Below are 228,633 nucleotides of genomic sequence, written 5' to 3' on the forward strand. Positions count from 1 at the left end.
GCGGCGGCCAGCCCGGTCCCGGCGACCGGCACCAGTGCCTAAAAAGGCGTTTGACTCCAAAGGCGTTGACCCATGGCGCATGATATTCTGATCGTCGATGACGAGGCTGACATCCGGATGCTGATCGCTGGCATCCTGGAGGACGAGGGCATGAAGACCCGGGAGGCGGCGGACGCCGACCAGGCCCTGGCCGCCGTCGCCGCCCGCCGCCCCAGCCTGATCATCCTGGACATCTGGTTGCAGGGCAGCCGCCTGGACGGCCTGCAGATCCTGGACGAGATGAAGCGGGACCACCCCGACGTGCCGGTGGTGATGATCAGCGGCCACGGCACCATCGAAACGGCGGTTGCGGCCTTGAAGAAGGGCGCCTACGACTTCATCGAGAAGCCGTTCAAGTCCGACCGCCTGCTGCTGCTGGTGGAGCGCGCCATCGAGGCCGCCCGCCTGCGGCGCGAGAACCGGGAGTTGCGCCTGCGCGCCGGTGGCGAGGTGGAACTGATCGGCCGGTCGCTGCTGATCAACCAGTTGCGCCAGTCGCTGGACAAGGTGGCGCCCACCGGCAGCCGCGTCCTGGTCAGCGGCCCGCCGGGCAGCGGCAAGGAGATCGTGGCCCGCATCATCCACGAACACTCCCGCCGGGCCGACGGTCCCTTCGTGGCGCTGAACTGCGCCACCATGCGGCCGGACCGGCTGGAGGTGGAGCTGTTCGGGACGGAGCATGCCATCGACGGCGCCGGCCGCAAGGTCGGCACCTTCGAGCAGGCGCACGGCGGCACCCTGTTCCTGGATGAGGTGGCGGACATGCCCCTGGAGACCCAGGGCAAGATCGTGCGCGTGCTGCAGGAACAGACTTTCGAGCGCGTGGGCGGCAGCACCCGGGTGGAGGTGGACGTCCGTGTCATCGCCAGCACCAACCGCGACCTGGCGGCGGAGATCGAGGCCGGGCAGTTCCGCCAGGACCTGTATTACCGCTTGGCGGTGGTGCCGCTGAAGGTGCCGGCGCTGCGCGAGCGGCGGGAGGACATCCCCCTGCTGGCGCGTTATTTCCTGCAGCGCTCCGCCACCGCGTCGGGCCTGCCGCAGCGCATCCTGGGCGAGGACGCCATGGCGGCGTTGCAGGCCTATGAATGGCCAGGCAACGTGCGCCAGCTGCGCAACGTCATGGATTGGCTGCTGATCATGGTGCCGGGCGACCCGGACGAGCCCATCCGCGCCGACATGCTGCCGCCGGAAATCGGCTCCATCACGCCGACGGTGCTGCGCTGGGAAAAGGGCGGGGAGATCATGTCCCTGCCGCTGCGCGACGCCCGTGAGGTGTTCGAGCGTGAATACCTGCTGGCCCAGGTCACCCGCTTCGGCGGCAACATTTCCCGCACCGCCTCCTTCGTGGGGATGGAACGGTCGGCCCTGCACCGTAAGCTGAAGTCGCTGGGGGTGCACGGCAATGACCGGGGTGACGGGAAGGGTGAGGAATAGCGTGCAATAGGCTGATACTAATTCAGTTTTTGCCTACGCTTCAGATTTTAGATGAGGTTCATTCCATGCCGCGGACAGCCTATGTCAACGGTCGCTACGTCCCGCACGGCGACGCCCATGTCCATATCGAGGATCGGGGATTCCAGTTCGCCGACGGCGTTTACGAAGTGGTGTCGGTGGTCGACGGCGTCTTCGCCGACGAGGATGGCCACCTGGCCCGCCTGTCCCGCTCCCTGAACGAATTGGACCTGCCCTGGCCCATGCACCCCATGAGCCTGCGCTTCGTCATGCGCCAAGTGGCGCGGCGCAACCGGGTCCGCAATGGCCTGGTCTATGTCCAGATCACCCGGGGGAGGCGCCGCGTGACTTCCGCTTCCCGGCCGACCCGGTGCCCACGCTGGTGGTGACCTGCCGCGCCACGAAGTTCAGCGCGCCGCAGCACCTGGAGAAGGGCGTTTCCGTCATCACCATCCCCGACATCCGCTGGGCCCGGCGCGACATCAAGTCGGTGGCGCTGCTGCCCCAGGTGCTGGGCAAGCAGCGGGCGGCGGAGGCGGGCGCCTTCGAGGCGTGGCAGGTGGACCCCGACGGCACGGTCACGGAAGGCTGCTCCAGCAACGCCTGGATCGTCACCCAGGCGGGCGTGCTGGTCACCCGGGCGGCCAGCAACCGCATCCTGAACGGCATCACCCGGCTGTCGCTGCTGGCCGAGGCCGAGGCGTTGGGCATCCCGTTCGAGGAACGGGCGTTCACGGTGGAGGAGGCCCACGCCGCGCGTGAGGCCCTGATCTCCAGCGCCAGCACCTTCTGCGTTCCCGTCACCCGCATCGACGGCCGGCCGGTGGGCGACGGCGTGCCGGGCCCGCTGGGCCGGCGCTTGCGCCAGGCCTATCTGGCGCATGTCGGCGTGGACGACCCGGTGGCGGCCACGCCGTGAGCGCGCGTCCGACCTTGTCCGCTTCCGATTTACCCGCCCTTACGCTTCCCAAGGCGGTGTTGTTCGACTGGGACAACACCCTGGTGACCAACTGGCGCTGCGTCCATTCCGCCACCAACGCGGCGCTGGACGCCTTCGGCCTGCCCACCTGGACGCTGGAGGAGAGCTACACCCGCGTGCGCCAGAGCTTGCGCGACGCCTTTCCCGCCCTGTTCGGCGAAGGCTGGGAACGGGCGCGGGACATCTTCTACGCCCACTTCGAGGCCCACCACCTGGAATACCTCGACCCGCTGAGCGGGGCGGGCAGGCTGCTGGAGAGGCTGGCCGGGCGCGGCGTCTATGTCGGCGTGGTCAGCAACAAGACCGGCCGCTTCCTGCGCACGGAGGCCGGGGCCCTGGGCTGGGACCGCTGGTGCGGCGCCCTGGTGGGGGCGGGGGATGCCGAAGCCGACAAGCCGCACCCCGCGCCGGTCCACCTGGCGCTGAAGCCGTCGGGGATGGTGCCGGGACCGGATGTCTGGTTCGTGGGCGACGCCGACATCGACATGGAGTGCGCGCACCGCACCGGCTGCGTGCCGATGATGGTGGGGGCTACCCCGCATGGCGAGGGCGCCTTGAGCGCTTTCCCCCCTTGCGCCACTTCCCCAGCTGCGACGAACTTTGCACCTTGGTGGATGCGCTCTAGCACCCCATATCAGTTCCTGTGCTAGGATGGCTGACGCTCCGGGGTGTTCCCGGGGCTGCCGGCACTTTGACGCACGGCTCCATAACCGCCGAAAAGGCAACCCCCGGGCCCTTCCTAGAGGGCCCGCAATAAAGAGCGAGGCATGCAATGTCCGAAAAGTCGCAAAACGTTCAGGACGTGTTTCTGAACCATGTGCGGAAGAACAAGACCCCTGTGACGGTCTTCCTCGTCAACGGCGTGAAGCTGCAAGGCATCATCACCTGGTTCGACAATTTCTCGGTGCTGCTGCGCCGGGACGCCCATTCGCAGCTGGTCTACAAGCATGCGATCTCGACCGTGATGCCGGCGCACCCCATCCAGTTGTTCGAGTCGGCCAAGGAAGGCGACCACGATTGATACGCGTGACCAGTCGGCCCCGTCCCGCATCGGGACGGTCAGGCCGGTTGACGGAAAGGACGGCGGCGCTGTGACGGATCGTCCGGCGGATGTGTCCGCCCCCCTTTCCGATAGGCCAGAGGCGCCGCCGGTGGAGCAATCCGCCCGGCGCGCCCTGGTGATCCATCCCATTTTACGCGAAGACCTCGACGATAAACGCAGCCCCGAGTCCCGGCTTGAGGAAGCGGTCGGCCTGACCGCCGCCATCGAGCTTGAGGTGGTGGCGGCCGAGTGCGTGCGCGTCACGCGGCCCAAGCCCGCCACCCTGCTGGGCGGCGGCTATCTGGAGGAGGCGGCGCACCGCATCGCGGAACAGGGCATCGGCCTGGTCGTGGTGGACCACGCGCTGTCGCCCGTGCAGCAGCGCAACCTGGAGCGCGACCTCAAGGCCAAGGTCATCGACCGCACCGGCCTGATCCTGGAGATCTTCGGGGCGCGGGCGCGCACCCGGGAAGGCCAGCTTCAGGTGGAATTGGCGGCGCTGACCTACCAGCGTTCCCGCTTGGTGCGGTCCTGGACCCACTTGGAGCGGCAGCGCGGTGGTTTCGGCTTCCTGGGCGGCCCTGGCGAAAGCCAGCTGGAAATGGACCGCCGCCTCATCGGCGACCGCATCATCAAGCTGAAGGCGGAGCTGGAGGAGGTGCGGCGCACCCGCGGCCTGCACCGCAAGGCGCGCGAGCGTGTGCCCTATCCGGTGGTGGCGCTGGTCGGCTATACCAACGCCGGCAAGTCCACGCTGTTCAACCGCATGGCGCGGGCCGACGTGTTCGCCAAGGATCTGCTGTTCGCCACGCTGGACCCGACCATGCGGTCCATCGTCCTGCCGTCGGGCCGCAAGATCATCCTGTCGGACACGGTGGGCTTCATCTCCGACCTGCCCCACCATCTGGTGGAGGCGTTCCGCGCCACCCTGGAGGAGGTGCTGGCCGCCGACATCATCCTGCATGTGCGTGACGCCGCCCATCCGGACAGCGAGGCGCAGCGCGCGGATGTGGAGGCGGTGCTGGGTGAGCTGGGGATCGATGTCGAGACCGACCCGCGGGTGGTGGAGGTCCTGAACAAGATCGACAAGCTGCCTCCGCTGGACCGCGACGCCCTGGTGCGCCAGAGCCGCCGGCCCGATGGACTGGTGGCTGTGTCCGCCTTGACCGGGGAGGGGTTGGAGAGCCTGTTCAACGTCCTGGACCGCCGCATGGTGGCGGGCCGCGACGTGGTGAAGGTCAGCGTTCCGGTCAGCGATGGCGCCGCCATGGCCTGGCTCTATGCCAAGGGCGAGGTGACGGAGCGCGAGGACGACGACGACAACGCCCACCTCACGGTGGCGTTGGAGCCGGCGGACGTGGCCCGGTTCCGTGACCGCTTCCCCGCCTGTTCCGTGACGGAAACCCCGCCGCTCACCGAACGGGTTGCCCCGGAAAGCCAGGCCCAGCTGTCCTGACGCCTCGTTCCCACAGCATTTCGTAACATGCCGCGCATCCTTAGCTTTCGGCCGCCTTGGCGGTTGGGCTAAGGTGCCGGCCACCCGACGCCGGCCCGCTTCATGAGAAGGGGCCGGCGCCCATCCCTGGAGGTTCCAAATGAGTTTCAGGCCCCTGCACGACCGTGTGGTGATCCGGCCCATCGAGCAGGATCAGAAGACCGCTGGCGGCATCATCATCCCCGACACCGTCAAGGAAAAGCCCCAGCAGGGCGAAGTCCTGGCCGTGGGCAGCGGCGCCCGCAACGAAAAGGGCGAGATCGTCGCCCTGAGCGTGAAGGCCGGCGACAAGGTGCTGTACGGCAAGTGGTCCGGCACCGAGGCCAAGATCGACGGCAAGGACGTGCTGATCATGCGCGAGTCCGATCTGCTCGGCGTCCTGGAATAAAGCCAAGGCTCAAGCGCAACTTCAGCTCTTATAGGACGCGACCGCGTCCGCCGGAGCGAGCACCGCAGGGCGCAGCGAGGAAGCCAAGCCGGCGGATGCCGGCGCCCGGCGCCTGAGGGAAACGAAAAAGGAACTTAAAAATGGCTGCCAAGGACGTGAAGTTCAACACGGATGCCCGCGACCGCATGCTGCGCGGCGTGGACATCCTGGCCGACGCCGTGAAGGTGACCCTGGGCCCCAAGGGCCGCAACGTGGTCCTGGACAAGAGCTACGGCGCCCCGCGCATCACCAAGGACGGCGTCAGCGTCGCCAAGGAGATCGAGCTGGCCGACAAGTTCGAGAACATGGGCGCCCAGATGGTGCGCGAAGTGGCCTCGAAGACCAATGACGTCGCCGGTGACGGCACCACCACCGCCACCGTGCTGGCCCAGGCTATCGTGCGCGAAGGCGTGAAGGCCGTGGCCGCCGGCATGAACCCGATGGACGTGAAGCGCGGCATCGACCTGGCCGTCACCGCCATCGTCGATGACCTGAAGGGCCAGTCGCGCAAGGTTTCCACCTCTGACGAGATCGCCCAGGTCGGCACCATCTCCGCCAACGGTGAGGCCGAGATCGGCGCCATGATCGCCAAGGCCATGGACAAGGTGGGCAACGAGGGCGTCATCACGGTGGAAGAGGCCAAGAGCTTCGACACCGAGCTGGAAGTCGTCGAGGGCATGCAGTTCGACCGCGGCTACCTGTCGCCGTACTTCGTGACCAACGCCGAAAAGATGACGGTGGAGCTGGAAAGCCCCTACATCCTGCTGCACGAGAAGAAGCTGGGCAGCCTGCAGGCGCTGCTGCCGGTGCTTGAGGCCGTGGTGCAGAGCACCCGTCCGCTGCTGATCGTGTCGGAAGACGTGGAAGGCGAGGCGCTGGCCACCCTGGTGGTGAACAAGCTGCGCGGCGGCCTGAAGATCGCCGCCGTGAAGGCCCCGGGCTTCGGCGACCGCCGCAAGGCGATGCTGGAAGACATGGCCATCCTGACCGGCGGCCAGGTCATCTCCGAAGACCTGGGCATCAAGCTTGAGAACGTGTCGCTGGACATGCTGGGCACCGCCAAGAAGGTGGTGATCACGAAGGACGCGACCACCATCGTGGACGGCGTCGGCGAGAAGGCCGACATCGAGGCCCGTATCGGCCAGATCAAGGCGCAGATCGAGGAAACCACCTCGGACTACGACCGTGAGAAGCTGCAGGAGCGTCTGGCGAAGCTGGCGGGCGGCGTTGCCGTCATCCGCGTCGGTGGCGCCACCGAGGTCGAGGTGAAGGAGCGCAAGGACCGCGTTGACGACGCCATGCACGCCACCCGCGCCGCGGTGGAAGAGGGCGTGGTGGCCGGCGGCGGCACCGCCCTGCTGCGCGCCACCCGGTCGCTGGCCAACGTGAAGCCGGCGAACGACGACCAGCGCGTGGGCGTTGACATCATCCGCAAGGCCCTGCAGTCGCCCGTGCGGCAGATCGCCTTCAACGCCGGCACCGACGGTTCCATCGTCGTCGGCAAGCTGCTGGACAACAACGACGCCGGCTTTGGCTACAACGCCCAGACCGGTGAGTTCGGCGACATGTTCAAGTTCGGCGTCATCGACCCGACCAAGGTGGTCCGCACCGCCCTGCAGCATGCCGCGTCCGTCTCGGGCCTGTTGATCACCACCGAAGCCATGGTGGCCGAGAAGCCCGAAGCCAAGCCGGCCCTGCCGGAAGGCGGCGGGATGGGTGGCATGGGCGGCATGGGTGGCATGGGCTTCTAAGCCTTGCCATTCCCAGGGCCCGGCTTTCCGGCCTTGTTTTTGGAAGGGGTCGCCTCCTGGTTCGTCCAGGCGGCGGCCCTTTTTCTTTTTGGGGCTTTATGGTTTGGCCTATCGATTCTATTGCTAGGGGGCACGCCGCCGCCGCAAACCATAGATGTGCCCCATGACCGCGCCCTTGCCTGTGCCCGATCTGCCCCCCATCGACCTGGCCGCCGTCGATGCCCTGATCCGTTCCGTGGCCGAGACGGAAATCCTGCCGTGCTTCCAGCATCTCGCGGGCGACGACGTGCGGGAAAAGGGGCCGGGCGACCTGGTGACGGTGGCGGATGAGGCGTCGGAACGCGCGCTGACCGCCCGCCTGACGGCTTTTCTGCCCGGCAGCACCGTGGTGGGGGAGGAGGCGGTGTCGGCCGATGCCACCGTCCTGGACCGCCTGCTGGGGGCTGATCCCGTCTGGATCGTGGACCCCATCGACGGCACCGCCAACTTCGTGGCGGGCAAGTCCCGCTTTGGCGTCATCGTGGCGCTGTCGGCCCATGGCCGGACGGTGGCCGGCTGGATCCATGACCCCGTGGGCCGGCGCACGGTGCGCGGCCGGCTGGGGCAGGGTGCCTGGCTGGTGGGGGCGAATGCCGCCGATGCCGGCACGCGCTGCGTCGCGCTGCCGCCCGTAGCGGTGGCGCAGATGCGCGGCATCGCCAACATCCGCTTCTTCGACAGCGACATGCGCCGCCAGTTGACCCAGCGGCGGGAACGTGTGGCCGAGGCCTATACCCAGCGCTGCTCCGCCCACGATTACCTGGACCTGCTGACCGGCCAGGCGCATTTCAGCCTTAATAACATGATCAAGCCCTGGGATCACGCCGCGGGCGCCTTCCTGTATACCGAGGCCGGCGGTTATGCCGCCAAGCTGGATGATAGCCCCTATGGCCCCACCGACCGCGTCGGCGGCCTGCTGATGGCCCCCGACGCTGACAGTTGGCGCGCGCTGCATTCCACGCTGTTCGACGTGGAGTGAGGGTGGCCGAAGACGCTGGGACTGGGGCCAGGGCAGAGGTTTCTTGAATAGGGGAGTCAGGATCATGGCAGTGAAGACGGTCCATCCCGGCCTCATCCCGCTCGTGCGCCTGGCGCCCTTTCCGCTCATCGCCTTGGCGTCCCTGGTCATCCGCACGCCCTGGGCGGCGGCGCATGCCGGTTTGGCCGCGCTGCTGTTCCTCTGGATCACCGCCGACAGCCTGGCCACCAGCTTCGCCGTGGCGGAGCGGCTGCGGCACGCCCGCCCGCCCGGCGGGCGCGCCATGGTGTCCGCCATCGCCTTCGGCCTCATCAGCGGCGTGCTCGGCCTCACCCCGCCCTTGCGGACGGCCCTGGCGGCCATGCCCTGGGCCGTGGCGGGTGTGGCGGGACTGGTCGGCGGCCATGTGCTGTGGGGAAGCGTGAGCGCTTGGCATGCCTGGCGCCGGACGGGTGACGGGCAAGCCGATGGAATGTCCCGCTTGGAGGCGGGCCTTGCCTGCCTGGTCCCGCAACCTGTGGCCGGGCTTATGGCCAAGGAATTGGCGCTGCTCCACCTGGCCTTGTTTCGCTGGGGGGCCAAGCCCGATGTGCCGCCGGACAGCCAGCCCTTCAGCTATCACCGCGACCTGACGCCACTGATGGGCGGCCTGCTGGCGGCCCAGGTCATGGAGATCGCGGTGGTGGATGTGGCCCTGGGCGTCCATCATCGCACGGCCGCGCTGGCCCTGTTCGCCGTGGGCGATATCGGGTTCATTTACCTGCTGGGGCTGACCAAGTCCTTTCGTCTGCGTCCCGTACTGCTGACACCGCAGGGGGTGCGCGTGCGTTTCGGTCTCATGGCCGACCAGCTGGTCCCCTATGACGCCATCGGCCATGTCGGCCCGGCGGACGGCCTGACGCGCCGGGGCCCGGAAAACGTGAGCCGGCTGGTGGCGCCCAATGTGGCCCTGGCCTTGACGGTTCCGCAGGTACGCCACCGCTTCCTGCGGCCCGCCCGGACCGTGGGCACGGTGGCCTTCGCCGTTGATGACCCGCAAGGCTTCATCCGGGCATTGAGGGCCAGGATGGAGCCCGTTTCCAAGTAACGGTAAGGGCAAAGTTTCACCCATGTTCCTATGCAGGAGAGCCTGATGCTGTCCCCAACCACGCTTGCCGCCGCGTTTGATCGCGTGACCGATTACTGGTCGCCCAAGGTGATCGGCCAAGTGAATAACCAGTTGCTCAAGGCCGCGAAGCTCAAGGGTGAGCTTGTCTGGCACGCGCATGATGGAGAGGATGAGCTTTTCTATATCGTGAAAGGCTCCCTGCGCATCGAGTTCGAGGATGGGCCGGTCGATCTCGCCCAGGGGGATTTCCTGACTGTGCCCAGTGGCGTCCGCCATAATCCGGTGGCGCAGGAGGAATGCTGGGTGTTGTTGATCGAGCCTGCGTCCACCAAGCACACGGGCGATGAGATGACACCGCGCACCCGCAGCCTGGAAGAGCAACTCAGCTAGCGGGGGGGCTGGGTCGCATACAGCGGACGGCGCTCAAGAATCCCCTTGTTCGGATATTGTATACATTCTTAAATGGCGGCTTCGATAATGGGGAGCTGTTCATGCGTCGTCGTTCGTTCATCGCCGCCCTGCCTGCCGCCGCGGCGGCGGCCCATGCCGTCGGCGCCCGCGCCGCGGGTCAGGCGGCGGGGACCGTGGCCCCGTCGCTGGTCACCGGGGTGTCGGCGCCGGCCGCGGGGCTGGTTCCCGGAGAGGCGGACTACGAACGCGCGCTGTCCTTGCGCGACCGCTGGATGGGCCTGACGGAGAACGTCGCCTGGCCGGCCCATTGGGTGGGCAAGAGCGGCGGGTTCCTGTACCGCAAGACGGTGCCGGGTGGCGTCCAGTTCGTCATCGTCGATGCGGCGACGCTGCGGAAGACCCCCGCCTTCGATCATGACCGGCTGGCCGCCGAACTGAGCAAGGCCACGGGGCGCAGCTTTACCGGCCTTGGGCTGCCCTTCGAGCGGGCCGAGCTCAGTGACAACGGCCAGACCCTGGCCTTCGAGTGGGACGAGGCGGACTGGTCCTGCCGCCTGTCGGACTACGCCTGCAAGCAGGAGCCGGAGGAGGGCGGGCGCCGCCCCCGGGGATTCGGCGTGGTGCGCGACCTGACGCAACCCGGCGACACGGCGCCCAAGCGCTCCCCCGACGGGCGGTGGGAGGCCCTGATCCAGAACCAGAACCTGGCGCTGCGCGAGGTCGGCACCGGCATGGTGACGCCGCTCAGCACCGACGGCAGCGAGGGCGATTTCTATGATGGCGAGACCATCGCCTGGTCGCCGGACTCGCGGAAGCTGATCCTCTACCGGGTGCGGCCCGGCTATCGGCGCGAGGTCCACAAGGTGGAATCCTCGCCCAAGGACCAGATCGAACCCAAGCTGCACACCCAGTTGTACCCCAAGCCGGGCGACGCCGTGGACCAGGAACAGCCCGTGCTGTTCCATGTGCCGCGCGCCGGCACGCCCGGGCGGCAGTTGGCCATCGACGCCACCCTGTTCCCCAACCCCTACCTGATGACGGATTTCGAGTGGCGGCCCGACAGCGCCACGGTGGTTTTCGAGTACACCCGCCGGGGCCACCAGATGGTGCGGGTGATCGAGATCGAGGCCGACACCGGCACCCCGCGCGCCGTGGTGACGGAGACGGCCACCACCTTCGTGAACAACGAACGCCGTTTCCGCCATGACGTGAACAAGGGCGGCGCGGAAATCATCTGGCTGTCGGAGCGGGACGGCTGGAGCCACCTGTACCTGATCGACGGGCGCACCGGGAAGGTGAAGACCCAGATCACCAAGGGGGAGTGGGTGGTGCGCCACGTGGCCCGGGTGGATGACGAGCGCCGCCAGATCTATTTCGCCGCCGGCGGCATGCGCCCGGGCGAGGATCCGTACTTCCAGCACTATTATCGCGTGGATTTCGACGGCCGTAACCTGGTGCCGCTGACCACCGCCGATGCCTATCACGACGTCAGCCTGTCCGGTGACCTGGCCTATTACGTCGACACCTATTCCCGGATCGATCAGCCGCCGGTCATGGAATTGCGCCGCACTGCCGACCGGTCGCTGGTGGCGGAGATCGAGCGGGGCGACATCACCCGCCTGCTGGCCGCCGGCTTCCGCCCGCCGGAGGTGTTCAAGGCCAAGGGGCGCGACGGCAAGACGGACATCTGGGGCGTCATCGTCCGCCCCCTGGGCTTCGACCCCGGCCGCCGCTATCCGGTCATCGAGAACATCTACGCCGGGCCGCATGACAGCTTCGTGCCCAAGACCTTCTGGCCCTTCGGCTTCCATGCCGGCGGCGACAAGGTCGTCGGCATGCAGGCCCAGGCGGAAATGGGCTTCGTTGTCGCCCAGATCGACGGCATGGGCACCATGAACCGGTCCAAGGCCTTCCACGACGTGTGCTGGAAGAACCTGAAGGACTCCGGCTTCCCCGACCGCATCAAGTGGTGGCAAGCCGCCGCCGCGCAGTATCCGCAATTGGACATCAGCCGGGTGGGCATCTACGGCGGTTCCGCTGGCGGGCAAAGCTCGCTGGCCGCCCTGCTGTTCTTTGGCGACTTCTACAAGGCCGCCTTCTGCTACGCCGGCTGCCATGACAACCGCATGGACAAGATCAGCTGGAACGAGCAGTGGATGGGCTGGCCGGTGGATGAGAGCTACGCCCGGTCATCCAACGTCGACAACGCCCACCGGCTGACCGGCCAGGTGGCCCTGGTGGTGGGCGAACTGGACGACAATGTCGACCCGTCGTCCACGATGCAGGTGGTGAACGCCCTGATCAAGGCGGACAAGACCTTCGATCTGCTGGTGGTGCCGGGTGAGGGGCATTCCGCCGGCCGCTCCACCGGCCCCATCCGCTATGCCCTGCGCAAGCAGTACGGCTTTTTCCTGAAGCACCTGGGCGGGGCCGACGCCCCCGATTGGAACGCCCGCACCAGCACGGCGGCCGCCGTGCCACCAGCTAACGGTAACGGGTGAAGCTGGGTTGGAGGGGCGCCTGCAGGATCCGCCCCCGGAACTCGTGGACCAGGGGATGGAAGATGTCGCCCAGCAGCTCCGTCCATTTCAGCGGATAGGGTGAGGGCGTGCCGTCCGGCAGCAGGATACCCTGGCGGTCCAGGGGATGGATGGCGGGGTGGCGCTGCAACTCCGGCAGCTTTTGATCGAGCAGCGCCTCTGTCCGCTGCAGCCAGGCGGCGGTCAGGGGCGTGCCCTTGCGGAAGATGAAGGCGCAGAGGCCGATGAGCTCGGCATAGTCCCGTCGCAACTCGTCACCCAAGGGGCCCTCGATGGGGGCGACGCCGTTGGGCAATTCCTGGTAACCCAGCGCCAGTTTGTCGGACTGGGCCAGCTGGTCGAAGAACGCTCCCCAGGTCTTGGACGTGGCCTTGATGTCGGTGTAGCCGCCACCGTAATGGTGCATGAGGTAGCAGCGCAGGTAATCCGCCTTGTGCGTGGCGCTGAGATGGGGCCAGGCGGGGTGCAGCGGATGCGCCGGCTTCACCCAGTCGCCCAGCGTCTCGCGGTTCAGGAAGGCCACGGCGCAGCCGGTATTGCGGAAGATGGTCCACAGCGCCCGCAGCCGGTCGTCCGACATCGCCTCATGTCCCGTCCACAGGCAGAACAGGGTGCGGCTTTCCAGCGCGTCCAGGTCGTGCCCCACGGTCACACCATCTCCGCCGTGACGGGGATGTTGAAGCTGTTCAGCAGGCTGGCGCGCCGCTGCCCCAGATCGGCGTTGGGGGCGGGATGGCGGCGATAGACGTAGAGGTAGTCGAAGACGGCGTTGTAGTCGTGCGACTGCTGGCTGACCCCGCGCCGCTCCAACTCATCCCCGCTGTCCTTGAAGATGCGCGCGCCGATCAGGGGCACATGCACGGCCTTCTGCCGGGCGTAGACGGCCAGCATGAACTCCCAATCCTCATACGCCCGCATGTGCGCGTCGAACTTCAGGCCGGCCAGCAGGGCGCGGGGGAAGGCGAAGCAGCAGACGGGGATCTGGTTCTTCAGATAAATCTCATCGGTCAGGCGGCCGGCCAGGTCGGCGCCCCCTTCCGACAGGATGGCGGCGTCCGCCCCCCGGCGCTCATTCACGATGGAGCAGTTGAAATAGACCGGCAGGCCCTGCTGCACCGCCGGCTGGGCCCGCAGCGCCGACAGGAAGCCGTCGTGCCAGGAATCGTCGTCGTCCAGGAACAGGATGTAGGCACCCTGGGCCAGCGCCAGCCCCATGTTGCGGCTGGCCGACGGGCCAGAGGGGCCATTGCGGCGGACATACATGTCGGCGGGGGTCAGCAACTCGGCGCAGGCGGCGTCGGTGTCGCCGTCGGTGGCGTCGGAGATCACCAGGATCTCCACCCCGCCCACCCCGTCCCGCTGGGCGTTGATGGACGCCAGCGTCCGGCGCAGCAGGACCGCCCGTTTATGGGTGGGTACGATGACGGTGAAAAACGGCAACTCGGCCATCAGGCCCCCCAACCCAGCAGCAGAACGGCCCGCGCTTGGGGCCTTGGCGCCAGTCTCTCAGACTGGCGGAAGGATGCCAAGGCGGGCCAGATTTTCTGCCGGTTCGACGCCGGGTGCCTCAGTTCTTTTTAAACCGATGCACGGCCAGGCCGGCCGGCGCCTGCACCGTGGGCATGATTTCCACGCGGTTGACGTTGAAATGCGGGGGCAGGGTGGCGGCCCAGGTCACCGACTCCGCCACGTCCTCCGCCGTCAGCGGCGTGGTGTCGGCATAGACCTTGGCGGCCTTCTCGGCGTCGCCCTTGAAGCGCACCAGGCTGAAGCTGGTCTCCACCATGCCCGGCTCCACCGAGGTCACGCGCACGCCGGTGCCCAGCAGGTCCGCCCGCAGGCTGAGGCTGAACTGGGTGACGAAGGCCTTGGAGGCGCAATAGACGTGGCCGCCGGGGTAGGGGTAGCTGCCAGCGGTGGAGCTGAGGTTGATGATGTGGCCGCGCCCCCGCTCCACCATGCCGGGCAGGATCAGGCCGGTCATGATCGCCAACGCCTTGTCGTTGGTGTCGACCATGATCTCCCAGTCGTCCAGGTTGGCCTTCTGCGCGGGTTCCATGCCCAGGGCCAAGCCGGCGTTGTTGATCAGCAGATCGATCTCGGCGAACTCCGCCGGGATGCTGGCCACCGCCGCCTCCATGGCCTTGCGGTCGCGCACGTCGAAGGCCAGGGTATGGGTGGGCACGTCCAGGCTGTCGGCCAGGGCCTTCAGCTTCTCCGTATTGCGGCCGGTCAGGATGAGACGGCTGCCCAGGGCCGCGAAGCGGCGGGCGAAGGCGGCGCCGAAGTCACCGGTGGCCCCGGAGATCAGGACGATGCCGGGGATATGGGGCGGGGCGTAACTCATCAGACTGCCTCCTTATGTGATTCAGCGTTCCAGGCCCTTGGCCTTCTGCCACAGGGCTTCCATTTCATCCAAGGTCGCGTCGCTGGGCCCCCGGCCGCCCTCGGCCAGCCAGGCCTCGATCTGGCGGAAGCGCCGCTCGAACTTGGCGTTGGTGCCGCGCAGGGCGGTTTCGGGATCCACGTCGATATGGCGGGCCAGGTTGGCAAGGGCGAACACCAGGTCGCCCAGCTCATCCTGCATGCGGGCCTTCTCCGGCACCGCGTGCTCCATCTCCGCCCGCAGCTCGCCGATCTCTTCCTCGATCTTGTCCAGGATCTCCTTGGCCTGGGTCCAGTCAAAGCCCACGCGGGCGGCGCGCTTTTGCAGCTTCACCGCCCGGGTCAGGGCCGGCAGGCCACTGATGACGCCGTCGAGGGCGGAGGCCTGGGCGCCGCTGGCGGCGGCCTTGGCCGCGCGCTCCCCCGCCTTCTGGGCTTCCCAGTTCTTCACCTGGTCGGTGGCGTCGGCCACGGCGCCGACCTGCTCACCGAACACATGCGGGTGGCGTCGGATCATCTTGTCGCTGAGCGCCGTGGTGATGTCGTTGAAGTTCCACAGGCCCCGCTCGCTGGCCATCTGGGCGTAGAACACCACCTGGAACAACAGGTCGCCCAGTTCCTCCTTCAACGCCGGCATGTCGCCCTGCTCGATGGCGTCGGCCACCTCGTACGCCTCCTCGATGGTGTGCGGGGCGATGGTGGGGAAGTCCTGTTCCAAGTCCCAAGGGCAGCCGCCGTCGGGATCCCGCAGCTTGGCCATGATGGCCAGCAGGCGGTCGATGGGGGCGGTCGCGGACGGGCGGTCGGTCATGGGCTGGTCCCGGAAAGGCGAAGGGGGGCCGGATGGCCCCCCTTCCTACACCGAACCATGCGCCCGAGGCCACCGGCCCCGTGCCGCATCCGCTTACTTCTTCAGGCCGATCTCGCGCAGCCGCTGGTCCAGGTACTCACCCGCCGTATAGGCGTCGCTGAGGCGCACGTCGGGCCGGGGATGCAGGAACATGGGCATGGAATAGCGGGAGACGTTGTGCTCCGGCGGCGGGTTCACCACGCGGTGGGTGGTCGCCGGGAAGTAGCCGCCCGACGCTTCCTTCAGCATGTCGCCGCCGTTGACGGCGATCATGCCGGCGTCGCAGGGCACGTCGTGCCAGTTGCCGGCGGTGTCCTTGGCCTGCAGGCCGGGCTCGCTGCCCGTGACCAGCAGGGTGATGAGGTTGATGTCCTCATGCGCCGCCGCGCGTACGGCACCCGGCTCAAAGCCGTCGGCCAGGGGCGGGTAGTGCAGCACGCGGAACAGGCTCTGGGTGCTGCCCACCATCATGTCCGGCAGGGCGACGGAGAACTTCGCCTTCACCCCATCCGGCGTGTGCTGCTGCAGCCAGCCCAGCAGGTCGGCGCCCAGCTGGGTCAGGGCGGCGTACATGGCCTCCGTCGCCTCCTTCACGCCCGCCGGCAGGGGCCGGTTGGGATAGACGTGATAGAATTCCTTGAGGTCCTTGATGGGGCTGTCCTTGGCGTTTTCCGACCGGAAGGGGAAATAGCCGTCCTGCGTCTCGGGCGAGAACAGGTGGTCCATCTTGGACTCGGACGCGAAGAACGCCGCCCATTCCTTGTACACGCAGTCGATCAGCGCGGGATCGATGGGGTGGTTGCGCAGCACGGCGAAGCCGGTCTCGTGCATGGAACGCACGAACTCGGCCGGGGCCGTGGACACGGTGCAATCAACACTGGCGATATCGAACATGGGTGTTCCCTGAAAGCGTCCATACGCCCCGCCTTTGCCCGCCCCGCCTCTGCGGGAAACGGGGGACATGCGGACGCCGTTACATCCGCCCCCGGGCCGCGGGCCAGGGACTGTTTTTAAGGATCAAGGCCGGCCGCGGGCAGCCATGTCGAATTTCCGCGACTATCAGCAGGCCGCTGGCCGCCGTCAACCATGCAGATGTTGGAGAGTGTTTCCGTTTTTTGCAGGGGTGTGGTGAAGTCAGGGCACCCTGTCCGGGAGGTGCCCCATGCGTGTCCTATTCGCCGCCGCGCTGATGGTGATCGTGGCGCCCGTCATCGCGTTGGCCCAACAGTCCCCCAAGCCGCCGGCGTTGACACCGGCCCTGGCGCCGGCCCTGGCGCCGTTGGACTTTTTGTTGGGGGAATGGAGCGGCGGGGGCAAGACCGAGGATGGCGGCACGGCGCGCGGCACCTCCACCATCCATGCGGTGGCCGGTGGTGGCGGTCTTCTACGCCAGGATCATACCGAGGTGATCGGCAAGGATGGCAAGCCCGTGCCCGGCGCCAGCTTCGACCAAATCATGCTGATCTACCCGGAGGGCGGCGGCCTGCATGCCGATTACCTGGATGGCCAGCACACCATCCACTATACCGACGCCCAGGTGGTGCCGGGCGAAAGCGTCACCTTCCTGGCCGCCGCCACGCCCTCGTCGCCGGGATTCCGCTTGGGATATGCCAAGGTTGGCCCTGGGGCGCTGCATGTGAAGTTTGAAATGGCGCCTCCGGGCGCCCCTGGCTTCATGACCGTGGCCGAGGGCGATGTGACCAGGCGGAAATAGGATTCAGGTCTTTTTCGCTTTCCTGGCTGGCGCCTTGGCGGCCGCCTGGGCCGCCTTATGCACCCAGTCGCGCAATGCGGGCGGGTCGGCCAGCAGGCCGTCCGGCACCAGGGTGTAGGTCTTGCTGACCGGCTGGTCTGGGCCGTATTGCAGCGGCTTGGCGCCGGGCAGGCCCAGCAGCGCGGCGTGGTCCGGGCCCGTCAGCTTCAGCGCCAGCCCGACGTCGGAAAGCGACGCCACCGGCTTGCCCCCGGCATAGGCCAGGATGCCCCCGAACATAGGCTTGTAGGTGAGTTCCAGATCCGGCACCGCCGCGACCATCGCCGCCTGGAGAGTTTTAGGATCGTGCGCCATGAGGGGCCCTGTCGTTAAGCTGGTAACGGGGAATTTAGCATTCCCGGCGTGACAAGTGCTGTCAGGATGGCGACCCGACCTCAGCGCAGGGTGTCCCTCATGAACTTCCCGCAACTGACCTGGCAATTCTGGGCGGCGTTGTCAGCCGTCTTCGCGGCCCTGACCGCCATCCTGGCCAAGGTGGGGGTGGAGGGGGTGAATTCCGATTTCGCCACCCTGGTGCGGACGGCCGTGATCCTGCTGGTCATCGCCGCCCTATTGCCAATCACCGGGCAGTGGCAGTCACCCGGCACCGTCTCCGCCCGCAGCTATCTGTTCCTGGTGCTGTCCGGCTTGGCCACCGGTGGATCGTGGCTTTGTTACTTCCGGGCGCTGAAGCTGGGGGAGGCGGCGCGGGTGGCGCCCATCGACAAGATGAGCGTGGTGCTGGTCGCCCTGTTTGGCGCACTGTTCCTGGGGGAGCGACTGAGCCTGCCCAACTGGCTGGGCGTGGCCTTCATCGCGGTCGGCGCGGTGCTGGTGGCATATCGCGGCTAACTAACCAAAAGCAGTGGGTCGTCTCTTGGCAAGTTTTTTTTAAGGTCTTGGCGCCACCCTTATCCTGAAATAACGGTTAGGTCAGGCGGTGGGTCATGGACGGATCTACATCACAAGAGCCTGGTGGCGGCGGCCACTTCACCCAAGCCGCCCCCAAGCTGCGCGCCATCTTCCAGGCACAGACCCAGGCCTGCGCTGGTAGCCTGCATATGGTGGGACTGGAAAGCCTGCACGCCCGGCTGGGCGAGCGCTGGCCCCTGGTCTCGGATCGCGTTCATATGCTGGCCGAGCGTCTGCTGGGCCAGATGCTGAACCCCAAGGACGCGTGGTTCCGGTTCGGCGAGGAGGCCTACATCGTCGTGTTCGCCCAGTTGGGCCGGACGGAGGCGGGCCTGATCTGCGCCAAGCTGGTGGAGCAATTGCAGCGCCTGCTGCTGGGCGATGTCGACACCGCGACCGTGCGCGTGCATTCCGCCGTGCAGGAGGTCGGGGGGAGCTGCTGTTTCACAGCAATAGTCTGCGGGACATGCTGATGGGGGCGGCGCTGACAGTCCCCCCGTCGCAGGTGCCGGCGACTGGCGCTGACAAGGCGAACAACCCATGGCAAGGGTTTAATGCCCCGGCGGATGAGCCGGTGGAGGTCGTCTACCGCCCCATCTGGGACGTGCGCAAGGAGGTGCTGTCCATCTACCAGGTGCGCGCGAAGCGCCAGCGGCGGGGGCGCCAGCCGCTTTGGGGCTATGATTGCGCCGCCGACCCCCACGACCCGCAGCAGATACTGGCCCTGGACCTGACGGTCCTGCGCCAGACCATGGAGGTCTATGGAGAGTTGTACCGCAACCAGTTCCGCTGCTTCCTGTCGGTGCCCGTGCATTTCGAGACGCTGGCCGGTCCAACCCGCCGGCGGGAGTATCTGGCGGCCCTGCAGACGATCCCCAAGGAACTGGCCGCCTTCCTGACCTTCCAGGTTTACGGCCTTCCCCATGGCGTGCCGGTTGGCCGCGCCACGGAGATCGTCACCCTGCTCCGGCAGTTCAGCCGCGTGGTCATCGCCACGGTGGAGGACAGCCATGACCTGCCGGCCATGGCGGCGGCGGGTGTTTATATCGCCTCGATCCAATTGCCGCCCGGCGCCGCCCCCAAACGCTGGGGGCCGGAGCTTTCGCACTTCGCCCATGAGGCATTGCGCCTGCGCTTGCGGCCGGGGGTGGAAGGCGTGGACACCAGTCACATGGCCTCTTACGCCGATGGCGCCGGCTTTCATTACATCGCCGGCGATATCATCGGCACGTGGTCCGAGGTGCCGGAGAACGCCTTGCGTCTCACCCATGCCGACCTACGGGCTCGCATCATGGCGGATAACTAATCGTTCAGCCCCTTGCCCGCCAGGATCAGGGGCGCGCATTTCCCGATGCGCGCCGCCCTGGTCTTGGCCTGCTTGGCGGCGGCGAAGTGCAGGAGATAGCCGCGTTGGCGGCCCGGCGTCAGCGCCTCGAACGCCGTCTTCAGGGCCGGGTCGTCGCGTAGCATTTCCTGGAACTCCTCGACCATCGTGAAATCCGCCGTCGGCTTGAACGCCACCTTCAGCCCAGCCCGCTCCACGGCGATGGCCTCCAGGATGTAGGCCTTCAGCGTGGGGGCCAGTTGCGCGATGTCCCCGCCGTTGGTGAAGCGGATCTGGCGGGCGGCCTGCACATTCTCCGTCTGCTGGACCAGGATGCCGTTGGGGTCGCTCAGGAGCGACCCCTTGAAGAACAACAAGGCGCAATAGTCCTTGAAGCCATGGATCAGCACGATGTTGGCGCCATCGGCGGTGTAGCAGGGGTGGCCCCACTTGAAGTCTTCCACGACCGGGCAGTCCCGCGCGATGGCGCGCAGCCGGGTCAGTTCATCCCGCCACTGTCCGGCCCTGTCCAGATAGGCGTCCACCTTGGGGTTGAGGCTGTCCACGGTCATGGGGTGATCCTCCCAGCCGGCCTTTGTTCGCCGGCCCCCTTATGCGTCGGTTCCCTATATACAGGGTGTGCTCATATCAGTCAGTTGCCCCTCTAGGGGTAGGGCGGCTCCGGTGCGCAGGAAGACTGTGTTTGGGTCTGCACCATGGGCCCATTCCAGTCCTGGCCCAAGCCCTGGCTTTGCGCCTGCGTGATGGCGGGCGGGTCATCCGCCACCTCCTCCACATCGACGCTGACGGACAACGCGTGCGCGTCGCCGCCCAGGATGACGCCGCGCAAGGGGCAGACGTCGTCATAGTCGCGGCCATAGGCCAGGGTGATGTGGTTGCGGTCGACCAGCGTGTCGTTGGTCGGGTCCATGTCGACCCAACCGACATCGGACCCGCACCACACCTGCACCCAGGCGTGGCTGGCGTCCGCCCCTTCCAGGCGCGGCTGGCCGGGCGGCGGCAGGGTGCGCAGATAGCCGCTGACGTAGCGGGCGGGCAGGCCCAGGGCGCGCAAGGCGCCGATCATGACATGGGCGAAATCCTGGCAGACGCCGCGTTTCAGGGCCAAGGCCTCCAGCACCGGGGTGCCCACGCTGGTGGCGGTGGCGTCGAAGGTGAAGCTGTCGTGGATGCGGCGCGTCAGGTCGCGGGCGCCGGCGCCGATGGGCCGGCCGGCCTGGAAGCTCGCGGCGGCGAAGGCGGCAAGCTCCGGGCTGGGCTGCGGCAGGCGGGGCGACGCCTCAATGAACTCCGCCACCGCCAACTGGCCAGGCGCCTGGGCCGCGATCTCCTCCCAGGCCGGCGTGGCCATCAGGTCGGGGGCCGGCCGCGGCGTCAGGGTGACGTCCAGGTCCACGGTCATCGACAATTCCAGGTGCGGCGTGTCGATGGCCACATACCGGGTGGGGTTGCCCAGCCAGTCCAGCCGATCCGCCACGACGGCGGGTGTGGGCGTGACCGTCAGCGCCACGACGTGTGCCCGCTGTCCCGGCACATCGCGCGGCCCCAGATGGGCGATAAGCTGGGAGGAGACAACCTGCACCGTGTAGCTGTACCGCGTGGTATGGCGGCAGCGGTACCGGATGGGCGCCGCCGGGGAAGCGGTGGCGCCGGCCAGGGAGGGGGCTGGAGAGGGGGATCGCTCAGGCGGCACGGGCGTGGACATGGCTGAAATAGGCTTGCGACAGCAGGTTCGACATGTCCGGCAGCGCCCACCCCAACTGGAACAGGGTGGCGCTCAGCAGCGCCATGTCGCGGGTCAGGGCCAGGTCCTGCAGGCGATAGCTGGCCTGGGCCACCAACTCGCCCAGGCGGGTCAGCGGATCCTCACCGCCGCCCAGGCCGAAGGTGGGCAGGGAGGGTAGGCGCGACACCTGCCGCCGGAAGGTTTCCAACTGGAAGAGCAGGGAATGTGGATGCTCCGGGTCCGTCAGCAGCAGGCTCAAAGCCGCCTCGCGCTGCACGCCCACGGGGAAGCGCTCGCGATAGGCGGGACCGGCCTCCGCCAGTTCCAGCAGAACCTCCTGCGTGGCGGCGTCCGAACGGTCGTTGGTGATGCCGCTGGCCTGCAGCCGCTCCACCGCGTCGATGGCGCGTTCCAGCCGGCGGCCCAGCACCAGGAAGCGCCAGCCGGCGCCACGCGGCATGCTGTCCAGTTCCAGGCCCGTCTGCGCCGCCAGCACCTGGCTGAAATCGCCCAGCAGGACGGCCAGCGCGGCGCGATCGGCCTTAGCCAGGCCGGCCCCCAGCACGTCCAGGCGGCCCAGGATCTGGCGGCTGTCCAGGGGTAGGCGGTCGCGCACGCTGCCCATGGCGCGGCGCAGGCGGCCGGTGGTGGCCACCAGGCTGCCAGGGTTGGCGGGATCGACGGCGATCTCCAACGCCTGGCGCATGCCGCGCACGGCATCGCTGTCGGGCAACTGGGCGATCTCCTGTGGGATCAGGGTGGCACGGCCCATCAGGCGCAGCAGGGGGGCCAGTTCCTCCCGCGCGGCCGGCCGGCTGTCGTCGGACAGGCGTACGGCGGCACCCCGCAGCAGGCGGACGGCGGCGGCGGCACGCTCGGCATAGCGCCCCACCCAGAACAGGTGGTCGGCCGCCCGGCTGGGCAGGTTGCCCGGCACGGGGCTGGGCTCGCGCGCACCGTCCGGCGGGCCGGACGCCAGGCGGCGGACGGGGCCGATCGGCTGCGCCCCGACGATCCATAAATCCTTGGAGCCCGCCCCTTCCTGCAGGGAAACGGCGGCGTGGCGGGCGTCGGCGCTGATGCGCACCAGGCCGCCGGGCATGACCGTCCAGCCGCCGTCGCTGGCGGCGCACAGGAACGCCCGGACCACCAGGGGCCGGGGTTCCACCCGGCCGTCGCGCCACAGCGGGGCGGTGGAGGGCGCCACCGGCAACTGCCCCGCCCAGTCCTGCGGCCGCGCCCGGATGCGGGCGGCCAGGGCCGCGCGGGCGTCCTCATCCAGGTCGGGGCCGTTGGCGACATGGCCGGGCAGGCTGGAGAAGGCGGGCCGGATCACCATGCGGTCCAACTGCGCCAGCATCGCCTCGCGCTGGTCGGGATCGCCGCCCCAATAGGTGGGCACGTCGGGCAGCAGCAAGTCCTCGCCCAGCAGGCGGCGGCTGAGCGCCGGCATGCGGGACAGCAGCGCCATGCTCTCGGCCATGCCCGAGCCCAGGGCGTTGACCACGGCGACGGCGCCGGCGCGCACCGCCTGCAACAGGCCGGGCACGCCCAGCGCGCTGTCCACGCGCAGTTCCAGCGGATCGCAGAAGGCGTCGTCCACGCGGTGCAGGATGACGTCCACCCGCTCCAGCCCGGCCAGCGTCTTCAGGTAGACCGCCTGGTCCCGCACCACCATGTCGGCCCCCTCAGCCAAGGTCATGCGCAGATGACGGGCAAGGTAGGCGTGCTCAAAATAGGCCTCGTTGAAGGGGCCGGGGGTCAGCAGCACGGCGCGGGGATGGCCGTCCACGCCCGAACATTGCGGGGCCGCCCGGGCCACGGCGGCGCGCAGGGCTTCGAAGAACGGCGACAGGCGTTCGACATTGCAGGCGCGGAAGGGGTCGGCCAGGGTCTGGCTCAGCACCGCGCGGTTTTCCAGGGCGTAGCCGACGCCGGTCGGCGCCTCCGTCCGGCAGGTCAACACCCGCCACTGGCCATCGCCATCGCGCACCAGGTCGGCTGCGAACAGGGCCAGGCGCCGCCCGCCGGGCACGGCCAGGCCCTGGCAGGCGCGCAGATATCCCGGGTCGGCGTACAGCAGGGACGGCGGCACGGTGCCGTCACTCAACAGCGTCTGGGGGCCGTAAAAATCCTCCAGCACCTTTTCGATCAGGCGGGCCCGCTGCACCAGGCCGGCGCTGATGACCTGCCATTCCCGGGCGGACAGCAGCAGCGGCACCGGGTCCAGCGGCCACGGCCGTTCCGTTCCCTGGGGATCGCGGTAGGAGTTGAAGGTGACGCCGTTCAGGAACAGCCGCTGGCGCGCCGCCGCCCACCGGTCCGCCATCTGCTCTGGCGAGAAGGGGCCGTGGGCGGCGAAGAACTGCTGCCATTGCGGACGCAGGTGCCCCGTGCCCGTCACCATCTCGTCAAAGACGGGACCGATGCCGTAGCCGAGATCGCCGGCATCGTGGAACAGCGAGGGCTGTTCCGGCGGCGGTTGGGGCGCGCGGTCAGGCAATCCTACTCAGCCAAGTCTCAGGTCCAGGGTCATGGGATAGTCCGGGTTCCGTGTTTCGGGCGGGATGGTCATGGGCCCCGGTGTATGCCCGAAGGGATGGAAGCGCGCCAGGCGGCGGCCTTCCGCTTCATTGGCATTGACCGGGAAGGTGGTGAAGTTGCGCCCTCCTGGATGGGCAACGTGATAAGTGCAGCCGCCGACGGACCGTTCGGTCCACAGATCCAAAATATCGAAGACCAAAGGCGTATGCACGGGGATAGTCGGGTGTAGGCATCCGGGCGGCTGCCAGGCGCGGTAGCGCACGGCCGCCACATACTCCCCCTCGGTGCCGGTGGGGTGCAGGGGCAGCCGCCGGCCGTTGCAGGTGACGGCGTAGCGGTCGCCCACCATGCCGGTCATCCGCACCTGGATGCGCTCCAGGCTGCTGTCGACATAGCGCACGGTGCCGCCACCTCCCGGTTCCTCGCCCAACACGTGCCATGGTTCCAGGGCGGTGCGCAGTTCCAGGGTCAGGCTGCGCTGGCTGACGGCGCCGATCTTGGGGAAACGGAAATTGAGGTGCGGGGCGAACCACGACTCCTCGAAGGCGTAGCCGGCCTCCCGCAGTTCCGTCACCACGTCCTGGATATCCTGCGTCACGAACTGCGGCAGCAGGAAACGGTCGTGCAGCTTGGTGCCCCAGCGCACCAGGCCGGCGCGGTAGGGCTCCCGCCAGAACCAGGCGATCAGGGTCCGCAGCAACAATTGCTGCACCAGGCTCATCTGCGCATGCGGCGGCATCTCGAAGCTGCGCAGTTCCACCAGACCCAGGCGGCCGGTTGAACTGTCGGGGCTGTACAGCTTGTCGATGCAGAATTCGGAGCGGTGGGTGTTGCCCTGCACGTCCACCAGCAGGTGGCGCAGCGCCCGGTCGATCAGCCACGGCGGCGGGTTGGGGCCGGCGCGGTCCAACTCCTTGAAGGCGATCTCCAGCTCATACAGGCTTTCGTGTCGCGCCTCATCCACCCGAGGGTGCTGGCTGGTCGGCCCGATGAACATGGTGCTGAACAGGTAGGACAGGCTGGGGTGGTTCTGGAAATAGGTGAGCAGGGACCGCAGCACGTCCGGCCGGCGCAGGAAGGGGCTGTCCGCCGCTGTCGGGCCGCCCACCACCACATGGTTGCCGCCGCCCGTGCCGACATGGCGGCCGTCCAGCGCGAACTTTTCCGTACCCAGGCGGGTCTGGCGCGCGTCCTCATACAGGGTGGTGGTGGTGTAGACCAGGTCCGTCCAGTTGGACGCGGGGTGGATGTTCACCTCGATCACGCCCGGGTCCGGCGTCACCGCGATGCTGTTCAGGCGCGGGTCGCGGGGCGGAGGATAGCCTTCCAGGACGACGGCCAGATCCAGGTCCACGCAGGTGGCCTCGATCTGGGTGACCAGTTCGATCCAATCCTCCAGGTAGCTGGTGGGCGGCAGGAAGATGTAGAGGCGCCCGTCGCGCGGCTGCACGCACAGGGCGGTGCGCACCACCCACCAGGCGCTGGCGCCTTTTTCCGGCACCTTGTCCTGCCTGTCCCGGACATCGGCCATCATGCGCTGGCGCAAGGGCTCCGTCTGGCCCTTGCGCAGGGCCATCTGCTTTTCCAGCTCCTCACGCGCCGGTAACTCCGGCCGGCTGTCGAACGGATCCTGCTCATAGGAATAGACCCGGTCGATGGTGTCGACCCAGGGCAGCGAGCCCAGGGGCAGGCGATAACCGATGGGGCTGTCGCCCGGGGCCAGCAGCAGCCTGTCGGTGCGCGTGGTCCAGGCGCTGGACAGCCAGACGGGGCCGGACGCCTCGTGCCGCCGCTGGATGGGCAGGGCGTAGCCGATGGGGGTGCCCAGGCCGGTCTCGAACACCTTGGCCAGGCGCGCCCGCTCCTCCGCGTCCTCCAGCTTGCTGTCGAAGGGGTCGACATTCACCGGCAGCTCGCGTTCCTTGTGGATGTAGTGCCAAGGATCCTCAAAGGCGCCGCGGGCGTAGTCCGGGTTTATGCCCAGTCGTTCCGCCAGGCGGCGGATGAAGGCCTCCGATTCCGCCGGCCCATAGCCGTAATGGCGCCGTTCGTCGGCCAGGTATTCGCCATGGGTCCACAGCGCGTCGCCGTCGCGGCGCCAATACAGTTGCAGGGCCCAGCGCGGCAGGCTTTCGCCCGGATACCATTTACCCTGGCCGAAATGCAGCAGGCCGCCCTGGGCGTAGCGCGCCTGCAGCCGGCGGATCAGGTCGCCGGACAGCAGGCGCTTGGTGGGGCCCAGCGCCGCTGTGTTCCACTCCGCCCCCTCCATGTCGTCGATGGAGATGAAGGTGGGCTCGCCGCCCATGGTCAGGCGAATGTCGCCGTCCACGATCTCGCGGTCCACCTGGTGCCCCAGGCGGTCGATGGCGCCCCACTGGTCTGGGGTGTAGGGCTTGGTGGTGCGCGGCTGCTCCCGGATGCGGGTCACCGACATCGCGTGCTCGAACGTCACCTCGCACATGTCCAGCCCGCCCGTGACCGGGGCGGCGGAGAAGGGGTCGGGCGTGCAGGCCAGGGGGATATGCCCCTCACCCGCGAACAGGCCGGAGGTGGGGTCCAGCCCGATCCAGCCGGCACCGGGCAGGTAGACCTCCGTCCAGGCGTGCAGGTCGGTGAAGTCGGCGGAGGGGCCGTCCGGTCCCTCCAGCGGCTTCTGGTCGGCGACGAGTTGCACCAGGTAGCCCGACGCGAACCGCGCCGCCAGGCCCAGGTTGCGCAGCACCTGGACCAGCAGCCAGGCGGTGTCGCGGCAGGACCCGGTGCCCAGCCCCAGCGTTTCCTCCGGCGTCTGCACGCCCGGTTCCAGGCGGATGACGTAGCCGATGCGCTGTTGCAGCTTCAGGTTCAGGTCGGCCAGGAAGGCCACGGTGCCGGTGGGCGTGCGGTCTACCCCATCCAGCAGGGCCTGGACCAGGGGGCCGGGTTCCTCCGCCTCCAGGAAGGGCTTCAGGTCCTTGGCCAGCCACGGCTCATAGGTGAAGGGGAATTTCTCCGCCGCCGGTTCCAGGAAGAAGTCGAACGGGTTGATGACCGCCATGTCGGCCACCAGGTCCACCTCCAGCGTGAACTCATCGGTCTTCTCGGGGAAAACCAGGCGCGCCAGCCAGTTGGACTGGGGATCCTGTTGCCAGTTCAGGAAATGCTGCTTGGGCGTGACCTTTAGCGAATAGGACAGGATGGGCGTGCGGCAGTGCGGCGCCGGCCGCAGGCGCACCAGTTGGGCCCCCAGATTGATCAGCCGGTCGTAACGGTAGATCGTTTTGTGGTTGATGGCGACGTGGATGCTCATGACTTCCCCTGTTCGCGGAAGCGATGGCAACCCATAGCCCCCGGTGCCCTGACACCGGTCACGGTATCATCATTGCCCGCGATGGTTAAAGTGCGTTGCAGCATGTTTTTTGGGCAGCGCAAAAAATAGGCAATCCCGAATCACGAGGGGAAGGGCGTAGCCCCGTCACCCCCGTGTTCCGTCATTCAGCCGCGCCCGCCGATATCAAAGGCGACGGTGGTGCGTGTCTGGTCGCCGTGGAAGGGGATGGTCCCGTGCCACATATAGCTTGGGAACAGCACCAGCAGGCCGGGGCGTGGCTGGATGGCCCGCTCCCACGGCAGGGTGGCGCCGTTGCCTTGGGCGAAGGCGCCGAAGGTGATCCAGCCCTGCTTGCCTTCCGCGTCCGCCACCGCGTCCGGCATGTCCACGTAATAGCAGCCGCTGATCCATCCCTCCGGATGGATGTGGTTGGTGTGATAACCCTGGCTGCGCAGCCGGGCCGACCACGACCCGGCCCAGTGCAATTCCTGGCCTTTGCGGCGCAGGAAGGGATGCGTGCCATCATCGGGCAAGCCGGCGATATAGCGCCGGGCAGCGGCCAGGACGTTGTCGCGCAGGGCCAGGATGGACGGCGCGGCGTTAGCGCGGGTGAACAGGTTTTCGCGTGTCTGGGTGCCGTTGCGCAGGGTCTGCTCGATCGGCTCGTGCTGTGCCACGTGCTGCACGTCCAGCGCCGCCATCAGGTCGGCATGGAAGGCGCCCAGGTCGGCATAGCCAGCGGGCGCGGCCAGGTCGACCGCGTGGATGAAGCGGTCGTAATCGTAAAGCCCCCGTGGGTCCGCCTGTCCCATCAGGCGATGGGCCGTCGCCTCGAACGCCACGGCGAACTGGCTATCCGGCACCAGGGCGCCCAGTCGGCGGGCGGCGTCCAGCGCCTCGGCCGGACGGTTCAGGCGCAGAGCGGCCTCGGCCGTCCGGTACAGCAGCCGCTGGTCGTCCGGCGCCGTCTTCAATCCCTCAAGGGCGACCTCCAGCGCCTCCGGCACGCGCTCCTGGGCCAGCAGCAGGGTGGCGCGCAGGCGGGGCAGCGAGGGGGATTCCGGACGCAAGGCGGCGGCGGCGGCGATGTTGGCCTCCGCCTCGTCATGGCGACCGAACAGGATGTAGGCCTCCGCCGCCATCTCCAGCAAATCGGGGTCGTTGGGCTTGCGCTCCTTGGCCCATTCGTAGGAGTTCAGCAGCTGCGCATGCTGTCCCGTTTCCCACAACGCCTGGTTCAGGGCGGCTTGGGCGGCGTAATTGCCGGGGTCCAGCACCACCACCTTTTTCAGGCAGGTGATGGCCTCATCCAACTGGCCCAAGGCCAGCAGGGTGTTGCCCAGGTTCAACCAGATCTGCCAGCGGTCCGGCGCCCGCTCCGCCGCGCGCCTCAGGTAGGGGGCGGCATCCTCGAAACGCTGCTGGCGGCGCAGGGCCGATCCCAGGCTGTTGTTCAGGTAGAAGTCGTTGGGCAGCCGGGTGAGGCCGGCGCGCAGCATTTCCTCCGCCCGCTTCGGCTCGTCCAATTGCAGGTAGGCCTCGGCGATGCCCACCCGGGCCGCCACGTAATCGGGCTGCAACTGCAAGGCCCGGCGATACAGGGGCAGGGCGGCCTCCAACAGCGGCCGCGCGTTGGCCGGTTCCTGCCCCGCCAACGCCACCAGGCATTCGGCGCGATTGCTGTAGGCCTCGACATAGTCGGACTTGTGCAGGATGGCCTTTTCATAAAAGGGCAGGGCCTGGGACGGCCGGCCGGTATCCTTCAGCAGGTTGCCCAGGTTGTAGTTCACATGGGGCTGCCGGCTGTCCACGGCCAGCGATCGGCGCAGCAACTGCTCCGCCTGGTCCAAGTCCCCATGGCGCTTGGCGATCAGCCCCAGCAGTTGCAGGGCGTCCGGCTCGGCGGCGTCCAACGCCAGCACCTGGCGCAGGATCTGCTCCGCCTCATGCAACTGACCCCGCGTTTGGAACGTCAGCGCCTGCTGGATCAGCGATTGGATGCGCTGCTTCTGGGCGGCGGAGGCGGCACGCGGGACGGGGATGGAGAAGGGGGACTGGCCGTTGGTCATGAGGCGGGTGCCGGTATGGTGGAACGGAAGGGTGGGCGGAAGCGAGAGCGGCGGGCCCCTGGGCAGGGACCCGCCGCGTATCGATGTTATACGATAGGCCGTCTCGGAAGTCGGCGGTTTAGAAATCGGCGGTGATGCCCAGGAAGCCCCTCCGCCGATTAGAAATCGGCGGTGATGCCCAGGAAGAACGTCCGGCCCAGGGTGTCGTAGATGCCGGGATAGGTGTTGCCGTTGCCGTAACCGCCCAGCACGCTGACGTAATCGTCGTTGGCGGACTGGATGGGCGGGTCCTTGTCGAACAGGTTGTTGACGCCGAACCGCAGCGTGTAGTGGTCCATCAGGTTGATGGTCCCCGCCAGGTCGAAGTAATTGTAGGCGGAAATCTTGCCGTCGATGTTGTTGTAGATGCCGGAGCCGGCGTTCAGGCTGGGGTCGGTGCTGTTGTTGTCCAGGCTGCTGCCGCCGATATAGCGCCAGTTGACCGACAGGTCGGCGTTCCACGGCGTGTTCCAGGTGAGGCGGAACTGATGGCGCCAGTGCGGCGTGGGCTGGCCGCAGGTGCTGCCGTACAGGCCGGCGCAGTCGTACTTGGCTTCATGCAGCAACGGCTGGTAGCGGTTGAACTGCGTCCAGGAGCCGATGAACTTCAGGGTGAGGGCGCCCAGGTCCTTGATCCCGAAATCCTCCAGGTCCTGGCGATAGGTGCCGGAGACGTCCACGCCCGCCTGCTGGCGGTAGCCGGCGTTGATGTCGGTGGTGATGAAATAGCCGTCGCTGGAGTTCAGGCTGCCGGCCGCCCCGCGGTGGATCAGGTCGCAGTAGTAGGAATTGCCGGTGTTCAAGCACTGCGACATGATTTGCGAGGTCGGCACCGTGCCGATCAGGTTCTCGATCTTGATGTTGTAGTAGTCGACCGTGGCCGCGAAGTTGGGCACGAAGGTCGGGGTGAAGACGAAGCCGGCGGTGTAGGTGTCCGCCGTTTCCGGCTTCAGCGCCTTGTTGCCGCCGCTCAGCGTGTTGCAGCCGTCGACGGAGGTGCAGTCGGAGATGTTGCCGTACTGGGCCGCCGAAACCCCGGTACGGGCGCACTGAGCCAGCGACGCCGACGGGTTGGACCCGGAGCAGGGGTCCAGCGCGCCGCCGATGCCCGACGTGCTGGTCTGGAACAGCTCGATGATGTTGGGGGCGCGGACGGCGTGGTTATAGCCACCGCGGAAGGCCACGTCGCTGACGGGGGCGTAGTTCAGGCTGGCCTTGTAGGTGTTGGCCTTGCCCGCCAGGTTGTAGTCCGACCAGCGATAACCGGCATCGACCGACAGGTCCTTGATGAACGGCTTGTCGGTGACCAGAGGCAGGCGCAGTTCGCCGAAGATGTCCTTCACCTCGGTGGCGCCTATCGCCGGCTGGGTGGTGCCGGCACCGGAGCCGGACAGGTCGCCGGACAGCACGTTCTCGCTGTACTTCAGGTCAATGGCGTCGCGCCGCCACTCGGTGCCGAAGGCCACGGCGACCGGGTCCTTGGCGAAGGGGCTTTTCACGCCCCAGGCGCCGAAGTCGCCGGAGACGGAGCCGCTGACGATGTCCTGGGTGGTGGAGCCTTCCTTGAAGCTGGTGGTGTAGACGTAGTTGTAGGCGGCGCTGCTGATCTTGCCCAACTGGAAGACGTTGATGGGCACGCAGCTGGAGTCCGTGCCATTGATCACGGATTCGCAGGTGGCGACGCCGTTGACGTTCTTCACCAACAGGGCGTTCTGCAGCTTGGTGATGGAAACGTCGTTCTGATAGGTCTCGTTATAGATCACGGCGGAGTGCTGGCCGTAGACGTCGTAGGACCAGCCGCCGCCCAGGTCGCCCTTGGTGCCGATGACATAGCGGTAATCGGTGTGCCGCAGGTCGTCGTAGCGGGGCGCGTTGTTGTCGGTGAAGCGATAGGCGACGTAGCCATTCCAGGTGGCGCTGCCGCTGCCGGCATTGGCGCCGCACAGCGTCGTCGCCTCCGACGCCGACATCAGCGGATTGTCGCAGTTGATGGAATACGTCGTTCCGCTGAAGAAGCCGGACGGCGCGATCTGCGCCTTGGTATGGTCCGACATGAACATGAAGTCGGTGTAGACGTCGAAGGCCGGGTTGATCTCGTAATGGGCGAAGGCGCCGCCGGTGTAACGCTCGTCCTGGCGCTGGATGTAGTTGTAGGGGCCGTAGTTGAAGGCCAGGGCGCTATTGTATTTGACGAAGGACGCCGACCCGTCCGGGTTCAGCGAATAGCCGGTGCCCGAGCCGTTGGTGCGGAAGCGGCCGTAGGCGCTGTTGGAGGAGCCGGAGCAGTAGCGCTGATCGTCCTGGGTCGCCAGGGCGTCCTCGTTGCTGCTGGTGGTCGCCATGGTGCAGGCCGACCAGTCGCGCGTCGCCTGGGTCACCGGTTCCGTCCAGCGATAGGTCGCGTAGGCGGTGACGTTGCCCTTGTTGTTGGGGGCATTGGCGCCGATCACGAAGGAGCTGTCGCGGACGAACCCGTCGAAGCGATCACCCGGGATGGTGACCGGATAGCTGGAATTCTTGAGAACCTTCTGGGCGTCGCCGTTCTCGTTGCTGTGCTGGGCGGCGGAGAACTGGTAGTCGACCTTCACGCCTTCGAAGTCGCGCTTCATCTTGAAATTCACGACGCCCGCCACGGCATCGGAACCATAGACGGCGGAGGCGCCGCCCGTGACCACGTCCACGCTTTCCACCAGCGCGCCGGGGATGAAGTTGACGTCGGCATAGGGGTAGGTCGGGTCGCCCAGCGGCATGCGGCGACCATCGATCAGCACCAGGGTGCGGGATTCGCCCAGATTGCGCAGGTTGATGGTGGCGGTGCCGGTGGCGCCGTTGGATTGCGCGTTGGTCTGGGCCGCCGTGATGCCGGGCAGGTTGTTCAGCATCGTTTCGACGTTGGTGGTGCCCTGGAGCTTCATCTCCACGCTGTCCACCGTGGTCAGCGGGCTGTCGCTGGTCAGGTTCGCGGCCTGCTTGATGCGCGATCCGGTGACGACGATTTCCTGCATGTCGGTGCTGGCGCTGGCCGTTTGTTGCGCCGCAGCATTATTTGCCGCCGCCAACGCGCCGACAAGCATGGTCGAAGACAGCAGCAATGCGCGCCGCCCAAATTTTGGCATGCCCATGGATTTCCCCGCTGTTCTGGAGATTGTTGATATTGCTGGCCCCAACCAGACAAATCTCTTTTGGAGTCGTGTCCCCCTTGTGCCAGGACCAACGGGAAAAGGGTATTTTGGATATTTTATGGGCGTCAATGGTGCGTCGCAAAAATGACGACTTTGGGAACCGGTTTCACGGCGATGTGTAACTGCCTTGTAACAGTCGTGCGCACATTTGAAACGATTCGGAAACATAATTACCGGCACAATTGCCTAGGTCGAACGGAATAGATAAAAGCCGTACGACTCGCGCCATTTTTTGCACGCGATCAGGGCTGCCAGGGCAATCTTCGGAAAAGGGGGCGTCCGCCGCCGAGGGCCCTCGGGCCGACTCAGCCGCTCAGTCTTGGCCTCGGCCGCTCAGCGGGCCAGGCGCTGCGACAAGATGATGGAGGAGTTGGTGCGCTCCACCCCGTCCACCGCGCCGATGTCGTCGATCACCATGTTCATTTCCGCGATGGATTCGGTGGAGACGACGGCGATCATGTCGAAGGGGCCGCTGACGGCGTAGAGCTGGCGCACCTGGGGCATGGCCTTCAGCCGCGTTTCCACCTGTCGCGCCGCCTTGGGCAACAGGGTGATGGCGACATGGCCCTGGATGCGGCGGGCGAGGTAGTCCGCATCCAGCCGGATGGTGAAGGCGGTGATGACCCCGCGTGCCACCAGACGCTCCAACCGTGCCTGCACCGTGGTGCGGGACACGCCCAGCCGCTTGGCCAGGGTGACGGTGGGCAGCCGGCTGTCCGCCTCCAGCAGGCGCAGCAGCGCGATGTCCAGGTCGTCCGCTTGAAAATTGTCGGTCTGACTGTTCATTTTGCCCACCATATTGCATCAGATTGGTCGCATTGGCTGTTCATTCCGTCAAGGGTTTGCCGGAAAGTCGTTTTCACAGGGAACTTTGAAAACGGGAGAGCGCAGATGCGTCGCATCGTGGTCGTCGGGGCGGGCAAGATCGGGTCCATCATCGCGGAGAACCTGGCGGGATCGGGTGATTACCTGGTGACGGTCCTGGACCGCTCGGCCAAGGCGCTGGAAGGCGTCTCCAAGCGCCTGCCCATCGAGCGGCGCGAGGTCGACATCGGCGACGTGACCGCCCTGACCGAGGCGCTGACCGGCGCCTATGCCGTGCTGAGCGCCGCCCCCTATCACCTCACCATCAAGGTGGCGGAGGCGGCGGCCATCGCCCGCTGCCATTACCTGGACCTGACGGAGGACGTGGCCACCACACGCCGGGTGAAGGAACTGGCCGCCAACGCCCCCAACGCCTTCATTCCCCAATGCGGCCTGGCACCGGGCTTCATCTCCATCGTCGCCGGCAGCCTGGCCAAGAAGTTTGACACGCTGGAGGCCGTGCGCCTGCGCGTCGGCGCCCTGCCGCGCTACGCCAGCAACTCCCTGGGCTACAACCTGACCTGGAGCACCGACGGCGTCATCAACGAGTATTGCGAGCCCTGTGAGGCCATCGTCGAAGGCACGCTGCGCGAGGTGCCGGCGCTGGAGGAGCGGGAGGAGTTCTGGCTGGACGGCGTGCCCTATGAGGCGTTCAACACCTCCGGCGGCCTGGGCAGCCTGGCGGAGGTGCTGAAGGGCCGCGTGCGCACCCTGAACTACAAGACCATCCGCTATCCTGGTCATTGCCAGTTGATGAAGACCCTGTTGAACGACCTGCGCCTGCGCGACCGGCGCGACCTGTTCAAGACGGTGCTGGAGGGGGCCTTGCCCGCCACCCTGCAGGACGTGGTGGTCATCTTCGTCACCGTCAGCGGCATGCTGGACGGCCAACTGACCCAGGAAAGCTATTCCAGCCGCGTGTTCGGCGACTATGCCCATGGCCGCCAGCGCACCGCCATCCAGACCACCACCGCCGCCGGCATCTGCGCCGTGCTGGACATGCTGGCCGATGGCCGGCTGCCGGCACATGGCTTCATCCGCCAGGAGGACATCGCGCTGGATGATTTCCTGGCCAACCGCTTCGGCCGCGCCTATCAGGGGGCGAACCCGGTGGACCAGGTGGTGGCGCGCGTCGCCTGACCGGGCGCACCGCTTAAGCAATAAAGCAGCATGAGGGACGAAGCGATGACGGCAGTGGGCGAAACCCGCGGTGACATTCTGGCGGTGCTGGACCGGCTGGGCGTGGACCGGGCCGTGCTGGCCGGCGGCGATATCGTGGCGCGCAGCCCCATCGATGGTGGCGAGGCGGGCCGGGTGCGGGCCCTGTCCGCTGGCGACGTCGATGCGCTGGTGCGCAAGGCGCACGCCGCCCACCTGGAATGGCGGTTGGTGCCGGCGCCCCGCCGCGGCGAACTGGTGCGCCTGTTGGGTGAGGAACTGCGCGCCGTGCGCGGCGACCTGGGCCTGCTGGTGACCTTGGAGGCCGGCAAGATCGTGTCCGAGGGCCTGGGCGAAGTGCAGGAGATGATCGACATCTGCGACTTCGCCGTCGGCCTGTCCCGCCAGCTCTACGGCCTGACCATAGCGACCGAGCGGCCGGGCCACCGCCTTATGGAAACCTGGCACCCGCTGGGCGTCTGCGGCGTCATCAGCGCCTTCAACTTCCCGGTGGCGGTATGGTCGTGGAACGCGGCCCTGGCCCTGGTCTGCGGCAACAGCGTCGTCTGGAAGCCGTCGGAAAAGACGCCGCTGACGGCCATCGCCGTGCAGGCGGCCTTTGACCGCGCCGCCGCCAAGTTCGGTTCCGCGCCCGATGGTTTGTCCATCCTGGCCCAGGGACACGCCGACGTGGGCCAGGCGCTGGTGGACCATCCCTTGGTGCCGCTGGTGTCCGCCACGGGCTCCACCCGCATGGGCCGGGCCGTGGCGCCGCGCCTGGCGGCGCGTTTCGCCCGCGCCGTCCTGGAACTGGGCGGCAACAACGCCGCCATCGTGGCACCCTCGGCCGACCTGGAACTGGCGGTGCGCGGCATCGCCTTCGCCGCCATGGGCACGGCTGGCCAGCGCTGCACCACCCTGCGTCGCCTGATCGTGCACGAGGCCGTGGCCGACCGCCTGCTGGACCGGCTGGCCGCTGCCTACCGCAGCGTCAAGGTGGGCGACCCGCGAGAGGCCGGCACCCTGGTGGGCCCGCTGATCGACAAGGCCTCGTATGAGGGCATGGTCAAGGCGCTGGCCGCCGCCAAGGCCGCCGGCGGCACCGTGATCGGCGGGGAGCGGGTGGAGGTGGGCTCCAGCGACGCCTACTACGTCCGCCCGGCGCTGGTGACCATGCCGGACCAGGGGGGCCCCATGCTGGAGGAAACCTTCGCCCCCATCCTCTACGTCGTGCGCTACCGCGACCTGGACCAGGCCATCGCCCTGCAGAACGGCGTGCCGCAGGGGCTGGCCTCCAGCATCTTCACCACCGACATGCGCGAGGCCGAAACCTTCATCAGCGCCGCCGGGTCGGACTGCGGCATCGCCAACGTCAACCTGGGCCCGTCGGGTGCCGAGATCGGCGGCGCCTTTGGCGGCGAGAAGGAAACCGGCGGTGGGCGCGAGGCCGGCTCCGACAGCTGGAAGGCCTATATGCGCCGGGCCACCAACACCATCAATTACTCCAGCGCCCTGCCGCTTGCCCAAGGCGTGCAGTTCGACATCGGTTGAGGAGGGACGGTCGCATGAAGACGCCCACCGTTCAGAAGATCGCCCAGGGCCTGGTCGGTCCGGAGGAGGCCGGCCGGCTCATGGAGATGCTGGCCCTGCATCCCGACTTCCTGGCCGACCATGGCGACGCCGTGCCGCGCGCCGTGGTGGCCCAGGCCCTGACCATGCAGCTGTTCCGCGGCCTGCTGCGTGAGGTGCCGGAGGGGGCCCGCTATGTGCGGGAGCAGGGCGGGCGCATGGTGTTCGACCACGGCGCCCTGCGCACGGTGAACGCTCCCGGCCTGGGGGCATTGCCGCCCGGCCATGCCGCCTTCGCCCGGGTGTTGGAGCCGCTGGGTTATCACGTCGGCGGGACCTACCCGTTGGAGCGGCTGCGCATGATGGGCTACGCTTACACCCACCGCGATTACCCGGAGGATATCGCCCAGTTCTTCGTCAGCGAAATCTTCCCCGACCGTTTCTCGCCGGCGGTGCAGGCGGCGGCGCTGGAGGTGTTCCAGGTGAAGGATGATCCCCTGGCCGCCGACGCCCAGGGCCTGCTGGACCGCCTGGCCGCCGGCGGCACGCTGACGCTGGACGAGGCGACGGCCCTGGTGGGCGAGTTGCTGCGCCTGTTCGACCGCCATCATCCGGTGCCGACCCTGGCGCAGTATGAGACCCTGTTGGCGGAATCGGCGGAATTGGCCTGGATCGCCACCGAGGGCAACCGCTTCAACCACGCCACCGACCGGGTGGCCGACGTGGAGGCGTTGGCCGAGGACCTCAAGGCCCGGGGCTATGAGATGAAGCCCAAGGTGGAGGTGTCGCGCGACGGCACGGTGCGCCAGACGGCCTTGCGCGCCGCGATGGTGGAGCGTCCCTTCATCGACGCCCGGGGTAATCTGACCAGCCGCGTCGTGCCGGGGTCGTTCTACGAGTTCATTTCCCGCGATCCCCTCAAATCGGAAACCGGCGACTCTGACACGGGGCACGGGGAAGCGGGGCGCCGGCTGGATTTGCGATTCGACAGCGGCAATGCCCAGGGCATCTTCAAGATGACGGCGGCGGCGTCCGGTTGCTGATCAATTCTGACGGCGAGGCGGCCTGGGGCGGGGCACAGCCCAGGCGCGCGGCCGCGATGCCGCCGTCCAACGGCCCCCACCTCCAGGGCGCGAGGCGGGAGAGGTTGACCGCGCCGCCGCGATGTCCCAACAATTCCGGCCTTATCGCGGCCATACCCGGCGGCATCGCGCCCATAACAGAAAAAGCATATCCATGACCCATAAAGAGGATCCCGCGCCGGCCCGCCCCACCGTCGTCGTTGGCGGTTCGCGCACCCCCCTGATCGTGATCGGCCTGCTGTTCCTGCTGGGGCTGCTGACGGTGGGCGGCATCATGCTGTACCAGCACCACAAGGCCGGCGGCGCCAAATCGGCCAGTGCTGGGACGCAGAAGCCGGCGGGACCGCCCTGGGCCAAGAATTGCGCCAAGGGGGCTGGCGGCGGCGATGTCTGCTTCGTCGAGCAGTTCGCCATCGCCAATCCCGGCAACGCCATCGTCCTGCATATCCAGATCGGTTACATGTCGACGGATGGCAAGCCGGTGCTGGCCATCACCGTGCCCCTGGGCACGCCGGTGCAGCCGGGCCTGCAACTGACCCTGGATGGCGCCAAGCCCATCGCCCTGCCGTTGACGCTGTGCCAGGCCGGCGGGTGTATCGCCTCGGCCAACCTGGACCAGGACGTGCTGAAGCAGTTCACCAACGGCAAGGTGCTGATGGTGCGCTACGCCAAGCCGGACAAGAGCCCCATGGACGTGCCGGTGCAACTGGACGGCTTGGCGGCCGCCCTGCAAAGCCTGGGGCCCCCGCCGGCCCCGACGCCCACGGCGGCCGCAACCGAAGGGGCCAAGCCCGATGTGGCCAAGCCGGCGGATCAGCCGAAGAAGTAAGCCGGTTTCCGGTCAAAGAAAAAGGGCGGCCTTGCGGGGCCGCCCTTTGTCTTATGGGCAACGCGTCTCAGGTGCCCCTGGCCTTGGACTTGGCGTCCAGCGCCGTGGCCGTGCGCGGGGTCATGTCGTCCAGGTTCCAATCGGCCGGGTTGAAGGGCCGGGTGCTGGGCTTTTCGTTGGGATAGCCGTGGATGTCGTCCTGGCTGTTGATGATCTCACCCCGGCCTTCCGCCACGTCGGCCAGCAGGCGGACGTCGTCGTAGTCGCGGTCCCAGGGGCGGGCGCCGGCGTTGTGCAGCACGGATTTCTGCACGTCCACCGCCGGCAGGGGCGTCAAGCCCTCCGGCCACAGCGGCGCCTTGTCCATCTCGATCACCTTGGCGGGGGAGGTGGTGTAGCGGCCCATCAAGGGCAGCGGCCCGCCCGCCCGGTCCACGGCGATGTTGTCCTTGCCGTAATATTCCAGGTCGCCATAGCCGCCGATTTCCAGGAAGGCCAGCGGCGTGGGGGTGGAGGGGCCGGCGCGCAGCACGTTGCCCACGGCCGCCATCTGGCCGACCTGGTAGGGATGGTCGCCCCATTCCTCGGCCTGCAGGTTGTAATGGACCGCCCGCTGGCCGGGGTCGTAGATCAGGTTGTTGACGATGACGCCATGGACGCCGCCCTTGAACAGCGGGCTGCGCTCCACATTGTGGGCGTAGAGGTTGCCGACGATCAGGATGTCGGTGACGTTGTCATGGATGAGCGAGCCCTTGGAATGCTCGATCTTCATATGGGTGGCGCGGGCCAACCCCTCCGCGATGATGTTGTTGGAGTAGGTGATGCGGTGGGAGGTGTTCTGCCGCCATTCGTCCGGCGTGTCGCCCTTGAAGCGGGGGCCGGAGGCCGACAGGTTCTCGTCCGTCGCCCAGGTCAGGCTGCAATGGTCCACGATGACGTTGTAGGCCGCCCCCACGGTGCTGACGGCGTCCTCTTCCCATCCGCTTTTCTTGGGCGCGCCCGCGTCGCCCACGCGGATGCGGATGTGCTGCATGACCACATCGTGGGCGCCGATGTCCATGCCGCCCCGGATTAGCGTGATACCGGGGGAGGGGGCCGTCTGCCCGGCGATGGTGACGAAAGGCTCCATCACCTTGACGGTCTTCTGGTTCAGGTCGATGACGCCACCGACCTCGAACACGATGATGCGTGGGCCCTTGGTCTCGATGGCCTCGCGGAAGGAGCCGGGCCCCTCGCTGTTCAGGTTGGTGACCTTGATGATCTTGCCGCCGCGTCCGCCGGGCGTATGCGCCGCCCAGCCCTGGGCACCGGGAAAGGCCAGCGCGTCCGTCTTGTCGGCGGCGGTGGCGGTGCCGGCGGCCAGCGCAGCCGCGAGCGCGGTTGTCGCCAGGATACGTTTGATCACGGGTCTATCCTCCCACATGTTTGTTATGGCGATGGTGGGGCATGGCACGTCAAGCGCGCTAGACCCCATTCCCTCGGACCCATAAATGACACCGGTTTCCTAATGGGGCAAGGGGGCAGTTTCGGGGGTGCGGCGGAATGACGCCCAGGGGGGGCGGCCGGGGTGGTAGAGGGAGTTCCCGTCCCGTCGCCCGCAAATCCCTTTTGTGACGGCGGCCGGGACGCGGCATGCTAGGAAGAGGAACGGACCTTCGACGGAAGTCCTGACAAGAAGAACGAGAAGCAACCAAGACATGACCCAGGACACGCAGCCAAAAGCACGGGCCCGGCGCGGCCGCGCCGCCGGCATCCAGACCGTGGCCGTCGACGCCGTGACATGGACCCTGGACCGGCCGCCCACCATCAATGACGTGGCGCGCCTGGCGCACGTGTCCAAGAAGACGGTGTCGCGGGTCATCAACCAGTCGCCCTTCGTCAACGAAGAGACGCGCACCATCATCAACGGCATCATCGAGCAGATTGGTTACGTGCCCAGCCCTCAGGCGCGGGGCCTGGCGTTCCAGCGCTCCTTCCTGCTGGGGCTGGTTTACGACAACCCCAACGCCCAGTTCATCGTCAACATCCAGGAGGGCGTGCTGGCCGCCTGCCGCCTGGCGGGGTTCGAATTGGTGGTGCATCCCTGCGATCAGAAAAGCCCGCATTTCCTGAACGATGCCAAGCAGTTCGTGCAGCGGCAAAACCTGGATGGCGTGATCGTCGTGCCGCCGGCGTCGGAAAACCCGCAATTGGTCGAGGTGCTGCGCGACCTGGGCTGCCGCTATGTGCGCCTGTCGGCCGTCTCCTTGGATGAGGCGGCGAACATGGTGGTCTACAACGACCGCCAGGGGGCGGCGGAGGTGGCCGAGCATCTGGCGGCCCTGGGGCACCGCGACATCGGATTCATCGCCGGGCCGTCGCGCCACCGGTCCGCGCACGAACGCCGGGAAAGCTTCGTCGCCACCCTGAAGAACCATGGCATCATCCTGCGGCCCGAGATGGTGGAGGAGGGCGCCTACACCTTCGAATCGGGGGAGGTCTGCGCCACCCGCCTGCTGACGCGGGAACCCCGGCCTACCGCCATTTTCGCCAGCAACGACGAGATGGCCGCCGGCGTTTACAAGACGGCTCAGCGCCTGGGCATCAGCATTCCCCGCGACCTGACCATCGTGGGCTTCGACGACAGCCCCATCGCCACCCGCCTGTGGCCGTCGCTGACCACCGTGCGCCTGCCCGCCAAGGATCTGGGGCGCCTGGCGGCGGAAAAGCTGATCATCCGCATCTCCAGCGATGAGGAGGAGGGGCACACCGCCACCGGCGTCGTCAGCCGCATGGTGGTGCGCGAATCCTCCGTTCCGCCCCGGGGGTGAGTCTCCCCCGAGGTGGATTTCGACACCATGCCATGCGATGTCAAATTGACACCGGTTACCAAGACCGCTACCAAATGGGGCGGGAGGAGAGTGGCGAACCGGCTATCGGACGCCGCTCCTGGAAGAACGGTTGCCGCATCTTGGCGGATAGTGAAGGAAGGCCCCGATGGCCCAGCACCTGACCCTGCATGACGATCGCCTGTTTCCCGCCGACCCGGCGGTGCGCGCCATCGCCCGCCGCCTGTATGCGGGGGTGAAGGGGCTGCCTATCATCAGCCCGCACGGCCACACCGACCCGTCATGGTTCGCCGGCAACGACGCGTTCCCCAACGCCACCGCCCTGCTGCTGCAGCCCGACCACTACCTTTACCGCATGCTCTACAGCCAGGGCGTGACGTTGGAGCGGCTGGGCATCCCGGCGGCCGGCCAGCCGGCCCCGGATGTCGACCCGCGCGAGGCTTGGCGCCTGCTGGCCAGCCATTTCCACCTGTTCCGCGGCACGCCGTCCTCCACCTGGCTGAACCATGTCTTCACCCAGGTCTTCGGCCTGGATGTGAAGCTGAGCGCCGAAACCTCCGATCTTTACTTCGACACCATCACCGCCAAGCTGGCGACAGAGGAATTCCGCCCCCGCGCCCTGTTCGAGCGGTTCAACATCGAGGTCATCGCCACCACGGAAAGCCCGGTGGACACGCTGGCCCACCATGAGGCCATCCGCGACAGCGGCTGGAAGGGCAAGGTCATTACCGCCTATCGCCCGGACGCGGTCATCGATCCGGAGCATGAGAACTTCCGCCCGGCCATGGAGCAATTCGCCGCCATCACCGGGGAGGACGTCTACAGCTGGCGGGGCTATCTGAACGCCCACCGGAAGCGCCGCATCGACTTCAAGGCCGTGGGCGCCACCAGCAGCGACCATGGCCATGTCACCGCCGCCACCGCCGACCTGTCGCCTGCCGAGGCCGAGGTCCTGTTCGCCCGCGTGGTGAAGGGCACCTTCACCGCCGCGGATGCCGAGCTGTTCCGCGCCCAGATGCTGACCGAGATGGCGGGCATGAGCCTGGAGGACGGGCTGGTCATGCAGATCCACCCCGGTTCCTTCCGCAACCACAACCACCAGATCTTCCAGCGCTATGGCCGCGACAAGGGCGCCGACATCCCGCTGCGCACCGAATACGTCCACGCGCTGAAGCCGCTGCTGGACCGCTACGGCAATGATCCACGCCTGTCCGTCATCCTGTTCACCCTGGATGAAACGGTCTATGCGCGCGAGCTGGCGCCGCTGGCCGGCCACTATCCGGTGCTGAAGCTGGGCCCCGCCTGGTGGTTCCACGACAGCCCGGAAGGGATGATGCGCTTCCGCGAGCAGACGACGGAAACGGCGGGCTTCTACAACACCGTGGGCTTCAACGACGATACCCGCGCCTTCCTGTCCATCCCCGCCCGCCACGACGTGGCCCGCCGGGTGGACTGCGCCTTCCTGGCGCGCCTGGTGGCGGAACACCGCATCGACGAGGACGACGCGGCGGAGGTGGCCATCGACCTGGCCTACCGCCTGCCCAAGCGCGCCTACAAGCTGGACTGATGACAGGGGGCGGCGAGGGCAACGCCGTCCACGCCGCACCTCTTTCCCAAACGGGGAAACCACAAACATACGGGGAGAATGGCCATGTTCAAGAAGGTCTATCAGGCGACCCATCCCGACATGATGGATGGCGCCCGTAACCAGCAGCTGCGCGACCGCTACCTCATCACCGACCTGTTCGTGGCGGGTGAGGTCAGCCTGAACTATTCCCACAATGAGCGCTTCATCATCGGTGGCGCCGCCCCGGTGGAGGCGCCCCTCGATCTTCCCCTGCAGACGGAACCGGCCTCGGCCGCCGGCAAGCCCTTCCTGGAGCGGCGGGAACTGGGCATCGTCAATGTCGGCGGCCCCGGCACGGTCACGGTGGACGGCGCGGTCTATGAGCTGGCGTCGCGCGACGGCCTGTATGTCCCCATGGGGACGGAGACGGTGGTGTTCGCCTCGGCCGATGCTGGAAACCCTGCCAAGTTCTACCTGGCCAGCACCCCGGCCCACGCCCGTTTCAAGACGGTGAAGATCTCCATCGACCAGGCCGTGCCGCTGGAGCGCGGGGCGCTGGAAACCAGCAACGAGCGCACCATCTACCAGTACATCATTCCCCAGACCTGCCAGTCGGCGCAGTTGCTGCTGGGCCTGACCATGCTGAAGCCGGGCAGCGTGTGGAATACCATGCCGCCCCACCTGCACGACCGCCGGTCTGAGGTCTATTTCTACTTCGATATCAAGGACGACCAGCGCGTTTTCCATTTCATGGGTGAGCCGGAGCTGGCCCGCCACATCGTGGTCGCCAACAACGAGGCCGTGGTGTCGCCGCCCTGGTCCATCCACATGGGCTCCGGCACCGCCAACTATTCCTTCATCTGGGCCATGGGCGGGGAAAACCTCGACTACACCGACATGAAGGTCCTGGACATCTGCCAACTGCGCTGAGGAAGGGCGATCCCATGGCTTTCAACCCGTTCGACTTGACGGGCCGCGTGGCGCTGGTCACCGGCGCCAACACCGGCCTGGGGCAGGGATTGGCCGTGGCGCTGGCCCGCGCCGGCGCCGATATCGTGGCCGCGGGGCGCAGCACGCCCACGGAAACCGAGGCGGCGGTGACGGAAGTGGGCGCCCGCTTTCACTTCGTCCATGCCGATCTCGACAGCGTCGGCGTGGTGCAGGCGGTGGTGGACCAAGCCGTCGCCGCCTTCGGCCGCATCGACATCCTGATCAACAACGCCGGCACCATCCGCCGGGCCGACGCCCTGGAATTTTCCGAGGACGATTGGGACCTGGTGATGAACGTCAACCTGAAGACGCCCTTCTTCCTGGCCCAGGCCGTGGCGCGCCAGATGATGGCGCAGGGCGCTCAGGGCAAGGGCGGTGGCGGCAAGATCATCAACATCGCCTCCATGCTGTCCTTCCAGGGCGGCATCCGTGTCGCCTCCTACACCGCCAGCAAAAGCGGCATCGCCGGCCTGACCAAGCTGCTGGCCAACGAGTGGGCGGCCAAGGGCATCAACGTCAACGCCATCGCGCCCGGCTATTTCGCCACCAACAACACCGAGGCGCTGCGCAACGACGAGACGCGCAACCGGGACATCCTGGCCCGCATCCCCGCCGGCCGCTGGGGCAGGCCGGAGGATTTGGGCGGTGCCGCGGTGTTCCTGGCCTCATCCGCCGCGGACTATGTCCACGGCACCGTCCTGGCCGTCGATGGCGGCTGGCTGGGCCGTTAATAGAGGTCCGATAGCCTTGGGGGCTTGTCAAAAGGATACCGCCGCCGTCAGCGGATAAGGTACATATCGCCGATTGCAGATCGCGACGGCGATACCGTGAGATGAGCCCCCACTGTGACTGATGCGCGCCTTCCGCTGAGCCACCGTCCCGGCGTTGCCGGACAGGTCGCCCGCCCTGTGTTGGGCACCCTACTGGCCGTTGTTCTCTGTTCCGCGCTTCTGATCAGCCGGGACGCGGACTGGGTGCTGCACCCCACCTTGTGGGCGGAAGACGGCGTCATCTGGTTCCAGAACGCCTATGCCAAGGGCTTGAGCGTTCTCTTCGCGACCAGCGCCGGATACCTGAACTTTTTCCCCTACGCCATGGCCCTGGCCGCCCGGGCCCTGCCTCTGGGATGGCTGCCGGGCTGGATGATGGCCGGCGGGTTCATCGCCCAGTTGGCGCCCGCCGTCTTGCTGCTGGTGCGCGGGGCGCCGCTGATCCCGTCCCTTTGGGCGCGCGGGGCGCTCGCGGTCTTTTACCTGGGCGTGCCCAACTCCTATGAAATCCATTTGAACCTGACCAATGCCCAATGGCACCTGATGCTGCTGTCCTTCCTGATGCTGGTGCTGCCCGCGCCGGCGGCGCGGGGCTGGCGGGGGGTGCAGTATGGCGTGTTGCTGCTCAACGGGCTGACGGGGCCGTTCTGTCTGTTCCTGGCCCCCGTCGCCTTATGGCAGTGGCTGGGCAGTGCGCCGGATCAGCGGCGGCACGCCTTCATTCAGGCGGCCATTGTTGGTTTTGCCGCGTTGGCCCAGGCCGTGTGCCTGCTGACCATCGGCGCGGGGGAACGGCAGAATATGGTGCTGGGGCCCAGTGCCACGCGGCTGGCGCGCATTTTGACGGACCAACTGTTCTTGAGTGGGCTGCTGGGAACCACCAACGTCAACATCCTGCAGCAGGACGCGCTGTGGCATCACCCCCTGATGGCCTGGTGCATCGCGGTGGCGGGCCTGTCCATCATCACCCTTGCGCTGGTCAAGGGGCCGTCGGGCTTCCGCAAACTCTGCCTTGCCGGCGTTATCTTGCTCGCCTGCGGGCTGGTCAGCCCGGCCAGCGGAGCCTTCGGCGATCAGTGGGTGCTGTTCGACATACCGGGCTACGGCGGCCGCTACTTCGTCATTCCCATCCTGATCTTTTTCATCGCCTGCCTGATCCTGGTGGTCAAGGCGCCAGGCAAGTACCGCATTCCCGCCTGCGCCCTGCTGGCCGTCTTCATCGTCGGGATGCGGGCGGACTGGCTGTACGCTACGCGAAGCGGCACGTTCACCGCCTATCACCAGGCGGTGGAGGCTTTTGAAAAGGCCCCGCCGGGAACCCAGGTGTCCTTCCCCGAGGCCAGTCCCGGTTGGACCATGGTGTTGACCAAGCGCTGACGCCGACGGTGCCGCGCCTCAGATCTCCGCATGGAACCGGACGCCCAGCACATTGGCCGGGCCCCGGTCGCGGTTGTAGGCGGGGTTGGCCACGAACTGGTAGTCCAGCGTCAGGTTGATGCCGGTCCACAGGGCGGCGCTGTAATAGGCTTCCAGGATGCGCTCGCTGCTGTAGCTAAGGCGGCCGTCGCCCACCAGGATGCCGGTGCCGCCGGCGGCCAGATAGTCGCGGGCGTCGGCGTTCAGCATGTTCACGACACCGGCTAGGCCGGCGGCATCCTTGTCCCGGCCCCAGGAGGCGCCCGTGACCGAGGCGCCGATGGACACCGACTTGTTCACGTCGGTGAACTCATAGGCCTCCTTGGAGCCGTCATTGGCGCTGGCGCGCAGGAACAGGCCCCAATCGTCGCCCATCTGCTGTTCCGCGTTCAGCGCGAAGCCGGCGCGGGTGGCATAGCGGCGGACTGTGCCCGTGTCCGGCGTGCCGCCGGTCAGCGCGGCCACCTGCAAGGCGTCGCTGTAGCTGCCCATGTTGGCGTGGTTCTGGAAGATCAGCACCTTTACCTTGCCGTCGCGGCCCATCAACTGGTGCCGCTCCTCCGCCTCCACCACCACCTCATACTGGCCGAAGCCGCGCACCAGCGCCTTGTCATTAGGCTTGCGCGACAGGTCGAACAGGCCGGCGCGCAGGGTCCACCAGGACTGCGTCCATTCCGCCGCCGCGCCATAGCTGTATCCCCAGGCGTCGGCGGCATAGTCGAAAGCGCCGCTGTCCACCACGGTCCAGTTCAGGAAGTCCTTGCGCGGGTCATGGGCGTAGGTGTTGGCGTCGAAGATGTCGGTGACGGAGAATTTGCCGGCGGTGATGACAATGTTGTCGGCGGTGCGGCTGCCGCCCAGCTGGTTGGCGGCGGCCTCCAGCGGCTGGACCTCGCCGCCGAGGTTGAAGGTCTGGCGGAAAAAGGCCCGGTCCAGGCGGATGTAGGGCTCGCTCTCACCCACCTTGTAGGCTTCGGCGCTGGGGAAGCCCGCCACGCCCAGCGTGTTGCTGAGGCCGAAGCCCTGGTCAATCTCCGGATTGGCGTAGAACTCCATGCCCGGCCACAGGCGCACGCCGGCGTACAGGGTGGCGTCCATCGTCTCGTTGCCGCGGGCCCCCGGATCCAGGCTGTTCGCGCCCCGGTAGGGGGAGGTGAAGCTGGGATGGTACTGCTCCACCAGGGTGAACTGGCCGTGCAGGCTCCAGCTCTCCGCCTCCGGCAGGTCGGCGTCGGCGGCGTTGACGGGCCCGCAGAACGCCACGCCACAGGAGAAGGCCAGGATAGGGGTGATGGTGAGAAGCGTTTTCATTTAAATAACTCGCCCGCCGGAGCTTGGATGCGACAACTATGCTTCTCTGGCAAAGTTCCGTTACGGATTTGCGATGGGAGACAAAGTCGTTCAATGGTTCCGGCGGGCGATATGCGCCCCAAAACAGAGTTAGGCAAGCTGGGCGTTTTGTCGCAGGTCGTTCTGAATGTTCTGTTATTTCATAACGTTAGTGACGTTATTTCATAGCATTGGGCAGCCATAGCGACAGGAAAGGTATGTAGGAGACAAGCATCAGGACCACGCCCGCCGCCAAGTAAAACGGCCAGATGGACCGCATGAGCTGGCCCACCGGCACCTTGCCGATGGCGCTGCCCACGAACAGGACGGAGCCGATGGGCGGGGTGATCAGGCCGATGCCGCCGTTCAGCATCATGATGACGCCGAACTGCACCGGGTCGATGCCGAAGGCCTTGGCCACCGGCAGGAAGATGGGGGTGCAGATGATGATCTTGGGGCCCATGTCCATGAAGGTGCTGAGCGCCAGCAGGATCACGTTCATGATCAGCAGCACCATGACCTTGGTCCCGGCCATGGCCTTCAGCGCCGCCACCGCCGCCGCCGGCACCTGCAGGTAGGACATGAGCCAGCCGAAGGCGCTGGCCGCCCCGATCATGAACAGGATGATGCCGGTGGTGTGGGCGGATCCGGCGCAGCACTCCTTGAAGTCTTTCCAGCCCAGACGGCGGTAGACGGCCACCGTGATGATGACGGCGTAGACCACGGCGATGGCGGCACTCTCCACCGCCGTGAAGATGCCGGCGCGCACGCCGCCGAACACCAGCACCACCAGCAGCAGGCCGGGGCTGGCGGAAATGAAGCGCCGCACCACCGCGGCCAGGCCGGGGAAGGGCTCCACGGCATAGCCCCGCTTGCGGGCGATGAGATAGGCCGTGACCATCAGGGCGGCGGCCATCACCACGGCGGGCAGGATGCCGGCGGCGAACAGGTCGGCGATGGAGATACCCCCGCCGCCCGCCGCCGAATAGAGGATCATGTTGTGCGACGGCGGCACCATCAGTGCTACCAGGGCGGAGGTGATGGTGACGTTGACGGCATAGTCGCGGTCGAAGCCGCGCGCCACCATCTGCGGGATCATGGTGCCGCCGATGGCCGAGGCGTCGGCGATGGCGGAGCCGGAGACGCCGCCGAAGAAGGCGGAGGCCAGCACGTTCACCTGGCCCAGGCCGCCGCGCAGATGCCCCACCAGGGCCGAGGCCAGGCCGATCAGCCGTTCGGAGATACCACCGCGCATCATCAGCTCACCCGCGAAGATGAACAGCGGGATGGCGATCATCGCGGTGGAACTGATGCCGGAGGTCATCTGCTGCACCAGCACCATGGGCGGCAGGCCCATGGCGACGATGGCGGCGACCGACGCTGCGGCGAGGGAGAAGCCCACGGGCACGCCCAGCAGCAACAGGATGGCGAAGGCGCCGAAGAGGATGGCGATGTCCATGGGCTCAATCCTCCACAACCATGTGATCGGGGGTGGGCAGCGGCACCACCAGCCGTTCCGCCGCGAACAGGGCGATCAGCGCGCCGCCCAGCGACAGGGGCAGGTAGTTCAGGCCCTCCGGCAACGCGGTGCCGGGCATGGTGATGGACCAGTTGTCGGCCATCAGGTCCCAGCCCCAGATGGCCAGCGCGGCGCCGATGGCCAGCACCACCAGCCGGGCGAAGGCGTTCAGCAGGGCCTGCACCCGGGGTGGCGCCACCTGGGCCAGGGCGATGAAGCGGAAGTGCATTTCCCGCCGCACCGCTACGGCGGCCCCCATCAGGGCGGTCGTGGTCATGAACAGCAGGGTGAGGGGCTCGGTCCAGCCGGGGCTGTCGTTCAGGACATAGCGGGCGAAGACCTGCCAGCCCTCGGCCAGGCTCATCCCCACCATGCCGATGGCGGCCAGCACGGTGGCGGCGTGGGACAGGCCGGTGAGTAGGGTGCCGGCCAGGCCCGTGGGGGCCGGTACGGCTTGGGTCGCGTGCATGGGTCAGGCCTCCTGCCGGATGCGGCGGTAGAACTGATTGCGGTCGGGGTCGGCCAGGTAGGTCTTGAGCACCGGTTCCGTGGCGCGACGGAAAGCGTCCTTGTCCACCTCGGTCACCTGGACGCCATTGGCGATGCAATGGGCGCGGGCGGCGGCCTCATCCTTGTCCCACAGCGCCCGCATCATGGTGACGGAGCGGGTGGCCAGGTCCAGCACCAGGTCGCGGTCGGCCTTGGTCAGGGCCTGCAGGCTGCGTTCGGAGATGAACAGCAGTTCCGGCGACATGGAATGGTGCGTCTCCGCCCAATAGTGCGCCACCTCGAACTGGCGGGTGGAATCCAGGCTGGGCCAGTTGTTCTCGGCCCCATCGATCAGGTGGGTTTGCAGGGCGGTGAACACCTCGCCGAAGGACAGCGGCGTGGGGTTGGCGCCCATGGCCTGCGCCATGGACATGAAGATGTCCGACAGGGGGACGCGGATCTTCATGCCGTGCAGGTCGCGCGGCTCATGCACCGGCCGGCGGCCGTTGTAGATGCAGCGCGCGCCGCTGTCGTAGAAGCAGGCCGCCACGAGGCCCCGCCGGCTCAGCGCCGCCAGCAGGTCGCGCCCCACGGCGCCGTCCAGGGCCCGGCGCATATGGGCCACGTCATCGAACACATAAGGCAGCGTCAGCACGCCGGACACGGGGAAGATGTTGGTCAGCGCCGCGAAGTTCACGCGGGTGAAGTCCAGCGCGCCGTAGCGCGTCAGGTCTATGGTGTCGTTCTCCCGCCCGATCTGGCCGGAATGATAGACCCGCATGGACAGGCGCCCGGCCGTCTCCTTGGCCAGTTGCTCCCCGATCCACTGGATGGCCTGGACCGTGGGGTAATCCTGCACATGCACGTCGGAGGCGGTGAAGGTGCCGGGCGGCGGGGCGCCGGCCCGGGCCGCACGGCCCCCGAGCGCCATGCCCATGCCGGCGGCCAAGCCCCCCAGCAGTTGTCGGCGCTTGATCAATCCATCCCTCCCGTTCGTTTTATTGTCTCGGACCCCTGGTGGCGCGGACGCCCTCAGGGTGGGCTGTCGGGCAGCGGCGACGCCGCCACGGCGCGACAGCGCAGGACGCCATCACGGCCGAAATCCACCGTCGCGGTCTGTCCCGCCACGATATCGTGAATGCCGGTGCTGGCGCCGGTGGAAATCAGGTCCCCGGCCTTCAGCGGCCGGCCGCGCCCGGCCAGGTGGCTGGCCAGGAAGCGCAGGGCCGACAGGGGGCCGCCCGGGATGGACGATGCCCCGCCGGTGCCGACGCAGACCCCATCGATGACGGTTTCGCACCGCATGCTGTCCCAGCCGCGCGCCCGCCAATTGGATATCTCGGGCCCTAGGATAAGGCCGGCGTTGTTGCCGAAATCGGACACCACCACGGGGGGCCCCAGATCATTGATGGTGGCCAGCGGGCTGCCCGCCGGTTCGATCCCGATGTGCAGGGTGGCCACCAGCTCCGCCGCCTCATCCTCCGTCCACGCCGTTTTGTCCGGTGGGGCATCGGCACCCAGGCGGAAGACGTATTCCGCCTCCACCGCGGCGAAGCCGCCGACAAAGACAGGGAACGGCGTCACATCGGCGTCCTCGGCCTGCCAGACGTTGCGGGCGAAGATCGGGCCGGCCAGGCGCGGTTGGCCCAGCGTCTCCTCCCAATCCAGGTGAATGCGGCCGATCTTCCACCCGGCGATGCGGTCGGGCCACAGGCCGATGGCCACCTCCTGCGCGGCATAGCCCTGCGCCAGGTCGATGGGGGCGGGGCCCGGGTAACCCGGCAGGAACCGGGCGGCGCGCCGGGCCGCCACGAAGGCGGCTGCGGCGGTGGGGGGCGCGAAGGCGGTGGTCATGGCCGGAACATCCCGTGGCGATTCTTGTCCTGGACGGTGGCTGTCCTGGCGGTGGGCGAGGCACGCTGCGCCAGGGTCGACCCTCCCTTGGATCCCGTCATTTCTTGTCCATCGTGTCTAAAGGAAACCGGTGTCATTTACAAGCCAACTCTACCGTGAGGAGGGCGGCGCCCTCAGGATTCAGGCTGTGGTCGTGGGCTTAAATCGTGGCGACGGCGGCCAGCACCGCGTCGCGCCGGCCGTTACCCAGGCGGGTGTAAGCATCCTTCAGCGCATCGCGGAAGTGGGGGGCGGCTGCCAGGGCGCGGGCGAACATCGCCTCCAGCGCCAGGAAACGGTCCACATCCCCAGCGGTGCCATCGCACTGGCCGGCCACGTCCAGCAGGGTGGACGCCAGCGGGTCGGTCAGCCCGGCGCCCTCGGCGGCCCGGCGGCGGACGAAATGCATCCAGCCGGCGACCACCAGCGCGGGCCGGGAAATGTCATGCCCCTGGGCCAGCCGATCCTCGATCACCCCGAACAGGCGGTAGGGCAGCTTTTGCGACCCGTCCCAGGCGATCTGGGACAGCAGATGGCGGATGGCCGGGTTGCGGAAGCGCTCCAATATCTGGCCCGCGTACCGGGCCAGGTCATAGCCCAGGGGCGGCGTCACCGTGGGCAGCACGTCCTGGAGCATCAGCCGTTCCAGGAACCCGGCCAGTTCGGGCGTGGTCATGGCTTCGGCCACGGTCTCAACGCCCGCCAGGCTGCCCAGGTAGGCCAGCGCGGAGTGCGGGCCGTTCAGCAGGCGCAGCTTGGCCCGGCCGAAGGCGCCGACGTCGTTGGTCAGGATGGCCCCGGCCTTGTCCCAGGCCGGCCGGCCGTTGCAGAAGCGGTCCTCGATCACCCACTGGGTGAAGGCCTCGCGCTGGATGGGCCAGGCGTCGGCCAGGCCGGTGGCCTCCACCACGCGCTGGCGCAGCGCGTCATCGGTGGCCGGGGTGATGCTGTCCACCATGGTGCTGGGGAAGGCCACCTGCTCGCGAACCCAGGCGCCCAGGCCGGCGTCCACGGCCGCCGCGTATTGCGCCGTGGCCCGGCCCAGCCGCTGGCCGTTGTCCGTCATGTTGTCGCAACTGATGACGGTGTAGGGCGGCAAGCCGGCGGCGCGGCGGCGGCGCAGGCCGGCGACAATATAGCCGATGACGCTGACCGGCGTTTCCGGATGGGCCAGGTCATGGATGATGTCCGGGTGGGCGGTATCCAGTTCCCCCGCCGCCGTCAGGCAATAGCCCTTTTCCGTGACGGTGATGGTGACGACGCGGGTGGCGGGAGCGGCCAGGCGGTCCAGGACCCGCTCCTGCGCTTCCGGCGCGCACAGCACCTCGCGGATGGAGCCGATGACGCGGTGGCCGATGGTGCGATCCAGGGTCACCAGGGTGTAAAGCCCATCCTGGGGGACAAGAGCGTCGCGCACGCCGGGGCTTTTCAGCGACACGGCGCTGATCGCCCAATCGCCCCCCTCCAGCGCCAGGGCGTCGTCGGTGTAGACGGCCTGGTGGGCGCGGTGGAAAGCGCCCGGGCCGAAATGGACGATGCCGATGCCGCAGGCCGACCGGTCATAGCCGGGACGGGCCACAGCCGCCGGCACGGTGGACAGGGTGTCGGGGGAGAGGTGCGCGGTCATCAGGCTCGGGCTCCGAAGGGCGGGGATCAGCGGCGCACGTCCAGTCCGCCGGCATCCTGGGCGGCCAGGATGTCGGCCTCGGCCAGGGGCAGGGCGTCGCCGGGAATGGAGTGCTTCAGGGCGGCGGCGGCCACGGCGAAGGACAGCGCCCGGTCGGGCTCCCACCCTTGGATCAGGCCATGCAGCAACCCCGCGGCATAGGCATCGCCGCTGCCGATGCGGTCGACGATGCCGGCCAGCGCGTGCGTGCGGCTCTGGTGCAGGCTGTGGCGGGTGGCCAGCTTGCCATAGAAGTCCTGCTGGTCCACGCCGTGGTGGCTACGCACCGTGGTGGCGATGGTTTGCAGGCGGGGGCAGGCGTCAAACAGGGCCTGGGCCGCGGCCGGGAAGCGGGCCGCCTCGTCCAGCCTGTCCACGTCCAGGTCCAGCAGCAGGGCGGCGTCCCGCTCGTTGGCGAACAGCAGGTCGCATTGCTCGATGAAGCCGCGCAGGATGGCCGGGGCGTTGCCGCCGCGCACCGTCCACAGCTTCTGCCGGTAGTTGCAGTCGAAGGAGATCTTGAGCCCCAGGGCGTGGGCGGCCTGCAACGCGGCGCGGGCGGCGGTTTCCGCCTGCGGGCTGACAGCGGGTGTGATGCCGCAGAGGTGCAGCCAGTCGGCACCGGCCAGCAGGGCCTGCCAGTCGTAGGTGGCGGGATCGGCCTCGGCGAAGGCGGAGCGGGCGCGGTCATAGATGACCTCCGACGGGCGGGTCACCGCGCCGGTGGCCAGGAAATACAGTCCCATGCGGCCGTCGGCGTAGCGGATGCCGTCCGTGCCCACGCTGTGGCGGCGCAGTTCCCCGGCGCAGGCGCGGCCCAGGGCGTTGTCGGGCAGGGTGCTGACGGCACGGACCGTGTGGCCCAGGTGCGCCAGGCCGACGCCGACATTGGCCTCCGCCCCGCCGAACAGGGCGGTCAGGCTGGGGCTTTGCAGCAGCAGCTCATGGCCGGGTGCGGCCAGGCGCAGCAACAGTTCCCCGAACACCACGACATGTCCGCGCATCGCAGGCCCACCCATTCGCATGTATCCTTCTTGGCCATCCTGGTCGCCGCGGGGACGGACGAGACCGTCCCCTGAAATCCTCCCGCGGCCCGTCTGTCATGCGGGCTTGGCGTCGTCCATCCTGCCAGCGGCCCGGGACTGGATCAACGACCAATTGACACCGGTGACAATAAAGACAGGCGTGTGTCACCGTGTCAGGGGGCTGCGAAAGGGTCTCTATGGCATCATCCCTAGGCCACGGACCCAGGCGATGTAAAGGTCCGGCCACGCCGCCACCGGTAATCCACGGGCGCCACGAATGCCGAAACCATGGCCACCTTGCCGGAAGATATGCAGTTCCGCCGGGACCTTGGCGGCGTGAAGGGCGGCATAGAAGCGCAGGCTGTTTTCCACCGGCACGGACGGGTCGTCGTCGGCATGCAACAGGAAGGTGGGCGGAGTCTGGGGCGTGACCGCCCGCTCGGTGGAATAGGCCGCGTCCTGCGCCGGCGTGGGCGTGGCGCCCAGCAACTGGCTGCGCGACCCCTTGTGGGCGATGGCCGGGTCCATGCTGGCGACGGGATAGATCAAGGCCAGGAAGTCAGGGCGGGCGCTCTGCTGGTCGGCGGCGTCCACCGGCGCGTAGACCGGGGCGTCGTAGCGCGTGCCCAGGCTGGCCGCCACGTGGCCGCCGGCCGACAGGCCCATGGCGCCGACCTTGTGGGGATCGAGTCCCCATTCCGCCGCCCGGGCGCGGATCAGGCGCAGGGCGCGCTGGGCATCCTGCAGGGGCACGTCGGCGGCCTGGGCATGGCCTTCGCCCGGCAGGCGGTAGGTCAGGACGAAGACGGTGACGCCGGCCGCGCTGAGTCGCCGGCCGATCTCATCCCCCTCCTTATCCACCACCACCCAGCGATAACCGCCGCCCGGCATGACCAGCAGGGCGGTGCCGTTGGGATGGGTGGGACGGTACAACGCCAAGTGCGGCCGGGTGATTCCCAGGGTGTAACGATCATGCAGGGTGGGATCGGCGCTGCGTTCCACCACCGATTCCCGGATGGCCACCCCCTCCGATCCCGGGCCGATGCCGCCAGGCCAGATGGGGAAGGGAACGGGCAACTCATCGGCCCTGGCTTGGCCTAAGGGGCCGCTGGCCGTGATCCAGTAGACCACGGCCGCCAAGACGACGCAGGCCGCACGTACCGTCTTCACAAAGAGCCGGAAACCGGTGTCATATGTGTGCCCGGGATCGGGACGGGTAGGGGCCATGGCCTCCCTCCTGCTTTTGATCGGCGATAATAATAGGGTAGTGGGAGGAAGCATGGACCCGGTTCACGCCAACCGCCAAGCGGAAAGTCGCGTTTCCTTGTCATCCACTGGGCCATGTTCCAGTTCATCATACGTCGATCGCCGCCAGGTGCTGGGACTGGGGCTGGCCGCCGCCGCCGTGACCTTGCCGCCGCGCGCCTGGGCCGCGTCCGACCCGGTGGTGATCACGGGGCATGGTCCCGTGCGCGGCCTGCGCCAGGACGGCATCGATGTATTCAAGGGCATCCGCTACGGCGCCGATACCGGCCAGCGCCGTTTCCAGGCGCCCCAGCCGCCCGTGCCGTGGCGGGAAGTGCGGGATGCGCTGTCGTATGGCGCCGCCTGTCCCCAGACACACTTCGATGAGCGGCAGTCGGAGGATTGCCTGTTCCTGAACGTCTGGACGGCGGAGGCCAAGGCGGGCGGCAACCGGCCGGTCATGGTCTACATCCACGGGGGGGCGTACTCCCACGGTTCCGGCAGCGATCCCTTGTATGACGGGACCCGCCTGGTCCACCGGGGGGATGTGGTGGTGGTGACGCTGAACCACCGCCTGAACGCCTTGGGCCACCTGTACCTGGGCCGTCTCGCCGGGGCGGCCTATGCCCAGTCCGGTAACGCCGGCATCCTGGATCTGGTACTGGCGCTGCGCTGGGTGCGCGACAACATCGCCGCGTTCGGCGGCGACCCCGGCCGGGTCATGCTGTTCGGCCAATCCGGCGGCGGGGCCAAGATCGCCACCCTGATGGCCACCCCGGCGGCGCAGGGCCTGTTCCATCGCGCCGCCACCATGAGCGGCCAGCAGGTCACCGCCTCCGGCCCGTTGAACGCCACGGCGCGCGCCACGGCCTATCTGGCGGCGCTGGGCCTGACGCCGGAGCGGGCGGCCGAGGCGGCCACGCTGCCGGTGGAAAGGCTGCTGTCGGCCCTGAACGCCGCCGACCCCATCCACGGCGTCGCTGGCCAGGGCATGGGCGGACTCTACTGGGGCCCCGTGCTGGATGACCAGGTGCTGGCCCACCATCCCTTCTACCCCGACGCCCCGGCGCAATCCGCCGCCATCCCCATGATCATCGGCAACACCCATGACGAGACGCGGCTGCTGATCGGCGGAAGCGACCCTTCGACCTTTACGCTCACCTGGGACCAGGTGCCGGGCCTGCTGGCCAAGCACATGCGGGTGGACATCAACCCCGACCTGGTGGTGGCCGAATACCGCCGTCTGTACCCGGCCTACAGCCCCAGCGATGTCTTCTTCGCGGCGACGACCGCCGGCCGGTCCTGGCGCGCCGCCGTGATGGAGGCGGAGGCGCGCGCCATCCAGGCGCTGGGCCAAGAGGCAGGGGGCCAAGAAGCAGGGGGCCAAGGACCGGGGAGGCAAGGGGCCGCCCCCACCTACGCCTATCAGCTGAACTGGGGCAGCCCCAAGGATGGCGGCAAGTGGCGGGCGCCGCACACGCTGGACATCCCCCTGGTGTTCGATAACACCGCCGTGCCGGACGCCCTGTCCACCGACAGCGCGGAGGCACGGCATCTGGCGGACCAGATGAGCAACGCCTTCATCGCCTTTGCCCGAACCGGCGATCCCAATGTCGGCGGTGCGCCCCGTTGGACGCCCTACACGTTGGCGGGGCGGGAAACCCTGGTGTTCGACCTGGAGTCGCGCCTGGAGGCGGATCCCCGGGGGGCCGAGCGGCGCCTTTTCGCCCGGGTGCCCTTCACCCAGCAAGGAACCTGACAGCCCCCAACCCGGCCTGAAATCCACTGGGACACCGGCATTTCCGCGATGGATGGCTGGGGGCGAACACGGGACGGCACTGCAAACAACTCTTGGTGCTTGCATCGGCCGGTAACCGGTGTCATTTTACGGGCAACGGCGATGGCCAGAAAGGCCGCCAAGACGCCGATAAACGGGAGGGTGCGGGATGCCGACACGGATGGGCAGGGGCCTGGGCGCCAAGAATGGCCGCCACGCCTCACATATTTTACTCAACACATCATCATTGGGCCGTCTGGGCGCGCCGCTGCCATTGGCGCGGCGCTGACACGGCTTCTGCGATCTGCCTGGGGCCGCTCTTAGCGCCGGCCCGGTTGGCGGATTAAAATTGACACCGGTCCCAAAAAGGATCGGACGGACGGGGAGGCCGGACGGTGGGCATGACCAGGCGACAACGTCTGGTTTTTCTGGGAACACTTCGCCGGGACCATCCGGCCAGTCCTTCCCGGGGCACACAAGGCCGGCAAAGCAAAACAACAAGGTTGAACGGAGGATTACGTCAAATGCTCAAGACCACGAGCTGGGCGCGGCGCCACACACTGTCCACCCACGTTTCCCGGATGGCGCTGCTGCTGGCCTTGACCGCGGGCGGCGCCGGTGCGGCGTACGCCGCCGATCCGGCTTCGGACGTGCCGGCCGCGCCGGCGGCAGGCCAGACGGCAGACCAGGCCGCGGCACCGGCCGCGCCGGCGGAGCAGGCGGGTCAGGCTGCGCCGCCCCAGACCGCGGTGCCGCCGGGGGCCGGTGACGCGCTGGATGAAATCATCGTCTCCGGTTTCCGTCGCAGCCTGAACATCGCCTTGCAGGCCAAGCGCGAGAGTTCCGGCGTGGTCGACAGCATCGTGGCGGAAGACATCGCCAAGTTCCCCGATAAGAACCTGGCCGAATCCCTGCAGCGCATTCCCGGCATCGCCATCACCCGCGACGCTGGCGAGGGGCGCCAGATTTCCGTGCGCGGCCTGGGCCCGGCCTTTACCCGCGTGCGCATCAACGGCATGGACGCCATCGCCACCACCGGCAGCTCCGACGCCCAGGGCGGCAACAACCGCTCCCGCGCCTTTGACTTCAACGTCTTCGGGTCCGACCTGTTCAGCAACCTGACCGTCCACAAGACGCAGTCGGCCGACCAGGAGGAAGGCTCGCTGGGCGCCGGCGTGGATCTGTCCACGCCCCACCCGCTGGACTTCGGCGGCTTCAAGCTGGCCATCAATGGCAAGGTCACCTACAACGACCAGAACGAGAGCAAGCAGCCCAACGGCGCCGTGCTGGTCAGCGACACCTTCAACGACGGCAAGCTGGGCTTCCTGGTCGGGCTGTCCTATTCCAAGCGCGAAACGCAGCAGCTCAGCTCCGAAACCACGCGCTGGGCGTCCAACGCCTCCAACGCTTCGGGCAGCTACAATGGCGGTGTCGCGGCGTCGGGCGCACTGGCCGCTTTCAACGCCCCCAACGTCTTCATGCCGCGCATTCCGCGCTACAGCGTCTATGACTACAACCAGAGCCGCGCCGGCCTGGTGACCTCGCTGCAGTGGAAGCCGGACGAGGATACCGAGATCAGCCTGGACGGCGTGTTCTCCGACCTGTGGGGCACCCGCTCGGAAAACGACCTGGAGGCCATCAGCTTCAGCCAGGCGCGCACCACGGTGGGCAGCATCGTCACCGGCAAGCCGGTCATGCAGATCACTTCCGGTACCCTGGATGCCAACGGCAACCTGATCGCCGGCACCTTCAACAATGTCGGTATCCGGTCAGAGGCGCGCTATGACGTGCTCAGCACTCAGTTCGGGCAAGAGACGCTGAACATCAAGCACAGCTTCTCCCCCAGCTTCCGCATGAACGCGCTGGGCGGCTACTCCATCTCCGCCTTCAACAACCCGGTGCAGACCACCATCACCCTGGATCGCACCGGCAGCAACGGCTACTCCTACGATTACCGCACCAACAGCCAGTTGCCGGTGCTGTCCTATGGCTTCGACGTCACCGACCCCGCGAACTGGAAGCTGGTGAACGGCCTGTCCAACATCCGCCTGCGTCCCAACGGCACCCAGAACACCTACGGCAACGGCGACCTGGATTTCGAATATGACGTCACCAACGAGCTGACGCTGAAGGCCGGCCTTCAGTTCAAGGACTTCACCTTCACCACCTATAACAAGACGCGCGCCTCGGAAATCGCCGTTCCCAATCTGCCGGCCGGTGTCACCCTGGCCAGCCTGACCAAGATCGGTGGCGGTGTGGGCGGCTTCGCCGCGGCGGGCACGCCCGGCAATTGGCTGGTGCCCGATATCGACGCCTTCGCCAACGCGCTGAACATCTACAGCAAGACCGGCACCTTCGCCGTCAGCCAGACGGGCACCGGCTCGCTGGGCAGCAATTACGCGGTGGAGGAGAAGGACTACGGCGGTTACGTCCAGGCCAACTTCAAGACCGACCGGCTGGGCCTGCCCATCCGCGGCGATGTCGGTGTCCGCTTCGTCACCACCGACCAGAGCTCGTCCGGTTACCAGGCGGTGGGCAGCACGCCGACCTGGGTGACGGTCGGCACCGACTATCATGATGTGTTGCCATCCATGAACCTGGTGGGCGAGGTGACGGATGATTTCCTGATCCGCGCGGCCTTGGCCAAGGTCATGGTGCGCAACGATCTCAGCGGCCTGAACCCCGGCGGCAGCGTCAACGTGGCCGGCACCAACCGCACGGTCACCTCGGGCAACCCTTACCTGAAACCCATCCGCGCCAATACCGCCGACCTGTCCTTCGAATATTACTACCAGCCGGGCGCCTTGATCTCGCTGGGCCTGTTCTACAAGGACATCAACAGCTACGTGCAGACGCTGAGCGAGAACAAGGTCTACAACACGTCCGGCCTGCCGCTCAGCCTGTTGAACGGCACCGGCCTGACCGGCAACGAGGTGTTCACCTTCAGCACGCCGGTGAACACCAAGGGGGGTGACCTCAAGGGCCTGGAAGTGAACTTCCAGCAGCCGTTCAGCTTCCTGCCGGACTTCTGGAGCAATTTCGGCATCCTGCTGAACTACACCTACGTGGATAGCCGCATCAATTATCTGCTGTCGGCGACCTCCACCACCACGACGCTGGCCGACCTGGTCGGCCTGTCGAAGAACGCCTACAACGGCACCCTGTACTATGACGACAAGGTGTTCAGCGCCCGCATCTCCGCCGCCTATCGCAGCGGCTACCTGACCCAGGTGCCGGGCCGTAACGGCAACGACGTCGAGGGCACCAACTCCACCATGAACGTGGACTTCGCCTCCTCCTACGCGGTGAACGAGCGCCTGACCTTCAGCTTCAACGCCATCAACCTGACGAACGAGTGCAACAGCCAGTACGTCGGCTCGGTCAACCGGTTGAACTATTACAACTGCACCGGCCGCATCTACGAGGCCGGCTTCGCCTTCAAGTACTGAGCCCGCTCAAGCCGGGGCGCGGGTGAGGCGGCGTCCCGGTTCTAGCCCGTAGCCTCAAGACCCTTATGTGCTCCAACTTCCCGACGCGCGCCGGTGTCCCTCCGGCGCGCGTTTTTTCATCCGCGTTTTCCCTCGCCGTTTTCAGACCTGACGTTGTGCGGGCGCGGCCGGCATGGTTCACTGACCGAAAGGGACGGCAGCGGACGGGGCAGGGCATGCGGCACATGCGATGGGGGGGTCTGGTCGGCGTCCTGCTACTGGGCCCGGGGTCGGCCTGGGCGCAAACCGCCGCGCCGCCCACGCCATCTGCCACGGCCCTGATACCGGCCAAGCCGACGGCGGTGCCGGCCCCGCCCGCACCGATGGAGCCCGATGCCACGCTGCCCGACGTCATCATCCAGGCCCCCGACTTCGTGTTGCCCGACCCGCTGGAGCAGGACCGGTTCTTGCGGGAGGAGGCGGAGAAATGGCGCTTCAATAATATGGAGACGTACCTAAATCCCGGTAAGGAGGACAAGTACCTGCGCCTGCCGGAGATGAACACGGGCACGACCCGGGACCAGCGCTATCTGGGAACCCAGTTGCATCCCTGCAAACTGACCACGGACCACGTCCTCACCTGTCGCTGATCTCTCCGTCCAGGCGTTGCCCACCCAAGTGTTTTAGCGCTTCCGCCGCCAGCGTCCGTGTCAGGTCGCCGGCGGGCAGGGCGCGGCTCAGGCGGGCCGCCTGGCCAGCCCATTGATTGGTGAAGTCTCCGGATCCCGCCGCCTCCGCCTTGGCGCGCAGGGGGGCCAGGGCGCCACCGGCGGTGGGGAAGGCGGTAGGGGCGTCGGAAAGCGGGCCCACCTCCCGCATCAGGCGGTTGACGATGCCGCGCGCCGGGCGGCCGGTGAACAGGTTGGTCACGGCCGTGCCGTCGTCGGTGATGCTGTCCAGGGCCTGGCGATGGACCTCCGGTATCTTGATCTCCGGACAGAACAGGTAGGCGGTGCCGATCTGCACGGCCGACGCGCCCAGGGCCAGTGCCGCGACGATGCCGCGCGCGTCGGCGATGCCGCCCGCCGCGATGACCGGTACCGACACGGCATCCGCGACCTGTGGCACCAGGGCGAAGGTGCCGACTTGCGTCGCCATGTCGTCGGACAGGAAGTTGCCGCGATGTCCGCCCGCCTCCAGCCCCATGGCGATGACGGCGTCGACGCCGTGGTGCTCCAGCCAGCGCGCTTCCGCCACCGTGGTGGCCGAGGCGATGACCTTGGCCCCCGTGGCCTTCACCCGGTCCAGCAGCACCTTGCCCGGCAAACCGAAATGGAAGCTCACCACCGCCGGCTTCACCTCTTCCACCAGGCCGCAGAAATCGGCGTCGAACGGGGTGCGGCCGCCGGTCGGGGGCGTGTCGGCCGGGTCCAGACCCAACTCCACATAATAAGGCGCCAGCCGGGCGCGCCAGGACAGGAGGCGGGCCGGATCCGGAACCGGGGGCGTGTGGCAGAAGAAGTTCAGATTGAAGGGCCGGGCCGTGCCCCGCCGTACCTCCGCCACCGCGGCCTTGAGGCCGTCCAGCGTGTATTGCGCGCCGGGCAGGGACCCCAATCCCCCCGCCTCGCTGACCGCGACCGCCATGGCGGGGGTGCTGGCGTTGGCCATGGGGGCCTGCAGGATGGGATGGTCGATGCCAAACAAATCCAGGATGCGGCGATCAGGCCAGGCGGTCATGGACGGTCTCCCGTGGGCGATGCGACTGCCCAGGATGTAGGACCGCCGCCGCCGCCGCGCCATGGAAATTTGCTGAATTCGCCCCCGCTCGCAGGGGCAGGCGGCAGGGCCGTCAGTAATGCGGCGGCGGCTTCTCATCCTGCGGGGAAGGGCGCCAACCCGCCTCCGCCTCTTGCAGGCGGGCGACCAGGCGGCGCATCCGCGCGGTCAGCATGTCGATCGTCCGGCCCTGGTCCGCCACCACCTGCGACAGTTCCTCGGCCATGCGTTCGTGATGGGCGATGCGCGTTTCCAGGTCGATAAGACGTTGTTCGACGGAATCCATGGGGCCGGTTACTTCCTGGGGCTCGGGTCAACCAGCGGCCTCTATAGCACCGGCGATGCCGGAACTTGCCCGATAATTTTTAAATGGGGCCCGTCCGCCAGGTCCCGTCCGGTAGGGACGGCACAGGTCAGGCGGCCTGCGGCTCGCTCACGGCCTGGGCGTCGGCCACCACGTCGGGAAAGTCCTGTACCCGGCGCCGCCAGGCCGCCGGCGTCACGCCCATGGTTTGGCGGAACAGCCGGGTGAGATGCGCCTGGTCGGCCAAGCCGCAGCTCAGCGCGATGTGGGACAGCGGTTCCGTGGTGGTGGTCATCAGCCGCTTGGCCTGTTCCATGCGTTGATGGATGACGTACTGGGTGAAGGGCACGCCGAAGGTGATGCGGAACGCGCGCGAGAAATAGCTGGTGCTGAGGCGCACCGGCAGGGCGACGTCCCGGATGCGGATGGGGGTCGTCAGATGCTCCTGGATATACCCGTGGACCCGGCGCACTTGCCACGGGGCCAAGCCACCGGCGGCGGGTGGTGCCTCCGCCGCCTTGTCCCGCAACAACTCCGCCGCTTTCTGCAGGCAGCTCGCCGCGGCATGGCTGTCGTTGTCCAGCAACGTCAGGGCGTCGCGGAGCAGGACGGCGATCTCATCCCGGCGCCGTGTGACGGCATCGGGCACAGGTGCGATGGTCAACATGGCTTCATCCCGTCTGGATAGAAGCCTATTGTCGGTGCGGGCATCCACCGATGTCGAATAAATGAGTGCAAATGGCCGTAAGCCGTGACGGAACAGCGTTATCCCGCAGCGTGCCGCGCCGTGACCCGCTTGGTATTTTTTCCATAATCTTCCTTATCGGTTTTTTGATATGGGTGGAATGGACTCAAAAACGAAGGGCGACTTTCCAATGTTATGAGAGGCTTAACGGAGAACCCTTCCGCGTGATTGAAGGACAGCCCCCGGTGGGCGCTGTCCCCCTGCGATCTGCGATGCCGGTTTAGGCTGCGGCCTTACGCGGCGCGGGCGGCGGGCACGGGGTGGACGATGAAGGCCCCACAGGACGGCGCGGGCATCAGCGGCACCGGATACCCTTCCCCGATGATGGGTGCTGCCGCGTCACTGGGGTCATGACCGGCCATTACCGGATCTCCGGCGGCCAGCCATTGCTGGGACATCCGCCGCCATTGGTGGATGTCCCGCGACCAAGGTTTCCTGTCAGGCACTTCACCTAAATCCTTTTTTCCGAGGCGCGGGTATGGGGCATGACGAAGGGTCAATGGCTGCTGACCGGGCGCGTGTCCCAGGCGCTGCTGGCACCCAGGCCGGCGGTCGTGCCCAGGCTGGTATCGCCCGGGTCCATGCCCATGATATCGGCCAGGCGGGCGCGGCCACGGTTGACGCGGCTTTTGATGGTGCCGAGGGCGCAGCCGCAAATTTCCGCCGCTTCCTCGTAGCTGGCGCCAGCCCCTCCCACCAGAACCAGCGCTTCCCGCTGTTCCACGGGCAATTTCATCAGGGCCGCCTTCAGTTCGCGGCTGGCGATGCCCCATTCCTGGGATGGACCTATGGTCAGGCGCGCCGTATGCACGCCATCCGGATCGCCCACCTCGCGCTGTTGGTGCTTGGCGACCGAATAATAACGATTGCGTAAAATTGTGAAGAGCCAGGCGCGCAGGTTGGTGCCCGGCGTGAACTGCTCGGCATGGGACCAGGCCCGGACGATGGCGTCCTGCACGAGGTCGTCGGTGTCGGCAGCGTTGTTGGTCAATGACCGGGCGAAGGCCCGCATGGCGGGGATCAGCTTGACCAGGTCGTCGCGGAAGGTGGGCGTCGTCTCAGCGGATGGCATGGATCACCCCTTTTTGTGAAAGCCCGCTGCGCTTCTGACGTCATCAAGAAATCGCAGATGATTGTGGGCGATGTTGAGGGTCGTTACCCCCAGAATTCGTCCGTATCGTTGAGAGACTATAGGCAAACGCCGTTGATCACGTCTCTCCGTATTTCGGGGAGAATGCTATGTTTATCGCTGTATTTATTCGGTCTATTTGACAGATGATCTATTACGATCCGGTTATGCGGCAAAGTGTCCAGCGGCCCCTGGGCTGGTCTGTTCAAAGGAGTGGAATGGCAATTTTGCGGTAATGGGTTGCCCCCTTCCCTACACCCATCGCCCCACCGCCTGCCCTGACCGGCTTAAACGGAAGGGCCATCATCCGCTCGGCCGCGTGGAACAAAGCCGCCGCTGGAGACTTTAGGGATGGTGCGAAGGGCATAGGCCCGATGTAGCAGGAAGGATGCCATGGTCAAGCGGTTGAAAAGCATAGAGTTTCAGCGTTCTCCGGCCCTCGCCCCCGCCATGGCGACGGTTTGTCAGCGACCGGTGGCCTATGCCAACCGCTACGATACCGCGCAGAGTGACGTGGATGATCAGGTTCGGGAAATGTTCTGCGACCTGGTGGCGGAGCCCCTGCCCCTGGACATCCAGGCCCTGCTGGCGCGCCTGCAGGGGAAAGGGAGGCTGAACTAAGCCGCCGTCCTCCTCGCGTCCCTCCTGCGGCTGTCCCTGGACAAAAAAGCCGATCCTTTTTCAGGACCGGCTTTTCCATTTCCGCGCCTCGCTTCCGGACCGGGCCTGTCAGGTCGCCGCCAACGGGCAAGGCTCGCCGGGCGCGCCCAGGGGATGGGCGAAGCTCCATATATGGCCATAGGGATCACGGATCTGGCCGTAGCGGGCCCCCCAGAAGGCATCCATGGCCGGCATGGCGACCGTGGCGCCGGCGGCCACCGCCTGCTCCATGGCGGCATCGCAGTTGGCCACCTCCAGGTGCAGGAACACGCTGGTGCCTTTCAGCGTCGTAGGTGGGGCGCCGGTCCCGCCCATCTCCGCCCGGTATTCCGGAAAATCGTCGCAGAGGAAGACACGGGCGCCGTTCACGCGGATCTCCGCATGCAGCAGGCGGTCACCGTCCTTTTCCGGCATGCGGAAGACCTCCTCCGCGCCCAGGCCTTGCGTGTAAAATCTCAGCGCCGCCTTGGCGTCGCCGACCACCAGATGGGGAATGACGCCCTGCTGCGCGGGCTGGATGCTGTCGGACATGGTCACCTGCTCCCGTTTCCTTGAGGGTCCCAATGGGAAATCGTGGCGGCCCCATGGGCAGGGCCATCCCAAGGACGGTCATCGCCCGCCGCTTCCGACAGCCCCCGCGATTTTTCGGGATTTATTTTTGAACGGGCGCCGCCTCGCCCATCAGACGATCCAGGTGCTGGCGGATGTGGGCCGCCTCCGCCGGGGTGTGGGCCAGCGCGATGGCGCGGTCGAACGCCACCCGCGCCTCCGCTGTCCGGCCCAACTGGGTCAGATAGGCGCCCTTGGCCCCGAAGAAGTGGAAATAGCCCGCCAGCCGGTCGCCCAGCGGCTCGATCATGGCCAGCGCCGCCGCCGGCCCCCGCACCTTGGCCGTCGCCACGGAACGGTTCAGCGTCACCACCGGCGACGGCTGGAGATGCTCCAGCGTCGCGTACAGCAGGTCGATCTGCGACCAGTCCGTCTCAGCGGCGCTGGGGGCGCGGGCATGCAGGGCGGCGATTGCGGCCTGCACCAGATACGGTGCCGGCTGGCCGTGGCGCATGGCCTTGTCGATCAGGGCCAGGCCTTCCGCGATCATCGGGGCGTTCCAGCGGCGACGGTCCTGGTCCTCCAGCAGGATGCCGTTGCCCTGGGCATCGAAGCGGGCGGCGGCGCGGGACTGCTGTAACAGCATCAGCGCCAGCAGACCCATGATCTCCGGTTCCGCCGGAAACAGGCGCAGCAGCAGGCGCGCCAACCGGATCGCCTCATGCGCCAGGGGTGCCCGCCGCTCCGCCGTGTCGCCGCCCGCGGAATAGCCCTCGTTGAACAGCAGGTAGAGCATGGCGGCGACGGTGCCCAACCGCTGCGCCCGTTCCGGCGCGCCCGGCGTCTCGAATGGCACGCCCGACCGTGTGATGCGCGCCTTGGCCCGGGTGATGCGCTGCTCCATGGCGCTTTCCCCGACCAGGAAGGCGCGGGCGATGTCCGCCACGCTGAGGCCGGAGACGATGCGCAGGGCCACCGCGATCTGCTGGGTGGCGGGCAGGTCGGGCGCGCAACAGATGAACAACAGGCGCAGGATGTCGTCACGATAGCCGGCGTCGTCCAGGCGTTCGGCCAGGGCGGCTTCCGCATCCCCGTCACCGGTATCGGCGGCCAGGATGTCCTCTGCCGGCAAGGGCTGCTGGCGCGCCTGGCGGCGGACCCCGTCCAACGCCGCGTTGCGGCCGACGAAGATCAGCCAGGCGGCGGGGTCGCGGGGCGGGCCGTTGCGCGGCCAAGCCGTCAGCGCGCGCAACGATGCCTCCTGAAACGCCTCCTCGGCCGTGTCCAGGTCGCGGAAATAGCGCAGCAAGGCGCCCATGGCTTGGGGGCGGGCCGCCGCCAGGGCCGTGTCGATCCAGGCCATGTCGAGGGGCCCGGCCATGATCTCAGGCCCCTGCGGACGGTGCGGGATGATATAGGCCGACAGGACGGATTTCGTAGCAACCGCCAGGGTTTGCGCGACCAAGCTCACGCGCCGTATCCAGAACCTGCTCCAGCGTCTCCCCCTCCACCAGGTAGAAGCCCAGCAACTGTTCCTTGGTTTCGGCGAAGGGGCCGTCAATCACCAGCGGCGGGTCGCTGTCCTTGCGCAGCGTGGTGGCGGCCGTCGTGGGCAGCAGCCGGGCCACCGGGCCCAGCCGGCCCTCCCGCGCCAGCTTCTCGTGCACCACCGCCAGCTTGGCCATCACGGCGTCATCCTCCTCTTTGGTCCAGGAGCCGACGACATCTTCGCGGTGGTAACACAGGATGGCATACAGCATGAGACGTTCCTTCGGCGGACAGGATGGGCCGGCTTGGCGCCGGTTCTTCCCCAGGACGGACCCGTGGGGCGGCTTCCGACATCGGCGCCGGAAAAATCCCCTCGGCTATCGTATCCTATTTGGCGAAGATGAGAGAATCGTCGCGGAAGGCCTTGAATTCCAACGCGTTCCCACTCGGGTCGTACAGGAACATGGTGCCTTGTTCCCCCACCTGGCCCTTGAAGCGGATGTACGGTTCGATCACGAACGTCTGGCCGGTGTTCCGTAGGCGATCGGCCAGCGCCGTCCAGTCATCCCAGGCCAGGATCAGGCCGAAATGCGGGACCGGCACGTCATGCCCGTCGACCGGGTTGTGGTTCCGGTCGGCGTCCCGCCCCGGAACCAAATGGGCCACGATCTGATGGCCGTACAGGTCGAAGTCCACCCAGTCGGGTGAGCTGCGTCCTTCGGGGCACCCCAGCACGTCGCCGTAAAAGGCACGGGCGGCCGACAGGTCATGGACGGGGAAAGCCAGGTGGAAACGCGGGCGCTGTGTCATCCCATTTCCCTTTCTTAGGGTATGTTCGTTGTATTTCTGATAGTTAATTTAAATTCTTAAGGTAATAAATCACTTTAAGAAACCCGTATCGAAGCGGTTTCATGCCCCAGCGTGCTGCGAACCCTATCACCGGCCCTCAGCCTCCGCCACGTCCCGGTGGTGGAACCGTCCCGCAGGTCGTATACGACAGCGGCCTGGAAAACCGTTAGAACCTATCCCTGTTCCTCGTCATGCCCCCGATGCCTCCAACCCTGGCCACCATGTCCGACGCCCCGCGCCCAACCCTGCTCTTTGTCGTGACGGAGGACTGGTACTTCCGCTCCCACCGGCTGCCCACCGCGCGGGCGGCGCGGGATGCCGGGTTCGACGTCGCGGTGGCCTGCCGCGTCGGCAGGGATGCCGCTGCCATCGCGGCGGAAGGGTTCCGCGTCATTCCCCTGCCCTGGCGGCGCGGCAGCTTCAATCCCCTGCGCGCCCTGGGCGATATCCGCCGGCTGGCGCGGCTTTACCGCCGGGAACGGCCAACCATCATTCACCACATCGCGGTGAAGCCCACGGTGCTGGGTGGGCTCGCCCTTTTCCTGGCGGGACTTCCCAACGACTTGCGCGACACCCGCGTGGCCGCCACCCTGGCGGGCTTGGGCCTGGGCCTTTCCGGCGCCGGGGCCAAGGCGGCCCTGGGCCGGGGGCTGCTGCGCCTGGCCCTGAACGCCGCCGGCTGGCGGCGGCGCCATGCGCTGGTCGTGCAGAACGGCGACGATGCCGCCCTGCTGGCCGCCGGCTGGCCCCGCCCGCCATCCCCGCGCCTCATCCGCGGCTCCGGCGTCGATCTCGCCCATTATGAGGAATTGGCCGAGCCCATTGGGCCGGTGACCTGCGCCCAGGTCTCGCGCATGCTTACCTTGAAAGGCGTTGAGGACCTGGTGGCCGCCGTGCGCCAGGTCAGGGCCCAGGGGATCGATTTGCGCCTGCTGCTGGCCGGTGCGCCCGATGCCGACAGCCCCGCCGCCATTCCCGAGGCCACCTTGCGCGCCTGGGGGGCCGAACCCGGCATCGAATGGCTGGGCGCCGTCACCGATGTGCGGACCGTCTGGGCCCGCGCCCACATCGCCGTTCTCGCCTCCCGCGGGGGGAAGGCGTGCCTAAGAGCTTGCTGGAGGCGGCGGCCTGTGGCCGCGCCATCGTGGCCACCGACGTGCCGGGCAGCCGCGAGGTGGCGGTGGAGGGGCGCAACGCCCTGCTGGCCCCGCCCCGTGACCCGGCGGCCCTGGCGGCCACGCTGTCCCGTCTGGCGCAGGATCCGGCGCTGCGCCGCCGGCTCAGCCTGGGTAGTCGTGCCGTGGTGGACCCCGAATTCGGCGAGGCCGAGGTGGGGCGGCGCATGCGGGATCTCTATTTGGGCCTGGTGGCGCCGATCCCGGCGTTCTCCCCGGGCGATGCGTGACGGAGGGCGGGCGATGCGGGCATGGCAATGGGGATGGGCTCTGGTGCTGACGGCGCTGATCGCCGCCGGGCCGGCCCGCGCCGTCGAGCAGGAGGTGGCCATCAATGGGGGGCCCGGCCCGCTGGCGGGCACCCTGCAACTGCCGGACATGGCGCCCCCGGGACCCATTCCGGCGGTGCTGATGCTGGCCGGGTCCGGTCCCGTCGACCGCAACGGCAACGGCCCATCATTGCGGACCGACGCCTTGCGGCAACTGGCGCAATCCTTGGCCGTGAAGGGCATCACCAGCCTGCGGGTCGACAAGCGCGGCGTGGGCGCCAGCAAGGGCGCCCTGATCCGCGAGGAGGATTTGCGCCTGGACACCTATGTGCAGGATGCCGGCCAGTGGCTGGCCTTCCTGCGCGCCCAGCCTGGCATCGGTCCCGTCTTCCTGCTGGGGCACAGCGAGGGCGGACTGACCGTCACCCTGCTGGCGCAACGGGTGCCCGTGGCCGGCCTGATCCTGGTGGCCACCCCCGGCCGCACGTTCGGCGACCTGCTGCGCCAGCAGCTCCCCCGCACCGACCTGCCGCTCGATGTGCAGAAAGCCGCTCTGGAAGCCATCACCCTGTTGGAGCAGGGCCGGCCGGTGACCAAGGTGCCGCCGCCGCTGATGAACCTGTTCCGCCCCAGCGTGCAGCCCTACCTGATCTCCGAACTGACGCGCGACCCGGCCGCCGAACTGGCCCGCACCACCGCCCCCGTGCTGGTGCTCCAAGGCGCCAACGACGTGCAGGTCGACATGTCCGACGCCGTCCGCCTGTCCCAGGCGCGTCAGGGCGTGCGTCTGGAACGGCTGGAGGCGGTGAACCATATCTTGAAGAACGCGCCCCTGAACGACCGCGCCGGCAACCTGGCCACCTACACCGACCCCGGCCTGGCCATCAACCCCGGCATCCCCGCCGCCATCGTCCGCTTCGTGCGGGAAAACGAGGCCAGCGGCGGCGGTTGATTTAAGCCTAAGGACATGGCGGGACCCGCTCCTCACCCCGTCAGCAAATCCGCCTTGAAGCGCCGGCTGGCGGTGACGGTCAGGCCGGTGGTCAGTGTGATGTCCAGGTCGCCGGAGGGGCGGCTGTCCACGCGCTGGATGGCGGCGCGGTTCAGCAGGCGGGAGCGGTGGACGCGCACGAACAACTGGGGCGGCAGGTCGGCCTGGATGTCGGCCAGGGACCGGCGGACCAGGTGCACCCGCTCCGCCGTCATGACCTCCACATATTTGCCGGCGGCGCTGACCTGGAGAATTTCTTCCGGGGCCACGAACACCCGGCGGGTGCCGACCTTCAGTTCCAGGCGCGGCGGCGGTTCCGCGACGGGCGGCAGCGGGACGGGCATAGGGACGGGCGTGGGGGCGTGCATGAGCGCCGCCCCCGCCGCCTGCTGCGCTTCCACCAGGGCGACCACCCGCGACAGGCGCACCAATTGGCGCCCCATGGTCAGGATGGCGGTGGCGACCAGATAAGTTATGATGTCCTTGCGGAGCTCATAGGGGAATTCGCGGACCAGCGGCCCCATGTGGTAGGTCCCGCCCACGAGTCCATAGAGGATGGACCGCAGCCCCATCATGATGGCGACATGCACGGTGCTGTAGCCCAGCATCGTGACGCTGTGCAGCCCCAGGCTACGCCAGGGGGCGCGGGCCCAGACCGCCCGGTTGACGGCCAGATAGACCAGTGGTAGGGCGGCGAAACCGCCGATGGCGCTGGAATACTCCCAGCAGATCGGTTCCCAGGCGGCGATGCGGCTGGCGCCGCCGCGCTCGTGTTCGGTGAGCACGGAGAAAATGTTCACTGTGGTGGGCAACAGATAGAAGGCCAGCCACACCAGCGCCCAGGTGCCCCGCGCCGAAAGACGCCACCCCGGCAGCATCACCGCTTGCGCCGCCGGTTCCACCGTTGGTGCCGTGGACATCGCCATTCAGTCCCCATCCGCGCCCTTTGTCCCGCCGCCGGTGCCCTCCGGCCTTGGGCCGGCTGCCGGGTGGATGCAGCGTAGCGCCAACGCAGGCCCCCAGGCCAGCTTGATCGTGAGGATGCGCCGCCGATGCCCTTTTCCGCCCCTGCCTCCCCTTCGATGCGCCGGTATGATCTGGATTGGATCCGGGTCATCGCCTTCTTCCTGCTGATCCTCTATCACGTGGGCATGTTCTACGTGCCCTGGGACTGGCATGTGAAAAGTCCGCATCCGGTTCCCGCGCTGGAACCCGTCATGATGCTGACCAGCCCGTGGCGGCTGACGCTGTTGTTCCTGGTTTCCGGCGCCGCCACGCGGTTCTTGGCGGGCAAGAGGACTATCGCCGGCACGGTGGATGTCTGGGCGCTGACCCGCGCCCGGGTGGCGCGGCTGCTACCGCCGCTGCTGCTGGCTATCTTCGTGATCGTCCCGCCGCAGAGCTTTTTCGAGATCGTGGAGAAGGTGCCGGACCAGGCCCTGCCCTACGCCGACTTTTACCTGAGGTACGTCACCGGCAGCGGCCACTGGTGCCGCGGGACCGACTGCCTGATGACGCCCACCTACAACCACATGTGGTTCGTGGCCTATCTGCTGGCCTACACGCTGGTGCTGTGCGCCCTGCTGGCCGTGGCGGCGCCGGCGCTGAAGCGGCTGGAGCGCGGCATTGACCAAGCCCTTGCCGGTTGGCGTCTGCTGGTGCTGCCCATCCTGTTCCTGGGGGTGATCCGCTTGGCCCTGTTGGACCGGTTTCCCATGACGCATTGGATCGTCAACGACTGGTATGACCATGCCCTGTCGTTCAGCGCCTTCTTGTTCGGCTTCCTCACGGCGCCCTCCGACAGCCTGCGCCAGGGTTTCATACGCCTGCGCTGGCCGGCGCTGATGGTGGCGCTGCCGGCCTATGCCGCCTTCGCGGCCTACGCTTGGACCTACCGCGCCGACGATGCCGTCCCGCCGGAGGCCTTGCGCGCCGTCATGCGCTTCGTCTATGCCGCCGACCAATGGGCGGCCATTGCGGCCGTGCTGGGCTTCGGTGCCCGCCACCTCACCCGCGACAGCGCCGCCCTGCGCTATCTGGTCCCGGCGGTCTTCCCCTTCTACCTGGTGCACCAGACGGCGACCGTGGTCTTGGGGCATTACCTGGCCAAGGCCGCCCTGCCCCAGGGGGTGGAGGCGCCGCTGCTGATCCTGGGCACCTTCGCCACCTGCTTCGCCGCCTATGAGGCGGTGCGGCGCGTGAATCCGTTGCGCCCCTGGTTCGGGCTGAAGTCCCGGGCGGCCGCGCCAGGGGTGGAGAGACCGCACCTGGCCTGATCGCCAAATGGGTGCGGGCGTCAGGCCGTCAGGTTGGCGCGCGGCAGGCTGATGCCCAGGGCCAGGCCGCCGTCCTGCCAGTCGAAGTTCAGGCGCCCGCCCAACTGCCCCGCCAGCAGCAACTGACAGACCGTGAGGCCGAAGCCCTTGCGCAAGGGCGGGCGCACATCGCGCAGACCCCATTCGCGCCAACTGAGGGACAGGGCCTCCTCATCGCTGTGCCAGGACAGGTCGATGTGGCCGTCGGGGTGGTTCAGGGCACCGAAGCGGGCGGCATTGCCGGCCAGCTCATACAGCGCCAAGCCCATGGCCTGGGAGGCCTGGGGCCCCAGCACCGTCTGGGGACCGCTGCGGGTGACGCGCGAACCGGCGGGATCAAAGGGCTCGAAGGAGATGGTGGTCAGGCTGTCCAGGTCGGTGCCCACCCATTGGCGGCTGGCCACTTGGCTGTGGATGGCCGCCAGCGCGGAGATGCGGCCCTCCACCAGGGCCACGAAATCATCGACCGTATCGGCGCGCGTCAGGCGCAGGATGGACTGCACCACCGCCAGCGCGTTCTTGGCGCGGTGGTCGACCTCCTGCATCAGAAAGGAGATTTGCCGTTCGGACCGGCGGTGCTGGGAAATGTCGCGGGCGATCTTGGACGCGCCGATCAGGTTGCCGTCGTTGTCGTGCAGGGGCGAGACGCTCAGCGAGATTTCCAGCGTATGGCCATCCTTGTGGCGGCGCAGCGTCTCGAAATGGCTGACCCGCTCCCCCTGCTTCAGCCGGGCCAGGATGCTGGGCATTTCCGCCTCGCGTCCGGGCGGCGCCAGCACGGTGACGCTGCGGCCGATCATCTCTTCGGCGGTATAGCCGAACATCCGCTCAGCGGCCGCGTTCCAACTGGTGACGATGCCGTCCAGCGTCTTGCTGATGATGGCGTCATCCGAGGAGTCAACGATCGCTGCCAGAATGGCGTGCGAAGACAAGGCTTCCATCGGTCGGCAGTGCCTCCAAGCCAACACAAAAACAAGGTTAACGCCGACCAATGCCGGTTGGGCCGGACTTGGGGCACCCATCTCCGGGGGGCACTTCATCGCAAGGTGTGAAACCTTGTAGAACAGTGCACCCGGTCGACCATCGCAGTCTGGCCCAATGCACCGTCCCACTTCAAACGGACCTTAGACCTATACCTCCGGCGATTCACGGTGCGCACCCGATAATCGCTTGGGCATACATCTATTCTAGAACAACTCTGATTTGTAACGCCGGCTGGCGGGAATGACGGCCCCATTGCGCAACGTGAGGTCCATGTCGCCGGAGGGGCGGCTGTCGATGCGCAGGATGGCGCCGCGGTTCACCACATGGGAGCGGTGAACCCGCACGAATTCCGGAACGGGCAGGTCGGCCTGGAAATCCGCCAGGGTGCGGCGGACCAGATGAACGGCTTCGGCGGTCACGACCTCGATGTAATTGCCGGCGGACCGGACCAGCAGGATTTCCGCCGGCGCCAGGTAGACGCGCCGCGACCCGACCTTCAGTTCCACCCGCGCCGGTTCCGTCGCAGGCCCAGGTGGGTGTCCAGGCCTAGGCGGGTGAGCGGGCGGACCCGCCGTCGTTGGGGAGCCGCCGGCGTTCGCCGCCGCCTCCAGCAGGGCCAGGGAGCGCGACAGGCGGATCAGGTGGCGGACGCCGACCACCACCAGCACGATCAGCAAATAGGTCAGGAGGTCCCGGCGAATCTCATAGGGCAGGTCGTCCCGCAGGTCGTCCAGGCCGTATGCCTGGCCCAGGGCGCCATAGGCGGCCATGCGCACCACGGTCACGGCGGCCAGGTGCAGGGCGCTGAAGCACAAGGCCGTTCCCAGGAATTGGGCAACCCAACGGACGGGCGCGTCCGTCCAGGCGGGGGCATGATTGATGGACCAGCGGACCAGGGGCAGCACCAGCAGCAGCGCGATGCCACTGGAATACTCACGCAGGAAGGGCTCCCACCCCGGGATGTCCTGGTTGGTACGTTCGTATTCCGTGAGCAATGTGAAGGCGTTGATGGTGGTGGGAAGAAAGGCGAAACCCAGCCACACCAGCGCCCAAGCCTTCAGATTCGGCGTACTCCAGAAGGCAAGGAAACGATCCGCCGCCCGTCTCATATTTTCAACCGTTCACCATTTCAGCGCCACCATCCGTCCCCGCCGGCCCCTTAAAACCAGCCGTTCGCGTCAGGGAAATGGCCCGCCCTTTCTCCAAAGATCAGCGTAGGGCAGCGGTACACGCGACCGCCACACGTCTTACGACCAGGGGCCGAAAGAACATGATGCCTTCCCGTACGACGCCAACCGTCACCCGCCGTCCGGACCTGGACTGGATCCGGGTACTGGCGTTCTTCACGTTGATCGTGTTCCACGTCGGCATGTTCTACGGGCCTTGGGAATGGCATGTGAAAAGCCCGCGCGAGGTTCCGGGGATGGCATCGGTGCTGATGGCCACCAGCCCGTGGCGCCTCACCCTGCTCTTCCTGGTCTCCGGCGCCGCCACCCGCTTCATGGCCGACAAGATGACGGTGGCCGCCCTGACCAAGGCGAGGCTGGCCCGCCTGGTCCCGCCCCTGGCGTTCGCCGTCCTGGTCCTGGTGCCGCCGCAGACCTATTATCAGGTGATCGAACAGGCGGTGACGCCGGTGGAGACCGACTATCCCGCCTTCTACCTGAAATACCTCAGCGGCACGGGCCACTGGTGCCGGGTCAATGACTGCCTGACGACGCCCACTTATAACCACATGTGGTTCGTCTCCTACCTGCTGGTCTACAGCCTGGCGCTATCGGTCTTATTGGCCATGGCGGGGCAGCGCCTGCGCGCGGTGGGCGGGATGCTGGAGACCCGGTTGACCGGCTGGCGGCTGGTGGCCCTGCCCTTCCTGGCGCTGTGCGCCCTGGACATGCTGCAACTGCGCTTCCCCATCACGCACTGGCTGCTGCACGACTGGTACAATCACATCCTGTCGTTCACGGCCTTCCTGTTCGGCTTCCTCATCGCCAAATCCCTGCCCTTGCGGGACGGTTTCGTGCGCTGGCGCTGGTGGGGCCTGGCCCTGGCCCTTCCCGCCTATGCGGTTGTCGCCTATTACACCTGGGCCTATCCCTTCGGCGCGCCCGCCGCCCCCTGGGGCATCCGCGCGGCCATGCGTGTCGTGTACGCCGCGCAGCAGTGGGGGGCCATCGTCGCGGCGCTGGGCTTTGGCGCCCGCCACCTGAACCGTGACGGCCCGGTGCTGCGGTATCTGGTCCAGGCCGTCTTCCCCTTCTACCTGGTCCATCAGACCATCACCGTGGTCGCGGGCCACAACCTGGCGCCCCTGGGCCTGAACCAGGGCTTGGAGGCCACCCTGCTGGTGGCCATCACCTTCGCGGGATGCTTCGCCACCTATGAGGTCGTGCGGCGCATCAACGTCCTGCGTCCTTGGTTTGGGCTCAAGCGGTTGGCGCCGCGCCCCGAGGCCGACGCGCAACCGCAAGAGCAGGCGCAGACGCAGGCGGCGGGGGCCTGAGCCGGCGGATGGATATGGCTTTGGATATCCTATCCCGAAGATGCATTGCATTTTCGGTAATTTTAGGAGTGTGTCACAAAGTATAAATCCAAATTTAACATGGCTGTGATTATCCGGTGCCCGCCGCGGTTTGTAAGGTGGCATGGCCCCGGCTGGCCTGTCCTCCGGGGTTCCCCCGCCTCTGTCAGGATGGCCGCCCCCCATGCGCCAGACGTCCCCCGACCGCCTTGCCCCCGACCGCCTTGCGACCGTCACGGCCCGCCTGCCCGCCCTCAAGACCGCCCTTGGCGCCCGTCTGGCGCCACTGTTCAACAGCCCCGCCGGGGTCGCCGTGGCGCGCGCCGCCAACCGCCTGGGGCGCCTGATGGCGCGGCTGGTGCCACACCCCACGCGCCTGCGCTCCAAGTTCATGGCGGTAGGCGGCACGCTGTTGTTCCTGGTTCTGCTGCAAAGCGCCATCGGCATTGGCATCGCCCGGCAGTCGCGCGCCATCCTGGAGGGAACGACCGCGCAGACGGACGGGGCCATGGCCGACCTGGGCCTGGCCGCCACCCTGAAGAACATGCAGGTGCAGGTGCTGTTGACCCAGACGTTGATGGGCACCCTGTCGGTGGCGGAGCCGGCGGAACTCAGCAACTCCCTGCGGGCCATCGCCAGCACCTACGCCGCCGGCCTGGAGGAGGTGCGCCGCGTCGCCGCGCGGGAGCGCGCGAACGGCACCGCTGAGAACAACCCGCTGGGCGACGTGGCCACCAAGGTGCAGATGGCCAAGACCCAGTTCGAGGCCCTGCAGGAAACCGCCATGGCCTTGAAGCCGCTGGCGGGCAAGAGCTCCGCCCCGGCGGATCAGCTGCTGAAGCTGTCCGCCCAGGTGGATGGCCTGAACGACCACCTGGACCGCATGGCGGAGGCCATGAAGCTGGTGGCCAAGGGTGACCAAGCCCAGGTGCGCGCCGGCAACCAGGCGGCGCTGGGGGTGATCGACGACCTGAACCACGGCATCCAGGCCAGCACGGCCCTGGGCCTGGTCCTGTGCGGGCTGGCGGTCCTGTTCCTGATGCGGGGCGTGCTGTCGCCGCTGCTGGCCGTGGCCGGTGCCACCCGCGCGTTGGCAGGGGGCCGACTGGACGTGGCCCTGCCCACCGCCCGCAAGGACGAGATCGGGGAGATGGTGGACAGCCTGTCCGTCTTCCGGGACAACGCCCGCGCGGTGGAGCGCCTCAACGTGGAACGCGACCAGGAACGCGTGCGGGCCGAGGAAATGCGCCGCCGAGCCCTGGAAGACACCGCCCAGTCCTTCGAGACCAAGGCGGGCCGCATCCTGGGCTCGGTCACCGAGGCCGCCCACGGCCTAGTGGAAACGGCGCGCGCCGTGTCGCGCACCGCCGCCGGCGCTTCCACCGCCGCCAGCGCGGCGGAGAGCGCGGCCCAGTCCGCCAATGGCACCATCCAGGGCGCCGTCAGTGCCGCGGAACAATTGCGCGCCACAACGGCCGACGTGCTGGAAAGCGTGGCCGAGGCCGCCAAGCTGGCCCGCACCACCGCCGACAGCACCAAGGGCACCAGCGAACTGATCGAGCGGCTGACCGTGGCGTCGCGCCGCATTACCGACGTGGTCGCCCTGATCCAGACCATCGCCGGGCAGACGAACCTGTTGGCGCTGAACGCCACGATCGAGGCCGCCCGCGCCGGTGAGGCCGGCCGCGGCTTCGCCGTGGTCGCCAGCGAGGTGAAGGGCTTGGCCGGACAGACCGCCCAGGCCACCCAGGACATCCAGCAGGAGATCGCCGCCATGCAGGCCGCCATCGCCCAGGCCGTCGAGGCTTTCCGGGAGATCGTCGGGGCGGTGATGCGGATCGACCAGGTGAACGACGGGATCGCCCGCACCATCACCGAGCAGGCGCGCGCCACCCAAGCCATCGCCGCCACCATGACCGACGCCGCCCAGGGCGTCACCCGTGTCGGCGGTGACATCGGCACCGTGGCCCGTGCCGCCAACGACACGGGCCTGGCGACCAGCCAGGTGTTCACCGCCAGCAGCGACCTGTCGGTGCAGGCCAAGGAACTGCAGCGCGCCGTGGCCGATTTCCTCTCCGCCATCGTGGCGGCCTGAGGGGGACGGCTTAATCCGGGCGTTTGCCGGGCGCGTGCAAGCGAGCGGGTTACAATGAGACGAGTCGCGACGGGGCGGGCCTATGGCACCGCCCCGTTGTTCTTTTAGGGCCTATCGTCCTTTTCGGGCATAACCGCAGCGATGCGCCCGCCCCCCGCGCCCTTAAGCCGCGTGTCCGCGACGCTAAGACGCACCTAAATGGTGGGGCGAACTTTGAGAAGCCCGCAGATAGCGCACAAGGGGATACCACTGCAGGACAGGGGTGTCGTCGGGGCTTCTATCCCCTACTTTGTAGTCTACCAGGGATAAAGGAATTCCCTTATTTACGGTATGTAAACTTGTTTACGATGTCCTTATACAGACCGCTTCGGAACGGTATCCTGCTGGTGTTCCCGCGTCGCCTCCCCAACGGCTGACAGCGGATCCCCGGTGGAGGCCGTCCCGGATAACGGCAAAGAAGACGATCCCGTGCAGGGGGTGCCGTGTATCGGCCCTTGATGACGGTGGTCAATGAGGACAAGTCCCCAGATCGGCGGTGGTTGCCATCACGCTGTCCGGGGAAGCGCCTCGCCCCCACGTGCGACAGGATTTTAGGAAATGACGACAGACAAGCCGAACACCGGCCGTAGCAAGACCCGCAAGCGCACCATGCTGGCTGCCGAGGAAGAGACGGGCACGAGCGTGGACAGTTATGTCGGTGGCCGGGTGCGCCTGCGCCGGACCCTGATCGGCATGAGCCAGGAAAAGCTGGGGGAGGCCATTGGCCTGACGTTCCAGCAGGTGCAGAAGTATGAGCGCGGCGCCAACCGCATCTCCGCGTCCATGCTGCACAAGATCGCCCAGGTTCTGGACGTTCCCATCAGCTTCTTCTTCGACGGCCTGGGCCCGCAGGGCGAGATCCCGGCACCCGCCATCGAGGCGGCGGTGGAGGGCGGCCGGCCGCCCAGCGAGCGCCGCGAAACCCTGGAGCTGGTGCGCGCCTATTCCCGCATCACCGAAAGCTCGGTGCGCGACAGCATCATGGCCTTGGCCAAGTCCCTGGCCAACCACAACGGCTGATGCGGCAGGGCCGTTGAGCCTATCCGTTTTGCGCTGCGGCATGGATGGGAACCATCCCTGCCGCGATTTGATTAAAAGCCGGGCGTCGACGATCAGTGTCGCCGCCCGGCTTTTTGTTTGGAGTCGCCCACCATTCGGGTGGGTTAGCCCCATTCGGGTGGTCCGGACACAAGGTCAGCCGCCATTGCCCGTCCTGCAACGGATGCGTGGCGGACATGCGGTCATTAATCATCAATACTGTGCGGACCTGTCGTTACAGGCGATCCTTGTAAAACTTTCCTTAACCGCTGGGCCTGATAGTGATGACCATGGGGCACGACGATGCCGAACAGGGTCGCCACCAACCACCTTTCAGCCAATACTCGTTCCGCCTGCGGTTTCATTAACGTTTTCATGTACCCGTTAATACGATGGGCTTGAAGATGACCGGATGGGGACGCCTTGGCACGGGAAGGCTCGGGGCATGCACGCTGGTTAAATCAAGGCTGCATCAAACGAGGGCGTGGAACCGACTTTCTGGTTGCGGCACCGCAGCAAAAAACTGGTATCGTTGCCTTGAGCCGGGATGGATGCCATGACAACTTTATCTCTCAAGAAGCCGCTGGGCTTTGAAACTAAACTAACTCTCGACGCGGCACAGCGCGGCACCGTTGGTGACCGCGGCGCAACAAAGCGTGTCGTCGTTCTGGAACGGACCCCGACGCCGGTGCGCAGCCGCCAGGGCGGCGGTGCCGATCGTGACACCGGTCGCTTTGATCGGGGGGACCGCCAACCGGAACCTGATTTTGGTGAGCGCCGGCAGTCGCGCGGTGACGGTCCCTACCGCCCCGCGCATTACGACTATGACCGGCCGGACTCCGACTTCCGTCCCAACTACCGGGCGCTGGAAAGCCGGCACCAGGATAACCGTGACAGCCGCCCCCACGGCGGTGAGCAGCGCGGTCGTCCGGGCGGACGCCCCGCCCATGGCGGGCGTGGCCGTGAGGACGATGCCAGCGACCGGCCCCACGTGCTGTGGCCGCCCCGTGTGGTGGTGAATGATTTCGATGGCGCCGCCATCACCCTGCCCCGAGTTGCCGGCACGCCGCTGGAACTGCCGGAGGACATGGCCCGGGTGCATGCCCAGCTCAGCCGCCGCTTCCCCGAGGCCTTCCCCCAGGACCCGGTGCCGCTGAGCCTGACCGTGGAAAAGGAAATGACCCGCGCGCTGGGCGATGCCGATCTGGTGGCCACCGCCGAGTCCTTCCTGTTCGTCTACCGCGCCCACCCGGCTTACCTGGCCTCCGTGGTGCGCAACACCCGTCGGGTGACCCTGGACGGCGCCCGTGCGGAGCGTATCGAGCCGGAGGAGCGTGAACAGGCGCTGTGGACACTGCGCGCCCTGGACACCACGTTCCAGTAAGCCTTTCAGGACCCATACAGCATCCCGGCTTCATCAAGACGGCCGCCCCACATCCCGGGGCGGCCGTTTTTTCATCAGAGAGGCACATTTGAAAGGGCCGACCTACGCGGTTGGCGGCGGCGTGTCCTCCGCGTCGGACAGGAAGCGTTCGCGCAGCAGTTCCCAATCCTGGCGGCCAAATTCCACCGCCGACTGGGCGACCGCGACCGCACGGTCCAGGTCGGCCGCGACACAGGCCTCATGCAAGGCCATGGCCAGATCCTGCAGCCGGATCAGCCCGCAGGTGCCGGCGGTGGCCATCAGGTCATGCAATTCGGCCCGCAGGGCCTTCAGATCCCGGTTCCGCGCCGCCTCGGCCAAGGTTTCCACCCGTTGCTTGCCCAAGGTGAGGAAGCCGCTGACGATGCGGATGAAATCCGGCCGTGCCGCCATCGTGGCCAGTTCCCCCAGCCTGTCCTCCGCCAGGATGCCGAACAGGGGTGGCACACTGGCCACCGGCTCCACCGGAGCCTCCTGCTGGGCGGGCTGGCCGCAGGCCCAATGCACCACCTTGCCGATGAAATGGCCCCGGTCGAAAGGCTTGGCGACATAGTCGTCCATCCCCGCCGCCAGGTATTCCTCACGCATGCCCGCCATGGCGTTCGCGGTGATGGCGATGATGGGCATGCGGGCCCCCATGGCGCGCATGCGGCGCGTGGCCTCGATCCCGTCCATGCGCGGCATCTGGATATCCATCAGCACCAGGTCGAAGCGGCGGCAGCGCACGGCCTCCAGCGCGTCGACACCGTCCTGCACCAGCACCGCCTCGAACCCCTCCTTGGCCAGCATCAGGCTGGCCACCTCCTGGTTCACCGGATTGTCCTCCACCAGCAGGACGCACCGGCCCACGCCCCGTCCCTGCGCGGGCACGGGCGGCGCGCTGCTGCCGCCCCAGACGGCCGGTGAGGGCCGGTGGGTGGGAAGGGGCGCGGTGAAGCCCTCCTGGAAAGGTTGCTCGGCCGGCTCCAGGGGGATGGAGAACCAGAAGGTGCTGCCCACGCCCGGTTCGCTGGACACGCCGATGGTGCCGCCCATGAGCTGAACCAGCTGGCGGCAAATCGCCAGGCCCAAGCCCGTGCCGCCGAAGCGCCGGGTGATGGAGGTGTCGGCCTGGCTGAAGCTCTCGAACAGGCGGGACGCCTGCTCGGCATTGATGCCGATGCCCGTGTCCTTGACCTCGCCGCGCAGGAACAGGGTCGGCCTGCCCCCCCGGGGCGGGGCACGGGCGTTAGCACCAGACTGACGGCCACCTCGCCGCTCAGCGTGAACTTGATGGCGTTGCCGATGAGGTTGACCAGGATCTGGCGCAGGCGCGTCGGGTCGCCCCGCACCAGCACCTGCCGGTCGCCATCGTCGCGATCGCCGTTGGCGATGCCGGGTTGGGCGTCAGCCGCCTCCCCGCCCTCCACCAGCCCGGTCTTGAAGGCCAGGCCCTTTTCCCGGGCCCGGGGGGCCAGGATGGTGGCGACGCCGTCCAGCAGCCCGCCCAGGGAGAAGTCGACGATCTCCAGCTCGACCTTTCCCGCCTCCAGCTTCGAGATGTCCAGGATGTCGTCGATGACGCCCAGCAGCGCCTCCGCACTTTCACGGATGGCCTGGGCGAAGCCCCGCTGCTCCTCGTTCAGAGGGGTATCCAGCAGCAACTGCACCATACCCATGACGCCGTTCATGGGGGTTCGGATCTCATGGCTCATGTTGGCCAGGAATTCCGATTTGCTTTGGCTGGCGGCCTGGGCCTGCACGCGGGCGCGGTCCAGGTCGCGGGCCAGCACCGCCAGGTCATGGGCCTGCCGTTCCAGCCGCTCCTGCTTCTCGGTCAGCATGGCGTTGGTGGCCTTCAGATCCCGCGTGCGGCGGGCCACGTCGCCCTCCAGTCCCTCCAGCAGGCTGACATTGTCGAAGCCGGCCGGGATCTTGGTGGCGAACAGCTCCAGCAGGTGCCGGTCCATGGCTGATGGCGGTTCCTGCGCCTTGATCAGCACCACCGTCCGACCGACTTCTCGGCTGGGGATATGCAGGACGCTGATGTCGTCCACGAACAGCGACTGCCGGGTGTTGAGCGCCTGTTCGATCAGGTCCGCGCCGGGAATGGCCGTGCCGGGCACGACCGCGGCGGCTTGGCCGCCCAGGTGGGCATAGATGCCGCTGGCCGCCAGCACGCTGAGAGCTTGCCCCTCGGGCGCGTGAACGCAGATCACGCCCTGGGGCCCACAGCTGAGAAAGCTGCCCACCTGGGTCAGGACCCCGGTGGCGAAGTCGCGCATGGACCGGATTTGGAACAGGGTCGCGGCGCTGTCGATGATGCGCTCCAGCCCGCGCTTGTTCTCCTCCAGCGCGATGATGTGCCCGTAGGAGCGCAAGGCTGTGATGATGGTGGTGGTCAGGCGCGCGGCGCTCAGGTCCGCCTTGGGGCGGTAGTCGTCGATGTCGTAGTCGACGATGACCTGCTCCTCTGGCGCGACCCCCGGCTGACCGGTGCGCAGGACGATGCGCGTGGCCTCATTGCCCAATTCGCGGCGGATGCGGTGGGCCAGCACCAGGCCGGCGTCGTCGGTTTCCATCACCACATCCAGCAGGACGACGGCGATGTCCGGCATCTCGGCTAGGATTTTGAACCCGTCCGCCCCCGAGTGGGCCGACACGATCTCCACCTTGCGGTCGCGGAAGCGCAGCCGGTTCAGGACCATGCGGGTCAGGGCGTGGACCTCGGTATCATCATCGACAACCAGGATCTTCCAGGGCGGGAGGGTGGTCGGCTTATGGGGCGTCGTCGCCCCCTCCTCCTCATCCCGCCACATGGCCTCCTCGTCCATTCCCTGCATCGACCGCGGTCCCCCTGGGGAGTAGGCCCATCTGCCGGCGGCTCCCCTATCCGCCGCCCCTGTATCGGTGGGGCGGGCTGTTGTTTCAGACTATCCCAGATACCCGGGTAGTGACACGCTTCTTAAGGTTTCATCAGCAGCGGGCGACAGTTTTCCCAAGTTGGGCCGTATATCCGCTTAGCCGGTTCTAGAACGGCGAAGATAAACCTGACGAGGCTTGTAGATCCATGTCCCGCTTCCGTACCCAACTCCTTTCGACCTTGGCGGTCGGCGTCTTTGCCGTCGGTGTGGCGGCTGGCGCTTTCGCCCAGGATTCTTCCCACCATGCCCCGCCGCCCATGGCGCGTGAGCACCATCGCGGTGGTCCGTGGGAACATGTGGATGGCCGCCTGGCCTTCTTGAAGGCCGAACTGAAAATCACTGCCGCCCAGGAAGGGCAGTGGAAGAAGTTTGAGGCCGTGGTCCGTGCCGACGCCGATGAAATGAAGCAGAAGGCGGAGAAATTCGAGGCCGAGCACAAGGCGCGCTGGGAACAGGTCAAGGCCGCCCGTAAGGCCGGCCAGCCGGTCGAGCCGCCTACCCCGCCCTCGCTGACCGAGCGCCTGGACCGCGCCGACAAGATGGCGGCCGAGCACGCCAAGCACATCAGCGAACTGAAGGCCGTACTGACCCCGCTGTACGCCAGCTTCACGCCGGAACAGAAGGAAAAGGCCGACACGATGCTGGCCCGCGTGATCGGCCCGCACGGTCATCACCCCGGCGGCCATCACGGCTTCGGGGGCGGCCGTTTCGGCGGCCCCGGGCCTGGCTTCGACGGTGACCAGGGCATGCATGGCGGCCCCGGCCGCCCCGGCCCGGATGGCGATGACGACGGCGACATGCCGCCGCCGCCCGCCCAGCACGACGCTGACTGATCCCTTCAGGGGTTAGGGACGCCTTGAAAGACGGCGGCGGATCGTTGGGGATCCGCCGCCGTTTTATTTTGTGTGCTGCTTGTTTCGCACGCCCTGGCGCCGCCCTCCGTGGCGTGATGGGCCTCACCCCCGGTCCGGCACCAGCGCCACGAGGAAGGCGACGGCGCCGGGCGCGGCCATCAGCAGGAACAGCCAATGGGCGGCCGACTGGGCACCGACCAGGCCGCCCGGATCGACCAGGCCGGCGCTGTTGGCGATGACGCCCGACAAGGCGGCCCCGAAGGCGCCTCCCAGCGACTGCACGGTGGCGATGGCGGCGGAGGCCTTGTCCTGCTCCGCCTCCCCGGCCCATCTCAGCACGCCGGCCACCAGATGGGCCCAGCACAGCCCGACACCACCGCCCATGGCCAGCATGGCCAGAACCGCCGGCGCCATGGCCATCCAGCCGTCCCAGGCCGTCGCGGTGCCGAGAAGCGGCGCCAGCGCCAGCGTGGCGCCCGCCTCCAGCGCGCACCCGGCGCTGACGGCCAGGACCGCCCCGCGTCCTTTGAGCGTGCCGGTGAAAAAGGCCGTCAGCGTCCAGCCCAGCGCCACCAGGGCGACCAGATATCCCGAGGTCAGCGGCGCCACGCCGTGGAGGGTTTGCAGAAAATAGGGAATGTAGACATCGCTGGAGACGGTGATGATCAGCCCGAACATCACCAGGTACAGCCGGGCGATGGGACGCCCCAGGCGTGTCGCGTCCTGGGGCATCAGGCGGATGGTCGCGCGTCGCTCCAGGCCCAGCATGGCGGCGAACATCGCCAGCGAGGCCGCCAGCATCCCGGTCTTGAGGTCGGCGCGCCCGTCCGTGCCGGCCGCGCTGACCAGCAGCACCGCGGCCAGCAACAGGCCGATCTGGGCCAAAGGCGGCCGGGCATCCTGCCGTTCATCCGCCACCCGGGGCAGCAGCCGTCCCGCACAGGCCGCCATCAGCAGGGCCGGCGGCACCAGGATGGAAAACGCGTACCGCCAGTTGGCCCCGTCGGCGAACAGCCCCCCCGCCGTGGGGCCCAGGAAGGTGGCGACGCCCCAGATGGCGGCATAGAGGGTGGACGCCTTGCGCCACAGCGCCTCCGGATAGACATGGCGGATGAAGGCATAGGCCAGGCCCGACAACATGCCGGCGCCCAGGCCCTGCACCGCCCGCCCCAGCAACACCACGGGCATCGCCGGGGCCGCCGCGCACACTAGGCTGCCGGCGCTGAACACCAAGGCCCCAACGGTGTAGACACCCCGCAAGCCCAGCGCCCGGGGCCGCAGGGCGACGAATTGCGCGCCCAGAACCGCCGCCGCGACATACAGAGTGGTGACCCAGGCGAACAGGTCCAGTCCGCCAATGTCCCGGACGATGGACGGCGCCACCGTCGCGGTGACATAGGTTTCGACGGCGAAGAGGGTGACGCCGCCGCCCAGCATGAGCGTGGCCGGCAACAAGGCGGGGGAGAACAGCCGCCAGACGGAGCCGGCGGTGTCACGGGACGATGAGGCCGGCTGGTGCGCCGGCTGGGGGGCTGGATCAGGGGTGGGGGCGGAAGACATGGGCGGTGGCGTTCCTTGCGGGCTTGTCCTTGACCCGGCGGTCATTTTTTTCCAAGTTCTCATTTGGAAAATATGCGCCCAGCAGATTAAAGCAAGCCTGAACTTGGAAATATGATGTCTCAGCCCCCCCTCAACCGTGTTCTGCTGCTGTTGAAGACGGAAGGCCCCCAGCCCACGGCGGCCCTGGCGGCCGCGCTGGGAATCACGGGTGAGGCGGCGCGCCAGCAACTGGGGCGTTTGGCGCAGGAGGGCGCGGTGGAAAGTGTGGCCGAGCCCGTGGTGGGCCGCGGTCGTCCCCGTCAGCGCTGGCACCTGACGGCGGCCGGGCACGCCCATTTCCCCGATGGCCATGCGGCATTGGCGACCTCGCTGCTGTCCACCCTGGTGGTACGGCTGGGACCGGTCGCGCTGGAGACCGTCATTGCCGCACGTGAGGCGGAAACCCTGGCCCGTTACGAGAACGAAATGACGGATGCCCCGGACTTGGACGACCGGGTTCGTCGCCTGGCCGCCATCCGCACGGCGGAAGGCTACATGGCCGACAGCTGGCGGGAGGCGGATGGCAGTTGGACGCTGGTGGAAAACCACTGCCCCATCTGCGCCGCCGCCAGTGCCTGCGCCGGCTTCTGCCGCTCGGAACTGGAAACCTTCCGCGCCGTGCTGGGCGCCCAGGTGGAACGGGTGGACCACATTCCCCAGGGCGCCCGCCGTTGCGCCTACCGCATCACGGCCGACTGAGGCCGCCGCCGCGTGTCAGTGGCTTGCGGGTTCACGGGTGGCCGGTTCACGGAAAGTGCCGCTGGCCTGCATGGCCAGCCACAGCACGCTGGCATAGGCTGCCGTCGACTGGTCGATGGTGGCACGATCCACCCGATCCAGCGTGTCGTCCGCCGTATGGTGGATATCGAAGTAGGTGGTGGCGTCCAGCGACAGTTCCGCCACCGGCATGCCGGCCTTGGCCATGGGCCCCAGGTCGGAGCTTTCTCCCTCCTCGTCATCGCGGCCCTTGACGATGCGCAGGGGCTGCAGCGCCGTGGCGATGGTGGCCAGGGCGGCGGCGTTGTTGGCGTTGGCCTTCATCTTGAATTGCCAGACCGGACCAATGCCCAGATCCGCCTCCGTGCCCAGGACATAGCGGTCGGCCTCGGCCGCATGCGCCTTGCCATAGGCGATGGCACCATAGGTGCCCTCCTCCTCCGCCGCGAACAGCACGACGCGCAGGGTGCGCTTGGGCTTTTCCGGCAGGCCCTTGATCAGCTTGGCCGACGCCAGCGCGATGGCCACGCCGGCGCCATCGTCGATGGCGCCCGTGCCCAGGTCCCAACTGTCCAGGTGCGCGCCGACCAGCACGATCTCGTCCGGCTTCTCCGTCCCCTTGAGGTCGCCCACCACGCTGTAGGTGGTGATGGGGTCCAGCGGCGCCACGTCCAGCACCAGCTTCATCCTCACCGGCCCCTTGTTATCGGGTCCGGGGGTCAGCAGGCGATCCAACTGAGCGGCATCGACGGTGGAGATGGCGCCGGCGGGAATCTTGGGCACGCCCTCTTCATACCGGGTCATGCCGGTGTGAGGCAGGCGGTGGGCATCGGTGCCAACGGACCGGATGAGCACCGCCACGGCGCCCTTCTTGGCCGCGGCCGCCGGGCCCGCGATGCGCATGGCCACGGCCTCGCCATAGCCGCTGCCATCCTGGGTGCGGGCCATGGGCAGGGCGATGTAGGCGATCTTGCCCGTCAGGGAGCCCGCCGGTGCCGCCTGCAGCTCCGCCAGGTTGGCGAAGCGCACCACCTCGGCCTCTAGGCCCTCAGGCCCTGTGCCCACGCTGGCGCCCAGCGCCGCCACGGCGATCGGCTGCGGCATGGGCGACAGGAGGCTGGCCCGCTCCAGGCCGCGCCGCCAGCCGGGCATGGGCACGGCCTCGGTATGGACGTTCTGCAGGCCCAGGTCCTTCATGGTCTTGACCGCCCAGGCCACGGCCGCCGCATCGTTGGGCGTGCCCGGCAGACGCGGCCCCACCTGGGTGGTCAGCGACTCCACCACCTCATAGGCGCCACTGCCGGCCAACGCGCGCTTCTGCAATTCCTTCACGCTGGAGAGCGCCGAGTCCGGAATGGCGGCCGGGCTTTCGCCGGCCCAGCCCGCCGGGGCCATCAGTCCGGCGGCCACGCCCAGGGCGATGCCCGCGCCCATGGCCCTGTTCCTCAGTCGCGTCACGTCCTTGCCCATCAAACCCTGTCTCCCATCCGTTGGACCGGCCCGGACGACCCCCGCCATCGTTCCAAGGCCCTGCTGGCCAGGGCCCTTTGGGCCAAGACCGTGTTGGGTTGGGAAACTGCCATGAGGGACGGCCCGTGCGCCATGGCGGAGTTGTCCGCCGGCACGGTTTCGCCAACCGGCTTTCACGGGAGGGGGGATCAGCCTGTAGGTTCCAGCACCGATGGCGCCTCATTGGTCTGGAAGCTGCCCAGGGCGATGTGCACGCGCGTGCCCTTGCCCGGCAGGCTGTCCAGGCTCAGTTCGCCCCGCAGGGGGCCGGTCACCAGGTTATGGACGATATGCAGGCCCAGGCCGGAACCGCCCGACCCTTGCTTGGTGGTGAAGAAGGGCTCGAACGCCTGCGCCGCCAGTTCCGCCGTCATACCGCGCCCATTGTCGGAAACGGTCACGGTGGCGGTGCCGGCGGGGCTCACCCCGACCTGGATATGGATGGCCGGGTGCGCCACCTCGTCAAAGGCATGGACCACGGCGTTCTGCACCAGGTTGGTCAGAACCTGGGCCAACTGCCCCGGCCGCGTGGGCACAACCAGGCCCACCGGCCCCTCCACCGTCGCGGCGACGCTGTGGGCCTTCAACAGCGGCTCCAGGCTGACCAGCGTTTCGCGCAGGTATTCGGTCAGGGCGACGGCGCGCACGCGCTCGCTGGTCTGGTCCACCGACAGTTGCTTGAAGCTCTGCACCAGGTCGGCGGCGCGGCGCAGGTTGCGGTTCAGGATTTCGCACTCGGCCCGCGTCTGCACCAGGAAGTCATCCAGGTCCCCCCGACGCAGGCGTTTTTCCGCCATGGCGCCAGCCAGGGCCTCGACCTCGCCCTGAAGCTGGGAGCCCAGCGTGACGGAGACGCCCAGCGGCGTGTTGATCTCATGCGCCACCACCGCGACCAGATTGCCCAGCGAGGCCAGCTTCTCCTGCTGGACCAGGCGGGACAGGGCGCTTTCCAGGTTGGCCAGGGTTTGCGCCGTCTCCTCCCGCGCCCGTTCCACGTCGCGGAAGGCGGCGGCATTGGTGATGGCCACCGCCGCGAAGGCGGCCATGGAGCGCAGGGCCTCCGCATGCCGGGGCAATGCCGCATCCGGTCGGCTGATGCGCACCTCCACCACGCCCAGGCGCCGGTTGCCCACACGCAAGGGCGCGTACATCAACGTATCGGCTGGCCCGCTGCTGGTGGATGGGCCCTCCTCCGCCCGCTGGTGGAGCGCGTCGTCGGGCGGGAGAGCCCCCAGGGGCGTCTCGGCCGCGCCGCCGGCATAGACCAGCGACAGGCGGGTCGCGTCGGGATCGTCGAACAGGGCGACGCGCAGGGCGGCGGCGGGCATCAGCTCCGTCACATGGGCGTGCAGGGCGCGGCAGATGGCCTCCCGCTCCAGCGAGGCCGACAGGTCCCGGCCGGCATCGCCCACCCGCCGCAGCGTCGCGGCGGACGCGGCCAGGTCGGCTGTGCGGGCATCGACCAATTCCTCCAGTTCCCGCTGGCGGCGGCGGTGCCAAGCCAGGCGCGCCCAGAAGGCCATCGCCACGGTCCCGACCACGCTGGCCACCGCCAGGATGCGGAACCACCATGTCTGATACCAGGCCGGCAGCACCGTGACCGGCAGGGACAGGGTCTCGGGGTTCCACCGTCCATCCTTGTTGCTGCCCCGGACCAGCAGGCGGTAGTGGCCGGGCGCCAGGTTGGTGTAGACGGCGCGGCGGCGCTGCGCGTCCTTTTCCAGCCAGGCGGTGTCGAACCCCTCCAGCATGACGGCGTAGCGGTTGCGATCAGGGGCGGAAAAGTCCAGCGCGGTGAACTCCACCTCGAATCCCCGGTCGCCGGGGCGCAGGATCAGGGGCACGCCCTCGATGGCGGCGGGCGGCACGCTCTGGCTACCCACCCGGACATCGGTGACCGCCAGCGGCGGGGCGAACCGCCAGTCGGCGATGGCGTCCGGGGAAACCACGGTCATGCCGCCATCACCCGCGAACAGCAGCTTGCCGTCCGGCGTGACGGCGGAGGCGTTTTCCCAATAGCGGCGGATCAGAGCGTTTTCGGCCGGTCCCAGCACGCGCACGGCCAGGCTGCCGACGTCGATGCTGACCAGTTCATCCGCCGTGGTGGCCCACACATGGTTGTGACCGTCGTAAGTCAGATTGTTGACCCGCAGGCTGGGCAGGCCGTTTTGCCGGTCCAGGACCCGGAAGCGCGGCCGCCCCGCGGCGTCGCGTCCCTCCAGGATGGCGATGCCGCCCTGGGCGGTCCCCACCCACATCCGGCCCTGGCCATCCTCCGCCAGGCTGTTGATGTAATCATGCGGCAGCGATCCGGGATCGGTGGCGTCATGCGCCAGCCGTTCCACCGCGCCGGTGGCGGGATCCAGGCGGTTCAGGCCGTGTTCCGTGCCCGCCCAGACGGCGCCGGCATGGTCCACGGCCAGGGCGATGATGCGGTCGTCCACCAGCGTGGCCGGGTTGGCGGGGTCGCGGCGGTACAGCGTCTTCACGCCATCGGCGCCGATGCGCACCAGGCCCGCGAAGGTGCCGACCCAGGTGGTCCCGCCCGCCGTCACCACGCGGGAGATGTAGGGATAGGGATTGTTGGTGGGCAGCGGCTCACGCTCCACCGTTCCCGTGCCCTCCGCCACGCGGTACAGGCCCCGGGGGGTGCCGGCCCACACGATGGCGGGCGCGCCGGCGTCCGCATCGGCCCGGCGGGCCATGGCCAGGACGTCCAGTTGCGGCAGCGTGTGGTCGGGATTCGCGGTGGGGCCGCCGGCCAGGATGCGGCGCGCCTGGCGCGTGGCCGGGTCGAACAGCAGGATGGCGCCATCGCCGCCCAGCCATAGCGTCCCCTGGGGCGTCACCGCCACACTCTTGATGGTGGGCAGGTCGCCCAAGGGCGGGCGGCCGTTGCCCGTGAACAGGGTGACCAGGGCCGCATTGGTGGGGTTGTGTACGTCCAGGCCCGAATCACCCCCTGTCCAGATCAGGCCGGACCGGTCCTTGAGGATGGCGCGCAGGGCGTTGCTGGACAGGGTGGCGGGGATGTCGGGCTCATGCCGGATGGTGTGGTACACCCCTTGCGCCACGTCCACCTCGGCGATGCCGTTGCCCAGGGTGGCCACCCACAGCACGCCCGGCCGTACCTCCACCGCCCCGCGCATGGTCACGGCCGCCAATGGCGGCTCGGTCCCGCTCCGCGGACGGATGACCGTCAGGGACTGGTCGTGGGTGTCGTAAACGCCCAGGCCGCTGCGGTCGCCCCCCAGCCACAGGCGGCCGTCCGCCCCTTCCTCGATCTGCCAGACACTGTCCGCCAGCAGGGCTTCGGCGGCCGGCGACGGGGCCGCCAGCGGCGGCGGGGCGAAGCGCTCGCCGCCGGCGGGCCGCATCACCAAGCCCCTGGCCGTGCCGGCCCACAGGTTCCCGGCGCGGTCCTGGTGGACGGTGAACACGGTGTTGTGAGGCAGCGCATCGTCGCCGGGTGTCTTATCCTTGGTGGGATCCTTGTCGGCGTGGCGGAACCGCGCCACCACCCGGCCATCCCCGGTCAGGTGGTCCATGCCACCCCGCGTGGCCACCCAGACGCCGCCGTCGCCATCGTCGCTGATGTCATAGACGGTGGCGGCGCTGACCCCGTTGGGGCCGGGCCCGATGGTGCGGAACCGCTCCGTCACCGGGTCATAGAGGGCGAGGCCGCCGACATGGGTGCCAACCCAGAGCCGGCCCGCCGGATCCACGTGCAGGGCGCGGATGACGCCATCGGGCAGAGACCCTGGCACATCCGGATCCGGCTGGAAGATCCGCATGTGATAGCCATCAAAGCGGGCAAGGCCGTTGGTGGTGCCGATCCAGATGAAGCCGCGTTGATCCTGCGCCAGGGAAAAGATGGTGTCGCTGGGCAACCCGCGCGAGCGGTCGATGTGCTCGAACGCCGTCTGCCCCAGCGCTTGCCATTGCCCCGGCTCCGCCCACGCCTGGTCCCAGGGCAGCCCCAAGGCGCCCAGGGCGGCCAGCCATACCATGACGAAGAGGGACACTGCGCGCATCAGCACAACCACCTGGGTGACGGCAATCGCCGGAGTCACCGAGAGGGGTGGCCCGAACAATCCTGGATTTTATATAATCGGTGCCGCCGCGCCACAAAATCAGTATCGCCCCGCGCCGCTCGCCCCTGCGGCAAAGAGGCTGGGCGGCATGGGGAAACCCGCCTATTGTGGCGTCAACAGTGGGCGCCCCCTGGAGGGGCCCCAGGGGCGGCCCACAAAACCGCCCGCCGCGACACCGCCAAAGGCATACGTGATGAGTATAGAAGATACGGCCGTCAGTTCCGCCCTTCCCGCGACGCGGGTGTTGGTGGCGGAGGATAACCGGGTGAATCGGGAACTGATTCTGGCCGTCCTGCGACGCCTGGGATATGACGCCACCGGCGCGGCCGATGGGGCGGAGGCCATCGCGCTGTTCGATTCCGCCGCGCCGCCCTTCGACCTGGTTCTGCTGGATTTGCACATGCCCGGCATCGGCGGGGCCGAGGCGGCGCGCGAACTGCACGGCCGCCCCGCCCCAGCCGGGCGCAGCCGGCCTGTTCCCCTCGTGCTGATGACGGCGGAAACCGACGTCATCGACCACCTGACCACCGGCCTGTTTGCGGGCTATGTCGCCAAGCCGCTGGTGTGGAACGACCTGGATACGCTGATCCGGCGCCTTGCCGCCTTGTCCTGAGGTCCTGACGGCACCGCGAGAGGCGCCGCGTCAAATGGAACGGGCCTCCAGGAATGTCCTGGAGGCCCGTTCGTTTCAAGCGCGGGGGCGCCGCTGGCTCAGTTGACCAGTTCCGGCACCTTTTCCTCCGGCTTTTCCCGCTGCGACGGGCGATTGCCGCCGGCGGCGTAGTCGAAGGACAGGGCGTCGTCCTTGACGGTGACGCGAACGGCGCCGCCCTTCACCAGCTTGCCGAACAGCAACTCTTCCGCCAGGGGCTTCTTGATGTACTCCTGGATGGTCCGGCCCAAGGGGCGCGCGCCGTACAGCGGGTCGTACCCCTTCTTCGACAGCCAGTCGCGGGCCTCGTCCGTCAGTTCGATGGTGACGCCGCGGTCGCTCAGTTGCGCCTCCAGTTCCATGACGAACTTATCCACCACCCGGCCGATGATTTCCGGCGACAGGCCGGAGAACGGGATGATGGCGTCCAGGCGGTTGCGGAATTCCGGGGTGAACAGGCGGTTGATCGCCTCCTCATCCTCGCCCAGCCGCTGCTCCCGGCCGAAGCCGAAGGCGGGCTTGGCCAGGTCGGCCGCACCGGCGTTGGTGGTCATGATCAGGATGACGTTGCGGAAGTCGACCGTCTTGCCGTTGTGGTCGGTCAGCTTGCCGTGGTCCATCACCTGCAACAGGATGTTGTAGAGATCCGGGTGCGCCTTCTCGATCTCGTCCAGCAGCAGCACGCAGTGCGGATGCTGGTCGATGGCGTCGGTCAGCAGGCCGCCCTGGTCGAAGCCGACATAGCCCGGGGGGGCGCCGATCAGGCGGCTGACGGTGTGGCGCTCCATATACTCCGACATGTCGAAGCGGGTGAGTTCGATACCCAGGGTGCGCGACAGCTGGCGCGCCACCTCGGTCTTGCCCACGCCGGTGGGGCCGGAGAACAGGTAGTTGCCGATGGGCTTTTCCGGGTCGCGCAGGCCGGCGCGCGCCAGCTTGATGGCGCTGACCAGGGTGTCGATGGCCTTGTCCTGGCCGAACACCATGGTCTTCAGGTCGCGCTCCAGGTTCAGCAGCACCTCGCGGTCGTCGCGGCTGACGCTCTTCGGCGGGATGCGGGCGATCTTGGCGACCACCGCCTCCACGTCCTTGACCTGGATGGTCTTCTTGCGCTTGGCCACGGGCAGCAGCATCTGGGCCGCCCCCACCTCGTCGATGATGTCGATGGCCTTGTCCGGCAGCTTGCGGTCGCCGATGTACTTGGCCGACAGCTCCACCGCCGAGCGGATGGCCTCGCGGGTGTAGCGGACGTTGTGGTGCTTCTCGTAATAGCTCTTGATCCCTTCCAGGATCTTCACGGCGTCATCCAGCGAGGGCTCGTTGACGTCGATCTTCTGGAAGCGGCGGACCAGGGCGCGGTCCTTCTCGAAGTAGCTGCGGTATTCCTTGTAGGTGGTCGAGCCGATGCAGCGCAGGGCGCCGCTGGCCAGGGCCGGCTTCAGCAGGTTGCTGGCGTCCATGGCGCCGCCCGAGGTGGCGCCGGCGCCGATCACCGTGTGGATCTCATCGATGAACAGGACGGAGCCCTCGACCGCCTCCAACTCCGACAACACGGACTTCAGCCGTTCCTCGAAGTCGCCGCGATAGCGGGTGCCGGCCAGCAGCGCGCCCATGTCCAGGGCGAAGATGGTGGCGTTCAGCAGCACCTCCGGCACCTCGCCATGGACGATGCGGCGGGCCAGGCCCTCGGCGATGGCGGTCTTGCCCACGCCGGGGTCGCCCACATACAGCGGGTTGTTCTTTGAGCGGCGGCAGAGGATCTGGATGGTGCGGTCAACCTCCTGCCCGCGGCCGATCAGGGGATCGATCTTGCCGCTCAGGGCCTTCTTGTTGAGGTTGACGCAGTAGGCCTCCAACGCCTCGGTGCCCTTCTTGGGCGCCTTTTCGCCGGCGGTGGTCTCCTCCTCGGCGCCGCTGACGCGCTTGGCCTCAGAGCGGCCGGGCGACTTGGCGATGCCGTGGGAGATGTAGTTGACGGCGTCGAAGCGCGTCATTTCCTGCTCCTGCAGGAAATAGACGGCGTGGCTTTCCCGTTCGGAGAACAGGGCGACCAGCACGTTGGCGCCCGTCACCTCTTCCCGGCCGGAGCTTTGGACGTGGATGGCGGCGCGTTGCAGCACCCGCTGGAAGCCGGCGGTGGGCTTGGCGTCCTCCGACCGGCTGGAGATCAGGTTGCTCAGCTCGTTGTCCAGGTATTCACCCAGCTCGACCCGCAGCTTCTCCACGGTCACGCCGCAGGCGCGTAGCACGGCCAGGGCGTCCTGATCCTCGGTGAGTGCCAGCAGAAGGTGTTCCAGGGTCGCGTACTCGTGCCGACGCTCATTGGCGTAAGCTAGGGCCCGGTGCAGCGTCTGCTCGAGATTACGCGAGAGCATGCCTACTAATCCTTCTCCAAGGTGCATTGCAGGGGATGCTGGTTCTGGCGCGCGAAATCCATCACCTGGGTTACTTTCGTCTCCGCCACCTCGTAGGTGAACACACCGCACACGCCCACGCCACGGCGATGGACATGCAGCATGATCCGCGTCGCCTCCTCCCGGTTCTTGGAGAAGAAACGCTCCAGGATGTGGACGACGAACTCCATCGGCGTGTAGTCGTCGTTCAGCATCAAGACCTTGTACATGTAGGGCTTTTTGGTCTTAGGCTTGGCCTTGACCACGACGCCGGTGTTGGTGCCGTCGCCGCCAGTGCCGCCCTCGTTTCCGTGACTGTCGAACTCCGTCATGGCCTTCCAGGTACGTGTCTTTCGGGGTGGTCATCCCAGGAATAATATGAGATCGCGGCGGGCCGTTGGAAGACCCCAGGTGACCTTAATCATGCCTGGCGTGCGATGAGCGCACGGTTAACCATCCAACCGCGTTGGCCGGCCGGACGCAAGGCGCGCCATCACACCAAAAAATAAAAACCCGGTGGAAAAATAAAAAACCCGGTGGGCGCGCGCCCACCGGGTTCGTCAGCATCGGCTGGAACGGCCGGCCGCATGGCACGGCCCAACCGCGATCACGCCGCCAGGCGCGGCTTGCCGAACTTGGTCACGACCGCGTTGACGCGGGCGGAGATGGGCTCGATCGCTTCGTTGGCCAGCTTCACCGACAGCTCGGAGGTCTTGGTGGCCTCGCTCACCAGGGTGTCGAAGCTGGTCTTGGCGAACTCGGACTGCAGATCCACCGCCTCGCGCAGCGTCTTCACGGCCAGCAGCGCCTTGGTGGCGGCCACGCTGCTCTCCAGCGAGGACTGGGCGTAGGCGACGAAGGACTTGGACAGGTTTTCCAGGCCCTTGGCCAGGACGGTGGAGGACTGCACCAGGGCGTCCACCGTTTCCTTGTTGAAGGAGGTCAGCTCCTCATAGGCCTCGAACGCCTTCTTGCTGGCCTTTTCCACCTGCTCCTTGGTGAGGGCGACGGCCTGCTCATAATTCTTGGTCACGGTGTCCTGCGCGGCGGCCACGGTGGTTTCGGCGGCCTGCTTGGTGGCGGCGCCGGTTTCCACGGCGGCGTCGGCGACGACCTTCTTGGCCCGCGACGCGGTGGTGGTGACGGGGGTGGCAGTATTCGGGGTGGTCATGACAGTGCTCCTTCCAATGATCGCGTATGATCCATCGGCCGCCCGATGCGGCCCGTGCCCGGGTCAGGCTAACCGGCGTCGGCCGGGCGGCGTGCCGACGGCGAACGGCCCTTCAAAGGCACCGTCATGTTGCGTCGCAGCACGAACCCATACGTGGACCTTGGGGTGCAGTTTGTCAACCGGTTTTTGTGCGGCGCAAAATTTCCGTAACATCGCCGGCGGCACGCCGGCATACAAGGGTAATGCCAAGCGAAAGCTATGGAAAAGTATGTTTAATAAGCCGAAGCATCCGGCGCGCCCGTCTCGCAGGGGGTGGTTATGTTGCGCTGCAGCATGCCTTTCGGGGCAGCCCCTCCTCCATCCGAGGTAGCACTGGGCGTGCAAGCGCGCGACCCGCATGTAAAGACGCGAAATGATGCTCGGGGCCTTCTTTGCCCTTAACGATATTTTCAATACTGGACAGGGAATCATCAGGCCTTTACTTTGGTCGGCATCATCGACATGGCATGGCGGAAGGGGCAGTTCACCGTGACCCATTGGAATCGCTCGGATCGGCACCGTCAGTCGGCTCTGGCTTGGCGCGCCGTGTGGCGTTGGGCCACCGTCGCCCTCCTGGCTTGCCTCGCCTTCGCCCCGGGCAGCGCTTTCGCCAAGTACGCCGCCATTGTCGTGGATGCCGAAACCGGGCAGGTGCTGCACGCCGCCGGCGCGGACACCCAGAACTATCCGGCGTCGCTGACCAAGATGATGACGCTGTACCTGCTGTTCGACGCGCTGGACGCCGGCCGCGTCACGCTGGACACGCCGTTCAAGGTTTCCGCGCACGCCGCCGCCCAGGCGCCCAGCAAGCTGGGCCTGGACGCGGGCGACACCATCCGCGTGCGCGATGCCATCCTGGCCCTGGTGACCAAGTCGGCCAACGACGTGGCTGTGACCGTGGGGGAAAACCTGGGCGGCAGCGAGCCGCGCTTCGCCCAGATGATGACGGCCAAGGCCCGCGCCCTGGGCATGAGCCGCACCACCTTCCGCAACGCCTCGGGCCTGCCCAACACCGGCCAGGTGACGACGGCCCGTGACCTGGCCCGCCTGGCCCAGGCCCTGATCCACGACCACGCCAAGCAGTACGCCTATTTCAAGACGGCCAGCTTCACCTACAACGGTGAGACCATGGCCAACCATAACCACCTCATGGCCCGCTATCCCGGCATGGACGGCATCAAGACCGGGTTCATCAACGCCTCCGGCTTCAACCTGGTGGGCTCCGCCGTGCAGGACGGCCGCCGGCTGATCGCCGTGGTCATGGGCGGCAGCAGCGCCGTGTGGCGGGACAACCGCATGGCCGATCTGCTGGACGAAGGCTTCGCGACCAAGCCGGGCCAGGTGCTGACGGCGGAGGCGCCCATCCGCGCGCCGCGCGACCGCGGGGCCGTGCAGCTGGCCAGCGCCGGCGACAAGGCCGGTGACGACAACGCCACGTCCCAAGGCGATGAGGACGAGGCCGACGAGGCGCCCGCGCCGAAGGCCAAGGCCTCCACCGTGCGTCTGGCCAGCGCCGCCGGCAAGGCCGCCAAGGCCGTGGGCAAGGCGGCGGAAAGCGTGGCCGACCACACCCTGCTGGCCGCCCCGGCGGAAGCGGCGCCCGCCGTCGCCACCGGTGCCAAGGGCAAGAGCATCCCGGCGGGCTGGAGCATCCAGGTCGGCGCCTACAACGACCGCGCCGCCACCCAGGCCGCCATCGCCCGCGCCACGCAGAAGTCGCGGGGCCTGCTGAACGCCGCCGTGCCCAACGTGGTCGAGGTGTCGTCCGCCAAGTCCACCCTGTACCGCGCCCGCCTGGCGGGCCTCAGCGAGAAGACAGCCCGCGCCGCCTGCGCCCAGTTGAGCCGCCAGGGCCAGGGCTGCATCACCATCGCCCCCGGCGCCAACTGATCCCTGCCCCCATGGCACCTCCTGCTTCAGCGACGGGGAACGGCGCCGCCGTGCCCTCCCCGCCCGCGCCGTCCCTGCTGGCCCTGGCCCGCCAGCGGCGGGAGCCGTGGTGGGCTTTCCTGGCCGGCGTGCTGATCGTGGTGGTGGGCAGCGTCCTGATCGCCGTGGTGTTGGTGAAGCTGCCGTCCTGGACGCACCTGGACCGGGTGATGGAGCGCAGCGAGGGCCTGCGGGCCATTGTCGAGTTGCTGATGCTGCTGGGCAGCGTGGCGGCCGCGCTGCTGCCCCTCACCCTGGCGGTCCGCTGGCTGCACGGCCGCCCCCTGCGCAGCCTGGTATCGCCCACCCCCGGCCTGGATGTCGGGTTGGCGCTGCGCTCCGCCTTGCTGTGGGGCGGGTTGGTCCTGCTGACGGTCGTGGTCAGCGGCCTGATCGACGTCTGGAATGGCGAACCCTTCGCCCCCGGCGGCCAGCCCTGGCCCCAGGTGCTGGCCTTCGCCGCGGCCACGGCATGGATGGTGGTGCTGCAGGTCACGGCGGAAGAAGCGGTGTTCCGTGGCTATATCAGCCAGGGGCTCTACGTCGCCACGGGCAGCGCCGGGATGACCGCCCTGCCCGTGGCGCTGCTGTTCGCCGCCCTGCATACCCAATCTTGGAGCAACGGGGTGTGGGACCAGCGCGCGCTCTATTTCATCATCTCGCTGTTGCTGTCCGCGATCACCGCCAAGGCCGGCCGGCTGGAGGCCGCCATCGGCATCCATCTGGGCCAGAACCTGGCGGCCATCTATGTCATGGGCGTCCTGGGCCCGCCCTTCCCCTCCCTGCTGGGCGTGGGCGCGCCAGAGGGCAAGCCGGCGGGCCTGGCGGAGGTGGGCACGGTGCTGCTGACCATGGCCGTCGTCGTGGGCCTGTACTGGTATTTGGGTGTGCGTCGCGGCTGGGTGGTACGGCGGCGTGTCGTCACAACGGCATGAGAGGTTTTTTCCAGTCAGGCGTTCCAGGCTGGCTCCGCTGAATGAGCCAGGGCTCCCTCCCTGTGCGCTCTGGCCAATAAAAATCAATAATGGAAATGACTAAATCTCTTTCCGTCTAAAGATTGCCCTCTCCGGGAATTCTGGCATTCTTATTGGAGCATCGGTCACAGTTATAATCGACATAAATTTAATATATTTTTCTTGAAGTGAGTCATAATCTTCCATTATTTCTGATATTTCTTCGAAGTCTTCTGTGTTTTCTTTTTCCAAAATAAAATCAATCACCCACTGATCAATTTTCCATCTGAGTGTCACCATGCGAAAGTTGCTCGAAATACTCCCCAATAGGGCATGCATAAGCACCATTGTTTGAAGATTCCATTGCTCAAGGGTGGGCTCACTCATGGTTGCGGGCTCCAGTACGGATTAGTTGGGATAACACTTGGAATCGTAGTTTCTTGAGCTTGGCGCACGAGCCGGCCCTGGGAGTGACAGCGCTGGCCATTCGCATTGCTTCACGGAGGGCTGCGTAACTCAGAAGGCCGCCGTCGTAGCCGCATATGAAAAAGGCCGCGACCCAGGAGGATCGCGGCCTTCTAAGCAGGTTACCAAACGGATCAGAAGCCTTCCGGCGCCTGGATGCCGCTCTGGCTCAGCTGGTCGCGGATGCTGCCCTTCAGGCGTTCCAGCCCGGCCTCGCTGAAGGCCTCGGCGCGGGCCACCAGCACGTCCTGGGTGTTGGAGGCGCGCAGCAGCCACCAGCCGTCCTCGGTCTTCACGCGGACGCCGTCGATGTCGTTGACCTCGACACCCTTGCCCGCCAGGGCCTTGGCGCGGGCCACGATCTCCTCCACCGCCTTGAACTTGCGCTCCTCATCCACCTGGAAGCGGACTTCCGGGGTGTTGAACACGGGCGGCAGCACCGACTTCAGCTTGGCCAGGCTGCCTTCGCGGCTGACCAGGCCGGCCAGGCGCACGCCGCAGTAGGGGGCGTCGTCGAAGCCGTAGTACTTGTCGGCGAAGAAGATGTGGCCGCTCATCTCACCCGCCAGGGGGGAGCCCGTCTCAGCCATCTTGGCCTTCAGCAGGCTGTGGCCGGTCTTCCACATCAGGGGCTTGCCACCGTTCTTGGCGATGTCGTCGTACAGCGTCTGGCTGGACTTGACGTCGGCGATGATGGTGGCGCCCGGGTGGCTCTTCAGCACGTCGGCGGCGTAGATGGCCAGCAGCTGGTCGCCCCAGATGATGTCGCCATGCTCGTCCACGGCGCCGATGCGGTCGCCGTCGCCGTCGAAGCCGATGCCGATGTCCGCCTTATGGGTGTGGACGGCGTGGATCAGGTCTTCCAGGTTCTCCGGCACGGTCGGGTCGGGGTGGTGGTTGGGGAAGGTGCCGTCCACCTCCTCGAACAGCAGGATGTGCTTGCCGGGCAGCTTGTCGGTCAGGCGGCGCAGGACGTGGCCCACGGCGCCGTTGCCGGCGTCCCACACGATGGTGAGGTCGCGGGTGCCGTCATAATCGGCCGCCAGGCGGTTGATGTAATCCTCGCTGACGTCCAGCGTACGGGAGGAGCCGGCGCCGGTCACCAGATCCTGGCCGTGGACCAGGCGGCCGATCTCCTGGATCTGCTCGCCATAGACCGGGCCCTTGCCCAGCATCATCTTGAAGCCGTTGTAGTCCGGCGGGTTGTGAGAGCCGGTGATCATCACGCCGGCGTCCAATTCCAGGTGCCGCACCGTGAAGTACAGCATGGGCGTGGGGCCGAGGCCGATGCGGATGACCTCCAGGCCGGTGGACATCAGCCCCTCGACGCAGGCCTGCTCCAACTCCGGCGAAGACAGGCGGCCGTCGTAGCCGATGGCCACGCGGGTGCCGCCGGCGCGCACCACCAGGGTGCCGAAGCCCTGGCCGATGGCGCGGGCGTCGTCCGGGCCCAGGGTCTTGCCGATGACGCCGCGGATGTCGTACTCGCGCAGCACCGTGGGGTGGAACCGATGATTAGCGGTCATGACGTGCACCTGCTTCCTTGCTGCATTTGACCTTAGCGGCGCGCCGGCCGGCCAATGGACTGGTACGTGAAACCGGCGGCCTTCATATCGTCAGGATTGTAGATATTGCGGAGATCGACAAGCACCGGCGCCTTCATCGACCGGCGCACCCGGTCGAAATCCAGCGCGCGGAACTCGTTCCACTCCGTCAGGATGGCCAGGATGTCCGAATCCTGGATGGCGGCATAGGCGTCGGCGCACCAGGCGACTCCCGGCAACAGGCGCTCCGCCTCATGCATCCCGGCCGGATCGTAGGCCTGCACGGTGGCGCCCAGGCGTTGTAGTTCCGGAATGATGTCCAGGGACGGTGCATCGCGCATATCGTCCGTGTTGGGCTTGAAGGTGACGCCCAGGATGCCGACGCGCTTGCCCTCCACGCTGCCACCGGCGGCGGCCACGATGCGGGCGGCCATGGCCTTCTTGCGCTTGTCATTGATGTCGATGACCGTCTCGACGATGCGCAGGGGCGATCCCACGTCCGCCGCGGTGCGGGCCAGGGCCAGCGTGTCCTTGGGAAAGCAGGAGCCGCCATAACCGGGGCCGGCGTGCAGGAACTTGCGGCCGATGCGGCCGTCCAGCCCGATGCCCTTGGCCACGTCGTGGACATTGGCGCCCACCTTCTCGCACAGGTCGGCGACCTCGTTGATGAAGGTGATCTTGGTGGCGAGGAAGGTGTTGGCCGCGTACTTGATCAGCTCGGACGTTTCCAGGCTGGTCATGACGATGGGCGTCTCGATGAGGTACAGCGGGCGGTACAGGGCCTTCATCACCGCCTGGGCACGCTCCGATTCGGCGCCGATCACCACGCGGTCGGGGCGCATGAAGTCACCGATGGCGGCACCTTCGCGCAAAAACTCGGGGTTGGAACAGACATCGAAGTCCAGACCCGGCCGCGTTTCGCCGATGATGCGCGCCACCTCGCGGCCCGTTCCCACCGGCACGGTCGACTTGGTGACGATGACCGTGTAGCGCGCCGGATCGAGGGCCAGGGCCACCTCTTGCGCGGCGGCATAGACATAGGACAGGTCAGCGTGGCCATCACCGCGACGCGAGGGCGTGCCGACGGCGATGAACACGGCGTCGACGTCTTGAACGGCGCTGGCGAGGTCGGTGGTGAAGCTCAGCCGACCGGCCTTGGCGTTCTTGGCGACCAGGTCATCGAGGCCCGGTTCGAAGATGGGGATCTCGCCACGGTTCAAGCGTTCGATCTTGCTGGCGTCCTTGTCGACGCAGACCGTGGTCACGCCGAACTCGGAAAAACAGGCGCCAGAGACCAAGCCGACATAGCCCGTTCCGATCACCGCGATGCGCATACCGATCCCCTATCGTCACGTCGTCCCGTTTCCCGCGCCCCGCTTGGGGCCCATCGGGCGCCCTGTCGGCGGGATGTCGGGAACTGGGGTGGCGTCGGTGTCTACCCGGCGACCACCCCGTCATTTAAGGCGACACGCCTGTGCCGCGCATGTGACCTTTTAGGGTCTTTCGCCGCCTAATTAAAGCGCGCGGACATGCCCCGGGCGTGAGCTCAGAGCATTTCCTTCAGGGCGGCGCGCACCTTGTCGGCCATGTCGGGCCGGGCCAGGGCGTAGGCGGCATTGGCCAGGACGAAGCCCAGCTTGTCGCCGCAGTCGAAGCGCTTGCCCTCGAAGCGGAAGCCGTGGAACGGCTGCTTGCCGATCAGCTTGGCCATGGCGTCGGTCAACTGGATCTCACCGCCGGCGCCCTTCTCGAAACGCTCCAGGTGGTGGAAGATTTCCGGCTGCAGGATGTAGCGGCCCTGGATCGACAGGGTGGACGGGGCTTGCGCCGGTTCCGGCTTTTCCACCAGCCCCTTGACCTCGGCCAGACGGCCATCGTCCTTGCCGATGTCCAGAATGCCGTACTTGTTGGTCTGCTCACGCGGGACCTCGAACACGGACAGCAGGTTGCCGCCGACCTGGTTGTAGGCGTCCATCATCTGGGCCAGGCAGGGGCGGTCGCCCAGCACCTGCTCATCGGGCAGCAGCACGGCGAAGGGCTCGTCACCGATGAATTCACGCGCGCACCAAACGGCATGGCCCAGGCCCAGCGGCTCGGACTGGCGGACATAGGCGATCTTGCCGCTGTCGATCTGGATGCTCTCGACCACCTTCAGCAGGTCGAGCTTGCCCCGATTCTTGAGCGTCTGGTTCAGTTCGTAGTTCAGGTCGAAATGATCCTCCAGCGGGGTCTTGCCCCGGCTGGTGACGAAGCAGAACATTTCGATGCCAGCGGCCTTCGCCTCGTCGACCGCGTGCTGGATCAGCGGCTTGTCGGCCAGCGGCAGCATTTCCTTCGGGATCGCCTTGGTCGCGGGAAGGAACCGCGTGCCCAGACCCGCGACCGGAAACACCGCTTTGCGTATGCGCTTGACCATAACCGACCCCTGGAGTTCAAGCCCCGCATTACCGGGGATTATTGGAATTGGTGGGTGGGCCGCCCCGATTCCGGATCGGCCCGTCCGTGCCGCCCTTCTGCCATACCGGCAAGCGGGCGTGCAATCAAGCTGACGAGACTTTCTGACGCTTTCGTGGCAAGAAAAACCGCCATCGCGGGCGTCGGTGGCCTATGCCGATGCCTATATCCATGGTCAGGTGACGCGCCCGTTCGTTGGATGACATCCTGTCCAAACGGTAACTTTTGCCTCAATCGCGCCTAATTCCGTTGCTTAAATCAGGTGACGCAAGTCAAATCAGCGTGACAGCCCCGGCCGGAATTTGTAGTAGTTTAGCCTAAAGTTGACCCTCCAATATTCCCGAACCGGGTCTGTTCATCCCAAGGCGGCTGTTTCTGCCCAACGGGCATGGGCTAAAGCCGCTAAGGCATGCTTAACGCACGCAGACACGATATTCGTCTAGGACACCATATTCGTCTGGGTTCGCTGGCAACCTTGGTTCCCTACTACCTCTGAACGAGAGTCGGACATGAACATCCTGATCGGTGATGACCACCTGCTGTTTCGCGAAGGCCTTTGCCGGCTGCTGACCCAGCTCAGCGCCGATGCCACCTTCACCGAGGCTGGCACATTCAATGAGGCGCTGGAGTACGCGCAGGGCGAGCAGGAATTCGATCTCATCCTTCTGGATCTGCAGATGCCGAACTGGCCGGGCTTCGCCGGCATCCAGGAGATTTGCGAGATCCAGGCCGGCACGCCGGTGGTTATCGTCTCCGCCTCCGAAAGCCAGGCCGACGTGCGCGCGGCGCTGGACGCCGGCGCCTCGGGCTACATCCCGAAATCCTCCAGCGTGAAGATCATGTTGAGCGCGCTGAACCTGGTGTTCTCCGGTGGCATCTACGTCCCGCCGGCGGCCATCCATGGGGAAAGCTCCAGCTCGTCCAGCAGCAGCGCCTCGTCCAGCGGCGGCGCCACGGGTGGCAACAGCCCGGCGCTGACCCAGCGGCAGCGCGATGTGCTGCGCTGCCTGCGGGAGGGCAAGTCCAACAAGCAGATCGCCTATGAGCTGGGCCTGTCGGAAGGCACGGTGAAGATCCACGTCACCGCCGTGATGCGGTCCCTGGGCGTGCGCAACCGTACCCAGGCCGTCATTGCGTCCGCCGACATTCTGCCTTAAGACGCTGCCTGCCTTAAGACCCCGGCGGGATCATGGTCCCGCCCTTCGACCTGTTCAGAAGTACCGAAGCGACATGACCGGTCATCCGGATGGAACCAACGCCCCGGCGAGCACGGCTCCCGGGGCGCCTTCTTTTGACGGCGCGGCCCTCCCCGCCGATATTGGCGCCGCCTATCTGGCGGCCGAGGGCTTTCTGGAGCCCCTGCTGGAGGAGCTGGACGATTCGTCGGCCATCGTCCATGGCCGCCTGGTGATCACCCAGGCGCCGCCACGCCCCGCCGCCTGGTCCATCAACACCTGGCTGAGTCCCCGGCGCATCGCCATCGCCTCAATCAAGGACGGCGCCCGCGCCCTGCGCGCCATCCAGCGCAACTGGGCGGTGTATGAGCATGGCCATCACCGGCGGTCGCGGCTGATCCAGGAACAGTTGCCGCACGTTTCGGCCAAGCCCCTGGTCTTCCCCTCGCCCGCCCACACGGCGCCCCTGGGCGCGTGGACCCTGTTGGACGAACACACCATCCTGGCCTCGCCCGCCTGCAGCAGCGCCTTCGCCAATGGCGAGGTGGCGTTCGTGGAGGACAAGGCCACGCCGCCCAATCGCGCCTACCTGAAGCTGTGGGAGGCGCTGACGCTGGCCGGGCGCATGCCGGGCCCGGGGGATCGCTGCCTGGACCTGGGCGCCTGCCCCGGCGGCTGGACCTGGGTGCTGCAATCCCTGGGGGCGGAGGTCACGGCCATCGACAAGGCGCCGCTGGATCCGCGCATCGCCAGCCTGCCCCGCGTCACCGTGCGTCGGGAGAGCGCCTTCGGCCTGGAGCCGGCCACGATAGGCCCGGTCGACTGGCTGTGCAGCGATGTCATTTGCTATCCGGAACGACTTCTGCGCCTGGTTCGGCAGTGGAAGGATGGCGGACACGCGCGCAACTTCATCTGCACGCTGAAGTTCCAGGGCGAGACCGACCATGCCAGCGCCCGCGCCTTCGCCGCCATCCCCGGATCCCGCCTGCTGCATCTCTCGCACAACAAGCATGAGTTGACCTGGATTTACCTGGCGCCAGAGGCATCAGCGTCTTAGTGGCTTTGGCTGTGACGCAGCCCCTTGCGCCGGCCCGCCTCTAAGCGCAAAACGACACCGGGGCGGTCCTGTCGCATGGGGGACCGGTCTTTGTCTGGATCACGCCAGAGGCTGGTTTTCGCCAGGCCCCGCCACCGCGTCGCGCCCTGAACACCGGGGTGCTCTAAGATGGGTGACGAATGCGCCGGGTGTTCTCTTGGATCGCGTGGCCGGGGCTGCTTGCCCTGTGCATTGCCGGATATGCCTATGGGACTGCGCTGGGCCATCCCATCCTCGCCTACAACATCACCTATTTCGGCATGGCCGGCGTCCTGCTTGTCCTGGAACGGCTCATGCCTTACGAGACGGTCTGGTCCCGCAGTGACGGCCAGATGCGGCAGGATCTCAGCCATACGGCGTTGAACAAGGGCATCGGCCAGTTCCTGGCCAGCGTCGCCGCCGTGCTGGGGGCCAGCCAGGTGGCGCCGGCCGCCGCGGGGGGCGTATGGCCGGCCCATTGGCCGCTGGCGGCGCAAGTGGTGCTGGGCCTGGTGGTGGCCGAATTCGGCCTCTATTGGGCGCATCGCCTATGCCATGAGATCCCGTGGCTGTGGCCCTATCACGCCGTCCACCACAGCGTCACCCGCCTGTGGGTGGTGAACACCGGCCGATTCCATTTCGTGGACAGCCTGCTGAGCAGCGGATTCGCCCTGGCGCTGGGTATGCTGGTGGGCGCGCCCAAGGACGTGATCGTCTGGGTGCTGGTCATCACCACCTATATCGGCTTCCTCACCCACTGCAACGTGGACATGGATTGTCGCGGCCTGAACTGGCTGTTCAACACGCCGGACCTGCACCGCTGGCACCACAGCCGCATTCCGGCCGAGGGCAACACCAATTACGGCGAGAACCTGCTGCTGTGGGATGTGATCTTCCGCACCCGCTACCTGCCGCTGGATCGCCGGCCCCCCGTGGACATCGGCACCGCCGACGCCGTGCCCCTGACCTTCCTGGGCCAGCTGGCCTATCCCTTCCGCCGTCCCCTATCCCCGGGACAGGTCGTGTCGCCCGTACTCGAGGCGCCGGCGGAAGCGGGCGGGGATTGATGCCAGCGGGGATTGATGAATCAGACGGCCTGGCCGGCGACCCAGCCCGATGACCAGGCCCATTGGAAGTTATAGCCGCCCAGCCAGCCGGTGACGTCCACCGCCTCCCCCACGAAATGCAGGCCCGGCACGGCCTTGGACTCCATGGTCTTGGACGACAGGTCGTTGGTGTCGATACCGCCCACCGTCACCTCCGCCGTGCGGTATCCTTCCGTGCCAGCGGGAACCACGGTCCACCGTTTCAGTCGCGCGGCCACATCCGCCAGGGCCTTGTCGGCCAGGTCGCGCAAGGGGCGGCTTTCCACCTCACCCGCCCCACCGTCGCCGCACAGCCGCTCGGCGAAGCGGCGCGGCAGCACATCGCCCAGGATGGTCTTGAGTTCGGCATTGGGGCGCGCGCGCTTGGCGGCCTTCAGATGCTCCCCCAAATCCAAGTCGGGCGTCAGGTCCACGGTGATGGGCTGGCCCGGCTGCCAATAGCTGGACACCTGCAGGATGCTGGGGCCGGACAGGCCGCGGTGGGTGATCAGCAGCGCCTCCCGGAAGGCGGCCGCCTTGGCGGTGCCTGTGCTGACCACGGCATCCAGCGCCACGCCGGACAGGCCCTGGGTGCGGGCCAGGTCCTGCGGCGTGAAGGTGAAGGGCACCAGTCCCGGCCGGGGCGCCACGACAGAGATCCCCCAGCGCTTGGCCAGGCGATAGGCGAAGTCCGTGGCGCCCATCTTGGGAATCGACAGGCCGCCCGTGGCCACCACCAGCTTGGGCGCGCTCATCTGACCCTGCGCCGTTTCCAGGACGAACTCATTCCCAGTCCGCTCGACCTCCCCCACCGCGCAGCCGAGGCGAAGCTCGACCCGGGCGTCGGCGGCCTCCGCCAGAAGCATGGTCAGGATGTCCCGGGCGGAGGTGTCGCAGAACAGCTGGCCCAGCTTCTTCTCATGCCAGGCGATGCCATGACGCTCCACCAGATCCAGGAAATCGCGCGGGGTGTAGCGGCGCAGCGCCGAAATACAGAAATGCGGGTTGGATGAGAGATAGCGCTGGGGCTGCGCGTCCACGTTGGTGAAATTGCAGCGCCCGCCGCCGGAGATGAGGATCTTGCGCCCCGCCTCCGGGGCATGGTCGACCACCACCACACGCCGCCCCCGCTTGCCGGCGGCGATGGCGGTGAACAGGCCGGCGGCGCCGGCGCCGATGACGATGACGTCGGGGGTGGTGGGGGCTGTCATGGGAATGTCTTAGTCGAAATCCACGGTGCCGCGCAGCCGCTTCACACCGCTGCGGGTGGCTTTGGCCTCCAGCCGCCGTTTCTGGGAGCCCAGCGTTGGCCGGGTCGGGCGGCGCGCCGCCTGGCGCACCGTCGCCTCGCGGATCAGTTCGAACAGGCGTTCACGCGCGTCCTCGCGGTTGCGTTCCTGGGTGCGGTGGCGCTGGGCGGTGATGACGATGACACCGTCCCCCGTCCAGCGGCGGCCGGCCAGGGTCTTCAGCTTGTCCTTCACCCATTGCGGCAGGTTGGGGGAGGCCGCCGCGTCGAACCGCAGTTGCACGGCGGTTTCCACCTTGTTGACGTTCTGCCCGCCGGGACCGCCGGCGCGCAGGAAACTCTCCTGCAACTCCGTCTCGGCCAACCGAATCCCCGGCGCGACCAGCACGGTCGGGCCTTGAAACGGCGGGGGGAGGACGGCGGCAGCATGGAATGGAACCAGGAGTGGGGGCACGGCCCCGATCCTAGACGGCGCGCTTCCCCTTGTCTAACGGCGGGCCCGAATGGCTGAACCGCCGCCCGTCAGGGCGTATCGACGTCCCACATGGCCACGGGCCATTCCTCCGCCAGGCGGCGGCGGACCGGGGCGGGTGTCGCCAGGGCGCGCAGGGCGTCGAAATCCTTCAGCACGGCGACACCCTCCTCCAGCGCCACGCCGTGCCGGCGCAGGTCGGCAAAAGTCCAGGCCACATCCTCCGGTGCCGCGGACAGGGCCGTGGCCAAGGTGGCGAGGTCAACCTCCAGACGGCCGCCGGCCCGCCGCTCGGCATGCTCCCGCAACAGGTGCGCCGCCAGGCGTTGGGGCAGCGAAAGTTCCCGCAGGGCCGTGACCGTCTCCACCAGCACCCGTTCGCGCGCCGCCTGCCCGGCCATCAGCGACAGCGCCAGGTCGGCGCCCGTCCCCAGACGCGCGCGCAGGGCCGCCACCGGCAATGCCAGAAGACGGGCCTGGGTCACCGCGCGAACGCTGACCGGCGCGGGGGCACCCGTCAGCGCTTCCGCCAACAGGAAGGTCGTTTCCGGGCCGTGGCGCTGCCCCACCTCGGCATTGCCCGCCACCAGGGCCACCGTGCCGGACAGCAGCACATGGATATCCTCCAAGGGCACGCCCTGCCTGGCGGCCAGGTCGCCGGGCGCGCGATCCTCGACACGGCAGGCGGCCGCCAGGGCGGAGAGCACGTCCGGCGCCAGGCGGGCGAAAGCCGGCAGCGCCGCCAGCTCCCCGGCGATTCCCAAAGCGGCGCCGCCGATGGCGCGGCCGCCCGTCGTCATATCCATCGTCATCCAACCCAACCCCATCTTGCCTGCCAACTGCCCCGCAGGCGGGGGCAACCTTATGCCCTAGGGCACACCCTCAATAGTCGAGCCTTTGCCCTAGGCCTTTTGGATACGCACCGTTCGCAAACGCGGCATTTCCATCAGCCCGGGCGCCGGTAGCGCCGCCGCTCCCGCGCCAGGGCCATGGACCGTGCCGCTTGTCGCCAGGCGGCGGACAGCACCGGGACGGCGATGGCCCGCACGCCCCGGGCGACGGCCATGACGGCCCGCCAGGCGGGAAGCGCCTTCAGACGGTCGATCCAGCCCACGATCCAGCCATGGACCCGGGCGAACCAGCGGATGGTCAACAGCTTGTGCCGGCTGCGCTGGAACAGGCGTTCCACCGTCAGCAGCTTCACGATCTCGGCCGCCACGATCAGCAGGATGCCCAGGCGGGTCTTGCCCTGGGCGATCAGCAGCGCGCCCAAGGGTTTCACCGGCTCCAGCACGATCAACGGCACCAGGAACAGGACCAAAGTGGTGCGCGGCCCCAATCGGTCGACAAACTGCCCCAAGGCCTGAAATGCCGACCAGCGGCCCATGCGGGTGGCGAAGGGGCGCACCAGGGGCAGGAAGCAGACGTCGACCAGGACATAGGCCAGGGCCGCCAGCACCGCCAAGGGCGTCACCAAACGGCGAATCCACAGGCGGGTCTGGGAACTGGGCCGCCACCCCAAGGCACGGCGCACACGGCCATGCGGTGTGGGGCCGGGCGACTTCTGATCCGCCATCCTTTTCGTCCTTTCTCTGGGCCAACGACCAGTTTCCCCCGCCCCGGACCGGGGGCAGAGCTAAGGAACTGGGGTGGGCCCATGACCTTGCGGGGACGGTGACGAGCCCCCGCCCCGCGCGCAAGGTCCACTTGGTGGCATTTATGTGGACCCTTTTCGCATATACGCGCGGAGGCCAAAAAGGAAAAGGCGCCTTCCCGAGGGAAGACGCCTTTCCGGCAAAACCATCCAAACGGCTGAGGATCAGCGCTTGGAGAACTGGAAGCTACGACGGGCCTTGGCCTTACCGTACTTCTTACGCTCGACCACGCGCGGGTCGCGGGTCAGCAGGCCGGCGACCTTCAGCGGCGGGCGCAGGGCCGGCTCGAAGTAGGTCAGGGCCTTGGAGATGCCGTGGCGCAGCGCGCCGGCCTGGCCGGACAGGCCGCCGCCGGACACGGTGCACACCACGTCGTACTGCTCAACGCGGCCGACGATCTGGAACGGCTGGTTGATCATCATGCGCAGCACGGGGCGGGCGAAGTAGACGGTGATGTCACGGCCGTTGACCGTGACCTGGCCCTTGCCCGGCTTAATCCAGACGCGGGCGACCGCGTCCTTGCGCTTGCCGGTGGCGTAGGAACGGCCCTGGGCGTCGATCTTCGGCTGAGCCGGCTCGGCGGCCTCGGTCGTCACGACGGCGGCGCCCTGCTTCAGGTCGGCCAGGCTGTTGATGGTCTGAGCCATGGATTAGGCCCCCTTGTTCTTGGGATTCAGGGCGCCGACGTCCAGCACCTCGGGGTTCTGCGCTTCGTGCGGATGCGTCGGACCCTTGTAAACGCGCAGGTTACCCATCTGACGACGGCCCAGCGGACCGCGGGTGATCATGCGCTCGACGGCCTTCTCGATGACCCGCTCCGGGTACTTGCCGTCCAGGATCTGGCCCAGGCTGCGCTGCTTGATGCCGCCAGCGTAACCGGTGTGCCAGTAGAAGATCTCATCGCTGCGCTTGTTGCCGGTCAGCTTCACCTTCTCCGCATTGATGACGATGACGTTGTCACCGCAATCCATGTGGGGGGTGTAGGTCGGCTTGTGCTTGCCGCGCAGGCGCATGGAAATGATGCTGGCCAGTCGGCCCAGCACGAGGCCGTCGGCGTCGATGAGAAGCCACTTCTTCTCGATCTCAGACGGCTTGAGAGACAAGGTTTTCATCCGCGCACTCACTCAAAATGAGGTCCGGGCCAAAATGGGCCCCAGGGCACCGCTCCTGGGACCGGCACCGAAGTGCGCGGTTTTTATGTCGGTGACGGCCGGGTGTCAACGGTAAAAAGATACCGGCCATCAAATGCTTAGCGATAAGGTATTATGATACCACAGTTGCAAACCCATTGATTTCATTGAGTTTTTTAGCGTGACGATTTCGGTGCCGTTTCCGTTTTCCCAATGAATCCAGGATATTGCCCGGATGGAGGCGCCGGGCCGTCCATTCCCCTGCCTCAGCCCCGCGGAATCGCATAGGTGCCCGTCGCGTGGGCCACGGGGTCGTCCTCCCCCTCCGAATAGAGGGTGACCTCGCCATAGGCCAGGCTGCGGCCCATGCGGACGATGCGGGCTTGGGCCACCAGCGGCCGAGCCGGCGGGCGGCGCAGGAAGGTGATGGTCATGTTGCTGGTGACCGCCAGCACGACGTGCCCCGCCATGCTGAGGACCGCGCCATAGAGCGCCACATCGGCCAGGGCGAACATGGCGGGCCCCGAGACGGTGCCACCGGGGCGCAGGAAATCCTCCGACGCCGGCATGGTCAGGGTGACGGTGCCGTGCCCCATCTCCCGGGTGCGGATGCCGGCGCGGTGGGCCTGCGGCAAGCCTGCTTCCAGCAGGCGGTCGAAGTCCGCCGGCGTGAACACCGCGGCCTTGCCCATGGCGGCCAGCGTGTCGGTTGCCGGCGCGTCCGTTCCTGGCGCATCCGTGTCGGGCGCGTGCCTGTCGTCCGTCATTTCAAATTCCCTCCCCGTATCCCATTTATGGTTTTCGCCCTGCCCGGCGCCGGGCCCATCGCCCCACCCCTAAGGATCCAGGAACCATGAGCGAGACGATCACCGATGACACGCTGCGCGACGTCTTCCTGAAGACCAGGACCGTGGCCATCGTCGGCATATCCCCCGATCCGGCCAAGCCGTCACACTATGTCCCGGCCTTCATGCAGCGTGACTACGGCTACAAGATCATCCCGGTGCACCCGGCGCACGTCGGCACCACCATCCTGGGCGAACCGGTGGTGGCCAGCCTGGCCGACCTGCCCGATGGCGTCGACTTCGTCGAAATCTTCCGCGCCGCGCCGGCCATCGCCCCGTTCGTGGTGGAGGCCGCCCAGCGCGGTATTCCCTTCATCTGGATGCCGTTGGGCGTCTGCCATGAAGACTCGGCCGCCCAGGCGCGGGCGCTGGGGTCCACGGTCATCATGGACCGCTGCCCCAAGATCGACCTGCCCCGCTTGTTCCCTAATGGCATGCCCGCCCGGCCCTAATCCCACCTGGGCCTGGATCAGTCGACCGGCGGTGGTGGCGCGGCGGTGGTGGCGATCCATTCCAGGAAGCCCGGGTTGCCCGACACCACCGGCAGGGCCACGATGCAGGGCGTGTCGTAGCTGTGCAGTTCCTTGACCCGCTTGGTCAGGGCTTCGAACCGGTCGGCGCGGGTCTTGGCGATGAAGGCGACCTCCGCCGCCGTCTCGACCCCGTCCTTCCAGCGATAGATGGATTCGGTCGCCCCCAGGATGTTGACGCAGGCGGCCAGCCGCTCCTCCACCAACGCCCGTCCGATGGTCTGCGCCTCCTCTGTCGAGGCCGCCGTCATATAGACCAGGAACGCCGCCATCACGCACCTCTCGCCTTGAAAATAATGTCCACCTAGGACGCGCCTGCCCCTGGACGCGTGGGGCGGTTTGACGTCCGGCACTGCCAGCGTAAGATACAAGAGTGCCCGGCGCCACCGTGCAGTGGATGCAGTCGGGGCACACTCTGGGCGTGGCGCCGCAGTGTGGCACGGGCGGCGATGACGGGGGCAAGTCATGGCGCAGGGCAAGGAAGCAGTTCCCGAGACGGCCACGGCGGCATCCCCGGCCACCGTGCCTCCCACCCCCGCGCTGCCCACCCCTGTGCAAAAGCGCTGGCTGCGGCGCGGCCTGGACCAGGCTGGCGGCAAGCTGCCCCTGTTCTGGCCGGACGGCAGCAAAGTCACCCCCGCCACGGTCAAGGCCTGCCTGGACGCCGGCTGGGCCACCCCCTGGTTCAGCAATCCCCTGAAACCCGATTGGCTGGTCTGCCGCCTTACGGAGGCCGGCCGGGCGGTATGCGGCAGGTCGGCGCCCCGGCAAAAAGCGAAAGGGCAAAGGACAGAGGGGAAAAAGGCGGAGGGGCTGACATAGCCCGGAAATGGAAACGGCGCCTGGTCCATTACCGGACCGGCGCCGTCTTCATAATCGAGAGATGGTCGGAGCGACAGGATTCGAACCTGCGACCCCCAGACCCCCAGTCTGATGCGCTACCAGGCTGCGCTACGCTCCGACCTCTCGAGTGAACCGCAGCGTGGGCTGCTGTTCGGGCGCGGACTATATCCACGAGGTCCCCCCAATGCAACGCTGTTGGAGGCTCCAACGTCAAAAAAATGAATTTTTCTATATATCCCTTATTTTACAAATGGTTATGCAGGTGCGACACGCTCGGGAAAGCGGGCTGGACCACCAAAAGACGCTCTCATCGCCTGGTCGATCGTCTTTTCCGGGTTGGGGTGAGGCCCCGCATCGCCGCCTTCCCCACGTGACCAGGACGGTACGGCGGAACCGATGGAGCAAGGAGCTTAGAGGACCCGCCGCAGCAGGTCGCGAATCTCTTCCAGGTCGCTCAGCACCTGACCCAGCGCTTCACGCTTGGCTGACGGCAGGCCCTTTTCACTGGCAACGCGCCGGTGATCCTGGGCACGGTGCTCGGGAGCGCGGGGCGCCACGGGCTCCGGTTCCGGTGGGGTACGCGCCCATTCCGGATCGGCCTCGGGATCGTGGTCGAACAGGCCGATGATGCGCAGCTTTTCTTCAGGCTGGGTCCGGGTCACCTGTGTCTGAACAGGCGGGGGAACGGGCGGCGGGGTTGGCGCCTCCGTCCAGCCGTCGTCGCCAGGCTCCATGCCGTCATCCACCTCGGCCTCGGGGCCAGGGGCGGAGGGCGGGCGTCGACCAGGGGTACGCAGCAGGCGCTGCACACCCTTGATGGTGTACCCTTCCTTATAAAGCAGCACCTGGATTCGGCGCAGCATCTCCACATCGTCGGGACGGTAATAGCGACGGCCGCCGCCGCGCTTCAGTGGACGGATGTGGGGGAATTTCGTTTCCCAGAATCGCAGCACGTGCTGCGGGACATCCAATTCCGCCGACACCTCGCTGATGGTGCGGAAAGCGGTGGGGGACTTGGCACCGCCGCGGCCACCACGCTCGGACACGCCCCCCGCTGTCACCTCGCTGTCCGCTTCCCCTTCCGGCACATCCGCAGCGCCCGCCCCATCCGCAGGATGGGTGTCGGTCAAAGCGACGGCGTCGCCAGTCTCGGGACCGTCAGCGGGCACCGTGGGCTCAGGTGCGGGCGTGCCGGACATGGCTTACTGTCCGCTGGCCGACAGGACTTCGTTGATGCGATTCTTCAGCACATGGCTGGCCCGGAACACCAGGACGCGGCGGGGCAGAATTGGCACTTCCTCACCCGTCTTGGGGTTGCGGCCGATACGCTCTCCCTTGGAGCGGACGGAGAAGCTGCCAAAGGAAGAAATCTTGACCATTTCCCCCCGCCCCAAGGCGGCGGCGACCTCATCCAACACGCGTTCCACCAAATCGGCGGACTCATTCCGCGACAGCCCCACCTCCTGGTAGACGGCCTCGCTCAAATGAGCGCGCGTGACGGTGTGATCTCCCATGGGTGCCCTCCCTTGACCAGTGGCCCCTTTGCCAACTGCGGGAACGGTAATGCCAGCGGGTAAAATCGTCAATTCCAAAGGTTTGCCAAAGTCTTGTCAGATTTGGCTAGACCATCCGTCAAGGTGACGCCGGTATTGCGAAGCACCCAAAAATGGTGCGGTGCGACAGCCACCACGCCATCGCCTCAAATAATGAAGGGGCCCCTGTCCAGAGGCCCATTCGCATACCAACACAGGTCGATTGACTTAGAAGCGCACCAGGGCGGCGCCCCAGGTGAAGCCGCCACCCATGGCCTCCAGCAAGACCAGTTCGCCCTGCTTGATGCGGCCATCGGTCACGGCCTCGCACAGCGCGAGGGGGATGGAGGCGGCGGAGGTGTTGCCGTGGTGGTCCACGGTCAGCACCACCTGGTTGGCGTCCATCTTCAGCTTGCGGGCGGTGGTTTCGATGATGCGGCGGTTGGCCTGGTGGGGAACCAGCCAGTCCAGGTCCGCGGGCGCCAGGCCGTTGGCGTCCAGCGCCTCCCCCACCACCTCGGCCAAATTGGCCACGGCGTGCTTGAACACCTCCTGCCCCGCCATGCGGACATGGCCCACGGTCTGGGTGGAGGACGGGCCGCCGTCGACATACAGCAGGTCGTGGTGGCGGCCGTCGGAATGCAGGTGGGTGGACAGGATGCCGCGATCCTGCGACGTGCCCTCGCCCTCCTGGGCGCGCAGCACGACGGCGCCGGCGCCGTCGCCGAACAGCACGCAGGTGCCGCGGTCGGTCCAGTCAAGGATGCGGGAGAAGGTTTCGGCGCCGATGACCAGCACGGTCCGCGCCTGGCCAGCCCGGATGAAGTTGTCCGCCACCGACAGGGCGTAGATGAAGCCGGAGCAGACGGCCTGCACGTCGAAGGCGGCGCCGCGGGTCATGCCCAAGGCTGCCTGCACCTTGGCGGCGGTGGCGGGGAAAGTCTGGTCGGGCGTCGCCGTGGCCAGCACGATCAGGTCAAGGTCGTCGACCGGGACGTTGCCGTGGGCCAGCGCCGCCTTGGCGGCGGCCAGCGCCAGGTCGGAGGTCTTCTCTCCCTCCGCCGCGATATGGCGGCTGCGGATGCCCGTGCGCTGGGTGATCCACTCGTCCGAGGTGTCGACCATCTTCGCCAGATCGTCGTTGGTCAGGACGCGGGCCGGCAAGTAAGAGCCGCAGCCCACGATGACGGAGCGCATTACCATGGGTCAACCAGCCGTGAGGGAATGGACCGTCACTGGGCGACGGCCTGGGGATCGGTACCGGAAGCGGCGGCCGCAGCCTGAAGGCTTTCCTGCAGCAGGGCCAGCTCCTTGCGGATTTTCTCGTTGAAGCCATGCTGGACCAGGTCCACCGCCACGCAGATGGCGTTGGCGAAGCCCAGCCCATCGGTGCCGCCGTGGCTTTTCACGCAGACACCCTGAAGCCCAAGGAACATGGCGCCGTTGTAGCGGCGCGGATCGGTGCGCTGGCGCAGCTTGTTGAACGCGCCCCGGGCCAGCAGGTAGCCCAGCTTGGCCAGCAAGGAGGACTGGAAGGTACGCCGCAGGAACTCGCCAATCAGCTTGGCGGCACCCTCGGTGGCTTTCAGCGCGACGTTGCCGGTGAATCCATCGGTCACCACCACGTCCACCGTGCCGGCGGAAATGTCGGTCCCCTCCACGAAGCCATGGAAGTTGCGGGCCAGGGGCGTAGCACGCAGGGCGGTCGCGGCGGCGCGGATCGACTCGTGGCCCTTCTGCTCTTCCGAACCGACGTTCAGCAAACCGATGGTCGGTTCCAGCAGACCCAGCACCGTCTGGGCGAACACCGTGCCCAGCACGGCGAACTGCACCAGGTTGTCGGCGTCGCATTCCAAGTTGGCGCCCAGATCCAGCATCACACAGTCGCCCCGCATCGTGGGCAACATGGAGGCGATCGCGGGCCGGTCGATGCCTGGCAGCGTCTTCAGGACGAACTTGGCCATGGCCATCAGCGCGCCGGTGTTGCCGGCGGAGACGACGCACGCCGCCTCACCCGCGGCCACGGCATCGATGGCCAGGCGCATGCTGGAGCCACGGCCAGCACGAAGGGCCACGGACGGTTTCGCGTCCATGGCCACAACGTCAGCAGTATGGCGAACCTGGGAGATCGCCCTCAGCGCCGGCCGGGAATCGAGCAGCGCGTTGATGCGCTGCTCGTCACCGACGAACAGGAAGTCGACATTGGGGCAGCGTTCGCGCGCAATATCCGCGCCGTCCACCACCATGTCCGGGGCATGGTCGCCGCCCATCGCGTCAAGGGCGATTCGCAGGCGTGTGCTCACCGGACAGCGACCTCCTCAAGCACCGGGCGAACCGGATCAGGCGGCAGCGGTAGCAGTGTCGACGACGACCTCACGGCCGTCGTAGTGACCGCAGGAGCCACAGACGTGATGCGGGCGGGTCAGCTCACCGCAGTTGCTGCACTCGTGGTGCGCACCGGCGCTGATGGCGTGGTGCGAACGGCGCATGTTGCGGCGGGACTGCGAGGTCTTTTTCTTAGGAACGGCCATGATCGTCTACTCTCTACTCGATTAAGACGACCACTCACGTGCCGTCTTGCTAATCATCGTCAGGCCCCATGCTTTAGCGAAATCGCCACCCTTTTCCCACCCCCAATTTGTTGGGGACGGGCTTGCGGAAAACGACGCGGGGCCAAACGACAAGGAACCCGGCCCAACCCTGGACCGGATCAAACAGGGCGCTTTGATTACTTGAAATCCCGGCAAAGGGCAAGCACCAAAGACCAAAATTAAGTCTTGGGGCGTAGCTTCGCAAGGGCGGCGAAGGGATTGGTCTTGGCCTCCCCCCCTCGTCAGGCGGAGTCGCGGTATCGGCGGCCGGCGACTCCGGCTCTTCCATGTCCCGCTGCTCCATGTCCGGGGGCGGCTCGTTGGGCGCATCGGGAAACTCTCCCTCCCCCTCCCAATCCTCGACATGGACGAACCGCTCGGCGTCCCCCTTGCGTGGGTACGGATCCAGGGCCAGGGAAAGGTGCTGGGCCACCAGCTCACCGATGTCGATGCGGCCGTTCTCGATGGGCTCGGGCGGGTCGGCCTCGTCATCGAGGCCCAGGTTCTCCAGATCCTCCTCGTCCTTGGGCACGAGGTGGGCCGGGGCGAACAGGGCCTGGAAGCTGTCGCGCACGCTGGCCGCCAGGGGCTCCAGCGTCACCACGCAGCTCTGCACCACCTCCGCCTCCAGCTCGCCGGTGACACGGACCATCTGGCCGCCCCGGATGCGCCGCAGACGCACCAGCGCCGTCAGGCTGTCCAGCGACACCAGGTCCAGGCGCTTGGCCAGGGCGGCGCGTTCCGCCGGCGTGGCGGTGATCTTCTCCACGCTCTCGCGGGCGGAGACCTTGTCGGCGATGACGGGGCGGGAAAACTCAGGGGTCATGTCGGCCATGACGGCAACTCCACACGCTCAATATCAAAGAGTAAGGGGCACTTATAGGGTAAGGGAACCGCACGCTCACAGGACCGGCGGGGCGGCGAAGACCGGTCCCCGTGCCAGGATGTCGGCCAGGGGCATGGCGCCCAGCCGGTCGGCGGAGGCCCGGACATAGGCCGCGACGGCGGCCACCTCTGGCCCATCGGGCAGGGTGGAGCCGAAAAGATTGCGGTCCAGAGCCGCCTCCAGCGCCGGCGCCGGCGCTTTCAGGCCCGACTCGTAGGCGTCGGCGCGACCATAGAAATGCGTGCCCAGGTCCTTCACCTTCTTGCCCACGACCATTTCGCTGGCGCCCAGTTCCCGCAGGCTGAAATCCAGGTCGGTGAACATATGGTCGAACAGGGCCTGGTTCAGGGCCGCGAGATCCGGCCCCTCGGCCGCCAGCCGGCGCATCACCAGCCAGGCATGCAGGGTCACCACCTCGAACCGCCCTTCGACAGTATCGGGAACGCCGCGCCCCTCACCCGCCAACGCGGTGTAGGCCGACGCGGTGTAGAAGGCGGGATGGCGCGCCTGCTCGACGATGCCGGCGTACAGGCGCAGGACCGCCGCTTGGTGGCGGTTACGGCCGAACAGGGACTTCAGCAAGGCAATCACGGCACGGAACCCGGCTTTCGTTGACAGGACAAAGCGGCTGGTGCGATTGTCACCGGCCAGATGGGGGGTGGTCATCCACCGGTCAAGCGTGACGCGGAACGTCGCGCCGGATGGGGATGGCAGAAACCCGGGCCGGTTGGTGCTCTGCGCCGGATTATCGCATCCCCTGCGACGGACGGGCGGTGCTTCAATCGTGGAATGGGGCCGACCCGCGATCAACGCTCTTGGGATTAACGTCTTAGACCATGCCGAACAAGACCCTTAAGTTGCTGTCTCCCGCTGGCCTGATTGGCCTGGGCCTTGTCGGGATCGGGCTGACGGCCTGCACGCCCACCATCAACAACCGCGGCAACCTGGTGGAAAATCGCCGTCTGGTCGATGTCCACCCGGGGACCAGCACCAAGGAAGACGTGCAGAAGGCCCTGGGCTCGCCCAGCACGACCAGCACGGTCGATGCCAACGTTTGGTATTACATCGGCGCCATCACCGAGAACGAAGCCTTCTTCGATCCCGAGGTCGTTCAGCAGCGGGTGCTGCAGGTCAGCTTCAACGACCAGGGCGTGGTCAGCGCCATTGGCGACATCGACCTGAACCAGCAGCAGGACATCAGCCCTGAGGACCGGGAGACCCCGACGGCGGGCCATGAGGTCACCTTCCTTGAGCAGTTGATGGGTAACCTCAACCGCGAGAAGAAGAAGGACGACAAGAAGAAGAAGGGCGGCGGCTGAGCCGGCACCCGTACGACGGAATGGAAAACCCCGGCGCGACTCCGTCCCGCCGGGGTTTTTATTTGCACGCGAGTCGCTCCCAGCCGCGCTGGGGGTAACTCAGCCGTGGGCCAGGATGGCCAGCAGCAGCAAGGCCACGATGTTCGTGATCTTGATCATGGGATTGACGGCGGGGCCCGCCGTGTCCTTGTAGGGGTCGCCCACCGTGTCGCCGGTCACGGCCGCCTTGTGCGCGTCCGATCCCTTGCCGCCGTGATGGCCTTCCTCGATGTACTTCTTGGCATTGTCCCAGGCGCCGCCGCCCGAGGTCATGGAGATGGCGACGAACAGGCCGGTGACGATGACGCCCAACAGCATGGCGCCCACGGCCGAGAACGCCGCCCCCTTTCCGGCGATGGCGTTGATGATGAAATACAGGGCCACCGGCGCCAGCACCGGCAGCAGCGAGGGGATCACCATCTCCTTGATGGCGGCGCGGGTCAGCAGGTCCACGGCCCGGCCGTAATCCGGCTTGGACGTGCCCGCCATGATGCCCGTGTTTTCCCGGAACTGCCGCCGCACCTCCTCCACCACAGAACCGGCGGCGCGGCCCACCGCCGTCATGCCCATGGCGCCGAACAGGAAGGGCAGCAGCCCGCCCAGGATCAGGCCCACCACGACGAAGGGGTTGTCCAGGCCGAAGTCCAGCGTGCCCGACAGATCCGCGAAATAGGGATAGTCGTCAGGCTTGCTCATGAAATAGTGCAGGTCCTCGTTATAGGCGGCGAACAGCACCAGGGCGCCCAGGCCGGCCGAGCCGATGGCGTAGCCCTTGGTCACCGCCTTGGTGGTGTTGCCCACGGCATCCAGGGCGTCGGTGGTCACGCGCACCTCCGCTGGCAGGTCCGCCATCTCCGCGATGCCGCCGCCGTTGTCAGTAACGGGGCCGTAGGCGTCCAGGGCCACGATCATGCCGGCCAGGGCCAGCATGCTGGTGACGGCGATGGCGATGCCCATCAGGCCCGCCATCAGGTGTGTCACCAGGATGGCGGCGCAGATGACGAGGGCCGGCAGGGCCGTCGACTCCATGGAAATGGCCAAGCCCTGGATGACGTTGGTGCCATGGCCGGTGGTGGAGCTTTGTGCCACCGACTTCACCGGGCGGTAGTTCGTGCCGGTGTAATACTCGGTGATCCAGACGATCAGCGCCGTCACCAGCAGGCCAACGACGGCGCAGCAATACAGGGTCTGGCCGGTGAAGTCCTTGCCGTTGACGGAGAAGGCGGTGGCCAGGTGGTCGGGCAGCACCCAATAGGTGACGGCCCAGATGCCGACCAGGGACAGGACGCCAGTGGCGATCAATCCCTTGTACAGCGCGCCCATGATGTTGCCGCTGGCCCCCAACCGCACGAAATAGGTGCCGATGATGGAGGTGACGATGCAGACGCCGCCGATGGCCAGCGGGTACAGCATCAGCGGTGCCAGCAGGTCCGTGCCGGCGAAGAAGATGGACGCCAGCACCATGGTCGCCACCGTGGTGACGGCGTAGGTCTCGAACAGGTCGGCGGCCATGCCGGCGCAATCGCCCACGTTGTCGCCGACATTGTCGGCGATCACGGCGGGATTGCGTGGATCATCTTCGGGAATGCCGGCCTCAACCTTGCCCACCAGGTCGGCGCCGACGTCCGCCCCCTTGGTGAAGATGCCGCCGCCCAGGCGCGCGAAGATGGAGATGAGGGAGGCACCGAAGCCCAGCGCCACCAGGGCGTCAACCAGCGGCCGCCCCGAGATCCCCAGTTGGGAAAGCAGTCCGTAATAGCCCGACACCCCCAGCAGGGCCAGGCCGGCGACCAGCATGCCGGTGACCGCGCCGGAGCGGAAGGCGATGGACAGGCCCGCCGCCAGGCCGTGGCGTGACGCCTCCGCCGTACGCACGTTGGCGCGCACCGAGACGTTCATGCCGATGTAGCCGGCCGCCCCCGACAGCACCGCCCCCACGACGAAGCCCAAGGCGACGTACCATTTCAGGGTGACGTACAGCAGAATGGCGAGGACCACGCCGACCACGGCGATGGTGCGGTACTGGCGGTTCAGGTAAGCCCCCGCCCCCACCTGGATGGCGGCGGCGATTTCCAGCATGCGGGCGTTGCCCGGGCTGGACGCGAGAACGGATCTGGCGGTGAAAAGACCATAGAGCACGGCCAAGGCGCCGCACCCCCATACGAAGGGAAGCACTCCTGTCATGGCGTTTCCTTTTCCCAGACTGGTTTCCCAGAGCGGCCGCCGCCCCAATTCTGCACGTTGGGTGTCAGTCGCCGCTTAGCCTTGAAAAAGTGACATGGAAACAGGGCCTAAGCAATCGCCCGTAGGAAACGCCCTAAAGAGACAGGAAGTAAAACCGCGTATCCACCGCCATTCGGGGAAAGGTTGGGGGTAACTCATCAGGGGTAATCGCGGAAAAACCGCTTTTCTCGTAAAAGCGATGGGCGGCCAAGAACTTAGCGGTGGTGCCCAAATACAGGGTGGTGAGGCCCGCCGCCCTGGCATGGGACAGCAAAACCGCCAACAATCGCGCCGCCGCCCGATGGGGCGCGCCACGGTGGCTGGGGGCCACGAACATCTTGCGCAGGGCGCCGGCCCCGTCGCCGATGTCCTTCAGCGCGATGCTGCCGACGATGGCGTCCCCCTCCACCGCCACCCAGAACTGGCCGGCGCCCGTCTGGTAAAAGCCTGGAATGTCGCGCAGATCCGGCTGTTCCTCATAGCTTATGGGGATGCCGAACTCCTCCCGCTGGATGGGGACGATCAGCGCCGCGATGCCCGACTCGTCACCGGCGCGGTAGTGGCGGATATCCATGCGCGGGTCCCCCTTAAGCCCTCAGTAGGCCGGGTGCTGGTTCACGGCCTGGATCAGCACGTCGTCCACCACGCCCTCCCCCATCACCTTGGTGGTCGCGTCGATCAGCCACCGGCGCACCTGCACCACATCGATGACCTGGCCGGCCTTGATCTGCTGCTGCCCCAGCTTGCCGTACAGGGCCTCGATATAGGCGTTCTGCAGGCGATAGCGCTGTTCCTTGACCTTTTCCTTGGCCTCGTCGGACGGCACCTGGATCTGCACCTGCAGCAGCAGGTTCTGCTCGATCTGCTTGTCGCCCATGATGGGCAGGACGAAGGGGCCGATATCGACGAACTGCGGCGGCCCTACCGGCTTCTTCTTCTCCTCCTCCACCTTGGGCTGGGCGTCCTTATGCACAAGGAAGATATAGCCGCCCACGCCGGCGCCGATCAGCGCCAGCAAAGCCACCAACAGGAAAAGGATTTTCTTCATCGACAGGACATCCAGTGGGAAGATCGAGGGGGCAAGCGTCCGCCCCCGCGCCATCCTAGCGCCTGGACGTTAAAAAACCGTGCCGCGCCAATGGCAAGGCAGCCCCGCCCCACCATAGACCAGGATCAGAAGTGCTGCCAGCCGGCGACGCGCGGGGTGACGTCCCGGCCCATGACGTCCACCAGCCGGGCGGGGCCCGTGCCGTCGGTCCAGCCGCCGCCAGCGGCCAGCGGGCGTAGGCTGCCGATCTCGGTGACGGTCATCTTGGCCTTGGCCGCCGCCATCATGATGCTGGCGCGCGCGGCGGGCGGCGCGGTGAACACCACCTCGTAATCCTCGCCGCCGGTGACCAGGTCGGCAATGGTGCAGGCGTGGGCGGCCAGCATGCGGCGCGCCGGAGGCGACAGGGGAACACGCTCCGCCTCGATCATGGCCACCAGGCCGCTTTCCCGCACGATATGCCCCAGGTCGGCCAGCAGTCCGTCCGACACGTCGGCCGAGGCGGTGGCGCCGGCGCGCAGCACCGGGCCCAGTCCCAGGCGCGGACGGGGACGGTAGAAACGATCGAGCAGAAAAAGCCGATCCTCTTCCGGGACCGGCCCCTTGCGCTGGCGCGCCAAGGCCAGGCCCAGGGTGGCGTCGCCGATGGTGCCGGTGACGAACACCAGGTCGCCCGGCCCCGCCCCCCGGCGGCGCACCGCCGTGCCGGTGTCGATCAGGCCCAGGGCGCTGATGGCCAGGGTGATGGGACCGTCGGTGACGGTGCTGTCCCCCCAGCAGATGGATGCCGAATTCGGCCTGGTCCGCCGCCAGGCCGCTGGCGAAACCGGCCAGCCACGCTTCCGGCAGGGTGCGGGGCAGGCTGGTGACCAGGCTGTAGGCCAGGGGCTCCGCGCCCTTGGCCGCCAGGTCGGACAGGTTGGTGCGCAACAGCTTGCCCGCCACCAGCACCGGCGCGTCGTCGGGGAAGAAATGGACGCCGGCCACCATGGCGTCCGTCGTCACCACCAGTTCCTTGCCCGGCGGCACGGTGACGTAGGCGGCATCGTCCCGCAGCCCCTGCGCGCCCGGGAAGCCTTGGGCGAGGGGCCGGAAATAGCGGGCGATGCGATCGAATTCGCCCAGCGGCTCCAATGGGGCGCCGGGTGCCACTGCCGGGGTGCTGGGATTGGGCTCTGGGTCCACCATCCGCGGGATCACCCTTTCCATACGCCCGGTTCAACGCCCACGGGGCAGGCGCGAACCAGGACCGATCAGGCGGGAGCGTTGCCGCCCGCGCGGGCGGCCATCTCATCCGGACGGACGATGCGGGCGACCCGATCCAGAACGCCGTTGATCATGCCGGGTTCCCGGCCGGCGAAGAAGCCGTGGGCCACGTCGATGTAGTCGTTGATGACGATGCGGGCGGCGGTGTCGCCGCCGGACAGCAGCTCCCAGGCGCCGGCGCGCAGGATGGCGCGCAGCAGCAGCTCCAGCCGGTCCAGGTGCTGGCGGTCCAGCGCCTGAGCCAGCACCGGGTCGATCTCATGCTGGCGCGAGGTGGCGCCGCGCACGATGGCCGCGAACAATTCCCCGTCGGCCGAGACGTACCGGTCGCCATCCAACTCCTGCCCCAGGCGGTAGTTGGCGTATTCGGTGATGATCACCTCGGGCGAGCTTTCGGTCAGCTCAATCTGGTACAGCGCCTGGACGGCGTTCAGGCGGGCGGCGCTGCGCCGCGCCTTGGCCGAACCGGCGCGCTTGGGCACAGGGGGCTTCACTTCCGGCGTGGGCGCGGGGGGGGTGACCTTTTTACGGGGAGCCATGATGTCGGAAACGCTTTTCGCCAGGAAGGAAGGGGGAATGGAAAGTAGGGAAAGATGCGGCAGCCGGGCCCGCCGGCCAACCGAAAAATCATCCGGCATAGCGGGCCTGCCCGTAAAGCGGCCACTCACCGACGCTGAACACTGACGCCCGTTCCTGCCAATATAGGACGCGACCGCGTCCGCCGGAGCTTTCCGGGTAAGCGCAGCGGACCGGAAAGCGAGGATGAGGCAAGGCCGCGGATGCGCCCGCCCGCCGCCTGAGGGCATACGAACTAACGCGTATTCAATCTGAACTGGCGCTTCAGCTCGATCATTTCCAGGCAGGCGCGCGCCGCCTCCCCGCCCCGGTTCTTCTGCGCCACAGAGGCGCGGGCCCAGGCCTGTTCCCGATTCTCCACGGTCAGAACGCCGTACCCCAGGGCCAGGGTATGGCGGAGCACCAGGTCGTTCAGGCCCTGCGCGCACTCGGCAGCCACGGTGTCGTAGTGCGTGGTCTCGCCCCGGATGAGGCAGCCCAGCGCCACATAGCCGTCGAAACGGCGGCGGCCGGAGTAGAAGTCCATGGACTTCACCGCGTACTGTAGCGCCGCCGGCAGTTCGAAGGCGCCAGGCACCTGGAAGTGCTCGTAGCTCGCGCCCGCCTTGGTGATCTCGGCCACGGCTCCACGCACCAGCTCTTCGCCGATGTCCTCATGGAACCGGGCCTCGACGATCATCAGGTGGGGGGCTTCGGCCAAAGACCGGCTCCTCAGAGGGCGGGGGGACGCGGCGGAATGGAGCGCTGGCTGAGGATGGTCAGCCCATAGCCGTCCACGCCCACCAGCGTCTTGGGGTTGTTGGTCAGCAGGTGCAATTCCTTGACCCCCAGATCCAGCAGGATCTGCGCGCCCACGCCATAGTCGCGCAGTTGGCCGCCATCGGGCGCGCCAGCGCCATCCAGCGCCCGCAGCCGATCCACCAGCGAGAAGGGCTGCGCGTCGCGGATGACGACGATGACGCCCCGCCCCTCGCGCGCCACGGTGCTCATGGCGATGTCCAGGTCACCGGCCCCCTGGCGCCGCACGTCGCCCAGCAGGTCGTGCACCACCTCCAGCGCGTGCATGCGGGCCAGCACCGGCCGGCCGTCGTCCACGTCACCCATGACCAGGGCCAGATGCTCCGCCCCGGTGATGCGGTTCTTGTAGACATGGACGGTGAAGTGGCCGCCATGGCGGCTTTCGATGGCGGTGGTGTAGACACGCTCCACCAGCGTCTCGGTGCGGCGGCGATAGGCGATCAGGTCGGCGATGGTACCGATCTTCAGGCCATGCTCGGCGGCGAAGGGCAGCAGGTCCGGCAGGCGGGCCATGGTGCCGTCGTCCTTCATGATCTCGCAGATCACGCCGGCCGGCAGCTTGCCCGCCAGGCGGGCGATGTCCACTGCCGCCTCGGTGTGGCCGGCGCGAACCAGCACGCCGCCGTCGCGCGCCACCAGCGGGAAGATATGCCCGGGGGAGGCGATATCCTGCGGACCGCTGTTGGGGTCGATGGCGACGGCGATGGTGCGGGCGCGGTCGGGAGCGGAAATGCCGGTGGTGACCCCTTCCCGCGCCTCGATCGACACGGTGAAGGCCGTCTGGTGGCGGGAGGCGTTGTCCCGCGACATCAGCGGCAGGTTCAGGCGGTTGATCTGGGCCTGGTCCATGGACAGGCAGATCAGGCCGCGGCCATGCCGGGCCATGAAGTTCACCGCCGCCGCGTCGCAGCACTCCGCCGGGATGACCAGGTCACCCTCGTTCTCGCGATCCTCGTCATCCACCAGGATGAACATGCGGCCGGCGCGGGCCTCCTCGATCAATTCCTCGGGGCTGGACAGGGCCACGGAAACCGGCGTGTTGCTCATTATTTCGTTTCCACCAGACGGGCGACGTAACGCGCCAGCATGTCGACTTCCAAGTTCACCACACCGCCGGCCTTCAGATACTGGAAGGTCGTCATTTCCTGGGTATGGGGGATGATGTTGATACCGAAGCGCGTCCCCTCGACCGAGTTCACGGTCAGCGAGACGCCATCCAGGGCGACGGAGCCCTTGGCGGCGATGAAGCGCGCCAGGTGCGGCGGCGCATCGAACCACCAGCGCTGGCTGTCGCCGTCCGGCTGGACGTCGGCGATGTCGATGACACCATCGACATGGCCATAGACCAGGTGGCCGCCCAGTTCGTCGCCCAGGCGCAGCGAGCGCTCCAGGTTCACGGGCGTGCCGGCCTGCCAGGTGCCGGTGGTGGTCTTGGAATGGGTCTCGGCGGAGACGTCCACCTTGAACCAGCCCCGGCCGTCGTCGCGGCCCGTCTCCACCACCGTCAGGCAGACGCCGTTGCAGGCGATGGAGGCACCGATGGCGATCGTCTCCAGGTCGAACCCGGTGGCGATGGTGAAACGGGTATCGCCACGCCGTTCAACAGCGGTGACCTGCCCGACATCCATGATGAGTTCAGTAAACATGGCGACAAACTAGGCCCGGCCGCTGCGGCTGGCGAGTGGAAAATGCGGACTTTTCCTACGCCTGACCGCAGGCCGGTCACCCGATGCGGCGATAGCTCTCCGCCTTGTCATCGCCGGCGGCGCGCACATCCACGCAGGTGAAGCGCGGGGCGGCGTCCAGCCGTTCCAGGCCGAAGCCCTGCGCCGCAGACAGGCCGTCGCCGCCAATGACCTTGGCCGCGCGATACCATTCCAGCCGGTCGACCAGATCCTCCTTGAACAGGGAGGCCGCCAGTTGCGCCCCCCCTCCACCAGCACCCGGGTCAGGCCCCGCCCGCCCAGCGCCGCCATCACGGTGCCCAAGGGCATGACCCCGACGGCATCCGGTTGGATCTCGATGACCTCCACGCCGCAGTCCTGATAGGCGCGGCGGCGGCGGGCGTCGCCCCCCGCCAGGGTCGCCACCCAGACCGGCACGCGCCGGGCGTCGCGCACCAGCCGGCTGGTCAACGGCAGGCGCAGGCGGCTGTCGACCACGATACGGATGGGGGAGCGGTCCTCCAGCCCCGGCAGGCGGCAGGTCAGTTCCGGGTCGTCGGCCAAGGCCGTGCCGATACCCACCATGATGGCGTCATGGGTGGCGCGCAGGCCATGCCCCCAGGAGCGCGCGACGGGACCGGTGATCCATTGGCTTTCATGCGCCTTGGTGGCGATGCGGCCGTCCAGCGTGGTGGCCAGCTTCAGCGTCACCAGGGGGCGCCCCTCGATGACGCGCCGCAGGAAGCCCTCCGTCACCAGCCCCGCTTCCTCCTCAAGCAAACCGAGGTCCACGGTGATTCCCGCGGCCCGCAGGCGGGCGATGCCCCGGCCGGAGACGCGGGGGTCGGGATCGCCGATGGCGACGACCACCCGCGCCACGCCGGCGGCCACCAGGGCATCGGCGCAGGGCGGCGTCTTGCCGACATGGCTGCAGGGTTCCAGGGTGACATAGGCCGTGGCGCCCTCGGCGGCGCCGGCGGCCTGGGCCAGGGCCACCGTCTCGGCATGCGGCCGGCCACCGGGTTGGGTCCAGCCCCGGCCGACGACACAACCGTCGCGGACGATGACGCAGCCCACGGCGGGGTTGGGCCAGCAACGCCCCAGTCCGCGCGACGCCAGGGACAGGGCGGCGCGCATGTGCGCGACATCGTCGGCGGTGAAAGGGGTATGGGTCATGCGGCCTCTCCTCTTTGACCAGGATGGGCCGTCAGGCGGGGCTGGTTCAAGCCCCGCCTTGCACGCGCCTACTGCCGTCAGGCTTCAGGATCGGCCTTAAGATGACCGACGAACTCGTTGAAATCGGCCACCTCGCGGAAGTCCTTATAAACCGAGGCATAGCGGATGTAGGCGATCTGGTCCAACTGGGCCAGCGTGTCCATCACCATGCTGCCGATCTGCTTCGACGGGATTTCCGTCTCACCGGACAACTCAAGCTGACGAACGATGGAATTGACCACCCGGTCGATGCGGTCGGCATCCACCGGACGCTTGCGCAAGGCGACCCGCATCGACCGCAAGACTTTCTCACGGTCGAAGGGTTCGCGCTGCCCGGTCGCCTTCACCACGGTCAGCTCGCGCAATTGCACGCGCTCGAACGTCGTGAACCGCGCGCCGCAGGAGGGGCAGAAGCGGCGGCGGCGGATGGCGGAGTTATCCTCGGTAGGCCGGGAATCCTTCACCTGGGTATCGTCGTTACCACAAAACGGGCAGCGCATTACTCCTGTTCCCCCTCCTTATGAGGCCGTTTAACCGGCCTTGTTTCGGTAAACCGGGTGTCAGTAAATCGGGAAGCGGCGGCAGAGCGCCTGAACCTTTTCCCGCACCCGCGCCTCGGCGGCCGAATTGTCGCCGTTGGACTTGGCCAGCGCGTCCAGCACCTCGATGATCATTTCGCCGACCTGGCGGAACTCCTCGGTGCCGAAGCCGCGCGTGGTCGCGGCCGGGGTGCCCAGGCGGACACCGGAGGTCACCATCGGCTTTTCCGGGTCGAAGGGCACGCCGTTCTTGTTGCAGGTCATGCCGGCGTGTTCCAGGCTGACCTCGGCGTCGCGGCCGGTCAGCTTCTTGGGGCGCAGGTCGACCAGGACGATGTGGCTGTCGGTGCCGCCGGACACGATGTCAAGGCCACCCTTGATCAGCACATCGGCCAGCACCTGGGCGTTGGCCTTCACCTGGGCGGCGTATTCCTTAAACTCCGGCTTCAGCGCCTCACCGAAGGCCACGGCCTTCGCGGCGATGACGTGCATCAGCGGGCCGCCCTGCAGGCCGGGGAACACGGCCGAATTGATCTTCTTGCCCAGGTCCAGGTCGTTGGACAGGATCATGCCGCCACGCGGACCGCGCAGGGTCTTGTGCGTGGTGGTGGTGACGATGTGGGCGTGCGGCAGCGGGCTGGGATAGACGCCGGCGGCGACCAGGCCCGCATAATGGGCCATGTCCACCATCAGATAGGCGCCGATCTCGTCCGCGATGGCGCGGAAGCGGGCGAAGTCGATCTCACGCGGGTAGGCGGAGGCGCCGGCGATGATCAGCTTGGGCTTGTGCTCGCGGGCCTTGGCCTCCATCGCGTCGTAGTCGATGCGGTGGTCATCCGGGCGCACGCCATAGCTGACGACGTTGAACCACTTGCCGGACTGGTTGGCGGCGGAGCCGTGGGTCAGGTGGCCGCCATGGGTCAGGTCCATGCCCATGAAGGTGTCGCCCGGCTTCAGCAGGGCCAGGAACACCGCCTGGTTGGCCTGCGCGCCGGAATGCGGCTGGACGTTGGCGTAGGCGCAGCCGAACAGCGCCTTGGCGCGGTCGATGGCCAACTGTTCGGCCACGTCGACATACTCGCAGCCGCCGTAGTAGCGCTTGGACGGATAGCCTTCGGCGTACTTGTTGGTCAGGACGGAGCCCTGGGCCTCCAGCACGGCGCGGGAGACGATGTTCTCCGACGCGATCAGCTCGATCTGGTCCTGCTGGCGGTGCAGTTCCTCACCGAGGACGCGGGCAAGATCGGGATCGGCCGCCGCGAGCGTATCGCTGAAAAAGCCGGCGCTTTGAGTAAAAGCCATTCTGACAACCCTCTGTGATGCGGATCCGCGTCGTCTGGACCCGCGCCGGGGCGCCGGTCCCGGGAAAAGCGCCCTCAGCCCAGCATGGCAACGCGCCGGGCGTGACGTCCCCCTTCGTACGGCGTGGACAGGAAAGCCAAGGTGCAATCGCGCGCCACCTCCGCCCCGACGATGCGGGCGCCCAGCACCAGGACATTGGCGTCGTTGTGCTGGCGGCACAGCCGGGCGGTGGTGATGTCGTGGCACAGCGCCGCGCGAACGTGGCGGTGCCGGTTGGCGGCGATGCTGATGCCGATGCCGGTGCCGCAGATCAGCACGCCGGCCTCGGCCCGGCCATCGGCCAGGGCGGCCGCGACGGCATCGGCGAAATTGGGATAGTCGACGCTGGCGGGACCGTTGGTGCCCAGGTCCAGGACGGCAACGCCCTGCTCTTCCAGCAGCGCCTTCAGCGCGGCCTTCAACTCGGTGCCGGCGTGATCGGAAGCGATGGCGAACGTCTTGGCGGTCATGGGGCCCAACCCGTTTTTGCGAACGCGCGACCGGGGGCGCGCCCGCACGGCCCGCCCCTTCGGCGCCATCCCCCTGGACTCAATGGCCCGCGACCGGCGGCGCCACAAGAAGTGGGGGCTAAAAATCGTGTGGACACTACCAGATGCGCCCCGCCGGCACCAGTTCCGGGATCCGCTGGCGGCGCAGCCAGGATATGCCCGCCACGCCGACCTGCAACCGAGCCGCGACCGCGTGTAACCCGTGGATGAGCAGCTGCCGAGCTTCGCTGTTGGCAACGTGCAGTAGAGCCACTTTGGCCCGCAATAGCCCGCCAATGCAGCAACTCAACCGTGAAGCCCACAATCCGTCTAAAATTGTCGACATGTGACGCACGTCACAATCAAGGGCATGGGCCGCAACTATCCCCATCCAAGACAACACGGACCAACACTTGGCGAAGGCTAGAAAGACCAGCCCCACATCGACAGGATAACTCGAATTAACATTGACATGACATTATGACTGTGCGAGGGGTACACCCACTTCGTTCCAATGTGTCAAGGCAGTTGAAATGATTGAACAACAGGACGGCGATCTGCGCGCGTCTCAACTTCTCCGGATGACGTCGGAAATCGTTTCTGCCTATGTTGGCAAAAATGCCCTTCCGGCCCAGCAGATCCCCGAGATCATCAGCACGGTCTATAGCTCGCTTGCCGGCCTCGACACGCCGCAGGTCGAAGCCCAGCCCGAGCCGCAGCGTCCCGCCGTGCCCGTCCGCAAGTCGGTCACCCCGGAATACATCGTTTGCTTGGAAGATGGTAAGAAGCTGAAGATGCTGAAGCGGCATCTGCGCTCCACTTACAACATGACCCCCGACGAATACCGCGCCAAGTGGGGTCTGCCGGCCGACTATCCGATGGTGGCCCCGAACTATGCCGCCCAGCGGTCGGAGTTCGCGAAGAAGATCGGTCTGGGCAAGGCCCCGTCCGATCAGCCCCGCCGTCGCGCCTCCTAAGATTACGGTTCAGCGGCCCAGCCATCTTTGGCTGGGCCCGATGGATCACTATAAAAGCCGCCGCGCCTTAAGGGCCGGCGGCTTTTATATTGGCAATCATGCAAGGATGCCGCGGGGTTTGCTGCGCCTTTTGGCCAGGACGTACTTCAACTTGGCGACGGCCACCCGCGCGAGATGCGCCCGTGGCAAGCTGGCGGGCCCCTGAATCGAAACCTCGACGCCCGTCTGGGCGTCGATGGCCGTGGCCTTCACGATCTGGCCGATCCGGTGGTATTCGACATAGACTTCGCCGTCCCCGGCCATCACCCGCCATCCACCTGAGGTAAGCGCCGCGCTGGGTTAGGCGGCTGAGCTGGCCGGATAGTTGGTGTAGTCGAGGGTGGAAGTCCAGAAGCGCTCAAGCTTGCGCATGAGGTCATTGGCCTTGGTCAATTCGTCGGCGGAGAGCCCCGCCTCGCCCAACGCGCCGACCTGCCGCTCGAACAAGGTGTTGATCTTGTCCCGCAGGGCGATGCCCTTGCCGGAAAGGCGCACGCGCACGGAACGGCGGTCATGGGCCGACCGCTCCTGCGTCAGATACCCATTCTCATGCATCTTCTTGACGTTATAGGAGACATTCGACCCGAGGTAGTAGCCACGGGCGGTCAGCTCCCCCACCGTCAGCTCATCTTCGCCGATATTATAAAGAATCAAGCTCTGGACGTTGTTGATGTCCTGCACGCCCTGCCGGTCCAGCTCGACCTTGAGCACTTCCAGAAAGTGCCGATGCAGCCTTTCGATCAACAGGATGCTGTCGTAGTAAGGTTGCTTCAAAGCCCTCTCCTTCACACGAAACCGGCGACATAGAGTGTTCGACGGCAAATAAATCAACAGGAATCATGACGGACACGTAGATTCCATTGAACGCGCAAGACTTTAACGCATCGCCTGCGGGCAATCGACCCGATAATGTAAGAAAATCTCAGAATTTGTCACCGCCACCGGCTCCACCTACCCCTAATGGATAGTCCACTCAACCATTTGTCGAGATATTTCTTATGTATGGATACAACGAGGTGTCACCACCCTCACCTATCGCTTCGGCGTACGTCAATCGGCAAAGGTGAGATCTCCCGAGACAGGCACCTGGAAGTGGCGTTCCACCTCAGACTCGGAAACTTGGTCGAGCGTGGCCGGCTGCCATTTCGGCTGGCGGTCCTTGTCCACCAGCTGGGCCCGGATCCCCTCGTAAAAATCCCGCCCGGCCATCACCGCCTGCGTCATGCGGTATTCCATGACCAGCACGTCCTCGATCTCCATCGCCACGCCCCGGCGTAGTTGCGCCAGCGTCACCTTCAGGCTGGTGGGGGACATCTGCGACAAGGTCTTCACCGTCGCCGCGGCCCACGCGTCATCGAATCCCTGCGTCTCATCACAGAGGCAGGCCAGGATCTCCTCCACCGTGGCCGCGTTGAAGCTGCGGTCGATGGAGGGGGTGTGCACCGCCAGCGGTGCCTCGCCGGGGAAAGCGGCGTGGCGGCCAAGGATGGCGTCGACCGTGGCCCCAGGGTGGTCGCCGTAGCTGGCGGCGGCCAATTCCTCCACCACCGTTTCCACCAGGCTGGACGGAACATGATGGGTGGCGATCCCGGTGTAGGCGGCATCGGCGGCCCCCAGCCGGGCGCCGGTCAGGGCCAAATAGGTGCCCAGCTCCCCGGGCAGGCGGGACAGAAAATAGCCGCCGCCCACATCGGGGAACAGGCCGATTCCCGTCTCAGGCATGGCCAGCAGGGTCTTCTCCGTCGTCACCCGGTGGCTGCCGTGCACCGACAGCCCCACGCCGCCCCCCATGGTGATGCCGTCCAGCACGGCGATGTAGGGCTTGGGGAAGCGCTTGATGCGGCGGTTCAGCCGGTATTCCTCCCGGAAGAAGTCGCGGGCGACGGCACCGTCCCCCTCCCCGCGCTGCCAGGCCTTGCCGCTGTCCCAGACCGCCCGGACGTCACCACCGGCGCAAAAGGCGCGGTCGCCCGCCCCCTGGATAACCACCGCCTTGATGGCCGGGTCCTTGGCCCAGGCGGCCAACTGCGGATCAATGACGCGGATCATGTCCAGGGTGAGGGCGTTCAGCGCCTTGGGCCGATTCAGCAGCACATGGCCAATGGCGCCGCGCACGGTGCAGATGACATGAGGCTGATCCACGGTCTCGTTCATTCCCTCATCCCCTGACTTCTTGTAAGGCGGATCACCCTGGGGGGTGCCGGTTGATTGGCGGCGATCATAGGGAGGTGCGGCGGCCAATGCCAGCCCGACAGGCGTCCTCCTTCCCGGCGGGGCCCTCCAGCAGGGCCTTCCCGGCAGGGCAGCGTTGACCGGGGCGGGCGCGCCGGACCGTTCCCGGCCTTGAGAGGTGGCGGGCCGGGGCGTAGCATTCCCGGCACCGGATCCATACCCCACGTCATTCCCAAACGTCCCAAGGACTTGGAGCCCTTCCATGGTTGATCATGCCTCCCTGCCCCGCCGTTTCGGCGGCGATCCCCGCCAACGGCCGCGCCGCAACCGCGTCGACGCCTGGACGCGCCGGCTGGTGGCGGAAACCAGGCTGTCGGTGGACGACCTGATCTGGCCGGTCTTCGTGGTCGAGGGTGAGAACTGCCGTGAGCCCGTGGCCTCCATGCCGGGGGTGGAGCGGCTCAGCATCGACCTGCTGCTGCCGGCGGTGGCCGAGGCGCGCGACCTGGGCATCCCCTGCGTGGCCCTGTTCCCCTGTCTGCCCGCGGACCAGAAGGACCCCATGGGCAGCGAGGCGACCAACCCTGACAACCTGATGTGCCGGGCCCTGCGCGCCATCAAGCGCGAGGTGCCGGATATCGGCACCCTGGGCGACGTAGCGTTGGACCCCTACACCAGTCATGGCCATGACGGCATCGTCACCGATGGCCGCATCCTGAACGACGAGACCGTGGCCGTGCTGGTGCAGCAGTCGCTGGTGCAGGCGGCGGCGGGCTGCGACATCATCGCCCCGTCCGACATGATGGATGGCCGCGTCGGCGCCATCCGCGACGCCCTGGACGAGAGCGGGCATGAGCTGACCCGCATCTGCGCCTACGCCGCCAAGTACGCTTCCGCCTTCTATGGCCCCTTCCGCGACGCGGTGAAGACCGGCGGCCTGCTGAAGGGTGACAAGCGCACCTACCAGATGGACTCGGCCAACACCAACGAGGCCCTGCGCGAGGTGCAGTTGGACCTGGAGGAAGGCGCCGACATGGTGATGGTGAAGCCCGGCCTGCCCTACCTGGACATCGTGCACCGGGTGAAGGCGGAATTCGGCGTCCCCACCTTCGCCTATCAGGTCAGTGGTGAGTTCGCCATGATGAAGGCGGCCGCCCAGAACGGCTGGATGGATTACGAGAAGTCGCTGCTGGAAACCCTGCTGGCCTTCCGGCGCGCGGGCGCCGACGCCATCCTGACCTATGGCGCCGTGGACGCCGCCCGCCTGCTGCGGGCCGGGCACTGACCGGGACCACCTGCTGAGAAGGGCGGGGCGCGGGTCGGACGCGCGTCCAGCCCGCGCCCTTCGCTCATTCCGGGTCGTGGCAGACGGCCTCGATGTTATGGCCGTCCGGGTCCAGGATGAAGGCCCCGTAGTAATTGGGATGATAGTGCGGACGCAGGCCCGGCGCGCCGTTGTCCCGCCCGCCGGCGGCCAGTGCCGCGGCGTGGAAGGCATCGACCGTCTTGCGGTCCTCCGCCGCGAAGCAGATGTGCAGGGCGCCGCCCTGCAACCGGCGCCCGGTGCCAATCCAGAAGTAGGGTTTACCCTCGCTGCCGTAGCCGGCATGGGCGCCGGCGCCGGTCATCTCCTCGGTGATGTTCATCAGGCGGCTGATGCCCAAGGGGGCCAGGGCGTGATCATAAAAGGCGGTGGAGGTCGCGAAGTCGGCGACGGAAATGCCAATGTGGTCCAGCACGGGAATGACCCTCCCCAATGTTTATTATGGCGTCCCTATCATGCCAGCGTTTCCAGAAAACGCACCAGGCATCGATCGAGCCATCCACCACCTAAAATAGCGTCCCGATTCTCCCGCGCCGCATGGAATCCGACGTGCCCCCCTTTGGTCACGATCAGGGGCAGCACCGCCGGATGCGCCGCCCAGTCGAAATCCAAATAAGGCTCCGGCGCGATCCAGGGATCATCCAGGGCGTGGATCACCAGGGTGGGACGGGTGATGGCGGGCAGGAAGCGCCGGGCGCTGTTGACGCGGTAGTATTCCTCCGCGTCCCGCCATCCGTTGGCCGGCGCCACGTAGTCGTTGTCAAACGCGTAGATGGTGCGGGCGCGGCGCACGGCCGCCTGGCGGCCGGCTTCCGCACTTCCGGCCTCCGCCGGCGTGGCCAGCGTCTCCGCCTTCATCTGCCGCAGCAGCCACAGGTGGTAGGGACGGTTGCGCGGTTTCAGGAAACGGCGGGAGGTGGCGGACAGGTCGATGGGGGCGGACACCGCCACGGCACCCCGCACCAGGGGCGGTAGCGCCTCCCCCTCGCCCATCAGCTTCAGCACCATGTTCCCGGCCAGGGAATAGCCCACCACCACGACACCGGCCACCATCACGTCTGGCATGTCCGCCGCCAAGTGGGCCAGGACGGCACGAACGTCGGCGGTGCGGCCGGCGTGATACCGCTGGCGCGTCCGGCCGACGAAGGGTCCGGCGCCACGCAGGTTCAGGCGCAGGACCGCATGGCCACGGGACAGCGCGGCGCCGGCGGCGGCGCGGACATAGGGGCTTTCCTCCGATCCCGCCAGCCCATGGATCAGCACCACCAGGGGGCGGGGCGGCACTGGGATGGCCGGCCGGTGCAGCGTGCCGGCCAGGCGGTCACCGCTGCCGTCATCCATGGGGAATTCCAGGACCTGCCCCGCCGGCAGGGGATGCCAGGGACGGCGCAGGGTGTTGCGCAGGGTCTGAAGGTCCGGCCCCCACCAGGGCGGGCGGGGGCGGAACAGCGGATAGCCAGGGGGTAAGGGCGGGAGAGCCACCTTAGCGCAGGAAATCGCGCACGGCCGTCCGTTGCGCCGGGTCCATCAACGCCGGGGCATGGCCGGCGTCCGCCACCTCGTACAGCGTGGCCTTGGGGCCGCGCTGGGTCATCGCCTGGGCGATCTCCGCCGTCAGCAGGTCGGATTGCAGGCCGCGAATCGCCAGCACGGGACAGCGGATCATGCCCCACACCGGCCACAGGTCGACATCGGTGATGGGTTGCGTCTGGAAGGCGCGGGCGATGCCGGTGTCGTAGGCCAGGCCCAAGGTGCCGTCGGCCCGCGTCCAGTAGCCATGGTCGGCCAGATGCCGCCACTGCGCGTCCGTCAGGTCACCAAAGGGGGCGTAGACCAGACTCAGATAACGCTGCACCTCCTCCACCGAGTGGAAGGTCGGGCTGGTGCCGACATAAGTGGCGATGCGCTCCAGCGCCGCCTTGGGCACCAGGGGCCCGACATCGTTCACCACCAGGCGGGTGATGGGGCTGTCGCCCTGCGCCGCCAGGATCATGCCGATCAGCCCGCCCATGGAGGTGCCGACCCAGTCCAGCGACTCCACATCCAGGCGGGCGATCAGCGCCGCCATGTCGGCGAGGTACTGGGGATAGCCATAGAGATCCGGGTTGGCCAGCCTGCCGCTCTTGCCCCGGCCGACGACGTCCGGGCAAACCACGCGGGCCCCCAGGCTGTCGGCCAGATCCGCCGCCAGCACGTCGAAGTCACGGCCGTTGCGGGTCAGGCCATGGCAGCAGACGATGGTGCGTCCGCCCGCCCCCACGGGATGGCCGTCCGGCAGCCACTGCGTGTAGGCCAGGCGGTGGAAGCCCAGGGCGGAAAGCCCCCGCAGGGTATGTTCGGTCATGGTCGCCATGGTTAAAGCGATACCATGGGGGCCGGTGCCAGGAAAGCCCACCCTTGGGGAAAGCCCACCCTTGGCCAACCCTACCGACATGACCATATGGCGCCCGCGACCATTTGTTCCGGACGCGTGGCGGCCATTTGGATCTGTCGCGCCGGGCCTGCCACCGGTTAGACTGGGGCTCCATGGGTTTAAGCATAAGGGGATACCGGCTTGGCCAGCGCGGGTGGCGACGAGAAGGCGCCCATCATTATCAAGAAGGTGAACAAGGGCGGCGACGGGCACCACGGCGGCGCCTGGAAGGTGGCCTATGCCGACTTCGTCACCGCCATGATGGCCTTCTTCCTGCTGCTGTGGCTGTTGAGCGTGACCACGGCGGAGCAGAAGCTGGGCCTGGCCGACTATTTCAGCCCGGCGACCCCGTCCAAGCAGGAAAGCGGTGCTGGCGGCGTGCTGGGCGGCAAGACCATCACGGTCAACGGCGCCGCCATGAACAACAGCTCCCCCACCTCCGTGGCGGTGCCCTTGCCCTCCCGCCCCCAGGCGGCCAACGCCTTCCAGTCGGTCGAGGATGCGACGGACGAGGCCCAGGGCAAGCCCGACGGCAAGGACGACAAGACCAGCGGCACCACCGACAACAACGGCGGGCGCAGCGATGGCAGCAAGTCGGGCGACGGCCGGCTGGACATGGACCAGAACGGCGACGGCAAGGTGGATGAGCAGGAGCTGAAGCAGGCCCTGGCGCAGCACGAGGACCAGCAGTTCAAGGAAATCGAGAAAGAGGTCCGCCAGGCCATCCAGCAGGTGCCGGAACTGAAAGACCTGCAGCAGAACGTCATCATGCAGCGCACGCCGGAGGGGGAGCGGCTGAACCTAGTGGACCAGGACGGTTATTCCATGTTCCCGTCGGGCAGCGCCAAGATGAATTCCCAGACGGCGCAACTGCTGTCCCTGGTGGCCCAGGCCGTGGCCAAGCTGCCCAACAAGGTGTCCATCACCGGGCACACCGACAACACCCCCTTCGCCAACGGCTCCGGCTCCTACGGCAACTGGGAGCTGTCATCCGACCGCGCCAACGCCACCCGCCGCGCCCTCGCCGCCGCCGGCGTGTCGGAGGACCGCATCGCCTCCGTGGTGGGGCTGTCCGACCGCGACCCGCTGTTCCCGGATGATCCCAAGTCGCCGCGCAACCGCCGCATCAGCATCACCGTGCTGCGCGAACACCCGCTGGGCGACATCGCCACCAAGCCGGGGGCCGCGCGGACGCCGGACGGGATGCCGACAACCCCCGCCGGCACGCCGGTACAGCCCCCGCCCCCCTCGATCAGCAGCCGCCCCGGAGGCGGCGGACGGTGAGGTGGAACCCATGAAAGAGCGCTTACCCCGAAAGGGAATGCCATTGGCATGGCCCTACATCTCCCGGTAAAGTTCATCGGTACGCGTCATCAGGTATTGTTGTTCTGTTGGCCTTCAGCTGTTCCCGTTTCCCGTGGCACCCTAGTCGTCCAAGAAAGGCGCGGATGTCGGTCATCCCACCCCATTCCCGGCCGTTGCAGCAGTTCTACCGCTCCGGTCCCATGCCCTGCCCCTACCTGCCGGGGCGCATGGAGCGCAAGCTGTTCACCCGGTTGGTGGGGCAACAGGCCAGCGGCGTGAACTCCGCCCTGTCCCGCGCCGGCTTCCGCCGCAGTCACGACATCGTCTACCGCCCCGTCTGTGCCGGGTGCGCCGCCTGCGTCCCCGTGCGTATTCCCGTGGCGGGCTTCAGCCCCAACCGCACCATGCGCCGCATCCTGCGCGCCAACGCCGACCTGGTGCCGGGTGTCCAGCCTGCCAGCGCCACGGCGGAACAGTTCCAGGTTTTCGCCAGCTATCAGGCGGCCCGCCATAGCGACAGCGACATGAGCCGCATGGGCATGACCGACTACGCCGCCATGATCGAGGAGGGCCAGGTGGACAGCCGCCTGTACACCCTGCGCGATGCTGGCGGCGCGCTGATGGGCGCCATCCTGACGGACCGGCTGGATGACGGATTCTCCGCCGTCTACAGCTTCTACAATCCCGACCTGCCGGACCGCAGCCTGGGCACCCGGCTGATCCTGTCGCTGGTGGAGCAAGCGCGGCAGGAAGGATTGCCCCACGTCTATCTCGGCTATTGGATCGAGGGCAGCCGCAAGATGGACTATAAGCGCCGCTTCCAGCCGCTGGAGGCTTTGGGCCGTGACGGCTGGGTTCCCCTCGGGCCCGCTACCTGAGTAGTTTCTGCCGTCCTCCGCCGACTGAGCCATCGAAAGCCCGTTGCAAAACGCAAATGCTGCCTTTCATTTGGCAAGGCCGCCGCCGTACCGGGCGAGTCGCCCGCGCGAAAACAGCCTCAAATTAACGGCACATTTATTGCTGTATTGCGAAGTGCTTCAGAGCGTCCGTCACGACGGCGGGCGCACGGTCTTCACTGGGAAAGGGATGCGTTCGTTCCATGCGTGCGGTCAGCGGTTTCATCCGCCCTGCGTTCCTGGCTGTGGTTCTGGCGTTGCTGGCGATGAAGCCGGCGATGGCGCTGAATATCGCCGTGAAGGGGGTCGTGGAATCCAACTGCTTCGTTTCCGTGTCGACGGGTGACGCCACCCTGGCCGCCGATGGCGGCGGCAGCGTCATGCTGGGCGACCTGGGGGAGCACTGCAACGAGTCCTCCGGCTACACCGTGGTTCTGTCGTCCAACAACGGCGGCGCCTTGGTCGATGCCAACGGCAACAAGATCCCCTACACCATTTCCTATGACCAGGTGGATGGCCGCCCCTTGAGCGAGCCGCAGGTCATCAACCGCCTGGACCCGCAGACGGAAATGCGCACCGGCAGCATCCTGCTGACGCTGCCGCGCCAGGTCGTCCGCCAGGGCGGCTTCTACAGCGATACCCTCACCATCACGGTCCGCGCCCGCTGACCGGCCGCTGGCCGGTTAGAGTTTTTCTGACTTCCGTTGAAACGTCAGAAAAACTCTAAGCTTTTGTTCCGTCGTGCGATTCACGCTTCAGATGAGTCCATCTGAAACGATCGCACTCGAGATCGCCCAGTCCGCCCCTGGCGCCATCCTCCCCCTCTTCCGGCCCATGCCCCCATCAGACAGGCTTGTGTCCTTCCCCGCTTTGCCGCACAGTGAGGCAAAATGATACCGTTAACATGATAATGTTAGCGCTAACGGGAGGGACAACCATGCGGGCCATCTGGTTTGCCGCCGCCTTGGCTATTCAGCCTTGGCTCACCCAATCCTGCCTTGCCGCGGCACCACCGGCCCCGCCTGCCGGGCTGACCGTCAGTCCCGATGAGACGCTGGAGATGCAGGGCCTCAGCGTCATCGTCGACCAGATGCATTTCCATCCGGTGTTCCGCGATGAAAAGAATGCCGGTATCCAGATCATCCTGCATGGGGAACGCATCGCCACCGATGGCGCCGTACGCCTCAATCCCACGCCGGAACAGTGGGACCCCGTCCCCGCCTTCGTGAAACGCGAGCGCGGTCCCGGGCCCGACCAACTGACGGTGTACAGCCGCTTCCCCGACCAGGGCTTCAGCTACCGCCTGGTCATCACGCCGGAGGGCACGGGCTTCCGCGTCGCGGTGAACATGGACCAGCCGCTGCCGGCCGAGTATGTCGGCAAGGCGGCCTTCAGCCTGGATTTCCTGCCCACCAGCTATTTCGGCAAGACCTACGCGCTGGGCAACGGCACCGGGGGTGACGCGACGGGCCTGTTCCCGCGCAGCCCCAGTGGTCCCATGGCCAAGGACGGTTCGGGCGATCCGCTGCCCCTGGCGTCGGGCGGCTCCTCCCTCGTGCTGTCGCCGGAAGATCCGCTGACGCGGGTGGCCATCACCTCCGACACGGCGCCGCTGTCGCTGTACGACGCCCGCAACCGGGCGCAGAACGGCTGGTTCGTGGTCCGCGCCCTGATCCCGGCGGGCAAGACCACGGACGCCATCGTCTGGCACGTCCATCCCAACGTCATCAAGAACTGGGTGCGCGATCCGGTCGTCGCCTTCAACCAGGCGGGCTACACCCCCGACCGCGCCAAGGTCGCGACCGTGGAGCTGGACCCGCACATGAAGGCGCCGAAGGACATCCAACTGGTGCGCCTGGGTGCCGACGGCAGCCGGACCGTGGCGCTGAAGGGCACCCTCAAGCCCTGGGGCCGGTGGCTGCGCTATGACTACGCCACCTTCGATTTCTCCGGCGTGCGCACACCCGGCATTTACGCCATCTCCTACGCCGGGCATCTGTTTAACCCGTTCCGCATCGCGCCCGACGCCTATGACCGCATCTGGCAGCCCTCGCTCGACACCTATCTGGCGGAGCAGATGGACCATATGGCGGTGAAGGAGCAGTACCGCGCCTGGCAGGGCCTGTCGCATATGGACGACGCCCGCCAGGCCGCGCCCAACATCACCCACTTCGATGGCTACAAGATGGGGCCGCACCTCGACTCCCCCTTCAAGCCGGGAGAGCATATTCCCGGCCTGAACGTGGGCGGCTGGCAGGACGCCGGCGACTACGACATCCAGACATCCGACAACGCCTGGGTGGTGCGCGACCTGGTGTGGGCGCGTGAGCTGTTCGGCCTGGAATGGGATGAGGACACGATCGACGAGGCAGCCCACCAAGTGGAAATCCGCAAGCCCGACGGCGTGCCCGACGTGCTGCAGCAGATCCGCCACGGCACCCTGCAATTGCTGGCGCAGTACAAGGTGTTCGGCCATGCCATCGTCGGCATCATCGACCCCACCTTGAAGCAGTACACCCACCTGGGCGACGCCGGTTCCCAGACCGATCGCCTGATCTATGATCCCAAGCTGGGCCCCAACGAGAGCAACGGCGTCTATTCCGGCGTGCCCGACGACCGCTGGGCCTTCACCTCCGACGTGCCGGCGGACGATTACCACCTGGCCGGCGCCCTGGCCGGCGCGTCGCGCGTGCTGGGCGGCATTGATCCCGACCTCGCCGCGCAAGCCCTGGCCGCGGCCAAGGTGCTGTGGGCCAACCAGCAGGACCCGGGCGACCGCATGGATCGGCCGGAACGGGGGGATTGGAACACCGCCGACATTCTCGACATGGCCGCTTTTTCCGCGACGGTGGACCTGGTGATCACAACCAAGGGCGCCGATCCGCTGTACACCACCAAGCTCAAGGCCCTACTGCCCGCCATCAAGCACCACTTCGCCTGGCTGGGGGGCGCCGCCACGCTGGCCCTGCCCTACATGGACGCCGACTATCGCGCCCAGCTGACCCAGGCGGTGATCGAGGCCAAGGCCACCATCGATGCGGAGGCCGCCAAGACGCCCTTCGGCGTGCCCGTGGCCATGGGCACCTGGGCCGGCAGCAGCCAGGTGGCGGGGTTCGGCACCACCATGTACCTGCTGCACAAGGCCTTCCCCGGCATCATCGGCACCCAGTACACCCTGGATGCCCTGGACTATGTCCTGGGCCGCCACCCGGCGACCAACCTGTCCCTGGTGTCCACCGTGGGCACCGAGTCCAAGATGATCGCCTACACCCACAACCGGGCGGATTACTCCACCGTGCCCGGCGCCATGGTGCCCGGCGTCCTGGTCATCAAGCCGGACTTCCCGGAACAGAAGGTGGCGTGGCCCTTCCTGTGGTTCGAGAACGAATCCACGGTGGCCACCATCACCGCCTATATCCTGGCGGCCAACGCCGGGATCATGGTGAGCAAGGGGCAGTGACGCCTGATCGCCTCGCCCAAAATGAAAACGCCGGAGTGATCCCCACTCCGGCGTTGTTCCTTGAACCTGACCAGGATGGATCAGAAGCGGTTATTACGCGGGAAGCCGTTGGGCGGCAGCTTGCCCTGGGTGCCGCGCGCGCCGCGCCAGGGCGACAGGTCGGTTTCCACCCGGGTGCGGTCGCCGACCCCGCCCATCTTCCATGACAAGCCCTTGGCGCCGTCGAACACGCAGATGTCGGACAGGCTGGCGTCCTTGTACTTCTGCAGGGCCACGCCCTTGCCGCGCACCATGACGGGCAGTTCCTCCAGGGCGAAGACCAGCAGTTTTCGGTTGTTGCCGATGACGGCGATGGTGTCGCCCTCCACCGGCACGCAGGCCAGCGCCGTGGCGCCATCGCCCACGTTCAGCACCTGCTTGCCGGCACGGGTCTGCGCCACCACCTCGTCCGCGTCCACCTGGAAGCCGCGGCCGTCGCTGGACGCCACCAGCAGGCGCTTGCCTGGGCGGTAGGGCAGCAGGGTGACGATGTCGGCGTCGCCCAGGTCGACCATCAGGCGCACCGGCTCGCCAAAGCCGCGACCGCGCGGCAGGCGGTCCACGCCGATGGTGTGGAACTTGCCGGTGCTGGAGAACACCAGCAGCTTGTCCGTGGTCTCGGCATGCAGGACGAAGCGCTCGGCATCGCCCTCCTTGTACTTGGCCTCCGCCGTCTCGGCCGGCGGCAGGTGGCCCTTCACGGCGCGGATCCAGCCCTTCTCCGACAGGAAGACGGTGACGGACTCACGCTCGATCATGGCCTCGACCGGCACCACCACGTCGGTGGGGGCGTCGCCCACGGCGGTGCGGCGGGCGCCCAGCTCGGTCGCCTGGCCGAAGCGCTTCTTGGTGGCGGCGACCTCGGCGGCGATGGCCGTCCAGCGCTTGCCGTCGTCGTCCAGCAGGGACAGCAGTTCCGTCCGCTCGGCCGTCAGGCTGTCATGCTCCTTGCGGATCTCCATCTCTTCCAGCTTGCGCAAGCTGCGCAGGCGCATGTTCAGGATTGCTTCCGCCTGCACGTCGGTCAGGCCGAAGGCGCGCATCAGCTCGGCCTTGGGCTCATCCTCCTCGCGGATGATGCGGATGACCTCGTCCAGGTTCAGGTAGGCGATGAGATAGCCGCCCAGCACCTCCAGCCGGTGGTCGATCTTGGCCAGGCGGTGGCGGGACCGGCGCACCAGGACCACGTTGCGGTGATCCAGGTAGGCGCGCAGCACCTCGTGCAGGGTCATGACGCGCGGCACCTGGTCGGCGTCCAGCACGTTCATGTTCAGCGGAATCTTCACTTCCAGATCGGTGTTGCGGAACAGCTGTTCCATCAGCACCGCCGGGTCGACGTTGCGGCTCTTGGGCACCAGCACCAGCCGCACATCCTCCGCCGACTTGTCGCGCACGTCCTCCAGCAGGGGCAGCTTACGCTCCATGAGGAGTTCGGCGATCTTCTCCACCAGGCGGGACTTCTGCACCTGGTAGGGGATCTGGGTGACGATGATCTGCCAGGTGCCCTGGGCCAGCTTCTCGCTTTCCCACTTGGCGCGCAGGCGGAAGCCGCCGCGCCCGGTGCGATAAGCCTCGCGCACGGCGTCCCGGCTTTCCACCAGCACGCCGCCGGTGGGGAAGTCGGGACCGGGCATCAGGGTGACCAGCTCATCCACCGTCACCGGCCGGCGGCGGTCTTCCGGCACCAGCAGTTCGCGATCGATGATCAGGCTGAGGGCGTCGCAAATCTCGCCGGCGTTGTGCGGCGGGATGCTGGTCGCCATGCCCACGGCAATGCCGGCCGAGCCGTTGGCCAGCAGGTTGGGGAAGGCCGACGGCAGCACCATCGGCTCCTCGCCGTCGCCGTCGTAGGTGGCGCGGAAGTCGACCGCGTCCTCGTCGATGCCATCCAGCAGGGCCTTGGCCACCTCGGTCAGGCGGGCCTCGGTGTATCGCATGGCGGCGGCGTTATCGCCGTCGATGTTGCCGAAGTTGCCCTGGCCCTGGACCAGGGGATAGCGGGCGGCGAAGTCCTGGGCCAGGCGCACCAGCGCGTCATAGACCGAGGCGTCGCCGTGCGGGTGGAACTTGCCGATGACGTCACCCACCACGCGCGCCGACTTCTTGGGCGGGGTGGTGGGTTCCAGCTTAAGCTGGCTCATGGCGAACAGCAGGCGGCGGTGCACCGGCTTCAACCCGTCGCGCACATCGGGCAGCGATCGCGACACGATGGTCGACAGGGCGTAGGACAGGTAACGCTCTTCTAGCGCCTTACGCAGCTGTATTTTGATAATAGTATCGGTCATGATGGCCGGACACTACCAGATATGGTGGGCCGATTGCCAGACGTGGTGCAGCCGGTTGGAAACTTAGGGTTCCTGCGGCTCCGCCCCCCGCCTGCCGGGGCGGGAAGGCCATGCGCGCGCAAGTAACGCTCCTCCAGGCGCTGGCGGGCCGGTGGCACCTCGGCATGGCGCTGGGCGAAGACATGGCGTTCCAGGAAATAGCCGGTCAGGCGCAGGCCGGCGGCCACGTCCTCCTCGCCCCCGCCCTGGAATCCCAGGCCGATGAGGAAGCCCGGCAAGGGCAGCAGCTTGTCACGGTAGGGCTCCCCCGCCGACAGGGAAACCGCGCGTCCGGTGCGGGGGCTGACATAGGCCAGTTGGTCGTTGGGGTTGCCCACGGGCTGGCCGGTGCTGGCGCACTGCGTCAGGTCCAGGCCGAAGCCCACCTCCTCCAGCAATCCCACCTCCCACCGCACGTAGATGGCGGGCCAAATGTCCAGGTCCAGCGCCTGGAACAGCGCCAGCGTGGCGTCGTACAGGCCGGGATGGGCCTCGCGCTCCGCCAGAACGGCGTCCATCAGGGCGGCGGCGGCCACGATGGCCGCCAGGCGCAGGGGATCGTCCAGGTACAGCCCGGCGGGGGAGCGCACGGGCTCCACCGTCCAGGTGCCCAGTTGGTCGGCGGTGCGGGCGCGCCAACGGACGGCGACCTGGGCGCCTGGTTCCAGCACGCCGCGATACCGCTGGGACTGGCCGCCGTTCAGCACGCCGGCGTGCCGACCATGCTCACGCGTCAACGCCACCACCAGCGCGGCGGTATCGCCGAACGGGCGGGATGAAAGCACGATGGCGTCGTCAGTCCATTCCATGCAGGCGTTTTAGCAGATCGCGCCCCTCCGGGCATATGCGAATGCTCCCAAGGCCCGCATCAGACCAACGGTGTCACCGCAGCGCTTTTTAGTATACCCTCTATTGATAACCCTTGACCCGAGCGGCCGCGTGCATAGCCCAACTATTCGAAATCATTGGATTATGAAAGTGGGTTCACTGCGCGGTCGGGTCGTGGTGCGCGGTGCCGCGCCGGTGGTGACATGAGCGCGGGAAAACCCGCCCCCCTCAAAGGCGTGCCCGCCCCGGGCCCGGCGTCGCTCCCCCCTGCGTTGAACCATGACGAGCGGCTGACGCTGGAGCGTTATCGCCTGGCGGCGGCGGCCAGCAATGAGGGCTTGTACGATTGGGATCTGCGCACCGACCGGGTCTATTACGCCGATTCCTGGAAGGCGCTGCTGGGCTATGCCGAGGATGAGATTGGCACCTCCCCCGACGAATGGCTGAGCCGGGTCGACCCCGATGACCTGATCTGGCTGCAAGCCACCCTGGACGCCCAAGCCAGCGCCGGGGGCAAGCCCTTCCAGATCGAATACCGCATGACCCACCGCAACGGCCATGTGCTGTGGATGATGTGTCGCGGCATCGTCGTCCTGGATGACGAGGGGGAGCCCATCCGCATCGTCGGCGCCCACCGCGACGTCACCGACCGCAAGAACGCCGAGGAGCAACTGCGCCTGAGCGAGGAGCGCTACGCCCTCGCCGCCCAGGGCGCCAACGACGGCCTGTGGGACTGGCATGTCGCACCGGACGAGCTTTACTGCTCCTCCCGCTGGACGGCCATGCTGGGGATAGGCGGCGGCGCACGGACCAGCAGCATGGAGGATTGGTACGCCCAGATCGACGGGGAGGACCGCCCCCGCCTGCGGGCGGCGGTGGAGACCCATATCGCCGGCGGCAGCGCCCATCTGGAGGAGGAGGTGCGCACCCGCCACGCCGGCGGCGGCGAGCTGTGGGTGCTGATCCGGGGCGTCGCCATCCGGGATGAAAGCGGCGAGGCCATCCGCATGGCCGGCTCCATGACCGACATCACGGCGCGCAAGCGGGCGGAGCAGCAACTGCTGTTCGACGCCTTCCATGACGGCCTGACCCGCCTGCCCAACCGCATGCTGCTGCTGGACCGCATCGGCCAGGCGCTGGGGCGCCGGCGCCGGCCGGAGGAGGCTCAGTTCGCGGTCATGATCGTCGACATCGACCACTTCAAGACGGTGAACGACAGCCTGGGCCCCCTGGTGGGGGATGAGGTGCTGTGCGCCGTGGGCCAGCGCCTGGACGACGCCCGGCGGGCCGGTGACACGGTGGCGCGCCTGTCGGCCGACGAATACGGCGTGCTGATGGATGGCGTGCTGGACGTGAAGGCGGCGGTGGACGCGGCGGAGCGCCTGGCCGCCGCCGTGGCCAAGCCGCTGGCGCTGCCCAATGGCGATGAGGTGGTGATGAGCGTGACCACCGGCATCGCCCTGTCGGGATCGGGCTATGCCTCGGCCAGCGACATGCTCCGCGACGCCGGGCTGGCCATGTACCGGGCCAAGACCAGCGGCCGCGGCCGGGTGGAGATGTTCGACGATACCCTGCGCGAACGGGCCCTGAGCCGCCTGCGTCTGGAATCGGACTTGCGCCACGCCGTGGAGAACCAGGAGTTCCGCCTGTTCTACCAGCCCATCGTGCGGTTGCGGGACGGCGCCATCGCGGGGTTCGAGGCGCTGATGCGCTGGTTCCATCCCCAGCGCGGCCTGATCCCGCCCAGCGACTTCGTCCACCTGGCGGAGGAGACGGGCCTGATCCTGAAGATGGGGCGCTGGGCCCTGGCCGAGGGCACGCGCCAACTGGCGGAATGGCAAGGCCGCTTCAGCCCCGACCTGTTCATGAGCGTCAACGTGTCCGGCCGCCAGTTGATGGAGGACGACCTGGTGGCGGCGGTGACCGAGACGCTGAAAGCCCACAGCATCACGCCGGGCACACTGAAGCTGGAAATCACGGAAAGCCTGTTGCTGGACGACCCCGGCCGCTGCCTGGGCATCATGGAGGCGCTGAAGAGCAAGGGCGTGAAGCTGTCGCTGGACGATTTCGGCACCGGCTTCTCCTCGCTCAGCTATCTGCACCGCTACCCCATCGGCACGCTGAAGATCGACCGCAGCTTCGTGCGCGCCGCCGGCGAAAGCGACCGCCGCAGCGCCATCGCCCGCATCATCACCCTGCTGGCCCAGGCGCTGGACCTGGAGGTGATCGCCGAGGGCATCGAAAAGGAATCCGAGGCCGAGTTCCTGCGCGGCCTGCACTGCCAGTACGGCCAGGGCTATCACTTCGCCCCGCCCCTGCCCAAGGAGGCGGTGGAGGATATGATGGACGGGCGGCGACGGGGGCAGGAGGCGTTGGCCGGGGTGTCGGCGCTGAAGGGACTGCCGTCCAAGGGGCAGTGACACTGTCAGCTATCCAGAGTAAATTCTTGCAACTGGCATGTGCAGCTTTGCGCAACCGCGTTAAGTTAGTAAAGCCATATAGTTCACGGGATATGGTAATAATCGCCCGCCCCCTTTAATATCATTCATGAATGAGATCAAAATGAGCATAGACCAGGAAGTGGCGAAAGCTAGAAAAGATATCAGAACTGATGATTATCAAATGTCCATCGGCGAGTGGGTTTCTTTGTATGAGAATGAAGACCTGGACATACATCCAGAGTTCCAAAGGCTTTTCCGTTGGACAGACAGACAAAAAAGCAACTTGATAGAATCAATACTTCTTGGAATACCGCTTCCGCCCATATTTGTATCTCAAAGAGAAAATGGCGTGTGGGATGTAATAGACGGACTTCAGCGTCTTTCAACAATATTTCAGCTAATGGGAATACTTAAAGATCAAAGCGGAAAATCCGTACCTTCACTAGAGTTACAAAAAACAAAATATCTTCCATCATTGGCTGGAATGTGCTGGGACGGAGAAAATGAGCTCCCACCTGAGCTAAAGAGGATTATTCGGCGCAGCAAAATTGGTGTAAGTATAATTTTACGGGAAAGTGATGAAAATACGAAATACGATCTATTTGAGCGATTAAATACAGGCGGAACAAAATTAACAGATCAAGAAGTTAGGAATTGCATTCTTGTAATGGCAGATATGAGTTTTTACGAATGGCTACATTCCCTAACTCAAATTTCATCATTTGCTGAAACTACTTCCCTGAGTGAGAAGTTAGTCACCGAAAAATATGATATGGAACTTGCTTTACGATATCTTCTCTTTTCAGAAGCTGATGCTGAGATCTTGAGATCGGTTGGTGATGTTGGCTCGTTTCTTAGTGAAAAGATGATAGATTTAGCAAAATCAACAACCTTTGATCGCAGCAAAGCATACTCAGAATTTAAAGCAGTCTTTGATGCTCTGGCGGAATGCATGCATGAGAATGCATTTAAACGTTATTCTCCCGAGAAAGGTCGACATGAAGGCGCGTTTTTGGTGTCGGTGTTTGAGGCTGTTACCGCTGGTGTAAGCGCAAGGATAAAAGCAGGAAAATCACATAATGAAATTCCCAACCTCGCAGCAACGCTGTGGACCGAGCATGACTTTACAAATTGGGCTCGCTCCGGTGTGACGGCCGCTCGCCGTTTATCGCGGATTATTCCATTTGCACGCGAGCATTTTATTAAATGAAAATGCAAAAAATAGATGACCTGCTTAACATCACGATGTCCGACAGAATCTGGAGGATAAAAGAAATTACTTTTCTTAAATCCGCCTGTGCGGAGGATAACCAAACAAAACAGCGACTTTCTATCCTTCGTCGCGCATTTATTCCTATTGCCTATGCTCACTGGGAGGGATACGCAAAAAAGATTGGGCAATCATACCTTGAATATGTTGCGTCACAAAATCTTAAACTCTACGAATTAAGCACTTGCTTCCAGTCAATGCACTTCTCAAACGAAAATTACAATGACCTTCAGCGTTTAAAAAGACATTCCCTACAAGGAATAATTCACAAAATTACTAATGAAGGGGAAGAAGTTATTAATTTAAAAACGAAAGGCGTTATAACAGCCCAAGGAAATTTAAACAGTGACGCCCTTAAAGATATTTGCCTGAATCTCGGTATTGATTTCTCTATCTTTAATAGCAAGGCAACCTTCATAGATAAAATACTAATAGGAAAGAGAAATGGAATTGCACATGGAGAAGGATGGTCGATATCTTATGAAGAGGTTGAATCAATATCAGATAATGTAATTAATTGTATTGATATATTCAAGGAGTCTATTGAAAGAGCAGCAACATCAGCTGAATATCTTTCAAAAAGAGCGAAGAATGAGATAAGATTTGTCTGAAATCGCCCATCATGGCAAAAAGAAGGTTTCGACTTGTGCTGGTAACACTAATTATAAAAAAAAGACGACACCGCCGCACGTAAATTTCGTATCGTCGAAATATTAAGTCTGTATCGCATAAATTCTGTCGATTTCTGTGAGTGTATAAGCGGCATCTAGGAAACAATCCGCCCATATCTGAACATTGTGCCCAGCAACATTACAGGCACGCCGACCTTGTGAAACATCGCCCCTGGCGGCGCTATTTTTGAAGCCGCCGCCGCATGTCCTGGTAGGCGGCGGTGATCAGCGCCCTGAGCGCCGCCGTGTCCTGCGCCTGCCCCCAGCGCAGCTTCACATGGCGCATGCGCTTGCCGGTGCCCTGCAACAGACCGGCAGGATCGTCCAGGTCGGCGCCGTGGAAGAATCCCACGCTGGCGTGCGCCGTGTAGGCGCCGACATAGGCGAAGGCCGCCTCGCCCACGCAAACCGTGGGCTGGCGGTCATGGATCAGTTCCCGCACGTCCGGGCCACAGGCGCGCAAGGTCTCAAACCATGGCTGCATCATGAGACGCAGGGGATCACCCTGGGCGAACCAGGCGTCGACCTCGGGATCGCGCCGCACGGCGCCTGGTAAGCGAAAAAGGGCGTCCATAGATGCAGTGTGCGGAGGCTCGCCACAAATGTCGAGATGATGGCGCCGTCGCGTCAAATGCTGGGGCGCCACCCCGGCAGGGGCATTGCCCATGAACCATACTTATTGATAATTATTAATGTAAATAAGTAAGGGAGATGGGGATGGAAAAGGTGGGCACGATGGACCGGCGAACACTGTTGCAGGTGGCGGCAACGGCCGGGGTGGCCCAGACCGCCGTGGCGGAACCCGCCCATGCCGCGACCACATCGGCGGCACCGCCCCCCACCCCGCTCAGCACCGTGCCTCTGCGGTTGCCCGCCACCGAATTCACCTATGAGGCGGTGGTCGAGTTGGACCCGATGGTGCCCTTGGGCAAGTCCCCGCTGGGGGAGCGCCGCATCATCCCCATCACCGGCGGCGTGTTCCAGGGGCCCCGCATCCGGGGAACCGTGCTGGCCGGGGGCGCTGACCGGCAGTTGAGCCGGCCCGACGGCGTGCTGCTGTTGAACGCCCTCTATGAACTGAAGACCGACGACGGCGCCATCATCACCGTGAACAACCGGGCGATCATCGACGCACCGCCGGGCCAGGCACCCTACGCGTATTCGGTCCTGGACTTCACCGCGCCCGAGGGACCTCACGCCTGGCTGAACCGCGGCGTCTTCGTCGGCACCGTCCACGGTCTGCCGCCGGAGCGGCACGCCGTGCTCATCCGGGTCTACAAGGTGGTGTGAACGGGCGCCGTCCCGCCCAGATCCTCCAGGATGGGGCAGTCCGGCCGGTCGTCGCCGGCGCAGCAATGGGCGAGATGGCGCAGGGTGTCGGCCATGGCCTGCATCTCGCGGATGCGGCTGTCCAAATCCTCCAGGTGACGCTGGGCGATGGCCTTGACCTCGCGGCTGGACCGGTCGCGGTCCCGCCATAGCGACAGCAACTGGGCGATTTCCGCCATGTCGAACCCCAGGCCGCGGGCCCGCCTGACGAAGCGCAGCTCGTTCACCTCCCGGGCGTCGTATTCGCGGTAGTTGCCCTCAGACCGGCCGGACGGGCGGACCAGCCCAACCTCATCGTAATAGCGGATCATCTTGACGCTGACGCCCGAGGCCTTGGCGGCTTGGCCGATATTCATTCTTCACCCCGCGTTCAGGACGGACGGAAACGCCGCAGGCGCAGGGCGTTGGTCAGGACGCTGACGCTGGACAGCGCCATGGCGCCGGCCGCCACCATGGGCGACAGCAGCCAGCCGGTGAGTGGATAGAACAGCCCGGCGGCCAGGGGGATCAGCACCACGTTGTAGCCGAAGGCCCAGGCCAGGTTTTGGCGGATATTGCCCAGTACGGCGCGGCTGAGGCCGATGGCGGTGGCCACGCCCCGCAGGTCCCCCCGCACCAGCACCACGTCCGCCGCCTCGATGGCGATGTCGGTGCCGGCGCCCATGGCCAAGCCGACATCGGCGGTGGCCAAGGCCGGGGCGTCGTTCACACCATCGCCGGCGAAGGCGATGCGGCCGTGCCGCTGTTGCAGGTCCTTGACCGCCGCCACCTTGCCCTCCGGCAGCACCTCGGCCGACACCTCGTCGATGCCCAGCGTCCTGGCCACGGCCTCCGCCGTGCGCCGGTTGTCGCCCGTGACCATGATGACCTTGAGGCCGGCGTCGTGCAGCGTCCGCACGGCGTCCGCCGCCTCCGGCTTCACCGGGTCGGAAACCGCCAGAATGGCGGCGAGCGTGCCGTCAACGGCGGCGTAAAGCGGGCTGCGGCCCCCGGCGGCCAGCCGCCCGGCGGCCTCCGCCAGGGGGGCGACGCCCACACCCAGGCGGGTCATATAGCGGTCGGCGCCCACGGCCACGATGCGGCCCTCCACTCGGGCTTGCGCACCGAACCCGGCCTCGGCCTGGAAGCCATCCGCCTCGGGCGGCACCAGGCCCCGTGCTCGCGCCGCCGCAACGATGGCCTGGGCAATGGGGTGTTCGGACCGCGCCTCCACCGCCGCCACCAGGCGCACCACCCCATCCTCGTCGAAGCCGTCCTCGACCCTCAGGTCCGTCAAGGTCGGCTGCCCCAGGGTCAGGGTCCCGGTCTTGTCGAAGGCGACGGCGCGCACGTCGCGCAAGCCCTGCAGGGCGTCCCCCTGGCGGAACAGGATGCCCAGTTCCGCCGCCTTGCCGGTGCCCACCATGATGGAGGTGGGCGTGGCCAGCCCCATGGCGCAGGGGCAGGCGATGATCAGCACCGCCACGGCGTTGACCAGGGCGTAGCTGAGCTGGGGCTGCGGCCCCAGGAAGTACCAGCCGGCGAAGGTCAGCAGGGCGGCCGCCATGACCGCCGGCACGAACCAGGCCGTCACCCTGTCCACCGCCGCCTGGATGGGCAGCTTGGCGCCCTGGGCCGTTTCCACCATGCGCACGATCTGGGAGAGCAGCGTGGCCGCCCCCACCTTTTCCGCCCGGAACCGGAAGGCGCCCGTCTTGTTGACCGTGCCGCCGACGACGGGGGCGCCGGGCCCCTTCTCCACCGGCAGCGGCTCGCCGGTGATCATGCTTTCATCCACGAAGGACGACCCGTCCAGCACGGCGCCATCCACCGGCACACGGTCGCCGGGGCGCACCAGCACCACGTCCCCCACCGCCACCTGGGCGATGGGCACCTCCACCGTCTGGCCGTCACGCTCCACCCGCGCGGTCTTCGCCTGCAAGGTCAGCAGCCGCTTGATGGCCTCTCCCGTGCGGCCCTTGGCCCTGGCCTCGAACAGGCGGCCCACCAGGATCAGGGTGACGATGACGGCCGCGGCCTCGAAATAGACGTTGTCGGTGCCGGTGGGCAGCAGGCCGGGCGCGACCAGGGGTGCCACCGTGGCCACGGTGGAATAGAGGAAGGCCGACCCCGCCCCCAGCACCACCAGCGAATTCATGTCGGGCGTGGCCCGCGCGAGGTTGGGCACGCCCTTGGCGAAAAATCGCCCGCCGGGCACCGCCAAGACGAAGGCCGCCAGCACCAGGCTGACCCAGCGCCAGGGCTGCTCCCCCACCGTGGCCGCCAGCCAGTGGTGGACACCCGGGATGGCGTGGCGCGCCATCTCCACCGCGAACAGGGGCAGGGTCGCCACGGCGGCCATGGCCACGGCCCGGCCCAGGGCGCTAATCTCCGCCGTGCGCGCCGCCTTCTCCCGGTCCGCCTGGCGGGTCGCCTCCTCCTGGTCCAACAGGCGGGCGTCATAGCCGATCCGGGTGACGGCGACCGTGAGGGCGGCGCTGTCGGCGCCGTCGACCAGGGACACGCTGGCCCGCTCCGTCGCCAGGTTCACGGTGGCCGACACGACGCCGGGCACCGAGCGCAGCGCCTTTTCCACCCGTGCGACGCAACTGGCGCACGTCATGCCACCGATGGCCAAGTCCACGGTATGGGTGCCCGTGTCATAACCGGCCTTGGCGATCGCCTCCACCACGGCAGGCAGCTTCCCCCCTCGGCCAACTCCACATGGGCGCGGCCGGTGGCCAGGTTCACGGCGGCCCCGGCCACGCCGGGAACGGCGGCTATGGCCTTTTCCACGCGGCGGACACAGCCAGCGCAGGTCATGCCGCCGATGGCGATATCGACGGCGCGGGGGGATGGAACGGTGGAGGCCGCATGGGACATTTCTGTCTCCTCAAAACGCGATGTCAGCCAGTGATAGACCCTCCCATCATAGGAGGGTCAAGGGGCCTCATCACACCCTTGATGGCATCGACCGCTTCCGTTAACCATAATTTCAGCAGGGCACCTTAAAACAATGGGCAATTATCTAAAATGTTCTATAAAATTATCTGAAATAATATGGGCCGCCGTGACAAAGCAGAGGATGTTGATTCAGGCGAACTATTCACTTCGTACGCAGCTATTGATGGACACCATCAACTTTCGACTATATTTTTGCGGAAATTTCCGTATAAAATATACCAAGGGATAGGTTTTTGGTCAGCGGCAGAGGCCGCGCCCTCAGGCCCCACATCCCGGGATTGTCCTCTGAAAGCTTATAAGACCCGGTCAGCGGCCGATGGAGATCGGCGACCAAGTCCTGCGCCGGCGTTCAACGTAAGGTACGATGAATGAAACGCACCAAGCGTTACCTTGGTTTCGCCTTCGCCAACGCCGACCTTCTGCTTGAGGTGGATGCGCAGGGAATCATTCATTTCGCGACAGGCGCCTGCCTGGCGCTGATGGGCGTGACGGATACCGACCTTCTGGAGCAGCCCCTGTCCGGGTATCTGGTCCCGGCGGACCAGGCGCTGGTGCGGCGCATCCTGGTGACCTTGGGGGAGAATGACCGCGCGCCGCCGCGGCTGATCCGCTTGCGCCACCGGGACGGCGGCACCCTGCCCTGCACCCTGGCCGCCTATCGCATGCAGGACTCCCCCCTGCTGAACATCACGCTGAGCCAGATCGGCAGTCATGAGCCGCCCCCGGCCCCCCCGGCGCCGGGCGATGTCGACCCTCAGACGCAGCTGCTGGCCCCCACCCCTTTCACCAAGGCGGCCATGAGCAGCCTCGCATCGGCGCATGACGGGGCCCTGGGAACCCTGACGCTGGTGCAAATGAACAACCTGCGGGAAATCCGCACCCATCTGACCCAGGACCAGGACCGTCAACTGATGGTCGAGATCGGCGCCGTGCTGCGGCAGTACGGCGGACCGGAGGCCGTCGCCGGGCGCCTGGCGGAAGACCGTTTCGGCGTCATGACGCCGACCGACCTGGCCGACCTCATCACCCGCGACATCGCCCAACTGGCCCAGGACCTGGGCCTGGACCAGCCGCTGGAGGTCGACGCCCATACGATGGACGCCAAAGAGGAGGCGCTGAGCCAGGCTGACCGCGGCCGGCTGATGTTGTACGCGCTGCGCCGCTTCGCGGATGACGGCATCAAGGGCATGGAAGCGCTGTCGTCCTCATCCTCCCTGGTGGCCGAATTCGCCCGCGACGCCATGGGGCGGCTGGCCAGCCTGCGCGGCACCCTGCGGGACAGCCGCCTGGCCCTATCCTTCGAGCCCATCCATGACCTGGACAGCGGCCGGATGCATCATTTCGAGGTGCTGTGCCGCATCAACGGGGAACGACCGGGGCCCTCCATCACCTTCGCGGAGGAAGTGGGCATCATCAATGACCTGGACATGGCCGTCTGCACCATGGCGATGCGGGAGTTGGAGGCGGCGGCGCCCGATATTTCGTTGGCGGTGAACCTGTCGGCCGCGTCGGTCTCATCCGACCTGTTCATGCAGGCGCTGCTGGCCCAGCTGTCCATGCGCCCGAAGCTGGCCGGCCGCCTGCTGTTCGAAATCACGGAAACCGGCCGCCTGGACGATCTGCCGCGCGCCCGCGCCGTCCTGAACGGCCTGCGACAACGCGGCTTTCCGGTCTGCCTGGACGATTTCGGCGCCGGCATGGCCTCCTTCACCTACGTGCGCGCGCTGGAGTTCGACTATCTGAAGCTGGACGGTTCCTTCGTCAGCCGCATGTGTGGAAACCAGCGCGAGGAATCCATCGTGGTCAGCATGCTGGCGCTGTGCCGGGGCCTGAAGGTGGCCGCCATCGCGGAGCATGTGGAAACCGCCGAACAGGTGCTGCGCCTGCGCACCCTGGGCTGCGCCATGGGCCAGGGCTGGTTCTTCTCCAAGGGCATGCCGCGTCCCAAGCGCCGCGACATGGATCTGACGTCCCTCAGCCGCCCCTCACGCTGGACGCCGACGGTGCACGACTACACCCGATAACCCCCCGGAAATCTCCGGGGGGCGCCGAGCAGCATCCTTTTACGCGTTGAAGTCCAGGCCCCACTGGCTGTAGCTGTCGGGCTTCTCCGCCCAATCCTCGCGCACCTTCACGAACAGCATGACGTGGACGCGGCGGTCCAGGATCTCCTCCAGTTCCACGCGGGCGGCGGCGCCGATGGACTTGATCTTGGACCCACCCTTGCCCAGCACGATGGCCTTCTGGTTGGGGCGCTGGACATAGACGATCTGGGAGATCTTGACGGAGCCGTCCTCGAACTCCTCCCACGCCTCGGTCTCCACCGCCACGGCATAGGGCAGTTCCTGATGCAGTTGCAGGAACAGTTTCTCCCGCGTGATCTCGGCGGCCAGCAAGCGCTGCGGCATGTCGGACAGCTGGTCCTCCGGATACAGCCAGGGGCTTTCCGGCAGGCGGGCGGCCAGCTTGTCCAGGAAGTCCGTCAGGCCGTCGCCGGTCAGGGCGGAAATCATGAAGATGTCGGTGAACACGCCCGTCTCGTTGAAGCGGGCCGCCAGTTCCAGCAACCGCTCATAGGGGATCAGGTCGATCTTGTTCAGGATCAGGATGGCCTTGCGCTTGCTCTCCTTCAGGCGCTCGACGATGCCGTTGGTGTCGTCATCCACGCGGCGCGAGGCGTCGACCAGCACGGCCACCAAATCCGCATCCTCCGCCCCGCTCCAGGCGGCGGCGACCATGGCGCGCTCCAGCCGCTTCTTGGGCGTGAAGATGCCGGGCAGGTCCACGAACAGGATTTGGGCGCGGCCATGCATGCCGATGCCCAGCACGCGGGACCGGGTGGTCTGCACCTTGGGGCTGACGATGGACACCTTGCTGCCCACCGCCGCGTTCAGCAGGGTCGACTTGCCGGCGTTGGGGGCGCCCACCAGGGCGACGAAGCCGCAGCGCATGGGGGCCAGGGGGGCGCCTTCCTCCCCATCGTCGTCCTCGAAATCGTCCTCGTCCTCGAACTCCTCGCCGTCGATCTCGTCACCGTCGATCTCATCGGCCAGGTGGTCTCCTTCGCCCGCGTGCTGATCCTCCTGCGCGGCGCCAGCCACGCTGTCCTCATCCGGGGGAAGGCCATCCTGGCCGTGTTCGACGTCGATCATTACTCTCAAATCCTCAAAAAGAACGGCGGGCCCGAACGCCCTTGCGCCCGCCCACCGCGACAGGCCCGTTTCATGACACAGGCGGCCCTCGGGCGCCAGCGGCGGCGCGGCATCCAAGGATTGCGCGAACGCGCGCCACGCGGCATCGCCTTGGAAATTTAACAGGGGCTTAGCCTGGACGCACGGTATAGCTCGCCCCACCGGTTTCGGCCGGTTGAGGTTGTCAGTCTATCAGGAGCCCGCTTCCATGTCCCTGTCGCACCGCCCGGCCCTGCGCCATTTGGCCCTTCGCGCCCTGCTGGCCACGGCTGTCGCCCTGCCCTCCCTGGCCCTGCCGGTCTTGGCCGATGCCCGTGACCTGGATATCGAGGCGCACCGGGGCGGCCGCGCCCTGTGGCCGGAGAACACGCTACAGTCCTTCGCCCACGCCCTGTCGCTGGGCGTGACCACCTTGGAGATGGACATGAACATCACCAAGGACGGCGCCGTCATCATCTCGCACGAGCGGCACCTGAACCCGGACCTGGCCAAGGGGCCGGACGGCGCCTATGTCACCGCCCCCACTCCGTCCTTCTTCAGCCTGACGCTGGACCAGATCAAAAAATACGACGTGGGCCAACTGCGTCCGGGCAGCGCCTATGGCAGCCACTTCCCCGACCAGCGCCCCATTCCCGGCACGCCCATCCCCACCCTGAAGGAGGTCATCGACCTGGTGAAGCGGTCGGGCAACAAGACCGTGAAGATGAACATCGAGACCAAGATCGACCCCACCCATCCCGAGGACAGCCCGTCGCCGGAGGTCTTCGTGGACACGGTGCTGGCCGTGCTCAAGGCGGAGAAGTTCGAGGACCGGGTGATGATCCAGTCCTTCGACTGGCGCACCCTGCAACTGGTGCAGCGGAAGGCCCCCGCCATCCCCACTGTCTACCTGACGGAGCAGGACCCGCGGGAACCGTCGGTCAGCCTGACCGCCAAGCTGCCCTGGACCGCCGGCTTCGACCCCGTGGACCACGGCGGCAGCGTGCCCAAGGCGGTGAAGGCCGCCGGCGGCAAGGTCTGGTCGCCGCTCTACACCGACATCGACGCCAACCTGGTGGCGGAGGCGCACAGCCTGGGCCTGACCGTCATTCCCTGGACGGTGAACAAGCCGGAAGACATGGCCAAGCTGATCGACATGGGCGTGGACGGCATCATCTCCGACCAGCCGGTGCTGCTGCGCGAGGCCGCCGCCGCCAAGGGCATCGCCCTGCCCAAGGCCTTCCCGGTCGAGGCCGTGCCCGGCAAGGGGCGCTGAGTTCGCCGCGCCCTTCAACGGTCCACTTGCCAACCCTTGCACTTGCCCTGACGCCCCGGCCGGGTTTACCCGCCGGGGCGTTTTCTTTTGGGGCGCCTCTTGTCATCGGTATATCGCTCGCTATATCGTACGATATGTTTTCCGATCATGACATCGCACATCCTCCTTACCTGGCCATGGGCGGGCGCGGTGGATGGCATCCCTGGAAGCACGGGGGTGGCGGCGGCTTCTGGGGCGGCGGCGGGGGCAGCGTCCCCGGGGGCCGCAAGCTGTCCTCCGCCGACCTGGAACTGCTGATCCTGGCCCTGCTGGAGCGCAAGCCCGCCCACGGCTATGAGCTGATCCGCGCGGTGGAGGAACATTCCGGCGGCTTCTACACCCCCAGCCCCGGCGTCGTTTACCCGGCGCTCACCTTCCTGGCGGAAATCGGCCACGCCACGGCGGAGCCGGACGGCAACCGCAAGCTCTACCGCATCACCGACAGCGGCCGGACCCACCTGGAGGGGCATCGCGGCACCGCCATCGGCATCCTGGAGGGCTTGCGCCGCATCGGCAGGCGTATGGAACAGGTGCGTGAGGCCTACGCCGGTGTCACGGACGCCGATCCCGAAGCGCCCGAGGATTTGCACCAGGCCCGCCACGCCCTGAAAATGGCCCTCTATGGCAAACGCGGCTGCGACGCCGCCGAGGCCCGGCGCCTGGCAGCCATCCTGCGGCGCGCCACGGTGGAAATCCTGGGCGCTGACACGCCCCCACCCGGCAGCAAGCCGGGCCCCAAAGACGACGAGACGGAACCACGGTGACCCCATGACCGATACCCAGACGGCCTCCCCTGTCGCGCGCCACCAGATCGGCCGCATGCGTTTCGATACCCGTCGGCGCACATTGACCGTGACCAGCGTGGCGCACTTGACGCCCAAGATGCTGCGCGTCACCCTGACCTCGCCCGAACTGGCGGACTTCGACAGCCGGGGCGCCGACGACCATATCAAGCTGTTCTTCCCCGGCCCGGATGGGCAGGCGCTGATGCGCGACTACACCCCCCGCGCCGTCAGCCGGGCGGACCGCACCCTGACCCTGGACTTCGCCCTGCATGACGCCGGCCCGGCCACAGCCTGGGCCCTGGGCGCCAAGGTGGGCGACACGCTGGAGATCGGCGGCCCGCGCGGCTCCATGATCGTGCCGGACGATTTCGACTGGTATCTGCTGATCGCCGATGAGACGGGCTTGCCCGCCATCGGCCGCCGGCTGGAGGAACTGCGCGCGGGCGTGCCGGTCATCACCGTCGTCGCCATCGACAGCGATGCCGAACGGCAGACCATCGAGACCAAGGCGCATTGGACGGCTCATTGGGTCACCCGCGACCGCCAGGGCACGGACGACGCGGCCACCCTGCGCCGCGCCATCGAGGGCATCCAGCTGCCGCCCGGCGACGGCTATGTCTGGATCGCCGCCGAGGCCACCGTGGCCAAGGCCCTGCGCGCCTTCATCCTGGAGGATCTCAAGCACCCGGCGGCCTGGATGCGCGCGGCCGGCTATTGGCTGCGCGGTGAGGCTGGCGCGCACGAGAACCTGTGAGGGAGGCCTTCAGAAGCCGATGACCGCGTTTTCCGCCGGCAACTGCCGTCGGCGCGGTTGGGGGACCTGGCTTGCCGTCCAAGCGCCGCCCGCGTCGGCGGCGGCCGTATCGGCCACCACACCCAGCAGGGTGAAGGCATCGAAGACGAACGGCAGGCCATCGGTGGCGGCGATATGCCCGCGATCCCCCACCTGGAAATGCAGGTGGGGAGCATCGGACTGACCGGAGTTGCCCAGCCGGCCGAGCACCTGGCCCTGGCGCACGGCCTGGCCCGGCCGCACCGGGATGCTGCCGGGGATGAGGTGGGCATAGGCGGCGTAGGCGCCCCCCTTCAGGCGCAGGATCACCTGGTTGCCGGCGATGGTGTCCAGCGTGACCTTCTGCGCCGGCGGCCGGCCGGGTACATTATCCGGAAACCCGTCGCGCACGCTCTCGATGACGCCATCGGCAACGGCCAGCACCGCCTGGCCATAGCCGGGCCAGGACTCATTACGCGCCTGGTCTCCCCTGAACTCCCGCCCGTCCCCGGTCAGCTTCATGAAGTCGATGGCGTAGCGCTCCGGCACCCGCGCCTGGCCGTCCACCACCATGAGGGTGGTCCGGTGGATGGAGGTGGCGGACAGGCCATTGAAGGCCACCCATCCCGTGCCGGCGACCGGGGCGGAGACGATCACCGGCGGCGTCCGATCCACCGGGACGGCGACCGCCGTGTTCAGCGTGGTGTCCGGCAGATCGGGCTTGAATGGGGCGATGGTGAGCGCAAGGCGGAGATCCGCCACCGGCGCGTCGTCGCCCAGAGGCAGGTCGAACAGGGCGGCGGCGAAGGTGTTGCCCTGTATGACCGTCACCGGCGGCTGGCCGTCACCGGGCGGACGACCGGGCCGCGACAGCAAGGTCGCCAGGGCCGCGTCCTCAAACCGTGCCAAGGCGGCGGGCTGGGCCGCCGTGCCCAACCGCACGCTCGACAGGGTCATCGGCACCGGCGAAAAGTTGCTGATCAACGCCTCGAAAACCAGATGGGGACCATCCGTGGCCGGCACCACGCTGGCCGGGCGCAAGATGTGGATGTCCAAAGGCGTAATGGAATGGACGTCAGGCTCCGCCCTGGCGCCGAAGGCGGCGACCAGCAAACCGCTTAACAAAAGAAGCTGGACGAGAGGATGGCGGACCATGGCGGCTCCTGACGGTGTGGCGCAACCGCAGGATGCCGCACAAAGTTTCGCCGTCAATGGCCCGCTGTCAAACGCCTAGCCCAGACGCTTCAGCATCTCCAGCGCCGCGGCCTTTTCCGCCGCACGCTTGGACGGGCCGCTGGCGGCCTCGCTGCCCTTGCCCTGCACCGCGACGCGCACGGTGAAGACCGGTTCATGGTCCAGGCCGGTGCGGGACACCTGCTCGTAGACCGGCAGGGGCAGACCCCGGGCCAGGGCCCATTCCTGCAGGGCGGTCTTGGGCTCCACCGGCGGCAGTTCCGCGGCGTCGATGCGGCCCGACCAGTGCCTGCGGATGAAGGCAGCGGCCACGTCCAGGCCGCCGTCCAGATACAGGGCGCCGATCACCGCCTCGCAGGCATCCGCCAGGATGGCCGGCTTGGCGCGGCCGCCCGCGTCGGACTCGCCGGGGGCCAGGCGCAGGTAAAGGCCCAGGTTCAGGGTCTCCGCCACGCCGGCCAGGGCCTCGGCCCGCACCAGGGCGGTATGGCGCTTGGCCAGGCCGCCCTCGTTCTCCTCGGGGAAGCGCTCCAGCAACCACTGCGCGATGACCAGGCCCAGCACCCGGTCGCCCAGGAATTCCAGCCGCTCATAATGGCCGGTGGCGGCGCGGGGGCCGCGGCCGATGCCGGCCACGCTGGGGTGCGTCACCGCCTCCAGCAGGTGGCTGGCATCGGTGAAGGTATGCCCCAGGGCCTCGGCCAGGGTCGCGATGTCGGCGCCGCCGGTGTCCAGCGGGCCAGCGGAGGCGGCCATGGCGTCAGTGCGCCTTGTTGAAGATCTGGCCGAAGCGGATGGACGTCGGCCACTTCCAGAACTCCCAGAAGTGCACGCCCTCCTCCAGCGAGAAGAACTTGAACTGGGCCTTGCCCACCACGTTCTCCAGCGGAACGTAGCCGACGACATTCAGGACGCGGCTGTCCTGGCTGTTGTCGCGGTTGTCGCCCATGCAGAAGATGTGGCCTTCGGGCACGGTGTAGACCGGCGTGTTGTCCAGCCCGCCATCGTCGCCCATGATCTCGATGATGGTGTGCTTGACGCCGTTGGGCAGGGTTTCGATGTAGCGCGGCACGGCGCTCTCGCGGCCGAACGGCGTTTCCATGGTGTAGTCCTCGATCCGCTCGCGCTTCACCGGCTCACCGTTGATGTGCAGGATGCCGTCGATCATCTGGATGCGGTCGCCGGGCAGGCCGATGACGCGCTTGATGTAATCCTGGCTGGTGTCGGTCGGCAGGCGGAAGACCACCACGTCGCCCCGCTCCGGCACGCTGCCGAAGATGCGGCCGTGGAACAGCGGCAGGCCCAGCGGCAGGGAAAAGCGGCTGTAGCCGTAGCTGAACTTGGACACGAAGACGTAGTCGCCGATGAGCAGCGTCGGGATCATGGAACCCGAGGGGATGTTGAACGGCTCGAACGCCACGGTCCGCACGCCCAGCGCGATGATCAGGGCGTAGATGACGGTCCGCACCACATCACCCCAGCTTTCGGCCTGGGGCTGGGGGGCCGCGCGGCTGACGCGGTCATTCTGCTGGCTCATGGAACGAAACAACCTCGTAAGAGTGGGTGGCACCGATCTAGCGGGCCCACCGGGATTTTCAAGCGATACCGTTGGCGGCGCCATCGGCCGGGGCCGGCGTCGCCGTGATGATGACGAAGGCTTCGGCCAGGGGCGGCTCATCCGTCAGCGTCAAAAAAATTTGCGCCACCATGCCCGGTGGCGTCATCGCCCGCAACCTCTCCAGGGCCCCGCCCGTGAGACATAGTGTCGGCTGGCCGCTGGGCAGGTTGATGACGCCCATGTCCTTGTGGAAGACGCCCTCGCGGAAGCCGGTGCCCAACGCCTTGGAACACGCCTCCTTGGCGGCGAAGCGCTTGGCGTAGCTGGCGGCGCGGCCATTGGACTTGGCGCGGCGCTCCGACTTCGCCTGTTCGACATCGGTGAACACCCGCTCGACAAAGCGCTGGCCGAAGCGCGCCAGCGTCTTTTCGATGCGGGTGATGTCGATCAGGTCGTTGCCGATGCCCAGGATCAGGGCCCCGGGCTGGAAAGCGGCGCCCCTCATCAGGAGGCCCGCGCCCCGTCCATCAGGGCGCGCATCTGGCGGATGGCGGCCTCCAGCCCCACGAACACGGCCTCCCCCACCAGGAAATGGCCGATGTTCAACTCGCGTACCGGCGGCAGGGCCGCCACGGGCACGACATTGTCAAAGCGCAGGCCGTGGCCGGCGTGGCATTCCAGCCCGATCGCGGCGGCGTGGGCCGCCGCCTCGGCCAGGCGCGCCAGTTCGCTCTCGACGGTGGCGGCGTCCTCGGCATCGGCATAGCGGCCGGTGTGCAGTTCCACCACCGGCGCGCCGATGCGGCGCGCGGCGTCCAACTGCGCCCGCTCCGGCGCGATGAACAGCGACACCCGCACGCCGGCGTCGTTCAGGCGGCCGACGATGGGCGCCAGGTGGTCGAAACCGCCAACCACGTCCAGCCCGCCCTCGGTCGTGCGCTCCTGCCGGCGCTCCGGCACCAGGCAGGCGGCATGGGGACGGTGGCGCAGGGCGATGGCCAGCATCTCCTCCGTCGCCGCCATCTCCAGGTTCAGGGGCAGCGAAATCTCCGACATCAGGCGGTCGATATCGCTGTCCCGGATGTGGCGCCGGTCCTCGCGCAGATGGGCGGTGATGCCGTCGGCGCCGGCGTCGGCGGCCAGGTGGGCAGCGCGCAACACATCGGGATGAGCGCCGCCCCGCGCGTTGCGGATGGTGGCGACGTGGTCGATGTTGACGCCCAGGCGCAAGCGCTGGCTCTGGGGTTCAGACGTCATATCAGTCTCCGACCGGCCTGGGCTCATGCCCCAGGACCGGATGTTGGTGGCTGGCGGCGATACGATGATGCTTGTAACGCGCGATCAAGGGCCGCAGCACCAGAAAAACCAGGGGCCAGGTCAGGGCGGCGGACAGGAATCCGCCCACCGTCATGGGGGCCACGACCTGCCAGGCGCTGTGGCGCAGCACGTGCCAGGACAGCTCCATGGGCCCATGGCCAGGGTGCATGTGCAGCACGAAGCATCCCAGACGATAGGTGGCCAGCCAGATAAAGGGCCAGGTCACCGGATTGCCGAACAGGGTGCCCAGCAGCGAGGCGGCGATCGACCCGCGCAACAGCCAGGCCAGCGCGATGGACAGGGGGAAATGGACGCCCATGAACGGCGTCATCGCCATGGCCACGCCGCTGGCGAAACCGGCGGAGATGCCGTACGGCGTCCCCGGCACCCGGCCGACGCGATGCATCCAATAGCGTCCGGCGCGGCGCCAGCCCATCCTCGGCCAGAAGGTCTCCTTCACGGCTTCAGCGAACGGCCTTTTTTCACGTCGGCGGAACATAAGCCTGCTGCCTCTGGGATAAGGTAGTCGCGGCCCAATACGGGCCCCGGACAAACTTGCACAGTCACAAACCTGCACTGTTTTAGACCTGGGCACGGCGCCACGCCAGTGCCGTATGCCTTTCGTCTAAGCCGTTCCGCCCAAGCCGTTCTGCCCGAGCCGTTTTGCCCGAGCCGGCTACGGCGCCTCCCCAAGCCCGCGCGTCAGCGCCCCCGCGCCCGGTCGACGGAATTGATGACCGGCGTGGCCCGCAGCGCGGCGATGATATTGGTCAGATGCTTCACGTCATGCACGTCGATATCGATCAACATCTCGAAAAAGTCGGTCGTGCGGTGGGTGATCTTGAGGTTGGTGATGTTGCCGGCGTTCTTGCCGATGACCGTGGACACGGTGCCCAGGCTGCCCGGCTCATTGGCCACCACCACGGTGATGCGGCCGACCTTCTCGTCGGCCCCGTCCATCTCGTTGTCCCAGGAGACGTCGATCCACCGCTCCGGACTGTCGTGGAAACTTTCCAGCGTCTCGCAATCAATGGTGTGGATGGTGACGCCCTTGCCGGTGGTGACGATGCCGACAATGCGGTCCCCCGGCAGTGGGTGGCAGCAGCGGGCGTAATGCACCGCCATGCCCGGGATCAGGCCCTTGATGGGCAGCGGGCTGTCCTTGCCCTTGGGCTTGGTGGTCTTGCCGCGCGTCAGCTGGACGACCTTCTCGTCCGGCGTGATCTGCTGCACCGCCTTGTGCCCGGGGAAGACGGCGTTGAACACGTCGCGGGCACCGGCCAAGCCGGCACCGATGGCGGCGATCAGGTCGTCGACCGCCTGGTACTGGAAGATCTTGAGGACACCATCCAGCGCCTTGTCGGAATAGTCGTAGCCTTCCTGCCGGAAGATCTTCTGCACCATGGCCCGGCCCAGCTCGATATGCTGGGCGCGCTGCTGGGTGCGGATATAGCGGCGGATACGGGCCCGGGCCTTGCCGGTGACGACGAAGTTTTCCCAGTCCGGCGACGGCGTCTGCGCCTTGCTGGTGACGACCTCCACCTGGTCGCCATTCTGCAATTGGCTGCGCAGCGGCTGGATGCGGCCGTTGATCTTGGCGCCGACGCAGGTGTCGCCGATCTGGCTGTGCACGGCGTAGGCGAAGTCGACCGGCGTGGCGCCGCGCGGCAAGGCGATCAGGTCGCCCTTGGGCGTGAAGCAGAACACCTGGTCCTGGAACAGCTCCAGCTTGGTGTGCTCCAGGAACTCTTCCGGCCGGACCGCGTGCTCCAGGATGTCCAGCAGTTCCCGCAGCCAGCGGTACTGCCGGCCCTCGGTCTTGGGCTGGCTGCCGTCCTGCTTGTAGGCCCAGTGGGCGGCGACACCCAGCTCGGACACCTCGTGCATTTCGATGGTGCGGATCTGCACCTCGATGCGCTGGCGCTCGGGGCCGATGACGGTGGTGTGCAGCGAACGATAGCCGTTCGGCTTGGGCGTGGAGACGTAGTCCTTGAAGCGGCCGGGCACCACCGGATAATGGGCGTGGATGACACCCAGGGCCTGATAGCACTGCTCGATGGACTCGACGGTGACGCGGAAGGCCATGACGTCGGACAACTGCTCGAACGTCACATTCTTGCGCTGCATCTTGCGCCAGATGGAATAGGGCGCCTTGCGCCGGCCCGACACGGTGGCCTTGGGCAGGCCGCCGTCGTGCAGGGTGTCCACCAGCTCATGAATGATGCGGTCGACGCGGCCGGCGCCCTGCTCTTCCAGGTCCTGCAGGCGCTTGGTGATGCTGTCGTAGGCGTCCGGGTTCAATTCCTTGAACGCCAGTTCCTCCAACTGATCCTTCCAGCGTTGGATGCCGATGCGCTCCGCCAGCGGCGCGTAGATTTCCAGCGTCTCGCGGGCGATGCGCTTGCGCTTCTCCGGCTTCGATAGGTAGTGCAGCGTCTGCATGTTGTGCAGACGATCGGCCAACTTCACCAGCAGGACGCGGATATCTTCCGACATCGCCAGCACCAGCTTGCGGAAGTTTTCCGCCTGCTTGGACTGGTCGCTTTCCAGGTTCTGCAGCTCGATGCGCGACAACTTGGTCACGCCATCCACCAGGCGCGCGATCTCCGGCCCGAACAGGCGCTGCACCTCGTCCAAGGTGGTCAGCGTGTCCTCGACCGTGTCGTGCAGCAGCGCCGTGATGATGGAGGCACTGTCCAGCTTCAGCTGGGTCAGCAGGCCCGCCACCTCCAGGGGGTGGGAGAAGTAGGGGTCGCCGGAAGCGCGCTTCTGCGACCCATGCGCCTTCATCGAGAAGACATAGGCGCGGTTGAGCTTGTCCTCGTCCGCATTCGGATCGTAGGAGCGGACACGCTCAACCAATTCGTATTGACGCATCATGGGCGCCCCGCCCGGCCCCAGGCCTGGTCGGCACAAACGGACGCGAGCGGGCGCCCGCGTCCGATCAGGGCGTTATCCATGGAAAAACAGGGAAAGGGGACGGGACGCTTAGCCACGACCTGCCCCATCACCGGCTCAGAGGCCCTCGTCGTCGCCGAGGTCGTCGCCCTGCGCCAGATCTTCGGCGGCATCGCCTTCACCGCCCAGCTCGTCATCCTCGCCGGCGGCACCCTGCACAGCCCAAGCCTGCTCACCGGCCATCAGCTCGATGATCTCTTCCTCGGGCTCATCCTGCTCCTGGACGCGCTGATGCCCCTTGATCAGGGAGTTCTTCAGGCTGTCCAGCACCACCGTCTCGTCCGCGATCTCGCGCAGGGCGACGACCGGGTTCTTGTCGTTGTCGCGATCAACCGACAGCGGCGCGCCGGCCGCGACGTCCCGCGCCCGCTGGGCCGCCATCATCACCAGCTCAAACCGGTTCGGAACCTTCAGGACGCAATCTTCAACGGTAACGCGGGCCATGCCTTGCTCACTCCAACAACGAAACGGGGGCCGGAAAAACCGACACCAAACACCATCCCATAGTTATACGGGCCCGGTTTCCCGGTTGCAAGGAAGCCGACAAGCACCGGATCGCATTCCTGCGTTACCGGGCCAGCCATGCCTCGCGCCCTGTATGAGACTCGGGGCGCTCACCCGCCAATGCGCTCGGTGATCTGGCCAGGCGGCAGCGCCGCCACCAGGGCCGCCACATCCAGACCCAGGAGGGGATGGCGCCAGCCCGGCGCCACGTCCCGCAGCGGCAGCAGGACGAAGGCGCGCTGGTGCATGCGGGGATGGGGCAGGTGTGGCCCATGCTCCCGGACCTGGTCATGATAGGCCAAGAGATCCAGATCCAGCCCCCGCGCCTCGTTCACGTGGCGGCGGACCCGCCCGAAGCTGGCCTCGACCGTGTGCAGCAGGGCCAGCAGCGCCGGGGCGTCCAGGTCCGTTTCCACCCGCAGGACGCCATTCACGTACCACGGTTGGTCCGACGCGGGCACGGGCGCGCTCCGATACCAGGGGGACACCGCCGCGACCGTCACCCCTTCCCCCTCCAGCGCGCGCACCGCGGCCGCCACCACGTCCGCAGGGCCGCCGATGCCGGGAACGGACAGGTTGGAGCCCACACCCAACAAAATCATTTCACGTCCTCATAAGCACCTAGGCCCATAACCACTGGGCCCCATAACCACCCGGGCGCTCGCGCCGACCGGAGGTGCTCGCAACTATACCGTTGGGCGAGATATCGCGTCGCCAACATAGGGTAACATCCCCAAAAGAGAGAGCCCCACTTTAAACACAGGGGCCGCGACCATATCTCCCTTGTACACATTAACCTATTTACCCTATGTAGGTGCTTGCTAGTGCGTGTCAAAGCCGTCACGCTACCAACCATTGCATTCGATGCATTACCGCGACAATTAATATTAAAAGGAATTTAAAATGCTGCATTATCCCGAAGAGCGTCTCGCCTTATTCATTGATGGCGCCAATTTGTTCGCGGCTGCCCGCGCGCTGAATTTTGATATCGACTACAAGCGTTTGCTGACTTTCTGCGGTAGAAAAGGGCGCTTGATCCGCGCTTTCTACTATACCGCTCTGGTTGAAGACCAAGAATACTCCCCATTCGACCGTTGGTCGACTGGCTGGACTATAACGGCTACACCATGGTCACGAAGCCGACCAAGGAATACACTGACGCGTCGGGCCGGCGTAAGATCAAGGGCAACATGGACATCGAATTGGCCATCGATGTCATGGAAATGGCGCAGCACCTCGACCACATCATGCTGTTTTCCGGCGATGGCGACTTCCGCCGCCTGGTGGAGGCGGTGCAGCGCAAGGGCGTGCGCGTCTCGGTCATCAGCACCGTGCGCTCGACCCCGCCGATGATCGCCGATGAGCTGCGGCGCCAGGCCGACAACTTCATCGAATTGATGGATTTGGCGCCCGAGATCGCCCGCGCCCATGCCCCCCGCCCGCCGGTGGAGCATGCTCAGCTTATCGACACCACGCCGGTGGAGTGATATCCGGCGCCCTCACGACACACTGTAACGGGCGCCGTTTCCCATGACCCAAATCCTGACGCCGACGGGGCACGATTGCCCCCCACCCCGCCGGGGCGCGACTGCCCGTTGTGCCCCCGGCTGGTGGACTATCGCCTGCGCAACCGCGCGGCCTTCCCCGACAAGCACAACGGCCCGGTGCCGTCCTTCGGTGGATTGGACGCGCGTTTGCTGGTGGTGGGCCTGGCGCCGGGCTTGCGCGGCGCCAACTTCACCGGCCGACCCTTCACCGGTGATTACGCCGGTGACCTGCTGTACGCCACCCTGCTGAAGTTCGGCTTCGCCACCGGCCAGTACCTTGAGCGGCCGGACGACGGTCTGACCCTGATCGACGCGCGCATCACCAACGCCGTCCGCTGCGTCCCGCCGGAAAACAAGCCCACGCCGGAGGAGTCGCACACCTGCCGCCCCTTCCTGGTGGCTGAATTGCAGGCCATGACCAAGCTCAAGGCCGTGGTGGCCCTGGGCTCCGTCTCCCACACCAGCGTCATCCGCACCTTCGGGCTGCGGCAGGCGGCCCACCCCTTCGGCCACGGCGCCCGGCACGACCTGGGCGGCGGCGTGACGCTGTTCGACAGCTACCACTGCTCCCGCTACAACACCAACACCGGCCGCCTGACCGACGCCATGTTCGAGGATGTGTTCAAGGCGGTGCGCCAGTACCTGGGCGCGTGATCGCAAGCCGCCTGATCGCAAGGACGCCCCAAGAAAAAGGCCGGAGGTTCGCCCCGGCCTTTCCTATTTCCAAACAGCGAATGCTTCAGCCCTTGGCCCGCATCAGGCGCGCCTTGTCGCGCTGCCAGTCGCGTTCCTTTTCCGCCTCGCGCTTGTCGCCCTTCTTCTTGCCCTTGGCCACGCCGATCTCGACCTTGGCGTAGCCGCGGTCGTTGAAATAGATCGACAGCGGAATAAGGGTGACGCCGTCGCGGCGGATGGAGGCGAACAGCTTGTCCATCTCGCGGCGGCGGACCAGCAGCTTGCGCGCCCGCTTGGGCTCATGCTGGAAGAAGCGGCCGGCCAGCTGGTATTCCGGAAAATGGGCGTTGATGAGGTACAGCTCCCCATCCCGCTCGCCGGCGTAGGACTTGGCGATGCTGACCCGGCCGGCGCGCAGCGACTTCACCTCCGTCCCGGTCAGCATGATGCCCGCCTCGATCGTTTCGGTAATGAAAAAATCGAAGCGCGCGCGGCGATTTTGCGCGGCGTATTTATGTTCGTCGGCACGTGCCATGGCGGCTATCCGGCCCCTTCCCTCAGCTCAACAGGCCGGCATGGACCAAGGCCGAGCGCACCAGTTCCTGAGTCGCCGGCGTGGTTTCCACCAGCGGCAGGCGCAGTTCCGGACGGCACAGGCCCAGCAGGCTGGCGGCGTACTTCACCGGCGCCGGGCTGGTCTCCACGAACATGGCGTGGTGCAGCGGCATCAGCAGGTCGCGGATACGGGCCATCTCCACCAGGTCACCGCGCACCCAGGCGTTCTGCATCTCCGCGCAGAGGCGCGGCGCCACGTTGGCCGTGACCGAGATGCAGCCGACGCCGCCCTGCGCCAGGAAGGCCGTGGCCGTCGCATCCTCACCCGACAACTGGATGAAGTCGGCGCCCAACTCGACCCGTGTGCGCAACGGCCGCACCAAATCAGCGGTGGCGTCCTTCACGCCAACGATGTTAGGCAACGCCGCGAGGCGGGCCATGGTGGCGATCGACATGTCGATCACGCTGCGGCCGGGGATGTTATAAATGATGATGGGCAGGTCGGCCGCATCATGGATGGCTTTGAAATGCTGGTAGAGACCTTCTTGCGTCGGCTTGTTGTAGTAGGGCGTGACCACCAGGGCGGCGTCGGCGCCCACGGCCTTGGCGTGCTTGGTCAGGCTGATGGCCTCGGCTGTGGAGTTGCTGCCGGTGCCGGCGACCACGGGGACGCGACGGTCCGCGACCTCGACGCACAGCTCGACCAGGCGGCGGTGCTCCTCATGGCTCAGCGTCGGCGACTCGCCGGTGGTGCCGCAGGGGACCAGGCCATGCGTGCCCTCTTTGACCTGCCAATCCACCAGGGCCTGGAAGGCGCGCTCGTCCACTTTACCGTCGGCGAACGGCGTGATCAGGGCGACGAGGGAACCGGCGAGGGCGGGCGTGGCGGTGGTCATCTCTGCAATCTCCGTGGGCATTCGACCCGAAAGGCGCGAACCTTAGCGGCCCGGCACCTGGGTGACAAGCGACGTGAGCGGGGCCCCTGGGCCCCGTTCCAGCGGGGGCTGGCGGCCTTGATCCTGCCGATTTCCCTGATGACCGCCCCGGTGATGGCGTCCCTGGCGGCCCCCTCGGTGGCATGGGCGCAGTCCTCCGGCGATATCAGCACCTATCGCGCCGCCTTCAAGGCCGCGGACAAGGGCAAGTGGGCGGACGCCCACAAGCTGGCCGAGCGCGGGCATGACCCGCTGGCGGACAAGGTGCTGACCTGGATGGACCTGGGGCGCAGCGACACCAGCGCCAGCTTTCAGGAACTCTCCGATTTCATCGACAAGAATCCGGATTGGCCCGGACTGGCGGCCCTGCGGCGCAACGCAGAAATCCGCATGCCCGATTTCGGCGACACTCCGACGCGCGCCTGGTTCGACAAGCATCCCCCCTGACCACCGCCGGGTTCAACCGCTATGCCGACGCCCTGCTGAACCTGGGCGACAGCGAGAAGGCCATCGCGCTGATCCGCGAGCGCTATGTCAAAGGCAACTTCGGCGTGGTGGACGAGCGGACGTTCCGCACCAAGTACGTGGCCATCCTGCGCCCCGCCGACCATTGGGCCCGCCTGGACCGGCTGCTGTGGGAGAATGACGAGGACGGCGCCCGGCGCATGCTGCCCATCGTCGACCCCGGCCATCAAGCCGTGGCGCTGGCCCGCCTGGCCATGGCCGACCTGGACCCCAATGTGGAGCGGCTGCTGCAGCAGGTGCCCGCCCCGCTGATGAGCGAGCCCGGCATCACCTATGAACGGCTGCGCTGGCGCCGGCGCAAGGACATGGACGCCGGCGCGCTGGAGATCGTGGAGAACCTGCCCAAGGATGTGGGGGCCAAGGACGAGGGGAAGGATCTGGGCCATCCCGAGGCGTGGTGGATGGAGCGCCATATCCTGGCCCGCCGCCTGATGGACCAGGGCCAGATGCAGCGGGCCTACCGCCTGGCCGCCAACCATGGCGTGACCGACGGGCTGGGCTTCATCCAGGCGGAGTTCCTGGCCGGCTGGCTGTCCCTGCAGTTCCTGAACAAGCCGGAGCAGGCGCTGGATCATTTCACCCGCCTGTATGAGGGCGTCTCCTCGCCCATCGGGCAGTCCCGCGGCGCCTATTGGGCGGGACGGGCGTGCGAGAAGCTGGGCAATCCGGAGCGCGCCCGCCAGTGGTACGAACTGGCCGCACGGTGGGGAAGCACCTTCTACGGCATGATGGCGCAGGAGAAGCTGGGCCAGGCCGAGGCGATTCCCATCGCCCCGTCCCCCTCCGCCGACGCCCGGTCGCGGTTCGAGAAGAAGGAACTGGTGCGCGCCGCGCGCCTGCTGGACAAGGTCCTGGGCGAGGATGACGACCGCGCGGATCTGTTCCTGCGCAAGCTGTCCCAGGACGCCCAGACGCCGGACGATTTCGTGCTGGTGGCCAAGGCTGCGCTGGAAATGCATCGCCGCGACCTGGGCGTGGGCATCAGCCGGCAGTCGCTGAGCAAGGGCATCGTCCTGGCCGACGCCGGCTATCCCATCGTCTCCAGCCGCCTGCCGGCCCAGCCGGAGCCGGCGCTGATCCACGCCCTGATCCGGCAGGAAAGCAGCTTCAAGGTGGACGCGGCCAGTGGCGCCGGCGCCCTGGGCCTGATGCAGTTGATGCCCCCCACGGCCCAGCAATTGGCCAAGCGCGAAGGCATGAAGTACGCCGTGACCAAGCTGACCCATGACGCGGACTTCAACATCCGCCTGGGCAGCGTTTACGTGCAGGATCTGCTGGATCGGTTCGGCGGCTCCTACATCCTGGCCATCGCGGCCTACAACGCGGGGCCCGGCCGTGTCGCCAACTGGCTGCGCGATTATGGCGATCCCCGGATCGAGGCGGTGGACCCGGTGGACTGGGTGGAGACCATCCCCATCTATGAAACCCGCACCTACGTCCAGCGGGTGCTGGAAAACCTGCACGTCTACCGCATCCGTATGGGGGGGCATCAGATGCCCATGACCACCGATTTGAGGCGGGGCAAGGCCGGATGATGGTTTATTGGCAACACTATTTTGGTTAATGCGCGCAAAAGGTTAGGGGCCGCCCGGTCAGACCTACTGTTAACTTGCGATTAATGACGCGCTCCATATCCTACAGGGGTAAACAAGCCTTCTCTGTAGGAATACGCTATGGCCTCTGTTCCCTTGGCACCGTCGCCGCTTCCGGCCCCGCTTGAGCGGGCCGCTGCCGTGCATCACCGCCTGGTCGAAGCCTTCATCCGGCTGACGCAGGACGAATTGACGCGCCAGCGGGACGAATATGCGCGCGACAGCTTGAATGAACTTTTGGATGTGTTGAAAAGCCAGCGGGTGGCATACATTCCTGGATCTCAAAGATTGGCCAAGGATGCGGCCAATGAATCACGGCCCAGGGACACGATAGCGGCAAACCAGCCGTGACCAGCGTCCGCCAGGATCAGCGTCGGCTTGCGATGTCGCTTGGGATGTATGGCGCGAGTCGGCGGACACATCGCAAAAATCCGCGCATTTTCCCGGCTGAAATCTATCTTTCGTCTACCCGCCAGCCCGATTTGCGATTGTTTGGCCTACCTAAAAGATGAATACGATTGTATTCTTTCAGCTAAACAGTTCTAAAGTGCAAAGCGGCGGTGGGAACGCCGAGTTCACGAGGATGATGCCGGTTGTCAGCGTCTGAACATCTTCCTACTCTCGCCCCAAAATTTTCGCTTCCTACCCCTGTAGGTTATACGGCGTTCCATCTGTGATCCTCGGTGGCGCCTCATCGACTGGAGTAATGCTTATGCCCCGTAGGACTAAGAACACGGTTGTCGCCGAACTCGAAGGCAAGATTGAGGGCCACGTTGCCAGCCGCATTCGCCTGCGGCGCGGTCTTCTGGGCATGAGCCAGTCTGACCTTGCGCGGGCCTTGGGCATCACCTTCCAGCAGGTGCAGAAGTACGAGCGTGGCTCCAACCGCGTCTCCGTCGGCAAGTTGTATCGCCTGGCCGAGATCCTCGACGTGCCGCTGACCTTTTTCTTCGACGATCTGGAGGGCGGCGCCGACCGCCCCGCGCCCACGACCTTCAGCGCGCCGGACGAAGGCTCGCCCCTGCTGTCGCGCCGCGACCTGGACCTGCTGCGCGCCTGGCGCAACGCCCCGGCGGACATCGCCGATTGCGTCGCCGGCCTGCTGCGCGCCGTGTCACAGGAAGAAGACGGCACCGCCCCTTCCGCCACGCCCACCGGCGATGCGGACGAGGAAGCCAGCGATGAGCCCAAGCCCACCCGTCGCCGCCGCGGTGCCGTGTGGGATCCGGCCGACATGTACAAGGCCGCCAAAGCCCCCAAGCGCGGCAAGTCGGCCCCCACGCCGCCGTAAGCACGGGGGATCCGTTACAGAATTCAAAAGGGCGTGCCGGATATCCGCCACGCCCTTTTGTTTTGCCTAATGACGACTAAACGGCATAGTCACGAAAGGAACTTAACCACGACGAGGGCCCCATGTGGACGTGGCTGGCTCGGGTACTTTTGTACCTGCCTTTAATCGGCATGTCGTGCACCGCCATGGCCCAGGTCCCACCCCCGACCGCGGGACAGTTCAAAGCCTTCAAGCAAGCGGGCAAACTCCATAACTATTTTGACTTTGTCACAATTGAGGACTGGGGCGACCGGCTTCATGCCACGTCGACACTGCGGGGTTTACGCGAATGGTCCCAGCCGCTGGCTCGGGCTTACGCCCTGACACCAGAGCAGGCAACCGATCTCCTGCATCTGGTGGTGCTAACCGGCGCCTACGAACATTTTGAACGTGAAGCGCCTCACCAAGCGCAGAAGCTGCGTTTGATTCTACGGAACGCCTTCATCGCGCTGGCGCGAACAAGCAACCACACCACCGTTGTCCTGGAAGCCGCCGGACAGGCCATGGGTGCGGCCCGGTTCTGCGACGCCGCGACCTATCAGGCCTTGCTGCCAGAGGTCGAACCCGGGCGAACCACCGGTGCCTGGCTGCTGGCCCACCAGGCGGATTGCCCTCAATGGTACGCCGGGTTCGCCCACGAAGCGCCTGGGTACAGTGGCGCGGCCCTATGGGGCTTGTCCCGGAGCGCCGACACACCAGATGAATTGGCTCTCCTGGATTATCTGGCCACTGATCGCGCCCTGGTGGACGTCTTCAAAGCGGACCGTGCGGCATTTAAGTTGGCCTATGCACGCCAATACGCCGCCGCGCTCGCTAACGCGGGCCTGGCTGAGCAGCTGGTGCTTTTTGTCGATGGTTTGCCGCCGGATATTCGCAAGCAATTAACGGCAGATGATGGCCCCAACGCCGAAACCGCGATGGTGGATGGGCTGCAACTGGCGCTGCCACAGCCGAACCTCACCGACTTGACCCTGAATCTCGCCGCGGCTGAGATCCTGCAAAAACGGGACGCCGACGCGGACGCCCTCCTGGCGCCTTATACGGTGGACCTGGAGAAAGCCAAGGCGGACATGATCTGCGCGTACAATGCGGATCGGCCTCTGGACCAACCCCACCTCTGGTGGGCGCGCCGCTGCCCCATCATCCCTATGGGCCAACGAAAGCTTATCGTTCTGGACCATCTGCTGCACCATGCGGCGGAGGATCCGTATCCCTTGGCGGAGACGCTCTATGCCGACCACACCTCGCTGGCAGATGGCGGCGGGGTCTGGCCGGCGATAAGCTGCCGGCTGCTGGCGGAAGGCAGCTTGCATAGCATGTGCGACCGGGCATTACGCCCCCGTCCCCTTGAGACCGATCCGGATACACGACAGGCGGCTGCTGTCACAACCGACGCGTTGCGTCTGGTTTTGCCGGATTATGACGCACGGCGTCAGAAGATGGATACCGCCCTGGCGGCCAGCTCAACCGGCCGCGATGCCAAGCAAACAGCGTGGAAGGTCGCGGATAAGCCGCCCCTGCCCCCGCCCTGGGTGTCCTTGCCCCTGCCGTCCATCTGGCGTGGACCGGGGGCGGCATCGAAAAGTGGCGGGACCAGGGGCATGGCCCCCCTGCCCGCCAACTTCCAACAGGTGCGCGTCTGGCATCAAGGGCGTCGCGTGGCCGTGATCAGCGTCGCGGCGATCTATGATCAAGCCTCCGTCAAGTCCCGGGGCGGCTATTGGCTGCATCTGTCGGATGATGGCGGCCAGAGCTGGCGGCCGCCCCTGTACACCGGCCTGGTGGAGCGTTTCCCCTATGTGGTGCGGCGTGACGCCAAACTGCCGCTGCTGGATGGCGACGACCTGACTTTGGCGGTGGATGCCGAGGAACGGGTGCAAACCGAAACCGGCCCCTTCGGCGAACAGACATTCCGGCGGTGGGCGCGTGACCTTTTCCTCCGCATCCCCTTGGCCGAGTTGGCCCGGGACAGCGACGGCGATGGCATGAGCGATATCGCCGAGCGCCATCTCCTGTTGCCGTCCGCCGGGACCACACCGGCCGACGGCCCCCTGCCCATGAAGATCCGACCGGACCAGCCCCGCCCCTGCCCCGTCGCATCCCGATACGATGCCATGGCGCTCGCCACCGTTCTGGCGGCCCGACGCTCCAACCCCAATGACCGTCTCATGGCTTCGCTGGATGATCAGCAGGAACGCCAAGACCAGCCCGGCGCCCCGTACCTCGACAGCGCGCCGCCGACGATAATCGTCGCGCGCCAGGCGGATTTCGCCTGCCTACGGGCAGAGCAGCGCCTGATCGTCTATGATAGGAATGATCCTCGTGTCCAACGCCTGCGGGCGGGGCCAGGAAATTTCGACCCAACCACCGTTACCCCCATCGTCTTCAACGCAGCCCGTGATCGTGGCTTCATCGAAATGGGCGATCGTTGGAGTGGCATCGTGATCCGCCTGAGACGTATCGAGAATGGCTGGCGGCTGGATGTGATCGACCATCGCACTGTCTGACGGCCGTGCACATCCGCGCCCCCCATTGCTCCACGCCTCATTCTTCCAGGGCTCGGCTTCCAGCCTCAGCCCTTCTTCACGAACTCCGCCCGCAGGACCAGGCCCTTGATGGTGTCGTGGCGGCAGTCGATTTCCTGGGGGTCGCCGGTCAGCCGGATGGAACGGATGACGGTCCCCCGCTTCAGCACCTGGTTGGCCCCCTTCACCTTCAGGTCCTTGATCAGGGTGACGCTGTCGCCGTCGGCCAGCAGGTTGCCAACGGAATCACGCACCTCGACCGTGCTGGCGGCAGCGGCACCAGCGGCCGCGTTGGCCGCCGCCTGGCTGGCCGGAATCCACTCGCCCGTGGCCTCGTCATACACAAATTCTTCGTCGGCCGAACTGTTCATCAAGAACCTCAATCTCTGCGTATAAACCGCCCTCGCCCAAGATCACCGGACGGGTGCGGGCGCGATGGCGTTGATATGTCTGTCGCTGCGGCGCCAACAGGCTTCGCCGGTGGGATCAGGGCGCCGGGTGGAAAATAACGGACAGGCGCCCGCCCGTCACTCATCAAAGCCGCCGGGCGCCATGATGGCCAGCATGCCTGATACCCAAGGCTGAAGGAATTGGTCCCGAGGATCAGGCGAGCGCGATGCACTCCAACCGAAGGGGCGTAGGGTCGTCAGCGGTTTCGGCGCCCAGCGTTCCCTTCCCCATAGAGCGCGCAGGCAGGGCCTTGGGCAGCATCGCCAGGCTCAGCACATAGCCGATCACGCCGCTGCCGCCATAGCCCACAATGGGCGTCGGATAGTTCCCCAGCGCCGCCGCGACCAGGGCGACACCCCAAATGGCGGCGAAGACCGCGTAGATTTCCTGGTTGTGCTGGTCGCGTGCCCACCCCACCATTGCCGGCACGAGCATCAGGACGGCACCGGCCAGCACCAGCATCCCCGCGACGGCATGCAGGCTGAAGGCGGCATGGAACACCTTTTCGACGTACGGGGTCGCGGACAGCCTGTCCGCCTGGATCAGCGTGGTGGCAAAGCCGGCGATGGCGCCGGCGAGCGCCCGCGAGACATGGCCATCGTCAGGGCGCATCATCGCCAGGAGCGCAAGGCCGGTGGCCAACATCCCCGCCATGGCCCGGTCGGGCTGCAGGGCCAGGGCCGCGGCCGTAAGGATCATCCCCCAGGTCGAGCGCCGGTTGGTCGACCGGGCAAAGTCGAGAATCATCAACGGGAGAAGGACGAGGCTGGGCTGGATGAAAAGGCCGCCCAGGTTCACCCAGCGCGCGGCATCGTCGACCCGGGCGCCACCGAGCGCCGTCGCCAGCAGCAGGACCGACAGCAAGAGCGTCGTCGTACCGGGCCACAGGCGAACCGTGGGCCCAGCCCGGCGGATCGCGACCAGCATGCCGAGGCCCAGGAGCAGCGCGACGGCATTGACACCCAGGTACCGCCCCGGCGCCCCCGCCATCGCCAAATACCCAAGGCCCAGCCCGACAGCCGCGATGGCGCAGGCGATGCCGATGGCGCGAGGATGGACGGTCATGCCGGCGGATGAGGAGGCCCTGTCGAAGGACAGCACCATTTGGCGTACGTGGTGGGCCAGAATCAGGGGCAGAAGACCGCACAGGCCACCGGCCGCGAAGCGCAGGGCGGCGGCGTCGCTTTCGATCCCGGCGGTTTCAAGGCGTACGGCCGATCCCCAGTCTTTCAGATCGGCCGGCAAGACCCTTTCCAGGAGATCGCAAGCCAGGACAGCAAGACCACGCCACAGTCCGCAGCTCATATCGTCACCTCACGGGGATTCAGGGGGCCCGCCGTCACCGGTGCGGGCGGGTTGGCCTGGGCGAACCGGAGGCCGGCGGCGGTCAGGCGATAGGCGTGGCGCGGCGGCCGGCCCGCCTCCACCGGCGGCTGCCACTGCGCTTCCAGATACCCCAGGCCCTCCAGCCGGATGAGCAACGGGTATAGGGTCCCGGACTTGACACCGGCCAGCTGGGCCAACTCGTAGCCGTGGCGCCAGGCGCCCGGCACCTCCAGAAGGACGGCGAGAATAATCCTCGCCTGATGGGATGGGGTTCGCGTGCGGGTCATGCCCATTAAATCTACCTATGTAGATTTATTGTCAAGAACGGGTCTTTGGGCGCCTCCCCCCGGAACTCTTGCTGTGGCGATTTTTGATAACCGGCCCCGGAAACGACAAAGCCGCCCCGAAGGGCGGCTTGTCCGTTCACTTGCCTCACGATGTGGCCTGGGCAAGTGATGGCGGAGGGGATGGGATTCGAACCCACGGTACCAGTTTCCCGGTACGACGGTTTAGCAAACCGTTGCCTTCAGCCACTCGGCCACCCCTCCGTCCACCGACTGTCGTCGGCGGTTCGCGTATGTACTCGGGCAGCGGCCCCCTTGTCAACGATAACGGTGAGGAAAAATCGCGGGAAAATGAAAAGGGGGACCCGGAGGCCCCCCTGCCCATGCCCCGCTGGCCGACATGCCCGGCGGAGCGTCACTTTTCCCTGTCGAACCAAGGCGCAAGGCCCCGGTCCTCATCTCAGACCTTCGGACCTCAGCCCTTCAGCTTGGCGGTCAGGATCTCGTTCACCAGGGCGGGATTCGCCTTGCCCTGGGTCGCCTTCATGACCTGGCCGACGAAGAAGCCGAACAGCTTGTCCTTGCCGCTGCGGAACTCCGCCACCTTGTCGGCGTTGGCCGCCATCACGGCCGCGATGGCCTGGTCGATGGCGCCCGTGTCCGTCACCTGGCGCAGGCCCTTCTCCTCCACGATCTGGGCGGCGGGCTTGCCCGTCTCAAGCATGTCGGCGAACACCTCCTTGGCGATGCGGCCGGAGATGGTGTTGTCGGCGATCAGGTCGATCAGTCCGCCCAGCGCCGCGGCGCTGATGGGGGAGCTGTCGATATCGGCACCCGTCTTGTTCAGCGCGCCCAGCAGGTCGCCGATGACGAAGTTGGCCGCCATCTTGGGATCGCGGCCCCGGGCCACCTCTTCATAGAAGTCGGCGCGCGAGCGCTCCGCCACCAGCACGCCGGCGTCATAGACCGGCAGCTTGTAGTCGGCCATGAAGCGGGCCTTCTTCTCATCCGGCAGTTCCGGCAGGGTTCGCGCGATCTCCGCCACCCAATCGGCGTCCAGGTCCAGCGGCAGCAGGTCCGGATCGGGGAAATAGCGGTAATCCTGCGCATCTTCCTTGGAGCGCATGGACCGCGTCTCACCCTTGTTCGGATCCCACAGGCGGGTTTCCTGCACCACCACGCCGCCGTCCTCGATCACCTGGATCTGGCGGTGGGCCTCATACTCGATGGCCTGCTGCACATAGCGGATGGAGTTGACGTTCTTCGTCTCCGTCCGCGTGCCGAACCCCGCCCCCGGCTTGCGCACCGACACGTTGATGTCGCAGCGCATGGAGCCTTCCTCCATGTTGCCGTCGCAGGTGCCGAGATAGCGCAGGATGGTGCGCAGCTTGCGCAGGTAGGCGGCGGCCTCCTCCGGGGTGCGCATGTCGGGTTCCGACACGATTTCCATCAGCGCCACGCCGGCCCGGTTCAGGTCAACGTAAGTCTTGGTCGGGTTCTGGTCGTGCAGGCTTTTGCCCGCGTCGATTTCCAGGTGCAGGCGGGTGATGCCGACCTCACGCGTGGAGCCGTCCGCCAGGTCCAGCACGATGGTGCCCTTGCCCACGATGGGCTGCAGGTACTGGCTGATCTGATAACCGGCCGGGTTGTCGGCATAAAAGTAGTTCTTGCGGTCGAAGACCGAGCGCAGGTTGATCTGCGCCTTCAGGCCCAGGCCCGTGCGCACCGCCTGCTCCACGCACACCTCGTTGATCACGGGCAGCATGCCGGGGAAGCCCGCGTCCACGAAGCTGACTTGGCTATTCGGCGCGGCGCCGAAGGCGGTCGCCGCCCCGCTGAACAACTTGGCATTGGAGACGACCTGGGCATGAACCTCCAGCCCGATCACCACTTCCCATTCGCCCGTCTCGCCTGCAATCCGATAAGCCATCGTCTTCGCCATCAAGTCCAATAATGGAGTGAGAGAGGTTTTCTGGCCGGAATCGCGTGAAAACGCAACCGGCTTGGGCGGGAGGCTGCCTGGACGATGGCGTTGGGTGGGCGTGGTGGACGAACCCCGCCCGCCATCTTCAGGCCCAGGTTGGAAAATATGGTTAAGCATTTAATATTTTATTTTGCATATGACGCGACGGCAAAAATTAAGACATCATTAAAGAATGAGGCCATATTCAGTGGCCATTAACAGATTAACCACTCGCGACATAATGAAGGCCGTGATGCTTCGGTCCCTGAAAATCGCCCACAAGCTGGGCTTGGCGGTTCTGCTCTTCCTCATTCCGGTGGGTTACCTGTTGTACGCGCTGATCGCGCAACAGCAGATCGCCATCGACTTCGCCCAGAAGGAATTGGCCGGCACCGCTTACCTGCGCGGCCTGCAGACCATCCAAGCCCGGCTGGCCGCCGCGGAGACGGGTGGCGCCGCGCCGGACGCGGCGGCAACCGCAACGGCTGTGCGCCAGCTTCAGGCGGACTGGGGACAGGAGATGGAGACGGCCGACAAGGTGAACGACCTGCTGGCCGCCCTGGGCAAGAAGGATGGGGCCGGCAGCCCCGCCACCCGCACGGCGCTGCGGGCGCTGATCGCCCAGATCGGCGACAAGTCCAACCTGATCCTGGATCCGGACCTGGACAGTTTCTACGTCATGGACATCGTGCTGGTGAAACTGCCCGACCTGCAGGACCAGACTACGGGCCTGCGCGCCGTGACGCGTCAGGCCGGTGACAACAAGGTCGACCTGTTCGTCGCCCTGGGCGGGGTGAAGTCCCTGCTGACCGGCCTCGATTCCTCCGCCACCTCGGCCTATGGCGGCAACGCCGACGGCAGCGTCAAGAAAGCGCTGACGGCCCCGGTATCCGCCACGCAGAAGGCCGCCGCCGTGGTGACGGCGGGGGCGGAGAAAGGGGCGGTCACCGATGCCGACACGATGGCGGCGCTGAAGGCCCAGGACGCCTTGTACTCGGCCGCCTCAACCGACCTGGAGCGCCTGCTGAAGGCCCGTATCGGGGGGTTCAAGGCCACGCAGCTCCGGGTGCTGCTGATCTCGCTGGCACTGTTCGCGGCGGGCGGCGCCGGCGTCTACCTGGTGGTGCGCCGCTTCGTCATCACCCCGCTCAGCGACCTGACCGGCGCCATGTCGGGTCTGGCCGAGGGCCGCCTGGACACCGCCATCGACCATGCCGACAGCGGGGACGAGGTCGGGGCCATGGCGCGCGCCCTGGTCGTCTTCAAGGAGAACGCCCTGCGCAATCGCGAGTTGGAGGCGGCCCAGGCCCAGGAACAGGAAAAGCGGCTGCGCCGCCAGCAGGCGCTGGAAACCCTGACCCGGGACTTCCAGGCCGCCATCAGCGCCGAGCTGCGCGGCATGGCCGCCGCCGCGACGGAGCTGGAGGCCACCGCCGGTTCGCTGGCCACCCAGGCGGACAACACCGCCGGCCGCACCCAGGTCGCCGACGACAGCGCCGCCCGCGCCACCGACAACACCGAAACGGTGGCGGCGGCGACGGAGCAACTGGCCGCCAGCAGCAACGAGATCGGCGCCCAGGCGGAGCAGACCGCCGTCACCACCAAGACGGCGGTGCAGGAGGCGGAGCACGCGCGCAGCGTGGTGGGTGAACTGGCGACGGTGGCGGACAGCGTGAACGAGGTGGTGCGCTTCATCCAGGCCATCGCGGCGCAGACCAACCTGCTGGCCTTGAACGCCACCATCGAAGCGGCCCGCGCCGGCGAGGCCGGCAAGGGTTTCGCCGTGGTGGCGACCGAGGTCAAGAGCCTGGCCAACCAGACGGCGCAGGCGACGGATGACATCGAGGCCCGCGTCGGCGGCGTGAAGGCGGCGGCCGAGAACGCCATTGGCATCATCAACCGCATCGCCACCACCATCGCCGTCGTCGACGGCAACACCGGCGCCATCGCCGCCGCCGTCAGCCAGCAGAGCGCCGCCACCGCCGAGATCAGCCGCAACGTGACGGAGGCTGCCAGCCGTACCCGCGAGGTGACCCAGTCCCTGTCGCTGGTGCGGGACAGCGCGGAGTTCACCAAGGACGCGTCCGGCCAATTGCTGGGGGCGGCCAACGAACTGTCGCGGCAGTCGGAACAGTTGCGCATGGATGTGGAACACTTCCTGGCGGCCATGCAATCGGCCGAGGACCGGCGCCAGTTCGAACGGTATGACCTGGACCGTCCCGCCCATGCCGGCGGGCCGGGCATCCTGCCCACCGGGGCCGCCACGCACCGGCTGGTCAATATCGGACGCGGCGGCTGCGCCCTTCAGGGTCCGGCGGTCGGCGGCCCGGGCCGTGAGATCGAGGTGCTGGTGGACGGCAGCCGCTTCCGTGGCCGGGTCACCAGCCAGGAAGGCGACACCACCCGCATCCAGTTCCGCATGAGCGACGAGGTCGCCCAGGCGGTGGACACGCTGCTGGCACGGTGCGGGGCGGTGGCGGCCTGATGAGGCCGCCCCTCCCCCTTTCGCCGGCCCAAACCCGCAATAAATCCGGGAAATACCTTTAAGCATAGATTTGCCGTGGGCGGCGGCGGTGATAACGATTCCTTCAGGCCGACGATGCAAGCTGGACGCCGGAGAATCGTGAGGTCGGGATGTTTTTGCGGAATTCGCCGTCATTGCCCAGCGGTGTCGGCGTCCACCCCGTCGTCCCGCCTCGACGGCAGACGGTCATCGCGTCATGGGCGGGCCAGCCCATGCGGCTGACCATCCTTGTCCCCGTGCTGCTCATGGCGCTCAGCGTGGTCGGGGGCTTCGCCGCCAACCGGCTCATGACCACCCATAACCAGACCTTGGCGATCAACAGCCTGACCGCGCGCGCCGGCGAAATGGCCGAGGACCTGCGCCAGCAGGTCATGCTGTACCAATATGGCCTGCGCGGCGCCCGCGGCGCCGCCGTCGTGGCCGGTGGACCGGAGAAATTGACCCTCGCCCAGTTCCGCAGCTACGCGGCGACGCGGTCCCTGGCGACGGAGTTCCGCGGCGCCATGGGCTTCGGCATCATCCGCCGGGTGCCGGTGGCGGAGGAAAGCGTCTTCATCGCGCAACAGCACGGTGACGGCCGCCCCGATTTCCATATCCGCGAGCTACGCCCCCACGATGCGGAGCATGCGGTCATCCAGTTCATCGAGCCCGAAGCGGCGAACGTCACCGCCGTGGGCCTGGACATCGCGTCCGAACCCGCCCGCCATGCCGCGGCCATCGCGGCGATGCGGTCGGGGGAACCCCGGCTGACCGCCCCGATTTCCCTGGTGCAGGCGCCGGGCGACGCGGGCGGCTTCCTGCTGCTGTTGCCCATCTACCGGCAGGGCGCCGACCTGGGCGACGCCGAGGCGCGCCAGGCCGCGACAGTGGGCTGGTCCTACACGCCCTTCCTCATCAGTCGAATGATCGCCGGGTCGGAACTCATGCGCGCCGATGTCGGGTTCAGCGTGAGCGACATCACCGACGACGCGCACATGGCCCCCTTCTACCAGACCCCCGCCTTGCCCGAGGGCGTGGTCGACGCCCTGATCCATGAGGAAACGCTGACCATCTTCGGCCGGGAATGGCTGATCCGTTTCCAGGCGACACCAATGCTGTTGCGAGCCCTGAACCTGACACCGCCCCTGCTGGCGGCGGCTCAGGTCACGACGGGCGGCATCCTGCTGGCCCTACTGCTGCATTTCTACCTGGTCAACCTGACGCGGCGGCACGCCGCCGCCCGGGAAGCCGCCCGCCAGACCGAACTGCTGGAGCGGGAGGTCGGCGTGCGCACGGCGGAACTGGCCCAGCGCGAGGAACGCTTCAAGACGCTGACGGAACTCTCGACCGACTGGTATTGGGAAACCGACCGGGACGGCCGGTTCACCGCCATGTCGCAGGGCGTTTCGCGCATCGGCCAGGACCATCGCGGCCTGATCGGCAAAACCCGCCGGGACCTGTCCTCCGACCCACGGCTGGAGCAGTATGAGGACTGCGTGCGGCGGGGCGTGCCCTTTCGCGACCTGGCCTATGACCTGGTGGGCGAGGACGGGGCCCTGCGCCACATCGTGATAAGCGGCACCCCCATCCTGGACGCGGCCGGCGCCTGCGTCGGGTATCGCGGGTCGGGCCGGGACGTGACGGAGCAGCTGCGCGCGGAGGAGGCCCTGCGCGCCAGCCAGCGCTTCATCCGCGCCATCGCGGACAACATCCCCGGCATGGTGGGCTATTGGGACAGGGATCTGCGCTGCCGCTTCGCCAATGATCGCTATCGCAAATGGCTGGGCAAGACGTCTGAGGAGATCCTGGGCCAAAGCGCCATGGCCCTGCTGGACGCCGACCTTTTCGCCGCCAACAAGCCCTATATGGACGGGGCGCTGCGGGGCGAAACCCAACGGTTCGAGCGAACGCTGACGCGGCGTGACGGCCGTCCCACCGATAGCTGGATCCACTACATGCCCGATGTGGATCACGAGGGCGCGGTCCAAGGATTCTATGTCCTGGTAACCGATGTCACCCCGCTGAAACGGGCCGAGCGGGAATTGCGCGCGACATCCTCGCGGCTGGCGCTGGCGACCAAGGCCAGCGGCATCGCCATCTGGGAATATGACGTCGCCAGCGGCCAGATGGACTGGGACGAGCAGATGTTCAGGCTCTACGGCAAACCGTCCGCCGAGGGCCACGCCCCCACCATCTGGCGCGAGCAATGCCATCCGGACGACGTCGCCCGGGTGGAGACGGAGTTCCGGCGCGTCGCCAAGGGGGACGCCGACCTGGACATCGAATTCCGCATCCGCCGGCCCGATGGCGGCCTGCGCCATGTCAAGGGCGCGTCGATCACCGAACGGGACAGCGAGGGCCGGCCGGTGCGCATCATCGGCGTCAACTGGGATATCACCGAGGTGCGGGACCGCGAGGCGGCATTGGTCGCGGCGCAAATAGCGGCGGAAGCGGCGAGCCGGGCCAAGACGGACTTCCTGGCCAACATGAGCCACGAGATCCGCACGCCCATGAACGCCATCCTGGGGCTGACCCACCTTCTGGGTGATTTGGACCTGGGGCCCCAGCAACAGGACTTCGTCACCAAGATCGCCGCCGCCGGGCACAGCCTGCTGGACCTCATCAACGACATCCTGGACTTCTCCAAGGTGGAGGCCGGCCGCCTTGACCTTGAGTACGCGGAGCTCCGGCTGCCGGATTTGGTGGATGGGCTGCTGTCGCTGGTGTCGGTCAGCGCGGATGAGCGCAAGCTCGCCCTGTCGGCCAAGATCGCGCCGGGCGTGCCGACGGCGGTGGTGGGTGATCGCCTGCGGCTGCAACAGGTGGCGCTGAACCTTTTGGGCAACGCCATCAAGTTCACCCATGTGGGCGACGTGGCGATGACCATCGACCTCGTCAGCCGGCCCGCCCCCGACCAGGCCGTCCTGCGCTTCGCCGTCGCCGACACGGGCATCGGCATTCCCCGCGAGGTCATCCCCACCCTGTTCAGCGCCTTCACCCAGGCGGACACCTCGACCACCCGCCGCTATGGCGGCAGCGGCCTGGGCCTGGCCATCTGCAAGCGGCTGGTGGACCTGATGGGGGGTGAGATCGGCGTGGACAGCCAGCCCGGCGCGGGCAGCACCTTCTGGTTCACGGTGCCGGTGCGGGTGGCGGAACAGGCCGCGGCCCCATTGCCGGCGCCCCCAGCGGCGGAGGCCGGCAAGCGCCAACGGCCCAAGCGCCTGGACGGCGTGCGCCTGCTGATGGTGGAGGACAACGCCATCAACCAGGACGTCGGCCGCCTGTTGCTGCAGTCGGAAGGGGCGACCATCACCATCGCCGGCGATGGCCAGCAGGCGGTGGACCGGCTGCGTGCCGCGCCCGGAGCCTTCGACCTGGTGCTGATGGACATGCAGATGCCGGTGATGGACGGCTATGAGGCCACCCGCCTGATACGGGGGGAACTGGGACTGGCAAGCCTGCCCATCATCGCCCTGACCGCCGGGGTGCTGGATGCGGAACGTGCCCGCGCGTACGAGGCCGGCATCAACGACTTCCTGACCAAGCCCTTCGATTTGGAGGGCATGGTCGCGACCCTCCGCCGCCACCTGTCGAATGCCCCCGGCACGGTCGACGAGATCGCCGGCCGCCTGCGCGCGTTGGTGCCGGATATCGACCAGCGCCTGGCCCTGCTGGGTCTGGCCGACGACTGGGATCTTTACATCACGCTGCTGCGTCGCCTGATCGGCCAATTTGGGGAAACGGTGTCGGCGATCTTCGAGGCGGTGAACCAGCAGGATTGGCAAGCGGCGTCCGACCATCTCCTCGCCCTGAACGCGGCGGCGGAACAGGTGGCCGCGCCCCCGGTGGCGGTGGCCGCAGCGGCGGCGGAAACGGCGCTGCGGCGCCAGGACGAAGCCGCGTGCCGGTCCGCCCTGGGCACCCTGACGGGGGCGCTGGCCGCCCTGGCGGCGGCCGTGCGCTGAGAGGCCCGCCCGCCTCAGACCTGTTGGATGGCCGACAGGAGCCAGCGGCCGCCATCCGCCCGCACAAAGGTCCACAGCTCCTGAACCTCTTCGGGACGCTGGTCATCGCCCGCCACCACACGGCCGGTGGTCTCATCCACCGTCCAGTCCCGGGCGCGCCAGCGCAGCAGGGCGGTGCAGTAGGTACGGCCCTCCTCATGCCAGCTTTCCACCACGTCGCCCTTCACCAGATGCACGTCGGCCACCAGGTTGCGCACGCCGCGGCTTTGGTTCTCGGTCATCTCCTCGCCGTAATAGGACAACATTTCCGGCGTCAGGTGGCGGCGCAGGGCCGTCAGATCGCCCTTGCTCCAGCTGTCCATGATGCCGGTCAGGATCTGTTCGAACGCCGACAGGTCCTGCCCCTGCATCTGCACGCCGATGGCGGGCACGGGCGGCGGGGGCGGTACGGAGGCGCCCCCCTGGTTGTAGCCACCACCGAAGGGCGTCGCCTGGTAGGGCGCATCCTGCGGCGGGAACATCTCATAGCTCATGCCCGAGGCAGACGCCGGTCGCGGGCCGCTGATGGCCATGCGGATCAGGCGATAGATCAGGTAGGCGATGCCCGCCATGATCAGCAGCCGCAGGAGGCCGCCCAGCGCGCCGCCCGAGCCACTGCCGAAATCACCGCCGGCCCCATAGCCGTGGTGGCCGAACAGCGAGTTGTACAGGCTGGCGCCCAGGAAGCCCCCCATCATGCCCGACAGGAAGGGATGCCGCTGGGTGAAGCTGGGCTGGGCGAATCCGGGCTGGCCAAACGGCTGCTGGAAGCCCGGGCGCGGCTGATACGCCGGTGCTGCCGGCGCCGCGGGGGCGGCCGGCGGCGGGGTGATGCTGCGCTGGATGGGCTGGCCCGTCACCGATGGGTTGGCGGGCGTGGTGTAGGTCCGGCTGCCCCGGCTGCCGGAACTGGAACTGCGGCCCGGGCGGGCATCGGCGGCCAAGGGCGCCAAGGCCAGGGACACCGCCAGAACCGCGGCGACCGCACGCGAACCAAACCGACCGAACATTTTCTCTCCCCCTAAATCATGGGGCTGGCTTTCAGCCCCACCCTAATGTGGGCCCCACTTGCAAAATTGCCAGGGCCAGTCACCGCCCCGCGCAGCGGACCGCTTTTCGGGCCCGCGACGGACGCGACCTTTGCCCGCAAGCCCCGCTCGTGTCTAGACTGCACCCAAGCCCAGCTTGGCACTGCGGGGACGTGCGGCACGCCGGGTATCATGGAGCAGCGCATTGGTGCGCTGCTCGCCAGCGACGAACAAAACGAAACCAGGGGTAAATGGGGGTTCCGACATATGCCCACACCGAAGTGGAAGCTGGCGGCCTTGCTGACCGGCACCGCCTTGATCTTGCTCACCACCCACATGGCCATCACCAGCACGCCGGCCAACGCCGGCGACAAGCCGGCGGCCGATCAGCCCAAGGGCGACCAGGCCAAGGGCGATGACAAGACCAGTGGCGATAAGGACTGGACGCCCAAGCATTTCACCATCGACCGCAGCGGCACCTTCAACGGCAAGCGCGTGGACTATCAGGTGCTGGCTGGCGAAACCCATCTGGTGAACGACAAGGAGGAGGACGCGGCCACCGTCTTCTCCACCGCCTATGTGAAAAAGGGGGTTAAGGACGCGACGCAACGCCCCGTCATCTTCCTGTTCAACGGCGGCCCGGGTTCCGCCAGCCTGTGGCTGCACATGGGCGCCTGGGGACCGAAGCGCGTGGACGTGCCCAGCGACGCGACCAACGCCGGCAGCCCGCCCTACCCCCTGAAGGACAACCCGCAAAGCCTGCTGGACGTGGCCGACCTGGTGTTCATCGACCCCGTGGGCACCGGCTACAGCCGCATCCTGCCCAAGGGGGATGAAAAGGACTATTACGGCGTGAAGCAGGACGCCCATTCCATCGCGCAGTTCATGCGCCGCTGGCTGACGGACCACAAGCGCTGGAACTCCCCCGTCTTCATCGGCGGCGAGAGCTATGGCGGCATGCGCATCGGCGCCCTGTTGCCCGAATTGCTGGAGAATGGCGCACCCGTGGGCCTGAACGGCCTGATCGTCGTGTCGGGCGCTGTCGACTATGGCGCGTTCGAGTTCAACCGCGGCAACGACGTGCCCTACCCCGCCTTCCTGCCGACCTACGCCGCCGTCGCCTGGTACCACAAGAAGATCGCCGACACCTCCATGGGGTTCGACGCCTTCATGAACCAGGTGCGCAAGTTCGCGGTGGAGGAATATCCGGTGGCCCTGCTGAAGGGCAACCGCATGAGCCCGGCCGAGCGCAAGGGCGTGATCGATAAGCTGTCGCGCTACACCGGCCTGTCGCCCGCCTATCTCGACCGCACCAACCTGCGCGTCCGCGACGTGCGCTTCGCCAAGGAGCTGTTGCGCGATCAGGGCAAGGTCGTCGGCATCTATGACGGCCGCTACACCGGCCAGGAATACGACTCCGCCGGCGACACGGTGGACAGCGACCCCTCGGGCTACGGCGTCGGCGCCGCCTTCGCCACCACGCTGCAAAGCTATCTGTTGAGCGACCTCAACATCAAGATGGACCGGGAGTACCGGACCAGCGGCGACGTGGGCAAGAACTGGGATTGGAAGACCTGGGGCGATGAAGGCGGCGGCTACGCCAACGTGGCCCCCTGGTACGGCGACGCCATGCGCCAGAACCCTAAGCTGAAGGTGTTCATGGCCGGCGGCTGGTACGACATCTGCGTGCCCTTCTTCTCCAACGAGAACGCCATGAACGCCAACGGCGTGCCCACCGACCGGGTGACCTTCAGCTATTACGAGGCGGGGCACATGATGTACCTGAACCGCGCCGCCCTCGATAAGCTGACCGACGACGTCCGCCACTTCGTCAAGGCGGCGGCGCCAGGGGCGAGCGAGTAAGTTCAGCAGCCGGCGGGTGGCGATTCCATCATTCCGCGGTCGGAATGGGGGATGCTTCCCGCCGGTGCCACCACCCTCCGCCCAACGCGACGTAGAGAACCGCCGTGTCGGAGAACCGGGACGCCATCGCGCTCAGGCGGGCGATGGTGGCGCTTTGATATTGCTCCTCGGCGTTGAGGAGGTCCGCGTAGCGGATCTTGCCGTACTGGTACTGGACTTCCGATATTTCCAGGCTCTGGCGCGCCCGCTCCTCCTGGCGGGTGGTGATCGACAGGGTCTGGGCATCGGCGTCGATGGCCGCCAGAACGTCACAGACATTTTGCAGGGCGCTGAGAACGGTCTGCCGATAGGTTGCCGCCGCCGCGTCATAGGCCGCCCTGCTGGCGTCCTCGCGCGCCGCCAGGGCGCCGCCATCGAAAAGGGTCTGGGTGACGCTGGCCCCCAAGCCGATGAGGCCGCTGGAAAACAGGGTCGGGAGCGCACCCGAATTCGTCGACAGCGCCGCCGTCAGGCCGACGTCCGGAATCCGGGCGGCAACGGCCACGCCAATCGCCGCCGACGCCTGGTGCAACGCCGCTTCCGCTTGGCGGATATCGGGCCTCCGCTCCGTGAGCTTGGCCGGTACGCTGGATGGCAGGTCCGTCGGCAGCATCAGGCCGGAAAGCGTGAGGCCGCCGCCGGCGAAGGTGGCGGGATCATCCCCCAGATAGACCGCCAGCAAATGGCGTATCTGCGTCCGCTGGGTCCGGAGCGTCGTCAGCGCGGACTCCGTGCCCAACAGCACGCTTTCCTGCGTCAGCACGTTGGCCGGCGATTCCGCGCCGCTCTGCTCCCGTATGCGGATGATCTCCAGTTGCTTGGCCTGGCGCGACCGTATTTCCTCCTCCGCCGACAGTTCGGCCGAGAGCAGCGCCTCCTGCAACGCCGTGGTGATGACGTTGGACGTGAGGGCCAGGTAGCTGCTTTCGACGGAGAAGCGCTGCAGATCCAGCGCCGCCTGCTGCATCTCGATCATCCTGCGGACGCCGCCGAAGACGTCCACGGTATAGGACGCCCCGACAGACGCGCCGTACTGCGACGCCGTCGACGCATATTTTCCCGTCGTCCTGCTCTCGTTGGCCGAAACGGTGGCCGTGGCGATCGGCAGCAGGCCCGCCCGGGCGGCCGCGAGGTTGGCACTGGCCGAGCGCAGCGTCGCCTGGGCCGCCTCCAGCGTCGGACTTCCCGCGATGGCGTGGGCGATCAGGGCATCCAGCTTCCGGTCATGGTACAGCGTCCACCAGTCGCCCTGGATATCGTCGCTGACGCCGAAGCCCTGGGCGGCGCCGGCGGGTCCCTGGGACGCGACAGTGCGGTCGGGATGCGGCGCTGGCGCATAGCCGTCGGACGGGGGCTTCACGAAATCAGGCCCCACGACACACCCCGCCAAAGTGGCGGCAAGTGCCAGGGGGAACAGCCTGAACGGTTTCAGGACATCGGCCATCAGTTTTTCCCCAGGGCGTCAACGGGATTGAGCCGGGCGGCGTTGCGCGCCGGGACAAATCCGAAAATGAGGCCGATGCTTGTGGAACTGGCGAAGGCGATCAGGATCGTCACCGGCGAGATCACCATGGCCGTGGACGGGGCGGCCTTCCCCAGCACCTGGCCGATGCCCACCGCGCTCAGGACACCCAGCACACCGCCGATCAGGCATACGAACACCGCCTCCAGCAGAAACTGGCTCAGGATATCGCTTTGCCGGGCGCCGACGGCCAGGCGCACCCCGATTTCCTGCGTGCGCTCCGTCACCGATACCAGGGTGATGTTCATGACGCCGATGCCACCGACGATCAGGGAGATGACCGCGATCATCGACGTCAGCAGGGTCATGGTGTTGTTGGCGCCCTCGATCGACTTGCGGATCAGGTCGACATTGTAGGTGTGGAAATCCTTCCTTCCGTGCAGCAACGTCAGGAGCTTGGTCACGGCCTGCTCGACAACCTCGGTCGAGTAGGCGGCCTTGGGCCGAACCGTGATGCCATCCAGCCGGGCCGAGCCCGTTAGCCGGCCGGAAACGGCCGTATAGGGCGCCCAGATATTCAGATCGCCCCGCTGGATGGCACCCAGATTATCCTCATCGGCGACGCCGATGATCCGGCATGGCACCGTGCCCACCAGGATGACCTGGCCGAGGGGGTCCGTCCCGGACCCGAAGAACTGGTCGCGCACCTTGGAGTCGATGATGACGATGGGCGCGAGCTGGGAAACCGCATCATCGTCAAAAACCGCCCCGGAGGACAGCCGGACCCCATGGACCCGGAAATACTGGCTTCCCACGCCGCTGATGATGGCGTTCGCGGCGAGGTTGCCAAAGCGCAGCGTGACCTTGCCCGTGACCATGGGGGTGACGCTGTCGATATAATCGTGGCGGCCCAGCGCGGCGACATCCTTCGCCGTCAAGGTGGTGACGGCGCCGGCGCGCATACTCCCCCAGCCGACCCCCGCATAGATATCGAGGGTGTTCGTTCCCAGGGTGCTGATGTTGGCGATGACCCGCAGGCGGGCGCCTTCACCCAGCGCCGCCACGGTCACCACGGCCGCGGTGCCGATGATGATGCCCAGCATGGTCAGAAGTGTGCGCAGGCGGTGGGCGTTCAAGGACGCCAGCGCCATTCGGGCCGCTTCCAGATGGCGCCACAGGCCCATCCAGCCGGATGACCGGGCGTGGGACGCGGCTCGCCGTCCCTCACCCTGTGTCACCCGCCGGCCGGAATCCGCGATGATGGCGCCGTCCCGGATCTCGATGATCCTCTCCGCATGCTGCGCCACCGTCATGTCGTGCGTGACGATGATGACCGTGTGCCCCTTCGCATGCAGTTCCTTCAGCGCCAGCAACACCTGCTCGCCGGTATTCTGATCCAGCGCCCCGGTGGGTTCGTCGGCCAGAATGACGGGCCCGCCGTTCATCAGCGCCCGCGCGATGCTGACCCGCTGCTGCTGACCGCCGGAGAGTTGGTTGGGCTTGTGGTCGGCCCTGTCCTTGAGCCCGAACTGTCCCAACAGCATTTCCGCCCGGCGCAGCCGGTCACGGCGCGGCAGGCCGTCATAGATCGCCGGCATGGAAACGTTATCGGCCGCCGTCAAGCTGGACAGCAGGTTGTAATGCTGGAACACGAAGCCAACCCGCTCCCGGCGCAGCCGCGCCAGATCATCGGACGACAGCATGCCCGTTTCCTGCCCCGCCACCCTATAGCTGCCGGACGTGGGGCGATCGAGGCAGCCCAGGATATTGAGCAGCGTGGATTTCCCCGAGCCGGAGGCGCCGACGATGGCGACCATCTCACCCGCTTCTATGGTCAGGGACACGTCCCGCAAGGCGGCGATGGTATTCGGCCCGGAGATGTACTCCCTGGTCACGCGCGTCAGTTCGAGCCGCGTGTCGTTCATCGCCGCCCCCTATCGCCGTGTGGGCTTCTGGGGCCCGTCACCCGGCGTCATCTCACCGACGATCACCTTTTCACCGGCCTCGAGCCCGCTCAGGATTTCCGCCTGCTCGTTATTGTCGATGCCGACGCGCACCGTCCGGGTGGAGACGCCCTCCGCGCCGAGGACCCGCACGGTTCGGTCGCCGCCAGCGGTGCCCGGCCCCAGCGCGGCCGATGGAACGACCAGGGCGTTCTCCGCCTTGGCCAGCACGATGAAGACCTCAGCCGTCATGTTGGGCCGCAACTGCCCATCCGGATTTTCGACGTCGAAGCGGCCGTTGTAGTAGACCGGGTTGGCCGTGGCGGCCGTACCGCCGCTGCCGCGGCTGCTGGAACTGGTGTCCATGGAGGACGCAATATCCTCCGGCGCCGGATCTATGAAGCGCAGGGTCGAGTAATAGCGGTGCTCATTGGAGGCCAGGATTTTGAAATACAGATCCTGGCCCGGCTTCACCTTCACGATATCCGCTTCGGAGATTTTGGCCTTGACCGTCATTGTCTTCAGGTCAGCCAGCAGGATGATGGTGGGCGCGGTCTGGTTCGCGTTCACGGTCTGGCCTTGCTCCGTCACCACGGAAACGACCGTGCCGTCGATGGGGGCGGAGATCTTGGTGTAGCGCAGATTGACGTTGGCCAGGTCGACGGCGATTTTGGCTTGGGAGATCTGGGCGTTGAGCGCGGCGACATCGGCGCGGGCATTGTCGTACGCCGCCCGCGCCGTCTCGTAATCCAGCCTTGAATTCGCGTTCCTGGCCGCCATGGCGGCCTCACGTTCGAAGTTCAGCTTGGCCTGTTCCAGGGTCGCCTGCCGCCCGCCGAGTTCGGCCTGAACATTTTCCAGCGCCGCTTCGGCGGCCTTCAGGGCGTTCACCTGCGGCGCGGAATCGATTTCGGCGATCAACTGTCCCTGAGTCACCTGCTGGCCAAGCGTGACGTTAAGCAGCTTCACCTGGCCGGAAACCTGGGCGCCGACGCTCACCAGCTTTTTGGGAAAGAGGACGCCGCTGGCAAGCACCGTCTGCTCGACGGCGCCGCGCTTGACCGGCACCGTGACATATTGCGGTGCGGCGTGCGACGGCCACACCACAAACTTTATCAGGACGCCGGCCACCACCACGCCCGCGATGATGCCGATATAGGTCAGTTTTTTCACGTTAAGATACGCCCATCATGCCCAGGGTCCGGTGCGCGCACGAGCCGACGCCCCGCCAGCCTCGCCCTCGACCGCATCCAGACAGGTGATTCCACCGCATTGCAAAACGCCCCCTGCGTTTTATCAGCGAAGATTCCACATTATCGCTTTGCGCAACATGTGACGCATTGATCTATTCAAGTCAATAATTCTAATTACCCAAAAAAAGTCTTCCTTATGACGTCATAAGAAAATTATATGCCCAATTTGTGCTTTTTGAGTTGATGGGAAATCCAAATTTCACTGATATCTATTTTCCATACTCAAATAATGAAAAATTCCCAACCTCACGCCTGGACCGACGAGGAGAAGGACATCCAAGTCTCGGTGAGCAGCCGGGCGAACGGATTGGATCGGCTTATGCAAACCGTCAGAGCCTGGGCCAAGCGCTGTGGAATCCATCCGCCTCATGTCGCCATAGCGCTCCGGCAGGACGTGTTCGCACCTTAAAACCACCCGAATTTTAAAATTAACTCCAGGCGAAGGAGATCACTTTGAGCCTCTTGCAGATCGATGGCGGGCAGTTCGAGGAAAAGGTGCTCGCCGCCAAGGGGCCGATACTGCTCGACTTATGGGCGGACTGGTGTGCGCCCTGCCATGCCCTGATGCCAACGGTCGAGCGTTTGGCCAAGGCGTTTGGTCCGGCGCTCACGGTCGCGCAAATGGACATGGACGCCAACAAGTCCTTCTGGGATCGCCTGGCGGTCCGCGGCATTCCCACCCTGCTGCTGTTCAAGGATGGGGGTGAAGTCGCGCGCATCACCGGCGTCCACCCTTACGGCAAGCTGGTCGCCTGGCTGGGCGCCAATGGCGTGGCGCCACCGGACGGCAACGCTCAATCTGTTCAAAAGGACGGGGAGTGGTGCGCCTTCCACGGCGATGCGGAGTTGAAGCGATTTTTCCTCGACAGGGTCTCGGCCCATGCCGAGGCCGGCGACATCGCCAACGGCCGCATGTCCTATTGGGGGCCCAAGGGGGGCTCGATCTCCTCTGCCTTCATGCGGCAGGCGAAGCCATCCGTTTTTGAGCGGGCCACGGGTTTACCAATTTCGTTGGGCTTGGCCATGGAGTTCGCCCGCATCACCACCGCCGAGCAGGTGGGCCGGGTGTTCGACGCCATCCCGCTAGGCGCCGACCTGGCCGGCGTCGCCCCGCGCCTGATGCTGGCCTGGCTGGGCGATCCGGCCACCCTGTCCCCCGCCTACCTCGACGATCCCCGTCTTGACGCCATCCGCATGGATTGGGCACGGCATCTGCGGGCGGCGCTGGCGGGGGAAGCGGTCGCCCCCGCCGTATGGGTCGAGCTACGGCAGCGGGCTGCGAAACTTCGCAAGGAACTGCCACAGGAGCGTTCGGTGCCTAGGCATGTCACCGCGATGCTGGCCGATCTCTCCCCCGCCTCAGCCGGATAACGGCGGTGAATGGACGGGCATCCTGTTGCTCCTGGGCCACTACACGATATTCAGCCGATTCCTATTCGAGTCCGGCTACTCGCACTACCATTTTTCCCTGGAAGACGTCCGTCACCGTTTTTGCGAAAAAGTCGCCAATGGGCGTGACCCCACCCCCGAGGTCATCGCGGAAATTCATCAGAAATGGGAGAGCCAACACGGGGATCTTCAAACTCTCATCGAGCAGATGCAGGCATTCTCCCATGCCAACAGGAATACTGACGCCAGCCATTTGATCCCGATGCTCATCGCCGCCATTGAAGACACCGTTTCCCCCTAAAGGGTACGGTCATTCAGGTCGCCACACGGGTCTGTAGGGTACGTTCGCTTCAGCGACGGTCAGACATACTCTAAGCCACCGCCTCCCGCGGCCGGGTGACCAGCAGGGACAGGCCCAGCGCCGCCGCCAGCAGCACGGCGGCCAGCAGGAAGGTCGAGCCGTGGGGCAGCATGGCGAAGGGGCCCACGCTGTCGGCCAGCACGGTGGTGAACAGCACGGGGCCCACCATGCCGGTGACGCCACGGATGCTGACCAGCGTGCCCTGCAGCAAGCCCTGCTCCGTCGCAGATACCCGCGCGGACATGAGGCTTTGGGCGGAGGGACCGACCATGCCCCAGAGGGCCACCAGGGGAATGCCGCAGAGAAGGCCCAGGCCCGCGGGCGAGGCGCCGAAAACGGTGAAACCGGCCGTGCCCGCGACCAGGCCCACCATCATGGTCCGACGGGCGCCAATGCGCTTGACCACGCGCCCCACCAGGCCGCCCTGCACCACGGTGCTGCACACGCCCACCCCGGCCAGGGTCAGGCCCACGGACTCCGGCCCCCAGCCATAGCGGTCGTTGACGTAGATGACGAAGGTGTTGTTCAGCGCCTCATGCGCCAGATAGTAGAGCCAGACGACGCCGCCCAGGCCCAGCAGCCCCGGCGCGCCGCGCAGCAGGGCGAACGCGCCCAGCGGGTTGGCCCGCCGCCAGGAAAAGACGCCGCGCCGGTCGGCCGGCAGCGATTCCGGCAGGACGAACAGGCCGTAGCAGGCGTTCAGCAGGCTGAGGCCCCCCGCCACCCAGAACGGCAGGCGCGGCTCGATCCCGCCCAGTAGTCCCCCCGCCGCCGGGCCGACGATGAAGCCCAGGCCGAAGGCGGCGCCCAGCATGCCGAAGGCGCCGGCGCGCTTTTCCGCCGGGGTCACGTCGGCGATGTACGCCGAGGCGGTGGTGAAGCTGGCGGCGGTGATGCCGGACAGGATGCGCCCCACCACCAGCCAGCTCAGGGTCGGCGCGAGGGCCATCAGCAGATAGTCCGCCCCCAGCCCGAAGCAGGACACCAACAGGATGGGCCGCCGGCCGAACCGGTCGGACAACGCGCCGATGAGGGGGAGAACAGGAACTGCATGGCGGCGAACAGGGTGCCGAACAGGCCCACCATGTGCGCGGCCCGCGCGTTGTCGCCGCCGACGAAGCCCTTTACCAGGTCTGGCAGCACCGGAATGATGATGCCCAGCGCCAAGACGTCCAGCAACGCGGTGACGAAGACGAAGGCCAGCGCGGCGCGGCGCGGCGTAGGGGATGCGGTCATTGTCAGGCCCAGACTGGAACCCGGCGTTGCGGGCGCCGGGCGGATCATCGTTCTTTGCGGGCCTACCCTTAATCCTTTTGCGCGCCGTCGGGGAGTCCTGAAAGCAGGGCGGGTCACTATGTCAGGGCCATGGCGGTCCCCCAAACGCCTCCGGCCGCGAACTCCTGGCCTTAAGCCATCCGCTGCCGCTATATGATGCCAGCCAATCGGTTAACGGGGACGAACGATGCGTGAAGTCAGCTGTGTTCTGGACGCCCAGGCCCAGTTGGGCGAATGCCCGCGCTGGGTGGCCGGCGGGAATGGCCAGGATGGCGTGCTGTACTGGGTGGACATCCCGGCCAAGACGCTGCACCGCTTCGACCCCGGCACCGGCCAGGACGTGCAACGCGGCTTCGACCAGCCGGCGGCCTGCCTGGCGCGCCACGGTGACCACGGCCTGGTCCTGGGCATGAAGGACGGCTTCGCCCTGCTGTCCGATTTCGCGGCCGAGCCCGTGCCGCTGGGGGCGCAGGTGGAGCAATCGCGGCCCGACAACCGCTTCAACGACGGCCGTTGCGACCGGCTGGGCCGCTTCTGGTCCGGCACCCTGGACGGCACCAAGCAGCACCGCAACGGCACGCTGTACCGCCTGGACGGGACCGGCCAGGTGACCGATGTCGCCACCGGCTTCCTCACCAGCAACGGCATCGCGTTTTCCCCCGACGACCGCACCTTCTATCTGGCGGACACGCCCAACCACGTCATCTACGCCTATGATTTCGACCTGGCGGGCGGCCATCTGTCGAATCAGCGCGTCTTCCACCAATTCCCCCACGGCCTGGGCCGGCCGGACGGCGCCTCGGTGGATGCGGAGGGCTGCTACTGGACGGCGCTGTACGACGGCGGCCGGGTGGTGCGCCTGTCGCCCCAGGGCGAAATCCTGGAGGAGGTGACCATCCCTGCCCGCCTCTGCACCATGATCGCCTTCGGCGGCCCCGACCTGAAGACCGCGTACGTCACCACCGCCCGCCAGAAGCTGGATGAGGCTGAACTGGCCCGCCATCCACAGTCCGGCGGCATCTTCAGCTTCCGCGTCGATGTCCCGGGCCTGCCGGAACACGCGTACGGTGGATGAGGGCCGGGGAATGAAGGCCGGGGGATCGTCACGCTAGGGCTTGTTGAGAATCATCTGGAGTGAATGACGGCTGCGACGAGATAGATCATGGCTGAGAAGCTCTGATCTGTTTTGTCGCAGCGCATGGCGATGCGTTTGAACTCTTTGAGTTTGCAGAAGAAATTCTCGATGAGGTGACGCCACTTATATATCTCGGCGTCAATCTTGCGTGGACTTGCCCGGCGAGGATGCTGGGAGATGACGACCTTGGCGCCACGCTCGTCCAGATCGGCGATGATGGTGGCAGAGTCATAGGCTTTGTCACCGATCAATCCGCCGAACTCCAAATCCTGGATCAAAGGGGCGACACCAACAGTGTCAAACCGATGGCCTGGCAGGAGGACGAAACGCACCAGGTTTCCGAGCGCATCCGTAAGAGCCAGGATCTTGGTGGTCATGCCGCCCTTGGAGCGACCTATGGCCTGGCTCTGAGTCCCCCTTTTGCGCCCTGACCATGCCGGTGGACTTTGACGATGGTGGCGTCAACCATGGCGTATTCCATGTCGGGCTCGTCCGAGCACGCCTCGAAAAGCCGAATGAAAACATCAGCTTTGACCCAGTCACGGTAACGTTTGAAGATCGTGTTCCACTTGCCGAACGAGGCGGGAAGGTCTCGCCAGGGGCTGCTCGTCCGCGCTATCCAAAGCACCGCCTCAATGAAAAGGCGATTGTCGCTACCGCTCCGCCCTGGATCACTCGGCTTCCCAAGGCAATGCGGTTCCATCTTCGCCCATTGGGCATCGGTCAGTACAAAGCGTTCCATCCGAAGCTTGAATCACGACCAAGCAACGGATGGAAGATAAATCTCAACAAGCCCTAGGCCGAATGTCTTCCTCACGGCCGCATCGACGGGACCGAAGGGCATGAAGCGGCGCAAGACCTTGAGCAGGGAGGCCTCGCCCTTCGGGGTGCGCCGCATTCTCCATGCGCCCAAGGCCGCGTCGGCAATGGCGGCGACGACGCGATCCGGCTCCGGCGCGTTACGGACGCTATGCTGGATGGCACGGACGACCGCATCCCGTTCCCCGTCATAAGCCGCCAGGGGGGATGCCGCCTGCGGCGCGTTAACGTCGAGGCTGGTCTTGGTGTACGACGGCTCGACCAGGACAACCCGGATCCCGAACCGCCGGACCTCATGATCCAAGGTTTCGGACAGTCCCTCGACGGCATGCTTGGAGGCCGAATAGAGCCCCATGTAGGGGGCCGGCAGGAAGCCGAGCACGGAACTGACGTTGACGATCCTTCCGGCGCGCTGCGCCCGCATATGCGGCAGCACGGCCTGTATCGTCCGCAACGTGCCGAACACGTTGGTGTCAAAAAGGGCCTGCGCCTCGGCGATCGAGGTTTCCTCGGTGGCGCCGAGCAGGCTGACGCCGGCGTTGTTCACCAGGACGTCGATCCTTTTTGCCTTCGCCACGATGGCCTCGATACCGCGTCGAACGGAGTCATCACGGCGGACGTCCAGTTCGATCAAAACGACACCCGGTATTGGGTCGGCCTTGGCGAGATCGCGCACGGTGCCGAAGACCTGGCAGCCCCGCTTCACGAAATGCTCGGCAGCGGCACGACCGATGCCCGATGAAACACCGGTGACGACGATGACGGGAGAGGTGGACATGGCGGTTCCTTATCGTTTGCTGTTGGGCGGAGACGCGGTCGCGCCCTAAGACGCCCTGCCGCCAAGGCGGTTTATGAAATCCTGATCGGGATGGGACTCCGGGACCGGCGCTGCGGGGCGGAACAGGTCGTCGCGCTTGCCCTGCAGGCCATCGATGAACCGCCGCGCCGGATCGGCATCGGACAGCGAGGCGGAGGGGACGACGCTGCGCGCCACAGGCTCCCGCTTCCCCATCAGCGAGGCGACGAAGGTTGTCGCCGGATCGGGGGCCTGCGCGGCGGACGCCGTGCCCGACATGACGCCGACTAGGATCAAGGCCTTGATGGACATGCGCGAAATTCTATTGATCGAGGCGAGCATCATCTATCTCCGGTATGCCGACCCCGCCATCATGGGCGGGAGCACCATCGTGCTACCGGTGAAGATATGTAATGAGTGACGTTCTAACAATATCGTCACTACTTACTTTTATCGATGGCCGCCATGCCTTGGCGAGCAGCCTAAAGGAACTTGGGATGGGGGCATGCGTCACCGCCCCTTCCGTGCCGCTTGGGCACCGGCGAGCTATGGCGCTATCACTGGAGAGGCCGGTGTTCCCTCGAACACCCGCGGTGCATCATCAGGGTGTGTTGCGCGCACCCGGGATGCTCCCGCCGCTTTAATCGTCGCCGGCGGCGCTTTCGGTCGCGGGCTTCAGGGGATGGGTGTGGTGGCCGCTGACCTCCGCGCCGGCATCGGGGTCCAGGCGGATGAAGTGGAAGACCGAGGTCAAGCCGATGGCCATGATGGCCAGGAAGGCGACCATGAAGTCATGGGGTTGCAGGACGTCGCCGCCATGCCGGGCCAGGGTGACGTGCAGCAGCAGGGCGCCGGTCGCGACCCCCATGCCCAGCGACACCTGCTGCACCATGGATGACAAGCTGGTGGCGGCACTCATGCGGGGGGCGGGCACGTCCGCGAAAGCCAGGGTGTTCAGGCCGGTGAACTGCAGGGACCGGAGGAAACCGCCGACCAGCAGCACGCCCAGGATCAGCGCAACCGGCGTGTCGGGCCGGAACAGGCCGATGGCGCCGGTCAGCAGGGCGGACAGCACGCTGTTGATCACCAGCGCCCGGCGGAAGCCATAGCGACGCAGGATGGGGCCGGCCGTCATCTTCATGACCAGCGCCCCGGCCGCGGTGGCGAAGGTCAGCAGGCCGGAGACGAAGGCTGTCATGCCGAACCCCACCTGCAGCATCAGCGGCAACAGGAAGGGGATGGCGCCCATGCAGATGCGGAACAGCGACCCGCCCAGCACGCTGATGCGGAAGGTGGCGGTCTTCAGCAGGTCCAGGTCGATCAGCGGATGAGGATGGCGCCGCGAATGGCGTACCGCCACGATGCCGACCAGCAGCCCGATCACCAACAGCGCCGGCGCCACGCGCCAATCCACCCCATCGCGGCCGATGGACTCGAAACCGGCCATGAGGGCGGCCAGCGCCACACCGGAGCTGACGAAGCCCCAACCGTCCAGCTTGGCCACCAATTCCTCGCGGTGATCGGCGATGTAGCGCCAGGACAGGTAAAGGCCCAGCAGGCCGATGGGAATGTTGATGAAGAAAATCCAACGCCAGGACAGGTAGGTCGTCAGCAGGCCGCCAATGGGCGGCCCGATCAGCGGACCCACCATGGCCGGCGTGGTCAGGTAGTTCATGGCCCGGACCAGTTGGTCCTTGGGCACGGTGCGCAGCAGCACCAGCCGGCCCACCGGCACCATCATGGCGCCGCCCACACCCTGCAGCAGGCGGGCCAGCGCCAATTGCGGCAGGGACTGGCTGAGCCCGCAGGCGATGGAGCCCAGGGTGAAGAGCACGATGGCGGCGCGGAAGACCCGGCTGGAACCAAAGCGGTCGGCGACCCAGCCGCTGATGGGGATGAACACCGCCAGGCTGAGGATGTAGGCGGTGATGGCCAGGCTGAGATGAATGGGACTGACGCCCAGGCTGTTGCCCATGGCCGGCAAGGCCGTGGCCAGGACGGTGGCGTCCAGGTTCTCCATGAACAGGGCGCACGAGATGATGAGCGCGACGAGCATGGGCCGTAACAGTGCCTTTCATCCGGGGAGTGCACGCGAAAACGGGGCGAAAACGCTACCCACCGTTTGAGAATTTGGGCAAAGCCGCCGCGTGGAACAAGTGTGTGCCCAGCATGGCTGACCGTCAGGCCGCCCAACCATGCGGCGCGGAACACTCGACCAAGCCATTCCCCCTGCGACCCCGCGTCCGCGATATGGTCGTGCGGGATTTCGCCCCTTGGCACCGGAACGCGCCCCCCTTAGGAATGGTTCCCCCATCCGCTTCCCGGCCAAGGCCCGGAAGCAGCTGAAGAATGGCAGAGGATCGTTCCATGAAGCTCTACTACAAGCCCGGCGCCTGCTCGCTTTCCCCGCACATCGTGGCCCTGGAGGCCGGCCTGGACATCGCCCTGGAGGCGGTGGACCTGAAGACCAAGGTGACGGAGACGGGCGCCAACTTCCTGGAGGCCAATCCCAAGGGCTCCGTCCCGGCGCTGACGCTGGATGACGGCACCGTGCTGACCGAGGGCGCGGTCATCACGCAGTACTTGGCCGACCAGGCCCCCGCCAGCGGCCTGATCCCCGCCGCCGGCAGCATCGGCCGCTACAAGGTGCAGGAATGGCTGAACTTCATCGCCACCGACCTGCACAAGGGCTTCAGCCCCCTGTTCAACCCGGCCACGCCGGATGACTACAAGGCGATGGCCAAGCAGAACCTGGATCGCCGCTTCAAGTATCTCGAGGATGTGCTGGCCGACGGCCGTTCCTACCTGACCGGCGAGACCTTCACCGTCGCCGACGCCTACGCCTATGTCGTGCTGACCTGGGCGGGCAAGGTCGGCATCGACCTCGCCGCCTATCCCAAGGTCGCCGCCTTCTTCACCCGCGTCGGCCAGCGCCCCAAGGTGCAGGCGGCGCTGAAGGCCGAGGGGCTGCTGGCCGCCTAAGCGACCATGCCCGTGGAGGAGGGCCGTCCCCGGCGGACGGCCCTTCCTGACGATACCGGCGGATACCGACGCGAGAAGGAGGCGGGCTCATGCCCATCCCCATGGAATTGCAGCACGCGTCCCAGGACTTCGAGCGCTTCCTGGCCGATGCCCGCGACCTCGCCGGCCTGGCCACCCGCAACCAGACCTACACCATGGTGCAGGGGGTGTTGCAGACCTTTCGCCGCCGGCTTGGCACCGCCGATGCCATCCGCTTCGCTGGCGTGCTGCCGCCCCTGCTGCGCGCCATCTTCGTGACCGACTGGCCGATTGACGAGCCGCCGGTGCCCTTCGCCGACCGGGCCACCATGACGCGCGAGGTGCAGGCGCTGCGCCGCGATCACAACTTCGCGCCCGATACCGCGATCCGCGATGTGGCGGAGGCCCTGCGTCGTCACGTCTATCTGGACGACTTCGACCGCGTGCTGGCCTCCTTGCCGGCGGGGGCGGAAGCGTTTTGGAGCGTGCAGCCCGCCGCCACCGCAGGCGCCGTCACCGACAGCGCGGTAACGGAACGGTGACGGCGGCGCCCGTATAAACGATGGTTTTGGCGTCCTCCGCCTTGTCGTCCCCTGCCCCCACCGCCGCGCCACAGACAATGCGGAAGTGCACGGTAGCGGGCATTCCGGCGAAGGCGCCGTCGCGCGCCTGGATCGTCAGCCGGCGCTGCTTGTCCGACCAGGCCAGGGGAATGATCGCGCGCTTGCCCGCCTGGTAGCCATAGCCGTCCCCCTCGTCGTCATACAGCTCATACACGGCGTCGCGACCGGGGTAGACCCGCAGTTCCAGCGGCTCGTCGCTGGGGGCGTCGGCATAGTCCTTCACGGGGCCCAGCGGCACGATGCTGCCCGCGCGGACGAACAGCGGCAGCGTCGCCAGGTCCGCCTTCGCGTCCACGCGCCGGCCGCCCGCCTGGGCGGCGCCCGTCCAGAAATCGAACCACCGGCCGTCGCCCGGCAGATAGACGCTGCGCGTCGCGGCACCCGCCTGGAGCACGGGCGACACCAGGAACGCCTTGCCGAACATGTACTGGTCGGTGACGCGCAGGGCGGCCGCGTCGTCGGGGAAGTCGAAAGCCAGCGCCCGCATCATCGTCCCGCGATGGCTCAGCACATCCCAGGACAGGGAATAGATATAGGGCAGCAGGCGGTAGCGCAGCTTGACGTCGTCGATCAGGATTTTCTGGGTCGCCGGGTCGAAATTCCAGATCTCCTTGCCCTGTCCCGCCCCATGGATGCGGAACATGGGGTTGAAGACGCCGAACTGGTGCCAGCGCACGAACAGCTCGGCATAAGCAGGATCTTTCGCGGGATCGGGGCTGAAGAAGCCACCGATATCCGCCGACCAGTAGGGCTCCCCGCTCAGCGAGAAATTGAGCGCCGCCGGGATCTGCTTGGCCAGCGTCTCCCAACTGGCGTGGGTGTCGCCCGACCAGGTGATGACGCCGTTGCGCTGCTGGCCAGCATAGGCGGAGCGGGACAGGATGAACACCCGCTTGTCCGGCTGGTCCCGCCGCATCCCATCGTGGACGCCGCTGGTGTGCAGCAGGGGGAAGCTGTTGTTGACCACGATGCCGGGGCCGGCGGCGGTCGATTGCTCCCGCATCTCGCCAGTCTTACCACCCAGCTCCGCCTCGTCCCCATCCAGCCACCAGCCGTCGAAGCCGAGGATGCCCAGGTTCCGCATGATCTGGGACCAATAGATCTCCCGTCCCTTGGGGCTCCAGGCGTCGTACCAGCGGCCGAAGCCAACGGGGTAGACGTTGTTGAAGGCGTCGGGAAAGGCCGCGCCGGCCTGGTCCAGTTCCGCCAGGTTGGCGGTGCCGAGGTCGAAGCGCGGCCACACCGAGATGATGGTGTGGACGTGCAGGTCATGGATCGCCGCGACCATGGATTTGGGGTCGGGATAGCGCGACGCCTCAAATTGGTGGCTGCCCCACTGGCCGCCCGCCCAATACTGCCAATCCTGCACCACGGCATCGATGGGCACGCCCATGTCCCGGTAGCGCCGCGGGATGGCGACCAGCTCCTCCTGGGTGCTGTAATGCTCCTTAGACTGCCACATGCCCCAAGTCCAGCGGGCCATCAGCGGCACATCCCCGGTGAGCGCGCGATAGCCCGCGATCACCTGATCCAGCGTGGGCCCCAGGATGAAGTGATAGTCGATGCCGGGCCCCGCCTCGGACCGGATGCCCAGCGGCGCCTTGCCGGTGGCGACGTCGACATCGGTGACGGAGGCGTTGTTCCACAGCAGGCCGAACCCCGTGGGCGACACCAGCATGGGAATGCCCACGTCGGTGTTCGCCTGCTGCAGGTGGATGGTATGGCCGCTGTAATCCAGCAGCCCGTTCTGGTGCTGGCCCAATCCATAAACCGGTGTCGCGGTCTTGAACCATTGGGTGGCCCCCACCCCGGCGTCGCGCTCCCCCTCCTCCAGGATCACATCGTCCTTGGCGTCCAGGAAGGTCACGGCCGCCGTCCGCTTGGCAACGCGGACATGCAGCCGCGCGGTGGTCAGCACATAGGCGTCAGGCGTCTCCTCGACCTGGAAGGCGATTTTCCCAGGGATGCCGACGACGGCCGGATTGTAGTTGCCGCGATAGCCGGGCGTCCCGAACCGGACGTGGATGATGCCGTCCTGCCAGGGCTCGATGGTGAGGACGCCGCGCTCCGTTTGCAACGCCAGCGCGCCGGCACCGTCCAGCCTCCGCACCACGGTATCCGCCCGCGCCGCCGACGTCAGCGCCAGCAGCATGCCCAAGGTCGGCAGCAAAGACCTGGACAGGAAATCCTTCAATGATGAGCGCATGGCCGTCCCTGTCCTCATTTTTATGGGTTTTATTTCAAGGAGATACCGCTTCGAGCGTGGGGTCAGGGGTCACCATCGGCGCCGGAAGTCGGCCGCAGATTCGTGGCATCACGCTGTCCTCCCCGGGGGCCGTCCCGCACCTGCCGCCGCGGCCCTTCGTTTATTCTGGCGCCCGTCAGACAGGCGTGGCCGCTGGCCGCCCAAGCGGTGACGGTCGCGGCCGCGCCTGCGATAACGCTAACATCCGCGACTTATTTGTCTGCTTAATCTGCTTAATGTCAACAGGGCACGGGCGGAATGACGGGGGGACGATGCGGTCCCATGCCCCCCCACGCGGGATCACGGCAAGAAGGCTTGGTTATCCCGCATCCGCTTCAGCATGTCCTTGCCGGCGTCGTTCACCGCCTGGCCAAAGGCGCCGTACATCATATCCAGGGTGGCGCGGGCGACCGGGCCGCCGGGGTCGGTCTTTTCCGACGGTATCCATGGGTATTCACCGCCATCCTCCTCCCCCGTTTCCGGGTTGACCAAGGACACCAGGTGCCGGGCCTCGGCATAGCCGTGGTCGATCATGTCCTTGGTCTGGGCCAGAAGGTAGAGGGTGGGGCCGGTCAGGCCACCGCCGGGAAAGCTGGACATGAAGCGCTGCTTATCGACCGTCTGCGTTCCATCCGCGCTCAGGGCCCCATACAGCGCATCGGCATCGGCCTTGGCGCCCTGGCCGCTGCCAACGGCGGCCTGCACCTCCGTGGCACTCAGGACGCCATCCTTGTCGCTGTCGCTGACCTCGAAAATCTGGTTCAGCGCCGATTGCTTGGCGGCGGTGTCGTCGCCGGGCGGTCCCAGGTGGTTGACACCTGTGCTGACCCCGCAATTGATGACAGGCATCATTTTCATCGTTCCCCTCCCCAAATCTATTGGTGAGTGAAGAACGACAAACATACAACTTTTAAACCAAAGCCAAGCCCTTGATTCCCATAACAGCGGCAGCCGGCGACACCGGGAAGAACGGGTGTCGCCGGTCAAAAGCTGCCGGGTTGGGTGGCGAAAGCTGCCTCACGCCACGAAGGCGTTATCGACGCCGGCCCAGCCGGGCAGGCCCTCGGCAACCACCAGTTGGTCGCGCACCTCGCGCACGCCGGGGCCGTTTTCCGCCACCACGCGGAAGGCCTGGGCCACGCGGGCGTCATAGACGACGCCGGTCAGGGTGACGATGCCGCTGGCGACCGCTACATCCACGCGGCTGTCGGCCCACCAGCGCTTGTCCGCCAGTTCCACCAGCAGGCGATAGCGGATTTCGCTGTCCAGCAGAGGGGGCTCCTCCACCGGCGTCCCGCCCAGGTCCAGAGTGTGCAGCAGGGCGCGCACCACGTCGGCGCGGCTGATCACCCCGGCCAGGTGGCCATGGGCCAGCACCGGCAGGCGCTTCACCTTGTGGCGATCCATCAGGGCGACGGCGGTGGCGATGTCATCATCCACGTCCACGGTCAGGACGCTGCGGGTCATGACCTCATCCACCCGGCGGCCGTGAACCTTGCTGTACTGGTCGGCCTGATCACCGGGGGTGATGAACAGGCGCTGCCACCAATGGCTTGGCGCCTCCGTCCCCGTCTCGGCCCGGCGCATCAGGTCGCCCTCGGTCAGGACGCCGACGACGCGGCAACCGCCGCCGTCCGCCGCCGGATCATCCTCCACCACCGGCAGGCCGCTGATCCGGTTGCGCACCATCAGGCGCAGGGCATCCACCAGCGGCGTGTCCGGCCGCACGGTCAGGACGCCGGGCGTCATGATCTGGCGGACGGCGGTGGGCTTGAAAATCTCGAAAGTCGGGGCGGGCGCGGTCATGGCGGCATCCTCCGGTTGGGATGCCGCCATAGTGGGCTTACGAGGGCCGGGCGTCCTTGATGCGGGTCAATTCGGCGCCCGCATCAATTCGGCCATGCTCCTTCACTTCAGCACGCCGCGCCGGCATCCAGGATGGGGGCGACCAGGGCGTGCAGGGCGAGCGCGTCGGGGGCGGCGCGCAGGGTGGCGGCCAGGCCCGGCGTGCGCAGGGCGCGGCTGATGCGGGCCAGGGCCTGCAAGTGGGCATTGCCGCAGTGGACGGGCGTCAGCAGACCGAACACCAGATCGACGGGGGCGCCGTCGATGGCCTCGAACTCCACCGGCTTGGCCAACCGGATGAAGGCGCCGATGGGCCGGGTGATGCTGCTGAACCGGGCATGGGGAATGGCGATTCCCGCCCCCACGCCGGTGGAGCCCAGCGCCTCACGGGCGCGCAGGTCATCCACCACGGCGCCAGCGTCCAGGGCGCCAGCGGCGGCGATGCGCAGCGCGATCTCCTTCAGGACGGCCTCCTTGGTCGACACCGTCAGGCCCAGCCCCACGGACGACGGGGCCAGCGCGGAAGCGGCGCCGGAGGGGTTGGACGACGGATCGGATGCGATCGACGCCATGACGTCAGCGACCTTGGGGGCGGCGAACGCCGACCGGGGCGCAACGCTGGAGCGGAGCATGAAAACAACCGTATTGGTTACCGATCGCCGTCACATAAGCGATCTTGGCCTCTTTGGGAAGCCCCAACTGCGGCAGCATAACGCAGCTGCTCGCCGGGTATGGATGCCCATCCATGATTCGTTTCCCTGAAAAGCCCGTGGAATCAGAGGGATTCGTCACTAATGACCAAGCGGTAACCGATGCCGGGTTCGGTCTGAATGATTCCCGGCGCGTTAGGGTCACTTTCAATCTTTTGTCGCAGCATGCGGATGTAGACGCGCAAGTACTGCACCTCGTCTTCCTTGGCGGGTCCCCAGACTTCCTTGAGGATTTGCCGGTGGGTCAGAATCTTGCCGGCGTGCGCCGCCAGGAAACGCAACAGATCGAATTCCGTAGGCGACAGGTGCAGCTTCTCCCCACCCCGTGTCACCTGACGGTTGATGAGGTCGATGGCCAAGCCGCCGGCGTTCACCACCGACCGGCCGCCTTGCTGCTGCACGGCGTGGCGCAGGGCCGCCCGGATGCGGGCCATCAGCTCCGCCGTGCCGAAGGGCTTGGTGACATAGTCGTCGGCGCCCAGGTCCAGCGCCGCCACTTTGTCCTCCTCCTGGTCGCGGCTGGACAGGATGATGACAGGCGTCGGGCGCTCCGCCTTCAGCTTGCCCACCAGGTCCAGGCCGTCGCCGTCGGGCAGGCCCAGGTCCAGCAGGACGAGGTCCACGCCGGGCAGGCGGGCCTGCACCAGCCCCTCCTGCGCCGTCGCCGCCTCCACCAAGGTCCAGCCCTGGGGCGTCAGCACGGCGCGCAGCAGGCGCCGGATGGCGACTTCATCCTCGATGACCAGGATGCGATGGGGTTTGCTCATGATCTCAACTCTGGTCCAGCATGCTCTTTACCCGAGAACCCAGGCATCTAGCGCGTCGTCGGTGGGCAAGGTCAATTCGAACACGGCGCCGGTCCGGTCAGTGCGGTTGGTGGCCTTGATGGTGCCGCCCAGGGCGGTCATGAAACCACGGCAGATGGCCAGCCCCAGGCCGGTGCCGGCCTGGCGGTGGTCCCGCGCTTCCACCCGGTAGAACTTGTCGAAGATGCGCTCCAGGCTGTCAGGTGGGATGCCCACGCCCTCATCCGTCACGCGGATGACGACGTGGTTGTGCCGCCGCGCCGCCGACACGGCCACCCGCGCCTCCGGCCCCGAATATTTGGCGGCGTTGTCCAGCAGGTTGAACAGCACCTGTTCCAGCAGCAGATAGTCGGTGCGCACCAGCGGCAGGTCGGGCGCCAGATCCAGATCCAGCGGCCGGCCGGCCAGCACGGGCCGGGCCCGCTGGGTGGCGGTGTGCACCACGTCCACCAGGTCCGTCGGCTCGCGGCGGATGTCCAGCCCGGCCTCCAGCCGCGTCATGTCCAGCAGGTTGCGCACGAAGCGGCCCATGCGCTCCGCCTCCACCAGCAGGTCGCCGGTCAACTGGGCGCGGGTGGCGGGCTCCAGCCCCTCGCCTTCCGTCTTCAAGGTGGTGGCGGTGCCGATGATGGCGGCCAGCGGCGTACGCAGGTCATGCGACAGCGAGGTCAGCATGGCGGAGCGCAGGCGCTCCGTCTCCCCCTCCAGCCGCGCCTTGTCGATGTCCTGCACCAGCTTGACCCGCTCGATGGCCACGGCGGCCTGGTCCATGATGGCGTCCAGCAGGCGGCGCTGGTCCGGCGTCAGGATGGGGCCGGGGTCATCGGTGTCCACCCCCACCACCGCAACCACCCCGCGCTCCGTCCGCACGGGCAGGAACAGGCGCTGGGTGCCGGGCAGCGTGGGGGCACCGCGGCCCGCCGGCTTGGCGTTGTCATAAGCCCAGCGGGCGGCGGCCAAGTCCATCTCCCCCACCTGGTCCTCGGGCGGATAGCCGGCCTTGACCTCCAGGGCGCCTTGGTCCTCCGGCATCAACAGCACGACCCGCACCTTCAGCAGCAGAGCCACCTGGTGGGTGGTGGCCCACAGCAAATCCTCCATCTCACCGATGCCGGCCAGCTTGCGCGCGAAGGAGAACATTTGGGCGGTGATGCGGGCGCGGTTGGCGGCGATGGTGGCCTGCTCCCTCACCCGCGCTGTCAGGCGGCTGGTGAAGACGGCGACGATGGTGAAGAACACCAGCGCCACCACGTTGGACGGGTCGCGGATGGTGAAGGTGTACAGCGGCGGCAGGAAGAAGAAGTTGTAGGCCAGGACACTGAGGCAGGAGGCGAACAGCGACGGGCCGTAGCCGTGCAGGATGGCGCTGGCCAGCACCGCCGCGATGTAGACCAGCGACAGGTTGCGCACATCCATGGCGTTGCCCAGCAGGCTGCCCGCCACGGTGGCGAGGCCCACCATCAGCGTGGCAACGCCATAGGGTTGCCAGGCCAGGCCGCTGGATTCGGGGCGGGTGCGCACCATCTTGGGCGGGATCGTGTCCGCCTCCACCGCGTCACCGGCGATAACGTGGACGGAAATGGTGCCGGCCTTGCGCACCAGTTCATGCACGACGGAGCCGTGCACGATCTCGAACCAGCGCGGGCGTTCAGACTTGCCGATGATGATGTGGGTGAAGTTGTTGGCCCGGGCATAGGCCAGCAGGTCGGTGGCGATGGTGCGGCCGGGCACGGTGATGGCCTCACCCCCCAGTTGCTCCGCCAGCCGCAGGGTGTCGGCGATGCGGTCGCGCGCCGCCTCGCCCAGGCGCTGGGTGCGCGCGGTCTCGACATACAGAGCGGTGAAGCGGGTCTTCAGCCGGTCGGCCAAGCGCTTGGCGTAGCGCACCAGGCCGCCGGCGGTCTTGTCTTCCGACACGCAGACCAGCACGCGGTCGCCCGCCGCCCAGGGGCCCTGGATGGCGTGGCGCTGCATGTAGGACAGCATCTGGTCATCCACCCGCTGCGCCGTGCGCCGCAGCGCCAGCTCGCGCAGGGCGGTCAGGTTGCCGGGGGAGAAATAGTGCTTCAGCGCCCGCTGCGCCTGCTCGCGGATATAAACCTTGCCCTCGTTCAGGCGCTTGATCAGGTCCTGCGGCGGCAGGTCGATGACCTCGATCTCATCCGCCATCTCCAGCACGCTGTCGGGCACCGTCTCGCGCACGCGGATGCGGGTGATCTGCGCCACCACATCGTTCAGGCTTTCCACATGCTGGATGTTCAGGGTGGTCAGCACGTCGATGCCGGCGGCCAGCAGCTCCTCCACATCGGAATAGCGCTTGGCGTGGCGGCTGCCCGCCGCGTTGGTGTGGGCCAACTCATCCACCAGGGCCAGGCGGGGACGGCGGCGCAGCAGGGCGTCGATGTCCATCTCCTCCAGGGTGCGACCCTTGTACTCCAGCACCCGGCGGGGCACGACCTCCAGCCCGGCCAGCATGGCCTCCGTCTCGCGCCGGCCGTGGGTTTCCACCACGCCGACCACAACGTCCACGCCTTCCGCCTTCAGCTGCCGCGCCGTCTCCAGCATCTGGTAGGTCTTGCCCACGCCGGGGGCGGCGCCCAGGTAGATGCGCAGCTTGCCCCGGCGCTCCTGCATGGCCTGGCTCAACAGGGCGTCCGGCGACGGGCGGTTGGTGTAGTCGGCGTTGGTCACGGGTGGTCTTTCGAAGGCCCAAGCGCAAACGGCAAAAGCCGCCGCTTCGGAACGTTGGCCAACAATAGCGCCAACGGATCCGAAACGGCGAGCCTTCAACCTTTCAAGACAATCAGTTACCGGACGGGTGCGCCGCGTCCAGGGCGCGGTTCAGCGCCAGGACGTTGACGTGCGGCTCCCCGATCAGGCCCAGCAGGCGGCCCTCGACATGGGCGTCCACCAGGCTGCGCACGGCGGCCTCGGTCATGCCGCGCGCCTTCGCCACGCGCGCCACCTGGTAATAGGCGCCGGCGGCCGAAATGTCGGGGTCCAGGCCGCTGGCCGAGGTGGTCACCAGGTCCACCGGAACCGGATGGTCCTTGGTGGCGCCATACTTCTCCGCATCCCCCTGGATGCGGTCCACCAGCGCCTTGGAGGTCGGCCCCAGGTTGGAGCCCATGGAGTTGGCGGCGTTGTAGGGGGCGGCGATAGTCTTGGTGCTGTCGTTGGGGTCGGTGTCGGTGGTCGCCGACGGACGGCCCCAGAAGTATTTCTCCGACGTGAAGTTCTGCCCGATGAGGGTGGAGCCCACCACCGTGCCGTCCTGGCTGGTGATCAGGCTGCCGGCGGCCTGGCGCGGGAACAGGACATGGGCGATGCGGGTCATGGCCAACGGATAGACCAGGCCGCAGAGGACGGTGAAGAACAGGGCCAGCGAGATGGCCGGACGGATTTGCTTGAGCATGGCTCTGAGGCCTCCTTTAGGCCAGGCCGACGGCGGTCACGACCATGTCGATGGCCTTGATGCCGATGAAGGGGATGATGATGCCGCCCAGGCCATAGACCAGCATGTTGCGTGACAGCAGGCTGGCGGCCGGCAGGGCGCGATAGCGCACGCCCTTCAGGGCCAGCGGGATCAGCGCGATGATGACCAGGGCGTTGAAGATGATGGCCGACAGGATGGCCGATTGCGGCGTGGCCAGGTGCATGACGTTCAGCGCGTTCAGCGCCGGGTACAGCCCCGCGAACATCGCCGGGATGATGGCGAAGTACTTGGCCACGTCGTTGGCGATGGAGAAGGTGGTCAAGGCACCACGGGTCATCAGCAGTTGCTTGCCGATGCCCACGATCTCGATCAGCTTCGTCGGGTCGCTGTCCAAATCCACCATGTTGCCGGCCTCGCGGGCGGCCTGGGTGCCGGTGTTCATGGCGACACCCACGTCCGCCTGGGCCAGGGCCGGGGCGTCGTTGGTGCCGTCGCCGCACATGGCGACCAGGCGGCCCTCGGCCTGTTCCTTGCGGATCAGGGCCAGCTTGTCCTCCGGCGTGGCCTGGGCCAGGAAGTCATCCACACCCGCCTCGGCCGCGATGGCGGCGGCGGTCAGCGGGTTGTCGCCGGTGATCATCACCGTGCGGATGCCCATGCGGCGCAGCTCGGCGAAGCGGTCGCGGATGCCGCCCTTGATGATGTCCTTCAGGTAGATGACGCCCAGCACCCGGTCGTTGCGCACCACCGCCAGGGGGGTGCCGCCGGCCTTGGCGATGCGCTCGGTGATGGCCTCCAGCTCCGGATGGCGCACCGGCTGGCTGCCGCGCAGGGCCGCCACATGGCGCAGCACGGCGTCCACCGCACCCTTGCGGATCTGGATGACGCCATCCCCATTTTCACTGGCCAGATCAACACCGCTCATGCGCGTCTGGGCGGCGAAGGGGACGAAGCGGGCGTTCAGGCCGCCCATGTCCTTGCCGCGCAGGCCATACTTCTCCTTGGCCAGCACGACGATGGACCGGCCCTCCGGCGTCTCATCGCTGAGCGAGGACAGCTGCGCCGCCTCCGCCAGTTCCTTGTCGCTGACGCCCGACACCGGGATGAACTCCGCCGCGTGGCGGTTGCCCAGGGTGATGGTGCCGGTCTTGTCCAGCAGCAGGGTGTCGACGTCGCCCGCCGCCTCCACCGCGCGGCCGGACATGGCCAGCACGTTGAAGCGCACCAGGCGATCCATGCCGGCGATGCCGATGGCGGACAACAGCGCGCCGATGGTGGTGGGGATCAGGGTGACGAACAGCGCCACCAGCACCACCACCGACACCGACCCACCGGCGTAAGCCGCGAATCCCGGAATGGTGACGACCGCCAGGATGAAGATCAGGCTCATACCCACCAGCAGGATGTTGAGCGCGATCTCGTTCGGGGTCTTCTGCCGCTCCGCCCCCTCGACCAGCGCGATCATGCGGTCGAGGAAGGTGGAGCCCTGGGCGGCCGTGATGCGGACGATGATGCGGTCCGACAGCACGCGGGTGCCGCCGGTGACGGCCGAGCGGTCGCCGCCGCTTTCCCGGATCACCGGGGCGGATTCACCGGTGATGGCGGACTCGTCCACCGTGGCGATGCCGTCGACGATCTCGCCATCGCTGGGGATGATGTCGCCGGCGTCGACCACGACATGGTCACCCACCTTCAGATCGGCGGCCCCCACCGTCTGAAAGCTGGTGACGGCCGCCCCCCTGGCGACCATGGGGCCGGTCAGGCGCTTGGCCACCGTCTCGGTGCGGGTCTTGCGCAGGCTGTCGGCCTGGGCCTTGCCCCGGCCCTCGGCCACCGCCTCGGCGAAGTTGGCGAACAGCACCGTGAACCACAGCCACAGCACGATCTGGAAGGAGAAGCCGGCACCCGGGGCGCCGGTCGCCAAGTCGCGCGCCAGCAGCACGGTGGTCAGCAGGGCCACCGCCGCCACCAGGAACATGACGGGGTTCCGCACCAGGGTGGCGGGGTTCAGCTTGGTGAAGCTGGCCTTGACCGCCGGGCCCAGGATGGCCGGGTCCAGCAGCGCCGACTTGGCCGACCGGCGGGCGGAGGGGGCGGGCGCCGGCTGGGGGGCGGGCTGCTGCCCCGGGTGGGACCCCGGCTGGGAAATGGAAGGGGATGACATCTCAAAATCTCCGAAGAACGGATGCCGCCAATGCAGGGGATCGCCTGCGGGCTCGCGCCCGGGGCGGCCTGCCCGGGGTCAGTAGGTGGTGCCGCCGATCATCTGCAGGTGTTCGACCACCGGCCCCAGCGCCACGGCGGGGAAGTAGGTCAGGCCGCCCACGATCAGGATCACGCCCACCAGCAGGCTGACGAACAACGGGCCGGTGGTGGGGAAGGTGCCGGCGGACGCGGGCACGGTCTTCTTCGCCGCCAGGGCGCCGGCGATGGCCAGGGCCGGGATGATGATGAAGAAGCGGCCGACGAACATGGTCACGCCCAGGGTGGTGTTGTACCAGAGCGTGTTGGCCGACAGCCCGCCGAAGGCGCTGCCGTTGTTCGCGGCACCGGAGGCATAGGCGTAGAAGATTTCCGAGAAGCCATGCGGGCCGTTGTTGGCGATACCGGACGTGCCCAGGGGAATGGCCGAGGAAATGGCGGTGAACAGCAGAATGACCAGCGGCATGGCCAGGATGGCCAGCACCGTCATCTTCACCTCCTTCGCCTCCAGCTTCTTGCCGATGTATTCCGGCGTGCGGCCCACCATCAAGCCGGCCACGAACATGGCGATGATGGCCATCAGCAGGATGCCGTAGAGGCCGGCGCCCACGCCGCCGACGATGACCTCGCCCAGCAGCATGTTGACCAGCGGGACCAGGCCGCCCAGGGGCATGAAGCTGTCATGCCAGCCGATGACGGCGCCGCAGGAGGCGTCGGTGGTGATGGTGGCGAACAGGGCGGTGTTGGCGATGCCGAACCGCACCTCCTTGCCCTCCATGTTGCCGCCGGGCGACAGGGCGCTCACGGCCTGGTCGACCGGCAGGCCGGCCAGCAGCGGGTTGGCCTGCGCCTCCGCCCAATAGCAGACGCCGACGCCCACCAGGAACATCACGCCCATGGCGGCCAGGATGGCCCAACCCTGGCGCTCGTTGCCGACCATGCGGCCGAACACGTTGGTCAGGCCGGCGCCGATGGCGAAGATGGCGACCATCTGCACTAGGTTGACCAGGGCGTTGGGGTTCTCGAACGGGTGGGCGGAGTTGGCGTTGAAGAAGCCGCCGCCGTTGGTGCCCAGCATCTTGATGGCCAGCTGCGAGGCCACGGGGCCTTGCGCGATCAGCTGCTTGGCGCCTTCCAGCGTGGTGGCCTCGGTATAGGCCGCCAGGTTCTGCGGCACGCCCTGCCAGACGAAGAACAGGGTCATGACGATGCAGGCGGGCAGCAGGACGTAGAGGGTACAGCGGGTGAGGTCCACCCAGAAATTGCCGATGGTGCGGGCGCCACGGCGGGAGAAGCCGCGCACAAGCGCCAGGGCCAGCGCGATGCCGGTCGCGGCGGACATGAAGTTCTGCACCGTCAGGCCGGCCATCTGCACCAGATAGCCCATGGTGGTCTCACCGCCATAGGACTGCCAGTTGGTGTTGGTGACGAAGCTGATGGCGGTGTTGAAGGACAGGTCCGGCGTGACCTCCACCTGCCCTTGCGGGTTGAAGGGCAGCAGGGCCTGCAGGCGCATCAGCGCGTACAGCACCAGGGCGCCCACCATGTTGAACAACAGCAGGGCGACGGCGTAGGTCAACCAATGCTGCTCCACCCGCTCATCCACGCCGCAGAGGCGGTAGAGGACGCGCTCCACCGGGCCCAGCGCCCGGCCGATGAAGGTGGATTCACCGGAAAAGACACGGGTCATGAAGCCGCCCAAAGGCCGCGTCAGGACCAGGATGATCGCGGCGAACAGCGCGATCTGTAGAATGCCGTTGAAGGTCACGGGAAAAATCTCCGCATGCGCGACGGACGCTTAAAAGCGCCCGTCTTCAGAACCGTTCTGGCCGGATCAGGACATAGACGAGGTAAAGGGTCAGGCCGACCGAGACGGCGGCGCCCAGGATCAGGTCGAACATGGGCGCCTCACAGCCTCTCGCAGGCATAGGCGTAGGCCACGCCCAGCCCGAAAAGCCCCACCAGAAGGGCGACAAGGATGACGTCGAGCATGCGGTTGTTCCTCACGAACGAAGCCCGGAAGCCTTCGGGAAAGGCGCTTCCGGGCGGAATGGGTCGACGCTGAGGAAACCGCCGATGGCCATCAAAATTCGATGGCAAAGCCGGGGGTTGGAAATAAAAGGATTTTAATGAGGAGGAGTGCGCCCGGCAGACGGGCAGAGCCTGAACACTCTACATCCGACGTGTCGGGCATGTCGGACATCACTTTTTACGTGGATGCACGTGGCCGGTGATATTAAGGGGCCACGCTAAAAAGCAATGCAGAGCGGCCGATCAGCGCGACGGCGCAGCCCCTTCTGTACGGCCTGCGGCCCAAGGGCCAGATAATTGCAGCCAGGCTGGCGCCTGAAATAAGACTTTCCTTCCTGGCGGGCTCTCGAGTCCTTAGTCGCCAAGCGCTCTGTCATGCAGTTATATCAGCTGCATTTAAGCTATAAACTAGTATTAACAACAAAGTGCGACCGACGTTCACCCTCCCACCTTCTCATAAGCATCCCCCGTCCAGCGATAAACGGCGGACTTGGCGCCCGTCTTCAGCAGCAGGTCATAAAAGCCCTGGGTCTTCTTCGGACTGATCGCCAGGATTCCCTTGGGCGCCGCCTTGCCGTCCGCGTCCTCGTACGCCACCGGGGCGGAGAAGATGACCGCCGGCTCGGCGTCTTTGAGCGGGCGAAACAGGTACAGCGTTTCGCCGCCGACATGGGCGCCGGCCCCGGCGGCGTCATAGGCGGACCGCACCCGCACGCCGAACGCCGTCTCCCCCTCCCGGATGCGATAGGGGGCCAGGTCCAGCGTCGCCGCCACTAGGTGGGCGCCCTGGTCCGTCACCATGTCCGGATCGTCCAGCTTGGCACTGGTCAGCAGGGCCAGGGTGCCGCCCTTGACGGTGAACAGCCCGACCTCCACCGCGAAGCTCAGGCCGCCGTCGGCTTCATCGCGCTCGGCCAAGGCCAGGATGCGCAGGTCGGCCGGCAACAGCGGGCTTTCCGCCGGTGTCCAGCTCTTGAACGCCGGCGTGCCCAGCAGGAATAGGTGATCCTCCAGCGGCACGGGGCCCAGCGCCGGGTTGGCAGCCGTGTAGTGGGGGTGCAGCAGGCGGATCGCCTGGGTCACGAGATCACCGCCAGCCCCCCCACCGGCAGGGTGTTCCGCCGCCCTCCCCCCTGCGACCAGGAGGAGGGTCAGCATCAAGACGGCGGCGGAGCATAGGCGGCGGAGGGCGATCATGATTTCCCGTTTATGTCGTCATCGGAGGCGGTGTTAAGGGGGCGGCTCAACCACGCCGGCCCGGGGGCTTGACCGGCGGTGGCTTCTGGGTATCGAGATAGGCGGCCTCGCTGGCCACCCGCTGCTTATACCAATCCGGGGACACCGCGTAATTGCGCAGCGCCGTCACCGCCTCGTCCCACTTGCCGGCGAAGGCGGCGGTGAAGAAGGGCTGCGCCACGCTGGTGCTGGTGACGCCGTTGCCCTGGTGGAAGGCGCGGGAGAACAAGACCGTCTGCCAGGGCGTGGGCAATTCCGTGAACGCCGGGACACCCTCTTCCCGGCCCTGGTCCCAGGCGTTCTTGATGGCGTTCAGCACATCGCCATGCACGGCCTTGTCCACCGCGTCGGCCTGCGCCTTGGTCAGGATGGGCAGCGGGGCCGTGTCCTTCACCCATTTCGCGACCTGTATCTTGGTCATGCCTTTGAACTTATGTTTGGCGAACGGCGAAACCAGGGTGATCACGTCCTGCGGCAATCCTATGGCCTTCAGTTCCGCCTCGCTCTTCTGGCCAACGTCAAAGCCTGTGGCCACCGTCATGCCGCTGGAACCGGCGACAAGGCCGTCATTGCCAAAGGGAACATAGCCGCGCAGTTGCTGGCCGCCTTCGAATTGGCTGAGGAAAGTGAAGTTGATGGTGGTGCCGTACTGGCCGTTCAGGGCCTGGTACACCGCCGGATCGGTCCGGGTGACCACGACGGGCATGCGGCGCGGCACATCCAGGAACCACAGGCGCCCAGCCAGGATGGCGGCGGCGGTCTTGTCGATGACCTCCGCGTTGTTGTGCGGCGTGTCGCCGATGCCGGTCAGCAGCCGGGTCAGCGTCCCCAGGGCGACGGTGTCCGGGTGGCGGCCGGCCAGTGGGACCAGCAGATGTTTGATTTCGTCGGCGCTGCCGAACTTCTTGAACCGGGCCTGCCAGAACAGGGTCAGAAGCTCCGATCCGATCACGAAATGCCGGGCGCCCTTGCGGTTGATCAGGGCGTGGTGACCCAGCCAGTGGAAGATGGCCAGGTTCTCCAGATCGTCCGGGTCATCCAGGACGGTGCCTGATGTCCGGGCGTCGGAGCGGATCTTGCTAAGGTCGTCTGTCATTCAGGGACTTCCGGATAGGCCACGCGTCATGAGGCAACCGGGAAGAAGTGTTTGGCGGCGGCCCGGGATTTCCACCTGCCCACTGGAAATATACCCAAGGCCGTTGATCGGACCGCCCCGCCGCCCTATCGTGCCGGGGCGCGGTCGCCATGCCGCCTCCGGACCCGCGGGAAGGGCTGAGCCCCCTGGCACCATCACCATCGGTCACACCCGACCTTTGTGCAGCCGGATTTGCGGGTCGTCGGCGCTTCACGCACGGAGGTTCGCTTCATGCCCCGACCGCTTCCCGCTCATCCCCATATCGACCAGTTGAAACGCCAGGCCAAGGAGCTGCTAGCGGCCTACCGGCACGGCGACGCCGACGCCCTCTCCCGCTTCCGCGCCAACCTGCCAGCGGCGCAGGGCAAGGATCACACGGCCCTGGCGGCGTTGGCCCTGCGCCTGCACGACGCCCAATCCTGCCTGGCGCGGGAATACGGCTTCCCCTCCTGGGCGGATCTGGACGCCTTCGCCGCCAGCCGCCGCGCCATCGCGAACGCGGCGGAGACGCGGCTCGAATGGCTGCGCCTGGTCTATGCCGGTGAGATCAGCGGCAGCATGCGCCGCGCCCGCCCGGCCGCCGCCCTGCGCCTGCTGGCGGAGACCCCGGACGTGGCGATCGGCGATCCTATACTCGCCTGCGCCATCGGGGATTTGGACCGCGTGCGTGCGGCCATCGCCCAGGACCCCGCCTGGGTGAACCGCCCCGGCGGCCCGTTGAACCTGCCGCCCCTGGTGGCCATCACCCATTCCAGCCTGGTGCGGCTGCCCGGATTTGCCGAGCGCCTGCGGGACTGCGCGGGCGCGCTGCTGGCCGCCGGTGCCGATCCGAACGATGGGGAGTCGCTGTATCATTCCCTGGAAAGCCTGGCCTGCGTTGAGCTGCTGCTGCAGGCCGGCGCCCGGGTCAGCGGGTCCAACGCCCTGTACCGGGTGCTGGACATGGACAACCTGGCGGTCCTTCACCTGTTGTTGGCCCACGGCGGCGACGCCAACGAACCGGCGCGCGTCCAACCGCTGTCCGACTGGGGCTCGGCCTTGCTGTGGGCCATCCACCGCCGCCGGTCCTCCGCCCACATCGCGGCCTTGCTGGCGGCCGGGGCCGATCCGAACGCCCGCACGCCGGACGGCATCCCCGCCTACACGGTCGCCCTGCGCTATGGCATGACCGAGGTGGCGGAAGTGTTGCGCCAGGCCGGCGGCGGCGTGGCGCTGTCGCCGGAAGACCGGTTCATGGCCGCCTGCGCCGCGGGGGACGAGGCCACGGCCCGCGCCCTTCAGGCCCAGCGGCCCGACCTGCCGGCCAGCCTGTCGGCGGCGCAATTGCGCCTGCTGCCGGACCTGGCGGCGCAAGGGGGCTGCGACGCCGCCATCGCCGTCATGGTCCGCCTGGGCTGGCCTTTGACCGTACCGGCGGGGGACTGGAACGCCACCGCCCTGAACCACGCCGTGTTCCGGGGCGACGCCGCCCTCGCCCGCTTCCTGCTGGACCACGGCGCCCGCTGGACGGAGCGGCACGGCTATGGCGACGACGTCAGCGGCACCCTGTCCTGGGCCTCCCTGAACCTGCCGTTGGACAGCGGCAACTGGGAGGCGTGCGCCCAAACCCTGCTGGACCACGGCCTGCCGGTGGCAAGAGCGCCCGCTGACGGCCAGGGCGGCGTGCTGGTCGACGGCCAGCGCAAATGGTTCTCGGAGGAGGTGACGGAGGTCTTGCTGGGCGCCGCCTAAAGAAAAGAGGGGCCGGCACTCGTCGGCGCCGGCCCATCCCCAGATAGGTTCTCCAGCTTCGTGGACCTCAGGGCGATCCCGCCTCCGCCACCGTTTCCGGCGCCGTATCGCAGGCGCGGTTGGCGGGGCAGACAGCGCCGGTGGGGCGGATGCTGACCATGGCGGTGCCGGTGCGATCCAGGCCCAGGGCACGGGCGGCGGCGGCCGACAGGTCCAGCACCCGGCCCTGCACATAGGGCCCGCGGTCGTTCACCCGCACCTTCACCATCTGGCCATGGGCCGACACCTCGATCACCGTGCCCAGCGGCAAGGTTCGGTGGGCTGCAGTCAGGCCCTCGGGGTCATAGGATTCGCCGCTGGCGGTGCGGTGGCCCGCATGCTCCCGCCCGTACCAGCTGGCTTTGCCAACCTGGGGGCCAACCTGGGGGCTGTCGCCCTTGTCACTCCCCTGGGCGAAGGCCGGCGTCAGCGCCAACCCCGCCACCAGGCCCAGGCAACCCCACAGCTGCGTCCTCATGGGACTCTCGCAATCGTTGTTATGAAAAAGGCGGTACAGCGACCGACGGCTCAGGCGCCGAAGGGGATCAGCATGTCCAGGCCGAAGGTCGTCTGCCCTTGCTCTCCGGCGAAGGGTCGGGCGTTGCCCAGCGAGCGGTCGTAGCGCACCTCCGGCCGCAGGGCGAGGCCGTCGGGAAGGGCGTCCCAGCCCAGGCTGGGCGCCGGCTTCCAGGTCACCCCGGCGGTCAGCGCCAGGTAGGTCGCCCCTTGGCCGGCCGACAGCACCGGCGCGCGCGTCGGCCAACCGGCCTCCGCCAGCACATAGTCCTGGTTGCCCTGGTAAGCCGAGACGTAGAAGCCCTGGACATCGCGGAACAGCTCGGTCCGCAGTGTCAGCGACAGGGCGTCGCTGTACTTCCAGGTGGCGTATTGGGCGGCGCCGAACGCCTCCGCCTTCACCAGGTCGTCGCGGACATAGTTCAGCTCGGTGATCAGGGTCAGGGCGTCGCTGGCCTTCACCGTCAGCACGGCGTCGTTGATCCAGCGCGCCGCGTCATTGGCGCGCGCCAAACCAAGAGGTGCCTTGGTGCTGGCGTTCTCCGGACCCGCATGGGTCAGCGCCACCAGCGTCATGGTGCCGTCGGCGTTGGCATAGCCGAAACCGAAGATGCCGGACCAGGCGTCGTTGTTGTCGCCATCGCGGCCAAGGCTGGTGTTCACGCCGCTGTCGACACCGCCATAGAGGTCGATGCCACCCGCCAGGTGCAGGGTGGCGAGCGCCCCGGTGTGCTTGAACGGCAGGCCGAAATTGAAGATGTAGCTGTGGCTGTACAGCGGGTTGCCGGACGCCACGATGGTCTCCGCCCCCAAGGGGGAGGCGTACTGCCCCACCTTCAAATCCAGGCTGCCGCCCGCGACCTGCGGGATGTGGGCGGTGACGTTGGCCTCGACGATGTCCAATTGGGTGCGTTCGCCGATGGCGCGGTCCAGTTCACCCAGGAAGTGGGTGTAGCGGGCGTCGGTGCCATAGAGGCCCTGCAGCTTGAAGCCCCAGCCGAGATCGTCACCGGAGCCGGCATCCTTGGTGATGGTGCCCACCGCCTGGTTCAGCACCAGCTGGTCGGTGCGGTCGGTGAACAGATGGCCATAGTTGGGGGCCCGGTCCAGGCCATGGTTGGCGGCGGTGATGCCGGCCTCCACCAGGCCGCTGACGGTGATGTCCGCCGGTGCCACTGGCGTGTCGTCGGCGCGGGCGGCAACCGCCACCAGCGTCAGGGCGCAGGCGGCCGAGGCCAAGGCGATGTGACGGGCGGTGCGGCGGCGCGGAATGGTGGACTGGATGGAGTGCGACATGGGAAGGCGTCTCAGGCTCTCTCGTCGGCGGGGATGCCGGCGTGGCGCCAAGAGACGGCAAGGTCGCCTTAAAGTTCGATGCGAAAGCCGGGGGACGAAAATCAAAAAGCCTTTATGAGGGAAATGGTCAATGGCCAGCAGGCTCAGGCCCATGGACGGGAAGCCGCCAGTCCGGCCCCCTTTCTACCCCCATTGTTGAACAATGCGACCGCGGCATCCGTCACCCTTGGCAAACGCCCGCCCCTTATGAAAGCATAGCGCCTGCTAACCCGGCCTCACGCGAAGGCCCGGGCACATAACGGGAGGAAACCATCGCCATGACGATGCTGTGGGAAAAGTCCTATCCGCCGGGCGTCGACTGGAACAGCGAACCGCCCCTGCCCACGCTGGTGGAGGATTTGGACCGCGCCGTGGCCACCTGGCCCAGCCAGCCCTTCCTGACCTGCATGGGCCAGACGATGACCTTCGCCACCTTCGGCGCGCTGTGCGCCCGCGTGGCGGCCAACCTGGCGGCCCTGGGCGTGGGGCCGGGCGTCCATGTCGGCCTGCACCTGCCCAATACCCCGCATTTCGTCCTGGCCTTCTACGCCGTGCTGAAGGCCGGCGGCGTGGTGGTGCCGATGAGCCCCTTGGATGCGGAACGGGAACTGACGCACAAGCAGGTCAAGGCCGATATCCGCCTGGTCATCAGCTTCGCCGGGTTGGCGGACAAGCTGCCCCTGGCCGACGGCGTGCGCCTGGTGGTGGCGGGGCCCACCGACTTCGCCGGCCAGGGGGTGGCGGCCGATGCCCTGCCCGCCGGCGCCCTGCCCTTCACCGCCCTATTGGCCCCGGCGGCGGCGCCTGCGGCCGGCTGGCCGGTGCCGATGCTAGACGACCTGGCGACGCTGCAATTCTCCGGCGGCACCACCGGCCTGCCCAAGCCCGCCATGCTGACCCACTGCAACCTCAGCGCGTCGGCCGACGCCTACGACACCTTCAGCCGCTTCCTGGGCCTGACGCCGGGCCAGGAAACGCTGCTGGTCGCCTTGCCCCTGTTCCACATCTACGCGCTGGACACGCTGATGGTGCGGGCCATGCGCAACGGCTATCACATGGTTCTGCACCCGCGCTGGGACACCGACGCCGTGCTGGACAGCATCCAGGCGTACCGGCCCACCCTGTTCGCCGGCGTGCCCACCATGCACCGGGCCGTCGCCTCCTCTCCCCGCGCCAAGGACATCGACTTTTCCAGCTTCAAGTTCATCGGCAGCGGCGGCGCGCCCTTGCCCGTGGAACTGGCGCATGAATTCGAGGCGGTGACCGGCAAGCCCGTCCTGGAAGGCTGGGGCATGAGCGAGACCAGCCCCGCCGGCACCATCACGCCGCCGCATAAGCGCAAGGTGGGATCGGCCGGCATCCCCATGCCCGGCATCACCATCGAGATCCGCGACCTGACGGACCCGCACACCGCCCTGGGCCCCAATGAAAAGGGCGAGATCTGCATCAAGGGCCGCAACGTCACCCAGGGCTATTACAAACTGCCGGACGAAACGCGCGAGGCCTTCGTCGACGGCCTGTTCCGCACCGGCGACATCGGCTACCTGGACGAGGACGGCTTCATGTTCATCGTCGACCGGCGCAAGGACATGATCCTGTCCGGCGGCTACAACGTCTATCCCCGGATGGTGGAGGAGGCGATCTACGAGCATCCCGCCGTGGCGGAGGTGATCGTCATCGGCATTCCCGACAGCTATCGCGGGGAAAGCGCCAAGGCCTTCGTCACCCTGCGGCCCGGCGCGGCGACCTTCACCCTGGAGGAATTGCGCGCCTTCCTGGGCGACAAGCTGGGCCGGCACGAACTACCCGCGGCGCTGGAGTTCCGCGACACCCTGCCCAAGACCGCCGTGGGCAAGCTGTGGAAGCAGCCCCTGGTGGCGGAGGAACGCGCCAAGGCGGCCGTCGCGGCTGCGGAGTAGGCACCCGAACGGAACGGCGCCCCAGGGAAACCGGTGGCGCCGAAACCGGTGGCGCCGTCGCCGTCTTCGCGGGTATTTCCTGGAGACGTCCACCCCGTTGTCTCCAGGAAGCCCATGAGCACCCCTGAAAGCCGCGCCGACTATCGCCACTTCCAGCCCATCACCACCCGCTGGGCCGACAACGACGCCTATGGCCATGTCAACAACGTGGTCTATTACAGCTACTTCGACACGGCGGTGAACCAGCACATGATCGAGAAGGGCGTGCTGGCGCCGGAGAAGGGCACGGCCATCGCCCTGGTGGTGGAGACGCAGTGCCGCTACTTCGCCCCCATCACCTTCCCGGACCGGGTGACGGTGGGCGTGCGGGTGGCGCACATGGGCCGCAGCAGCGTACGCTATGAGTTGGCGCTGTTCCGCAATGATGAGGATGCGCCGGCGGCCGCCGGCCACTATGTCCATGTCTATGTCGACAACGCCACCCGCCGCCCCACCCCCATTCCCGAGGATGTCGCCGCCGTCCTGCGCACCATGGTGGTGAGCGGGGCCGACCCGGCCTAAGGCGTGACGGCGGCTGGTGCCGCCGCGCGGCGCCCGATGATGCCCGTACTGGCGATGAAGCCGGCACCGGCCCCGGCCAGCATCAGATCCACCACCAAGGCAGCACCGGGCAGGCCCAGGCCGTGCCTGGCCAGGTGCGCGACGGCCAGCAACAGCAACGCCCCGCCCAGCACCCGGCGCAGCAGGCGGGATACTCCCGCCCCGCTGGGCACCAGCAGGCTGAGCAGCGGCAGGGCCGCCACCGGCAGCCAGAAGGCGCCGATGTAGACCGGCTCCCGCGCCCAGGCGGGCACCAGGGTGCAGGCGGCGGACAGGACCATGGCCACGGGCACGCCCCAGGTGACGCCGGCCCAGGCGCGTTCCAGCCCCGGCAGCGGCCGGCCCCGGTCGCGCCGCCGCGCCAGGAAGATGGAAAAGCCGGTGGCGGAGACGATGGCCAGCGCCAGGCCCAGCACGCCATAGGCCAGGCGCACCGCCAGGCCACCGAAGGTGGCGCAGTGCAGGGCCAGCGAGGCGCCATAGATGCGCAGGCCGACGGAACCGTCCAGGAAACCGGCGGGGGCCAGGAATTTGCCCTCGCCATCGAAATAGAAGCGGTCGCCCTGGGTCAGGCCGTCGCGGTGGGTCATGTCCAGCAGC

At 67.0% G+C, this 228,633-nt stretch carries 201 protein-coding genes, 2 tRNA genes and 8 pseudogenes (2 of these 211 only partly in view); 81 read left to right on the forward strand and 130 right to left on the reverse strand.

The window, feature by feature from the left end; all coding sequences use genetic code 11:
* The 12 genes and pseudogenes from ULB03_RS12110 to ULB03_RS12170 all read left to right on the forward strand — a co-directional run.
* On the forward strand, positions 1 to 42 hold the 3' end of the coding sequence (locus ULB03_RS12110) for a sensor histidine kinase NtrY-like (protein ID WP_322483356.1). The gene continues 2,289 nt to the left of window position 1, outside the view; only the last 42 of its 2,331 coding nucleotides appear in the window; the start codon falls outside the window, past its left edge; it ends in the stop codon at positions 40 to 42.
* Between the two features lie 30 nt (positions 43 to 72).
* Entirely contained in the window at positions 73 to 1,476 is a 1,404-nt protein-coding gene (gene ntrX / locus ULB03_RS12115; RefSeq protein WP_145730172.1) for a nitrogen assimilation response regulator NtrX, read from the forward strand.
* Positions 1,477 to 1,541: 65 nt separating this feature from the next.
* A pseudogene (locus ULB03_RS27420) lies at positions 1,542 to 2,413 on the forward strand (D-amino-acid transaminase).
* Positions 2,410 to 3,123: an HAD family hydrolase gene (locus ULB03_RS12130; RefSeq protein ID WP_322483359.1), complete on the forward strand. Its 714-nt coding sequence runs from the start codon at positions 2,410 to 2,412 to the stop codon at positions 3,121 to 3,123. The pseudogene ULB03_RS27420 and the gene ULB03_RS12130 overlap by 4 nt, the downstream one beginning before the upstream one ends.
* Before the next feature lie 122 nt (positions 3,124 to 3,245).
* Positions 3,246 to 3,494 (forward strand): RNA chaperone Hfq, encoded by a 249-nt coding sequence (hfq, locus tag ULB03_RS12135; protein WP_040843434.1) that lies wholly within the window; start codon positions 3,246 to 3,248, stop codon positions 3,492 to 3,494.
* A gap of 70 nt (positions 3,495 to 3,564) precedes the next feature.
* A complete protein-coding gene (gene hflX / locus ULB03_RS12140) occupies positions 3,565 to 4,971 on the forward strand; it encodes a GTPase HflX (protein ID WP_463605632.1) in 1,407 nt (468 codons plus the stop codon).
* Positions 4,972 to 5,110: 139 nt separating this feature from the next.
* On the forward strand, positions 5,111 to 5,398 hold the full coding sequence (locus ULB03_RS12145; protein WP_145616338.1) for a co-chaperone GroES: 288 nt from the start codon (positions 5,111 to 5,113) through the stop codon (positions 5,396 to 5,398).
* Between the two features lie 140 nt (positions 5,399 to 5,538).
* On the forward strand, positions 5,539 to 7,188 hold the full coding sequence (gene groL, locus ULB03_RS12150) for a chaperonin GroEL (RefSeq protein ID WP_322483360.1): 1,650 nt from the start codon (positions 5,539 to 5,541) through the stop codon (positions 7,186 to 7,188).
* A 163-nt stretch (positions 7,189 to 7,351) separates the two neighbouring features.
* Entirely contained in the window at positions 7,352 to 8,206 is an 855-nt protein-coding gene (locus ULB03_RS12155; protein ID WP_322483361.1) for an inositol monophosphatase family protein, read from the forward strand.
* 64 nt (positions 8,207 to 8,270) lie between these two features.
* Positions 8,271 to 9,293 carry a hypothetical protein gene (locus ULB03_RS12160; protein ID WP_322483362.1) on the forward strand — a complete coding sequence of 341 codons (1,023 nt, stop codon included), beginning with the start codon at positions 8,271 to 8,273 and terminating at the stop codon, positions 9,291 to 9,293.
* Between the two features lie 45 nt (positions 9,294 to 9,338).
* Entirely contained in the window at positions 9,339 to 9,704 is a 366-nt protein-coding gene (locus ULB03_RS12165; protein ID WP_322483363.1) for a cupin domain-containing protein, read from the forward strand.
* Positions 9,705 to 9,805: 101 nt separating this feature from the next.
* Positions 9,806 to 12,226 carry a S9 family peptidase gene (locus tag ULB03_RS12170; RefSeq protein WP_322483364.1) on the forward strand — a complete coding sequence of 807 codons (2,421 nt, stop codon included), beginning with the start codon at positions 9,806 to 9,808 and terminating at the stop codon, positions 12,224 to 12,226.
* Here ULB03_RS12170 and ULB03_RS12175 read toward each other — a convergent pair.
* The 5 genes from ULB03_RS12175 to ULB03_RS12195 all read right to left on the reverse strand — a co-directional run bounded on the left by ULB03_RS12175 (position 12,210) and on the right by ULB03_RS12195 (position 16,394).
* On the reverse strand, positions 12,210 to 12,917 hold the full coding sequence (locus ULB03_RS12175) for a glycosyltransferase family 32 protein (RefSeq protein WP_322483365.1): 708 nt from the start codon (positions 12,915 to 12,917) through the stop codon (positions 12,210 to 12,212). The two genes, ULB03_RS12170 and ULB03_RS12175, sit on opposite strands and share 17 nt — an antisense overlap.
* Complete coding sequence (locus ULB03_RS12180; RefSeq protein WP_322483366.1) at positions 12,914 to 13,714, reverse strand: glycosyltransferase family 2 protein; 801 nt, start codon at positions 13,712 to 13,714, stop codon at positions 12,914 to 12,916. Before ULB03_RS12180 ends, ULB03_RS12175 begins: the two co-directional genes overlap by 4 nt.
* A gap of 118 nt (positions 13,715 to 13,832) precedes the next feature.
* Positions 13,833 to 14,612, reverse strand: coding sequence for an SDR family NAD(P)-dependent oxidoreductase (locus tag ULB03_RS12185; RefSeq protein ID WP_322483367.1), 780 nt, complete (start codon positions 14,610 to 14,612; stop codon positions 13,833 to 13,835).
* A gap of 21 nt (positions 14,613 to 14,633) precedes the next feature.
* Positions 14,634 to 15,461: a nucleoside triphosphate pyrophosphohydrolase gene (mazG, locus tag ULB03_RS12190; protein WP_322483368.1), complete on the reverse strand. Its 828-nt coding sequence runs from the start codon at positions 15,459 to 15,461 to the stop codon at positions 14,634 to 14,636.
* Between the two features lie 93 nt (positions 15,462 to 15,554).
* Positions 15,555 to 16,394, reverse strand: a complete 840-nt coding sequence (locus ULB03_RS12195; RefSeq protein ID WP_322483369.1) for an isopenicillin N synthase family dioxygenase — start codon at positions 16,392 to 16,394, stop codon at positions 15,555 to 15,557.
* Positions 16,395 to 16,662: 268 nt separating this feature from the next.
* Between ULB03_RS12195 and ULB03_RS12200 the strand changes: the two genes are divergently transcribed.
* Positions 16,663 to 17,214 (forward strand): hypothetical protein, encoded by a 552-nt coding sequence (locus ULB03_RS12200; RefSeq protein ID WP_322483370.1) that lies wholly within the window; start codon positions 16,663 to 16,665, stop codon positions 17,212 to 17,214.
* Between the two features lie 3 nt (positions 17,215 to 17,217).
* Here ULB03_RS12200 and ULB03_RS12205 read toward each other — a convergent pair whose 3' ends face one another.
* Positions 17,218 to 17,568 (reverse strand): TfoX/Sxy family protein, encoded by a 351-nt coding sequence (locus tag ULB03_RS12205; RefSeq protein ID WP_322483371.1) that lies wholly within the window; start codon positions 17,566 to 17,568, stop codon positions 17,218 to 17,220.
* Between the two features lie 99 nt (positions 17,569 to 17,667).
* On the opposite strand from ULB03_RS12205, the gene ULB03_RS12210 reads away from it, so the two are divergent.
* The 3 genes from ULB03_RS12210 to ULB03_RS12220 all read left to right on the forward strand — a co-directional run bounded on the left by ULB03_RS12210 (position 17,668) and on the right by ULB03_RS12220 (position 19,471).
* On the forward strand, positions 17,668 to 18,105 hold the full coding sequence (locus ULB03_RS12210; protein WP_322483372.1) for an EamA family transporter: 438 nt from the start codon (positions 17,668 to 17,670) through the stop codon (positions 18,103 to 18,105).
* Between the two features lie 95 nt (positions 18,106 to 18,200).
* Positions 18,201 to 18,638, forward strand: coding sequence for a hypothetical protein (locus ULB03_RS12215; RefSeq protein WP_322483373.1), 438 nt, complete (start codon positions 18,201 to 18,203; stop codon positions 18,636 to 18,638).
* On the forward strand, positions 18,638 to 19,471 hold the full coding sequence (locus tag ULB03_RS12220) for a hypothetical protein (RefSeq protein ID WP_322483374.1): 834 nt from the start codon (positions 18,638 to 18,640) through the stop codon (positions 19,469 to 19,471). Before ULB03_RS12215 ends, ULB03_RS12220 begins: the two co-directional genes overlap by 1 nt.
* On the opposite strand, the gene ULB03_RS12225 is transcribed toward ULB03_RS12220, so the two are convergent.
* From ULB03_RS12225 to ULB03_RS12250, 6 genes are all read right to left on the reverse strand, one after another.
* Positions 19,468 to 20,061, reverse strand: a complete 594-nt coding sequence (locus ULB03_RS12225) for a YdeI/OmpD-associated family protein (RefSeq protein ID WP_322483375.1) — start codon at positions 20,059 to 20,061, stop codon at positions 19,468 to 19,470. The two genes, ULB03_RS12220 and ULB03_RS12225, sit on opposite strands and share 4 nt — an antisense overlap.
* A gap of 92 nt (positions 20,062 to 20,153) precedes the next feature.
* Positions 20,154 to 21,215 (reverse strand): transglutaminase family protein, encoded by a 1,062-nt coding sequence (locus ULB03_RS12230; protein ID WP_322483376.1) that lies wholly within the window; start codon positions 21,213 to 21,215, stop codon positions 20,154 to 20,156.
* Complete coding sequence (locus ULB03_RS12235) at positions 21,193 to 23,739, reverse strand: circularly permuted type 2 ATP-grasp protein (protein WP_322483377.1); 2,547 nt, start codon at positions 23,737 to 23,739, stop codon at positions 21,193 to 21,195. Before ULB03_RS12235 ends, ULB03_RS12230 begins: the two co-directional genes overlap by 23 nt.
* A gap of 6 nt (positions 23,740 to 23,745) precedes the next feature.
* The gene (locus ULB03_RS12240) at positions 23,746 to 27,072 is read right to left on the reverse strand and encodes a transglutaminase family protein (RefSeq protein ID WP_322483378.1); all 3,327 of its coding nucleotides are present in this window, start codon (positions 27,070 to 27,072) and stop codon (positions 23,746 to 23,748) included.
* A 185-nt stretch (positions 27,073 to 27,257) separates the two neighbouring features.
* The gene (locus tag ULB03_RS12245) at positions 27,258 to 29,162 is read right to left on the reverse strand and encodes a tetratricopeptide repeat protein (RefSeq protein ID WP_322483379.1); all 1,905 of its coding nucleotides are present in this window, start codon (positions 29,160 to 29,162) and stop codon (positions 27,258 to 27,260) included.
* A gap of 158 nt (positions 29,163 to 29,320) precedes the next feature.
* A complete protein-coding gene (locus ULB03_RS12250) occupies positions 29,321 to 32,206 on the reverse strand; it encodes a TonB-dependent receptor domain-containing protein (RefSeq protein ID WP_322483380.1) in 2,886 nt (961 codons plus the stop codon).
* Between ULB03_RS12250 and ULB03_RS12255 the strand changes: the two genes are divergently transcribed.
* Positions 32,205 to 32,471, forward strand: coding sequence for a hypothetical protein (locus ULB03_RS12255; protein ID WP_322483381.1), 267 nt, complete (start codon positions 32,205 to 32,207; stop codon positions 32,469 to 32,471). The two genes, ULB03_RS12250 and ULB03_RS12255, sit on opposite strands and share 2 nt — an antisense overlap.
* 245 nt (positions 32,472 to 32,716) lie before the next feature.
* Here the strand turns inward: ULB03_RS12255 and ULB03_RS12260 are convergent, their stop codons facing one another.
* Positions 32,717 to 33,169, reverse strand: a complete 453-nt coding sequence (locus ULB03_RS12260) for an Lrp/AsnC family transcriptional regulator (RefSeq protein WP_322483382.1) — start codon at positions 33,167 to 33,169, stop codon at positions 32,717 to 32,719.
* 105 nt (positions 33,170 to 33,274) lie between these two features.
* Here ULB03_RS12260 and ULB03_RS12265 point away from each other — a divergent pair, with 105 nt between their 5' ends.
* The 4 genes from ULB03_RS12265 to ULB03_RS12280 all read left to right on the forward strand — a co-directional run bounded on the left by ULB03_RS12265 (position 33,275) and on the right by ULB03_RS12280 (position 37,885).
* A complete protein-coding gene (locus ULB03_RS12265; protein WP_322483383.1) occupies positions 33,275 to 34,387 on the forward strand; it encodes a saccharopine dehydrogenase family protein in 1,113 nt (370 codons plus the stop codon).
* A gap of 45 nt (positions 34,388 to 34,432) precedes the next feature.
* Positions 34,433 to 35,956 carry an L-piperidine-6-carboxylate dehydrogenase gene (gene amaB, locus ULB03_RS12270; RefSeq protein WP_322483384.1) on the forward strand — a complete coding sequence of 508 codons (1,524 nt, stop codon included), beginning with the start codon at positions 34,433 to 34,435 and terminating at the stop codon, positions 35,954 to 35,956.
* Positions 35,957 to 35,970: 14 nt separating this feature from the next.
* A complete protein-coding gene (locus ULB03_RS12275; protein ID WP_322483385.1) occupies positions 35,971 to 37,017 on the forward strand; it encodes a 2-oxoadipate dioxygenase/decarboxylase family protein in 1,047 nt (348 codons plus the stop codon).
* Between the two features lie 193 nt (positions 37,018 to 37,210).
* On the forward strand, positions 37,211 to 37,885 hold the full coding sequence (locus ULB03_RS12280; RefSeq protein ID WP_322483386.1) for an invasion associated locus B family protein: 675 nt from the start codon (positions 37,211 to 37,213) through the stop codon (positions 37,883 to 37,885).
* A gap of 67 nt (positions 37,886 to 37,952) precedes the next feature.
* Here ULB03_RS12280 and ULB03_RS12285 read toward each other — a convergent pair whose 3' ends face one another.
* Complete coding sequence (locus ULB03_RS12285; protein ID WP_322483387.1) at positions 37,953 to 39,290, reverse strand: pectate lyase family protein; 1,338 nt, start codon at positions 39,288 to 39,290, stop codon at positions 37,953 to 37,955.
* A gap of 292 nt (positions 39,291 to 39,582) precedes the next feature.
* Here ULB03_RS12285 and ULB03_RS12290 point away from each other — a divergent pair, with 292 nt between their 5' ends.
* From ULB03_RS12290 to ULB03_RS12310, 5 genes are all read left to right on the forward strand, one after another.
* A complete protein-coding gene (locus ULB03_RS12290) occupies positions 39,583 to 40,695 on the forward strand; it encodes a LacI family DNA-binding transcriptional regulator (RefSeq protein ID WP_322483388.1) in 1,113 nt (370 codons plus the stop codon).
* A gap of 166 nt (positions 40,696 to 40,861) precedes the next feature.
* Positions 40,862 to 42,280, forward strand: coding sequence for a glucuronate isomerase (gene uxaC / locus ULB03_RS12295; RefSeq protein WP_322483389.1), 1,419 nt, complete (start codon positions 40,862 to 40,864; stop codon positions 42,278 to 42,280).
* Between the two features lie 84 nt (positions 42,281 to 42,364).
* The gene (kduI, locus tag ULB03_RS12300; protein WP_322483390.1) at positions 42,365 to 43,210 is read left to right on the forward strand and encodes a 5-dehydro-4-deoxy-D-glucuronate isomerase; all 846 of its coding nucleotides are present in this window, start codon (positions 42,365 to 42,367) and stop codon (positions 43,208 to 43,210) included.
* Positions 43,211 to 43,224: 14 nt separating this feature from the next.
* Positions 43,225 to 44,001, forward strand: coding sequence for a 2-dehydro-3-deoxy-D-gluconate 5-dehydrogenase KduD (gene kduD, locus ULB03_RS12305; protein WP_322483391.1), 777 nt, complete (start codon positions 43,225 to 43,227; stop codon positions 43,999 to 44,001).
* Positions 44,002 to 44,178: 177 nt separating this feature from the next.
* Positions 44,179 to 45,417 (forward strand): hypothetical protein, encoded by a 1,239-nt coding sequence (locus tag ULB03_RS12310; protein ID WP_322483392.1) that lies wholly within the window; start codon positions 44,179 to 44,181, stop codon positions 45,415 to 45,417.
* Between the two features lie 18 nt (positions 45,418 to 45,435).
* Here ULB03_RS12310 and ULB03_RS12315 read toward each other — a convergent pair whose 3' ends face one another.
* The 8 genes from ULB03_RS12315 to ULB03_RS12350 form a co-directional block, all read right to left on the reverse strand.
* Positions 45,436 to 46,767, reverse strand: a complete 1,332-nt coding sequence (locus ULB03_RS12315) for a carbohydrate porin (RefSeq protein WP_322483393.1) — start codon at positions 46,765 to 46,767, stop codon at positions 45,436 to 45,438.
* Positions 46,768 to 46,963: 196 nt separating this feature from the next.
* Positions 46,964 to 48,244, reverse strand: coding sequence for a TRAP transporter large permease (locus tag ULB03_RS12320; RefSeq protein ID WP_322483394.1), 1,281 nt, complete (start codon positions 48,242 to 48,244; stop codon positions 46,964 to 46,966).
* A gap of 4 nt (positions 48,245 to 48,248) precedes the next feature.
* Complete coding sequence (locus ULB03_RS12325) at positions 48,249 to 48,773, reverse strand: TRAP transporter small permease (RefSeq protein WP_322483395.1); 525 nt, start codon at positions 48,771 to 48,773, stop codon at positions 48,249 to 48,251.
* A gap of 3 nt (positions 48,774 to 48,776) precedes the next feature.
* On the reverse strand, positions 48,777 to 49,772 hold the full coding sequence (locus tag ULB03_RS12330; RefSeq protein WP_322483396.1) for a TRAP transporter substrate-binding protein: 996 nt from the start codon (positions 49,770 to 49,772) through the stop codon (positions 48,777 to 48,779).
* 53 nt (positions 49,773 to 49,825) lie between these two features.
* Positions 49,826 to 50,647, reverse strand: coding sequence for a 2-keto-4-pentenoate hydratase (locus ULB03_RS12335; protein WP_322483397.1), 822 nt, complete (start codon positions 50,645 to 50,647; stop codon positions 49,826 to 49,828).
* Positions 50,648 to 50,846: 199 nt separating this feature from the next.
* Positions 50,847 to 52,313, reverse strand: coding sequence for a mannitol dehydrogenase family protein (locus ULB03_RS12340; protein ID WP_322483398.1), 1,467 nt, complete (start codon positions 52,311 to 52,313; stop codon positions 50,847 to 50,849).
* Between the two features lie 26 nt (positions 52,314 to 52,339).
* Positions 52,340 to 53,356, reverse strand: coding sequence for a sugar kinase (locus ULB03_RS12345; RefSeq protein ID WP_322483399.1), 1,017 nt, complete (start codon positions 53,354 to 53,356; stop codon positions 52,340 to 52,342).
* A gap of 216 nt (positions 53,357 to 53,572) precedes the next feature.
* Positions 53,573 to 54,604, reverse strand: coding sequence for an alpha/beta hydrolase (locus tag ULB03_RS12350; RefSeq protein ID WP_322483400.1), 1,032 nt, complete (start codon positions 54,602 to 54,604; stop codon positions 53,573 to 53,575).
* A gap of 148 nt (positions 54,605 to 54,752) precedes the next feature.
* Between ULB03_RS12350 and ULB03_RS12355 the strand changes: the two genes are divergently transcribed.
* The 3 genes from ULB03_RS12355 to ULB03_RS12365 all read left to right on the forward strand — a co-directional run bounded on the left by ULB03_RS12355 (position 54,753) and on the right by ULB03_RS12365 (position 60,477).
* Positions 54,753 to 56,381 carry a carboxylesterase/lipase family protein gene (locus tag ULB03_RS12355; protein WP_322483401.1) on the forward strand — a complete coding sequence of 543 codons (1,629 nt, stop codon included), beginning with the start codon at positions 54,753 to 54,755 and terminating at the stop codon, positions 56,379 to 56,381.
* A 542-nt stretch (positions 56,382 to 56,923) separates the two neighbouring features.
* Positions 56,924 to 59,848, forward strand: coding sequence for a TonB-dependent receptor (locus ULB03_RS12360; protein ID WP_322483402.1), 2,925 nt, complete (start codon positions 56,924 to 56,926; stop codon positions 59,846 to 59,848).
* 224 nt (positions 59,849 to 60,072) lie between these two features.
* Positions 60,073 to 60,477, forward strand: coding sequence for a hypothetical protein (locus tag ULB03_RS12365; RefSeq protein WP_322483403.1), 405 nt, complete (start codon positions 60,073 to 60,075; stop codon positions 60,475 to 60,477).
* Here the strand turns inward: ULB03_RS12365 and ULB03_RS12370 are convergent.
* The 5 genes from ULB03_RS12370 to ULB03_RS12390 form a co-directional block, all read right to left on the reverse strand.
* Positions 60,464 to 61,567 (reverse strand): NAD(P)H-dependent flavin oxidoreductase, encoded by a 1,104-nt coding sequence (locus tag ULB03_RS12370; RefSeq protein WP_322483404.1) that lies wholly within the window; start codon positions 61,565 to 61,567, stop codon positions 60,464 to 60,466. The genes ULB03_RS12365 and ULB03_RS12370 overlap by 14 nt on opposite strands.
* Positions 61,568 to 61,679: 112 nt before the next feature.
* Positions 61,680 to 61,892, reverse strand: coding sequence for a SlyX family protein (locus ULB03_RS12375; RefSeq protein WP_322483405.1), 213 nt, complete (start codon positions 61,890 to 61,892; stop codon positions 61,680 to 61,682).
* 127 nt (positions 61,893 to 62,019) lie between these two features.
* Positions 62,020 to 62,577, reverse strand: coding sequence for a helix-turn-helix transcriptional regulator (locus ULB03_RS12380; RefSeq protein ID WP_322483406.1), 558 nt, complete (start codon positions 62,575 to 62,577; stop codon positions 62,020 to 62,022).
* A gap of 311 nt (positions 62,578 to 62,888) precedes the next feature.
* Positions 62,889 to 63,101, reverse strand: coding sequence for a hypothetical protein (locus tag ULB03_RS12385; protein ID WP_322483407.1), 213 nt, complete (start codon positions 63,099 to 63,101; stop codon positions 62,889 to 62,891).
* 50 nt (positions 63,102 to 63,151) lie between these two features.
* A complete protein-coding gene (locus ULB03_RS12390; RefSeq protein ID WP_322483408.1) occupies positions 63,152 to 63,727 on the reverse strand; it encodes a sigma-70 family RNA polymerase sigma factor in 576 nt (191 codons plus the stop codon).
* 450 nt (positions 63,728 to 64,177) lie between these two features.
* Between ULB03_RS12390 and ULB03_RS12395 the strand changes: the two genes are divergently transcribed.
* Entirely contained in the window at positions 64,178 to 64,405 is a 228-nt protein-coding gene (locus tag ULB03_RS12395) for a hypothetical protein (protein ID WP_322483409.1), read from the forward strand.
* 108 nt (positions 64,406 to 64,513) lie between these two features.
* On the opposite strand, the gene ULB03_RS12400 is transcribed toward ULB03_RS12395, so the two are convergent.
* The 4 genes from ULB03_RS12400 to ULB03_RS12415 all read right to left on the reverse strand — a co-directional run bounded on the left by ULB03_RS12400 (position 64,514) and on the right by ULB03_RS12415 (position 67,291).
* Positions 64,514 to 64,975, reverse strand: a complete 462-nt coding sequence (locus ULB03_RS12400) for a VOC family protein (RefSeq protein ID WP_322483410.1) — start codon at positions 64,973 to 64,975, stop codon at positions 64,514 to 64,516.
* A gap of 121 nt (positions 64,976 to 65,096) precedes the next feature.
* Positions 65,097 to 66,374 carry an RNA polymerase sigma factor gene (locus ULB03_RS12405; protein ID WP_322483411.1) on the reverse strand — a complete coding sequence of 426 codons (1,278 nt, stop codon included), beginning with the start codon at positions 66,372 to 66,374 and terminating at the stop codon, positions 65,097 to 65,099.
* 4 nt (positions 66,375 to 66,378) lie between these two features.
* Positions 66,379 to 66,753: a YciI family protein gene (locus ULB03_RS12410; RefSeq protein ID WP_322483412.1), complete on the reverse strand. Its 375-nt coding sequence runs from the start codon at positions 66,751 to 66,753 to the stop codon at positions 66,379 to 66,381.
* 115 nt (positions 66,754 to 66,868) lie between these two features.
* Complete coding sequence (locus tag ULB03_RS12415; RefSeq protein WP_322483413.1) at positions 66,869 to 67,291, reverse strand: VOC family protein; 423 nt, start codon at positions 67,289 to 67,291, stop codon at positions 66,869 to 66,871.
* Positions 67,292 to 67,551: 260 nt separating this feature from the next.
* Here ULB03_RS12415 and ULB03_RS12420 point away from each other — a divergent pair.
* The 3 genes and pseudogenes from ULB03_RS12420 to ULB03_RS12430 form a co-directional block, all read left to right on the forward strand.
* A pseudogene (locus ULB03_RS12420) lies at positions 67,552 to 68,355 on the forward strand (glycosyltransferase); the annotation flags it as partial.
* Positions 68,349 to 68,735 (forward strand): glycosyltransferase, encoded by a 387-nt coding sequence (locus tag ULB03_RS12425; RefSeq protein ID WP_322483820.1) that lies wholly within the window; start codon positions 68,349 to 68,351, stop codon positions 68,733 to 68,735. The pseudogene ULB03_RS12420 and the gene ULB03_RS12425, both read left to right, overlap by 7 nt.
* A 256-nt stretch (positions 68,736 to 68,991) precedes the next feature.
* A pseudogene (locus ULB03_RS12430) lies at positions 68,992 to 69,726 on the forward strand (alpha/beta hydrolase); the annotation flags it as partial.
* A gap of 32 nt (positions 69,727 to 69,758) precedes the next feature.
* Here the strand turns inward: ULB03_RS12430 and ULB03_RS12435 are convergent.
* Positions 69,759 to 70,691, reverse strand: a complete 933-nt coding sequence (locus tag ULB03_RS12435; protein WP_322483414.1) for a LytTR family DNA-binding domain-containing protein — start codon at positions 70,689 to 70,691, stop codon at positions 69,759 to 69,761.
* A gap of 126 nt (positions 70,692 to 70,817) precedes the next feature.
* Between ULB03_RS12435 and ULB03_RS12440 the strand changes: the two genes are divergently transcribed.
* Positions 70,818 to 72,041: an acyltransferase family protein gene (locus ULB03_RS12440; protein ID WP_322483415.1), complete on the forward strand. Its 1,224-nt coding sequence runs from the start codon at positions 70,818 to 70,820 to the stop codon at positions 72,039 to 72,041.
* Between the two features lie 20 nt (positions 72,042 to 72,061).
* On the opposite strand, the gene ULB03_RS12445 is transcribed toward ULB03_RS12440, so the two are convergent.
* Positions 72,062 to 73,012 (reverse strand): PAS domain S-box protein, encoded by a 951-nt coding sequence (locus tag ULB03_RS12445; protein ID WP_322483416.1) that lies wholly within the window; start codon positions 73,010 to 73,012, stop codon positions 72,062 to 72,064.
* Positions 73,013 to 73,267: 255 nt separating this feature from the next.
* Positions 73,268 to 74,107 carry a LytR/AlgR family response regulator transcription factor gene (locus ULB03_RS12450; protein ID WP_322483417.1) on the reverse strand — a complete coding sequence of 280 codons (840 nt, stop codon included), beginning with the start codon at positions 74,105 to 74,107 and terminating at the stop codon, positions 73,268 to 73,270.
* A 227-nt stretch (positions 74,108 to 74,334) separates the two neighbouring features.
* On the opposite strand from ULB03_RS12450, the gene ULB03_RS12455 reads away from it, so the two are divergent.
* The 4 genes from ULB03_RS12455 (at position 74,335) to ULB03_RS12470 (ending at position 80,141) form a co-directional block, all read left to right on the forward strand.
* Entirely contained in the window at positions 74,335 to 75,567 is a 1,233-nt protein-coding gene (locus ULB03_RS12455) for an acyltransferase family protein (RefSeq protein WP_322483418.1), read from the forward strand.
* Between the two features lie 202 nt (positions 75,568 to 75,769).
* Entirely contained in the window at positions 75,770 to 77,680 is a 1,911-nt protein-coding gene (locus ULB03_RS12460; RefSeq protein WP_322483419.1) for a methyl-accepting chemotaxis protein, read from the forward strand.
* Positions 77,681 to 78,328: 648 nt separating this feature from the next.
* Positions 78,329 to 78,739: a helix-turn-helix domain-containing protein gene (locus ULB03_RS12465; RefSeq protein ID WP_246130201.1), complete on the forward strand. Its 411-nt coding sequence runs from the start codon at positions 78,329 to 78,331 to the stop codon at positions 78,737 to 78,739.
* A 574-nt stretch (positions 78,740 to 79,313) separates the two neighbouring features.
* Positions 79,314 to 80,141, forward strand: coding sequence for a ProQ/FINO family protein (locus ULB03_RS12470; protein WP_322483420.1), 828 nt, complete (start codon positions 79,314 to 79,316; stop codon positions 80,139 to 80,141).
* Between the two features lie 102 nt (positions 80,142 to 80,243).
* Here ULB03_RS12470 and ULB03_RS12475 read toward each other — a convergent pair whose 3' ends face one another.
* The 3 genes and pseudogenes from ULB03_RS12475 to ULB03_RS27430 all read right to left on the reverse strand — a co-directional run.
* Positions 80,244 to 81,029, reverse strand: a complete 786-nt coding sequence (locus ULB03_RS12475) for a response regulator (protein ID WP_322483421.1) — start codon at positions 81,027 to 81,029, stop codon at positions 80,244 to 80,246.
* 174 nt (positions 81,030 to 81,203) lie between these two features.
* Positions 81,204 to 81,374: pseudogene (locus ULB03_RS27425) on the reverse strand (ATP-binding protein); the annotation flags it as partial.
* Positions 81,375 to 81,712: 338 nt separating this feature from the next.
* Positions 81,713 to 83,002 (reverse strand): annotated as a pseudogene (locus ULB03_RS27430) (DUF3369 domain-containing protein); the annotation flags it as partial.
* A gap of 227 nt (positions 83,003 to 83,229) precedes the next feature.
* On the opposite strand from ULB03_RS27430, the gene ULB03_RS12485 reads away from it, so the two are divergent.
* Complete coding sequence (locus ULB03_RS12485; RefSeq protein WP_322483423.1) at positions 83,230 to 83,916, forward strand: Spy/CpxP family protein refolding chaperone; 687 nt, start codon at positions 83,230 to 83,232, stop codon at positions 83,914 to 83,916.
* 123 nt (positions 83,917 to 84,039) lie between these two features.
* Here the strand turns inward: ULB03_RS12485 and ULB03_RS12490 are convergent, their stop codons facing one another.
* On the reverse strand, positions 84,040 to 85,497 hold the full coding sequence (locus ULB03_RS12490) for an MFS transporter (RefSeq protein WP_322483424.1): 1,458 nt from the start codon (positions 85,495 to 85,497) through the stop codon (positions 84,040 to 84,042).
* 114 nt (positions 85,498 to 85,611) lie between these two features.
* Here ULB03_RS12490 and ULB03_RS12495 point away from each other — a divergent pair, with 114 nt between their 5' ends.
* Complete coding sequence (locus ULB03_RS12495) at positions 85,612 to 86,235, forward strand: helix-turn-helix transcriptional regulator (protein ID WP_322483425.1); 624 nt, start codon at positions 85,612 to 85,614, stop codon at positions 86,233 to 86,235.
* 15 nt (positions 86,236 to 86,250) lie between these two features.
* Here the strand turns inward: ULB03_RS12495 and ULB03_RS12500 are convergent, their stop codons facing one another.
* Both ULB03_RS12500 and ULB03_RS12505 read right to left on the reverse strand, forming a co-directional pair.
* Positions 86,251 to 87,687 (reverse strand): M20/M25/M40 family metallo-hydrolase, encoded by a 1,437-nt coding sequence (locus ULB03_RS12500; RefSeq protein WP_322483426.1) that lies wholly within the window; start codon positions 87,685 to 87,687, stop codon positions 86,251 to 86,253.
* Between the two features lie 224 nt (positions 87,688 to 87,911).
* A complete protein-coding gene (locus tag ULB03_RS12505; RefSeq protein WP_322483427.1) occupies positions 87,912 to 91,796 on the reverse strand; it encodes a sensor histidine kinase in 3,885 nt (1,294 codons plus the stop codon).
* Between the two features lie 253 nt (positions 91,797 to 92,049).
* On the opposite strand from ULB03_RS12505, the gene ULB03_RS12510 reads away from it, so the two are divergent.
* A complete protein-coding gene (locus ULB03_RS12510; protein ID WP_322483428.1) occupies positions 92,050 to 92,469 on the forward strand; it encodes a response regulator in 420 nt (139 codons plus the stop codon).
* A gap of 98 nt (positions 92,470 to 92,567) precedes the next feature.
* Here the strand turns inward: ULB03_RS12510 and clpA are convergent, their stop codons facing one another.
* The 3 genes from clpA to ULB03_RS12525 form a co-directional block, all read right to left on the reverse strand.
* The gene (gene clpA, locus ULB03_RS12515; RefSeq protein ID WP_322483429.1) at positions 92,568 to 94,883 is read right to left on the reverse strand and encodes an ATP-dependent Clp protease ATP-binding subunit ClpA; all 2,316 of its coding nucleotides are present in this window, start codon (positions 94,881 to 94,883) and stop codon (positions 92,568 to 92,570) included.
* 5 nt (positions 94,884 to 94,888) lie between these two features.
* Positions 94,889 to 95,233 carry an ATP-dependent Clp protease adapter ClpS gene (gene clpS / locus ULB03_RS12520; protein ID WP_322483430.1) on the reverse strand — a complete coding sequence of 115 codons (345 nt, stop codon included), beginning with the start codon at positions 95,231 to 95,233 and terminating at the stop codon, positions 94,889 to 94,891.
* Positions 95,234 to 95,508: 275 nt separating this feature from the next.
* Positions 95,509 to 96,072, reverse strand: a complete 564-nt coding sequence (locus ULB03_RS12525) for a phasin family protein (RefSeq protein WP_322483431.1) — start codon at positions 96,070 to 96,072, stop codon at positions 95,509 to 95,511.
* A gap of 528 nt (positions 96,073 to 96,600) precedes the next feature.
* Here ULB03_RS12525 and ULB03_RS12530 point away from each other — a divergent pair.
* Together ULB03_RS12530 and ULB03_RS12535 are read left to right on the forward strand one after the other, a co-directional pair.
* On the forward strand, positions 96,601 to 98,001 hold the full coding sequence (locus ULB03_RS12530; RefSeq protein WP_322483432.1) for a D-alanyl-D-alanine carboxypeptidase family protein: 1,401 nt from the start codon (positions 96,601 to 96,603) through the stop codon (positions 97,999 to 98,001).
* A gap of 50 nt (positions 98,002 to 98,051) precedes the next feature.
* Entirely contained in the window at positions 98,052 to 98,975 is a 924-nt protein-coding gene (locus ULB03_RS12535; RefSeq protein WP_322483433.1) for a CPBP family intramembrane glutamic endopeptidase, read from the forward strand.
* A 99-nt stretch (positions 98,976 to 99,074) separates the two neighbouring features.
* On the opposite strand, the gene ULB03_RS12540 is transcribed toward ULB03_RS12535, so the two are convergent.
* The 4 genes from ULB03_RS12540 to galU form a co-directional block, all read right to left on the reverse strand.
* A complete protein-coding gene (locus ULB03_RS12540; RefSeq protein ID WP_322483434.1) occupies positions 99,075 to 99,380 on the reverse strand; it encodes a hypothetical protein in 306 nt (101 codons plus the stop codon).
* Positions 99,381 to 99,592: 212 nt separating this feature from the next.
* A complete protein-coding gene (gene pgmG, locus ULB03_RS12545) occupies positions 99,593 to 100,984 on the reverse strand; it encodes a phosphoglucomutase/phosphomannomutase PgmG (protein ID WP_322483435.1) in 1,392 nt (463 codons plus the stop codon).
* A 32-nt stretch (positions 100,985 to 101,016) separates the two neighbouring features.
* Positions 101,017 to 102,336 carry a UDP-glucose dehydrogenase family protein gene (locus ULB03_RS12550; RefSeq protein ID WP_322483436.1) on the reverse strand — a complete coding sequence of 440 codons (1,320 nt, stop codon included), beginning with the start codon at positions 102,334 to 102,336 and terminating at the stop codon, positions 101,017 to 101,019.
* Between the two features lie 212 nt (positions 102,337 to 102,548).
* Complete coding sequence (galU, locus tag ULB03_RS12555; RefSeq protein WP_322483437.1) at positions 102,549 to 103,418, reverse strand: UTP--glucose-1-phosphate uridylyltransferase GalU; 870 nt, start codon at positions 103,416 to 103,418, stop codon at positions 102,549 to 102,551.
* A gap of 547 nt (positions 103,419 to 103,965) precedes the next feature.
* Between galU and ULB03_RS12560 the strand changes: the two genes are divergently transcribed.
* The 3 genes from ULB03_RS12560 (at position 103,966) to ULB03_RS12570 (ending at position 106,773) form a co-directional block, all read left to right on the forward strand.
* Entirely contained in the window at positions 103,966 to 104,613 is a 648-nt protein-coding gene (locus ULB03_RS12560; protein WP_322483438.1) for a response regulator transcription factor, read from the forward strand.
* Between the two features lie 73 nt (positions 104,614 to 104,686).
* Positions 104,687 to 105,688 carry an SAM-dependent methyltransferase gene (locus ULB03_RS12565; RefSeq protein WP_322483439.1) on the forward strand — a complete coding sequence of 334 codons (1,002 nt, stop codon included), beginning with the start codon at positions 104,687 to 104,689 and terminating at the stop codon, positions 105,686 to 105,688.
* A 179-nt stretch (positions 105,689 to 105,867) separates the two neighbouring features.
* Positions 105,868 to 106,773, forward strand: coding sequence for a sterol desaturase family protein (locus ULB03_RS12570; protein WP_322483440.1), 906 nt, complete (start codon positions 105,868 to 105,870; stop codon positions 106,771 to 106,773).
* 20 nt (positions 106,774 to 106,793) lie between these two features.
* On the opposite strand, the gene ULB03_RS12575 is transcribed toward ULB03_RS12570, so the two are convergent.
* The 7 genes from ULB03_RS12575 to ULB03_RS12605 all read right to left on the reverse strand — a co-directional run bounded on the left by ULB03_RS12575 (position 106,794) and on the right by ULB03_RS12605 (position 112,064).
* Positions 106,794 to 108,002 (reverse strand): BaiN/RdsA family NAD(P)/FAD-dependent oxidoreductase, encoded by a 1,209-nt coding sequence (locus ULB03_RS12575; RefSeq protein ID WP_322483441.1) that lies wholly within the window; start codon positions 108,000 to 108,002, stop codon positions 106,794 to 106,796.
* A gap of 9 nt (positions 108,003 to 108,011) precedes the next feature.
* The gene (arfB, locus tag ULB03_RS12580) at positions 108,012 to 108,428 is read right to left on the reverse strand and encodes an alternative ribosome rescue aminoacyl-tRNA hydrolase ArfB (protein ID WP_322483442.1); all 417 of its coding nucleotides are present in this window, start codon (positions 108,426 to 108,428) and stop codon (positions 108,012 to 108,014) included.
* A 134-nt stretch (positions 108,429 to 108,562) separates the two neighbouring features.
* The gene (locus ULB03_RS12585) at positions 108,563 to 109,324 is read right to left on the reverse strand and encodes a Crp/Fnr family transcriptional regulator (RefSeq protein ID WP_322483443.1); all 762 of its coding nucleotides are present in this window, start codon (positions 109,322 to 109,324) and stop codon (positions 108,563 to 108,565) included.
* Positions 109,325 to 109,458: 134 nt separating this feature from the next.
* A complete protein-coding gene (locus ULB03_RS12590; protein ID WP_322483444.1) occupies positions 109,459 to 110,088 on the reverse strand; it encodes a hypothetical protein in 630 nt (209 codons plus the stop codon).
* 243 nt (positions 110,089 to 110,331) lie between these two features.
* Complete coding sequence (gene rpsI / locus ULB03_RS12595) at positions 110,332 to 110,814, reverse strand: 30S ribosomal protein S9 (RefSeq protein ID WP_050898408.1); 483 nt, start codon at positions 110,812 to 110,814, stop codon at positions 110,332 to 110,334.
* A 3-nt stretch (positions 110,815 to 110,817) separates the two neighbouring features.
* Positions 110,818 to 111,279 (reverse strand): 50S ribosomal protein L13, encoded by a 462-nt coding sequence (gene rplM, locus ULB03_RS12600; RefSeq protein WP_004273148.1) that lies wholly within the window; start codon positions 111,277 to 111,279, stop codon positions 110,818 to 110,820.
* Positions 111,280 to 111,563: 284 nt separating this feature from the next.
* Positions 111,564 to 112,064, reverse strand: a complete 501-nt coding sequence (locus ULB03_RS12605; RefSeq protein ID WP_322483445.1) for a PaaI family thioesterase — start codon at positions 112,062 to 112,064, stop codon at positions 111,564 to 111,566.
* 86 nt (positions 112,065 to 112,150) lie between these two features.
* Between ULB03_RS12605 and ULB03_RS12610 the strand changes: the two genes are divergently transcribed.
* Complete coding sequence (locus ULB03_RS12610) at positions 112,151 to 112,594, forward strand: CoA-binding protein (RefSeq protein ID WP_322483446.1); 444 nt, start codon at positions 112,151 to 112,153, stop codon at positions 112,592 to 112,594.
* 17 nt (positions 112,595 to 112,611) lie between these two features.
* Here the strand turns inward: ULB03_RS12610 and cutA are convergent, their stop codons facing one another.
* Complete coding sequence (cutA, locus tag ULB03_RS12615; protein ID WP_322483447.1) at positions 112,612 to 112,944, reverse strand: divalent-cation tolerance protein CutA; 333 nt, start codon at positions 112,942 to 112,944, stop codon at positions 112,612 to 112,614.
* Between the two features lie 193 nt (positions 112,945 to 113,137).
* Between cutA and ULB03_RS12620 the strand changes: the two genes are divergently transcribed.
* Entirely contained in the window at positions 113,138 to 113,494 is a 357-nt protein-coding gene (locus tag ULB03_RS12620) for a hypothetical protein (protein WP_416211130.1), read from the forward strand.
* 62 nt (positions 113,495 to 113,556) lie between these two features.
* On the opposite strand, the gene ULB03_RS12625 is transcribed toward ULB03_RS12620, so the two are convergent.
* The 8 genes from ULB03_RS12625 to ULB03_RS12660 form a co-directional block, all read right to left on the reverse strand.
* Positions 113,557 to 113,633 (reverse strand) — tRNA-Pro (locus ULB03_RS12625).
* A gap of 292 nt (positions 113,634 to 113,925) precedes the next feature.
* Positions 113,926 to 114,714, reverse strand: a complete 789-nt coding sequence (locus tag ULB03_RS12630; protein ID WP_322483448.1) for a MerR family transcriptional regulator — start codon at positions 114,712 to 114,714, stop codon at positions 113,926 to 113,928.
* Between the two features lie 3 nt (positions 114,715 to 114,717).
* The gene (locus ULB03_RS12635; RefSeq protein ID WP_322483449.1) at positions 114,718 to 115,029 is read right to left on the reverse strand and encodes an integration host factor subunit alpha; all 312 of its coding nucleotides are present in this window, start codon (positions 115,027 to 115,029) and stop codon (positions 114,718 to 114,720) included.
* A 246-nt stretch (positions 115,030 to 115,275) separates the two neighbouring features.
* The gene (locus ULB03_RS12640) at positions 115,276 to 116,250 is read right to left on the reverse strand and encodes a beta-ketoacyl-ACP synthase III (protein ID WP_322483450.1); all 975 of its coding nucleotides are present in this window, start codon (positions 116,248 to 116,250) and stop codon (positions 115,276 to 115,278) included.
* 29 nt (positions 116,251 to 116,279) lie between these two features.
* Positions 116,280 to 117,350 carry a phosphate acyltransferase PlsX gene (gene plsX / locus ULB03_RS12645; RefSeq protein WP_322483451.1) on the reverse strand — a complete coding sequence of 357 codons (1,071 nt, stop codon included), beginning with the start codon at positions 117,348 to 117,350 and terminating at the stop codon, positions 116,280 to 116,282.
* A gap of 36 nt (positions 117,351 to 117,386) precedes the next feature.
* The gene (gene rpmF / locus ULB03_RS12650) at positions 117,387 to 117,578 is read right to left on the reverse strand and encodes a 50S ribosomal protein L32 (protein ID WP_081486680.1); all 192 of its coding nucleotides are present in this window, start codon (positions 117,576 to 117,578) and stop codon (positions 117,387 to 117,389) included.
* A gap of 73 nt (positions 117,579 to 117,651) precedes the next feature.
* Positions 117,652 to 118,473, reverse strand: coding sequence for a YceD family protein (locus ULB03_RS12655; protein WP_322483452.1), 822 nt, complete (start codon positions 118,471 to 118,473; stop codon positions 117,652 to 117,654).
* 66 nt (positions 118,474 to 118,539) lie between these two features.
* Complete coding sequence (locus ULB03_RS12660; RefSeq protein WP_322483453.1) at positions 118,540 to 119,190, reverse strand: ubiquinol-cytochrome C chaperone family protein; 651 nt, start codon at positions 119,188 to 119,190, stop codon at positions 118,540 to 118,542.
* Between the two features lie 170 nt (positions 119,191 to 119,360).
* Between ULB03_RS12660 and ULB03_RS12665 the strand changes: the two genes are divergently transcribed.
* Positions 119,361 to 119,843 carry an outer membrane protein assembly factor BamE gene (locus ULB03_RS12665; RefSeq protein WP_322483454.1) on the forward strand — a complete coding sequence of 161 codons (483 nt, stop codon included), beginning with the start codon at positions 119,361 to 119,363 and terminating at the stop codon, positions 119,841 to 119,843.
* A gap of 99 nt (positions 119,844 to 119,942) precedes the next feature.
* On the opposite strand, the gene ULB03_RS12670 is transcribed toward ULB03_RS12665, so the two are convergent.
* From ULB03_RS12670 to rpiB, 13 genes and pseudogenes are all read right to left on the reverse strand, one after another.
* Entirely contained in the window at positions 119,943 to 122,066 is a 2,124-nt protein-coding gene (locus ULB03_RS12670; RefSeq protein ID WP_322483455.1) for a sodium-translocating pyrophosphatase, read from the reverse strand.
* Positions 122,067 to 122,199: 133 nt separating this feature from the next.
* Positions 122,200 to 122,679, reverse strand: coding sequence for a GNAT family N-acetyltransferase (locus ULB03_RS12675; protein WP_322483456.1), 480 nt, complete (start codon positions 122,677 to 122,679; stop codon positions 122,200 to 122,202).
* Between the two features lie 21 nt (positions 122,680 to 122,700).
* The gene (locus tag ULB03_RS12680; protein ID WP_322483457.1) at positions 122,701 to 123,153 is read right to left on the reverse strand and encodes a flagellar basal body-associated FliL family protein; all 453 of its coding nucleotides are present in this window, start codon (positions 123,151 to 123,153) and stop codon (positions 122,701 to 122,703) included.
* A 125-nt stretch (positions 123,154 to 123,278) separates the two neighbouring features.
* Positions 123,279 to 123,851, reverse strand: coding sequence for a thiamine-phosphate kinase (locus ULB03_RS12685; protein WP_322483458.1), 573 nt, complete (start codon positions 123,849 to 123,851; stop codon positions 123,279 to 123,281).
* 124 nt (positions 123,852 to 123,975) lie between these two features.
* Positions 123,976 to 124,362, reverse strand: a pseudogene (locus ULB03_RS12690) (AIR synthase related protein); the annotation flags it as partial.
* 44 nt (positions 124,363 to 124,406) lie between these two features.
* Positions 124,407 to 124,958, reverse strand: a complete 552-nt coding sequence (gene nusB, locus ULB03_RS12695) for a transcription antitermination factor NusB (RefSeq protein ID WP_246130191.1) — start codon at positions 124,956 to 124,958, stop codon at positions 124,407 to 124,409.
* 272 nt (positions 124,959 to 125,230) lie between these two features.
* Positions 125,231 to 125,695 (reverse strand): 6,7-dimethyl-8-ribityllumazine synthase, encoded by a 465-nt coding sequence (ribH, locus tag ULB03_RS12700; RefSeq protein ID WP_322483459.1) that lies wholly within the window; start codon positions 125,693 to 125,695, stop codon positions 125,231 to 125,233.
* Positions 125,696 to 125,706: 11 nt separating this feature from the next.
* Complete coding sequence (gene ribB, locus ULB03_RS12705) at positions 125,707 to 126,840, reverse strand: 3,4-dihydroxy-2-butanone-4-phosphate synthase (protein ID WP_322483460.1); 1,134 nt, start codon at positions 126,838 to 126,840, stop codon at positions 125,707 to 125,709.
* The gene (locus tag ULB03_RS12710) at positions 126,840 to 127,439 is read right to left on the reverse strand and encodes a riboflavin synthase (RefSeq protein ID WP_322483461.1); all 600 of its coding nucleotides are present in this window, start codon (positions 127,437 to 127,439) and stop codon (positions 126,840 to 126,842) included. The genes ribB and ULB03_RS12710 overlap by 1 nt, the downstream gene beginning before the upstream one ends.
* Positions 127,440 to 127,605: 166 nt before the next feature.
* Positions 127,606 to 128,633 (reverse strand): annotated as a pseudogene (gene ribD / locus ULB03_RS12715) (bifunctional diaminohydroxyphosphoribosylaminopyrimidine deaminase/5-amino-6-(5-phosphoribosylamino)uracil reductase RibD); the annotation flags it as partial.
* 77 nt (positions 128,634 to 128,710) lie between these two features.
* Positions 128,711 to 129,172, reverse strand: coding sequence for a transcriptional regulator NrdR (nrdR, locus tag ULB03_RS12720; protein WP_322483462.1), 462 nt, complete (start codon positions 129,170 to 129,172; stop codon positions 128,711 to 128,713).
* A 60-nt stretch (positions 129,173 to 129,232) separates the two neighbouring features.
* Positions 129,233 to 130,513 (reverse strand): serine hydroxymethyltransferase, encoded by a 1,281-nt coding sequence (gene glyA / locus ULB03_RS12725; RefSeq protein WP_322483463.1) that lies wholly within the window; start codon positions 130,511 to 130,513, stop codon positions 129,233 to 129,235.
* Between the two features lie 74 nt (positions 130,514 to 130,587).
* Entirely contained in the window at positions 130,588 to 131,022 is a 435-nt protein-coding gene (rpiB, locus tag ULB03_RS12730) for a ribose 5-phosphate isomerase B (RefSeq protein WP_322483464.1), read from the reverse strand.
* Positions 131,023 to 131,573: 551 nt separating this feature from the next.
* On the opposite strand from rpiB, the gene ULB03_RS12735 reads away from it, so the two are divergent.
* On the forward strand, positions 131,574 to 132,017 hold the full coding sequence (locus ULB03_RS12735) for a Ros/MucR family transcriptional regulator (RefSeq protein ID WP_145730312.1): 444 nt from the start codon (positions 131,574 to 131,576) through the stop codon (positions 132,015 to 132,017).
* Between the two features lie 96 nt (positions 132,018 to 132,113).
* On the opposite strand, the gene ULB03_RS12740 is transcribed toward ULB03_RS12735, so the two are convergent.
* The 3 genes from ULB03_RS12740 to ULB03_RS12750 form a co-directional block, all read right to left on the reverse strand.
* Entirely contained in the window at positions 132,114 to 132,320 is a 207-nt protein-coding gene (locus ULB03_RS12740; RefSeq protein WP_322483465.1) for a DUF6898 family protein, read from the reverse strand.
* 36 nt (positions 132,321 to 132,356) lie between these two features.
* The gene (locus tag ULB03_RS12745; RefSeq protein ID WP_322483466.1) at positions 132,357 to 132,830 is read right to left on the reverse strand and encodes a MarR family winged helix-turn-helix transcriptional regulator; all 474 of its coding nucleotides are present in this window, start codon (positions 132,828 to 132,830) and stop codon (positions 132,357 to 132,359) included.
* 276 nt (positions 132,831 to 133,106) lie between these two features.
* Positions 133,107 to 134,210 (reverse strand): enoyl-CoA hydratase/isomerase family protein, encoded by a 1,104-nt coding sequence (locus ULB03_RS12750; protein WP_322483467.1) that lies wholly within the window; start codon positions 134,208 to 134,210, stop codon positions 133,107 to 133,109.
* Between the two features lie 280 nt (positions 134,211 to 134,490).
* Here ULB03_RS12750 and hemB point away from each other — a divergent pair, with 280 nt between their 5' ends.
* On the forward strand, positions 134,491 to 135,513 hold the full coding sequence (hemB, locus tag ULB03_RS12755; protein WP_322483468.1) for a porphobilinogen synthase: 1,023 nt from the start codon (positions 134,491 to 134,493) through the stop codon (positions 135,511 to 135,513).
* Between the two features lie 64 nt (positions 135,514 to 135,577).
* Here the strand turns inward: hemB and ULB03_RS12760 are convergent, their stop codons facing one another.
* The 3 genes from ULB03_RS12760 to ULB03_RS12770 are packed head-to-tail and all read right to left on the reverse strand — an operon-like array spanning position 135,578 to position 137,905.
* Positions 135,578 to 135,967: a VOC family protein gene (locus ULB03_RS12760; protein WP_322483469.1), complete on the reverse strand. Its 390-nt coding sequence runs from the start codon at positions 135,965 to 135,967 to the stop codon at positions 135,578 to 135,580.
* A 38-nt stretch (positions 135,968 to 136,005) separates the two neighbouring features.
* Positions 136,006 to 137,034 carry a YheT family hydrolase gene (locus tag ULB03_RS12765; RefSeq protein ID WP_322483470.1) on the reverse strand — a complete coding sequence of 343 codons (1,029 nt, stop codon included), beginning with the start codon at positions 137,032 to 137,034 and terminating at the stop codon, positions 136,006 to 136,008.
* Between the two features lies 1 nt (position 137,035).
* Positions 137,036 to 137,905, reverse strand: a complete 870-nt coding sequence (locus tag ULB03_RS12770; RefSeq protein ID WP_322483471.1) for an alpha/beta fold hydrolase — start codon at positions 137,903 to 137,905, stop codon at positions 137,036 to 137,038.
* Between the two features lie 201 nt (positions 137,906 to 138,106).
* Here ULB03_RS12770 and ULB03_RS12775 point away from each other — a divergent pair, with 201 nt between their 5' ends.
* The 4 genes from ULB03_RS12775 to ULB03_RS12790 all read left to right on the forward strand — a co-directional run bounded on the left by ULB03_RS12775 (position 138,107) and on the right by ULB03_RS12790 (position 143,626).
* Positions 138,107 to 139,249: a flagellar motor protein MotB gene (locus ULB03_RS12775; protein ID WP_322483472.1), complete on the forward strand. Its 1,143-nt coding sequence runs from the start codon at positions 138,107 to 138,109 to the stop codon at positions 139,247 to 139,249.
* 164 nt (positions 139,250 to 139,413) lie between these two features.
* A complete protein-coding gene (locus ULB03_RS12780; RefSeq protein WP_145730330.1) occupies positions 139,414 to 140,148 on the forward strand; it encodes an arginyltransferase in 735 nt (244 codons plus the stop codon).
* A gap of 221 nt (positions 140,149 to 140,369) precedes the next feature.
* Positions 140,370 to 140,834, forward strand: coding sequence for a hypothetical protein (locus ULB03_RS12785; protein WP_322483473.1), 465 nt, complete (start codon positions 140,370 to 140,372; stop codon positions 140,832 to 140,834).
* Positions 140,835 to 141,103: 269 nt separating this feature from the next.
* Positions 141,104 to 143,626 (forward strand): glycoside hydrolase family 9 protein, encoded by a 2,523-nt coding sequence (locus ULB03_RS12790; RefSeq protein ID WP_322483474.1) that lies wholly within the window; start codon positions 141,104 to 141,106, stop codon positions 143,624 to 143,626.
* 80 nt (positions 143,627 to 143,706) lie between these two features.
* On the opposite strand, the gene parC is transcribed toward ULB03_RS12790, so the two are convergent.
* Together parC and recO are read right to left on the reverse strand one after the other, a co-directional pair.
* On the reverse strand, positions 143,707 to 145,950 hold the full coding sequence (gene parC, locus ULB03_RS12795; RefSeq protein WP_322483475.1) for a DNA topoisomerase IV subunit A: 2,244 nt from the start codon (positions 145,948 to 145,950) through the stop codon (positions 143,707 to 143,709).
* Positions 145,947 to 146,798 (reverse strand): DNA repair protein RecO, encoded by an 852-nt coding sequence (gene recO, locus ULB03_RS12800; RefSeq protein ID WP_322483476.1) that lies wholly within the window; start codon positions 146,796 to 146,798, stop codon positions 145,947 to 145,949. The genes parC and recO overlap by 4 nt, the downstream gene beginning before the upstream one ends.
* 222 nt (positions 146,799 to 147,020) lie before the next feature.
* Between recO and ULB03_RS12805 the strand changes: the two genes are divergently transcribed.
* The 3 genes from ULB03_RS12805 to ULB03_RS12815 all read left to right on the forward strand — a co-directional run bounded on the left by ULB03_RS12805 (position 147,021) and on the right by ULB03_RS12815 (position 151,139).
* Positions 147,021 to 149,237, forward strand: a complete 2,217-nt coding sequence (locus ULB03_RS12805; RefSeq protein WP_322483477.1) for a putative bifunctional diguanylate cyclase/phosphodiesterase — start codon at positions 147,021 to 147,023, stop codon at positions 149,235 to 149,237.
* A 142-nt stretch (positions 149,238 to 149,379) separates the two neighbouring features.
* The gene (locus ULB03_RS12810) at positions 149,380 to 150,468 is read left to right on the forward strand and encodes a DUF262 domain-containing protein (protein WP_322483478.1); all 1,089 of its coding nucleotides are present in this window, start codon (positions 149,380 to 149,382) and stop codon (positions 150,466 to 150,468) included.
* Positions 150,465 to 151,139, forward strand: coding sequence for an MAE_28990/MAE_18760 family HEPN-like nuclease (locus ULB03_RS12815; protein ID WP_322483479.1), 675 nt, complete (start codon positions 150,465 to 150,467; stop codon positions 151,137 to 151,139). Before ULB03_RS12810 ends, ULB03_RS12815 begins: the two co-directional genes overlap by 4 nt.
* 241 nt (positions 151,140 to 151,380) lie before the next feature.
* On the opposite strand, the gene ULB03_RS12820 is transcribed toward ULB03_RS12815, so the two are convergent.
* Positions 151,381 to 151,743, reverse strand: coding sequence for a DUF1801 domain-containing protein (locus ULB03_RS12820; RefSeq protein WP_322483480.1), 363 nt, complete (start codon positions 151,741 to 151,743; stop codon positions 151,381 to 151,383).
* A gap of 173 nt (positions 151,744 to 151,916) precedes the next feature.
* Here ULB03_RS12820 and ULB03_RS12825 point away from each other — a divergent pair, with 173 nt between their 5' ends.
* The gene (locus tag ULB03_RS12825; protein ID WP_322483481.1) at positions 151,917 to 152,489 is read left to right on the forward strand and encodes a DUF3237 domain-containing protein; all 573 of its coding nucleotides are present in this window, start codon (positions 151,917 to 151,919) and stop codon (positions 152,487 to 152,489) included.
* Here ULB03_RS12825 and cueR read toward each other — a convergent pair.
* The 3 genes from cueR to ULB03_RS27580 are packed head-to-tail and all read right to left on the reverse strand — an operon-like array spanning position 152,474 to position 155,390.
* Positions 152,474 to 152,884, reverse strand: a complete 411-nt coding sequence (cueR, locus tag ULB03_RS12830; protein WP_322483482.1) for a Cu(I)-responsive transcriptional regulator — start codon at positions 152,882 to 152,884, stop codon at positions 152,474 to 152,476. The genes ULB03_RS12825 and cueR overlap by 16 nt on opposite strands.
* A gap of 14 nt (positions 152,885 to 152,898) precedes the next feature.
* A complete protein-coding gene (locus ULB03_RS12835; protein WP_322483483.1) occupies positions 152,899 to 155,199 on the reverse strand; it encodes a heavy metal translocating P-type ATPase in 2,301 nt (766 codons plus the stop codon).
* Positions 155,127 to 155,390, reverse strand: a complete 264-nt coding sequence (locus ULB03_RS27580; protein ID WP_322483484.1) for a heavy metal-associated domain-containing protein — start codon at positions 155,388 to 155,390, stop codon at positions 155,127 to 155,129. Before ULB03_RS27580 ends, ULB03_RS12835 begins: the two co-directional genes overlap by 73 nt.
* Positions 155,391 to 155,839: 449 nt before the next feature.
* On the opposite strand from ULB03_RS27580, the gene ULB03_RS12845 reads away from it, so the two are divergent.
* On the forward strand, positions 155,840 to 157,495 hold the full coding sequence (locus ULB03_RS12845) for an EAL domain-containing protein (RefSeq protein WP_322483485.1): 1,656 nt from the start codon (positions 155,840 to 155,842) through the stop codon (positions 157,493 to 157,495).
* Positions 157,496 to 157,534: 39 nt separating this feature from the next.
* On the opposite strand, the gene era is transcribed toward ULB03_RS12845, so the two are convergent.
* Positions 157,535 to 158,422: a GTPase Era gene (gene era / locus ULB03_RS12850; protein ID WP_246130203.1), complete on the reverse strand. Its 888-nt coding sequence runs from the start codon at positions 158,420 to 158,422 to the stop codon at positions 157,535 to 157,537.
* A gap of 448 nt (positions 158,423 to 158,870) precedes the next feature.
* On the opposite strand from era, the gene ULB03_RS12855 reads away from it, so the two are divergent.
* From ULB03_RS12855 to ULB03_RS12865, 3 genes are all read left to right on the forward strand, one after another.
* Positions 158,871 to 159,917, forward strand: a complete 1,047-nt coding sequence (locus ULB03_RS12855) for a glycerophosphodiester phosphodiesterase (RefSeq protein WP_322483486.1) — start codon at positions 158,871 to 158,873, stop codon at positions 159,915 to 159,917.
* 134 nt (positions 159,918 to 160,051) lie between these two features.
* Positions 160,052 to 160,720 (forward strand): PadR family transcriptional regulator, encoded by a 669-nt coding sequence (locus tag ULB03_RS12860; protein WP_322483487.1) that lies wholly within the window; start codon positions 160,052 to 160,054, stop codon positions 160,718 to 160,720.
* Positions 160,721 to 160,724: 4 nt separating this feature from the next.
* Positions 160,725 to 161,495, forward strand: coding sequence for a siderophore-interacting protein (locus ULB03_RS12865; protein ID WP_322483488.1), 771 nt, complete (start codon positions 160,725 to 160,727; stop codon positions 161,493 to 161,495).
* A gap of 9 nt (positions 161,496 to 161,504) precedes the next feature.
* Here ULB03_RS12865 and ULB03_RS12870 read toward each other — a convergent pair whose 3' ends face one another.
* The 9 genes from ULB03_RS12870 to folK form a co-directional block, all read right to left on the reverse strand.
* Positions 161,505 to 162,668 carry a M23 family metallopeptidase gene (locus ULB03_RS12870; protein WP_322483489.1) on the reverse strand — a complete coding sequence of 388 codons (1,164 nt, stop codon included), beginning with the start codon at positions 162,666 to 162,668 and terminating at the stop codon, positions 161,505 to 161,507.
* 75 nt (positions 162,669 to 162,743) lie between these two features.
* Positions 162,744 to 163,463 carry a ribonuclease III gene (gene rnc, locus ULB03_RS12875; RefSeq protein ID WP_322483490.1) on the reverse strand — a complete coding sequence of 240 codons (720 nt, stop codon included), beginning with the start codon at positions 163,461 to 163,463 and terminating at the stop codon, positions 162,744 to 162,746.
* A gap of 4 nt (positions 163,464 to 163,467) precedes the next feature.
* Complete coding sequence (gene lepB, locus ULB03_RS12880) at positions 163,468 to 164,244, reverse strand: signal peptidase I (protein ID WP_322483491.1); 777 nt, start codon at positions 164,242 to 164,244, stop codon at positions 163,468 to 163,470.
* Between the two features lie 58 nt (positions 164,245 to 164,302).
* Positions 164,303 to 164,770 (reverse strand): holo-ACP synthase, encoded by a 468-nt coding sequence (gene acpS / locus ULB03_RS12885; protein WP_416211131.1) that lies wholly within the window; start codon positions 164,768 to 164,770, stop codon positions 164,303 to 164,305.
* On the reverse strand, positions 164,770 to 165,522 hold the full coding sequence (locus tag ULB03_RS12890) for a pyridoxine 5'-phosphate synthase (protein WP_322483492.1): 753 nt from the start codon (positions 165,520 to 165,522) through the stop codon (positions 164,770 to 164,772). Before ULB03_RS12890 ends, acpS begins: the two co-directional genes overlap by 1 nt.
* Position 165,523: 1 nt before the next feature.
* A complete protein-coding gene (locus ULB03_RS12895; RefSeq protein WP_322483493.1) occupies positions 165,524 to 166,081 on the reverse strand; it encodes a DUF2062 domain-containing protein in 558 nt (185 codons plus the stop codon).
* A gap of 203 nt (positions 166,082 to 166,284) precedes the next feature.
* Positions 166,285 to 168,462: a RelA/SpoT family protein gene (locus ULB03_RS12900; RefSeq protein WP_322483494.1), complete on the reverse strand. Its 2,178-nt coding sequence runs from the start codon at positions 168,460 to 168,462 to the stop codon at positions 166,285 to 166,287.
* 135 nt (positions 168,463 to 168,597) lie between these two features.
* Positions 168,598 to 168,984, reverse strand: a complete 387-nt coding sequence (gene rpoZ, locus ULB03_RS12905) for a DNA-directed RNA polymerase subunit omega (protein WP_322483495.1) — start codon at positions 168,982 to 168,984, stop codon at positions 168,598 to 168,600.
* 170 nt (positions 168,985 to 169,154) lie between these two features.
* Positions 169,155 to 169,646 (reverse strand): 2-amino-4-hydroxy-6-hydroxymethyldihydropteridine diphosphokinase, encoded by a 492-nt coding sequence (gene folK / locus ULB03_RS12910; protein WP_322483496.1) that lies wholly within the window; start codon positions 169,644 to 169,646, stop codon positions 169,155 to 169,157.
* 301 nt (positions 169,647 to 169,947) lie between these two features.
* On the opposite strand from folK, the pseudogene ULB03_RS12915 reads away from it, so the two are divergent.
* Both ULB03_RS12915 and ULB03_RS12920 read left to right on the forward strand, forming a co-directional pair.
* Positions 169,948 to 170,531: pseudogene (locus ULB03_RS12915) on the forward strand (LabA-like NYN domain-containing protein).
* Between the two features lie 75 nt (positions 170,532 to 170,606).
* Positions 170,607 to 171,245 (forward strand): uracil-DNA glycosylase, encoded by a 639-nt coding sequence (locus ULB03_RS12920; RefSeq protein WP_322483497.1) that lies wholly within the window; start codon positions 170,607 to 170,609, stop codon positions 171,243 to 171,245.
* A gap of 85 nt (positions 171,246 to 171,330) precedes the next feature.
* Here ULB03_RS12920 and smpB read toward each other — a convergent pair whose 3' ends face one another.
* Positions 171,331 to 171,801, reverse strand: coding sequence for an SsrA-binding protein SmpB (gene smpB / locus ULB03_RS12925; RefSeq protein WP_322483498.1), 471 nt, complete (start codon positions 171,799 to 171,801; stop codon positions 171,331 to 171,333).
* 22 nt (positions 171,802 to 171,823) lie between these two features.
* A complete protein-coding gene (dapA, locus tag ULB03_RS12930) occupies positions 171,824 to 172,717 on the reverse strand; it encodes a 4-hydroxy-tetrahydrodipicolinate synthase (protein ID WP_322483499.1) in 894 nt (297 codons plus the stop codon).
* Between the two features lie 117 nt (positions 172,718 to 172,834).
* On the opposite strand from dapA, the gene ULB03_RS12935 reads away from it, so the two are divergent.
* The 5 genes from ULB03_RS12935 to ULB03_RS12955 all read left to right on the forward strand — a co-directional run bounded on the left by ULB03_RS12935 (position 172,835) and on the right by ULB03_RS12955 (position 178,710).
* A complete protein-coding gene (locus ULB03_RS12935) occupies positions 172,835 to 173,203 on the forward strand; it encodes a hypothetical protein (protein ID WP_322483500.1) in 369 nt (122 codons plus the stop codon).
* Positions 173,104 to 174,816 (forward strand): lytic transglycosylase domain-containing protein, encoded by a 1,713-nt coding sequence (locus ULB03_RS12940; RefSeq protein WP_322483501.1) that lies wholly within the window; start codon positions 173,104 to 173,106, stop codon positions 174,814 to 174,816. Before ULB03_RS12935 ends, ULB03_RS12940 begins: the two co-directional genes overlap by 100 nt.
* A 138-nt stretch (positions 174,817 to 174,954) precedes the next feature.
* Positions 174,955 to 175,224 (forward strand): hypothetical protein, encoded by a 270-nt coding sequence (locus tag ULB03_RS12945; RefSeq protein WP_322483502.1) that lies wholly within the window; start codon positions 174,955 to 174,957, stop codon positions 175,222 to 175,224.
* Positions 175,225 to 175,585: 361 nt separating this feature from the next.
* The gene (locus ULB03_RS12950) at positions 175,586 to 176,164 is read left to right on the forward strand and encodes a helix-turn-helix domain-containing protein (RefSeq protein ID WP_322483503.1); all 579 of its coding nucleotides are present in this window, start codon (positions 175,586 to 175,588) and stop codon (positions 176,162 to 176,164) included.
* Between the two features lie 122 nt (positions 176,165 to 176,286).
* On the forward strand, positions 176,287 to 178,710 hold the full coding sequence (locus ULB03_RS12955; protein ID WP_322483504.1) for a hypothetical protein: 2,424 nt from the start codon (positions 176,287 to 176,289) through the stop codon (positions 178,708 to 178,710).
* 65 nt (positions 178,711 to 178,775) lie between these two features.
* On the opposite strand, the gene ULB03_RS12960 is transcribed toward ULB03_RS12955, so the two are convergent.
* From ULB03_RS12960 to gatB, 5 genes are all read right to left on the reverse strand, one after another.
* Entirely contained in the window at positions 178,776 to 179,099 is a 324-nt protein-coding gene (locus tag ULB03_RS12960; protein ID WP_322483505.1) for an alkylphosphonate utilization protein, read from the reverse strand.
* A 232-nt stretch (positions 179,100 to 179,331) separates the two neighbouring features.
* Entirely contained in the window at positions 179,332 to 180,423 is a 1,092-nt protein-coding gene (locus ULB03_RS12965; RefSeq protein WP_322483506.1) for a hypothetical protein, read from the reverse strand.
* A 56-nt stretch (positions 180,424 to 180,479) separates the two neighbouring features.
* Positions 180,480 to 180,791: a PadR family transcriptional regulator gene (locus ULB03_RS12970; protein WP_322483507.1), complete on the reverse strand. Its 312-nt coding sequence runs from the start codon at positions 180,789 to 180,791 to the stop codon at positions 180,480 to 180,482.
* Between the two features lie 169 nt (positions 180,792 to 180,960).
* Positions 180,961 to 181,052 (reverse strand) — tRNA-Ser (locus tag ULB03_RS12975).
* A 211-nt stretch (positions 181,053 to 181,263) separates the two neighbouring features.
* A complete protein-coding gene (gatB, locus tag ULB03_RS12980) occupies positions 181,264 to 182,718 on the reverse strand; it encodes an Asp-tRNA(Asn)/Glu-tRNA(Gln) amidotransferase subunit GatB (protein WP_322483508.1) in 1,455 nt (484 codons plus the stop codon).
* A 286-nt stretch (positions 182,719 to 183,004) separates the two neighbouring features.
* Between gatB and ULB03_RS12985 the strand changes: the two genes are divergently transcribed.
* On the forward strand, positions 183,005 to 185,236 hold the full coding sequence (locus tag ULB03_RS12985; RefSeq protein WP_322483509.1) for a methyl-accepting chemotaxis protein: 2,232 nt from the start codon (positions 183,005 to 183,007) through the stop codon (positions 185,234 to 185,236).
* A 251-nt stretch (positions 185,237 to 185,487) separates the two neighbouring features.
* The gene (locus tag ULB03_RS12990) at positions 185,488 to 189,222 is read left to right on the forward strand and encodes a CHASE domain-containing protein (protein ID WP_322483510.1); all 3,735 of its coding nucleotides are present in this window, start codon (positions 185,488 to 185,490) and stop codon (positions 189,220 to 189,222) included.
* A gap of 14 nt (positions 189,223 to 189,236) precedes the next feature.
* Here the strand turns inward: ULB03_RS12990 and ULB03_RS12995 are convergent, their stop codons facing one another.
* Positions 189,237 to 190,271, reverse strand: coding sequence for a Tim44 domain-containing protein (locus ULB03_RS12995; protein WP_322483511.1), 1,035 nt, complete (start codon positions 190,269 to 190,271; stop codon positions 189,237 to 189,239).
* A gap of 285 nt (positions 190,272 to 190,556) precedes the next feature.
* On the opposite strand from ULB03_RS12995, the gene ULB03_RS13000 reads away from it, so the two are divergent.
* Positions 190,557 to 192,152 carry a S10 family peptidase gene (locus tag ULB03_RS13000; protein WP_322483512.1) on the forward strand — a complete coding sequence of 532 codons (1,596 nt, stop codon included), beginning with the start codon at positions 190,557 to 190,559 and terminating at the stop codon, positions 192,150 to 192,152.
* A gap of 28 nt (positions 192,153 to 192,180) precedes the next feature.
* Here the strand turns inward: ULB03_RS13000 and ULB03_RS13005 are convergent, their stop codons facing one another.
* Genes ULB03_RS13005 through ULB03_RS13015 form a run of 3 tightly spaced genes read right to left on the reverse strand, consistent with a single transcriptional unit; the run spans position 192,181 to position 196,769 of the window.
* Positions 192,181 to 193,635, reverse strand: a complete 1,455-nt coding sequence (locus tag ULB03_RS13005; protein ID WP_322483513.1) for an efflux transporter outer membrane subunit — start codon at positions 193,633 to 193,635, stop codon at positions 192,181 to 192,183.
* Positions 193,635 to 195,578 carry a MacB family efflux pump subunit gene (locus ULB03_RS13010; RefSeq protein WP_322483514.1) on the reverse strand — a complete coding sequence of 648 codons (1,944 nt, stop codon included), beginning with the start codon at positions 195,576 to 195,578 and terminating at the stop codon, positions 193,635 to 193,637. Before ULB03_RS13010 ends, ULB03_RS13005 begins: the two co-directional genes overlap by 1 nt.
* A gap of 9 nt (positions 195,579 to 195,587) precedes the next feature.
* The gene (locus tag ULB03_RS13015; protein WP_322483515.1) at positions 195,588 to 196,769 is read right to left on the reverse strand and encodes an efflux RND transporter periplasmic adaptor subunit; all 1,182 of its coding nucleotides are present in this window, start codon (positions 196,767 to 196,769) and stop codon (positions 195,588 to 195,590) included.
* A 533-nt stretch (positions 196,770 to 197,302) separates the two neighbouring features.
* Here ULB03_RS13015 and ULB03_RS13020 point away from each other — a divergent pair.
* Together ULB03_RS13020 and ULB03_RS13025 are read left to right on the forward strand one after the other, a co-directional pair.
* Complete coding sequence (locus ULB03_RS13020) at positions 197,303 to 198,220, forward strand: thioredoxin family protein (RefSeq protein ID WP_322483516.1); 918 nt, start codon at positions 197,303 to 197,305, stop codon at positions 198,218 to 198,220.
* A gap of 25 nt (positions 198,221 to 198,245) precedes the next feature.
* A complete protein-coding gene (locus ULB03_RS13025; protein ID WP_322483517.1) occupies positions 198,246 to 198,539 on the forward strand; it encodes a hypothetical protein in 294 nt (97 codons plus the stop codon).
* A gap of 70 nt (positions 198,540 to 198,609) precedes the next feature.
* On the opposite strand, the gene ULB03_RS13030 is transcribed toward ULB03_RS13025, so the two are convergent.
* Both ULB03_RS13030 and ULB03_RS13035 read right to left on the reverse strand, forming a co-directional pair.
* On the reverse strand, positions 198,610 to 199,620 hold the full coding sequence (locus tag ULB03_RS13030; protein WP_322483518.1) for an MFS transporter: 1,011 nt from the start codon (positions 199,618 to 199,620) through the stop codon (positions 198,610 to 198,612).
* Positions 199,548 to 199,835 carry a hypothetical protein gene (locus ULB03_RS13035; protein ID WP_322483519.1) on the reverse strand — a complete coding sequence of 96 codons (288 nt, stop codon included), beginning with the start codon at positions 199,833 to 199,835 and terminating at the stop codon, positions 199,548 to 199,550. The genes ULB03_RS13030 and ULB03_RS13035 overlap by 73 nt, the downstream gene beginning before the upstream one ends.
* Positions 199,836 to 200,061: 226 nt before the next feature.
* Here ULB03_RS13035 and ULB03_RS13040 point away from each other — a divergent pair, with 226 nt between their 5' ends.
* Positions 200,062 to 200,949, forward strand: coding sequence for an SMP-30/gluconolactonase/LRE family protein (locus ULB03_RS13040; RefSeq protein WP_322483520.1), 888 nt, complete (start codon positions 200,062 to 200,064; stop codon positions 200,947 to 200,949).
* Between the two features lie 50 nt (positions 200,950 to 200,999).
* Here ULB03_RS13040 and ULB03_RS13045 read toward each other — a convergent pair.
* The 4 genes from ULB03_RS13045 to ULB03_RS13060 all read right to left on the reverse strand — a co-directional run bounded on the left by ULB03_RS13045 (position 201,000) and on the right by ULB03_RS13060 (position 204,680).
* Positions 201,000 to 201,751, reverse strand: a protein-coding gene (locus ULB03_RS13045) for an IS5 family transposase (RefSeq protein WP_322483521.1) whose coding sequence is annotated in 2 segments (ribosomal slippage) — positions 201,000 to 201,421 and positions 201,421 to 201,751 — 753 coding nt in all. Because the reading frame shifts where the segments join, the coding sequence is not laid out codon by codon here.
* Positions 201,752 to 201,763: 12 nt separating this feature from the next.
* On the reverse strand, positions 201,764 to 202,606 hold the full coding sequence (locus ULB03_RS13050) for an oxidoreductase (protein ID WP_322483522.1): 843 nt from the start codon (positions 202,604 to 202,606) through the stop codon (positions 201,764 to 201,766).
* Between the two features lie 45 nt (positions 202,607 to 202,651).
* The gene (locus tag ULB03_RS13055) at positions 202,652 to 202,936 is read right to left on the reverse strand and encodes a hypothetical protein (RefSeq protein ID WP_322483523.1); all 285 of its coding nucleotides are present in this window, start codon (positions 202,934 to 202,936) and stop codon (positions 202,652 to 202,654) included.
* Between the two features lie 328 nt (positions 202,937 to 203,264).
* On the reverse strand, positions 203,265 to 204,680 hold the full coding sequence (locus tag ULB03_RS13060; protein ID WP_322483524.1) for a DHA2 family efflux MFS transporter permease subunit: 1,416 nt from the start codon (positions 204,678 to 204,680) through the stop codon (positions 203,265 to 203,267).
* Positions 204,681 to 204,991: 311 nt separating this feature from the next.
* Between ULB03_RS13060 and gstA the strand changes: the two genes are divergently transcribed.
* Both gstA and ULB03_RS13070 read left to right on the forward strand, forming a co-directional pair.
* Positions 204,992 to 205,606: a glutathione transferase GstA gene (gstA, locus tag ULB03_RS13065; protein ID WP_322483525.1), complete on the forward strand. Its 615-nt coding sequence runs from the start codon at positions 204,992 to 204,994 to the stop codon at positions 205,604 to 205,606.
* Between the two features lie 89 nt (positions 205,607 to 205,695).
* On the forward strand, positions 205,696 to 206,166 hold the full coding sequence (locus tag ULB03_RS13070) for a DUF2267 domain-containing protein (RefSeq protein ID WP_322483526.1): 471 nt from the start codon (positions 205,696 to 205,698) through the stop codon (positions 206,164 to 206,166).
* Here ULB03_RS13070 and ULB03_RS13075 read toward each other — a convergent pair.
* The 12 genes from ULB03_RS13075 to ULB03_RS13130 form a co-directional block, all read right to left on the reverse strand.
* Entirely contained in the window at positions 206,138 to 208,453 is a 2,316-nt protein-coding gene (locus tag ULB03_RS13075; protein ID WP_322483527.1) for a glycoside hydrolase family 31 protein, read from the reverse strand. The two genes, ULB03_RS13070 and ULB03_RS13075, sit on opposite strands and share 29 nt — an antisense overlap.
* A 339-nt stretch (positions 208,454 to 208,792) precedes the next feature.
* Positions 208,793 to 209,350, reverse strand: coding sequence for a hypothetical protein (locus ULB03_RS13080; protein WP_322483528.1), 558 nt, complete (start codon positions 209,348 to 209,350; stop codon positions 208,793 to 208,795).
* Between the two features lie 159 nt (positions 209,351 to 209,509).
* On the reverse strand, positions 209,510 to 210,298 hold the full coding sequence (locus ULB03_RS13085) for a CBS domain-containing protein (RefSeq protein ID WP_322483529.1): 789 nt from the start codon (positions 210,296 to 210,298) through the stop codon (positions 209,510 to 209,512).
* Between the two features lie 107 nt (positions 210,299 to 210,405).
* A complete protein-coding gene (locus ULB03_RS13090) occupies positions 210,406 to 210,909 on the reverse strand; it encodes a PTS sugar transporter subunit IIA (protein ID WP_322483530.1) in 504 nt (167 codons plus the stop codon).
* Between the two features lie 203 nt (positions 210,910 to 211,112).
* Positions 211,113 to 211,814 carry a response regulator gene (locus tag ULB03_RS13095; RefSeq protein ID WP_322483531.1) on the reverse strand — a complete coding sequence of 234 codons (702 nt, stop codon included), beginning with the start codon at positions 211,812 to 211,814 and terminating at the stop codon, positions 211,113 to 211,115.
* 27 nt (positions 211,815 to 211,841) lie between these two features.
* A complete protein-coding gene (locus tag ULB03_RS13100) occupies positions 211,842 to 214,544 on the reverse strand; it encodes a sensor histidine kinase KdpD (protein ID WP_322483532.1) in 2,703 nt (900 codons plus the stop codon).
* A 112-nt stretch (positions 214,545 to 214,656) separates the two neighbouring features.
* Positions 214,657 to 215,268, reverse strand: coding sequence for a potassium-transporting ATPase subunit KdpC (gene kdpC / locus ULB03_RS13105; RefSeq protein ID WP_322483533.1), 612 nt, complete (start codon positions 215,266 to 215,268; stop codon positions 214,657 to 214,659).
* Positions 215,269 to 215,284: 16 nt separating this feature from the next.
* Entirely contained in the window at positions 215,285 to 217,453 is a 2,169-nt protein-coding gene (kdpB, locus tag ULB03_RS13110; protein ID WP_322483534.1) for a potassium-transporting ATPase subunit KdpB, read from the reverse strand.
* A gap of 78 nt (positions 217,454 to 217,531) precedes the next feature.
* Complete coding sequence (gene kdpA, locus ULB03_RS13115) at positions 217,532 to 219,259, reverse strand: potassium-transporting ATPase subunit KdpA (RefSeq protein WP_322483535.1); 1,728 nt, start codon at positions 219,257 to 219,259, stop codon at positions 217,532 to 217,534.
* Positions 219,260 to 219,305: 46 nt separating this feature from the next.
* Positions 219,306 to 219,419: a K(+)-transporting ATPase subunit F gene (gene kdpF / locus ULB03_RS13120; RefSeq protein WP_211102081.1), complete on the reverse strand. Its 114-nt coding sequence runs from the start codon at positions 219,417 to 219,419 to the stop codon at positions 219,306 to 219,308.
* Positions 219,420 to 219,960: 541 nt separating this feature from the next.
* Positions 219,961 to 220,605, reverse strand: a complete 645-nt coding sequence (locus ULB03_RS13125) for a hypothetical protein (protein ID WP_322483536.1) — start codon at positions 220,603 to 220,605, stop codon at positions 219,961 to 219,963.
* A gap of 160 nt (positions 220,606 to 220,765) precedes the next feature.
* Positions 220,766 to 221,854, reverse strand: a complete 1,089-nt coding sequence (locus ULB03_RS13130; protein ID WP_322483537.1) for a pesticin C-terminus-like muramidase — start codon at positions 221,852 to 221,854, stop codon at positions 220,766 to 220,768.
* 270 nt (positions 221,855 to 222,124) lie between these two features.
* On the opposite strand from ULB03_RS13130, the gene ULB03_RS13135 reads away from it, so the two are divergent.
* Positions 222,125 to 223,624: a hypothetical protein gene (locus ULB03_RS13135; protein ID WP_322483538.1), complete on the forward strand. Its 1,500-nt coding sequence runs from the start codon at positions 222,125 to 222,127 to the stop codon at positions 223,622 to 223,624.
* 67 nt (positions 223,625 to 223,691) lie between these two features.
* On the opposite strand, the gene ULB03_RS13140 is transcribed toward ULB03_RS13135, so the two are convergent.
* On the reverse strand, positions 223,692 to 224,141 hold the full coding sequence (locus ULB03_RS13140; protein ID WP_322483539.1) for a septal ring lytic transglycosylase RlpA family protein: 450 nt from the start codon (positions 224,139 to 224,141) through the stop codon (positions 223,692 to 223,694).
* Positions 224,142 to 224,191: 50 nt separating this feature from the next.
* Complete coding sequence (locus tag ULB03_RS13145; RefSeq protein ID WP_322483540.1) at positions 224,192 to 225,475, reverse strand: outer membrane beta-barrel protein; 1,284 nt, start codon at positions 225,473 to 225,475, stop codon at positions 224,192 to 224,194.
* Between the two features lie 317 nt (positions 225,476 to 225,792).
* Here ULB03_RS13145 and ULB03_RS13150 point away from each other — a divergent pair, with 317 nt between their 5' ends.
* Positions 225,793 to 227,433, forward strand: a complete 1,641-nt coding sequence (locus ULB03_RS13150) for an AMP-binding protein (protein ID WP_322483541.1) — start codon at positions 225,793 to 225,795, stop codon at positions 227,431 to 227,433.
* Between the two features lie 114 nt (positions 227,434 to 227,547).
* Positions 227,548 to 227,994, forward strand: coding sequence for an acyl-CoA thioesterase (locus tag ULB03_RS13155; RefSeq protein ID WP_322483542.1), 447 nt, complete (start codon positions 227,548 to 227,550; stop codon positions 227,992 to 227,994).
* Here ULB03_RS13155 and ULB03_RS13160 read toward each other — a convergent pair.
* A protein-coding gene (locus ULB03_RS13160) for a PepSY-associated TM helix domain-containing protein (RefSeq protein WP_322483543.1) crosses the window boundary here: on the reverse strand, positions 227,991 to 228,633 show its 3' portion. It continues 911 nt past the right edge of the window; the window shows 643 of its 1,554 coding nt (coding positions 912-1,554); its start codon lies beyond the right edge, outside the window; the stop codon is at positions 227,991 to 227,993. The two genes, ULB03_RS13155 and ULB03_RS13160, sit on opposite strands and share 4 nt — an antisense overlap.

Origin of the sequence: Nitrospirillum goiasense, from assembly GCF_034427435.1 — a bacterium.
In the GTDB taxonomy this organism is placed as follows: domain Bacteria; phylum Pseudomonadota; class Alphaproteobacteria; order Azospirillales; family Azospirillaceae; genus Nitrospirillum.

Bases quoted from the DNA above. Each gene is read 5' to 3' on its own strand.
- ntrX (WP_145730172.1), top strand. From the start codon at position 73: ATGGCGCATGATATTCTGATCGTCGATGACGAGGCTGACATCCGGATG.
- hfq (WP_040843434.1), top strand. From the start codon at position 3,246: ATGTCCGAAAAGTCGCAAAACGTTCAGGACGTGTTTCTGAACCATGTG.
- ULB03_RS12145 (WP_145616338.1), top strand. From the start codon at position 5,111: ATGAGTTTCAGGCCCCTGCACGACCGTGTGGTGATCCGGCCCATCGAG.
- groL (WP_322483360.1), top strand. From the start codon at position 5,539: ATGGCTGCCAAGGACGTGAAGTTCAACACGGATGCCCGCGACCGCATG.
- ULB03_RS12155 (WP_322483361.1), top strand. From the start codon at position 7,352: ATGACCGCGCCCTTGCCTGTGCCCGATCTGCCCCCCATCGACCTGGCC.
- ULB03_RS12160 (WP_322483362.1), top strand. From the start codon at position 8,271: ATGGCAGTGAAGACGGTCCATCCCGGCCTCATCCCGCTCGTGCGCCTG.
- ULB03_RS12165 (WP_322483363.1), top strand. From the start codon at position 9,339: ATGCTGTCCCCAACCACGCTTGCCGCCGCGTTTGATCGCGTGACCGAT.
- ULB03_RS12170 (WP_322483364.1), top strand. From the start codon at position 9,806: ATGCGTCGTCGTTCGTTCATCGCCGCCCTGCCTGCCGCCGCGGCGGCG.
- ULB03_RS12180 (WP_322483366.1), bottom strand. From the start codon at position 13,714: ATGGCCGAGTTGCCGTTTTTCACCGTCATCGTACCCACCCATAAACGG.
- ULB03_RS12185 (WP_322483367.1), bottom strand. From the start codon at position 14,612: ATGAGTTACGCCCCGCCCCATATCCCCGGCATCGTCCTGATCTCCGGG.
- mazG (WP_322483368.1), bottom strand. From the start codon at position 15,461: ATGACCGACCGCCCGTCCGCGACCGCCCCCATCGACCGCCTGCTGGCC.
- ULB03_RS12195 (WP_322483369.1), bottom strand. From the start codon at position 16,394: ATGTTCGATATCGCCAGTGTTGATTGCACCGTGTCCACGGCCCCGGCC.
- ULB03_RS12200 (WP_322483370.1), top strand. From the start codon at position 16,663: ATGCGTGTCCTATTCGCCGCCGCGCTGATGGTGATCGTGGCGCCCGTC.
- ULB03_RS12205 (WP_322483371.1), bottom strand. From the start codon at position 17,568: ATGGCGCACGATCCTAAAACTCTCCAGGCGGCGATGGTCGCGGCGGTG.
- ULB03_RS12210 (WP_322483372.1), top strand. From the start codon at position 17,668: ATGAACTTCCCGCAACTGACCTGGCAATTCTGGGCGGCGTTGTCAGCC.
- ULB03_RS12215 (WP_322483373.1), top strand. From the start codon at position 18,201: ATGGACGGATCTACATCACAAGAGCCTGGTGGCGGCGGCCACTTCACC.
- ULB03_RS12220 (WP_322483374.1), top strand. From the start codon at position 18,638: ATGGGGGCGGCGCTGACAGTCCCCCCGTCGCAGGTGCCGGCGACTGGC.
- ULB03_RS12225 (WP_322483375.1), bottom strand. From the start codon at position 20,061: ATGACCGTGGACAGCCTCAACCCCAAGGTGGACGCCTATCTGGACAGG.
- ULB03_RS12230 (WP_322483376.1), bottom strand. From the start codon at position 21,215: ATGTCCACGCCCGTGCCGCCTGAGCGATCCCCCTCTCCAGCCCCCTCC.
- ULB03_RS12240 (WP_322483378.1), bottom strand. From the start codon at position 27,072: ATGAGCATCCACGTCGCCATCAACCACAAAACGATCTACCGTTACGAC.
- ULB03_RS12245 (WP_322483379.1), bottom strand. From the start codon at position 29,162: ATGACCAACGGCCAGTCCCCCTTCTCCATCCCCGTCCCGCGTGCCGCC.
- ULB03_RS12255 (WP_322483381.1), top strand. From the start codon at position 32,205: ATGTCGGTGCTGGCGCTGGCCGTTTGTTGCGCCGCAGCATTATTTGCC.
- ULB03_RS12250 (WP_322483380.1), bottom strand. From the start codon at position 32,206: ATGCAGGAAATCGTCGTCACCGGATCGCGCATCAAGCAGGCCGCGAAC.
- ULB03_RS12260 (WP_322483382.1), bottom strand. From the start codon at position 33,169: ATGAACAGTCAGACCGACAATTTTCAAGCGGACGACCTGGACATCGCG.
- ULB03_RS12265 (WP_322483383.1), top strand. From the start codon at position 33,275: ATGCGTCGCATCGTGGTCGTCGGGGCGGGCAAGATCGGGTCCATCATC.
- amaB (WP_322483384.1), top strand. From the start codon at position 34,433: ATGACGGCAGTGGGCGAAACCCGCGGTGACATTCTGGCGGTGCTGGAC.
- ULB03_RS12275 (WP_322483385.1), top strand. From the start codon at position 35,971: ATGAAGACGCCCACCGTTCAGAAGATCGCCCAGGGCCTGGTCGGTCCG.
- ULB03_RS12280 (WP_322483386.1), top strand. From the start codon at position 37,211: ATGACCCATAAAGAGGATCCCGCGCCGGCCCGCCCCACCGTCGTCGTT.
- ULB03_RS12290 (WP_322483388.1), top strand. From the start codon at position 39,583: ATGACCCAGGACACGCAGCCAAAAGCACGGGCCCGGCGCGGCCGCGCC.
- uxaC (WP_322483389.1), top strand. From the start codon at position 40,862: ATGGCCCAGCACCTGACCCTGCATGACGATCGCCTGTTTCCCGCCGAC.
- kduI (WP_322483390.1), top strand. From the start codon at position 42,365: ATGTTCAAGAAGGTCTATCAGGCGACCCATCCCGACATGATGGATGGC.
- kduD (WP_322483391.1), top strand. From the start codon at position 43,225: ATGGCTTTCAACCCGTTCGACTTGACGGGCCGCGTGGCGCTGGTCACC.
- ULB03_RS12315 (WP_322483393.1), bottom strand. From the start codon at position 46,767: ATGAAAACGCTTCTCACCATCACCCCTATCCTGGCCTTCTCCTGTGGC.
- ULB03_RS12320 (WP_322483394.1), bottom strand. From the start codon at position 48,244: ATGGACATCGCCATCCTCTTCGGCGCCTTCGCCATCCTGTTGCTGCTG.
- ULB03_RS12325 (WP_322483395.1), bottom strand. From the start codon at position 48,773: ATGCACGCGACCCAAGCCGTACCGGCCCCCACGGGCCTGGCCGGCACC.
- ULB03_RS12335 (WP_322483397.1), bottom strand. From the start codon at position 50,647: ATGACCACCGCCTTCGCGCCCCCCACCGCCGCAGCCGCCTTCGTGGCG.
- ULB03_RS12340 (WP_322483398.1), bottom strand. From the start codon at position 52,313: ATGACCGCGCACCTCTCCCCCGACACCCTGTCCACCGTGCCGGCGGCT.
- ULB03_RS12345 (WP_322483399.1), bottom strand. From the start codon at position 53,356: ATGCGCGGACATGTCGTGGTGTTCGGGGAACTGTTGCTGCGCCTGGCC.
- ULB03_RS12350 (WP_322483400.1), bottom strand. From the start codon at position 54,604: ATGGCCCCTACCCGTCCCGATCCCGGGCACACATATGACACCGGTTTC.
- ULB03_RS12360 (WP_322483402.1), top strand. From the start codon at position 56,924: ATGCTCAAGACCACGAGCTGGGCGCGGCGCCACACACTGTCCACCCAC.
- ULB03_RS12365 (WP_322483403.1), top strand. From the start codon at position 60,073: ATGCGATGGGGGGGTCTGGTCGGCGTCCTGCTACTGGGCCCGGGGTCG.
- ULB03_RS12370 (WP_322483404.1), bottom strand. From the start codon at position 61,567: ATGACCGCCTGGCCTGATCGCCGCATCCTGGATTTGTTTGGCATCGAC.
- ULB03_RS12375 (WP_322483405.1), bottom strand. From the start codon at position 61,892: ATGGATTCCGTCGAACAACGTCTTATCGACCTGGAAACGCGCATCGCC.
- ULB03_RS12380 (WP_322483406.1), bottom strand. From the start codon at position 62,577: ATGTTGACCATCGCACCTGTGCCCGATGCCGTCACACGGCGCCGGGAT.
- ULB03_RS12390 (WP_322483408.1), bottom strand. From the start codon at position 63,727: ATGCCATCCGCTGAGACGACGCCCACCTTCCGCGACGACCTGGTCAAG.
- ULB03_RS12395 (WP_322483409.1), top strand. From the start codon at position 64,178: ATGGTCAAGCGGTTGAAAAGCATAGAGTTTCAGCGTTCTCCGGCCCTC.
- ULB03_RS12400 (WP_322483410.1), bottom strand. From the start codon at position 64,975: ATGTCCGACAGCATCCAGCCCGCGCAGCAGGGCGTCATTCCCCATCTG.
- ULB03_RS12405 (WP_322483411.1), bottom strand. From the start codon at position 66,374: ATGGCCGGGCCCCTCGACATGGCCTGGATCGACACGGCCCTGGCGGCG.
- ULB03_RS12410 (WP_322483412.1), bottom strand. From the start codon at position 66,753: ATGCTGTATGCCATCCTGTGTTACCACCGCGAAGATGTCGTCGGCTCC.
- ULB03_RS12415 (WP_322483413.1), bottom strand. From the start codon at position 67,291: ATGACACAGCGCCCGCGTTTCCACCTGGCTTTCCCCGTCCATGACCTG.
- ULB03_RS12425 (WP_322483820.1), top strand. From the start codon at position 68,349: ATGGCTGGGCGCCGTCACCGATGTGCGGACCGTCTGGGCCCGCGCCCA.
- ULB03_RS12435 (WP_322483414.1), bottom strand. From the start codon at position 70,691: ATGGCGATGTCCACGGCACCAACGGTGGAACCGGCGGCGCAAGCGGTG.
- ULB03_RS12440 (WP_322483415.1), top strand. From the start codon at position 70,818: ATGCCCTTTTCCGCCCCTGCCTCCCCTTCGATGCGCCGGTATGATCTG.
- ULB03_RS12455 (WP_322483418.1), top strand. From the start codon at position 74,335: ATGATGCCTTCCCGTACGACGCCAACCGTCACCCGCCGTCCGGACCTG.
- ULB03_RS12460 (WP_322483419.1), top strand. From the start codon at position 75,770: ATGCGCCAGACGTCCCCCGACCGCCTTGCCCCCGACCGCCTTGCGACC.
- ULB03_RS12465 (WP_246130201.1), top strand. From the start codon at position 78,329: ATGCTGGCTGCCGAGGAAGAGACGGGCACGAGCGTGGACAGTTATGTC.
- ULB03_RS12470 (WP_322483420.1), top strand. From the start codon at position 79,314: ATGACAACTTTATCTCTCAAGAAGCCGCTGGGCTTTGAAACTAAACTA.
- ULB03_RS12485 (WP_322483423.1), top strand. From the start codon at position 83,230: ATGTCCCGCTTCCGTACCCAACTCCTTTCGACCTTGGCGGTCGGCGTC.
- ULB03_RS12490 (WP_322483424.1), bottom strand. From the start codon at position 85,497: ATGTCTTCCGCCCCCACCCCTGATCCAGCCCCCCAGCCGGCGCACCAG.
- ULB03_RS12495 (WP_322483425.1), top strand. From the start codon at position 85,612: ATGTCTCAGCCCCCCCTCAACCGTGTTCTGCTGCTGTTGAAGACGGAA.
- ULB03_RS12500 (WP_322483426.1), bottom strand. From the start codon at position 87,687: ATGGGCGCGGGCATCGCCCTGGGCGTGGCCGCCGGACTGATGGCCCCG.
- ULB03_RS12505 (WP_322483427.1), bottom strand. From the start codon at position 91,796: ATGCGCGCAGTGTCCCTCTTCGTCATGGTATGGCTGGCCGCCCTGGGC.
- ULB03_RS12510 (WP_322483428.1), top strand. From the start codon at position 92,050: ATGAGTATAGAAGATACGGCCGTCAGTTCCGCCCTTCCCGCGACGCGG.
- clpA (WP_322483429.1), bottom strand. From the start codon at position 94,883: ATGCTCTCGCGTAATCTCGAGCAGACGCTGCACCGGGCCCTAGCTTAC.
- clpS (WP_322483430.1), bottom strand. From the start codon at position 95,233: ATGACGGAGTTCGACAGTCACGGAAACGAGGGCGGCACTGGCGGCGAC.
- ULB03_RS12525 (WP_322483431.1), bottom strand. From the start codon at position 96,072: ATGACCACCCCGAATACTGCCACCCCCGTCACCACCACCGCGTCGCGG.
- ULB03_RS12540 (WP_322483434.1), bottom strand. From the start codon at position 99,380: ATGAGTGAGCCCACCCTTGAGCAATGGAATCTTCAAACAATGGTGCTT.
- pgmG (WP_322483435.1), bottom strand. From the start codon at position 100,984: ATGACCGCTAATCATCGGTTCCACCCCACGGTGCTGCGCGAGTACGAC.
- ULB03_RS12550 (WP_322483436.1), bottom strand. From the start codon at position 102,336: ATGCGCATCGCGGTGATCGGAACGGGCTATGTCGGCTTGGTCTCTGGC.
- galU (WP_322483437.1), bottom strand. From the start codon at position 103,418: ATGGTCAAGCGCATACGCAAAGCGGTGTTTCCGGTCGCGGGTCTGGGC.
- ULB03_RS12560 (WP_322483438.1), top strand. From the start codon at position 103,966: ATGAACATCCTGATCGGTGATGACCACCTGCTGTTTCGCGAAGGCCTT.
- ULB03_RS12565 (WP_322483439.1), top strand. From the start codon at position 104,687: ATGACCGGTCATCCGGATGGAACCAACGCCCCGGCGAGCACGGCTCCC.
- ULB03_RS12570 (WP_322483440.1), top strand. From the start codon at position 105,868: ATGCGCCGGGTGTTCTCTTGGATCGCGTGGCCGGGGCTGCTTGCCCTG.
- ULB03_RS12575 (WP_322483441.1), bottom strand. From the start codon at position 108,002: ATGACAGCCCCCACCACCCCCGACGTCATCGTCATCGGCGCCGGCGCC.
- ULB03_RS12585 (WP_322483443.1), bottom strand. From the start codon at position 109,324: ATGACGATGGATATGACGACGGGCGGCCGCGCCATCGGCGGCGCCGCT.
- ULB03_RS12590 (WP_322483444.1), bottom strand. From the start codon at position 110,088: ATGGCGGATCAGAAGTCGCCCGGCCCCACACCGCATGGCCGTGTGCGC.
- rpsI (WP_050898408.1), bottom strand. From the start codon at position 110,814: ATGGCTCAGACCATCAACAGCCTGGCCGACCTGAAGCAGGGCGCCGCC.
- rplM (WP_004273148.1), bottom strand. From the start codon at position 111,279: ATGAAAACCTTGTCTCTCAAGCCGTCTGAGATCGAGAAGAAGTGGCTT.
- ULB03_RS12605 (WP_322483445.1), bottom strand. From the start codon at position 112,064: ATGACGGACGACAGGCACGCGCCCGACACGGATGCGCCAGGAACGGAC.
- ULB03_RS12610 (WP_322483446.1), top strand. From the start codon at position 112,151: ATGAGCGAGACGATCACCGATGACACGCTGCGCGACGTCTTCCTGAAG.
- cutA (WP_322483447.1), bottom strand. From the start codon at position 112,944: ATGGCGGCGTTCCTGGTCTATATGACGGCGGCCTCGACAGAGGAGGCG.
- ULB03_RS12620 (WP_416211130.1), top strand. From the start codon at position 113,138: ATGGCGCAGGGCAAGGAAGCAGTTCCCGAGACGGCCACGGCGGCATCC.
- ULB03_RS12630 (WP_322483448.1), bottom strand. From the start codon at position 114,714: ATGTCCGGCACGCCCGCACCTGAGCCCACGGTGCCCGCTGACGGTCCC.
- ULB03_RS12635 (WP_322483449.1), bottom strand. From the start codon at position 115,029: ATGGGAGATCACACCGTCACGCGCGCTCATTTGAGCGAGGCCGTCTAC.
- ULB03_RS12640 (WP_322483450.1), bottom strand. From the start codon at position 116,250: ATGGTAATGCGCTCCGTCATCGTGGGCTGCGGCTCTTACTTGCCGGCC.
- rpmF (WP_081486680.1), bottom strand. From the start codon at position 117,578: ATGGCCGTTCCTAAGAAAAAGACCTCGCAGTCCCGCCGCAACATGCGC.
- ULB03_RS12655 (WP_322483452.1), bottom strand. From the start codon at position 118,473: ATGGCCGACATGACCCCTGAGTTTTCCCGCCCCGTCATCGCCGACAAG.
- ULB03_RS12660 (WP_322483453.1), bottom strand. From the start codon at position 119,190: ATGACCACCCCCCATCTGGCCGGTGACAATCGCACCAGCCGCTTTGTC.
- ULB03_RS12665 (WP_322483454.1), top strand. From the start codon at position 119,361: ATGCCGAACAAGACCCTTAAGTTGCTGTCTCCCGCTGGCCTGATTGGC.
- ULB03_RS12670 (WP_322483455.1), bottom strand. From the start codon at position 122,066: ATGACAGGAGTGCTTCCCTTCGTATGGGGGTGCGGCGCCTTGGCCGTG.
- ULB03_RS12675 (WP_322483456.1), bottom strand. From the start codon at position 122,679: ATGGATATCCGCCACTACCGCGCCGGTGACGAGTCGGGCATCGCGGCG.
- ULB03_RS12680 (WP_322483457.1), bottom strand. From the start codon at position 123,153: ATGAAGAAAATCCTTTTCCTGTTGGTGGCTTTGCTGGCGCTGATCGGC.
- nusB (WP_246130191.1), bottom strand. From the start codon at position 124,958: ATGGCTCCCCGTAAAAAGGTCACCCCCCCCGCGCCCACGCCGGAAGTG.
- ribB (WP_322483460.1), bottom strand. From the start codon at position 126,840: ATGAGCAACACGCCGGTTTCCGTGGCCCTGTCCAGCCCCGAGGAATTG.
- ULB03_RS12710 (WP_322483461.1), bottom strand. From the start codon at position 127,439: ATGTTTACTGAACTCATCATGGATGTCGGGCAGGTCACCGCTGTTGAA.
- nrdR (WP_322483462.1), bottom strand. From the start codon at position 129,172: ATGCGCTGCCCGTTTTGTGGTAACGACGATACCCAGGTGAAGGATTCC.
- glyA (WP_322483463.1), bottom strand. From the start codon at position 130,513: ATGGCTTTTACTCAAAGCGCCGGCTTTTTCAGCGATACGCTCGCGGCG.
- rpiB (WP_322483464.1), bottom strand. From the start codon at position 131,022: ATGACCGCCAAGACGTTCGCCATCGCTTCCGATCACGCCGGCACCGAG.
- ULB03_RS12735 (WP_145730312.1), top strand. From the start codon at position 131,574: ATGATTGAACAACAGGACGGCGATCTGCGCGCGTCTCAACTTCTCCGG.
- ULB03_RS12740 (WP_322483465.1), bottom strand. From the start codon at position 132,320: ATGGCCGGGGACGGCGAAGTCTATGTCGAATACCACCGGATCGGCCAG.
- ULB03_RS12750 (WP_322483467.1), bottom strand. From the start codon at position 134,210: ATGAACGAGACCGTGGATCAGCCTCATGTCATCTGCACCGTGCGCGGC.
- hemB (WP_322483468.1), top strand. From the start codon at position 134,491: ATGGTTGATCATGCCTCCCTGCCCCGCCGTTTCGGCGGCGATCCCCGC.
- ULB03_RS12770 (WP_322483471.1), bottom strand. From the start codon at position 137,905: ATGGCGACCATGACCGAACATACCCTGCGGGGGCTTTCCGCCCTGGGC.
- ULB03_RS12780 (WP_145730330.1), top strand. From the start codon at position 139,414: ATGTCGGTCATCCCACCCCATTCCCGGCCGTTGCAGCAGTTCTACCGC.
- ULB03_RS12785 (WP_322483473.1), top strand. From the start codon at position 140,370: ATGCGTGCGGTCAGCGGTTTCATCCGCCCTGCGTTCCTGGCTGTGGTT.
- ULB03_RS12790 (WP_322483474.1), top strand. From the start codon at position 141,104: ATGCGGGCCATCTGGTTTGCCGCCGCCTTGGCTATTCAGCCTTGGCTC.
- parC (WP_322483475.1), bottom strand. From the start codon at position 145,950: ATGACCGATACTATTATCAAAATACAGCTGCGTAAGGCGCTAGAAGAG.
- recO (WP_322483476.1), bottom strand. From the start codon at position 146,798: ATGGAATGGACTGACGACGCCATCGTGCTTTCATCCCGCCCGTTCGGC.
- ULB03_RS12805 (WP_322483477.1), top strand. From the start codon at position 147,021: ATGAGCGCGGGAAAACCCGCCCCCCTCAAAGGCGTGCCCGCCCCGGGC.
- ULB03_RS12810 (WP_322483478.1), top strand. From the start codon at position 149,380: ATGAGCATAGACCAGGAAGTGGCGAAAGCTAGAAAAGATATCAGAACT.
- ULB03_RS12815 (WP_322483479.1), top strand. From the start codon at position 150,465: ATGAAAATGCAAAAAATAGATGACCTGCTTAACATCACGATGTCCGAC.
- ULB03_RS12825 (WP_322483481.1), top strand. From the start codon at position 151,917: ATGGAAAAGGTGGGCACGATGGACCGGCGAACACTGTTGCAGGTGGCG.
- cueR (WP_322483482.1), bottom strand. From the start codon at position 152,884: ATGAATATCGGCCAAGCCGCCAAGGCCTCGGGCGTCAGCGTCAAGATG.
- ULB03_RS27580 (WP_322483484.1), bottom strand. From the start codon at position 155,390: ATGTCCCATGCGGCCTCCACCGTTCCATCCCCCCGCGCCGTCGATATC.
- ULB03_RS12845 (WP_322483485.1), top strand. From the start codon at position 155,840: ATGAAACGCACCAAGCGTTACCTTGGTTTCGCCTTCGCCAACGCCGAC.
- era (WP_246130203.1), bottom strand. From the start codon at position 158,422: ATGCGCTGCGGCTTCGTCGCCCTGGTGGGCGCCCCCAACGCCGGCAAG.
- ULB03_RS12855 (WP_322483486.1), top strand. From the start codon at position 158,871: ATGTCCCTGTCGCACCGCCCGGCCCTGCGCCATTTGGCCCTTCGCGCC.
- ULB03_RS12860 (WP_322483487.1), top strand. From the start codon at position 160,052: ATGTTTTCCGATCATGACATCGCACATCCTCCTTACCTGGCCATGGGC.
- ULB03_RS12865 (WP_322483488.1), top strand. From the start codon at position 160,725: ATGACCGATACCCAGACGGCCTCCCCTGTCGCGCGCCACCAGATCGGC.
- ULB03_RS12870 (WP_322483489.1), bottom strand. From the start codon at position 162,668: ATGGTCCGCCATCCTCTCGTCCAGCTTCTTTTGTTAAGCGGTTTGCTG.
- rnc (WP_322483490.1), bottom strand. From the start codon at position 163,463: ATGGCCGCCTCCGCTGGCCCGCTGGACACCGGCGGCGCCGACATCGCG.
- lepB (WP_322483491.1), bottom strand. From the start codon at position 164,244: ATGAGCCAGCAGAATGACCGCGTCAGCCGCGCGGCCCCCCAGCCCCAG.
- acpS (WP_416211131.1), bottom strand. From the start codon at position 164,770: ATGAGGGGCGCCGCTTTCCAGCCCGGGGCCCTGATCCTGGGCATCGGC.
- ULB03_RS12890 (WP_322483492.1), bottom strand. From the start codon at position 165,522: ATGACGTCTGAACCCCAGAGCCAGCGCTTGCGCCTGGGCGTCAACATC.
- ULB03_RS12895 (WP_322483493.1), bottom strand. From the start codon at position 166,081: ATGTTCCGCCGACGTGAAAAAAGGCCGTTCGCTGAAGCCGTGAAGGAG.
- ULB03_RS12900 (WP_322483494.1), bottom strand. From the start codon at position 168,462: ATGATGCGTCAATACGAATTGGTTGAGCGTGTCCGCTCCTACGATCCG.
- rpoZ (WP_322483495.1), bottom strand. From the start codon at position 168,984: ATGGCCCGCGTTACCGTTGAAGATTGCGTCCTGAAGGTTCCGAACCGG.
- folK (WP_322483496.1), bottom strand. From the start codon at position 169,646: ATGATTTTGTTGGGTGTGGGCTCCAACCTGTCCGTTCCCGGCATCGGC.
- smpB (WP_322483498.1), bottom strand. From the start codon at position 171,801: ATGGCACGTGCCGACGAACATAAATACGCCGCGCAAAATCGCCGCGCG.
- dapA (WP_322483499.1), bottom strand. From the start codon at position 172,717: ATGACCACCGCCACGCCCGCCCTCGCCGGTTCCCTCGTCGCCCTGATC.
- ULB03_RS12945 (WP_322483502.1), top strand. From the start codon at position 174,955: ATGGCCTCTGTTCCCTTGGCACCGTCGCCGCTTCCGGCCCCGCTTGAG.
- ULB03_RS12950 (WP_322483503.1), top strand. From the start codon at position 175,586: ATGCCCCGTAGGACTAAGAACACGGTTGTCGCCGAACTCGAAGGCAAG.
- ULB03_RS12955 (WP_322483504.1), top strand. From the start codon at position 176,287: ATGTGGACGTGGCTGGCTCGGGTACTTTTGTACCTGCCTTTAATCGGC.
- ULB03_RS12960 (WP_322483505.1), bottom strand. From the start codon at position 179,099: ATGAACAGTTCGGCCGACGAAGAATTTGTGTATGACGAGGCCACGGGC.
- ULB03_RS12970 (WP_322483507.1), bottom strand. From the start codon at position 180,791: ATGACCCGCACGCGAACCCCATCCCATCAGGCGAGGATTATTCTCGCC.
- gatB (WP_322483508.1), bottom strand. From the start codon at position 182,718: ATGGCTTATCGGATTGCAGGCGAGACGGGCGAATGGGAAGTGGTGATC.
- ULB03_RS12985 (WP_322483509.1), top strand. From the start codon at position 183,005: ATGCTTCGGTCCCTGAAAATCGCCCACAAGCTGGGCTTGGCGGTTCTG.
- ULB03_RS12990 (WP_322483510.1), top strand. From the start codon at position 185,488: ATGCGGCTGACCATCCTTGTCCCCGTGCTGCTCATGGCGCTCAGCGTG.
- ULB03_RS12995 (WP_322483511.1), bottom strand. From the start codon at position 190,271: ATGTTCGGTCGGTTTGGTTCGCGTGCGGTCGCCGCGGTTCTGGCGGTG.
- ULB03_RS13000 (WP_322483512.1), top strand. From the start codon at position 190,557: ATGCCCACACCGAAGTGGAAGCTGGCGGCCTTGCTGACCGGCACCGCC.
- ULB03_RS13005 (WP_322483513.1), bottom strand. From the start codon at position 193,635: ATGGCCGATGTCCTGAAACCGTTCAGGCTGTTCCCCCTGGCACTTGCC.
- ULB03_RS13010 (WP_322483514.1), bottom strand. From the start codon at position 195,578: ATGAACGACACGCGGCTCGAACTGACGCGCGTGACCAGGGAGTACATC.
- ULB03_RS13035 (WP_322483519.1), bottom strand. From the start codon at position 199,835: ATGACCGCATCCCCTACGCCGCGCCGCGCCGCGCTGGCCTTCGTCTTC.
- ULB03_RS13040 (WP_322483520.1), top strand. From the start codon at position 200,062: ATGCGTGAAGTCAGCTGTGTTCTGGACGCCCAGGCCCAGTTGGGCGAA.
- ULB03_RS13050 (WP_322483522.1), bottom strand. From the start codon at position 202,606: ATGTCCACCTCTCCCGTCATCGTCGTCACCGGTGTTTCATCGGGCATC.
- ULB03_RS13055 (WP_322483523.1), bottom strand. From the start codon at position 202,936: ATGTCCATCAAGGCCTTGATCCTAGTCGGCGTCATGTCGGGCACGGCG.
- ULB03_RS13060 (WP_322483524.1), bottom strand. From the start codon at position 204,680: ATGCTCGTCGCGCTCATCATCTCGTGCGCCCTGTTCATGGAGAACCTG.
- gstA (WP_322483525.1), top strand. From the start codon at position 204,992: ATGAAGCTCTACTACAAGCCCGGCGCCTGCTCGCTTTCCCCGCACATC.
- ULB03_RS13070 (WP_322483526.1), top strand. From the start codon at position 205,696: ATGCCCATCCCCATGGAATTGCAGCACGCGTCCCAGGACTTCGAGCGC.
- ULB03_RS13075 (WP_322483527.1), bottom strand. From the start codon at position 208,453: ATGCGCTCATCATTGAAGGATTTCCTGTCCAGGTCTTTGCTGCCGACC.
- ULB03_RS13080 (WP_322483528.1), bottom strand. From the start codon at position 209,350: ATGAAAATGATGCCTGTCATCAATTGCGGGGTCAGCACAGGTGTCAAC.
- ULB03_RS13085 (WP_322483529.1), bottom strand. From the start codon at position 210,298: ATGACCGCGCCCGCCCCGACTTTCGAGATTTTCAAGCCCACCGCCGTC.
- ULB03_RS13090 (WP_322483530.1), bottom strand. From the start codon at position 210,909: ATGGCGTCGATCGCATCCGATCCGTCGTCCAACCCCTCCGGCGCCGCT.
- ULB03_RS13095 (WP_322483531.1), bottom strand. From the start codon at position 211,814: ATGAGCAAACCCCATCGCATCCTGGTCATCGAGGATGAAGTCGCCATC.
- kdpC (WP_322483533.1), bottom strand. From the start codon at position 215,268: ATGCTCAAGCAAATCCGTCCGGCCATCTCGCTGGCCCTGTTCTTCACC.
- kdpB (WP_322483534.1), bottom strand. From the start codon at position 217,453: ATGTCATCCCCTTCCATTTCCCAGCCGGGGTCCCACCCGGGGCAGCAG.
- kdpF (WP_211102081.1), bottom strand. From the start codon at position 219,419: ATGCCTGCGAGAGGCTGTGAGGCGCCCATGTTCGACCTGATCCTGGGC.
- ULB03_RS13130 (WP_322483537.1), bottom strand. From the start codon at position 221,854: ATGACAGACGACCTTAGCAAGATCCGCTCCGACGCCCGGACATCAGGC.
- ULB03_RS13135 (WP_322483538.1), top strand. From the start codon at position 222,125: ATGCCCCGACCGCTTCCCGCTCATCCCCATATCGACCAGTTGAAACGC.
- ULB03_RS13140 (WP_322483539.1), bottom strand. From the start codon at position 224,141: ATGAGGACGCAGCTGTGGGGTTGCCTGGGCCTGGTGGCGGGGTTGGCG.
- ULB03_RS13145 (WP_322483540.1), bottom strand. From the start codon at position 225,475: ATGTCGCACTCCATCCAGTCCACCATTCCGCGCCGCCGCACCGCCCGT.
- ULB03_RS13150 (WP_322483541.1), top strand. From the start codon at position 225,793: ATGACGATGCTGTGGGAAAAGTCCTATCCGCCGGGCGTCGACTGGAAC.
- ULB03_RS13155 (WP_322483542.1), top strand. From the start codon at position 227,548: ATGAGCACCCCTGAAAGCCGCGCCGACTATCGCCACTTCCAGCCCATC.